Raw genomic sequence first — 230,686 nt, 5'->3', positions numbered from 1 at the left:
GGTTCAGCTTTCGGCCCGGAAGTGACGGTAAATCCCTATGACCTGCTGGGTTATTGTATAGCCGTAATGGTACTTTTATATGTGATATTTTACTATCATTACAACCGGATAATGTAAGATACTTACACCATAAGCTTGGGCAGCGGATTCTTTCGCGCTGCCCAAGCTATAATGGAAGTGACAAAACCTACTGTTAAATCATCCTATTTTCATCGATAAAGCCACTTTACCCCTTTCCCTGTCGACGGATAAAACCTGTACGGTTACCACATCCCCTACTGCCACTATTTCCATAGGATGGCGAATAAAGCGGTCCGCCATCTGGGATATATGCACCAGGCCGTCATTCTTTATCCCTATATCAACGAAAGCACCGAAATCCACCACGTTTCTGACTGTTCCGGTCAGGGACATGCCCGGGGCGATATCCTCGATGCTCAGGACATCGGTGCGAAATACTACCGGGGGCAGGTCTTCGCGCGGGTCGCGGTGCGGTTTCAGGAGGCATTCAATTACGTCCTTTACAGTCGGCTCCCCTGCTTCCAGACTCTGGGCCAGAGCAGCGGGCTTGAGAACGCCAAGCTTGGCTGCCAGGGCAGGGGTTCCGATTTCCTCCAGGCTGGCCCCGGCTGTTTCCAGGATGCGCAAGGCCAGCTCGTAGGATTCCGGATGAATGGCAGTGCTGTCCAGGAGGTTTTCCTCCTGATATATGCGCAGAAATCCGGCCGCTTGCTGAAAGGCCTTGGGGCCCAGCTTGGAGACCTTAAGCAGTTGTTTACGGTTTTTGAATCTGCCGTTCTGATCGCGGTACTCCACGACTTTGTTGGCCACTGCGGAAGAAAGGCCGGAAACATAGGTCAAAAGAGAAGCAGAAGCAGTGTTAAGCTCCACTCCCACCTGATTAACGGCGGACTCGACTACGGCGGTCAGGTTTTGATTAAGTTCCTTCTGCGGCAGGTCATGTTGATATTGCCCTACCCCAATCGCCCGGGGTTCGATCTTGACCAGTTCCGCCAGAGGGTCCTGCAAGCGGCGGGCAATGGATACGGCGCTGCGCTGGGCTACATCCAACTGTGGAAATTCCTGCGCTGCCAAAGGAGAAGCCGAATATACACTGGCCCCCGCTTCGCTGACAATGGTGTAAGGAATCTGCAGTTGCCTGTTCTTAATCATCTGGGCCACGAACTGCTCGGTTTCCCTTGAGGCAGTGCCGTTACCGATAGCGATAGCCGTTACCCCATATTTTTTTATCTGCCGGGTCAGAATCTCCTCGGCTTCGGTGATTTTTTTCTGGGGCGGCGTGGGGTACACTACTCCCACCTCCAGCATTTTCCCGGTGTCATCGACTATGGTCCATTTGCAGCCGGTACGGTAAGCCGGGTCCAGACCCAGAATTATCCGCCCCTTGACCGGCGGCTGCAGCAAAAGGCTGCGCAGATTTTTGGCAAACACGTTTATGGCCTGTTCCTCAGCTTTTTCACTCAATTCATGCCGCAAATCCCTTTCAATCGAAGGCTTGATCAGTCGGCTGTAGCTGTCCTGTACAGCTTGAACCAGGTATTCTGCGGTGACTCCCGGCTTGACGTAGCGCCGGCTCAGATAATCCACTATTTCGTCATTTTCCAGAAAAATTGCTACCTTCAGTATCTCTTCCCTCTCACCCCGGTTTATGGCCAGTATGCGGTGGGGAGGTATCTTGCTCACCGGTTCCTGATATTCGTAATACATGCGGTACGGTGATTCCACATTCTTGTCTTTGGCCGCCGCTACCAGCAGGCCATGTCTGCGGGTATACTCACGAATCCAACCCCGGGCAGGTGCATCTTCGGAAACCTGTTCAGCTACGATATCCATGGCCCCCTGCAGAGCAGCTTCGGCACTGCCTACTTCGTCCGAGAGGTAATGGCCGGCTTGCTCCTCCGGTATTCCCTGGGCGGGGCAAGCCAGCAAAAAATCGGCCAGAGGCTGTAGTCCCCGGGCACGAGCGGTAGAAGCCCGGGTTTTGCGTTTGGGGCGAAAGGGCAGGTAGATGTCTTCGATTTCCACCAGCTTGCCGGCCTGCCGTATCCGGCTCTCCAACTCGGCAGTGAGTTTGCCCTGTCCCTCAATCAAACGGATTACTTCTTCTTTTCTTTGCTCCAGGCTGCGATGAAAGTTCAGCCTCTCTTCGATTAAACGGATTTGGTTTTCGTCCAGGCCTCCGGTCATCTCTTTGCGGTAACGGGCGATAAAGGGCACCGTGTTCTTGTCATCCAGCAACCGGACCACCGCCCGGATCTGCCTGAGCGCTATATGGGTTTCTTCTGCTATGCGGTTAAATATCTGTTCCATAATATTTGCTCCTTATAAAGTCCTTGCCGTCATTTTGTAAAATATTTCTAATACCCAGCAGCTATCTTTTTTATTATATAATATTTTATTAAGGGAACTCACTTAATAGGAGCTGAATTATATGAGGTCAGCAGAACAGGTGCATGAACAAACAAAATCAATAGTAACGAAGAACATGGTATGTTATTATGCGAGACAATCCTGAACAACGTATTGATGCTAAAGCTGTGCCCTACTGGCGCTGGTGCGGAGCTATTGAATCAGTTTTGTTACTGCTCGTTCCCGCAGGCTATCATTTTGCCCAGCGATACTGGCACTGGCCTGGATGGATTACCTTTGTCCTGCTGGGCTTAACCTTTATATATGCTGTCTATTTGATTCTCATTCGACCTGTGATTACCTGGCAAACCTGGCGTTATGAGGTTTCCGAACCAGAGATCGACCTCCTGCATGGAGTTTTCGTTAAAACCAGAACCCTTATTCCGATGGTGAGAGTCCAGCATGTTGATACCGAGCAAGGTCCGCTGCTTCGCCGTTTCGGGCTTTCGTCCGTAACCATCTCCACTGCTGCCGGAAGCCACCAGATACCGGCACTGGCAGATGAAGCAGCAGCTTTGCTGAGAGATCAAATTTCGGTATTGGCTCGGGTGGTAGACGAGGATGTATAAACCGCAGCGGCTTCACCCCTTCGCCATATTCGAATTTATTGTGCGTAAAGGTTATTCGCTGGCACAGGCACTTCTCCCTCTGCTCATTATTGCCATCGCCCGGGAAGAATTTCGGCAATGGTTATTTCTGGTCATCCCTGTTTTTCTTGTCCTCTTCGTTGCCTATACTATTATGTACTGGCTGCGTTATGTATTCTATATAAGCGGGCAGGAATTGCGCGTGGAATATGGCGTACTGGTAAGAAAGAAAAGATATATTCCCTTCGAGCGGATTCAAACTGTACAGATGTCTGCCGGTGTTCTGCAGCGTCTATTAGGCCTGGTCAAAGTTCAGATAGAAACAGCGGGCGGAGGCAGTAAGGCAGAGTTTGTCCTGGACGCTCTAGCACGGGAAAAAGCTGAGGAACTGCAACGGACTCTGCAATCAGGCGGAAAGCAGATTGCGGAAACCGCAGACGAAAAGGAATATATCGAATACAAGCTACCGACCCGTTCTTTACTATTGTTGGCGACTACTTCCAATAGTATCGGGGTAGTGCTCAGCGGAATGTTTGTGGTGGCTTCGCAGCTTGACGATTTCTTTTCCGAACTGGATGTTTGGGGCAAAGTCGGAGCCTATGCCCAGCATTTGGCTTCCGGGAAAATAAGCCATATTATTTTTACGGTTTTCCTTTTGTTTCTGCTGGCCTGGCTCCTGTCTCTCCTGGGAACCATCATTCAATTTGGCGGTTTTAAGCTGCGGCGAGAGGCAGGCAATATCAATATCAGCCGCGGTGTATTCCAAAAACAACAAGTACGCATCCCGCTCAGCCGCATTCAAGCCGTCAAAGTGGTCGAAAGCCTGCTGCGGCAACCTTTGGGCATGGTCAGTATACAGATCGTGAGCATCAGCAATACCGGCACCAAGGGTGAGGGCAATGTACTTTTTCCATTATTGCCGAAATCAGATCTGGCAGCCTTTCTTGAGAAAATCGCGCCTGAATTTATTATGCCTGGGGAGGTGCAAGGATTACCTTCCAAATCAAGACGGCGCTATTTGCTGATCAATATCATCCCCGCCCTGATTATCGCCATATTGTGCGTCATCTACCTGCCTTGGGGGTATATTGCATTTATTCTGCCTTTACTGGGAGCCTTGCTGGGCAATAGGCAGTACTTGGATGCCGGCTATCAGGTGATGGAGGATAAAATATTACTTAGGTCAAGATGTCTGGGCAGGGTAACCATGATAATTCCCAGACGCCGGATTCAATCTTTGCACGTGTCGCAGAATCCCCTTCAGGCGCGCAACCACTTAAGCAACCTATTGGTCGCGGTCGCATCATGCAATACCGGCATCACCTTTAAATTGAAAGGTATGGATAAGCAAAAATGCGGTGATATTGTGAACTATTTTACAGGAGGGGAAGGGGCAGCCTCTCACTCCCCCTAAACGAGATAACAATAGGAGCATAATATAAGATTCATGTGAACAACTGTATTTTCAAGCACTTATGATAAATCCAATTCACCAGGCCTGAAGGAGGAAACCATGCTGAAAGAATTAAGCCGTTCGCTGGCAAGCCTATCCGTCTACCGCAACATTTTACAGGATCCCCTGGTCAGTGCTCTCCGCACTTGCCTTTCTGCTGTGGGCGGAGGCTGCGGTGAGCTGGAGATAACCGACACTTTTCATAGATTTATATTTGCCTATTTTGCAACCGCCAGGACTCTTCCCGCTCATTTAGTAAATCTGATACTGCAAGACGATAACCCATTTAGCCGGGCAGCGGAAACTATGGCCTTTCATGCAATAGACCCCCGGTTGATTCAAGCTGCCAACCGAGATTTACAAATGCTTAAAACTATAAAAGACCTGGATATAAAGGTCCTGGCGAGAGAGCTGGGGCTGGAACCTGTATGGGAGGAAGATAAGTCTCAAGCTGGACGTAAAGATGATGAATCCTGCTGGCCTGAATCGGCCAAGGAACTGGCTGGCTATTATACCGTTCATTCCCGGGGAATCGTCTCTTCTTGCCGGGCTTTGCGCTGGGACAGTGAAAAGGGGTTATTGGGAATTGAGTATCCGGATTCGTCTAGGCTGGAGGATTTGATCGGCTGTGACCGGCAAAAAGAGCTTTTGTGCCATAATACGGAAAACTTTCTTTCTACCGGTATAGCCAATAACGTTCTGCTCTACGGCAGCCGGGGTACGGGCAAATCGAGCATGGTCAAGGCCCTGCTCAACCATTATGAAAACCGTAATCTTAGCCTGGTGGAAATAACCCGGGAGCAATTAAAGGATCTGCCCCGGTTGGTAAATTATCTGCGTGATTATTCGGCCAGGAAGTTTATCGTATTTGTCGACGACCTGTCTTTTGAGGATTATGAAACGGAATACAAGGGGCTTAAGGCAGTTATGGAAGGAAGTCTGGAGGGACGGGCACCCAACGTATTGCTTTACGCTACCTCCAATCGCCGCCACCTGGTCAAAGAGTATTTCTCTGACCGTTCCAGCCAGGATGAAGAGATTCATACCCGTGACACCATGGAGGAAAAACTATCCCTGGCCGACCGCTTTGGCCTCCGGATAAGCTTCCCTCCTCCAACCCAGACCGTTTACCTGGATATTGTGGAGAGTATGGCCATAGAGCGGGGTTTGCGGTTTGATTCAGACCAACTGCGGCGCGAGGCCCTGGAATGGGAGCGCTCCCACCACGGCCCTTCCGGTCGTACTGCCCGGCAGTTTATTGACTCGCTGGGATAATCATGTTTATGTATTGACGACTGTAAAATTTTCTAACAGGGCTGAACCGCGTCCTCCTGGGCAGCAGAAACCTTGATAGTCTTTAATAATCTCCATAATAAACATCCGGAGATTATTCCGGACAAGGCTACGGCAATGGGCTGGCTCCAGTAGACACCGGTAACGCCCCAATAGGAAGCGAACAGTACAGCCAGCGGATAGCGAAAAACGAGCAGCCTCATACCTGAAGTGATGAGGGCATACCAGGGCCGCTTCAGGCCCTGGGCCGTACCATATAAACCCATTTCCAGCGGTGCCAGTATATGGGCCAGCGCCGCTATGCGTATGGCATGCATGGCCAGTTCAGCGACCCGGGCGTCAGCCCGGAAGGGTAAGACCAGCCAGGGGGCACCAAAAATCAGCACGGCCATAATGGGCAGGACAATCAGACCCGTTCCCAGGACAACGATGCGCGCCCCGCTGCGGATTCGCTCCCAGTTCTTTTGGCCGTAGTTAAAGGCAATAAAAGGGATCAAGGCTCCGGCCATGCCATAAAGAGGAAGCAGGCCCATCATTTCAAGTCTGGCCATTATGTTCCAGGCGCCAACCGCTTCCGCCCCAAAGGAAGCCAGGACACCATTTATCAGAGAAAGCCCCAGCGGACTGATCAACTGGGAAACGGTTACGAAAATGCCCAGAGCGGTTATTTTCCTCCAACAGCTATGGATTTCTTTACCCAGACGTATAAAGGGCACTGGCCTTCCCGCTTGTTTGAGCTTCCTGTAAATGATGACCGCTGATACCGTCTGTCCGATGAGGGTGGCTATGGATGCACCGGCAATACCCCATCCCATTACAAACATCAGGACCGGGTCCAGGGTCAGGTTTATAACGTTACCTATAAGCATGGCTTTCATGGGCGTGAGGGTATCACCATGGCTCATCGAGATTGCTTCGGCGATCATCACATAACCCATAACGGGAAAGCTTAAGACCAGCCAGAAGGTGTACGGGTAGACCTCCGGTAAGACCGAACCCCGCGCCCCCAGAAAATAATAAAAGGCATGGCATGTTCCAGGTATTAGCAGAAGGAAAATCGGCAAAATGCACATAAGGAGCAGGGGCAATGAAGCCCTGGCCAGTTGGTTTGCTTCTTCTTTTTCACCCTGACCCCGCGCCTGACTCATCAGGGTGGTAGTTCCTACCTGCACCCCTTTACCCAGCGAAAGGACCAGATAAAAAAGCGGCATGGACAACGACTGCGCCGCCAGGGCTGATGAGCCCAGCCAGGAAATAAACATGGTATCTACAAATTCATAAAGATTTTGTAAGAACATGGAGAGCATTGCGGGCAGAGCCAGGGTAATAAGAACCCGGAGAACAGGGTCGCTGCCCATATCCAACTGCCTTGACGGTGCACTTTTCATTGTCTGGAAGCACTCCTATGCGTTTATTTCCAACTCTGCTGACTATCAGCCGGTAATATCTTAAGGGGCAGGTTTCTTACCAGCAACCGGCGGTATTCTGCCGAGGCCCGGACATCACTTATGGGAGATACCAATTGGGCGGTGCTTTGGCCCAATCTGCCCAGTGTAAGCGCATTCAGCTTCTCACCGGTAAAATTCTTTTCCAGGTCGGGAAAACGCATGATGGTAGGGCCGATACTGCCCCAGGCCAAACGGCAATCCATAATATCATTGTCATCGCTTATGTGCAGAATGGATGCCATACTGGTTATAGCAATCGCCAGAGCCTTACGCTGGCCGACCTTGAAATAAAAGCCCCGGGCATGGGGAGCTATAACCGGAATTCTAATCTGATACAGGATTTCATTGCGGACAAGTGCAGTTTGACCAGGCCCCAGAATAAATTCCTGAATGGGCAGCACCCGGCTGGCCGTAGAGGTTCTCAGTTCCAGGCTGGCATTCAGCACATAGAGCGGCGGCAGGGTATCTCCAGCCGGAGAAGCGGTGCAGATATTCCCGCCGATGGTACCCATATGACGAATAGGAGGCGAGCCCAGCACCGCAACTGCTTGATGCAGGCATGGAAGCCGGGATTGAATCAAGGGGCTTTGCAGCAATTGCTGATGCGTGACCATACCGCCGATTCTAATCTCGCCATCCTGCATTTCTATTTGCTTTAATTCATCTATATTCTCCAGGCCCAGTATGACCGCAGGGGCATGTCCGTTATCCCTTATGTGCACCAGCAAATCCGTTCCTCCGGCCATTACGGCCGTGGCCGGATTTTCCTGCATTATATCCCAGAGTTCGCCTAGTTGGCGGGGTAAAAATACCTGGCTCATACCTCACCCCTCATCTCTGCCGCAGCGGTTTCCACCGCGTCTACTATCTTTTGATAGCCTGTACAGCGGCACAGGTTGCCGCTCAAAGCTTCACGGATTTCCCGGCGGCTGGGCGCTGGATTGCGGTGTAGAAGATCAGCCGTGGCTATAACCATTCCGGGGCTGCAGAATCCGCACTGGATAGCGCCCTTCTCTATAAAAGCCCGCTGGATAGGATGAAGCACCCCGCCCGCTGCCATACCCTCTATGGTAGTAATACGGCGGCCGTTCAACTGGGCAGCGAGCATCAAGCAGGATAATTTGCTGACCCCGTCCACCAGGATGCTACAGGCACCACATTCACCTGAACCGCATGCTTCCTTGGTTCCGGTATATCCGAAATCTTCGCGCAGAAGATCTACTACCCGGCGATCAGGGGCGCAATCAATCTGTTGCTTTTCACCGTTTAAGGTAAATGCTATTATCATTCTGCTCGCCTCTTTTCCAGGGTTAATAATACCCCTTCCGGGGTAAACGGATTTTTATAAATATGCTCGCCTGTTGCCCGGGCAATTGCATTGGCAATGGCCGGCAAGGGGAGATTAATCACTACTTCCCCGATTCCTTTCATTCCAAAAGGACCGGTTTCTTCAAATGTCTCTACCGGAAGACTCAGCATATCCGGTACATCCAACGTTGTAGGCAGAATGTAGGTTGCCAGATTACGGGTTATGACCTCACCTTCGGCAACCTTAAAGTCTTCCCAGAGGGCGTATCCCATGCCCTGTACCGCACCTCCGTGAACCTGCTGTTCATACAGCTGAGGATTGAGCACCCGTCCGCCGTCGGTTACCGCCAGGTAGTCGCAGACCTCCACTTCCCCGGTCAGTTCATCTATTTCAACTCTGGCCAAATGACAGGCGAAGGCAAAAACCCGATGCGGAAATCCGGCGCTGCGAATACCTATATCAATGCTTTCCGGATAGCGGTTTACGGGAGCAGTATAGGAGTAGGTGCAAATGAGCTCCTCAGGCTGCATACCGGCAGCAATCAAGCTCAGGGGTATCTCACGGCCACCAACAAGATGGCTTACCCTGCCGGAGCCAAGCAGCAGGTCTTCAATATATATCCCCAGCCCCATATTGCATGCCCGGGTAAGGATACGATTTTTTAAAATGGCTGCGGCCTCTTTCAAGGCGTTTCCATAAGAATAGGTAGTTCGACTGGCTGCGGAAGAGCCGGAAGGCAGGGTGCGGGCAGTATCCGGCTGTATCAGTTCAAAACAGTCAGGTGACTGGCCCAGGATTTCTGCTGCGATTTGTACATTGGTGGGATTATTGCCCTGGCCCATATCCGACACCCCGGAATAAATCCGAAAACGTCCGTCGGGGAGCAGTTCGATTTTGGCATTGGCAATATCAGCAACCATGGGGCCATACCCGGTTCCCTGCAATCCTGCTGCGATCCCTACACCTCTTCTTTTAAAGGAAGGGGCCTGGCTTACCCAGGTCTGACGTAAGGCCCATAGCGGATGGTTCTGCACTTTTTCCAGGCAGGGAATGATGCCGGTAGAATTGGTCATCCATACCCCACATCCGGTCTCATCCCCACGAGCGACTGCATTCTTAAGCCGAAAAGCAATCGGATCCATTCCTATTTTGTCAGCCAGCATATCCACCATTTGCTCCAGCCCGGCCAGAACCTGAGGTGCGCCAAAGCCTCGAAAAGCTCCGCCGATCGGGTTGTTGGTATATACACAATAACCCTCTGCCAGTGCATGGGGGATGCGATAGACCCCGGCTGCGTGTTCCATCGCCAGAGCCAGAACCGGGCCTCCCAGAGAAGCATAGGCACCCGTATCCAATACGACTCGGCAACTCATTCCATGCAAGGTTCCATCCTTCTTGCAACCCAGGCGATAATGTACCGATCCGGGATGCCGTTTGGTAGAAGCCAAAAAGCTCTCCTCCCGTGACAGCCACATTTTTACCGGCCGTCCTCCGGCATTGAGCGCAGCTACTCCCAGCAAGCCCTGAACCGTTATTCCATCTTTCCCGCCGAAAGCGCCTCCCAGATAAGGGGCAATCACTCGAATCTTATCAGTTGGCAGACCCAGGGCATGAGCCAGCTCATTGCGGTCCCGCCAGGGGGTCTGGGTTGAGGCCGTTATCTCCAGGACCCCGTCCTCAGCGACCTGGGCTATCCCTGCCTCTGTTTCCAGGTAAGCATGTTCCTGCCAGGGCAGGCTAAAGTCTCCTTCTACTACTGCATCACATTCACCCAACCCAGCCAGGCCGTTTCCATGCACAACTTTTCCGCTGAGCAGGATGTTTTTTTCTCTGCGCTCTTCATGCACCAGCGGTGCATCTGCTGCCAGTGCCGCTTCGGGGTCAAAGACTGCCGGCAATGGTTCATAATCTATCTTAATTTGGGATAGTGCATGCTGTAATGCTGCTTTGGTTTCTGCCAGGGCCAGTACAACCGGGTCTCCTTTGCAGCGAACCTTACGGTCAGCCAGTATGGGTTGGTCCATTTCAGGAATACCGATGCGGTTGGCGCCTTTTATGTCGTCACAGGTCAGTACGGCAAAGATACCGGGGAGATTTCTTGCCACGGACAGGTCTATACCTTTGATCAGAGCATGGGGATGATCCGACCGTTTAACTCCTGCCCAGAGCAGGTTGGCCGGATAGTAATCGGCCGCATACTTTTCCAAACCGCATATTTTAGCAGGCCCATCCGCTCGTTTCAAGGTAGTCCCAACAGGGCTGGCGTTAACTGTCATCTAATAAGACCACTCCTCGCATCTAATGTAAGATATATGCTTCCGGCGCTTTTATTTCATTACGGAATCTCTATCGGCAACAATCATCTGCAAAATCTTTTCTGCACGGTCGGAATAAAGCTTGATTCCATCCAGGTTCGGTTCATGCATAATTTTTTGCATTAACAAACCATCGGTACCGAACCAGCGGGGCAAAAACCCGCTCAAAAAGTACTGGTGGTTCCGCAGGATACTTACCGCGCAACCGACGGCGGGACGGGCCAGATTGAGATAAACCTGAAGCACAGAGCAGCCTTTGGCAAGAGCTTCATTCTCGTGTGCCAGCAAATAGGTTTCCAGGTCGGGTCCGGTTTCCAGCAGAGCAAAACGAGCTACACCCGCACCTTCATAGATTTCCTCATGTCCCCGGGTTGCCTGCCCGGGATCGGAGGAAGGGGCGGAGATGAATTGGTGTCCAAAATCATATACGGAATAAAGATAAGGCAGTGATTCCTGATAAGCTTCCGGCAGATAAACGGTCTGCGCCAAAGGTTTATAGGTTTTAAACATCAGGAGAGCCGCGACCCTCCCCTGACTGCTCTGTTCCTTTACATAAGAAGAAGCCGGCATCAGATCCAATTCAATACCGGTTTCAAAACAGTTGAGGGAAGCCCCGGCTTTTTGCATGAATACATGATTACAGACCGCTTCCCCCCATAGCTGTTGTACATTCAGACCAGGGTAAACCACCTGGTGCCCATAGCCCATGCAACGCTCGATAATTCCCTGGTTGCGAAAATCAGGCAATACAATTCCCTGACCTTCTTCATACAAATCGGGGTTCGACGGGGTGGAGCGATAAATGGCGGTCTGCCCTACCACTTTATCTCCGCTGCGGGCAATAATACGGTACATGTCGCCGTCTTCCTGCTGCCTTGCTATGCCCTCGGGGTCATATACGGTTTTAATCGGGTACTCATTGCCGTAAACCGCCTTATATAATTCCACAACGCCGGGCGCATCCTCCGGCTGCATAAGGCGAACTTCAATAGGCGGCTTTTTACTGCCGTTATCGTTTACATTACCCACAGTAGTATCCTCCTTTAAAAATATTCCTAATGTAAGCCCACCAGTCCTATTTCCGATTCGATTCGAAGCTGCCGGCAGGCTTAGATTGTATCTTGAGTCAGGGCTGATCGCCTACAAGCTGGAGTTCTATCAGCCAAGGCTGGAATCAAGTATGACATGCAAACCGTCGATGAGTGCCGCCATGGCTTCATGGGGAGCAATGGTTATTCTAATATAATTGGGATAGCGAAAACCGGTCATGGTACGAACCATAACACCCCGGTGCATCAGCTTGCGGTAAGCCAGAGTATCGCTGATGGGAAGCTTCACCATTATAAAATTGCCCTCATGCGCAACAAACGGCAGTCCCAATGAGGTTAATTCCCGGCATAGATAGGCCTTCTCCTCTCCGACCAGGGTGTTGGTCCTCTTTATATGCTCCGGGTCGTCCAGTGCCAGCAGTGCAGTCTCCTGGGCCAAGGTGTTAACCGAATACACTACACAGGCCCGGCGAATTATGTTGACCACATCCAGGCTGCCCATCAAATAGCCAATGCGCAGCCCAGCCAGTCCATACATTTTGGAAAAGGTACGGAAGACCACCAGGTTGGGATAACGTTTTATAAGTGCAACACTGTCCGGAAAATCTTCTTTTTCCACGAACTCGCAATAGGCTTCATCAACCACTACGATTTGTTTTCCATCGATGCGGTCCAGAAAATGACACAGTTTTTCTTCATTCCAGTAAGTTCCGGTAGGATTGTTGGGGTTGCAAACAAAGAGGATTTTGGTGCGGGCATCGATTAGCTCCAGCATGGCCCCACTGTCGAAACAAAAATCCTGCAATGGAACCAGCCGGGCCTCATATCCAGAAAAAATAGCTACCCATTCATAAACCGCAAAGGTTTTGTCAGCGGTGATAATATTATCCCCTGCTTCACAGAAGGCCTTGATGGCAAAGGTTATAACCTCATTGGCCCCGTTGCCTACCAGTATCTGGTCGGGATGCAAATCAAATCTTTCGGCTAATTTATCGCGCAGGTAATATGAATCACCGCTGGGGTAAATCGCTGCCCGATGCGTTTCAAAGCGCTCCAATGCCTCCCGGGCAGCCGGAGGCGGGCCCAGCGGATTTTCGTTGTTGTTTAAACGATAGAGGTGATCGCATCTGAACAGCTTCTTCAGCTCCGGGTCGGGTTTACTGGGGATGTAGGCTTCAAAGCCTTTGATATATGAAGGAACCAGTCGGTCGAGGTTAGGTATGTTCATAAAGCCGCACCAGCTTCATACTGGAATATTAGTATATCGCCATCTCCCGCATAAGGCAGCAACAGACACGGTTTGAAACCGCATGAGAGCAAATCGGGGGTCAGATTCACCTGCCAAGCATTCCCCAAATCCATTTCAAAAAAGATATTAAAGAGGTTTTCCTGACCAAGGCTCTGGACATGCTTCGCCAGATTAAGAGCAGCATCCTCACCAAACATAAGCGGTCTGATTGTCACCTGCTCCCGGCCCTGGTCAAATTCTGTAGTGAATACAGAATCCTGACTCTGCGTTTCTCCCTGACGCTGAACCATTCGGATTTCCCGGGGCAAATATAAGCGCTGGTATACCTCCCTGAGAAACTCTTCTATCTCGGGGTGCACCCAGACCCGGCTGCCGGTGTCTTCATTTATCTGGCGATAAAATGCCTCCTTTTGGCATACTTTTTCTCCAGCCTTATAGACACTGGTAAGCCCCAGCCTTTCAAAATAGGATGCCGGCATTTTCGTCTCTGCATACCGGCTGATGATACCAGGCACGCTGGAGCGGCCGATGCGCACCAGGCATCCATCTGCCAGTAAAAGTGCGGTCTGTTGATTATCATTAAAAACATAGGGGCCAAAACATTCCACTGTTCTGTCTTCGCTTCCAGTCCAGCATATTCCGCCGATTACGTTGTCTTTGTCATCAAAGGCCAGTAATATGCTGTATTCACCACCAGCAAGCATATCAATCAGCTTTCCCGGATAATTAAAAAAGGAGGGATATTGATATTGAGGGAGCTGTTGTACCAGGCGTTGGCAAAATTCCTTAATCTCTTCAGGCTCAGCCGACCTTGCTATTCCCTGGGCGGAAGGTGACAGGTCAACTAAAGGGTGCTTTATTATAGCTGGATAAGACTTCTCCTTGATAATGCTTAATCGCAGCTTATCCGGATATACCCGGGATAGAAAAAGTCGTTCCACCGAACGTGAGGCAATCAACAGGCCCATTTCGTCCAGTGAGGACTCGTTATCCATAGACAGCTCCGTAGTTAAATTAAACGCCCTCAGGTTTAACCCTCGAACCGGGAAATTAAAATCGACCTGTAGGCAATAAGCCAAACACCTGCATTGCAGAAGTATTTTCTCGTCAGTCAGAGTCGTATTGCTCAGGTAGCTAAAAATCTCTTCTACTGCCAGAACCAGCTTCAAGGTATCTTTATGATCCATGCCGCAAACCTGGGCATAGTTTTCAACTGTTGCCAGAACAACCGGAACCATTCCCCTGTCCATGTACAGTTCCAGAGATATATCCTGTGTTTTGGTCTCCATATACCATCCTCCCCCAATAGCTGTTTGCTGCCTGGTTGCTTGCTCCGGATAAAAGCAGAACAAAGCGCTCTTAATCGGTCGGTACAGGCATTACTGCGGCTGCTTAGAAAGATTGAACGGCTTCCTCCCCGGTGGCAAAGATAGTAAAAATACTGGTAAAGCCAGCGATATCGAAGACTTCCTTTACATTATCAGACAAGGCCGACAGCACCACCTTGCCCCCAGCCGGCTTGGTCTTCTTGGCTGCCATCAGTAAAACCCTCAATCCGGCACTGCTGATATAATCCATGTCCGAAAAATCAATCAGGAAGTTTTTCTCGCCCGTCTCCATCAAAGATAAAAGTTTTTTCTCCAGTATTCCTGAGCTGCTGGAATCCAGCCTTCCTTCAAGCATAACGACCATGATTTTGTCCTTTTTAACCTCTTTGATATTCACTTTAAACCCTCCTCTGTTTATGACAGTCTAGAATTTCTTCTTCATAACCAGGATATTCTGTTTGCCTTCCCGCCGGTATTCAATCTCATCCATCATCTGCCGCACCAGATGAATCCCCAATCCGCCGACAGGTCTTTCGTCGATGCCCTGGCTGGTATCGGGTTCCTCCGCCTCCAGAGGGTTGAAAACCTTGCCGTCATCGTGAATCTCGATGCGCAATTCCCGTTCCCCGGTCAGTATGTTTGATACCAGAATCTCGTGCTCCCCACCCTCAGGATAACCATAACTGATAGTATTGGTCAGCAGTTCATCCAGTGCCAGGTTGACCTGAAAAAGCGTCTTGGCCGGAATTCCGTTTTCTTCCCCATAGAGCTCTACTGCTTCAGCCAGTAATTGAATCTCTTCCAATTGATTTTTTAAACGGAATTCCATTTACTTTCCCCCTATATATTGCAGAACCACCATGGTGATATCATCTGACTGTTTGGCTGTCTTCACAAACTTGCGAATTGACCCCAGAATAAGCTCGATCTGCTCCCGAGCGGTTTGACCTGCAAGACCCGCCAGGCTATTTTCCAGTCTGGCTTCAGTAAACAGTTCCCCAGCTTCGTTCATGGCCTCGGTTACACCATCCGTGTACATCACCAGACTATCTCCCGGATTCAATTTCAGGTCGGCACAGACATAAGGCATCTCTTCCATAACCCCCAACGCCATTCCGGCCATCCGGGGCAGCATTTCAAAAGAGCCATCCGCACGAAGTATGTAGGGCAGATTATGTCCGCCATTGCTGTACACTATTTCACCGGTTGAGATAGTCAATATCCCCAGGAATTCGGTCACAAACATTCCCGAATCATTATCTTCACACAAGTCATTGTTTACCGCGCAGAGAATTTCATCCGGCCTCAGTCTAATATCCGCCTTGGCCTTGATAAGGGTCTTGGTAACCGCCATGAAGAGTGATGCCGGAACCCCTTTGCCTGAGACATCTCCTATGGTAAAGCAGAGATGATCATCATCCAACAAGAAAAAGTCATATAAATCGCCCCCGACTTCCTTGGCCGGTTCCAGAACAGCAAAAATATCGAACTCCGGTCGTCCGGGAAAAGGAGGAAAGATTTTAGGCACAATGCTCATCTGAATCTCGCGGGCCACTGTCAGTTCACCCTCAATAAGCTCTTTTTGCTTCTGGGTTTCCTTTTCCCTGACCAGATTGTGAATTATAAAAGCAAAGATGCCGATCCCCAATGCGTTGGTGCAGATCATCGGCAGACTTACATTCTTAATAATTACATAGATCTGATCAAACGGACGTACCATGACAAGATTCAAGCCCATGTGAAAAGCTTCGAAAAGAGCCATGAATATAACGGCTCCCTTAATACTGACAAACTGGCCCTTTTTATAGTACCAAATCAGCCCCCCGACCAGACCTGCCAGAACCGTAGACAGGGAGCAGGGAACCGCTGTAAGTCCACCCATGCTGTAGCGGTGAATCCCGCCGATCAATCCGGCCCCAATCCCGGCCAGAGGCCCCCCGACCAGACCGGCAATCGCCGGTCCCAGATCGCGAATATTGGCAATAGCACCGTTAATATTGATGCCGCTCAAGGTGCCGTAAATGGAGAATACCCCAAAAATTAAAGCCAGACAGGATTTTTGCTGCCAAGTCATAGCCTGCTTGTTCGTCATTGCTGCAAAAGCCTTGGTTCTGGTCAAAACATAAGCCAGCACTATAATCACTGACATGTTCTTAATTAAGTTGATTAACAGGTCTACGATGTTATCCGTTTGAATCACCTTCCAGAAACTGAATGCCATTCTCTTATGCAGCCAGCCAAATCTTAATATAGAAGAAAATTATTCTATATAAGGATTGGTGAATCCTGCTTCATATCCGACTTACTGTCGGAATCGATTAAAAATTTAATCCTCTGCTGCAAGGTTTCGGAACGTCAGCAGTATTATTATGGTAAGCAAATAAACCATGGGAGCATGTGATGTATGCGAAAATATGTGGATATACTGGCGTTGCTGGCACTGGCGGTTATGCTGGCTGTCGGTTGCCAATCATCAGCCGACAAGGGGGATAAGAAAGAAAATCCCCCGGCAGCGGTTAAAAAAGTTACTGTGGCAGGGATTGGCCTGGGCGATAGCGGCAAGGATGTAAAGCAAAAACTAGGCATGGATTATATGAGTGAGTCCATGGATGGAGATTGGTTTGGAGAACCAGCCTCTCGTTGGCTTTATGATGATGACGTCGAGGTAATCATGGGTGATGAAACCGGCAAAGTTTTGCAGGTAAATCTATATGACGATGATTATACTGCCCCGGATGGATGCCGGGTAGGAGATAAGGCGGAGAAGGTGCTGCCCGCCTATGCGGATAAATATCCCCTGGCTCAAGACCACTTTGAAGGGAATGAGCTTCCGGGCTGGTTTGTCGTGGAAGAAGGAGTATGGTTGATCTTTAATTTTAAGGACGATGATACCCTGGTTAATCAGCCAATCGCTCCCGAGGATAAAGTTGAATCCGTCCACCTGGTTTATGAAAGTTTTATGGATTAAAAGGGAGGTTTTACTTGCAGCACCCTCTTGAGTCCAGAAACAGCGTTTTCCTTAAGCAAGTATTACTTGGCTTGGTTTTTAACCCAATATTCCATAGGGGAATCGGGTGCCATTCGCAGTTTAACAACTTCCATTTAGATACGCCTGCCTGATCTGATCCAAATTATTTAACACAACCCGGTTCTCGGTTATGCCGTATTTTTAACCAGCATACCGCTGCATAACACTATACGCATCTATTGATGCCCATTTTCCACTGGCTCTTGTCGTTTTTAAATATCTGTGTAAAAATAGCATACAATAAGAACATAAAATCTTGATTAATACGGGAATGGTTTATGATCATTATTGCAGGAAAGGGGGGCAACCTATTATGCAAAAAATAAGCGGCCGTTATCTTGCCGGTATACTCATTATTATGGTTGGCGTGATTGCCCTGCTCAATAATTTCGGTCTGGCTGATATCAGCTTCAGCTATGTCATCAGTTTATTATGGCCACTGCTGTTGAGTATTGCAGGAATCAGCTTCATTGTAAACCGGCGCGATCTCCCCGGTATCATAACGGGCAGCTTACTGATTGCCTTGGGCGTTATTTTCTTAGGGCATAACGCAGGGTTTTTCGATATTGATATGCAGAACTTCTGGCAGGGATTCTGGCCCGTTATCATTATCTTAATCGGGGTGAGTCTGCTCAGTAAAAATAAGCATAATAGTTCCGGGCACCTGGCGATAATGGGCGCTGTGGAGAAGAGCAATGCGGGTTGGGAGCTAAAAAGTGCAGAGTATTCTGCGATAATGGGTGGTATTGAACTTGATATACGCAAAGCTGCCTTTAGCGAAAAAGAGATTAATCTTGGCTTATCCGTTATTATGGGTGGTATAACCGTTATTGTGCCTGAAGATGTGGCCGTGACCTGTAAGGGAACCGCAGTACTGGGCGGAATCGATTTAATGGGGCGAGGGTCAGGGGGAATAGTTGGCAATGCCAGCATGCAGAGCGGTGATCTGCAAAGCGCCGACAAAATAATTCACCTTAACTGCCTTTGCATACTGGGTGGCATCGAAGTTAAACGATAAAGGAAAAAACAATACCTGCGGTGAGTCAGGAGCGAGCAAGGGGGAGGCTCCCCTGATTCGCCCCCTTACTCACCCCAAACTCCACACCCCAAGGATTCTTATCAGAATCGTCTCACCAGGTTACCAGAATTGGTTTAAATTATTTCGGACTGTATACGAATTTTATCAGGGGAGCTTTTCCCCTGATCACTTCTTTTCGAAACTTGGTTTCCTTAACCGCATTACCAATATAGGGTATCTGGTCCTGATAGAAGCTGATTTCCAAGGGGGGTTCTCCGTCAAGAAGCCCGGCCGCATACACTGTATAGGCCGTCCTTTCCTGAACTCGCAAAGTTTCTTTTAGGAGTACTTCATCTTCACCGGCCCAACGCAATTTAAGGTTGTAGGTGCCGGGAGCTATAGTCTCAAAATCGGTCACCTGGGTATATGCTACGTCATCGAACTGGGGCCCGTTTTCAACTGCAAGGCTCATATCGGGTGCCCCGGGTGACAGGTGGGCGAACCGTATGCGGCCGTCATCGGTAGTTATTGGTTCACCGGGTAAAAAAATGGGCAGCAGACTAAGGTCAGTCGGAGCTCCTATCATGGCGATTGTGATTCTTTCACTGGGTGGAATGTTTACGTTCGTGTCAATCAATGGATTGGATTTCTCACCGGCAGGAAACACTTCAATATGAATATCTTCGGGTCCTACCACCAAGTATTCACTAATCTCATTGTAGGCTACGTTCTGAAAAACAAGGTTTTCGTCAGCGTAAACGTCTACAGCTGGAGCTCCCGGGGATACATGTAAAAAACGGATAAACGAATTAATGGTCGGCACAGAATCACGCCTTTATTATTTTTGTAACAGTATATTAATAATAGGCGCCAAAGGTGTATTTTTAATCTTATTTATAGCTTCTTCAACTGCTCTGCCAATCTAAAGCAATAGCTATTTAATATTTATCCCACCATTTCATGGTTTCAGTTAAAACGGATCGCTCTTCTCAAAGCAACCCACCATACTCCGCCAAATGGGCGTACAACTGTGGCCACAGTTGTCTGCTTGCCGGTTAGCATCTTGTATTTTTGTCGAGATTCATTATCAGAACAACCGCTATTGACAAATCCGCTATCCCGTATTACTATATAGCGGTAGTAAGTATTACTTCATATTGGTCATACAGAATAGCGAGGAGTGATTGTGCTGGAAAACCTAACAGAAATGCTCAAAGGTGTCCTTGAGGGCTGCGTCCTGGAAATAATAAGCCGTAAGGAAACCTATGGCTACGAAATTACGCGGCAGTTGAACGCTCTCGGCTTCGCAGATGTTGTGGAGGGAACGGTGTACACTATTTTGGTGCGGCTTGAGAAGAATAACCTCGTGGACATAGAAAAAAAGCCCTCCGACATGGGACCGCCACGAAAATTTTTCACGCTTAACGACCTGGGGCGTGAGGAATTGCGGAGGTTCTGGGAAAAATGGGAATTTGTCGCGTCGAAAATTAACCAATTGAAGGAGGAGGAATCCAATGTCTGAGTTTTTCGATAATTACTTCAATATCAAAAAAATGTTTGAGAGCAAGCGCGAGTATCGGCAACAAATGGCAAGGGTGGAGGCTCTGCCGAAAGACTATCAATACGTATTTAAAAAAATCCAGGGGCACATGTGGATGTTCGCGGCGGGCTCCGGCTATGACATGATGGAGATCCATTCTGGCCTAATAGAACTGTTCGAGGCCGGCGCAGCAGACGGCAAGCATGTTTTGGAGATTACCGGCGAAGACGTGGCCGCGTTCTGCGACGAGCTTCTGCGCAGCGCCAGGACATACACGGAAGACTGGCGCGAATCGCTCAACCGCGATATACTAAAAAAACTTGGAAAGGAAAACGATTCCAAATGAAAGACATCGCAGTTCAAGTGAAAGGACTTCAAAAGTCCTACAAGAAAATTCATGTTCTAAAGGGTGTGGATTTCGAGGTGGAAAAAGGCAGTATTTTCGCCCTGCTCGGCTCCAACGGCGCGGGCAAGACGACGATTGTCAAAATCCTCACCACGCTGCTCAAACAGGACGGAGGCGCAGCCATCGTAAACGGCTTTGACGTCGCTTCAAAGCCCGACCAGGTACGGCTGTCGATCAGCCTGACCGGGCAGTTTGCCGCCGTGGACGAGATCTTGACCGGGCGGGAAAATCTCATTATGATCGGCAGGCTGCGGCACCTTAAAAATCCGCGCCAGATCGCGGATAATCTACTGAACCGCTTCGGCCTGACCGATGCCGCCGACCGAAGGGTTTCCACCTATTCGGGCGGCATGCGCCGCAGGCTTGACATAGCCATGAGCCTTATAGGAAAACCGCAGCTCATTTTCCTTGATGAGCCGACCACCGGACTTGACCCCGAGGCACGCATCGAGGTTTGGAAGGTTGTCAGAGAGCTTGCCGGGGGCGGTACAACGGTTTTTCTGACCACGCAGTATCTGGAGGAAGCCGAACAGCTTGCAGATCGAATTGCCATTCTGCATGAAGGTATGATTATTGCGAGCGGCACACTCGCGGAACTGAAAAAGCTGTTCCCGCCCGCAAAGGTTGAGTACATTGAAAAACAGCCCAGCTTGGAGGAAATATTTCTCGCAATCATCGGCAAGAAGGAGGAAAAATGATGGAATCGTCAAATAAACACTTTTTCGGCGATATGTGCGTGATGATTGGTCGTTCCCTGCGCCATATTTCCCGTAGCATGGACACCATTATCACAGTCACCATCATGCCAATCGCATTTATGCTGTTGTTCGTCTATGTGTTCGGCGGCGCCATTCAAACCGGCACGGACAACTATGTAAATTACCTGCTGCCCGGCATCCTGCTGATTGCGATTGCAAGCGGCATCGCCTATACGGCTTTCCGTCTGTTTATGGATATGCAAAGCGGCATCTTCGAACGGTTCCATTCCATGCCGATTGCGCGTTCGGCTGCGCTGTGGGGGCATGTGCTGACCTCGCTGGTATCCAATGCGATTTCGGTTGTCGCAATCATTCTCGTAGCGCTAATTATGGGCTTCCGCTCGTCGGCAGGAGTATTGTCATGGCTTGCCGTGGCCGGTATACTCGTGTTGTTTACGCTGGCCTTAACCTGGATCGCGGCGATTGCCGGGCTGTCTGCAAAATCGGTGGACGGTGCATACGCCTTTTCCTATCCGATTATCTTCCTGCCATTTATCAGTTCGTCATTTGTACCGACCGCGTCGATGCCACCGGTAATTCGCGCCTTTGCCGAAAACCAGCCGGTAACCTCGATCGTAGACGCGATCCGTGCGTTATTGTCTGATCAAGCAGTGGGCAACGACATTTGGGTTGCGCTCGCGTGGTGCTTAGGTATAATGATCTCAGCATATCTGTTTGCGATGCGTTCATATAAACGGAAAACAGTTTAATGTTTAAGTTTTTATGGAGACATCCGGAACAAGATCGCTGCCATCCATATCGCCCGATCGGATTTGGTTTGGGATCGCTAGTGTGTGGATTATTGCCCCCTGATTTATCGGTGTTTTGGATATTCGCCGCGCTCTGTGCGGTGATGGGCGCAGCCCGGAATCTGTCTAATATACCCTACATGGCTTATCTGCAACAGGCCATCCGCTTGAAAGCTCAGGGCCGTGTGCTTTCGCTGGTGATTAGTCTGATGTCATTGGCTATGCCCGTAGGTCTGGTAATTGCCGCGCCAATAACCCAGGCTTACGGAGTGGCTAATTGGTTTTTAATTACAGGTATTGCTATGGTCATCATTATGCTGCTTAGTGCGATGGCAACTCTACCTGGGAAATTATCATATAGCCGGGACAGGTGATTTTTGCTCCTGATTGTCACTATTACAGCCCGCTTTTGCACCCGGATGTTCTATCTCTATCGGGAAGGCGACCTCGTAGTATCTTCCGACAACAATTTTGAAAACGGTTCTTTGGCATTTAAAGTTCTAGAGTATAGGGCACAATTAAAATTGAAATACTTTTTTCTTGTGCAGAATTATTAAAAGCGCTGTAGGAAATTTAACATAAGGAAAAATAGACTATGCTGGAAATATCACCACAATTAAAAAAACTGATTGCAAAATACCGTTGCGTAAAAGATACGGAAGGGATGTCCCCTGCCAAAGTATATAAATTAATAGGAGAGAATAAAAATCTGTATTTAAAAATGACGGACGATCGGTATAAAGGAACCACATATGATGTGAAACGCGAAAAAGACATAATGCTATGGTTAGAAGGAAAGCTGCCTGTTCCAGAGGTCTTGTACTTTGAACAGCATGAACACTGGAACAATCTGCTCATGAGCGAGGTTGATGGTGTCATATGTTCAGAAGAGTATCAAACAGAACAAAACCCTGAGAAGACTATCAAGCTGTATGCTGAGTGTATCAGGCTTTTTCAATCCATCGACATATCTGATTGTCCCTTTAATAATAATATAGACAGCCGCCTGGCCGAATTGGATTATTTGCTGAGTAACAATTTAGCTGATGTGGATTGCGAAAATTGGGAAGAAGACACTCCGTTCAAAGGGCCGCTTGAGTTATATGATTTTCTAAAGATGCAAAAGCCCAATGAGGAATTAGTCTTTTCACATGGCGACTTGGGAGACAGCAATATTATGGTTAAAAATGGAAGAATAAGCGGCTTTATTGATCTTGGGAGAAGCGGCAAGGCGGACAGGTGGTATGATATTGCTTTCTGTGTCAGGTCTATTAGGGAAGATATTGGGGAAGAAAAGTACGTCAAGCTGTTTTTTGACTTGCTAGGTATAGAACCTGATTGGGAGAAAATAAAGTACTATATTCTACTGGATGAATTGTTTTAGTACTTGGGATTTCAGTAGAGGATTGATAACTGCTGATGCTTTTCAAATTCGGATTGGGTTTCAGATTAAAGCTAAAGACTGTGCTTTAGACGCTATGTCCCCACCGGGAATGTTGAAAAATATTAATTATCGTAGACGCGCTCCTTGCGTTATTGTCTAATCAACCGGTGGGTAACGACATCTGGATTGCACTTGCGTGGTGCTTAGGTATAATGATTTCAGCATATCTGTTTGCGATACGGGCATATAAACGGACAGCGGCTTAAGGTTTGCGGGCGTTAAAATAGTAGTGACTAACAAAAACATCAAGTAAAGGGATGGTAGAGTGGGCGAATATTAATAAAAATTATTTACGGTATGCGGCAACAAAACACGGTTAAGATACGTTGTGATACGCTGCTTGGAAAACTTCCCGCTGTTTTGTCCCAAGTGTAAACAGGAACCGATAATCAATGTAAAACAACTGAATGGCAGAAAGGAGTACCGCAGGGCGGGGTCATATCAATTAGGGGGAAGAAAATGAATAAACATGAACTATATAAAATTGCATTTAGTTTAATTAATCATAAAAAACTACGAAAGTTCGGAACTTCTGGACATGTTGGATGTGCATTGGAAACAACTCAAGGAAGTGTTTTTACCGGAATATGTGTTGACTTGCCCTGTTCTATTGGCTTATGCGCGGAACAGTCAGCTATTGCTGAAATGGTAAAGAACGACGAAACAGCAATTAATAGAATTATCGCGGTGTATGAAGATGGGAGTATTCTTTCGCCATGTGGAAGGTGCAGAGAATTTATTGCACAGGTAGACGACCTTAATATAGAAACCCGGATTATGATACCTGAAATGAAAGAAGTGTTGCTGAAAGATTTATTGCCGGAAAGGTGGGATAGCAAATGGAACTGAAAAAGATAAGTAATAGAGTGTTTTATTATCCACATCAACCAGAAACTGATCGGCCTATGTTGTCATATTTAAAAGGAGATAAAATTGCACTGGCCATTGATGCAGGAAATTCAGCAGACCATGTTGATGAGTTTTATAAATCCCTGGAAATCGAGGGCCTAAAGAAGCCGGATTTTACAGCCATCACTCATTGGCACTGGGATCATACCTTTGGAATGCATCAAATTCACGGATTGTCCATTGCACACCATAAAACCAACGAGTTTTTAAATCAGGAAAGAGCCAAACTATCTGACAGTGCATATATAAAATTTTTGATAAAGGACGATGAGTGCCTCGGCAGAGAATATGCAGATAATAAAAGAATTATTGTCGTTCTATCGGATATTCAATTTGAAAAAGAGCTTACCCTTAATCTCGGTGGAGTAACTGCAAAGATTTTTCATACGGTATCTCCCCATTCGGAAGATACGGTGCTTATCTATATTCCTGAGGAAAAAATATTATTTCTGGGAGATTCAACCAGCGAGGATTTCTTCAATGAGGGGTATATGGATAATGAAAAATTAAGGACATTAACAAATTTGATAGAAATTATCGACTGTAAATATTGTATTTTAAGTCATGCGGAGCCTCTAACTAAATCAGATTTATTGAATTACTTAAAACCCATTCTAAAATAATTAAGGACACAGAGGTATAATGCTCCCATAGGGTGAGACAAAAACGGATAGGCCCCTCAAAATGAGACGCGCAATTTTTTGTGAACGACCCTCAGAGCCTGATTTCTACTGGCGGAAGCAAACCTTGGTTGTACAAGTTATTATACTGCTCCGGACTTAAATACCCCAGACTGCCATGTATTCGCACCTTGTTGTAATACTTTACATATCGCTCCAGCTTTGTCATTGCTTCTTCAAATGATTCAAATATCATCTGTTGCATGAAATCATCTTCTAAAACGCTGTGGTAAGCTTCGATATATGCGTTCATATTTGGCGTTTTAGGCGGTATTCGCTCATGAATAACCCCAAGATCATGACAATCGGACGCGAATTTTAAAGATGTAAATTGAGGTCCATTATCAGTTCTGACGACAAGCTCTTGGTCTCGGTTATACAATTGCCTTTTCATCAGCCCTTGCTTCAATGCTTGACCTGCATGCTGAGAAAGACAGTTTTTCCCGATCCTGTACCCGACTATTGTTCTGTCAAAAACATCGATGAATGAAAGAATATAGAAATTTCGTTCTTCCCCATGGATGTAACCATACTTGATGTCACCTTGCCACAATTGGTTAGGCCCGTTGACTATACGATTCCTGGCCAGCATCCTGGGTGCTCGATGCCTTGATTTTCTTGCTGGCTTGAGCAACTCGGATTCTTTACACAGACGATAGACTTTTTTCTTGTTGATATGAATGCGATGATGCATTCGCAGGCAAAATGTCAGCTTCCGATAACCATAGTTATAACCCTCACTTGCAACGATTTTTTTCAAAAGATCCTTAAGAGCATTATCATCGTATTGGGCTCCATCAAGATCATAGCTGTAACTATTATGTTTTCGGGAGATCAAAACCAGTGGAGGGTCCCCTTTATGGACTGTTGCTGATGTCAATCTGTAAAACGAAGCCCGGGGAAGCTCAACAATATAGCATAATTTTCGGATCTCATGCCCAAGCAAGTGCCATTTCAAAACAATCTGGGCTTTCTCAGCGGTCTTCAGCTGTTTTTTTTTAACATATCCCTTAAGACTGCAATTTCAAGGTTTTTATCTTCGATTCGTTTTTTAAGGTGCCGCATCTCGTCTTGAAGTTCTTTCGGAATAGTGCTGTTGGAAGCAGTTTTTCGGCTTTTTCCAAAACGCCCAGTTTCACTGTACTCTTTCCTCCAACGGCTAATAAGCACTTGATGAATCCCAGTATCTCGGCTTATATCCGCTAGCGTTTCACCCCGTAAGCACCGTGTAATAATATTAAGTTTTTCATCTTCACTATATCTTCTTCTAGCTCCCATGGATACCCTCCCCAAGATTATTATAATTTAATCCTTAAGTTATGGGTGTCTCAATTATCGAGGGGGCCAAGGGGAGGGGCGGTTCTTTTGTATCAAGTCAAAAGACATGGCAAAATGAGAGAAAAGAAGAAGTGATCAAATGCCCAGACAGCCTAGGCAGAAGAGCGAAACAGGAATCTACCATGTCATGGCGCGAGGAATTGGTTAACAAGATGTATTCTTACAACTACCGCTTCCAATGCTATCAAGCCATTACACCTAATAATTACACACGACCAGACTCCAACCTTTATAACGTGATACTCCATTAAGTGGTCTTCTCCCCTCGATTGTGTAAAGTCTTCATAATATGTTTTTCAGGTTCTGTTAAAATTCTTGACAAGGCGATATTTTCTCAATATAATGACTTTGTAGTCATTGACTCGGGAGTCAATTGAAATGAAAAACAATCAACGACAATTACAGAAGGAGCAGACCCGCCGCAAAATCCTGGATGCTGCGTTTTCAGAATTCGGGGCACGCGGGATCATGGCAACGCGTATGCAGGATATTGCTAAAGCGGCCGGTGTTTCGCACGGTACGGTATTTGCTCATTTTGCCAATTACGAAGCCATGATCACTACCGTGATTGAAGAATTCGGCGGAAAGATGACTTTGCGTACCCACGAACTGGCATGTGACTGCAGGGAAGTCAGGGAATTATTGGCCGCCCACTTGACCAGCATCATGGAATTTGAGGACTTCTATACCAGATTGGTGGTTGAGGCCCGGCTTCTGCCGACGGCAGCCAGGGATACTTTCATTATGATTCAGTCAGCGGTATCTTTTCATATCAATCAGGCTGCCCAGCGGGAGATGGATGCCGGCAATATCCGTGCCATGCCGCTGGCTCTCTTTTTTAATACCTGGATGGCACTCATACATTATTACTTGAGCAATGGTTATTTATTTGCCCCGGAAGGCTGTGTGATGAAACGTTATGGCGGGATGCTCCTGGAGCATTTCATGGGTTTGGCAAGGGGGGACTGCGGTGAAAAAGAAACCGCTGAAAATGCTTAAGGCTCGGGTATGCTACGGACACCTGGGAGGAACGCTGGGCGAACGACTGTTTAACCGATTGATGGAGCTTGAATGGCTGAAACCGGACCGGGATAAAGCCACGGTCTATGAACTTACCGAAGAAGGTACTAAACAGATGATAAATCTTGGCGTCAACATTTATGAGAGGAGATAAGTGTTATGAAAATTTGTATAGCCTGTGGAATGCCTATGAATAAAGCGGAGGACTTTGCGCTGGGGGATCAAGGCAAGGATTATTGCCGGTTTTGCTGCAATCCTGACGGCTCCATGCATTCTTACGAGCAGAAGCTCGAGGGAATGACTACTTTCATTGTCAAAACCCAGGGACTGGATGAGAAAGCTGCCCGGTCAGCTGCCCAAAATATGATGGCCAAATTGCCGGCCTGGAAAGACCGTGGGGCTGAATAATGATGGGTTAACCTCTGCTGTTTATACGCGCAGGATGAAATTCAGGGACTGAGCAGTAATCCAGAACACCACTTGACATGAAACAATTTTTGCTAGTTAGTTGTCCCTGAAAAACTTGCATTGGTTTTAAAAAGCAGGACCAGAAAGGAAATTGATATTATCATCATCAACCCTGCGGCTGTTAATCCGGCCCAATGCACTTGGATCAGGCTGAGGACAAAACCATAGATAAGCGCACCGAAGGGCATGCCGCCTTTGCTGATCATTCCTACAATTGAGAATATGCGGGAAATGTAATCTCCGGGGTCGCTTTTTGGATATAGGTCTGAATCGGAACATTCATAAACATGATAGCAACACTCATCTGGCCAAGAACGCCGGCCAGCATGGTAAACATCATCAAGCCGCAGCCGGTTGCCAGCGGTTTGATGACTGCTTTATCTTTGCTGAAAACCACCCCCACCAGAATGCTCCCACCATGGCCCCTAATGCTATTATCACTTGCAGATAGCCGTACTGGGTGTTCGTATAGGCCAGTTTGGTATTAAAAAACAAGGCAGCACTACCGCGAATAGCGGCTGGATAACGGCAAACACTGCCAGGAAAAAACTGCACAGTACGCGGATTGCCCTATTATCCCGAATGAACCTGATCCCTCCGTCAGATCCCTTAACAGGCCGGAGACACGCTGCGCTGACTCCCGCGCGATATGCCGGTATCTGATCAGCATCCAGCTGCCGGCTGATAAGAAAAGTCAAATCCCATTAATTAAAATAACCGCTTTTCGTTTTGCGATCATAGTATAATCCACCCAGTTGGTTTTCCCTGCCTCCCGAAGTTCATCAAAGAGCGCAACCCTGCCACTTCGGGCCAACTTGGCTCGAAGTAGCAGGGTTGGGGAGCCTCCCCAACAAACAGTTTTTTATGATTTGACCGCAGGGAAAATTATAAAAAATCCGTGACTGTGACCACAGTCACATTGCTTGCCGTTTAGCGGAATCTCGAAAGTGAGTGAAAAAATGGAGTTGATGCAGATGTTTTATTTATATTGTTCCTGTATATCTCGCGCCATACTGTAAATGCTTTTACGTATTTCTAAAGGCTCAATAACCTCCGCATCTACACCCAAGCTCATAAAAAAGCGACTGATATAATCGAAGTCCCTTTGGTCAATTGTTTGTTCAATAAATCCACCTTTACCATCAGCATTAACACAAACACTCGTTTCAAAATACGGATTATCCTTACAAGAAACCATCCCTTTGCCGGACAACTTCACATACAAGTGAACTGGTTCCGTTATTTTATATGAATACAATATATCTTCCAAGGTTGTGTCGGGGAGAGGATATTCCTTTTTTGAATCGGTGATTTCTAAAATTCTATCGACCCTAAATAAGCGTACTCCTTTATCTTGATAGTCGTAAGCGGGCATGTACCATATTCCGTTGTTTGCATATACGCCGATGGGAGCTACTGTTCTGATAGTGAGTTGTTGCTTTGATTGATATTTGATTTCAATTATTGATTTGTCGGCTGCTTTTTTAATGGCGTTTTTTAGTAAAGGTGTTTCTATATCTCGCTTATGGTTCCAAAATAACAATGTGGTTTCTAAATTGTCCACATGCTTTTTTACATCTTCGGGTAATCGCGCTAATAGCTTTCTGGATGCAGATTCAATATCCACTTCAAAAGGTAAGGACTTGAAGTATTTCAAAGATTGAAATGAAAAAAAGATTGCGAGTGCTTCGTCTTCGTTAAAAATGATGGGAGGTAACACCCGGCTGGATAAAATGCGATACCCGCCATTTCTCCCCAGCTCTGTGTATAGCGGCACACCCATTTCTCCTAATTCCAGCAAATATCTATGTGCTGTTCTAACGGAAATACCAAACTTTTGGGCAACGTCGTTTGCCGTAAAGCTTCGTTTTGTATTCACATAAAGCAGCAAATCAAACAGCTTTGTAGTTTTACTCATTTTTCTTACCCTCTTTGCAAAACCATGACAGGTATTGTCATAGTTTTATCATACAATGAAAATGAGACCATATCAAGATTGGAGGTAAGTATTATCATTACTAATGAAATAATTATAAGCGGAGCAAAAGAAAAAAATTTAAAAAATGTGAGCGTATCCATACTCAAGAGCAAGATAACTTCCGTTGTCGGTGTTTCCGGCTCTGGAAAATCCGCATTGGTGTTCGATACTATTGCAGCGGAATCACAACGGCAATTAAATGAAACCTACTCCAGTTTTATCAGGAATCGCCTGCCTCACTATGGAAAGCCCAATGTGGAGTCCATACAAAACCTGTCTGTTTCCATTATCATCAATCAAAAAAGACTTGGTGACAACAATCGTTCTACTGTTGGCACGGTTACAGATATTTATAGCTTGCTGAGGCTTTTGTTTTCAAGAATCGGCACTCCATTTGTTGGATACTCTGATGCATTTTCGTTCAATAATCCGCAGGGGATGTGCAAAGAATGTCAAGGGCTTGGAGTTGTGCAGGATTTTGATATTGACAAATTATTGGATAAAGAGAAATCCCTTAATGAGGGGGCTATCCGTTTTCCTACTTTTTATCCCGGCGGCGTCCGATGGAAACGCTATATACACACAGAACTTTTTGACAATGATAAAAAGCTGAAAGACTATACGCCTGATGAACTTGATACCTTGCTTTATAAATCCGGGTTCAAACCTAAAAATCCGACAAGCGAATGGCCTCCTACCTCAAAATACGAGGGTGTGATACCGCGTATTAAAAGAACGTACTTGTCAAAAAGCTGCCGTGACGCAAAGCTATATCAAGCAGATATTAACCGGGTTGTGATGGAAAAAGTTTGCCCGGCCTGTTCCGGTAGCCGGCTGAATCCTAAAGTATCCAGTTGCAAAATCAACGGGAAAAATATTACGGATTGCGCCAATATGCCAATTACGGAACTAATCTCTTTTATTGAGGCTATACAAGTCAATCAAGTTGATACTGTGACACAGGCTATTTTACAGCAGCTTGCCTTTGCAGAAAGTGTTGGTCTTGGATATTTAACGCTGAATCGTGCCACTTCAACTTTGTCGGGGGGCGAATCACAGCGTATCAAAATGATACGACAACTTGGAAGCAGCCTGAATGGACTTATTTATATTTTTGATGAACCGAGCGTGGGTCTGCATCCGGCTGATATTTATAAAATTAACCAACTATTTTTCAAGCTAAGGGATAAGGGCAACACTATTCTGATTGTAGAACACGACCCAGACGTTATTCAAATTGCGGACAACATAATTGAAATAGGGCCTTATTCGGGAAAAAACGGTGGGCGAGTTATGTTTCAAGGGGATATGAACGCTTTTTACGCGACCCCCACCCTGACCTCAAGATACATGCTGCAAAAGCATAGTATTAAGAGCAATTACAGAAAACCGAGCGGCTGGCTTGAAATCAGCAATGCTTCTATGTTCAACATTCACAATGTAAATGTACAGATACCAAAAGGTATATTAACAATGGTGACCGGTGTTGCTGGTTCTGGGAAAAGCACTTTGTTTGATAGAATACTTCCGCAGCACTATCCCGAATGTGTCGTTATCGATCAAAAACCGATTACAACTAACCGTCGTTCCAACATTGCCACTTTCACCAGCATCTTTGATAATATCAGAAATTTGTTTGCGCGTAAGAACGGTGTGAGCGATGCATGTTTCAGCTTCAATTCAAAAGGAGCCTGCCCGAATTGCAAGGGACTTGGTTTAGTCGAGCTCGACTTGGCCTTTATGGAAAGCGTAACAGATGTATGCGAGCTTTGCGGAGGGAAACGTTTTACTAAACAAGTGCTGAAATATTTGTGGCACGGAAAAAGCATTAGTGACGTGCTTAATATGGATGTTGATGAAGCGGTGAGATTTTTCATGGAACCGGAAATAACCGACAGCTTAAACCAACTGAAAAAAATTGGTTTAGGATACTTGAGTTTAGGGCAATCTCTTACCACATTATCTGGTGGAGAACTGCAACGGTTAAAATTAGCCGCTGAATTAGGACAGCCGGGAAAAATATATGTGTTCGACGAACCAACAACAGGGCTACATTTTTTTGATATAGAAACACTGTTGGCAGTGTTTGAAGAATTATTAAATCATGGCAGTACTCTAATTGTAATTGAACACAATTTAGAGATGATTTGTCATGCGGACTGGATAATTGATCTAGGTCCCGGAGCCGGAGAGCAGGGCGGCAAAATTATGTTTGAGGGAACACCGCAAGAGCTGCTTAATTGTAAAAAATCCGTTACAAGTGCTCATCTAAAACAGTATTTAGGCGGCCAGAGGTAAATATTTAGGCAGCAAACGAACAATTATGAACCGTTGTTGTGGCGATTGGTTGGTAGTTATGGACAATTTACCGGTTGCTGTCCGCTCCAGCGCAACAGCGGAAGGTTTACCAACTGCGTCATTTGCAGGACAGCAGAAGACCTACTTAGGCGTCCGCAAAGAGGAAGCGGTAATTCTCCATGTCAAGAAATGCTGGGCAAACCTTTAGACACCTCAGGCGATATCGATCATCCCAAGGTCGATCTGGCGGTTATCGATTGGCCGCAACGATAAAATAGCCCTGTTATGTGCTAACGGGGTGGGCAAAAGCAACGCTGTTAAGAAAAGAACGTGTTTTTCATGCAAAAGTCTCAATTTAACAATTTCCATCCGGAATATTTGGGTTCTTTTCCAAGTAATCCGCCCCGAAACCATGCATCATCTTTAGTATGGGTATTATTTTTTTGCCCAATTTTGTCAATCCATACTCTACCTTGGGAGGAACAACCGGATAGACGTTCCGATATATCAATCCATCTTTTTCCAGACTCCTCAATTGCTGTGTTAGCATTTTTTGGGTTACATCGGGAATTTTTTTTCTAATCTCATTAAATCTTAATGTGCCGTAGTTTAAGTACCACAGGATTAAGATTTTCCTCTTGCCCGCAAGAAGGTTTTGGACCAAAACCATTGGGCAGGTATCATACTGTAAGCACTTTTCTTTCATAAAACACGCTTCGTGTATTTCTTTATTGCTCGTCAAATTACCACCTCATTTTAAGTATCTTTTTGTATACTATAGCACAAAATAGTGCCTACTTGTTTAAGTGGTACCGTAATGTTATTAATAAAATAGATTTTAAAACAAACAGTTAAAGTACAAGGCTAATTATGATATCCATTTGACTTATGAAAAGGGATCAAGATTCAAGCGGTATGGCAAATTGGTGGAAAATCCGGTAAGAGAGATCAGCTTGGAGAAGTAATTCATAAATGAGATTAAGAAAGGAGCAGAAAAAATGAGCACAGTACTTTATATCAAAGCCAATCCCAAACCTGAAGGAGCATCAAGAACCTTCAAAATATCGGACAAGTTTATTGAAGCCTACAAGGAGCACAACCCTGACGATACAATCGTAACTCTGGATTTATATAAAGAAGGTATTGCTTTTTTATCTGCAGAAGGAGTCAGGATGCATTTTGTGGAGCCAGGTGAAGGAAGAAGCGATCCAATCCTCAAATATGCCTACCAGTTTTTGGACGCAGATAAATATGTATTTGCCGAGCCTTTATGGAATTTGAGTATCCCCGCCATATTAAAGGCTTATATTGACTATATAAGTGTTGCCAACATCACCTTTAAATACACGGCAGAAGGCCCTGTAGGACTGTGCAATAACAAAAAAGCGGTAAATATCACTTCAAGAGGCGGAAATTTTTCCGAAGGTGAACTGGTTGTTTGGGAAATGGGAGACAGATATCTGAGGATAATTTTAGGTTATTTGGGAATCACAGATTTTACTACGATAGCAGCAGATAACTTGGATGCTAGAGAGCAGGATGCCGAAGCCATAATTGCCGGCGCAATAACCAGGGCGCAGGCTTTTGCCAAAAGCTTCTGATTTTTAGAAAACTGCGTAAATACCCAAATTACATATAAGTCCGGGCATATAACCTTACCGGCTTGACTACCTGAAGCTCATGTCCCTGCCAGACAGAGTCAATAAATAGTGAAAGGGGGTTTTCAGCGCTAACTCTGAAACCTCCTTTTACTATGGCGTTGGGAAAGCTGCTCAGGATCAAATGGTCTTTGCAGCGGACAGGGTGAAATAGCAGGGGCAATATCTGTTGGGACCACGGAAGCACTTGTAGTTGGAATGGTTCCCGCAAGCGTAGGTCTGCCGCCCCATCCGGAAATTTCAAAAAGTTTATTGACCACTTTGGTCATTCCGGTGTAAAATAGGATTGACCGATGTGGTCATTGCCCTGTCTATATCTACATAGAGATGAGGTGGCTGTCATTTATCCGAAATTTATTAATTTGGAAGCGGAGAAGCGGGAACGTATTATTAATGCTGCTCTTAAGGAGTTTGCCCAAAAAGGTTATGACAAGGCTTCTACCAATGAGATTATAAAAGAAGCAGGAATATCGAAAGGGTCATTATTTAACTATTTCAACAGCAAAAAGGAACTGTATTTATTCTTGATAGACTATATGGTTGAGATTGTAGATAAAATCTACGACGAAGTAGATTGGAATGAAACTGATATTTTCAGGAGAATGAAAGCCATCGGATTAGTTAAATTTAAGGTTTATAAAAAATTCCCGCCGGTATTTATTTTTCTTAAGGCTTTAGCCCATGAGGAGGCTGCCGAAGTGAAACCTGAAATCAATAAACTGGGAAAAAGCCTCATTGCCGGCGGTTTAGAAAGAGGTTATAAGAATATAGATTTGACAAAATTCCGTGATGATATTGATGTTCAAAAAGCGATTAATATTATTAACTGGGCGATACTGGGTTTTGCCGAACAGCAAAGAGATGCAGTAGATTCCTTTGAGGATATCGGTATGGAAGTGCTTGACGAATGGGATGATTATTTTGACCTAATGAAACGCTGTTTTTATAAAGAGGAGGAGCAATAACATGTTTATTGACGTTTCCGATTTGAAAAAAAGCTATACGTCGGGCGTGGTTAAAAATCAGGTTTTAAAGGGAATCGGACTGAAGCTGGAAAAAGGAAAAATTGGCATCATTCTCGGGCCGTCCGGTTCAGGAAAATCCACCATGATGAATATCATCGGCGGCATTGATCGCGGCGACAGCGGCTCTGTCACTGTTGGCGGGGTCGAGATAAACCGTTTGAACGACGACCGACTGACAGATTACAGGCGTGAAAAAGTGGGTTTTGTTTTTCAGTTCTACAATCTGGTGCCCAACCTTACCGTCGGGGAAAACATCGAGGTGGTTGCCAGCATCAGTAAATCCCCCTTGAACATCGATGAAGTTCTGGCGGCAGTCGGAGTGCAGGATAAAAAGCATAGCTTCCCCCGGGAGCTGAGTGGAGGCGAGCAGCAAAGGGTCTCCATTGCCAGGGCCATTGTCAAGAATCCCAAGCTGCTGCTGTGTGACGAACCGACCGGGGCACTTGATTATCAGACGTCCCGCAGTATATTGAACCTGCTGCAGCAGGTGAACGAAGAATATGGAACAACCATTTTGATGATAACCCATAATACCGCCATTGCCTCTATGGCCAATAGAGTATTTAAGCTCAGGAACGGAGAAATCGTAGAAGATATAATTAATCAGACGATTTTTCCGGCGGAAAGGATTGAATGGTAATGGCGCTGAATAAGAGAGTTTTGCGGACACTGAGAGAAACCCCCCTGCGCTATCTTGGTGTTCTTGTGCTAATCATCCTAGGAAGTTATGCGTTTATTCTGGCGGCGGGGATTTCTCAGAATCTCGATACTCTGGTCACCACATTTACAGAGGGGCATATGCAGGAAGATCTGTCCTTTTCAACCGACCGGGGTATCCTTAAGCTCGAAGAAATGGAAAAGGAAACCGATGCCATCATAGACGGATACCGGAGCTATGACGCCTCCCTTTCCGACTCGCTTACCCTGCGGCTGCTTAGTGAAACGGAAAAGCTCAACATCCCGGCTGTCATTGAGGGGCAGGCGCTTTCCGGTACGGGAGAAATACTGCTTGACCCTGCCTTCGCCCAAGCAAACGGGTATCCGGTGGGAAGCCAAATTGAAGCGGCGGGCAAAACCTTCACTGTGGTGGGCTTGGTGTCTTTGCCCCACTATATCTATCCCTTAAAAAGCGTACACGATATCATGGTATCGCCATGCAACTTCGGTGTGGGCGTTATAAATCGAGGAGATTTTGCGGGTGTTGAAAACGTTTCCACCATTTATTCCGTAAGGTTTCATGACCGAACCCAGAGCCTTAATAAGCAGGCGGCTGAATTTCGGGAACGTTTGCATGATGAAGGCATAGTCGAGTCCGACTGGATTGACATTATGAACAATAAACGGGCAAGAATGGCTTGGGCGTCCATAACCGGCTTAAAGACGATGAGCGTACCGGTGCCTGCGGCCATGTTGATTTTGTCCTGCTTGATTATAGGCATCATGATATGGCGTGTAATTCGGCATGACTCGGTCATTATAGGTACACTTTACGCGCAAGGTTACCGGCGGTTTGAGTTAATGCGTCATTATATGGCTGTTCCTTTGCTGCTCGCCTTATCAGGCGGAGCTATAGGAAGCCTGCTGGCGCTGCCGTCCATAGGGCCTTCGGTTATGGCTATGGTTTCATATTATAATGTCCCCGTTACTGGCATTGAACTAAGTGCTTTTAATGTTATGATTGGAATATTGACCCCAGTATTGTTTTTAGGCGCCAGCGGCTATATTGTTATATTTAAGGAATTGAAACGCTCCCCGGCGGAGCTTATGAAAGGCGAAAAGCAAAAAAGCGGTGTCAATGCTATAGAACGCGCTCTTAAACTGGAAAGGTTTAAGTTCAGCACCAAATTTAAGCTGCGGGAGCAAGTGAGAAGCATTTCAAGACTGCTGTTCCTGCTTTTGGGCGTTACCAGCGCCTCCGTACTTATGCTCCTGGGTTTCACGATAATGAATTCTATGGATTATGTATTTAAAAACAGCACTGCCGACACCTACCGGTTTGAATACGAATATGCCTTTAAGGATATACAATACGGTAAGGCGCCGGAAGGTGCGGAGGTTTTCTCCGCCGGAAGGTTTTATCCTGAAAATAATGAAAAAATTGAGTTTTATATTACCGGCGTTGAGCCGGATTCGACCATTTTGACACTGAACAGCAATGCCGGTAGCCTGCTTCCCAATAACCAGACCAACATTACCAAGCCTTTGGCAGATCGGCTGGGTATTAAGGCAGGCGACAGCGCAAGCTTCATAAATAAGCAGGATGGAAAGCGTTACACTTTTCATATTGATGCTGTTGCCGGTTCCTATGCGGGGCAGTTTATTTTTATACCGGCGGCCGAGTTTAACACCCGGCTGGGACTTCCCGAAGACAGCTACACCGGGCTTTGGAGTACAAAAAAGCTTGACATTCCCGAAAAACGCCTGGCAGGAATAAAGTCGTTAAGCGAGACCGCTGATGCTGTGGATGAACTGCTGGGGCCGATGGTTTCTATGGTGCTTATGATGACCATTATCGCCTGTGTCGTGGGCTTGATTATCATCTATCTGGTAACCTCGCTGATTATAGAGGAAAATAAAAACACAATCTCCCTTTTCAAGATTTTTGGCTACAGGCGCCGGGAAATCAGTGCTCTGATACTGAACAGTCCTACTTTGGTGGTAGTGGCCGGATTTATTATCAGCATTCCTGTAATGGCAGCTTCGATGACTTCAATGTACAGCTATCTTGGCGCTATGATAAATTTAGTGCTGCCAACGATTATCAGTCCGCTTTATGTGATTATCTGCTTTGCGGCCATAATGCTGACCTATCAGCTTAGCAAACTGCTGTGTACAAAGAAGGTGATCGCGGTTTCCATGAGTGAGGCGCTAAAAGCGGGAACGGAATAGGCAAACTATAATCAGTAACTTGCTAAAACAAATTACTCGAAAGGTTGTGTGCCCCAGTGAATATCCGAAAAGCCACTATTAGCGATATCCCATCAATTGCCAAGGTTACTGTTGATACGTGGAAAACCGCTTATCGTGGAATTATCGATGACAACTATCTAAATAATTTATCCTATAGGGATCGGGAAGAAGGTTGGAGACAATTCCCCTTTCATAATTCTTTTATCTATGTCGCCGAAGACGAAACTCAAAATATAATCGGTTTTGCTGCTGCCGGTCCGGAAAGAGCACTAAGCCCAACATACGCGGGCGAACTATATGCCATTTATATATGCCCGGAACATCAAAACAATGGAGTTGGCAGTACTTTATTCCGATCAATAATTAAAGAACTCGAAAAATCAGGCATAACTTCGTTATTACTTTGGGTTCTTTCTGATAGCCCCTATCGAAAATTTTACGAACGCCATGGCGGACATCCAATTGAGACCAAGTTGCTTGAAACGGAAGGGTTCACAAATCTGATAACCGCTTATGGATGGTTAGACATTACAGCTGTGCTATGAAAATTCCAGTACGTATCTCAAACATTCCCGCCCCGGATAGTTGCCTGAGACAGGATTATGATGTTTGTCTCAATTTTTTCGCCGTCAATATAGATATCCCCATTTTATGTACCCGTTTATTGGAACGTTCTACAGAAAAGATACACCACTGCGACTGAAGGCATCGCAGATTGTTCGCCCCTCATAAAACACTTCCCAGATACTCCACATTATTCCGGCAGAATAGAATACCTTTTTCCTTTGCACAACTTTGCTATGTCAATGGTCAGGGAAAATGTCACCCCTTTACCTAGATAACTCAGCAGCAGAAATGTCATCCCTGCTGCGGCTCTTAGAATAGAAGATTTCACTATATGCGAACCAAGGTGATTTGTTCTTTGGCTTGATTTTGGGCTGAGCCGGCAGGCTATTCAAGGAATTGTCCTGCTGAGGTATTTGTACTATACTTTCCTTGGGCTGAGTTTTGAGCAATTCGGGTTTAATAACGAGGCCTTTGTAAAGGACCTGCATTCCGATATGCTTACTGGTTGCTACAGTAATCGTATCATGAGGGGATGCAGGGACTTTTATATTTTCCACCTTGGCAGGCAGACGGTATTTATGGTTCTCAAAGGAAAAGGAAAGCCCTGAATCGATTTTTCTTGTTACATGCTTGGCAAAAATCAACTGCAATGCAGACATATCTTGCTTAGGCAAATAGGCCTTTTCCGGGCTGGCAGCCTGGACGGCGAATTTACGGTTGTAGTAGGGAATATAATGCTTTAGGAAATCATTAGCCTGTTCGATAGAAGAAATTCCTTTACGCTGCATATCTTTCGCCAAACGGTCCTGTAAAGTCTCCCAGAGCCTTTCAATACCACCTTTAGCCTGAGCAGACCGGGCAATGATTAACAGGATGTTGAGTTCTTTAAGGGCTCTGGCAAAGTTAGTCTGCTTTTCCACTTTGCCGGCCAATTCTTCTTCAAGGGTTAATTCCTTTTTCTTTTTGCTGTTATAAACAAAAACGGTTCTGCCATCAGTGTAGATTTCTCTTGGCAGGTGCCCATTCTGATTCATCTGAAACATCAGTTCACAATAACCTTCAAAGGTTTCTTCCTTTTCGAAATGAAGAGCCAGGATACGACCAGTGGCATCGTCAACCGCACCGTGCAGGTGCAAGTAGGAACCATTGCCAAGCCAATCAAAGCTGGAAGCATCCATCTGAATCATTTCACCCTCGCGCTCCCGGGCATTTCTGGAACGATGTTTCTTGGGTCTGCGCTTGGCCTTTGGAGAGCGAATACCACTGGCCCTAAGATACCTTGAGACAGTGCTTACCGAAACAAAAATATCTTTATCTTCAGCAAGCACATCGGTAGCATGACAAAAATTATATCCGGACAACTCCGTTTGATAAATTCGGCAGATTTTTTCAGCAACTTCAGGATCCAATGCATTAGCCGGTTTCCGTCCTCTATTCTTATGCAAAATACTTATAACCCCATTTGCGGATGCCTCCGCTTTCATCCGCTGTACTTGTCTTACACTGAGGTCTAAAAGCTCTGCAGCCTGCTTATTTGTAAACCGGCCTGCCAACAGTTCTTCGATGATAGTTATTTTTCTTGCTTCTTGTTTGCTCATTTCTAATTTCATCCTCCCATTATATCTTTTCTGGGGGATGACATTTTCCCTGAAGAGTTATACCATGACATTATCACTGATTAACGACATTTGCACAACTTTGCTATTGACTTTAACGCTGCGTTAAGGTTTATAGTGATTCTGTGAGGAGATGAGGATATGGAATATACAGTGCAAAAACTGGCCCGGATGGCGGGCATTAGCGGCCGGACACTGCGGTATTACGATGAGATCGGGATTCTTACGCCGGCAAGAATCAATTCTTCGGGGTACCGGGTATATGGGACGGCTGAGGTCGACAGACTGCAGCAAATTCTCTTTTATCGGGAGCTGGGAGTGAGTTTGGATAATATCAGAGAAATAATAACTGCACCATCATTTGACGGACTGGCGGCACTGAAAGAACATCGCCTCAAACTGCTCGATAAGAAACAAAAGCTGGAATTGTTGATTGTCAATGTGGAGAAAACCATAGTTTTAACTGAAGGGAGAATCACTATGGCTGATAAAGAAAAGTTTGAAGGCTTTAAACAAAATATGATAGATAGCAATGAGAAAATGTACGGTAAAGAAATCAGGGCGAAATATGGCAATGAGAGGATCGATCAATCGAATGAAAGACTTAAAGGCATGGATCAGGAGCAATATAATCAGTTGCAGGAACTCGGTGCCCAGGTAATTGACACCCTGACAGAGGCGTTTGCCAATGGCGACCCGGCTGGTGAACTAGCCCAAAAAACCGCAGAATTGCATCGCCAGTGGCTGATTTTTACCTGGGGGGATTATAGTAAAGAAGCTCATGCTGGCCTGGCTCGGATGTATGTTGATGACGAAAGGTTTACATCATATTATGACCAGCAGCAACCTGGTGCAACCAAGTTTTTACGGGATGCAATTCTAATTTACACCGGGATGAAGAAATAAAGCTTTCAAGCAGAATTTAAACCAGGGCCGGATAAGCTCAATTGCGCAAGTCTGGCTTTTTCTTTTTAATTTGGGTAAACAGCCAAAGTTGTTTCACTTATATTTGTCCCCTACGGTTCCATTGCTTATACCATATCTTGTATTATTCCGGCAATAGATATACAATGTATAGTAGATTCCCGTTAAAGGAGAGATGATATGTGAAACAACTGCAGCTCGTTTATGATTATAAAATGGGGCCCCGGCAATTGATAAAACGTGACGGGCGGAGGGAATTGTTCGACCCTGCCCGTATATTCAACGGCATCGTCCAGGCTATGCTGCACAGTAAGGAACAGGAAATCACTATTAACCGATCACTGGTGCAGAAGTTGACAGAGGAAGTGGCGGCAAACGTTGAAGAACAGGTGCAGGGGGGAGAGATTCCCGCCCAGGAAGTTTATCGCATCACCGTCAACGTATTAGCCGAGCATGAACTTTATGATGTATTGGGTACGTTCATTTCTTTCCGGGAAAAAAGAGATTCCCAGCGCGATGCCAATTCCAGGCTTATGAACGAAATTGCCGCCATTGTTAAAGAAACTACCCGGGACAACGCCAATGTGTCCAATTCCCCTTCAGGCAAAATGCTGCAAATCGGCTCGGAAAGCTCGAAATGGTATAACCTGCACCATATGCCCGACTATATTGCCCAGGCCCATATCAATGGCGATATACATATTCACGACCTTGATTATTACGAAAAGACTATCAACTGCCTTCAGATTCCCCTGGCCCGGTTGCTGAATCAAGGCTTCAATGCCGGCAAAGGATATATTCGTCCTCCGCAGCGCATCGGCAGTGCAACCGCTCTGGCAGCCATCATCTTGCAGTCCAATCAGAATGATATGTACGGCGGCCAGTCCTTTCATCGCTTCGAAACTGCCCTGGCCCCTTATGTTCCGGCCGGATACGCACAAGCTTTTTCTGTTCTTCAATCCGACTGCAACCCCGCGGAAAGGGCAGCTACCGCAAAAGAGCTGGCAGAAATGGTCAATATAGTCTACCAGGCCATGGAGGGTTTGGTCTATAACCTGAACAGCATGCATTCCCGGGCCGGAGCCCAGGTTCCATTCTCTTCCCTAAACTTCGGCACAGGAACCAGTCCGGAGGAACGGCTCATAATCGAACAGCTTCTGCTGGCCTTCGAGAAAGGATTGGGCCGAGGCGAAACGCCGCTTTTTCCCAACCTGATTTTCCGTCTGAAAAAAGGCGTCAATACTGATCCCGGCGACCCCAATTACGATTTATTCCAGTTGGCCTGCAGGGTATCCGCCCGGCGCATGAACCCCACCTTCAGCAATATGGACATGAGCATCAACCAACCGTATGGGGATGATGTAAGTTATATGGGCTGCCGCACCAGGGTGGAGGCCAATGTGAACGGTCCGGCCCAGGCTGAAGCCCGGGGAAACATCGGTTTCGTTACTGTAAATCTCCCCCGTTTGGCCATCAAAGCGAAGGGAAGCCTCGATCAGTTCTGCCGGAGCCTTGATAAAGTGCTGCAGCTTTGTGAAGAGCAGCTGCTTCATCGCTACGAAACGGTTTGCCGCCTGCGGGTAAAGGATCTGCCTTTCCTGATGGGACAAAAGCTTTATATAGACAGCGGGCAACTTCAGGATGAAGATTATATTACGGAAGCGGTAAAAAACGGCACTCTTTCTATTGGCTTTATCGGCCTGGCGGAAGCCTTAATCCTGCTTACCGGCCATCATCACGGAGAATCCAGAGCGGCTTTTGACGAAGGCTATCGTATCGTTCTGCGTATTTCCCAGGCGGTGCGGGACATGACCAAGAGGCACCATCTGAACTTCACTGCCCTGGCAACACCGGCGGAGGGGCTATCCGGCCGCTTCATTAAACTGGATCGCAAAAAATTCAGGGTCATCCCGGGTATTACGGATAAAGGTTATTATACGAACAGTTTTCATATTCCGGTCGACTGCCCGATCAGCATCCAGGAAAAACTGAAAATCGAAGGCCCCTTTCACAAGCTCTGTGATGCAGGCCACATTTCTTACGTTGAACTGAAGGAATCTCCGCATCATAACCCGAAAGCAGTGGAAAGCATCATAAAATATGGTTTTAAGCAAGATATCGGCTATATGGGGGTTAATTTTCCCATCGACGAGTGTCCGCAGTGTGCCCATTCCGGTATTATCAGCGGCGATTGTCCCGTTTGCGGCAACCCTGATCAGAATATTCGGCGTATCCGAAGGATTACCGGTTACCTCAGTACGGTTGATCGTTTTGGCGACGGCAAACTGGCTGAGCTGCGGAGCCGCATTACCCATAATTAGGAAATGATGTCATGCAGATACGTTTGGCTGGCATAACGGAAGAGAGCTGTGCCGATGGTCCCGGACTGCGTTTTGTAGTTTTTGTGCAGGGCTGCCGCCGCAGCTGTCCCGGCTGCCATAATCCCGAGACCTGGAAGGAAAATGGCGGCTGCGCGGTCGAGGTTGCCGCCATTGCAGAACAAATAGTATCCAAAGCAGAACTCCTTGACGGCATCACTTTGTCCGGCGGCGAACCCTTTTTACAAATAGATGCCTGCAGGGAATTGGTGGCCCTGATCCGGAAAGAGTGTCCCCAGCTGTCGGTGCTGATCTATAGCGGCTACACTTTCGAAGAACTGTTGAACCATCCGCAGGCCTACGAGCTTATGGCTTTAAGCGATATTATGGTGGACGGGCCCTTTATGAAGGAGAAACGAAGCGAACTCCCCTTCCGGGGTTCATCCAACCAGCGCATCCTGGATCTGGGGAAATCTCTTGCGGTTAAAAAAGCCGTGCCATATTCAGGTGACTTTTAAGGCTCGGTTCAATAATCACGTCAATGCCCGCAACTCTTTTACAACTTTATAATAAGTCTGTGCTAAATTGAAGCAGAGGTGAGAAGATGGCACATATTCTTATCGTGGAGGATGAAATCCCCATCAACGAGCTGATCAAAAGGAATCTTAATCTGGTTGGTCATAGATGCGTTTCCGCCTTTGACGGGAAAGAAGCCCTGGTTTGCGTCCGGCAGCATTCATTTGACTTGATCCTGCTGGACGTGATGCTGCCGGAGCTTGACGGTTATGAGGTTTTCAAAAGAATAAAAGATATTCCCACGATCTTTCTTACCGCCAAAAATTCTTTGTCCGACCGGGTCAAAGGGTTAACGATGGGGGCTGATGATTATTTAAGCAAACCTTTTGAAATGCTTGAGCTTCTGGCACGTGCAGATGCGGTGCTGCGGCGAACCAAAAAAGAAACTGCCAGCTTTGAACTTGATAAAATCATCATTAATTTTGACAGCCGGCAGATATTTGCCGACGGAAAGGTTATTGATTGCACCCCAAAGGAATATGAACTGCTGGAAACTTTCGTAAAAAACAGGAACATTGCCCTATCACGGGAAAAGCTTTTAGAGCTTGCCTGGGGGTTCGACTATGAAGGCGATACCAGAACGGTCGATGTGCATGTTCAAAAACTGCGTAAAAAGCTGGGGTGGGAAGACCGTATCGTAACCGTGTATAAACTGGGCTATCGCTTAGAGGTATAGGCATGAAACTGAAAACTTATTTTCTGACCCTGCTGCTGTTCCTCCTTTTCTTTAACGGCAGCATTCTGCTGATTTCCTGCGTCAATTTAAACAGCAATCTGGGCAACATCAGGGAACGCTGCCTGGGCGAGCATTATTTTATCGCATCCGCCCTGGCCAAAGATTTAAACGCCGTAGAAAACCGGGGAGCCTCGATAGATTCTGCAATGGGACCGCTTTTTCAGCCGTATGTCCATTATTATGGCAAACAAAATGTGGTTTTAGCTCTATCCCGGGAAGGGCATCCGCTCTATTCCGGCATACCCGAAATGGAGATCGTTCCCGGTCAAAATCCAAAGCAAATGGCAAACAATCGGGTCTTATCCACTGTAAAACTGAAGAATAAAGAGTATATAAGTGTGGCAGGATTGCTCCCGGCTCCCTATACTGCCTATACATTGACCTATCTTTATGATTTATCGGCAACGGTCGAGTCATGGAACAAGATGACCCGTATTTTATTTTCATTTGGAATCGTTCTTTCCCTACTGCTGGCCATCTGTTTGCTTTTGCTGCTTAACTATATCTTTAAGCCGCTGAAGCAAATCTCCCTTGCTTCACAAAACATCGCCCGGGGGAATTATGAAAACCGGATTCCGGCGACCGGCCAGGATGAGCTGGCTGAAATGGCGGAAAGCTTCAATAATATGGCCGAGGAAATCCAAGGCCAGATACTGCAATTGGCCAAGCAGGCCCAACGGAAGCAGGCTTTCATTGACAATTTTGCTCATGAAATGCGCACCCCGCTGACGACAATTTACGGATATGCGGAATACATCCAGAAAGCCGCCGCTACGGAGGAAGAAAAGCTCTCGGCCGCCGGCTATGTCATGTCGGAATGCAGCCGGCTGCAGAATATAGCTCATCGCTTATTGGATTTGGCCCGGCTGCGCAACGATGAGATCACCTTTACCGATGTCAGGGTTCCGGAGCTCTTGCGCGGTACAGTGGAAGAACTGCAGCCAAAGGCAGAAGAAAGACAGGTGCGGCTGGAATATGACTGTCAGTATGACAGTCTGACGGGGGACTTTGAACTTTTAAAATGCTTGCTGATAAATTTGACGGATAATGGGATAAAAGCCTGCCATAGCGGCGGCAAGGTCAAAATCGAAGCCTGCTGTGAAGGTGATAAAAAGGTTATTACCGTCCGGGATAACGGCAAAGGCATGACTGAAGAACAGCTCAGCCATATTACCGAAGCGTTTTATCGGGCGGACAAACCGCGCAGCCGTGCCGAGGGCGGCGCTGGTTTGGGGTTATCCTTATGCGAAAAGATTGCTGCCCGCCACGGCGCTGAAATATCCTTTTCTTCTCATCCCCGCAAGGGAACCAATGCTAAAATATCTTTTACAAGTCTGTAATAAGTTGATTATAGCTTGGTAATTAAGCTGTTTTATACTTACTATGTGATCACAACCATTAAAATAAGTAAAGGAGAATTCAGTATGAACAGTAAAACGGCAAGCTTCAGCCAACTGAAAAAGGTAGCATTAGGAACGGCTGCCATAATCGGTATTTGCGCGCTGGTTTTCAGCGGCATCACCCAGGTAGCAAAAGCATCCCTGGTCAATCAAACGAATACTATCCCGACCGCATATTCAACTACGGGCAGTCATTCCGAGCAGCATGCTATACCCGAGGGTTATGCAAAAGCGTCCTATCAGGTAAAGCTTTCCGAATTCAGCGGCCGCCCCGGTGATAAGGACATGTCCATGGAAGAAGCCGCCGAGCTTGGCGCGCAAAATCTTTGGAGATTTTTCAAAGTGAATCTGGACGGCAAAACCATCGAAATGTCTTATACCGCAAATAGTTCCTTTAATCCCCGTGCGGAATGGATGGGCATCATTTTCAACGGTGAAGTACCTTCCTATAGTTTTTTGGTGGACGCCGTAACCGGTGAGTATCGAGCCGTAGGCCAGTCCAAATACTGGAGCGGCGATATCAATGTCGGTATGGACCAGACCCTTATTAAAAATCACCGGCAATATGCGGCTCTGGCAAGAGCAGCGGCTGAAAAATTCCAGCTCGTATCCGGCAAAATAGTAGCTGCAGATTATTATGGACAAGGCTATACCTACTTTAAACAAAGCGTTAATCCCGATATTACCATGACCGTAAAGTCCGATAGCGGCCAGGAGGCTCGCATAACATTTTCAAGGTATAATCAAGAATTACTGGGCGTGGAATATGACCCCTGGGTAAAAGATGCGAAGGTTTACGAAGCACAGATGGAAAAAGAGATGCGGGAAAAAGCCCCCGAGGTCCGGGATAGTACCGGCATCCCGTCCCTGATTGAGATCACAAAGTAAATGTACTCTGCCTGTGTATAGGAAGAATACGGGAGGGGTACGGGACCAAATTACCTGATAATGATAATCAGATAATGTTTGGGGACAGCTCTCGCACAGTCTTACCTCCCCGTATCCTCCCCCTATCCTAATTACACCCCCATTCCCGGCATGCTTCACCACTTAAGCACCTTGAGGCATCATAAAGCGGTGCAATTGGCATAAACCTGATTCTATTCGCTCTTTTGCTTCAGCACTGTTTGTCGTGGGAAAAAACCATAATGAGCATAGAAGGAAAAGGCTTGTTCATTGCCAGCAGCAACATGAACGGTTTTGACTTTTGCCCCTGATTGCTCCAGCCAATCCAGAGCCATTTGCATCAGGCGATCCCCTATTCCCATCCCCCGATAATTTTCTCGCACCAAAATAGAATCAATCTCCCCTTGCCCACTGGCGCCAAGTGTTGCTATACAATAAGCTACAGGCAATCTACGGGTCTCATCCTCTGCCACATGAATTGACATGGTTCCTCTCCGGACTTTTTCCCGAAGCATGTCCTTCCTTGTTTTGAAGGTAAATGTTTCGTATTCGTAACGAAAATAGGATGAGATTTTCTTATGGTGCTCATTTAGTTCCTCCCAAAGGGGCTGGATACTGTCCAGTAAGTCTTCAGCACCCTGGATATATCTGATCGGCGAAGTCAACAAAATTCCCCCCTTCCCCCACCATTCCAAACAAAACATCTGGCACGGTTTTCCCCTGTAATATTTCGACTTTTACCAATGGCATACCAACGTCTCCCTCACTGTAGTCAATTTGCCTGCATAGTCAGGATCTAGGTTTTAAGATTATAGCATTCAAGCCAAAACTTGGTAAACCCTAATATCTCCGTTTTACATTATCAGCTTGCCATCCGGCTAAAATAAGAAAAGCTCGGGTTGGGTTAAAACTATGCAGAGGTTTTTTATGAAGCGATTCTTAATTCTCGGTTTTATTATGGGTATGTGCTACTTTACCCTGGAGGGTTTTTGGCGGGGGTGGACCAATATAGTCATGTTATTTGTCGGAGGTTTGTGCGGCGCGCTTATCGGACTTTTAGATGAATACCCCCAATATTTTAATCTGAAAATATGGCAGCAGACCCTGATATCGTGGCTGGTCATATTAGTCATAGAATACTCTTCCGGCATGCTGCTGAATGTATGGCTGGGGATGGGAATATGGGACTATTCTGCTATGCCCCTTAATTTAAACGGACAAATATGCTTAATCTATGCGATTTTATGGGTCCCGCTGATCCCCTTCGGAATCTGGCTGGATAATTGGCTGCGCTGGAAGCTTTTCGATGAAGAAAAACCCTACCATTTGTTAAGTATCTATCATGACCTGCTTACTTTAAAATAACCAACCGGAATGGAGGTTACTATGGCGAAAGAACAGGGTGAAGTGCACCTCCAAACATTGAACTTTTTTGTCCAACATTTGGGGTGCACTTCATCCAAGCGACCAGCTCTTTTTTGTCCTATCTTTATTTTACGGACTCGGCAATTTTCATAATTTCATCCTTGCTCTGTCCCTTCGCAATAAGGGTATAGTTTACATCGCCTATTCCCCATGTCAGGCTCGAATCAACCCAGGCACCGTTGTTTCCATTGACCGTAACCGGCTCAACCTCTCCCCCTGCTGATTCGTATTTGGTTTGTTCGTTCAAAAGCCGCTGCATGAGGATAATGTCTTTCCCTGGCCCCTGGAAGTTCAAGGTAATATATTCTTGGGAGCCTTTAAAGCACTCGGCGTTTTTAAAAGCATAGCCTTGCGGTAAATAGGTCGGAGCCAGAAGCTTATACGATACACCTTCCTGAGCATCGGTCAGGTTGGAATAACTAACCGTGTCTACCGGTGGTTTAGTCCGGGTACCTATCGTAACGAGGTTTCCATTTTCATCTGTGTATTCAACATAGCCGTTTTTATCTAACTGCGCCTGCTGTTCAGCCGTTAAGGAAGTGGCGGGCGCCGGCTCAGGAGCCGCATCATCAGCAATCAAAGTAACATACGGCCCTAGTTTCAGTATATTTCCAATGCTGTTCGCCATTGCTGTCAAGGCCCCGGGGAAAATAAGATAAAAACCCAGCATGGCAACCATGGCAAATGAGCATGTCAGCATTGCGGGACGATGTTTCCTCAAGAAATTTTTCATAATAACCTCCTTATTATTCCCAGCTGTATTTTTCGCCAGACAGCGGTTGATTAACTGCCGCCGCAGTATTTTCTGTTTTTGGCTTTCAGGGGCAAGATCTACTGATGCTAGTACTTCCGCTAAATTCAATAGATCGTTATATTCGGATTGAAGCTCCGGGCGGCTGACTTGCGGATCACCGGCCAGAATATTATCTACCTCTTCATTGAAATGCTTCATAAGGTTAAATTGGTCCATCGACTCACTCCTCACTTTTAAGTATTTCCCGCAATCGATGCAGGGCTCGGTAAAGGATTACGCCGGTATTGCTTTCAGATAGTCCCATTATTTCTGCGATTTCTTTATTCTTCAGTCCACCGGCAAATTTCATGGCAATAATATTGCGTTCCCGCTCCTCTAAAGAACTCAGGGCTACCAGCAGCCTGCCTTGCTCCTCATTGCGAACTGCCTTTTCTTCAGGATTGGGCCGCTCGGAAGGCAAATCCCGGATGCTTTCCAACGGGAACCATATCCCGCGTTTGCGGCGCCGGTAATAAGCATTTACCGTGTTCTGGGCAATGGAAAACATCCAGACTTCAAAGGGCGCTCTATCCGGACGATAGGTCTCGATTTTCTGCATCACCTTTTCAAAAACCTGACTGCTCATATCTTCAGCTTCTTCTATACTATTGAGGCGATAGCGCATGTACTTGTAGATGCGATTGTAGTAGCGGTCAAAGATCTCAGCAAAAATATCCGCATAAGAACGTACTTCATCCTGAAGACATAATTCCTTGGACAGTGACATTGTTAAAACTCTTTCCATTACATTCCCCTCTCCAAAAAATCTGTCTGACGTATAATGTAAAAATGTCGTCATTTATAAACTATACTTCCTAAATTCAACAGTACTTTTTTAAAACATACCCCGGCCAGGTGCTTCTATAAGTAAGTATGCTTAAGCCAACAAAGCATTACAGAGAGGTGGAATAAAATATTGCCGCCACACTTATACTCATTAAGGGATAATTTATATCTTGTGGAGGTGATATATGAAAACATCAGTTGAGGAATATTCCCGGTGTTGGCTTAAATTCTGAACAATGGTGCCTGGAACCGCATACATATGATAACTCCGGTATTTTGATTTAGTCAGTTTAACCGCTAAATCCCACACTTTTTCGATATTATCGTCCGATACATTATTCTGTTCCAGGACATTCACTATCTTTTTGTAAGCGGTATATGCTCCGCCTCATCAATCAGATAGAAATTGATATAATTAAAGACTCCGCCGGTCATATCTCTTATGCGTCTTTCAATATCGATGCCATTAAATTCATAAATCTTACGTCGGCTTTGTGCTCCCATAAAGAAATATCAAATCGGCTAACATCATTGTACTTTCTAATTTGTACTGCGACATTATCTCTCTTTACAGAATAACCGCGTAAATGCTAGCATTGTAAAAAAATAACTATGGAAGAGTGGTTGCCTTATGGATATTGCTTACCGTAAAGCCTATAACAGCGAATGTCCGATGCTGGCTGAATATATTTATTATGCCTCTGACGGTGTACTTGATTATCTATTCAAAGACACTATTTCCGGTATGACAGTAACTCAACTGTTAATTTTTGGGTTAGAAGACGAGCAAAGGTACAACTCTTTTAAAGGAGTTATTGTTGCCGAGTATAACGACAAAATTGTCGGGATGATACAAGCTTACTCCAACATGCATCATAAAATAGACGATGAAATGAGGTCCTTTATTCCAGAAGAAAGACTCGAGCAATTCGAAGAGTTTTATAATTCCAGAGTCGATAACAGCTTCTTAATTAACGCAATGTATGTTGATGAAAAATATCGACGCAAGGGTATTGCCAGCAGGCTTATTTCAACGGTCAGAGAGGAAGCCAAATCCTGTGGTTTTGATAAACTCAGCCTGTTTGTTTTATCAGATAATATATCCGCCCAAAAGCTATACCAATACAACGGCTTTAAAAGCGTAAAAGAAATAACCTTTAACGATTCAGCAAAAATTAACCACGAAGGTGGATTTTATTTAATGCTTTGCGATATCTAAGTCGCGTAAAATTTATTCAGTATGATTCGAGAGCACAGGAGAAGTTAAACCTTACATGGTCCCTAACGCAGAAGAAAACGGGATAAAAGGAATTAGCCAGGCTGAGGTGAAGCTTTCCCTTTAGCATTCATAAATCTTCTGGCAGATTGGTTCTTAGTTCTTCTATAGTTTTGCTTGCCTTTAAAGCATGTACAACTCGTGGGTGGGGTTGAAGGTAGATTATGGGATAATCAATTTCTCCTAAATCTTTCCTAACCGGAAAGGCAAGTTTTTCTTCTTCAGTGCTGAATTCAGCATGAACCTCTTCATTATTTCCACGGGCATCGACTCTTATCCACCTGTTCAGGCTTTTAATATATATGGCATTCAATCCGTGAATCACCAATCTTGACATATCCGAGTCGTCAAGCACAAGCTTCTGGTAGCAGAAGCCAGCGGGAATACCTAGATAACGCAGGATGGCTGCTAAAAGATGCGATTTGGCGTAGCATATTCCTTCCTTATGCTGCAGAACTTCGGAAGCCGTGCAGGCAACAGTTGTTCCGTCGATATCAAAGGAATGATAAATATTATCCCTCACCCATTCGTAACATGAACGGGCCAGGTTAATCTCATCGTTGCTTCCCCGGCGTAAATCTTCAGCAACTATTTGGATATTCGGATTAAAAAAATCAATTACATCTGATGACTCAAGATAAGGATCAATATTGTCTGCTTCTGGAACCAGTTGCATTAACCTCCCCCCTCGACTCTGTCGGCCCTCAATCCTCACAGTTCATTTCTTCCACTTATCCCAGGTTTCCACCATTTGCTGAAGAAACTGCTGACTCCACTTATAATTCTCCTCCAGGTTGTCCAGGCATTGAGCGAAGAGTTCGACTTGCTGCAAAACCGCCGGTTCTGAGGACTGCCGCAAGTCGTTCAAAACTTCCCGGCTGCGTCCCGCCGCCTCCATAGCTATCTCCCGCTCATTGATGAAACTGCTTTGCAGGTGCTCAACCATTATTTTACCCGTATCCCGTTCCGCTTCATAATAATCCCGGCGGCTTCCCTTTACCCATACCTTGCGGACAGTCTTCATACCTTCAAGGAAACGGATATGGATGCTAACCGTAGCTTTGCTTACTTCCAACTCCGAGGCAATGTCCTCCAGCCCCAAGGGCTGATCAGAAAAGAACAGCAGACCATAGATGCGCCCTACCACTTCCGGGATACCGAACATGGCATATACGCGGCCAAAGGCGTCTATCATAATATCACGAGCCTGTAAAAGGCGTTCCTGTTCCAAACCAGCTTACCTCCCACCAACATGTTTTAAATCAGTTTACCATTTCAAGCAATTACTTTCACTTAACCATCCTAATCTTCACACCAAGCTATTCATTTTAATAGGGAGGTCAGGCGCAGGGCAAAAACGCGCCGCCCGGCATATAAAATCCCGGCCACTACAGCAGCCATAAGTATATTGAAATACCACAGCACGGTCATAAAATCCTCTGCGGGAAAGGAAGCATGAAGTATCCAGATTATGACCGCCAGCAGAGCGGGAACGACCTGCAGGGGAAGGTAGCGGCGCAGCATCAGCGGGTCAACATTACCCAGGACCTGCTCATAGACCATCCCTTCCCATAGGGTAAAGTTGTGATTCTCCATAGTTAAAAGGCAGGCAGCCATCACTATGGTAACCGCCAGCTGCACCGCTATCATTAGCAGCAGACCCGCCGCAAAGGTCAGTGCTTCCCATCCGCTCCAATGCCAGCGGCTTCCCACCACCACAACCGCGACCAGGAGCAGAGGCAGCATTTCCAACACCGCGGCCAAAAACTTGGCCAGGCCTACCCCTTGCCAGGAATGAAAGGCCGGAAGTAAAAAAACGATACGGTCACCTTCTTTGGCAAAGGTGGTTATAAACGACTCAAAAATGCTGGTGGCAAAGACCAGGAAACAGAAAATCAAGGCGCCTGCCAGCCCGGACTCGGCGATCAAGTCCACCCTCATCAAGGGCCAGTAGAGAAAAAACAGGGCCATAACGGCCAGGTATTTCCCGCAAAAGACTATATTCCGTGCATCAGTCGCCACCTCCCGGTATAGGAAGGCACGGAAGCGAGGTTTTAGAAAATGATTGTCGAGGATGGTTTTGGCCAACAATCGCTGCCAGGGGGTGGCGATATAAATGGCAAATCTGCCGCTGCTGGCTTCCCGACACTCGCGAATGGAGCTCTCAGCGTAACGGGGAGTATGCCAGAACACCATAATGATCAGAATAGCACTGACTCCCGCCGCTGTAGCCGGCCAGACCAGGCCCAGCCAAACCGCGCCGGCCAGCACCAGCAATCCGGCCAGTGCTCCCCCCAAAGCTCGAAGCAGCAACTTATTTCCCCGGAAAACAAAAAACATATAGAAGAATCCACATTCCACCGCCAGCCCGACGGATAAAGAAAGCGCACCCAGCAGCAGCAACGCCCCCGGCCAACCGCCCATAACTGCTCCCAAGGAAAGCGAAACAGGACCGAGAAGGTGCCCGAAATATTTCAAAAATCTAAGCACAATGTCCAGGTAATGAAAGCTATACAACTCTCCGACCGGGGCGGGGAGGGTCATAAGATAAAAAGCATCCGGGGAAGAGAACCAGGCTTTCATAAAATTGGCGGCGGTAAAAACGAACCCGGCCAGGAAAGTACCCCCCATTAGTCCGGCCACGGCAAACATTTGGACCTCCTCCATCCCGGCCAGGATTCTTTTCGTCGCTACATAAGCAGCCACCGCAACAGCTAGGTTCAGCCCACCGCTTAACCAGTCGCGTCGGCTCCAATGCCGGGCCAGCAACCTTTCCCTGAGTACCAGCAGTTTAAAAGCTCGCCGCATCATGTTGCCCTCCATAAACCAGCCGCAGGAAAATCTCCTCCAGAGATGCCTCCTGCATGGAGGTCTGCCGACGCAAATCTTCCAGGCTGCCGGTGAAAATGAGGCGACCGCCGGCTATGATGCCCACCCGGTCGCAGAGCCTTTCCGCCATTTCCAGAATATGAGTCGAGAATATCACCGTTTTCCCCCGAGAGGTTAATTCCCGCATGATATTCTTCACCTGGATAATGCCACCCGGGTCCAGGCCGTTGGTAGGTTCATCCAGCAGTATAATCGCACTGTCTTTTAATAGGGCTGCGATCAGGCAGATTTTGCGTTTCATGCCCTGCGAATAGGAGTCAATCACCCGGTCAGCTGCAGCAGCAAGGTCAAAGCGTTCCAGGTATTCTTCCACTTGCCGACGGGATGAAACCGGGTCCAGATCATAGAGAACGGAAAGAAACAGGAGAAACTCCCGTCCGCTCATACGCTCATAGGGAACTGTATATTCGGGCATGTAAGCAATGGTATTGCCAGCGGCATCAATTTGGCCGGCAGTAGGCTTAAGCAGCCCGCTTATCAATTTCAGGGTAGTCGTCTTTCCCGCCCCGTTACTGCCCAACAGCCCAAACAATTCGCCCGCATATAATTCCAGGGACATACTCTCTACCGCCGGTACCCCGTTGTACTGTTTGCTCACCTCAGTCAGGCTTAACACCGGTGCTGAGGCCGGGGAAAAGGCGGAATCAGTTGACCGGGAAGGAAATAAAGCGGCAGGTTGTTCCGGGCGTAATACTTCCCTTGGTTCCTGCCTCCAAAGGTTCAGTTCCTCCATTAAAAACTGGGGATTATCAAGGTTGAATACGACTTCCTGGATATAACCATAATTTTTAAACAATCCCTTCGCCATAACCGGTTCTTCCAGGGCCAGATGCAGGATGTTTTTATGGCCGCTGAGAACGCATAGCACTCCCGGGGCTCGTTCCCGGAACACCCCGAAAGAAGCTCTGGCTTTCCCCATATAAACCTGCAGAGAAGAAATGTTGCTGCGGGGTATGGTGAAGCGGAACCAATATCCGTGCCTGAGTGTCAGAACCTCCGGGCTCAGTTGATGGGAAGTCCGCGGGATCACCCGCCCAAAATAGTAAATAAGAAACAAACCCAGCAGAGCATAAGGTACCGCTACCCAGAGCACCTGCGGCCCGCTTAACCAGATACGGGCCACGATTACCACGATTGCCAGCTCGGGAAAAAAACCCACCGCCACAATCGCTGCCAGCATCCCGGTTTCACTGCTCTCGGTTTTTGATAATTCAACCATCTTCATCCCCCCCAGCGCCAGATTGAAATTATCATACAGTTAGTTTAGTATATTCTAAACGTACTATATATATTTGTAAAGAGCAAAACATCAGTCCATTTGACCGTGCACTATTTCCTGATACGAGACCTGATAAAGCTGTTATATAATTAGGAAATAGCAGCACTACAGAAAGGACTATAAGATGCTCGGGAAACCTTTTTTCTTTTACGCTGCTAATATCAATCCACTTGATTGGAAAGAAATATTTCTCTTTTTTACTGATAAGTCCAACAACTTTGTAATTCATTTTCCTGAAGGTGAAGAAGGCTTTTTAAACAAAGGGATATCAGTTTTCAAACAACTTCTCGATGTTAATATTAAGCCTTGGGAAGGGATGAAGGATAGCATCGAAATAAGCGGGAAGCTAACCAGGGAGACAAAGGATTTATTTGTTGGATATCAAACTCCGGCATTTAATGGTGAGCATCCGGAACTATGGGACTTCCAATACTATTTAGATGGTAATATCGCCTTATATATCGGAGATTTCTGTGATTGTGTTGTCTATGTTACCGAAGAAGATATGCTTTATCTTGAAGAAAGAGGCATAGATTGGTCCGATTGGCAAGAAACTGGGTTTTAAAATCCATACAGTCCGGCGCTCACAAACAAATAGACCGGGGACGCAGGCTTTCATCCCAGCAATTAACGTTTACTCTGTCTTGCTGCTATACCTGAGGATAGTTTCTTCATAAACCTGTCCCCTACCCTTTTAGCCCTTTGACACTCAAAATCACTGGACTTGCCGGTCCCCTGCATTTATGCTAATATAAAGCCATAAAATTTTTTGAAAATAGATGGGAGAAGTCAATGCGCAAGCGTATTCTGGCCTAAATAAATATATACAGGTCTAAAAGGAAGTTCTTCCCTTAGTCCTGTTATGTCCAGAACGCTTGTTTCTTATTTTTTAATAATAAGCCGGTCATGCCAACCGAAGGGGTTGGATGATTACAGATACTCGTATAGCTTGAAAAGGCTGTAAGTAACAGGGGTTACTTGCAGCCCTTGTTGTTTTCTGGAGGTGTTTTAAATGCTGCTTAGCTGCCGCGGAGTTAAAAAAAGTTTTGGCGAACAAGTGGTCTTAAACGGGATTGATCTGGATATAGTTCAGGGAGACCGTCTGGGTCTGATAGGCCGCAATGGAAGCGGCAAAACCACTTTGGCCAATATTCTGACCGGCCATATTGATTACGATGAAGGGCATATTATTACTGCCCGCAGGCGATTGAATATCGGCTACCTGCGCCAGACTGAATCCTCAGCCGAGTTTTTGCTCCAGGTCCGGGATAGCGAAACCGAAGTCAATGGTGAATTCCAGCGTCTCGCCGGTCACCTGGGAATGAGCCGGGTCATGGAGTGGCCCCAACAGAGGTGGCAAAATCTCAGCGGAGGGGAAAAAACCAAACTGGCCTTGGCCCGAGTCTGGTCTTCCCAACCTGATCTGCTTATTCTGGATGAGCCGACCAATCATATGGATTACCAGGGGGTAAATTATCTGATATCAGAGCTGTCTAACTATCCGGGGGCGGCGATTATTATTTCCCATGACCGTTATTTCCTGGATCAGACAGTATCTAAAATTGCGGCAATAGAAAAAGGGATTATCAAAGTTTACCCCGGCAACTATTCCTGCTACCGGGAAACCAGGCAAAAAGAACGGGAAAGCCAAATGCATGCCTACCAGTCACAGCAAAAAGAACAGCAGGAAATCGAAGCCAATATAGCCCGATTAAAGGGCTGGTCAGAAAAAGCCCATCGCGAATCTCGTAAAAAGGGAGAAGGAAAGATGGGAGGTAAGGAGTACTTTCGCAAGAAAGCCAAAAAGCGGGACCAGGCGGTAAAATCCCATATTAAGCGCCTGGAAAATATGCGCCGGCAGGGAGTATTGCGCCCGGCAGAAGAGCTGCGGGTCAATTTTGACTTTAACGGCTTGGAAAAAGGCGGGCGGCGTCTGCTGGAAGCAGATTCTGTCAGCAAAGCCTATGAAGGCTTGCGGTTATTTGCCAACAGCTCATTTTATATAAACCGAGGCGAAAAGATAGGTATTCTGGGCCCCAACGGGTGTGGAAAAACTACCCTGCTTAAAACTATCCTGGGACAGGAGGGCCTGGATGCGGGGAGCATATTTCTGAGCCCCAGCGCCCGGGTGGCCTATGTGACCCAGGAATTGCCCCCGGATGAAAAAGAAAGCTTAAAAGACCGGATACGAGATTGGCCGCTGGAAAAACAGAAATCCACTTTTGAACTGCTGGTCAGGCTGGGAATAGACTATGACCGCCTTCAGGCAGCCCTGGGGAGCCTCAGCCGGGGAGAAAGAATGAAAATCGCCATAGGATTGGCGATCATAGGGGCATATGATCTGCTCATGCTTGATGAACCCACCAATCATCTGGATCTGTACAGCCGGGAAGCCCTGGAAGAAAGCTTAAGCCGATTTCCGGGAACTATCATGCTTATTTCCCACGACCGCTACCTCCTGAACCAGGTTTGCGACCGTCTGCTGGTCTTTGAAGATAAAAAAATACGGCGGATAGAAGACAAGGTATCGGGATATCTGACCGAAAAAGCTGCTGCCTCACCATATTTAAAAAAGAACGGGGAGGAGGAGAAGCTGCTGCTGGAAACCAAGATTTCCCGGGTAATAAGTGAACTAAGCCGGAATAAACCTGGTGATCCAGGTTATTTAAACCTTGAGCAAGAATACCAAGAACTTATACAGCAGAAAAATAGTCTTAATAAGGGAGAAATGAACTGATGCCGACAGGACCGGGACTGCTGGCCCCGGTACTAATTGATTGGGCAAGGTTCAGATAGTACAATGATTGATATATAGAGAAGGGAGCTGATATTGTGTTTAAAACTTATAGAACGGAGATAGCAGTATTGGGGGAGGTGCGTACAGACTAAATTTCATCTGCCCTCCCCCTATCATGCCATTAAAATAACGGGAGGACACTAATATATGAGTAAGTTCAGTTTAAATGATATAGGGCTTTGCGAGCGTTTTGTCCAGGAAGCCGCCATGTATGAAAAATCCTTGCATCTGGCCCGGATTTCGGTCCAGCACCGGGATATATACCAGGTCATCACCCAGTATGGCGAATTTCCGGCGGAGGTCTCAGGGAAGTTTATCTACCGGGCATCTGCCGCCGAGAATTACCCTGCCGTGGGTGACTGGGTTCTTGTGGATCGGAGTGAAGGCGTATCAGGTAATGCGATTATTCACCATGTATTAACCAGAAAAAGCTCCTTTGAACGCAAGGCGGCGGGAACCGGATATGAGTGCCAGGTGGTGGCTGCCAATATTGATACCGTGTTTATCTGCATGTCTCTGAACAATGATTATAATCTGCGGCGGTTGGAGCGGTATCTTTCCATCGCCTGGGAAAGCCGGGCTACTCCTGTGATCGTGCTTACGAAGTCCGATCTGTGCAGCGACTTGGACCAGAAACTTCCGGAGATTGAAGCGGTTGCTCCGGGTGTCGATGTGCTGGTGACCTCAAGTCTGAGCAAAGACGGATATGATGATAATATCAAACAATATCTGCAGCCCGGAAAAACAGTTGCTTTTATCGGTTCATCGGGGGTAGGCAAATCCACGCTTATCAATAAGCTGTTAGGCGATGAGGTGCTTGCCACCCAGGAAATCAGAGCTGATGATAAGGGCAGACATACTACCACTCATCGCCAGCTTTTAGTCCTGCCTGGCGGCGGAGTTGTCATTGACACCCCCGGTATGAGAGAGCTCCAGATTGCGGGGGCCGATTTATCCTCATCCTTTGCCGATATTGAGGAGTTAGCTGCTCATTGTCGCTTTAATGATTGCAGACATGAGTCGGAACCGCAGTGTGCGGTCAGAAAGGCCATAGCAGAGGGAACCCTCTCTTCCCAACGGCTGGAAAGCTATAAGAAGCTGCAGAAAGAACTGACCTTTGCCGAACGCAAAAGCACTATGTCTCTGCAACAGGCCCAGAAGCAAAAAATAATCGATATGATGGGGTCGCTCAAAACATGCCGACAGATGCAGGCGTTTAACAGAAAGAACAAAGGAAACAAATAATCAATACCAGGCTGTACCGAAGCTCTATGCTGCGGTACAGCCTGGTTAAAGATAGGTGAAGAAATGATCAGAGAAGCAAAAAAAGCAGATACGGAGCTTTTAATGGACATATGGCTAAAGTCCGCTGTTAAAACACATGATTTTATACCGCAACCGTATTGGATGGAGAACTACACCCTGGTTAAAGAACAATATATTCCAATGGCAAAGACTTTTGTCTACCAGGATAATTACAGCATTAGAGGTTTTATCAGCATTATCGAAACTGACTTTATAGGGGCCTTGTTTGTAGATGTAGATTCCCAGGGAAAAGGAATAGGAACAGAATTGCTGGATTTTGTTCAGGATAATTATACTAAGCTGAGTTTAGCGGTATACAAAGAGAATATAAGGGCACTTGCATTCTATAAAAAAAGGGGGTTTCACATAGCGGAAGAACAGCTGAATGAGTCTAACAATGAGATAGAATATATTATGTATTGGAAAAAATAGAAAGACGCAAAGCTTCCCCAAATTATGCTAGCCATATTCTCTACCAAACGTAAGGAATCAATCGATATCTAGTCTCAGCAAGGTATTCATTGTATCCCGGAAGGTCTCGTAAAAGCAGGGTTTCTTCGCCTTTTATCCTGAGTACCAGATACGGAATAAATAAAACAACAGAAGGTAGCCAGTAAGGAAAGGCGTTGCCCGTTAACCGTTGGTGTAGGTTTGTTCTGAGAAATGAGAAAAATATTTCAGCAGTAAGACCTCTTCTGAAGACTGAAGACTTCGGGCAATAACCTTAAGCACCGGCACGTGGTCAATTTAGACTCCACAATTTGCAAGAACAATATAATACCGGATTTCACCTGGAAGTCTCAGCTTCCAATAACTCAGCCAGAATGTCAAGGGCATCCACCGTTCCACTGAATTGCCCGTTGTCGGTGACAATCAGTTTGGTATATTGGTGTTGAATCATCTTTTCGGTTACGGACTGCAATTGGTCACTGGTCTCAATCAAGACAGGTTCGCTGGGTTGGAGATCTCTGACCTTGGCTTCATGCAGGCTTTTAATATCGTTAGCACCGTTATCCTTCAGGGTTTTCTGAACATACAGCAATAAATCGGTAGGCGTTACAACCCCTTTTACCTCATTTTTTTCATCCACTACCGCCAGTATCGATATGCGCGAAGACACCATATTATTAAGCACGTCCGCGAAACTGTCTTCTAAGGTTATTTGTGAACCAGCGCGAATCTTGGTTTTTATACCGGCACCGGCCATAGTGCGAAGATGCAGTTCCTGCTTGAGACGCATGTTTAAAGGCAGTTCTTCCAGCATATACTTACCGCGGGCATAGCCCGCCGTAGCAGCCAGGAAAACCAGCAGGTACAATGCTATCATGGGAAGACTGAAAATTATGTTGTCCAGACTGGTCATACTAACCGCAAATTTGCATATGCCCATGCAGTTTAAAACCACCAACCCACCGGAGATTATGAAATAAATCGCCAGCAGTATCCAAAAGGCCCGAACTGCCTCCTGTGAATACTTCTGCTCCATACCCTTTGCCCCCTCTTACCAATTTATATTTGGAATGCGCTGATGGGACGGTTTGCTTTGGCCTCTTGGCAATAGTTCCGCAGCCCAGCGCAAGACTGGTTAAAACCAGCAAAGACCATGCCTAAACAGCCTTTTCACTTCCGCCCCCTCTTTTTCTATTTAATAGTCTCCAGCAAGAGAAACGGGGTAGAATAACTTTCTAATAAACTGCTATACGACCCCGAATCAAGAAGATATTTATTATTTATTTCCACTATAACTAATAAATTCCTGCAAATACTGAGGCATGCGGCATTTTTTTCTTATTATTTATGTCCGCCATGTCCTTCCCGGCCGCAGTTACTTCCGAGACAGAAGATGTAGAAAAATGACCGCCAAGGAACGTAAAAACTAAATTACAAATGCAGCGTGCCAATTTGGCCATCCTATCTTGCAACATCGGCAGCATCTTACATATCCTTAGCCATTCTATCCAGCGATTCTGCCATGGCCCTTATTTCCTCTACACTGGCAGAAATTTCTTCGGTGGCTGCCGCTTGTTCCTGACTGGCATCGAGATTAAGTTGGCTCTTGCGTACGGTTTCGTCCACATTATCTTTGATTTTACTTATGAGCTTGCCTATGCTTACCACCGTTTGTTTGGATTCATCTGATAGTTTTCTAATCTCTTCGGCCACCACCCCAAAGCCGCGCCCCGCATCGCCGGCTCTGGCTGCCTCAATAGCGGCGTTAAGCCCAAGCATTTTCGTTTCATCTGCTATCTGCTTGATAAAAGCCAGCACCTTGCTTATATCGTCAGCTAGTCCGTTAACCTGGTCAACCGAAATGTTAAGGTCTTTTTCGTTGATATTAATTTGTGCAGCTGATGCAGCCAATTCTTCTATTACCGATGATATTTCTTCCAAGCTCATTGTCAGCTGGTCAGATAATTTGCGTAAATTGACGGCGCTTTGTTTAGGAAGAGCCAGGTTGAAAGTGGCTACCACTTTGCTCCTATCATCTTCATCAAAACAAGGATTGCTCATGATTAAAACAGGTACGCCATGAACACTGGCACTTAATTCCTCAACCGCCAGCTGTGCACTTTTGATAGCCCGCTCAGTAACCCCCCCTGAAAGGATTTTATCCCCTAGCTGTAAATCAGGCATATCAAACTTTATCGAAGGATGGCGGTAGGCAATTTTCTCCAAGTCGGTCATATAGAGAAAAGCACCTTCAGGAAACATATCTGCTATTAAGGGAGCGAAATCATCAAAGGAACGGGCTATGGGATGCAGTCTAGGCAATACCAGAATAGCGCTCCCTATTGCTTCACCATTATCAACAATCGGCCAAGCATTCATTAAGAGACGCATGCCGTACACATTCCGAGGTACATTTTCCTGCTCCTCCCGATTGCTTCTAATACACTGGTAAGGAGCTCCACCTACTCTTAGCGGTGTGCCCACGCTAAAATCCTTGACATCAAAAACCTTTGAAGCTGCTTTCCAACTTATTTTTTCCCGGTCTGCTATTGCTACCATTGCCCCATTGGGCATTTTATCAACCAGTATTGAAGCAATTTCTTTAAAAATTTCTATTTTTTCTGCTGTAAGTATCATAACTTTTTACCCCTCTCCATTATTTTAGATCGGTTAACCGTATTAAAAAGGTTTGTCTTTACCTACTCCGTACCCCCTTTCCCTCGATTCAGGTTGTAGTAAGTTGGGTCAAAATAATAACAGGCAACCCTAGGATCACCTGTTATTCATAGTCATCGTACCGGGGTCATTAATTCAGAAAATATTCAACTCATAACCCCCGAGATTCTCTATTTATATTGGTTCCGCTACAAAAAACCACCGGTTTCTGTTCTTATGGAAGGCATTCATTACTCCATTAGCCCGGCAATGCGGCAAACACCCGCTACAAGTTATAAACCATGTTTCCGCAGGAGAACCATTATTCAATTTTCCTTAATTATATATCGTTCGATAATTTTTCACAATTCGGTTAACAACTAATTCCATTACCATTATCGCCAAAAAATTAATCTTGCACATGAACCAAATAATCATGCTTGAAAACTATTTTAACCCCAGTCGACGTTTTTATGAAAAACTGGGCGGACGCATCATCACCCAGGCTATTGACGAATACCGGGGGTTTAGGGCGCCCGTGATTGCATATGGTTGGGATATCGGAACAGGCACGGATTAATGTACCCGGCTACGGACATAATTTTCGGAAATAGAATTCATTGAGGAAAACCGTTTTGATTAACAGTTCTGATCTGGTGGGGGCTATGCGCTGGCCTTCGCTCCATGCCCATTAAAATTTTATCTCGGCCGAAAGCAGCGGAGCAATAAGGGCCGTAAATCAAGTTTTGCATTATGCGGATTCAGATCATGGGCCCGATGGTAAAACCCGATACTGAATCCACACCACAAATCAGCAACAGGATTTTACCTTAATAGATATCCCGCTCTGCTTTTTATTTAGACCATAAGGATTTTAATGCGATTGACAACCCTGTAAAATCCGGATGTTCCACCACATCCTCATCCATACCGGAAGCAACCAGGGCGTATACGCCATCATACCAGGCAAAGCACTCGAGGGTTTTATCCTGCGGATCAACCAGCCAATAATGCTGCACCCCAGCCCGCTGATAAATCTGCATTTTTTGCAGCCGGTCTTTACGGCGGCTGGAAGGTGACAATATCTCAACTACCAATACAGGAGCCCCGTCAATCCGGTTATCTTTTACAATAGGCTGCTGTTCGCCTGCTACATAGAATATATCGGGCTGGACTACATTGTAATCAAGCGGGGTAACATCCAAAGGGGCATCAAATATCTCTCCTTCAGAATCAGCTTCCTCAAAATAATCCTCCAGAATCCTTTGCAACCGGCGGGAAACTCGCTGGTGCATAACATTGGGTGATGGTTCTCTAATCAACATACCGTCAAGGATCTCAAAACGATAGCCTGGTTCTTCTGGTATATCCAGGTACTCCTGATAAGTAAGCTTCTTGCCAGGTTCGGTCTCGTATGGGGCGGTATTTTCCCGAATGATGTCACCACGCAGTGCTTTTATTACATCATCCAGCTTATACCGGTATTTTCTGCTGCCCAATTCAACGCAGGGTATTTTATTTTCCCGGGTATATCTCCAAATCGTTTCCACAGAAATATCCAGGGCCTCAGCCAGCGACCGGGCTGTAATCAACTCCTTATCTATGGCCAAAATATCACCTCCCGTCTCGATTATAATCAATCCGTTAACTGTAATCAACTAATATCAGCTGCAGTAGTCTATAATCAACTGTAGTCTGCCCGGATTAATTGGAGGCGGAATTAAAAACAACCCTTATTATAAAAACTGACATGCTGTTATTGAAATGTCTTAATTCCCAAATGGTTTTTCGCAAGCTCAATCAGTGGGCCTTTTACAGCAAAATCGAAAGCAATGCCGCTTCCTTTACGGGTAACCCCTCCTGAATCGAAAGAATCCTCTAGGTGCGGAAATGTCATGGAAAGTCTTTTAAAAACGGACTTCACTTTTATGTATGGGGGCTGGGGACATTCCTAAAATGAAACATAAACCCAACTTTCTTCTTTAGTTAAACGGGTGATAACTATGAAGAAACTTGCAGGGAAATCTTTACCATATTACTGTATTATTACCCAGACTCATAAATATCCCGTATAATATTACTTGACATTGTCGTCATAACCAATAAATTCCTGCATAAAACGGGATACGATTTTACCTTATGGCAGGAATGAACTGTATAACGCCAAGGTTTTATAGCCAGGAACAGGTGATAATGAAGTGAAGCTAGATCGATTAATATCCATCATTATAGTCCTGCTCAGAAAAAAGCGGGTCCGGGCCAAGGAGCTGGCTGAAATGTTTGACGTGTCCGTCCGCACGATCCTGCGTGACATTGACGCCATAAACCTGGCCGGAATCCCTATCATAACCTATCAGGGGGTGAATGGCGGTATCAGCATTGCTGAAGGCTATCGCCTGGATAAGAGCGTGCTCAGCGCCGATGATTTGGCGGCCATGATCTCTGCTTTAAAGGGAGTTGCCGCCAGTATGACCGACAGTAACCTGGATATATTAGTCGAAAAGCTGAAAATACCTTTATCCTCATCACAGCTTCAGTCGCTTGACCTGAAGACCCGGCAGATGATAATCGACTTATCTCCCTGGGGAGGTAACGAACCGTTTAAAGAAAAAATTTCACTGCTGCGCATGGGCATTAAGAATTACAGGCTGATTGAATTCTCTTATATTGATGCTGACGGCATAAGAACCATGCGCCAGGTCGAGCCTTACTCACTGCTGCTCAAGGGGCAATCCTGGTACCTTTATGCCTGGTGCCAGCTAAGGGAGGATTTTCGTCTTTTCAAGCTGGCACGGATAAAGGATATATTGCTTACGACCAGACCTTATCACCCCAGGGAAGTGCCTGCCGAACAAGCTCCCTGGGAGGACCAGTGGCAGGAAAAGGCCAGGCTGGTGGAGTTGGACCTGCTTTTTGATAAGTATATGGGAAACGTGGCGCTGGAATGCTTCGGTGAGAATTCAATCCACCAGGATGACGGTAAGATTATGGTTAAGATCAGCCTCCCGGAGAATAATTGGCTATATGGCTACCTTTTGAGTTTTGGCAGCGGAATGGAGGTTATAAACCCGCCTCATATTCGCAGCATTCTGGCCAACATCACTGCGGAAATATATAGGAAATATTCTTCTTAAACCTGTCATATAGCTGTCAGGTTTCAAATGCTATAATCAAGAAAAATGAATTGAGGGGGCTAAGATTATGCAATATCAATTTGTATTGGAAGAAAAGGAAGCTCAACCTACCATATCCATCCGGGCTCGGACACCGGTACAGAACCTGCCGCAGGTATTGGGGAAAGCCTATGCTTCTATAATTACCTATCTCAATGAAATAGGCATCCCGCCTTCAGGTGCACCATATGTAGGCTATTTTAATATGGATATGCAAGACCTGGATATAGAATGCGGTTTGCCCGTAGCCCAGCCGGCAGCAGGCAACAATGAACTTAAACCCAGTGAAATCCCGGCCGGCAAACAGGTGTCCTGCCTCTATAGCGGACCCTATAATAAGATCGAGCCTGCTTACAATGCTATTATGGACTGGATACCCGCCAACGGGCACATATCAACCGGGGTATGTTATGAGTTTTATCTCAATGATCCCGCCGAAACACCCGAAAATGAACTGGTAACCAAAATTGTCTTTCCGCTCAAGTGATTGGAAAGGAGCGATGAGCAATGGCTGAAGCCGAAAAGGATTTGATTTTGGATGCCCACCATAAGCTGGTCTACGAAGAAATATTGACCTATGTTAATGAGCCGGCCTTAACCTGGTGGAATACTCTTAATTCCTTTATCCGGGAAGAATATAAAACCAAGCCTAAAATAACCTTCAGCAATTGCTCAATGCAAAAGGGATGGAATATAAAATACCATAAATCCGGCAAGTCGTTATGTACACTTTATCCCGAAAAAAACTCTTTTACTGTCCTGATTGTGATCAAACTGGAATTAGCCCATATTATTACATCTATGGTCAATAAATTTGAACCGGCGGTAATGAACATCATCCATTCAGCTCGGCCGTTTAATGGTACCAAATGGCTGATGATTCCGGTAGAAAGCGAACCCATCCTGAAAAATGTACAGGAACTGCTGGTTTTAAAGTATGGTACCTCTCAGCCAAAAAATTAAAAGTGACGTAAGGGGATTGTTACCTTAAAGAGGTTATAGCATGGTAATCCAAAATCCAAGGTATTGTCCGATTGTTTGCTTTTAAAAGGATACTGCCCGTCCCTAGAAGATATAGCCACGGCTTGATTTTTTCCATGATTAGGAAATATCCGTTACAGTTTATTTTCAGCAAGGAGGTATCTAATAAATGGTTTATCGCTGCCCCTTAATCGTGGTTGAAAATATGGAAACATCCAGGAAGTTTTATGAAGAGATCTTAAATCAAAAAGTAATCCTGGACTTTGGTGCTAATATTACCTTTGCCGGGGATTATTCACTGCAGACCAAGGCTTCCTGGGCTGATTTTATTGATAAAAGGGAAAATGAGATTTTAACCCAGTCAAACAACTTCGAACTATATTTTGAAGAAGATAATTTTGATGATTTTATCGCCCGACTGCAATTGCATCCTATTCGATATGTTCATGATGTCAAGGAATATTCCTGGGGTCAGCGGGTGATTCGCTTCTATGATCCCGATCTGAACATTATTGAAGTCGGCGAAAGCATGTGCAGCGTGGTGAAAAAATTTATCGCCCAAGGACTATCCATAGAAGAAACCTCAGAAATAACCCAGCACCCGATCGGATTTGTAAAAAGCTGTCTGGGGAAAGAGTGAGAAAAAGAGAGCCTTATTTGATTCTTTAGAGCAAAGTATGGGGAAAATTGAATCACTAGAACATTTACCGCAAAGCTCTATTATGTCTACCGGTATACAAATAAATCCTGCAGCCTTAACCAGTGAAGCAAAGCGGAACATAAGCAGTCCCCATCCACCTGGCAACGACGCCTCGCCCAATGCCGCCGAAAAGAAGCCCGCGGGGCAGGACTGGCGGCGCCCGCAGCGGGAGGCTGGAAAAAGAAAGACTCTGCCGATGCAGAGTCTTTCCAGAAAAAATCAAATCCTGGCAACGTCCTACTCTCCCACAGGATTCTGCAGTACCATCGGCGCTGGAGAGCTTAACTTCCGTGTTCGGGATGGGAACGGGTGTGGCCTCTCCGCCATTGTCACCAGGAAATATGATTACGTATTAAGTTTTGCTTAGATTAACCTGTCTGCCGAGTTTTGACTTACGTATGGCGGAGACCGCCATTGCGAGCCGACGATATCTCGGCGAGTGTCGATGGATCGAAGCCGTTAGGCTGAGCATCGACGCACCAGGAAATATGATTACTTGTTTGGTTTTTGTTTCAGTTCCCTGGCCCATGACCTCTGGGTCAGGATGTGATAGCCCGGCATTTCGCTCTTCGCCTTGCTCAGGCGAAACGCTCGTGTTCTCTCAAAACTGCACAGGTATTAAGCAGATACTGTTCTCTTTAAGGTCAAGCCCTCGGTCTATTAGTACCGGTCAGCTTAATGCATCGCTGCACTTACACATCCGGCCTATCAACCACTTAGTCTTAGTGGGACCTTACTTCCTTGACGGAATGGGAGAACTCATCTTGAGGTCGGCTTCGCGCTTAGATGCTTTCAGCGCTTATCACGTCCAGACATAGCTACCCAGCTGTGCCTCTGGCGAGACAACTGGTACACCAGCGGTCTGTCCATCCCGGTCCTCTCGTACTAGGGACAGATCCTCTCAATTCTCCTGCGCCTGCGATGGATAGGGACCGAACTGTCTCACGACGTTCTGAACCCAGCTCACGTACCACTTTAATGGGCGAACAGCCCAACCCTTGGGACCTTCTCCAGCCCCAGGATGTGATGAGCCGACATCGAGGTGCCAAACCTCCCCGTCGATGTGAACTCTTGGGGGAGATAAGCCTGTTATCCCCGGGGTAGCTTTTATCCGATGAGCGACGGCCCTTCCACTCGGCACCGCCGGATCACTAAGCCCGACTTTCGTCCCTGCTCGAGATGTCTCTCTCGCAGTCAAGCTCCCTTATGCCTTTACACTCTTCGCGCGATTTCCATCCGCGCTGAGGGAACCTTTGGGCGCCTCCGTTACTCTTTGGGAGGCGACCGCCCCAGTCAAACTGCCCGCCAGACAATGTCCCTGACCCGGTTTACGGGCCCAGGTTAGAACTCCAGCAATCCAAGAGTGGTATCCCACCAGTGACTCCTCCAAGCCTTGCGACCTGGATTCTTAGTCTCCCACCTATCCTGTACATGCACTACCAAAATCCAATATCAAGCTGCAGTAAAGCTCCACGGGGTCTTTCTGTCCTATCGCAGGTAACCGGCATCTTCACCGGTATTACAATTTCACCGAGCCCCTCGTCGAGACAGCGCCCAGATCGTTACGCCTTTCGTGCGGGTCTGAACTTACCAGACAAGGAATTTCGCTACCTTAGGACCGTTATAGTTACGGCCGCCGTTCACTGGGGCTTCGGCTCAAGCCTTCGCGTTGCCGCTAAGCTCTCCCCTTAACCTTCCAGCACCGGGCAGGCGTCAGCCTCTATACTTCATCTTTCGATTTGGCAGAGACCTGTGTTTTTGCTAAACAGTCGCCTGGGCCTGGTCACTGCGGCTCTCTCACGCAAAGTACATGTTTTACGTACTCACGCTGTCAGAGCACCCCTTCTCCCGAAGTTACGGGGTTATTTTGCCGAGTTCCTTAACGAGGGTTCTCTCGCGCGCCTTAGGATTCTCTCCTCACCTACCTGTGTCGGTTTGCGGTACGGGCACCCGCTTCCTTGCTAGAGGCTTTTCTTGGCAGTTTGGACTCAATGACTTCGGTACTACGCTTCCCTCCCCATCACACCTCAGGCTTACACCAGGCGGATTTGCCTGCCTGGCACCCTACGTGCTTGGACGCACTCTTCCAATCGTGCGCTTCACCTATCCTCCTGCGTCACCCCTTCACTCAATCGGAAACTAGGTGGCACTGGATTTTCAACCAGTTGTCCATCCCCTACGCCTTTCGGCCTCGGGTTAGGTCCCGGCTTACCCTGGGCGGACGAGCCTTCCCCAGGAAACCTTAGGTTTACGGCGGACAGGATTCTCACCTGCCTTCTCGCTTACTTATGCCAGCATTCTCACTTCCTATTAGTCCACTGCTCCTTACGGTACAGCTTCTGCCCCATAGGAACGCTCCCCTACCGATTGAGAAGTGAGATGTGAGAAGTTGGACGCGGGATTTTTATTCCCACTTTTCTATCAGTCTAAAGAGCTGTTTTCCGAGTACATCATAGTCTTCTATGATTTTATCGTCTTGCATGTATCCTAAATCTTTGCTTAACTTTAGAAGAACTATCATTTCGTTGCTGGAACCTAAGGCATTTCTTAGGTAATGCTTGAATTCTTTGGCGGAGTTCTTCCGGCCATAGCCTTCGGCTATGTTGGCTGGTATGGATACTGCTGCTCTTCTTATCTGATATCCTAATTCCCTTTTCTCTGCTTCTGGAAATGTGTTAGTCAGTTTGTGAGCTTGTAGTACTAGTTGGTATGCTTTTTGGTACACTATGAGATCTTCAAAGCTTTTTATCTTTTCTTCTCCCATCTGGCACACCTCTCACTTTTTTCTCACTTCTAACTTCCCACATCTCACTTCTCAATCCCAAAGCTTCGGTACTATGCTTAGCCCCGTTATATTTTCGGCGCAGGGCCACTTGACCAGTGAGCTATTACGCACTCTTTGAATGGTGGCTGCTTCTAAGCCAACATCCTGGCTGTCTGTGCAGCCCTACATCCTTTCCCACTTAGCATAGATTTGGGGACCTTAGCTGTTGGTCTGGGCTGTTTCCCTCTCGTCTACGGACCTTGTTACCCGCAGACTGACTGCTATGTTTTTCCTTATGGTATTCGGAGTTTGGGAAGGTTCGGTAACCGAGTAAGGCCCCTAGCCTAACCAGTGCTCTACCCCCATAAGGCACTTCATAACGCTAGCCCTAAAGCTATTTCGGGGAGAACCAGCTATCTCCGGGTTCGATTGGCATTTCACCCCTATCCACAGCTCATCCACGCACTTTTTAACGTACTCTGGTTCGGGCCTCCATCTCGTGTTACCGAGACTTCACCCTGGCCATGGATAGATCACCCGGTTTCGGGTCTACCGTATCATACTTTTTCGCCCTTTTAAGACTCGCTTTCGCTTCGGCTCCATCCTTTTTTGATTTAACCTCGCATGATACCGTAACTCGCTGGCCCATTCTACAAAAGGTACGCCATCACACTTGGGAAGTGAGAGGTGAGAGGTTGGGTTGACAGGTGTGAGGTGCGATGTTGGAGGTGAGACATTTCTCACTTCTAACTTCCCGCTTCTCACTTCTCAATTAACTTCCCACTTCTCACTTCCCAATAGTGCTCTGACTGTTTGTAGGCATACGGTTTCAGGTTCTTTTTCACTCCCCTCCCGGGGTGCTTTTCACCTTTCCCTCACGGTACTGTTCGCTATCGGTCGCCAGTTAGTATTTAGCCTTGGAAGGTGGTCCTCCCTGCTTCCCACCGGGTTCCACGTGTCCGGCGGTACTCGGGGTCCTGACTAAGAGTCCGATGTTTTTCGGCTACGAGGCTTTCACTCTCTGCGGCCTGACTTTCCAGACAGGTTCGCCTAAATATCGGTTTTGTAACTCTTTGACAGCTCTGCAATTCTGCCCTGTCAGCCCCTCAACCCCTCATATGCAACGCTTGCAGGCTTACACATATAAGGTTTGGGCTCTTTCCCGTTCGCTCGCCGCTACTAGGAAAATCTCTCTTGATTTCTCTTCCTCCGGTTACTAAGATGTTTCAGTTCACCGGGTCTCGCTTCTCCTACCCTATGTGTTCAGGTAGGGATGATACCTGTTCTCAGGTACCGGGTTTCCCCATTCGGATATCCACGGATCTATGCTCGCTTGCAGCTCCCCGTGGCGTTTCGCCGCTGGCCGCGTCCTTCTTCGCCTTCTGGCGCCAAGGCATCCACCATACGCCCTTTTTATCTTGACCTTTGCGAGAGAACTTTCTTTCGTTTAGCGGGTCTTTTGAACCTCGATTCGCCATTCCCGCTTCCCTCGAATGAAATTGTTCTGCTTTTTTATCCTGTGCAGTTTTCAAAGAACTTCCCGCCCTCTCTGGCGGTATGTATATAAAACGAACAGCAAGGTCGAAGTGATCGACCTGTTTCGGGTGTTAACCCTACTCCTTAGAAAGGAGGTGATCCATCCGCACCTTCCGGTACGGATACCTTGTTACGACTTCACCCCAATCACCAACCCCACCTTCGACGGCTCTCTCTATTGCTAGTTGAGTCACCGGCTTCGGGTGTTGCCGACTTTCGTGGTGTGACGGGCGGTGTGTACAAGGCCCGGGAACGCATTCACCGCGACATGCTGATTCGCGATTACTAGCGATTCCGACTTCATGCAGTCGAGTTGCAGACTGCAATCCGAACTGAGAATGGCTTTTTGAGATTCGCTCCACTTCGCAGTCTCGCTGCTCTCTGTACCATCCATTGTAGCACGTGTGTAGCCCAGATCATAAAGGGCATGATGATTTGACGTCATCCCCACCTTCCTCCCGCTTGTCACGGGCAGTCCCATTAGAGTGCTCAGCTTTGCCTGTTAGCAACTAATAGCAAGGGTTGCGCTCGTTGCGGGACTTAACCCAACATCTCACGACACGAGCTGACGACAACCATGCACCACCTGTCTCAGAGCTCCCGAAGGCACCCCCTGCTTTCACAAAGGTCCTCTGGATGTCAAGACCTGGTAAGGTTCTTCGCGTTGCATCGAATTAAACCACATGCTCCACCGCTTGTGCGGGCCCCCGTCAATTCCTTTGAGTTTCAGCCTTGCGACCGTACTCCCCAGGCGGGATACTTATTGCGTTAGCTGCGGCACGGAAGGGGTCGATACCTCCCACACCTAGTATCCATCGTTTACGGCGTGGACTACCAGGGTATCTAATCCTGTTTGCTACCCACGCTTTCGCACCTCAGCGTCAGGGTCAGTCCAGGCAGCCGCCTTCGCCACTGGTGTTCCTCCTGATTTCTACGCATTTCACCGCTACACCAGGAATTCCACTGCCCTCTCCTGCCCTCAAGATATCCAGTTTCAGATGCAACCCCAGGGTTGGGCCCCGGTCTTTCACATCTGACTTAGTTATCCGCCTACGTGCTCTTTACGCCCAGTAATTCCGGACAACGCTCGCCCCCTACGTCTTACCGCGGCTGCTGGCACGTAGTTAGCCGGGGCTTGCTGGTAAGGTACCGTCATTCCGTATCACTATTCGCAATACGAACTTTCGTCCCTTACAACAGAGCTTTACGACCCTAAGGCCTTCTTCGCTCACGCGGCGTCGCTGCGTCAGGGTTTCCCCCATTGCGCAATATTCCCCACTGCTGCCTCCCGTAGGAGTCTGGGCCGTGTCTCAGTCCCAGTGTGGCCGTTCACCCTCTCAGGCCGGCTACTGATCGTCGCCTTGGTAGGCCGTTACCCCACCAACCAGCTAATCAGACGCGGGCCCATCCATAAGCGATAGCATATTCAGAGGCCATCTTTTCTATCAAGGTCATGCCACCTCAATAGTTTATGCGGTATTAGCAGTCGTTTCCAACTGTTATCCCCCTCTTATGGGTAGGTTGCCCACGCGTTACTCACCCGTCCGCCACTATTCAACACTCAACACTCAATGTTCTCTGTCTTCCCTTTTGTGTTAGGCTTTTTGGCCTGATGCTCTCTCCGTTCGCATCTACGCTGTCGCCTACTCTCTTTTTATCACTTCAAGAACATTCAGTGTCGAGTGTTGAACCGTTCGACTTGCATGTGTTAGGCACGCCGCCAGCGTTCGTCCTGAGCCAGGATCAAACTCTCCAATGAAAGTTTATTTCCTAGCCTCAATCTTTTTAAGGCTGGCTTTTTGTTGTCTCTTTCGGAGTCTTGGCTTGTATTTTCTTATACCGAAAATGCAGTCCCATTTCTCCCGCACTTCTTTCCTTGCTGTTCTGTTTTATCAAGATCCTGTCGCGTATTTCGCGCGGCAAGATTTATATTATCACCAGGCTCGACAAAAGTCAACATCCGTATAACACTTTCTTTAAATTCTTCTCAAGAAAGTTGCCTTTTTAAGATTATTTCGGTTTGCCATAGCAACAGGTTGAGGCGCTAACTGTTTTAAGGCAATAATTTTTTAGAAATCACTCAACTCGGTTCTGAAGCCCTTGCCGTAAACTTCTATGGTTTCGCTTACGGTGATAAAAGCCTGGGGATCGAGCTGGAATACCATCTCTTTTAAGCGTGGAAGCTGGGTGCGGGCTACCGTCACCATGATTATATTTATATCTTCTCCGGTATATGCGCCCCGGGCCGGTAAACAGGTACAGCCGCGATGGAGATTATTGATGATGGCGTAAGTAATATCTTCGCAATTATGCGAAATAATCATAGCCGTTCGGTTAAGCTCGGGGCCATATATAACGAAATCAATTACCTGGGAAGAGACAAAAATAGATATAGCCGAAAATAGTGCCAGTTTTATGTTGAATGTTATTAATGATAGGCTCAAAACCAGCAGGTTACTGGCAAAAGTAACTTGGCCAATGTTATAACCGCGAAATCTCCTTACCAGAACCGCTATGATATCCAAACCGCCAGTCGAGCCTTTACTGTGCAGTATTATTCCGGAACCTATCCCGGCTATTACCCCTCCCAATAAAGCAGAAAGCAGGTTATCGTTTAAAGTCCAGCCAATCGGTTTAAGCATCCCCAGGAAAAGGGTCAGGGCTGCGGTACCGACGAGACTGTAGATCACAAAACGATGGCTGACATATTTATACCCGGCTATAAATATAGGTATATTTAATAACAGGTACCAAACCCATATCTCAATCCCGGTCAAGAATCTCATTATTATGGCTATCCCGCCTACACCTCCGGTAAGCAGGTTGGCCGGTACCAGCACCCATTGGATGGCTGCAGCCAGGATAAATGATCCCAGCAGGATTCCGCCTATGTCTTTGACCGAAAATATTTCCCGGTACTTCTTTTCTATTTGAAAGCTTTTCACCGCCCAGATATGCTCCTTCTGTATTTATCATTATATTTCCCCAATGCTGCCAATAATAATGAAATCATCAGGCTAAACATGCTTGATTGTCGCCCGGCGCTTCCCGGCGCCAAGCCTCAAAGGTATTAATCCCGATTTTTAGGGACAAACTCTTAAGGGGAATATAAAAATAAACAACTATCATACAATATAACTGGCAACCAAAATGGAGGGTATATAATGATAGCGGTAATTTTGGCTGGCGGTAAAGGCCTGCGCCTTTGGCCGGAGAGCAGACAAAAACGCCCCAAACAATTATGCAAGTTTATTGGTACTAAATCTATGCTGGATGAAACAATCGACCGTTTACTGGACGCAGGCTCCCACCGTATTGTTATTATCACCAGCGAGGAACTGGCGCTGCCGATTAAGGAATTGTTAAAGCAGCGAACAGATAACGATCTTATTGAAATTCTGAGTGAACCCCAGGGTAAAAATACGGCGCCGGCGGTCGGGCTCGTGCTGGCTCGTTATCTGGGGGAAAACTCGGATGAGCTATTGGGGATTTTCCCGGCTGACCATCATGTGCTTGACCGAAAAGCCTTCGTCCAAAGTTTAGAAAAAGCCATGCAAGCTGCCCGCAGTAACCATCTGGCTACCATCGGCATTTCCCCCAGCCGCGCCGAGACCGGTTACGGCTATATTGAGAAGACTAAATGGGAGGTCGCTGATATCCCTGATGTTTATGAGGTCAATTCTTTCTGTGAAAAACCTGATTCAGCTACGGCCAATAGTTATCTGGACAGCGGCCGGCATATGTGGAATGCCGGAATCTATGTAGGTAAAGCCTCCGTCCTGATGGATGAGTTTCGCAAGCACCTGCCTCATATTTACGAAAAGATGATGCTTGGCTTTGACGGATATGTCAGCTCCTATGAAGAACTTCCTGATATCAGTCTGGATTACGGCATAGCCGAAAAGTCTGATCGTATGGCGGTTGTGCCGGCCGATTTCGGCTGGTCTGATCTGGGCAGCTGGAATGCTCTGGCCGAGCTGCACCAACCCGACGAGAATATGAACGTATGCTGCGGCCAGGATGTAATTGTTATGGATAGCAGTAATTGTCTGGTAAAGCAAACCGAAAAATCGCTGGTCCTTTTCGGGGTCGACAATCTTCTGGTGGTGGAAACGGATGACGTTATTTTTGTTTCCCAACGCGACCGTTCCCAGGACATTCGCCAGATCGTGGAGGCTTTGCAGGCGCAAAACCGCGACGACCTACTTTAATGCCGGAGAAAGCAGACATGGTTTTTAATACTTATGCAGCCTGCGGTTTCCGACCCTGCCTGTCGGGACTAATAAATGGAGAGTGAATTGATGAATAATATTTTTCGGCAATATGATATCAGAGGCATCGTAGGTGAAGAATTAAATGATCAAACGGCCTATGACATAGCCCGGGCATTCGCATCCTATACCATAAGGAAAGGGCAGGATACGGTTTTGGTAGGCCGGGATAATCGGGTATCATCTCCTGCCGTAAGTAAGATTATGATAGAAGCATTGTTAAGTTCGGGTTGTAACGTCATTGATCTGGGCATGGTCATAACTCCGGTTTTTTACTTTGCCTCCCGTTATCTGGATATAAGGGCAGGAATAATGATAACTGCCAGCCATAATCCTCCTGAGTATAACGGCTGTAAAATCCTGTTGGGTGATTCCACTATATACGGAGAGCAGATTCAGGACATCAAACGCATTATTGACCGCCGGGATTTTTTCAGCGGACCCCGGGGCTCGTTGAAAACATTGGATATAAGTGACGCCTATGCGCGAATGATAAACGAAAAGATTTCTTTGGGGACACGCAGACTGAAAGTAGTAATTGATTGCGGTAATGGAACCGCATCAGTTTTCGCCCCTCAAATTTTTAAAAACCTGGGATGCGAAGTAATCGAGTTATATTGTGAATCCGATCCCCATTTTCCCAATCATCATCCTGATCCGATCAATCCTGAAAATATGAAAGACTTAATAGAGCAGGTTAAAAAAAATAAAGCTGATCTGGGTATAGGTATCGATGGCGACGGTGACCGTTTAGGGGTTGTAGACCATCAGGGCAACCTTATCTGGGGCGATATGCTGATGATACTTTTTTGGCGTGACATCATGCCCCGTTATCCCGGCGCCAAGGCCATTGTGGAAGTAAAATGTTCTCAGGCTCTTATCGATGAAATTAAACGTCTGGGAGGAGAGCCGATTCTGTATAAGACTGGTCACTCCTTAATCAAGGCTAAGATGAAAGAGATCGGAGCTGTATTCACCGGCGAGATGTCCGGTCATATGTTTTTTGCCGATGAATATTATGGGTTTGATGATGCGGTCTATGCAGGCGCCAGGCTTTTAGCGCTGCTGTCCCGCAGTAATAAAACCCTGCAAGCGATGCTCGAGGATGTTCCCCGCTACTATTCCACTCCTGAAATCCGCATACCCAGCAGTGATACCGAGAAGTTTAAAACGGTGGCTAAAATACTGGAATATTTTGGCCGTCGATATCCGATAATAGACGTCGATGGCGCCCGGATTCTTTTTCCTGACGGCTGGGGATTGGTCCGGGCTTCCAATACCGGGCCGGAACTGATTGTAAGGTGCGAAGCCGATTCACCCGAAACGCTTATAAAAATCAAAGACGAATTATTTTCCTATTTAAAGCAAAACGGTTTGGCAATTGCTGTTAACTGATGATTTTAAATGGTACCCGGGCAACTTATCACCAATGACCCGGGGTATAAGTAGGAAAATTATCTGGGAAAATAATTTTTAAGTAATTTTAGAGCGTGCGATTAAGGAGTGAAGCGATTATGAGTATACTGAATCTCGGTACCTATCCGCCCAAACAGTGCGGTATAGCAACGTTTTCCGCCGATTTAAGGCGCAGTCTGATAAAAAATAATTGTGATGTCAAGGTTATGGCGGTTTCGGATGAAAGTTATAAATACGCTTATCCCGACGAGGTGCTTTTTAACCTGCAGCAGCATAATAAACAGGATTATGTCAAGGCTGCCAAGTTTATTAATTCTGCCGCGGCCGTCCCATTAGTGATTGTTCAGCATGAATATGGTATTTACGGAGGAGAGGATGGGGACTACCTTCTGGAACTGGTTCGACGCCTGCACAAGCCATATGTAGTCGTCACCCATACCGTCTTGCCTCAGCCTTCCAAACATCAGAAGCAAGTACTCAATCAGTTGTGCCACCATGCTGCTGCTGTTGTCGGCATGACTCGCAAATCAGCCGGATTGCTCGCCGACCTTTATGAAGCTCCGGCAGAGTTGATTCATGTTATCCCTCACGGAGTGCCCGATTTTAAAAAGCAAAACAGCAACTGTCTGAAAAAGAAGTACGGGTTTGAGGGTCGTGAGATAATAAGTACCTTCGGTTTAATTGGACCGGGCAAAGGGTTGGAATTAGGAATCGAGGCTATTTCCGGCCTGGTGCCGGAATGGCCTTCGCTATGCTACCTGGTTCTGGGGCAGACTCATCCCATGCTTAAACAGTATGAAGGGGAAAAGTATCGCCATATGCTGGAACAGTTGGTTCACGATCTGGGTCTTACGAACAATGTGCGATTTGTGAATAAATACCTGAGTGACGAAGAAATTGGGGAGTATTTGTATATGTCTGATATATATCTCAGCCCCTATCCCAACAAGGATCAGGCGGTTAGCGGAACAACAGCCTTCGCAGTAGGTTGCGGGCGGGCTATCGTATCTACGGCTTATGCCTATGCCAGTGAAGTACTGGCTGGTAAACGGGGTTTGCTGGCACAGCAGCCGGAAGCTCAGGAGCTTTCCGGCCTGATTCGAAGCATACTGATGGATCAGGCCTTGAAATCAAGGTTGCAGAACCGGGCTCAGGATTTGGGCAAGTCCTGGACCTGGTTTAATGTCGGTCAGCAATATAAAGGTTTGTTCAAGCAGGTGCTTAACAAAAATTATTTAGAGGAGCATAACTTAGGCTATGGCGGATTTTAAGCACTTAATTGCCATGACTGATGATAATGGTCTGTTGCAGTTTTCCCACTGTGATTTGCCTGACCCGAATAGCGGCTACACTCTTGACGATAACGCCCGGGCTTTGCTGGCCTCTATTTTCAGCGCCGACGGTAAGGAACTGGCAGGATGCTATGCCTCTAATCTTTATCGTTCCCAGCGCCCGGACGGATCCTGGTCAAATTTTCAGTTGGGCAACCAGTTTAGTTCCAGCTTTGATTCCGAAGACAGTGTGGGCAGGGCTTTATTGGCCTGTTGTGTGGGAGCCGTCAGTAACTGGCCGGAGATAAGGAAACTATGTATTGATATGTTGACCCGCAATCTGCCCCGGGCTTTTGATTTTACCTCACCCCGGGCTATCGCCTATACTTTGCTCGGCCTGTGCAAGGGAGAAATACCGGTTTTCCCTGAAAAGCTCTTACAGATTATCAGTTTATTGAGCAACCGATTGATCGGTCTTTATCAAACCAAACACCATCATGACTGGCTATGGTTTGAAGACTATTTTACCTATTGCAACGGGATTTTGCCTCAGGCCCTGTTTGCCGTTTACACGGTCAACGGAGATAAAAAAGCACTCAAGATAGGATATGACTCCCTTAATTTCCTTAACGGTATCTTATTCCGGAAAGGTTATCTCAATATTATAGGGAACCAGGGCTGGTATAGAAAAGGAGAATCAATAGCGTTGTTTGACCAGCAGCCAGTAGATGCCGCTTCGGCCTATTTTGCCTGCATGGAAGCTTACCAGGCTATTGGCTATCAGGAGTACCTGGAACTGGCCGGTATGGCTCATGCCTGGTTCCGGGGTAAAAACATTCATAAGTTATCGCTGCATAATTCAAAAACCGGCGGCTGTTTTGATGCCCTCACTGCGGGAGGCTTAAATCTAAACCAGGGAGCTGAATCCACTTTGTCCCTGCTTCTGTGCGATCTCCAAGCCGAAGGCAATATGGAGCTGCAAGCGGAAGGTGGTTCCAGTTCATAGCAAAAGCAATATAGCTTTAACACCAAGAACATTCTTTACTCCAGCTCGTATTTCGCTGGGCAATTAAATTTGACGGTAAAGGTAGTACCAAGCGGGCTGGTTTTAATATCGGTAGTTGCTTTATGTCTTTCAATTATTCCAAAACAAACAGCCAAGCCCAATCCGGTTCCGTTTTCTTTGCCGGAAATAAATGGGGTTCCCAGTTTTTCCATAACCTCGGCAGGAATGCCTCCACCCTCATCTTTTATAGCCAGGTTTACAACATCATTCTCCTGCCAGGTTTTAATCTCCACAATGCCTCCCCGCGGGGTGGCCTCAAGGGCGTTACGCACCAGATTGATAATAAGCTGCCTGATTTCTTTGACGTCCAGCAGCAAATCCGGTATATCAGTTAATTTGAGGATAATCGTCCGGTCGGCCAAGAAAGCATCTGCCTGTAATAAAGGAGCCATAGAACGTATCACTTGATTCAACTGGCAGCTTTTGAGATCAACCATCTTGTTCCGGGCCATGCTCAGGAATTCGCCAATAATGGCATTGGCGCGGTTCAATTCTTCAATCATTATTTCCAGATACTCCTGTTTGCCGGAAAAATCATCGTCCCTCAGTAAGAGCTGTAAAAAACCTTTAACGGTAGTCATTGGGTTTCTGATTTCATGAGCTATGCCTGCAGCTATTTCTCCCACAATATGCATTTGATCCAATCTGGCCATCTCGACCTGCATCTTGGTATGTTCGGTGATATCGTCAGATAGAACAACCATCCCGGTTATCTCACCATGGTTGTAAATGGGTGCACCTTTAATCCTAACCAGCAATTCACGTCCATCCCGGCAGATTAAACGGTGCTCATACCTTCCGGGATCTATACTTTGAAACCGTCCCCTGGCTATATTGCGGACCTTTTCCCGGTCTTCAGGGTGAACAAAATCAAAAATGGGTCGGCCCAGCATTTCTTCCTTGCTGTAACCGGTTCCGACAATAGTCTTCTGATTAACAAAAGTTAAGTTATAATTCCGATCATAGGTATAGCAGAACTCATTCATGTTGTTAATCAAGGTATTGAGATAATTATACTGGTCTTTAAGCTTATCTTCATTTTCCTGGATTCTCTGCTCCGCTTGTTTACGCGCATTAATATCCCGAAAAGCAAACACCATGCCTTTTACTCTTTTATTACGGTCCACCAGGGTGTTGCCTACTGCCTCTACCCAGATGTAATGTCCCCAAGCATGGCAGCAGCGAAATTCTAACCGTACGAATGATTGATTTCTTATCTCTTCTCTAACCGCTTGGACCAGCTGCCAACGATCCTCGGGGTGAACCAGTTCCAGCTTAGCCCGGTTCTTCAATTCCTGCGGCGTATAGCCAAGCAGATTCCGGCAAGAGGGGCTGGCATACTCTATAATACCCGCCTTATCGAACAGTACGATACCGTCCAGCATGTTATCGGTTATCTCCCGCAGAGTATTTTCGGCTATCTTGCGGTCATTAATGTCTCTGCTTACCAGTAGGATTTCCTGATGCCCATCAGGACTGCTTATTAAATGTCCCTGCACCTCAGCCCAGATATACGAACCGTCTTTTTTTCTTTCTCGCAATTCTGCTTTTCCGCTTCCCCGAGCAATGCCCTCCCGCAGTTCGCGGCTGATGTATTCCAAATCGTCAGGATGTACCAAATCCAGACACATCCTGCCCAGCAGTTCTTCCGGTTTGTAGCCCAGTATTCTCTGGTTGGCAGGACTGGCATAGATACACTTGAAAGTTTCCCGGTCAAAAACATCTACTATCTCAGTTGAATACTCAGCAACTAAGCGGTAATCTCCCTCCAGTATATCCCTTAACACCACTTCTTCCCCCAATTCCATCAGTACTGAGGCTTCCAGCAATTATGATGATTTTTCAGCAGGTTCGGTATCAGGCATTTTGAATCTCACCAGGAATCGGCTTCCGCTGTCACTGCTGATTATCTCTATCTGCGCCTGATGACGTGCCGCAACCCCATAGCATATCGCCAATCCTAATCCGGTACCTTCTTCCTTGGTGGTATAGAATGGGGTACCTAATTTTTCGAATATATCGGGAGCAATTCCTTCCCCTTGGTCAGCCACCTCTAAAATTATTTCTTTTTTATTCCGCCAAGTGGCAATCTTAACTTTGCCGCCAGCCGGGGTAGCTTCTAACCCGTTGCGTACCAGGTTGAGCACTAGCTGTCGAACTTCTTTTTCATCCAGAAATATGTCTGGAACCCTTTGCAGGGCCAGTATGACAATTTTATCAGCCATAATCGCATCAGCCTGCAAAAGGGGATAAAGGGTCTCAATTATTTGGTTCAGGTTATGGAGCCTGAGATCTATAAGTCGATTTTTAGCCAGCATTAAGAACTCGCTTATTATAGTATTGGCTCGATCAAGTTCTTCCAGCATGATCTCAAAGTAACGGTTATATTGGTCAAAATCACCGCTTTTTTGCAATAGTTGGAGAAAACCGCGTACTGCTGTCAGAGGATTTCTGATTTCATGTCCTATGCCTGCAGCCATTTCTCCTACCGTATATAGTTGAGCCATCCTGGTCATCTCTTTTTCCATTCTGCGCTGTTCGCTTATATCCTCAGCCAGAATTAATCCCGCGTTGATACCGGAATGGTTTGTAATAGGGGACAATTTAACCCGCAATAAGGTTTCCTGCCCGTTTTTACACTTAACCAGCACCTCATAGCTGCCCGCTACCCCTCCCTGCTGGCGCTCCCAGGCTTTTTGCCGGACAATCTCTTGCTGTTCGGGAACCACCAGGTCAAAGATGGTCATGTTCTGCAGCTCTTCAAGGCTGTAACCTATATTCTCAGCGGCAATTCTGTTTACATAAGTTAATCGATAATTACAGTCATAGGTACAGAACCATTCATTCATATCGTTTATGAGCGAATTCTGGTAATCCAATTGCTGCTGCAGTTCCTGTTCCGCTAATTTTCTGGCGCTAATATCCCTGGTGCCAAATACCACCTCCAACGTTTTTGCATTGCTGTCCCGGACTGCTTTGCCCGCTGATTCCAGCCACACATAGTGCCCTTCCTTATGGCGAGCACGGTATTCAATTTCACCGTTTCCTCCCTCCCGCAGCAGATGCACAATAAAGCTGATACATCTCTGATAATCCTCCGGATGCAGGAGCTCCGCATTGGTTTTCCCTACCATCTCTTCGGGCATATAGCCCATTATTTTTTTATGGGAGGGACTTACATAATCCATGATGCCCTTACGATTCATACATACAATACTATCCAACATATTATCGGTTATGCGCCGTAAGCGCTGCTCGCTGTCCCGCAGGGCTTCATCGGTACGCTTCCTTTCGGTCATATCCCGGGATACAAGCAATATCTCCGCTTTGCCATCTTCCGAACGATATATTCTGCCACTGGTCTCCAACCAAATATAGGACCCATCTTTTTTTAAACAACGATATTCCACGTTTCCCCCCACCTGGTACCTGACCCCGGTTAGTAAACGCATGCGTACATAATCCCGGTCTTCAGGATGAATACTGTCCAGACAACTCCGGGCCAGGAATTCGTCTTCACTGTAACCGATAGTTTTTATGTTGGCCGGGCTAACATATTTAAAGAGAAGGGTTTCCGGATCTACAACGGCAATCATATCCTGGGTGTTTTCAGCTATCAGGCGGTATTTTTCTTCTGAGAGCAAAGTATGTACCGCAATAAAGTGAATATTATTATTGCGTTGCATTGCGTTACCTCCAAAATTGTTGTTAATTATGGTAATTTTCTCCATGCATTCTTTTTCTTCCTCCCTTATTCAGCTTTATCGCATTAATTATTTTTCGACACAAGAATTTCTATAAAAGAGCGTTACCCAACTCTCGACAGATCACCCCAAACAGACCGCCTTTTAGCAATGGCGATTCTCTAAGGAAGATGCTATACTGGGCCTATATTTTTGACCTGGTACTCCAAAATTGTAATTGATATTGTATTCCTATCAGCAGGGCGCTTATTAAAAACAAACAAGCAGTACAGGGTGAGATAACGAGCATAAGCAAGTATTATGGAATATACTGTTGATGCACGGGGACAGCGGCGGCAAGGAGGCTAAAATGTCCAGACAGGCAATGATGAAAGCGGTTATTCATTTTTGGTTTTTTATTTTTGCAATGATGGTATGGACCCCTCCGGTTATGGCAAAGGCTGAAACACTACAAGATTCCAAAGCATTGGACGCATTTGCGGACGATTTTTTCCTGCAAAAAATGTCGCGGCATCATGTGCCCGGAGCTGCGCTGGTAATTGTAAAAGATGGTGAAATAATTTTTTCTAAGGGTTACGGATATGCGAATATTGAAAAGAAGATACCGGTTAACCCCCAAAATACAATATTTCGAGTGGCTTCTGTTTCTAAAATTTCCACCATTGCCGGCGTTATGCAGTTAGAAGAACAGGGTTTGATTGATATAAACCAGGACGTAAATAACTATTTAAGAAATTTTAAGGTGGAAAATAATTATGCGGAGCCAATCAGAATCAAATATTTATTAACCCATACGGACGGATTTGAGACCCGGGATTTAGGCACCTTTGCTCAGGAGCCGGCTGATTTGCTCCCTTTAGAGAATATACTGAAGAATGATTTAAACAGTCCGGTTCAAGCCCCGGGCAGCAAGATCACCTATGGAGGCTACGGCACTGCCTTGGCAGGTTATCTGATCAGCCAGGTAACGGATAGGCCCTTTGAAGAATATCTGAACGATTCTATATTCCGGCCTTTGAATATGGAAAATAGCACTTTTGACCAGGTCCTCCCGGAAAATTTAAAAGAAAACCTGGCTGTTGTTTATAATTATGAAGAATCTACGGGCCAGTTTACCCCGGCTCCATTCTTGTATGTAAACACTGCTCCAACTGGCGCGTTGAGCACCACCCCTGAGGACATGGGGAAATTTTTGCTTGCTCTGCTCAACGGGGACCGATACGGTGAGAACAGGATCCTGCAGAAAAGAACTGCGGAAAAGATGTTAACCCGGCAGTACACGCCTAATCCTTCTTTGCCTGGAGTTACTTACGGCTTTATGGAATCACTTTACAACGGGCAAAGAGGCCTGATACGTGATGGCAGCGGCGTTGGCATCAGAAGTCAAATATATTTATTGCCGGAGCATAATTTAGGCTATTTTTATGTGCAGAATATCAGAGGAGATGAAATGGCCGAGGAATTCAATGAGGCTTTTATGGATCAATTTTTCCCCGGTAAAGAAGAAAAATTGGATAAGCCGATTGATTTCGATTCCAAGGAGCTGGGGAAATACGAAGGAATATACCGGCCTGCGCAGACCGCGAAACATACCCTGGTAAAAATGGAAGCGCTGGCTATGGGAGATTTGCAAATAAAAGCTGATAAAAAGGGAGATTTAACGGTAACGGTTCTGGGAGAAAGCGAAATATACGGTGGGTTTCCTAAAGTCAGCAAATGGGAAGAAATCAAGCCCTTATTATTCCGCCGGGTCGACCAGGAAAGATATATGGCTTTTCAGGAAAATGAAGCGGGCGAAATAATCAGTCTTACTTCCGGCTCAGGCTATCACGGCTCGTTTGTCAAAATCCCCTGGTATGAATCAAGCAGAATCCAATTATATTTGCTGATTTTTTATATGGCTGTGTTTTTAACTGTAATCACCATCCATTTCCTCCAATTGGTTAAGCGGCGTAGAAACGTATTACAAATCAGCGGATTCCTGTCATTACTGTTCCTGACGGGAACCATCGGAACATTGTATACTCTGTTTTTTAAGCGTGTGGCCGGTTTCCCCGCATTTGCTTTCGGCGTCTCATTACCGGCTGAAATTATGTTAACCCTGTTGCTGCTGGCATCAATTTTGAGCATGATTTTTTTCATTCTGCTGATTAAAAGCTGGTCGGCAAATAAAATGACTCTAGGGCAAAAAATATCTTATTCCATGGTTATGATAACTTTTGCCGGCATGATATTATGGCTGAATTATTGGAATCTGCTGGGATATAAATATTAGCAATCCGGGCATTGATTTGGTTCCAAGGACATATGGGACCCATGGGCCAGGAAGAAATTATTTCACTCGGGGCTACTATAGACATGGATATAAAGGAGTTTATGAAACAGGAATGCCTAACAAAAGCACCAGGCTTTGGTTTATAACCGGAAGCCTGGTGCTTTTTGTTCTTAAAGCAGGGATTGTTTAAAAATATAAAACGCTTTGTATACGGTGCAATTTATGAAAAGCATAAGGCAATTTGAGATTCATTGTCACAAAATCGTTATATTGATTGTTATAAGGGCAGAGCCGGCTGATGAACATACAAAGGAGGAAGCACATGAGCGACATGGAGCTGGGGCGGCGGTTTGCCTCCGGCGGAGAGGATGAGCTGGAAGAGATGATCAATCTCTATGGGGCAAAACTGCTCCGCTATGCAACCGCCATATTATGCGACCATCAGGAGGCGGAGAATGTGGTGCAGGAGGTATTCATTACGGCTTATCAAAACCGGGCAACCTTTGACGGAATCAACCTGTCCGCCTGGCTGTACAAAATCACTTACAACCGCAGCCTGACCCAGCGGAAAAGACCCCGGATGCTCTATTTCAGCGAAGTCCGCCAGGAGGCGGCCCCGCCCCCTGAGGATACGGATATGAGCGAAAAGACGTTTCAGGCGCTGCGGCGGCTCAAGCCGGAAGATAGGGCTCTTCTTTATGGACGGATTATGGAAGAGCAGAGTTATGAGCAACTATCCCGCCTTCTGGGGCGTTCTCCCGCCGCCCTGCGCAAACGATACGAACGAGCGAAAAAGAAGCTGGCGAGCTATTTGGCCGACCAGTATGATGGAAAGGAGGAACAAAAAGATGAGTGCATTTGACCGGGACGAGCAGAAAATACACGATGCGCTTTCCCGAATAACCGTTGAAGCCAGCGGACTGGCCGGACAGGTCAGGAACCGGCTGAATGAGGAGATTCCCGGCTCGGCGCCGCGGCGGGTGCGCAGGCCATGGGTGGTGGCGGCGGCGATAGCGGCAGTGTTGGTTGTCAGTGCGGCGGCTGCGGCAGCAGGGAGCTTTGATTGGCTTATGGCTAAAATCAATCCTTCCTTTGGCGAGATTGTCGAGCCGGTGGAGGTCTCCTGTGAAGACCAGGGAATCCGCATGGAGGTCATCGGCGCGCAGAGATATGATAACCGGGCCATCGTTTACCTGTCCCTCCAGGATATAAGCGGGCAAAACCGGCTGACCGAGCTGACCGATTTTCGGGACGGATTCAGCGTAACCATGAACCCGCGGACCCGGGAGACAACCGGACCGGGAGAGGATGTTGCCGTCGCCGGTGTCTCATGGAAGCAAAAACTGCTCTATTTTAACCAGGATACCAATACCGCTTATTATGAATTTAATATTGCGGCCGATCCGGATTCGCCGTTGTCTGATCCGCTGGAACTGGGCAGCTTCCTAATTTATTTCAGCGCCAGAGACTATAAAAACGAACCGGTTTCCGTCTCCCTGTCCGATCTTGACGAGGCGGAGATCACGCCCATCGGGGAAGACCAGATTTGGGGCGGCATGAATGTGCCGGACGACCGCAGCGGACTCACCGAGGCGCTTGCGCCAGGTCATTATGCCTCCCTGCCGCCCGGGGAAGACGATCAATGGGTCTCCAACATAGGTATGGTGAACGGAAAGCTGCATGTGCAGATAGGCCAGGTTTTTAGCCAAGAGTTTGGCAGTAGCGACGCAACGCTCTCTCTGAAAGCTCCGGACGGTGAATTCATTTACTGCGATTATGAATTGGCCTTCCTCGGCGACGGGAAGCAGCGCCTGCTTGATAAAAGAATAAGCGACGCGGTATACAAATACGAGGAATCCGTCTTTTCCGTAAACCCTGCAGAACTGGATGGCTATACCCTCTGCTTCAGCGGTTCGTTCCGTTCCGGCGTGGAGGGTCGGTGGAAGGTAGCGGCTAATTTAAGCGACACCAGCCGGCAGATGCGTATCTGGACCAATGATATTGCCGTCGACGGGCACCTCTTTGGGTACTTGACCCTCAGCCCGCTGGGGCTTGAAGTCCGGGGCAGCTACAAAGGTGAGCGGTGTCGGGCGAGCGAAATGTCCCTGGCGCTGGAGACTGCCGACGGTGTTATTCCGCTGGAAGGAGGCGGAGGAGAACACGATTCTAAAAAACAGACCTTCGGTCTGCACTGGTACACGAAAACACCCCTTGATGTCGCTGAGGTTACTGCCGTCATCATCAACGGCACCCGCATTCCGGTCGAATAACGCAGCTGACGCCGGGCTGCCTGCGGTGTAAAAACCGTGATGCCAAAGTTTTTGTTGCTGTAACCAATCTCAAGCAAGCCGAAGGACAGTTGTCCTCCGGCTTGCTTGTTAAGTGCCGTCAGCGGCATTTTTTCTTGTATGCGGAATGTATCCCCGTCTGCTATCGTCGCGGTTCAATCTGCTCCTATTCCTGTAGTCATAACCATGACTCAGGTAATGGAGTAGGGAACAATTTTTTTACCTGGCCTCTTCTAGCTGGAGCGAAAAGTTTCCGGAATCAGATCGGCCAGGGTAGCTTTAGCCAGGCCTATGCTGGTATCGGCAGCGCCGTAATAAACCAGGATTTCATCGCTATCCTCAAGAGTCTCTTTGTCAACACCCGGCACTGCTCCGCAGGTGAATACTACGTTAGGCACCCAGGCTCCGCTAAGCCCTATTTCGTAATCTTCTTCCGGCTCCAGGATGGGATTGGGAGAACGGTAAATCACTTTCTGGGGATTGTTAAGATCCACCAGCAGGACCCCCAGGCGGTATACGTAGTTGTGGTCAACTCCGTGATATATGAGGAGCCAGCCGTATTTTGTTTTCAGGGGCTGGGCTCCCGCGCCTATTTTTAAAGAATCCCACATCCTTCCCGGCCTGGGTCCTACAATGATAGCGTGTTTATCCTTGAGCGGAAATTTAATTTCGCTGCAATAGGTTACCCATATGCTGGGTTCTATGCGGTGGTAAACCACATATTTGCCGTTAATCTTTTCCGGAAAAATAATGGCATCCTTATCCCAAATATTTTTAAAGGCCAGCCCTTCCCGGCACCAATTATTATATTTGCCCTGAATAAAATCATCAACCTTGATAGAGGCGGCGGCAATCTGGGCAACATTGCCATCATAAGCGGTATACAGCATGTATAGTCGGTCACTGATCCGGATTACGCGCGCATCTTCACAGCCCATCTTTTCTTCCGGTATTTCCGGGGAAAGAATAGGTTCGGGCAGGCGTTCCAATATCCGGTAGCCATCGCTTATAGCAAGGCCGATGTGGGATATGTTATCCTCTCCCACCGCCCGGTAAAAGAGATATACTTTATCCCCCAGGCGGATAGCTCCCGGATTGAGGACGTATTTGTTCTCCCAGGGGCTGTTGTCCAGCGGTTCCAGCAAAGGATTGCCCTCATAGCGCTGCAGATGTTTGCTGGGCTCGTTAGTGGTTTCCTGCACTACTACGGCAACATCTTTAGGCCGGGTGGGAAGCAGGGTGTCAAGCAGATTCTGGTTGCTCTTGCCGTTCTGGATATGGCGAAACACTATCTGCATGATTTCATCCGGGTCATATCCCAGTTCCTCATAGAGAAACTCCAGAAACTCATGGTTGAACCAACGGCTCTCCACACTGGTGGTAAGGGGCGTAGGTATATTCAATCCCCCCTTAAAACTGTAACTGGACCAGCTCCACGCCGTACAAGTAAGAAAGGTGTTATCCTCCAATACCTGGCTCAGTCCGTAGGACTCAGCCAGCAAGCCGAATATGCGGGCGGCGTCTTTATCTCCCCGGGACCCGCAATCCCGGGCCAATTGCCTTATCCGGCTTACTAATCCCCGATGGTGGTTATTTTCAAATATACTATGAGCCGAGAACTCATCCCCTCTTTGCAAACCCAGCAAAGAGTTCCCCATTTTATTGCTTATATTCTTTCTCTCCGCAGCATTAAGGGTAAACAGCTGAGAATAATCCTCCGCTACGGCCATCCGCCGCACCAGGCCGGTAAAGTATCTCATCTTGGGATACTTCCCGCCTTTGTCAGCCTCCATTCCTTTGACCACTATACGTGCTGTGACCCGATTGAGGTTGGAGATTTTACCCTGGGACAGTATCCCGGTCCGCAGTTCCTCCGTGATAACCAGAGGCTTTAAATCAACCCATTCGAAGCTTTCCGGTTTTAGATTGTCCAGCAGCCAGATCAAGTCACGGTCGGTGTAATTCCAGCTGTCCACCAAGTTGGCAAAGGTTATTATATCCCGCGCATCCATGCGGGCCAATAGATCCCGGGGCTTATAAAACCCCATCGGTATCATCAAATTGACCGGGGGAAAGCGCACCACCATCTCCCGCAAAAGGTCGGAATTGATGGTAAACATGCGTTGTTCAGGAAATAACTTGAACAGCGCATTGACAAAACTCTGCAATCCTTCTTCCCGGCGCAGGTCTCCGGGCAATAAACCATCCAGGGTGCTTTCCGCCTGAGCCATAAAATCCTGTACCGCTGCCACCAACACCTGGGGCGGAGAATCGCAGCTGATTCCCAGACTGGCAGTCATAAAATCCACAAAACGCTTTTCATAGCGTTTTCTCAATTCTTTGAAAATATTATCGGTAGACACCATGCGGCGGTCTTTACCGGCTATTTTTTTAGGGACCACCACCGGTTTTCCCGGCACATATTCCATATATCCCAAAGGTATAATAGGAGGCTTTACTTGTTCCTGCCGGCTCAGCCATCTCTGGTTAAATTCAGGTTTGGCCCGCCATAACTCGCTGCTCAGGTGATGGCGGATGGAATCCATCTTCTGAACCATGAGTTCATCTTTCTCGGCACAGGGAGGGAGTTGCTTTTTAAAATTATCCATATCCAGGATATGGCTGGCTATGCGCCCGTTATATATAGCAGTCAGCAAGCGCAGGATTTTCTCCGGCGGCTCATCCTCAAAGGCATAATGCAGTAAAAGATTAGTGACGGCTTTCACCCAAACCTGGTCGGATATGTGAAAATTATCGGCCAGGTTGGCAACTATCTCCTTTACCGCTTCTTCCGGCAAACACGCCCGCAACAGGGCAGAATCTGCAGTGCAGCCATTGATAAAATTAGTCAGCAGTTCAAGAATGGGATAATTAACCGGGTCGGGACTACGCACCTCGCTGCGAGCCAGAATGTCAGCAACCTTGATGACCAGCCGGTCTTGCAGCCATATGGCGCTATCCCTTTTGATAGCTTCGAATATAGTCAGCGCCACCTCGTAAAAGATTCGGTTTCTTTTAGCCAAATCATGCTCTGCAACTTCACCGCCCAAATTCAATTCACAGATGCTTTTGTTCCAGCTTAAGGCCCGGGTCAGTATCCAGAAATCTATGCCGTAACCGCCGATGCTTTCGCCCCAGAAACGGGCTTCATGGGCCAGCTCGGCAATAAAATCATGAGCGATGGCATAAATGCCGCCTAAAGGGTCGCTTACTCGACAGCCGTAAAATGATTCCAGAACCGGGGCAGCCAGCATATGGGCAATACTATCTATCCCGGAGTGCCTCCTGAGACTGGCCAGGACCATATCGTAAGGGCCTTGTATCGGAGTTAAAAGGCTGTCCAGCCAACACTTTTCAATTCTCTTTTGAGTACCGGCCATACTGGCGCTAAACAGCAACAAATCGGCATCGAGTTTTTGGCATATCTCCAGAATAGCCCTTACGCTCATTCCCCGGCCACTAAGCCCGGCCGGCATCAGAAATTCTATATGGGGGTGTTTGAGATCGAGGTTTTTAACGGTTCGCAGGGACTGGCCGGCGGAGATATCACCGGCGCATACTATTAATTGGCGGCGGCCAATCCAGGACTGCAAGACCTGGTCCACTGAATTCAGCAACGCTGCTAACCGCTCTTGCTCATCCAAAAAGGGTATGCCTATGACCAGGTCATAATCAGTAAACCGCGTAAGCCGGGGAGCAATTTCTTTCATGGTTTGGTCGAAAAGACTTTCCCTGTTTAACTGGGTCAATTATTGAACCCCCTTGATAATATTTTTATTCCCTAAATAATTATGCGCATTTTACGGCTTTTATATTTTATCGCCGGGCTTAAAAAGTGCCTCCTGGTATTGCTCTAAGTTTTGCGACATATTTCGAGTCATGTTACAATAAGCACAAATATTACCGCAATATTTTTGATTATTTATGCTAATGATATTATCAGGAAGTTTGTCATGTTCAACAAAAGAGGTGATAAAAATTGGAAGCGCTAGTTGACAAGATTTATGAAGAAGGGTTTAAGAACCAGCCCCTTTATCGCAACAAGTTCCACCTGGGAGACAAGGAGCGTACAGAATACTTGCACCAGGTCCCCTCCTGGGTTTATCAATGGCAGAAAGAATTGGACAGGATATATGCGGACTGAAGGCGTTATCCGGCATAATTCCGGGAAATTTTCAAGAGTCTGTCCTAAATCCAAAATTGGATTGAGGTGCAGCCTCTTTTCTCATGAGTTACTAGACTAGAAAACATAAGGAAAAATATAAAGACCAGAGGAATTAGACTCTGGCCACTGCGGCTTTAATCAGATCATATACCTAATTATATTAGTTAAAGTTCCGAGTAAAGGGCTGCAATCAGGGCTGATATCGTTACTGTTATACTCGACTGCGGTATTAGAGGTTTTGGAACTAATGATAACAAAATAAACAATGTAATCATGAACGAGATTAAATAATCGGAGATCTTAAAAAACATGCTGTACCTCCCTTACCAGACTCTGAATGCGGCATTTGAAAGCCCAAGCTGTTCAATCCATACTGCCTGGAGAATACCTCTGAACTTTTTTAATCGAGTAGGAGGGAGCGACTAACCCCGTCCTCTCACACCACCGTGCCTACCGTTCTGTATACGGCAGTTGGCGTGGATTGACGAAGCGTTTGATATGTTTCGTATAAACTGATTGGCCCTTGTTCTCTCCGGTAGGGGAGTCCGAAGAGCTTGAGTTAATTATGGAGCCCTCTATAGTCTCCAGTAAGCCTTTCTTAAGCCGCCTATCAAGGCTCATGTTTTATACGGCCTTACCATAAAAAAGAGGCCGTCCTTTTGGGACAGCCTCCTTTCATGTTTATAGCAGTCTTTCCATCTCATCCAGCAGATGGCCGAAATAATCCAGCGCCTTCTCGACCGGCTGGGGGGTAGTTAAATCTACCCCGGCTTTATGCAGAAGGTTTAACGGATAATCCGAGCTTCCCGATTTCAAGAAATCCAGGTAACGGGTCACGGCAGGTTCGCCTTCTTCCAATATTTTTTCCTTGATTGCGGTGGCAGCGGAAAAGCCGGTGGCGTATTTGTACACATAAAAGGCTGAATAGAAATGAGGTATTCGCGACCATTCGACTTCAACTTCCTTATCAATCACCACATCGGGACCAAAATAAAGGATATTCAGTTCCCGGTAAATACGGCATAATTCATCGGGGGTCAGTCCTCCACCCTGTTCCACCATTTCATGAATAATTTTTTCAAATTCAGCAAACATGGTCTGGCGATAAACTGTTCCCCGGAACTGCTCCAGGTAGTGATTGATGAGGTACATTTTTTCCTGCCGGTTGCTGGAATGCTTCAGGAGAAAATCAATCAGTAAAGACTCGTTGACCGTTGATGCGACCTCAGCCAGAAAAATAGTATACTGGCTGTATATAAAGGGCTGGTTATGATTGGAGTAATACGAATGCAGGGAATGTCCCAACTCGTGAGCCAGAGTGAATACGTCGTCCAGCTTGTTGTCATAGTTCATTAATACATAGGGATGGGTATCGAATGTTCCCCAGGAATAAGCTCCGCTGGTCTTGCCCTCGTTTTCGTAGACATCAATCCAGCCTGATTCCATTCCGTTTTTAAGCAGGGCAAGGTATTCTTCTCCCAGGGGTCTAAGACCAGCCAGAACCTTCTCGCAGGCCTCTTCATAGGGTATCTCTACCCGGTATTCGCTTATCAGCGGGGTATAGATATCGTACATGTGCAGCTGGTCCACACCCAGAACTTTTTTCCGCAATCTCATATAACGATACATATAATCCATCTTATCGTGAACCGTTTTAATCAGTTGGTTATAGACATCGGCCGCTATATTATCCTGATCCAGGGCAGCCTCCAAAGCAGAAGGATATTGGCGCACCCGGGCATAAAAAATATCCCTTTTAACAGCGGAGGCCAAGGTACTGGCCAAAGTGTTTTTAAACTTGCCATAGCTGTGGTAAAGGCCACTAAAGGCCTCCTGCCGTACCCGCCGGTCGCTGCTTTCCATGTAACGGCCATACCTGCCCTTGGTCAGTTCTACTTCTTTGCCGTTTTCATCTTTTATCTGGGGGAATTTTATATCCGCATTGTTAAACATGGTAAAGATGTTTTGAGCCGCAGTCGCCAGATCCGCACTCATGGCCAGTACGCGTTCTTCTTCCGGAGACAGGATGTGCGATTTCTGCCGCCATAATTCCTCCATAAAATGCCGATATTTTTTCAGCTTCTCTTCTTGCTGAAAAAATTGTTCCATTTTTTCCTGGTCTGTAGCTGTAATTTCCGGAATAACAAAAGCTGTGGCACTGCTTACCTGCACACTTAAGCGTTCAATCCGCTCATAAAGGGTTTGGAAGCTGGTATTGGCATTATCCTCATCCCGGCGCATTTTAGCATATACGTACAGCTTCTCCGAACGGCGCTGTAGTTCTTCCAATATTTTAAGAGCATTATACAGGCCGTTGGCCGATTCCGATAATCTGCCCCTAAATTCCCCTATTTCCGGCAACTTATCCTGTACCTGTCTGAAATCCCGCTCCCAGCTTTCCTGGTCGCTATAAGCGTCTTCCAGTTTCCATTTATGTTCCTCAGCTATTTCACTCCGCTTCTTGATTCCTTCAGTCATCTGCTTCCTCCCTTTCCAGGCACCAGAACATAGTAAAATTATCCAACCTGGCGCCAGCAATATTATAGCATGGTCTTAGGTGTTAGTATTAGCAGGAACACAGGCTATAATTAGAAAAATAATCACGGATTATACAGTTCGGCCTTAAATATCAGTAATCCCTTGCCCAGGGGGGACTCTGCAGGTGCACTTCAAAACGCTCGCCTTTAAACAGGGAATCAATAATACTTAGCGCTATCTCCCGATCCGCCTCCCAGTAACTGGCGCCGCTGTAGGGATCGACAAAATGATAGCCGGGCAAGGTCTGGCTTATGATATCATCTTCCTTCAGTCCGGGTATGATATTGGCCAGGTAGACTATATCGCTTAAGGATATATTGCTTTGGACATTTTCCCGTAATTGAGCTATCAACCGGGGCAAGCGCGAAACCGTCTCCTTGCGGCCGATTTGTTGGGCTAATGCCTTCAACAGCCTTTGCTGTCTGGCCGTTCTCCCGATATCTCCCTGCTGGGTTTCCCGGAAACGAACATACGTCAAGGCCTCTTTGCCATTGAGATGGCGCTGGCCTTTTTCCAGATAAACACCCTGGGAATAGCTTTTGAGGTTTATGTCTACGTACATATCCACACCTCCCAGGGTATCAATCATCTTTTCAAAACCCTGAAAATTGGTAAGTATGTAGTAATCCACCTTTTTGCCCAACAGGCGCGATACTTCCTGGCAGCTTTCACGGGGGCCCTTTAATTGGTTAACCATGTTTATTTTTCCGGTTCTATCCCAACCATCGACTCTGGTATCCCGGGGTATGGACAGCAGTACAATTTTGCCCTGTTCATAATTTATACTGGCTACAATCATGGTATCACTGCGGGTGTTTTGCTCTCCCGGCCGGGCATCAATGCCCATTAAAAGAATGTTTACCACTTCACCCTGACTAATCCTGCTTTTTATAGAGTGGGGCCAGGCATGATTTATTTCAGCTCCCAGCAGCGTAAAGCTTAGTATCAGCAGCAATATAAATCGGGGCTGTATCATTCTTTTCAATCGCTACCCTCTCTCTCGCCCGTTTATTGTTACTAATCTTATGTTTTCAATACAGGTAACAGAACATGGCGGCATTCTATGCAGTTCACCCCGGACTTTTTATCATATGAACAAACCCGGCCTTAGCTCAAGGCCGGGTTCTTACTGTTTTTAGGTTATCAGTATGAGTTAGTATCCATACACACCGGTATTGTCTTCGGGCGCCGGTTCAGGTACCGGGGTTGGCTGTTCCTCCGGTTTAGGCAAGGTTGTTTCTCCGCTGCTGTCAGGCGGCGTATTATTACCCGGATCTGTTCCTGGTTGCACGCCCGGCTGTATTCCAGGCTCTCGGCCCGGCTCGCCGGGAAGTTTATCGCCCGGTAATTCAGACGGTACTTCTACTTCACCAGGATTACCCTTGTCTTCGGGCTGTTCTTTCCCCTCGCCGGCCGCGTTTTCTTCATTTAGTGTATCTTCAGTTTCCTCTGCCACCGGCTGCACTTGTATCTGCGGCTGTTTCTTTATCCACTTCGGCGGATCTTGGGCAACATCGTACTTCTTGCCCGCAAACAGATCATCGATAATCCCCTTGGCTATTTCCGGGTCAGCCTGCCAGTAACTGGCACCGGTTTGCCGGTCGGTATAAGAATATCCCGGCAAGGTCTGGGTGTATATTTCCTGGGAGCTGAAATTTCTGGCCACTTTTACCATGGCCGGCATATCTTTTACCGGTATGTTGGTATGCACATTCTTGGATAGTTCAGGCAGCAGTTCCGGTAACTTTAATATGGTTTTACCCTGCAGCATCTCTTCCGCCAGAGCCTTGATAAACTTCTGCTGTCTCCCGGTACGGCCGATATCGGCAGTCGGAGTGCCCCGGAATCGTACGTAACCCAAAGCCTCCTGTCCGTTCAGCCTCCGTACCCCCGGGGACAGATTGATCCGCAGCTTGGGATCCGGATCATTATGCTTCATATCCGGCGGCACCTCCAGGGTAACGCCGCCCAGAATATCTACGATCCGGGCAAATCCGTCAAAATTAGTTACCACATAATGATCTACCCGGATGTCGAGCAGATCGCCCGCCACCTTGCAGGCAGCCTCAGGACCCTGCAAATAGTTTACACTGTTTATTTTATCATAACGGTTTCGTTTGACTTCGACCTTGGTATCGCGGGGAATCCACACCATGGCTATTTTATTGGCTTTGGTATCTACACTGGCCAGAATCATGGTATCGCTGCGGGAATTGGTCTCCGTTTTACGGGCGTCAATTCCCATAAACAATATATTAATCCGCTTTCCCCGTTCAGCTTTGGCGGTAATGGAACGGTCAAACGGCCCTACCTGCATATGGTTGCCGATAAATGCCCCTGCACCGAAAGTAATTAAAAAAACTGACAGACAAAGAATTATTAATCCGTAATTTGCTTTAACCCGACCCACGTTTTCTCCTCTTTCCCTTAACTATATACGAAATCCAATTTATTTTAGCAATTTCCAGTTCGCTTTCACATAACTTTCAGCGCTATGGTCTCCAACAAATCCCTTATACCAATACCATAGCGCGCTGATATGCAGGGGCTTTCAAACCCGGGAGAAGCAGACGCTTCCAGCAGGTCGATTTTATTAAACACCCGCAGGACCCGCTCCCCATCGGCACCGAGTTCCTGCAATACTTCATCAACAGTGTCTATTTTATCCAGGTAATCGGGATCGGAGATATCGGCCACGTGCAGGAGCAAATCAGCCTCCAGGACTTCTTCCAGGGTGGAGCGAAAGGCTGCCACCAGGTTAAGCGGCAGATCCTGAATAAAACCTACGGTATCAGAAATTAGTATCTCCTGCCCGGGACGAATGCTAATTTTACGTATGGTGGTATCCAGGGTCTGAAAAAGCCGGTCATCAGCCTCAACCTGCCCGCTTCCACTGCTGTGGCCAATTCTGCAGAGGGCATTAAAGAGCGAAGATTTCCCGGCATTGGTGTATCCCACCAAAGAGATAAGGGGCAATCCGCCCCGCCGGCGCTGTTTGCGATGGAGTTCACGGGTTTTTTGCACCTTCTGCAATTGCTGTTTTATATCCTTTATGCGTCTGCGGATGACACGCCGATCCATTTCCAGCTTCTGCTCGCCGGCCCCGCGGGTGCCTATTCCTCCGCCGGTTCGGCTCAGCTCTTTTCCCATGCCGGTAAGCCGCGGCAGCCTGTACTCCAAACTGGCAAGTTGTACCTGCAGTATGCCTTCACGCGACCGGGCCCGCCGGGCAAATATATCCAGAATAAGCATAGTGCGATCTATGACCCTTAGGTCAAGACCGTTTTCCAGGTTGCGCAATTGAACCGGGGAAAGCTCTGTATTAAAAATAATTAAATCAGGTTCCAACTCTTCTGCCAGCTTCTTTAATTCCTCCAGTTTGCCCCGCCCTATACAGGTTGCACTATCAGCCCGCTCCCGGGATTGGGTGAGTACCGCTACGACCCGGCCTCCGGCAGCCTCCGCCAGATCTTCCATTTCCTTGCGGGAGGATTCAATATCTATACTATCTTTCTTTCTGTTAATAATTACGAGTAAAACCTTTTCTTCTGACAGCAGTTATTCACTCCTAAATAATTTAATTTCGTTTAACAGGAAAATATCCGCAGATTATATCCCCTGCGAGGGCAGTACATGTTTCATTCGGTCATGCGGGTTATTACCGACTTTTAGCCCAACACCTGCTTATTGCCATGATGATTCTCGATTTCCTCCAACGACCTTTCCCAACGGGTATAAGCCGAGGCTAATTCCTCTTCCAAATGCTGATATTCTGAGCTGTAGACGCGAGCCCGTTCGTTCCCGGTATAAATGCCCGGATCGGCCAGAATCCTTTCCAGTTCTGCTTTTCTATCTTCCAAGCGACTGATTTCCTCTTCCACCGTCTGTAACGTGCTTTGCAGCCGGCGGGCTTCCCGCTGCCAATTTTTCTGCTCCGTACGGAAATGCTGCTGCTTGCTGTTCTCTTTGCGCTCATTCTTGGCCGGAGCTGACTGACTGGCCTGCAATTGCTTAAGTTTTTCATGATAATAGCTGTAGTTTCCGGGGTAGAAAGTCAGTTTTTTATCATCCAGGGCTGCAACCCGGGTGGCCAATCGGTCAATAAAATAGCGGTCGTGGGAAACCAGCAACACCGTTCCTAAATAACCAGACAGCAATTCTTCCGCCGCCTGTCGGCTTGCAATATCCAGATGATTGGTTGGCTCGTCCAGAACCAGAAAATTGGCGCCGCTGAGAATAACCTTCAATAGGCATAACCGGCCTTTTTCTCCCCCGCTTAAACTGGCTACCGGCTTAAAAACATCATCACCCCTGAACAGCATACGCCCCAGCAGGCTGCGGGCTGAGGCCAAATCCAGACCGGAGCTGTCCATGATTTCATCCAGAACCGTATTGCCGGGATCCAAATCCTCAAACTCCTGGGAGAAATAGGCTGCCTTTACCCTGCTTCCCAGCTTGACCTCACCCTGATCAGGCTCAATAATTCCAAGTATGATTTTTAACAGGGTGCTCTTTCCGCAGCCATTAGGGCCTATAACCGCTGTCTTTTCTCCCTTGCGCAGGGTGAATCCTATCCCTGCCAGTACGGTATGGGACCCGAAAGATTTGGTTATATCCCGCAGCAACAGTACCTCCTGCCCGCTTTCCAGCTCAGGTTTCAGGCTCCAGGAGCCGATGTTTTTGTCTTCACCGGTTTTTTCCAGTCTCTCCAGGCGCTGCAGTTGGGATTGCCTTCCCCGAGCCTGTCTGGATTTAATCCCGGCTTTGTATTTTCTTATATATTCCTCGTTTTCCCGGATAAATTCCTGCTGCTTCTCATAAGCCCTTAGCCGGGCTTCCTCGCTCCTGGCCTTAAGCTGGAGATAGCGCGAATAATTGCCGGGATAAGAGATAAGAGCGCCGTCCTTTAACTCCACCACCCGGGATACTACCCTGTCCAAAAACATCCGGTCATGGGAAACCAGCAGCACTGTTCCCGGATAGTTGTTAAGCCACTCTTCCAGCCATTCCACCGAGGGCATGTCGAGATGATTGGTAGGTTCGTCCAGCATTATTATGTCCGCCTGAACTGCCAGCAAACGTCCCAGGTTTAGGCGGGTCTTCTCCCCGCCGCTAAGTGCTTTGAAGGGCTTTTGCATCTCATTTCCATTAAATCCCAAACCCAGCATAATCCTGCGGGCAGACGCTTCACACGCATACCCCCCCGCCCTTTCATATTGTTCCATAACGCGGGCATAATCTCCCATGATCTTCTCCAGCCGGGACTCTTTCCTCCCCATCTGCTGCTCCAGCCCATGGAGATGCCGACGCATTTGCAGAATATCGGCAAAGCTGTCCATCATTGCCTCCCACACGGTGGCAGCAGCTTCCACCTGGGGCAATTGCTCCAGGTAAGCCAGCGTCAAGGAATTCGGTTTGGCAATCTCCCCGCTGTCAGCCTCTATTTCACCGGTCAGGCATTTCAAAAGAGTGGTTTTTCCCGAACCGTTGACCCCGACCAGCCCCACTCTGTCTTTTTCCTGCAGAACCAGGGCTGCTGACTTTAGTACCTGGTGCTCGCCAAAAGATTTATTTATATTATTGGCCTGAAAAATAACCATGAATTCACCAACCGTTCTTTTACTTCAAGGGCGCATAAAATAATTATAGTAAAGATGCACTCTTTCGCCAAGGCAGATTAGAGGGCGGGTTGGTTGACAGCCCCTGAATGACTAATTTTTTTGATTTTTGTAGACAATACAGGTATAAAATCAGCTGACAGGTGGGATAGACGGTGTTTGAACAGTGGCAGGATTTTAAGCCTGGAAGATGGACGAAGGAGATCGATGTACGGGATTTTGTCCAGCAAAATTATTCACCCTATGATCATAACGCGTCATTTCTTTGCGGCCCCTCGGAAAGGACCAGGAAACTGTGGGGTAAATGCCAGGAACTACTGCGCCAGGAGCGTTCCCGGGGCGGGGTACTTGAGGTGGATGCCGACAACCCGATCGCTATCAACAGCCACCCCCCGGGCTATATTGACCGGGAATTGGAAGTAATTGCAGGACTGCAAACTGACCGTCCCCTGAAACGGGCGATTAATATTTACGGCGGCTTACGCACCAGTGTCAGGGCCTGCCGGGCTTATGGCTCCGAGCCCCCCCGGGAGATGATGGATTTTTTCAAGAAACACCGGCGCACCCATAATGACGGCGTATTTACGGTTTATACCCCGGAAATGCGACTGGCCCGCAGGGTAGGTATAATAACCGGCCTGCCTGATTCCTATGGCCGCGGCCGTATTATTGCCGACTACCGCCGGGTCCCCCTTTATGGGGTTGAATTTCTAATCAGCTCCAAAGAGAGTGATATTAACAGCCTTAATAAAACTATGAGTGACTATTCCATCCAGTTGCGGGAGCGAATTTCAGACCAAATCGGGGCTCTGCAAGCCTTAAAGGAGATGGCTTTATCCTATGGCTTCGATATTTCCCGGCCGGCAGCCGATGCCCGGGAAGCGGTGCAATGGCTTTATTTTGCCTATCTGGGAGCAGTCAAGGAGCAAAACGGGGCTGCCATGAGCCTGGGGCGGGTGTCGAACTTCCTGGATGTCTATCTGGAACGGGATCTGGCCCGGGGGATTATTAATGAAGAACAGGCTCAGGAGTTAATCGATCAGTTGGTGATTAAACTGCGGCTGGTACGTCACCTGCGTACCCCGGAATACGGCCAGTTGTTTGCCGGCGATCCTAACTGGGTGACAGAATCCATAGGAGGCGCGGGTGTGGATGGGCGCCACCTGGTGACCAAGAGCAGCTACCGCGTACTGCAAACCTTGTATAATCTCGGGTCGGCGCCAGAACCGAATATGACTGTGCTCTGGTCTATGCATCTGCCGCCCCCGTTTATTGATTTCTGCTGCCGATTGTCCATCAACACCAGTTCCATCCAATATGAAAATGATGATTTGATGCGCCCTCTCTATGGCGACGACTATGCCATAGCCTGTTGTGTGTCGGCAATGCGGCTGGGGCAGGAATCGCAGCTATTCGGTGCCCGCTGCAACCTGGCCAAGCTGCTTCTCTATGCCATTAACGGAGGTATAGACGAAATAACCGGCGACCAGGTAGGACGGGCGATGGCCGTTTACGAGAAAGAGTATCTTGATTTCGACCAGATCCTGGAGCGGCTTAAAATGCAGATGGACTGGCTGGCCGAGCTGTATGTAAACACTATGAATGTGATTCATTACATGCACGACCGTTATGCCCCGGAAAACCTGCAGATGGCTTTGCATGACAGCGACGTGCATTATTATATGGCTTTTGGCATCGCCGGCCTTTCAGTGGCGGCAGACTCCCTGAGCGCCATCAAATATGCCCGGGTAAAACCACTGCGCGACCAGCGGGGAATCATCAATGATTTTATAATCGAAGGGGAATACCCCCGCTACGGTAATGACGATGACCGGGTCGATGAGTTGGCCGTCGAACTGGTGCGGATGTTTATCAAATACCTGAAAAAGTATCCTGCCTACCGGAATGCCCAGCACACCCTTTCCGTCCTGACTATAACCTCCAATGTCATGTACGGTAAACATACCGGGACAACACCCGATGGACGCAAGCATGGAGAAGCCCTGGCTCCGGGGGCCAATCCCCTGCACGGGCGCGAGGAGAACGGCGCCCTGGCAGCCTGCAATTCGGTAGCTAAAATCCCCTATAAATATGCCCGTGACGGAATATCTTTTACTTTTTCCATAGTACCAGAATCACTGGGGAAAACCGACGAGGAACAGGTAAATAACCTTAAGGGGCTCTTAGCAGGTTATTTTGTGCAGGGCGGCCATCACATGAACGTCAATGTCATTCGCCCGGAAGTACTCATGGAAGCCATGGAGCACCCGGAGAAATACCCTGATCTTACCATTAGAGTGTCAGGCTATGCCGTACACTTTATAAAGCTGAACCGGGAACAGCAGGAAGAGATAATCGCGCGCACCTTTTACCGGCATATGTAACCCGCCGATAATAGATAGACCTTTTTAAGGGTTTGGCGTAGAATTGATAGCAACATATTTTCTTATAAAAACAGAGGTTGGCATGAAAGGTAAAGTGCACTCTATCGACACTTTCAGCACCCTGGATGGTCCGGGGATAAGAACGGTTATTTTTATGCAGGGCTGCCCCCTGCGCTGCAAATACTGCCATAACCCGGATACCTGGGCTTTAAACAGCCCGAGTGCCCGGGAGTATCGGTCGGAAGAGCTGATGGAGCTTATTCTGAAAAACCGCCCTTATTACAGGGCTTCGGGTGGCGGTGTGACCTTTTCGGGCGGCGAGCCCCTGATGCAGCACGGGTTTATTAAAGAAGTATTTCATCGCTGTCGGCAAGAAAAGATTTCTACGGCTTATGATTCCTCGCTGTATACCAGTTCCCAAATAGTCCGGGACCTTGCTCCCCTTACCGATTTGGTACTGGCCGATATAAAACATATAAACAGCAAAAAAAGCCATGAACTGACCGGAGCCGGTAATCAGCTCAATCTTGATAATCTGCAGTTACTGAATGACAGCGGTGTACGCATCTGGATAAGATATGTGATTCTGCCCGGCTGGACCGATAAATATGAAGATCTGCGCAATATGGCGCTGTTCATCCGGGAATTGCCCATGGTGGAGCGGGTAGACCTCCTCCCCTATCACTCCATGGGCAGCCACAAATGGAAGCTGCTGGGTCTTAATTATGAACTGCAGTATATAAAGCCGCCCTCTCCCGCCCGGCTTCAGGAACTGGCCCGGGTAGTCTCTTCCGTTAGCCAGCGTCCGGTATATGTCATATAAAATCTTTTCACAGGCAGGAAAAACTTCATTTTTGGCTAATCTTTAAGTAAAGGAAACCCGCTGGAGGAAAGTTTTACTATACTAAAATCGTAGTTATTATAAGCAGAGTGAAAAGGAGGTTCAACACTCGTGAACAAAAAAATTGTGAGTATCCTGGTATTGATGTCCTTTTTGGCTTTTTCTTTTCCAGGACAGGGATTGGCTGCGGGTGATTTTTCTGATATCAATAAACACTGGGCCGGCGAATTTATTTCCACCCTGTCATCGGCCGGTTATATCAGCGGTTACCCAGACGGTACGTTCAAGCCCGATAAAACCGTAAGCCAGGCTGAATTTATCACTGTTCTCATATCCTGTATGGGGATCACCCCAACCGATACCCAAACCAGTCATTTTAGCGATATAAAGAACCACTGGGCTCGTGGTTCTATTAATGAAGCGGTAAAGCAGGGGATACTCGTTCCCTCTGAATATTCCAATGTGCTGCAGCCTGACAGCGGCCTCAAACGCAGCCAGGCGGCGGCTATGCTGGTTCGGGCTTTGGGACGGCAGCCGGATAACGGCGCCATCTCTTTTACCGATAAGGCCGACGTGGAAAAAAGCATGTACCGTGGATACATAAAAACCGCCTATAATCTGAATCTATTGACCGGATACCCCGGGGGTGAATTTAAACCTTTTGAATACGTAACCCGGGCTCAGATGTGCAAACTGATACTTAATTTTATGGAGGTAAACGGCGGGGCACCGACATCTGCGCCTTCTCCTACATCTAATCCGGTAAATCCGATAAGCGGCTCTTTCAGTGCTATCGCCGTCGGTGATGAACTTTATGATTTGGCTCTTACCCCGGTAAGCATCAGAGTCGGGTTCAACGATGTAAAAGTTAACACCCTTTCCTCCAAGCAGAACAGCCTCTATGTAAATGGCAGTTATAGCTTTGCTCTTAATGCCTCCCTTGACGACCTGGACTTGATTGTCCATAACAAGCGGTACGAAGTCGATAAAATCATGGTTAACGGCAATAAGCTGGTAATTTACCCCGCTGGTCAAAAAATTGCTAATCTTACGGTGGGTTCTTTAAAATATGATTCAGATTATATAAAAGTCTATATTAACTCAGCTAATAGCGAAAACTATTTATCCGACCTGCTCCTGCTAGATCAGTATAGGGTGCAGCTTAACGGCAAGATTTATAACCTGGGTCAGGATCGGGTTACCATATCGGCAGGAAGTAAATATTACGATATCCAAAGAGCCATTCTATCCCCGACCGATAATAATCTGCAATTGCTCGAAACCGAAGCGGTTGTAATCAATTCCATGACTTTAGGTAAAATATCATCTATTTTTGTTGACAACAACACCCTTAATATGGCTACAGTCAGAGATATAGAATTTATTATCGACGGAAGACGCTATCGTCTTTCTGAGGTAAGTATAGACGCAGCTGGAAGTTTCACGGTTAATAGCCAAAGCTACCAGTGCAGTAACGTAATAATGCTTGTTGATGGCAACCAGTATAAGATTAACCACCTGCAAATGTATAAAGAGAAATTTATCTTTTATTGTGTTACCAGTACACTCAGTAACTGGGTTATGATTAACGATGTCTATCGCGATGCGTCCGAGGTGAAAATATTAAAAGACAATATCGTTTACGACATAGAACAGGTAATGGTAGTCAGCCGCAACCTCATCCGTATCGGCGGCAAACAATATAACCTGGATTCTTCTTTTAAATGCCGTTATGGCAATAAGATCTATAGTATTGACCGAATCGATTTTAATGCCAACCTGCAGGCTGTAATCATAGATACTAGCGAAGCTACCGGAGCCTGGAGCAACCAGCCGATGAAATATGTATTCTATGTAAATAACGCTAAATATCAGGAAGGGGCCACCGCAGGCGTTTCTATTTACGCCAACCGTCAGTGGATAAGCTTCGATAGAATCGTAATTACTGATCCAGCCCACTTCAGCTATAGCGGTTCTAACTATAACCTCATCGGAGCCATCGTCCGCATAAATGGCAAAGACTTTGAAGTGACTGATACCTCGTGGCACGGTTCTACCCAACTTTTAGACCTTTATATGACTCAGATGTAACAGCCATTTTCGAAACAGCACCTGCCTCCCCAGTGCAGGTGCTGTTTTTTTGTATTCAAGACAAGCCTCCCCCTTAAACCCATTCCATTAAATCATATTATTAGAGACTTTTGACATTTCCCCATTTTATTATATAATATAATTATACTTTATAATTATTTGGGGTGCTACGGTTGGATAAATTGGATGACAAACTAGTAAACAATATCGTGGATGCACTTGAATGTGCCAAGCAAGCATTGACATTATTACCGCAGTTGCCAGATAATATGAAACCGGTCTATTTACGTATATTAAGCGCGATTCATAAAATTGGCGGGGATACTGGTAGTTCACGCGTTTCCGATATCAGCAATGTATCTGGGTTATTGCCTCCCAATACAACAAAGTTTATTAACGAAATGGTTGAATTGAATATCGTCAAAAAAATTACTTCCCCGTCTGATAAACGTGTTGTATTGGTGCAGGCAACCGAACTGGGAGAGCAGTATATTCAGAAGTATGTTCTTAGCTTCGCCGAAGGTTTGGAGAAGGAATTTTCAAAATTCAAAGAAGTGGACTGTATGATAATGATTGATACCATTAATAAAGTCTATCAAGCCATGAAAACAGTCTATCAGGAAAAAGAAACCGGAAAGGATATACATACCAGCAAGCACTAAATATTGTTTGGTAAGCGCAGGCGATCCACTTTGCTTTTTTAAGAGAAAGGAGAAAAACTTATGTTTCACGTAAATGATTATGTTGTGTATGGCTTAACAGGAGTATGCCAAATTACAGACATAAGAAAAGACGAATATATCAGCTCTAATGAAACCCAGTACTATGTTTTAAATCCCGTTTACAACAACAATATGACCATAAAGGTTCCTGTAAATAGTCAAAGTATTATGATGAGAGCCGTAATCAGTAAACATGATGCAATGTCGCTAATAGCGGCGATGCCGGAAATAAAAACCGTTTGGATTGATAATGAGAAACAAAGAACTGCTGATTTTAAAGCCGCTCTTAAATCAGGAAATCATGAAAACTGGGTAAAGATTATTAAAACGCTGTATTTAGAAAAAAAAGCAAGATCCGCCAGTGGCAGAAAACTCACCAAGACAGATGAAGACATTTTGAATGAAGCCGAAAAGCAGTTAAATCAAGAATTATCAATAGCCCTGGATATTTCATGCGATGCAGTTGGTTCTTACATTATTAAACATATTAAGAAAAAATAAAGGGAAGCCGCCTGGGTTGTCACCCTGCCGGTGTAGCACCAAATCATCATTGCAAGGTCTTGGCTGCATTATGCCCTGTTTATATGTCCTCATTCTCACTGCTCTATGACTTCGTTTTATTTGCTATAATTTATTTCCTTGTAACTTTATAAAACTCGATTTTACGCACTTTACTTTCATATTTGACCACCTTGTGTTATAATAAATAGGTTAAAAATAAAGTGGAACACACCAAGCAAACTATTAATTCGTGGGGGCGTGGCTCAGCTGGGAGAGCACCTCGTTCGCAACGAGGGGGTCAGGGGTTCGAATCCCCTCGTCTCCACCAGTGTTTGAAGTGGTTGCAGTAACTAAAATACTGCAACCGGGGTATAAAATTTATCCAGGACCGCCATCCCGAATAAAAAGAATAGGTTGTTTTTCTGCCTTTATCCTTCTCTTGTGGAAGGATTTTTCTGTCTTTAATATTATCATCAGTTTCCCTGCCGTTATCATCATTAATTCTTAAGGTAAAATAAATTTCGCAAAACGGGAAAGTGTCCCATAAAATAAAAAGACATGCTAAACGCCGGTACTATTACTCGCAAATAAATCCAAAACTTTGAAAGGAATATTGCTTAAATGACAGAATATACCTTACAATATAACTGGTCATACCACCAGGACACTTAGTAAGTAGGTAATGCGGCAAGTAAATTTTTGGTGACTTAAAGCACGGGAGGAAATCTGGTTTCATTGAAAACTTCAGATAACATGTAACTCTGGCAGCACCATGCAAGAATGGAGGAATAATATGTTGGAACTGCGAATCAACGGATTTGGCGGGCAGGGCTCCGTTACCCTGGCTCACATGTTAGCGCAGGCTGCGCTGGAAAATGGTGATCAGGGACAAGCCTTGCCTTTCTTCGGGGTGGAAAGGCGTGGAGCTCCGGTACGGGCGGCAGTACGCATGTCTCCCACCACTATCCACGCCCACAGTCAATGCGAGCTGCCGGATTATGTGGTAGTGATGAGCGAAAAACTGACCGAAGCGGCAGTCAATGAAGGCATTAATGAAAACGGTGCCGTGATCATCAATGCTCCCCACACCGCAGCTGTAGAGAAACACCCTACCTGGCGGGTGGATGCCGACGCCATCGCCCGCGAAGCCGGATTATTTTCCGCCGACGGGCCCTTTATCAATATTCCGCTGTTTGGCGCGGTGTGCCGGGTGTTAAACATCCCGCAAAATATTATGGAACAAACCATACGGAATAAATGGCCGGGCAATAACGGCGAACGTAATCTGGGCGCCGCCGGCAAGGCTTATAGCACCGTAACGCAGATTAGCTTATAGCGCGCTTTATATTTCGATTAGCGAAAGGAATGGACATAATGAAATCAATTACGAAAGCCTACCGGCCCATTTCCTGGCCGATGAAGGGAGCCGGCGGTGACACCGGTTCCTGGCGGGTACACCGTCCGGTAGTTGACATTAAGATATGCACCAAATGCCAATTTTGCTGGGTGTATTGTCCGGAGGCGGTTATCGACCGCCACGAAATTACGATTGATTACCGCTACTGCAAGGGCTGCGGCATATGCGCCGCAGAATGCCCTACCGGCGCCATACGCATGGAAAAGGAGGAGTAGCAGTATGAAAGCAGCGCAAGTTATAATGGATACCGGTGCCCATGCCGCCGCGCTGGCCGTAAAAAGCGCCCGGGTGGACGTAGTGCCCGGCTACCCCATCACCCCTCAGACCAGCATTATGGAAGCGGTGGCTGCCATGGTTGAAAACGGCGAACTTAATGCCCGCTTCATTCCGGTGGAAGGCGAACACAGCGCCATGGCCGCTGCCGTGGCCGCATCCGCTGCCGGCGCCCGCGTCTTCACAGCCACCTCGGCCAACGGCCTGCTGTATATGCACGAGGTGTTGCATATGGCTTCCGGCGGGCGTTTGCCGGTTGTAATGTGCAACGTCAACCGCGGTATATTTGCCCCCTGGACCCTATGGGCCGATCATCAGGACTCATTTGCCCAGCGCGATACCGGCTGGATCCAATATCACTGCTCCTCCAACCAGGAGGTGTTCAACACCATTTTACAGGCCTTCCGCCTGGCCGAACAGATCAATATCCCGGTAATGGTCAACTTTGACGGCTTTGCCATTTCCCATTGTCTGATGCCCCTTACCATACCGCCCCAGGAGGATATCGACCGTTTTCTGCCTCCGCATGAACCGGAATGGCGGCTCGACCCGGCTCATCCCTCTTCCTTCAGCAATGTGACCATGGCGGCTGAATACGCACCCTTCCGCCAGATGCTGTCCGACGATATCATGGCGGCCATCCCGCTGGCAAAGCAGGCGGCGCAGGAATACAAGGATATCACCGGCATGTGGGACGGCGACACCATCGATACCTACCGGCTGGAAGACGCCGAAGTGGTAGCCTTTGCGGTCAACAGCATGGCGGCGGAATTAAGGCTTTCCGTCGATATCCTGCGCGAGCAGGGCATAAAGGCCGGCCTGTTGCGGCCGCGCCTGTATCTGCCCTTCCCGGCCGAGGATATCGTCGAGGCCTTGCCGCAAAATGCGCAGGTAATGGTCTTGGATCGCAACTATAATTTCGGCCATCCCGGCGGCATTTTGGCCTCCGAACTGAAAAGCGTGCTCTTTGGCCGGCGCAGCGATATCACGGTTAAAAACCGGGTTATGGGCATTGGCGGCATCGATCTGACCCGCCGCTTCATGGCCGATGAGATCCGCGCCATGATGGATGAATAAATGCATGACCATGAAAGGAATGGATGAGATATGACTACCAGTATTAAAAACTTACCGGATATTGAGCAGGTTTTAAGCGGCAACGGCGCCTGCGGCGGCTGCCCGGCCACTATGGCCTTGCGTATCGTGGGCAAGGCTTTGGGTCCCAACGCTGTCATGCTGCTGACCCCCTCCTGCGCGGTGGCCAGCATGGGCATGACCCCCAAGCTGGGCTATAACTGGCCCGGTATTAATATCTGCTTTGCGACCGCCGGTTCGTCGGCCTCCGGTATTACCCACGCGCTTGAAATAATGCAGGAAAAGGGGCGTCTGCAGGGCGAGCTGCCTACCGTATTCAGCTGGGTGGGCGACGGCGGCACCTATGACATCGGCTTTCAGGCACTTTCCGCCGCCGCCGAGCGCAACGATAATATCATTCATTTTTGCTATAACAACGAAGCCTACAGCAACACCGGCGTGCAGCGCAGCGGCGCCACCCCGCGGGGCAGCTTCACCACCACCACCCCCACCGGCAAGCGCCAGCCCAAGAAAAACATGGCCCTGCTGATGCTGGAGCACAATATTCCCTACGTGGCTACCGCCACCGTGGCTTACCCCGGCGACCTGTACGACAAAGTGGTAAAAGCTAAAGGCATCCGTGGCATGAAATATATCGAAATCCTGGCCCCCTGCTACTTAGGCTGGCAGTTCGATATGCCCGAAACCGTGCAGATGAGCCGTATGGCTGTGCGCAGCGGCGCCTGGCTGTTATGGGAAGGGGAGAATGGCAAGATCAGTTTTAATAACCCCAGTTCGCATATCATCAGCGGCAAAAAGGCGGCTGAACCGGTGGACGAATATGTAATGAAGCAGGGTCGCTTCAGCCGCCTGCTTAAAGGCCCTGACGCGGCGCAGCGCATTGCCGAAATTCAGGGCGACATCGATCACGAGATCGCCTTTATGCGGGAACGGGCGAAGATTACGATATAGCTTTCGCTTGTTCAGTGCCTGTTTTCCATCTGTCAGCGGCGCGCCAGGCAATCGGCACAGTTTTTACGGGCCTTCATAGTCATGACCACCGCTGGTACCGGTATGCCGGGCCTATTATTAGAAACTAACGGTGTAATGGATATATTTACGATTATCTGGTCAAAACCTGCAAGAGAAAAAATGCTGGCTAAAGTTATAGGAACCGGCATGCATTACACTATAAAAATAAGGCAAGAGAGGAATCAAAGTATTGCTTAATGCAGAAGATAGGTGTTGCTCTTGAGCTTTCAGCCTATAAAAATCAAAAAAATCTATGAAGAAATCGTTGAACAATTAAAAGAAATGATTAGCAACGGAGAATTGAAGCCAGGCCAGAAATTGCCATCAGAGCGAGATATGGCCGAATCGTTGGGGGTTAGCCGGGCTTCTGTCCGCGAAGCCCTTACTGCTCTGGAAGCTATAGGCATCCTGGATATTCGGCCGGGAGAAGGTACCTTTGTACGTGAAACCAGTGTTTCAGCTACCTTTGCTCCACTGGCGATGGTACTGGAAATGGAGCAAAACCCCGGAGGACAGCTAATGGAAGTCCGGCGGGTCCTGGAGACGGAGATGGCGGCCCTGGCAGCTCAGCGCGCCACTGAAGAAGACCTTAAAAATATAAAAACAAATCTGAACCATATGAAAACAGCCCAAACCATATCCCAATCGGTTGAAGCTGACTTGCGATTTCACTTTACTATTGCCGAGGCAACCCATAATACCATTTTGTTGCGGATCATGAACACCGTCGCAGACCTGATGCATAACGCCTTTCGTGTTCAGCGCGAGGAGCTTTTTGCCGATAAAGGCACAGAAATCATATGCGAGCATGAAGCGATATATAATGCTATCCGGGACAGGAATTCAGAAGCTGCCAAGTCAAAAATGCTCCAACATATAGATAATATTCAGGCCGGTATAGAGTTTCAGTAGATAGGCGTGAACCATTCCCAAAGACTAACAGGTTTCCTGATGCCCCAAGCTTTGCCGACCACCTGCCTGAGTCTGGCGCAAACCAGCCTCATGACGGATTTCCCGATTAAGCCCTTCAATGACATTGTTGCCTCGCCTCCCGGCCCTGCAGGCATACAACAGCATTATTCGATTACACCCCTTAAGTTTCTGGCTAGTCTCTGTTTCCCGATCTAGAAGCGCCTTAAGAGTCTCCCGCCAGGGCGAGCCAACATATTACGCAGCTTCTTTCTTAGTTGTTTTATCGACTTCACCAAACGGCTGCGTTCTTTCCTTTATTTTCCGAAATGCATTTTCCAGTTATTTTAATTACCGGCTATTTACATATATTTTTTCCTACATATTTTTACATCTATAATTAAAATCCAGTTATTTAGAAAATCAACGAAAATATTGCGAATAAAAGGAGAACACTTCTGCCTATCATTATTTATAATCAAACATAACTTAACATATCATCACTGGATTTAATACCATCCTTGTTGGACCATATAAAAATAGCTGCCCACTAAAACCGGACAATAAGCATTTAATTAACGGAGCTACGAAAGCTCTGTTTTTTTACGCACTGCGTGCTTAAATTGACAGTCAAGCTTAAAAAAGTACAAAGGAGAGGATATCGTTGAGCAAAAAAAAAAATGGTACCGGGAGACAGAGGCGCTACTATACAACTATAAGAGTTTCCCTATCAGAGTGCATGCCCTGGAGGAAAAAATGAAAGCCTTGCAAAACAACACTACACCTTCCAGCCAGACCCTGGTCTCATCGTACCGGTTGCGGGAAGGCAAATACTATGGTGTTTATTCTTCAGTTGAAAACGATGCTATTAGAGATCTAGAGGCCGTACACAAAACCCAGCAGATGATACAACAACTGAAAACCCTAATGGAATTAGTCGAGCACTCCCTTGAAATAATGATGGATGCGGAAGAAAAGGCCATTATCAATCTGACCTATAACCAAAAAAAATCCTGGCAATATATCTGTTCTGATCTTGGGATTCAAGGTCTGGAAAAGGATGTTTATTACCGTAAAAGAAAACAGATTATACATAAGATGGCCTGGTGTTTAGGCCTTTTGCCAGACGAGGAGGCAGATGAAGTACTTGGTATATCTCCAATTGACGCTTATTTAGAAAAATGAGGAGAACATAATACGAAAAAGTCGCGAATCTATTTGGTCCCTGAGGAATTATACTGACAGTGCAGTAGATGTTTAATATTTGACCCCAATAATAGAGCCTGCGGGCTCTTTTATTAGTTGGGATACTAAATTTATGGAGGTGGGGAAGAATTTCATGGCTAGTACTTAATGGCAACGTACTTTAAGAATTTTCTTCATCGTACGGGAAAGGAGGCGGGTAAATGTACAAGAGCAGTTTTGCTGCTATAACACTTTTTCTCAACAGTAAGTTTTCCTCAATAACAAACATCTATTTAAACAAGCTCCCGGCTGGGTTCACCAGGCCCAGCTTTTTTGTTCAGTTAATCAAGGGGTCCAGTGAAGACCTCAACCGGAACCAGTATCAAAATAAAATCACCTGGCAGATCGCCTATTATTCACCCCAGGATCAGAACGGCAATATTGACCTGATGGACCAGTTGGGCGTCACCGAGCAATTGCACCAGGCACTGATGGAAATTATGAAGCTGACTGCTCCTGATGGAACCCAATATCAAATACTTAATTTAGATGCGGAATTCCGGGATTACGAGCTTTATTGCTTATTAGGTTTGGAAACTTTGAATACTCGAACAGAACCCAATTATGATCTCATGCAAGATATTTACAACCATTATAAGGAGGGATAAACTGTGGGATTGCCTTCAGTTAATATTATTTTTCAAAACAAAGCGATTAAAGCAATTGAACAAGGTACGGTCGGAACACTGGCCTTGGTTCTGAAAGACAGCAGCGTCACAAATTTAACCGAATATTATTTGCTTGATATCGCCGACATACCGGGTACATTATCGGCAGCCAATAAAATGTACCTGGAACACGCCTTTATGGGTACTCCCAAGGATATTAAAGCAGTGGTATTGCCGGATTCTGCGGCTGGTTATGCCAATGCTCTCAATTATCTGGAAACCATTAAATTTAATATCCTGGCTATTCCAGGCATTGCTTCTGCTGATACCAGTGCGGTAGCAACCTGGGCAAAAAGCATGCGGGACAATAAAGAACGCAGAATAATGGCGGTATTACCTAACGAAAGTGCTGACCATGAGGCAGTGATTAACTTTACCACCGAAAATATTGCGATGAAAGGAAATACCTATTCCGCCAGTGAGTTTACAGCCAGAATTGCCGGCCTGATTGCCGGTCTTCCTCTGACTGTGTCCCCTACCTTCCGGGTACTGCCTGAGATTGACGATGTTCCCAAATTAACTAAAGGTGAAGCGGATACTAAAATCAATGCCGGGCAACTGATTCTTTACCATGACGGAGAAAAGGTTAAAATTGCCCGTGCTGTTACCAGCCTGCTAACCACCACTGAAGCCAAGGGAGCAGACTGGCAGAAGATCAAGCTGGTCAGGATACTGGACATGGTTTATCACGATATAAAAGAAACCATTGAGGATGAGTACATAGGCTCAGTTCAAAACAGTTATCCTAACAAACTGCTGCTGATAGCGGCTGTCAACGCCTATTATGAAACCCTGGAACTGGAAAGGGTTTTGGATTCCGGCAAGAACCGTTGTCAGATCAATGTCCCGGCCCAAAAAGCCTATCTGAAAAGTATCGGAGAACCGGCCGATGCCTGGAAAGAGCAGCAAATCAAGGAAGCCAATACCAGGGACAAGGTATTTCTGGTGTCAACAGTGCGGCCGCTGGATGCCATCGAAGACGTCAACTTAGTCATCAATTTATAAGACAGGGGGTATTATAATTGGCCAATGCTGAAAATATTATGAACGGCAGCTTCGGCGAAATATGGCTGGATGGAGAAAAAGTAGCCGAAGCCTATGGACTGGAAGCCAAAATAGAACTGGAGAAAGAGGAAATAGCTATGTGCGGCCGTCCGGGAACAGATACAAAATTTATGGGCTACAAAGGGACCGGCTCGATTAAGATGCATAAGATGAACAGCCGTATGATGCTTAAACTCAGCCACCGTATCAAACAGGGCATAAACCCTCGGTTGCAGATTCTATCCGCTTTGGCCGACCCGGCTGCCAAAGGCGCCGAACGCATTCTCATCAAGGATGCCGCTTTTGACGATTTAACCCTGGCTGCTTGGGAAACCAAAGCCAAAGGGGAACTGGAATGCCCGTTTACCTTCAGTGATTGGGAACTTCTAGATATTGTTCAACCGTAGGGAGGACTGATGATGAGCCAAACCCTTGACATGCTTCTAAACATCAAACCGGAAGATATCAGCAGCAGACCCAGCAAGCAACTGTATATGCCCCGGCTTTCAGAGTTGACCGGGTCCAAAGTCTGGTTTACCATTCAGGCCCTGACCCTGGATGAAGCCAAAGAAATCCGGGAAAGCGCTGCCAAAATCCGGTTCAACAAAGCCCATGAACGGGAAGACTACTACGATGAAGAAGAAGCCGCGCTTTTTGCCATTTTGAAAGGGGTTACAGATCCGGATCTAAGAGACAGGCGGCTATTGGAAAACCTGGCCGCCCCCACCCCCAAGGAACTGGTTAAAAAGTTGCTTCTATCCGGCGAAATTGCCAGTATAAGCGAACAGATCATGAAGCTGAGCGGCTTTAACTCCCTGGGTGAAACGGATGGAGAAGAAGTAAAAAACTCATAAAAAATGACGGTCTGGCCTGCATGATTCACTACTATGCCCAAAAAGGCATAAGGCCGTCAGAGATTTACAACGCATCGGAAGGCGAAAAGGTCTTTCTTTACTGGTCCATGGCAACCGAATTGGAGCGGAAGGAAAACATAGCTGCCGCCGTGAATAAAAGCGCAGGTTGTCCGCTCTTATCATTCATTCTATAGACCAAGGAGATCTATCCTGCTGTTTTGAATTGGCAGCAGGGAGATCTCCTTGTTACAAACACCGTATATTTAAATAACGGATGGAGGTGCAGACTTGAATCTGTTATTAGCCAATACCTCTTTAAAAACCTCTTTGCAGACGACCACGAAATTAAATACCCAACTAGCCAGGATGGCAGGTGCAATAGCAAAAATAGCGGATATAACCAGGCAAGTAATCCCACCTGCGCTGAAATGGCTGAGTTTAATGAAAGCACTGGCTTCTTTGCAATTGAAACCAAGCATCAGCTTGAAGGACCAGGTCAGCAAATCTCTAGCCATCATAAAGCAAAAAATCCTTGGATTAAACCAAACGGCTCAATCTGCTTTCAAGGATAAGATAACGAGCAGAATGAAAAGTAGGAAAGACCAATATCTTAACCTGGGTACCTTGGCAAAGGGCGGTAAATGGTTATTCAATGCGACCCTTGGAAGTGCCATGCAGAAAAATCCTGATTCAGGCGCTTCCAAAAACTGGACAAGCATTGGGAATACTGTTAAAGACATTAAAGGGAACCTCGCCAACGCCTTCACACAAATGGGGACCAAAAATCTTAGCAAACTGGAGGAATTGTTAAAAAAAGTACAGACATACGCCCAAAAAATTGAAACCTTTACAGGCAGTCCGGGATTCCAAAAATTCGTGGATGCCGCTGCCACAGCATTGGGAAAACTCCTTGAGGCAGGTCTCGCAGTAATCAGCTTTATAGAAAAACTAGGCAAGTGGCTGCAAAAAAACAAGGAGGCAGTTATTCCGATCCTATCCGGTATAGCGGCAGCCGTAACGATTTTTGGAGTGATTTTACCGCTTATAGCAATTTTGCACGGTGCAATCATTGGCCTGATACCTGTGATTGCCGCTATTGGTTGGCCCATATTGGCCGTTGTGGCTGCGGTAGCGGCAGTAGTGGCTATTTGGCGGAACTGGGATACCATCGTACAGTCCTTTATTCAGATAAAGGACAACCTGGTCAAGGCAATAACCGAACTCATTCTATCGATCAAGACCAAATTCAGTGAACTGGTTGCCACGGCAGTAAACTTCGGCAGAGAAATGGTCAACGGTATTATTTCTGGGATCAAGGAAGCTCCGGGCAAATTACTCAATGCGTTCAAAGGTATTCTGCCAGCCTGGGTTGTATCTACGTTAGAGCGTTGGGGATTTTCTTTTGCCCCGGAGAAAAAGCCGAAATCACATGCCTCAGGTCTGGCTTACGTTCCTTTTAACAACTATCCGGCTCTGCTGCATCAGGGGGAGCGGGTACTTACAAGGGCTGAGGCTGATCAGTACCGGCAGAAATCCGGGAACGTCGCCATCGCCAAGCTGGCTGACACCATAGTCGTTCGGGAAGAAGCCGATATTAATCGGATTGCCAAAGCGGTGGCAGCCCAACTAAAAGCCGCCCAGATCAATTACGCGGGGAGGAGTGCTGATGGAATTCTGGCTGTCAGATAATAACAACGCCGCAAGGCTTCAGCTTCCAGTAAACCCGGCGGAGTTTACGATTTCCAAAGGAAACCAAAATCAAACCGTCAATATAAATGCGGTTGGGGAAATAAATATCATCGGCAAGCCGGGTCTGGCGTCTATCAGCCTGGCTTCTTTTTTTCCGGCGCACAATTACTATTTTTGCCAGTACCAGGGCTTCCCTTCCCCTTATGACTGTGTTCAATTAATCGACTCCTGGAAACAGTCCGGGAAGCCCATCCGGCTTATGATTACCGATGCCGATATAAACATGGCCATGGTCATCGAGACCTTCGAGTATGGGGAAAAGGCCGGCAGCGGAGATGTGAACTTTGCATTGGCCCTGAAAGAATTTCGCTTCATTGAAATTGCTGCGTTGACGCCGGCTGTCCCAGCAGGCCCCCCCGGTAGGGTCGCAGCCGCCCGGCCGGCAAACCAAGAAATGCCCAGGGAATATACGGTCAAGCCCGGTGACAGCCTGTGGATGATTGCGAAAAGACTTACCGGGAATGGTTCCAATTACACGGCGATTGCTCAAAAAAACGGGATCAAAAACCCTGATCTCATCTATCCCGGCCAGAAGCTGGTGATCGGATGAAAATAATTTTAGCTAACTCAGAAGGATACAAAGATATCACCCCATTGGTAACATCCATAACCTGGTCGGGTGAGGTGCAGCAAGCCGCCCGGAAACTGGAGATTAACCTGGCGGCATCTCCCCATGATCATTACCTGCCCAGGGTAGTGGTCGGCCTGGGCAATATACTGAAATTGCAAACCGACGACGGTATGGAATTAATGAAAGGCTTTATTTTTTCCAAGCAACTGGCTTATGCAGGCTCCGAGCTCCAGATAACCGCTTTCGACGGGTTGATTTACCTTACCAAAAGTCAGATGTCGTATAACTTTCAAAACATGACCGCCGAGGCCATAACCAGGAAAGTATGCAGCGATTTAGGCATTATTCCCGGCAATCTCATCGCCACCGGCATCAACCAGTCGCTCATCGCTCAAGCCAGGACCGGGTATGACATTATTATGACGGCTTATGCGGCAGCCAGCTCTCAGACCGGTAAAAAATACATCCCGGTAATGAACCAGGGCAGGCTTGATGTGATCGAAAAAGGGTTAACGATAGCCGACTATGAGCTGAGCAATCATCTGAATCTTACCAACTCAAGCTATTCCGAGAGTATAGACGGCATGATAAACCGGGTCGTCATTACCGATGAAAAAGGCAATCGGATTAGTCAGGTTCAGCATGACCAGTGGCTGAAAGACTATGGACTGCTGCAGTCGATTTATCAAAAAGAAGCGGGGAAAAATCCCGCCGCTGTTGCTCAGGGTATGCTGAAAAAAATGGAACAGAAAGCCAGTGTGGATGCCATGGGAAACATCGCCTGTACCACCGGAAAAGCTGTAAAAGTAAAGGAACCCTATTCCGGCCTGGAGCAGGTTTTTTTCATTGACGGGGACACCCATACCTGGAAAGACGGGCTGCATACCATGAACCTCGTACTGGAATGGGAAAATCAAATGGACCATAAGGAGGGATAAACAGATGCAGGAAAACCCTTATTCAACCATCATAGGCATCATGCGCCAGGAAGGCAGCGTCCATAATCCCCCTTCCCTTATGCTGGCCGAGGTCTTGTCCCCTCCCCCCGATCTGCGGATAAAAGTAGGGGATATCCAGGTGGGAAAGCCCAATATTCTCATAGCCGATTACCTGTTGACCGGCTATCAAAGGCAGTTTTTCCAGACCGGCAAGGGGACCATTATTTCCAAAACCCCGCCTAGTCCGGTAGAATACTCCGAATATACCATTTTAGAAAGCCTGGTTGATACCGGGCAGATCACCTGGACCGATACATTAAAAGCGGGAGACATGGCGGCGGTGATGCCTACCCATGACGGACAGACCTACATTATCCTGGCAAAGGTGGTGAGCGTATGAGCATATTTCCTTTTATCGATGCCGTTGCAGATCAACAGGTTATATCCGCTTCCCTGCCGGCGCCCAGAGAGTATGCCTGGGATTTCGCTAAAGGAGAGTTCCTGCGGCAAGACGGCAGAATCATCGTAGTTGAAGGCCTGGAAGCCATTAAAATCTGGATCTGCAAAGCGCTGCTTACAGCCCGGTACCGGTGGCCCATCTACTCCTGGAATTATGGCAGTGAGCTGGAAACCCTGATCGGAACCGGCTATTCCCGTGCTGCAACCCAAAGCGAGGCCAAACGGTATGTAGAAGAATGCCTGCTGGTGAATCCCTATCTTAAGAGCATCAAAGATCTGAAAACCAGCTTCCGGGGCGAAAAACTCACGATAAGCTTTACAGGCATTACTGACTATGGGGAGGTAATGATAAATGTATGAAAACCAAACCTTTGAAAAGATATTGCAAAGGCTGCTCGACCAGGTTCCTTCCGATGTGCAGAAATCGGAAGGATCTTTTATTTACGATGCCCTGGCCCCGGCGGCTCTGGAACTGGCCCAGGCTTATGTCCAGCTGGATAACATCCTGAAGCTGGGGTTTGCCCCCACCTCTTCCGGTCAATACCTTGACCACCGGGCCGTGGAGCATGGCCTCCAGCGCAAACCGGCCACCCAAGCCAGCGGTCGGGTAACCATAAGCGGAACGGCCGGATCAATCATACCGGCCGGATCGATATTCTCCACCGTTGGTGGACTTAGGTTCCTAAGCAGTGCCGAAGCAGTGATCGATGACTCGGGGCAAACAACGGCAGCGATATTGGCCGAGGAAGCCGGAAAAGCCGGAAATGTTCCGGCAGATACCATAATCCGGACACCGGTCGCCTTGACCGGCGTAACGTCAGTAACAAATCCCCTCCCCACTGCAGGCGGTACCGATGAAGAAGGCGACGCCGACCTGCTGAACAGGTTGTTGACCAAGGTCAGGGAGCCGGCCACCAGCGGCAACATCTCCCATTACAAGCAGTGGGCCCTGGAAGTGCCTGGAGTCGGCGATGCCAGAGTACTGCCCCTCTGGAACGGCCCCGGCACCGTCAAGGTAGTGGCAATAGACGCCAACAAGCAGCCGGTAACCACCCAGCTGATTCAAGCGGTAGCTGACCACATCGCCCAGGCGAGACCCATAGGTGCCGATGTCACCGTGGAAAGCGCAAGCGGTTTGAACATTGATGTAGCAGCTGCGGTAACACTTTTGCCCGGAGCGGTTATAAGTGATGTGGGAAACCGCTTTCATCAAGCCTTGGATAGCTATCTGCGCAGGATCGCGTTCCAACAGGCCTACGTGAGCTATGCCCAGGTAGGTACTTTGATCCTGGATATCCCCGGGGTAATGGATTATACCAGCCTGACTTTAAACGGCGGTACGGCCAATATCGCTGTCAGTGATACCCAGGTAGCGGTTAAAGGGACGGTGAACCTGCATGAATAGAAGCAGTACCATGCTGAGCTATATTCCCGAATGGCTGGGCGGCTCCAGGTTTTTCGCAACGCTGCTGACAGCCGAAGGGAAGGAATTTGACGAACTCGTTGCTAATGGGCAAAGTCTGCTGAAGCAATTCTATGTGGCAACGGCTGCCGAACCAGGATTGGATCTTTGGGAGGAGATGCTGGGACTTCCTAACCATACGGGCAAGCCCCTCGATCAGCGCCGCAGCCGGATAATAGCCATGCTCAGAGGGATGGGAACGGTAACCGTCCCTTTAATACAAAACATCGCTGAAAGCTATGTCTATGGAAAAGTCGCGGTAACGGAGCATCCGGCTCAATACGGTTTTACCGTTAAGTTCATAGATTCCCGGGGAGTGCCGCCCAATATCAACGATGTCAAGGAAGCCATTGAAAAGGCCAAACCGGCTCATCTGTCCGTGACTTACGCGTTTACCCTGACTACCTGGCAGGAAGTCAAGGCCTTGAACTGGACCCAAGTCAAAACCGGCAGCTGGGAGCAACTGCGCAGCAGAGAAATCGCTTAGAAAGGAGATATAAAATGCCGAACCAAACAACCAACTATGGGTTCATTAAACCCCTCGATAACGAAACCGCGGATATAGCGGTGATCAATCAGAACATGGACGCCATTGACAACCGGCTTAAAGTAGTTGAGGACAAGGCGGATGCAGCCCCAGGACCTGACACTATATCTGATGATGCCCTCGGAGCCAGAACGGCCGACCCCACTCAAGTACCGACCGGCAACGGCCCTGGTAAACTGGGCCAATGGCTGAGTTGGCTACCCAACCGAATAAGGGCCATTACAGGTAAACCTAACTGGTGGGATACACCGGTGAAATCATTGGAACAGATGAATAGTGAGCTTATTGCTCATAAGGCCGATACTATGCCACACCGTTTTACGGATGCAGGTAAAACCTATAAATGGGGACTCAAGACTGCTAGCGGTGTGGCGGTACTGATTTATGAGGAGGTGGTTTAGTTGGCTAACGAAATTTTTATAGCTGATAAGCCTACACTGGATGCAGTTAAGGCGAAAACAGATTTAGTTGGAGTTGCTAATCCTATATCTGGAACCACCACTATAATGGGTTATTTATGCAAAATTTATGACGATATGCTTACATCGATTGGTGCAGTGAAATCAATACAACGTGGAGTTGCAGCCTCTGCCGGAACGATCACAATTAGTGAGGTTAATATCAATAAAACGGTTGTTTTCAGTAAATCAAAGGGCAGTGCTGGTACAGTAGCCACAAACAGCACAATACCGCAGCACAAAGTATTAGGCGTTACAACATCAGAAAACGGGCTTCCTTGGACTAATGTGTACTTTGATAGTAGTTGTAATTCTAATTATGTTACGCCATTATCTGCATCTGTTACTTTAACTGGTGGCAGCACTAATTTGATCGTAAAAGAGTATAGCGCAAAGTTGGTTAGTTCTACTCAGATCAGTTGCGACGGACCTGTTGAATGGCAGGTAGTCGAATTTAGATAGGAGGGATTATATGTTTTACGCCCAGTTAAACAAGGACAATATTTGTATTGGAATATCAGAGTTAGCCGGGGAGCCTAATGATAGCAGCTTAATTCCATTGGAAGCTTTTGACGAAAGCTATATTTGGAAGAAATATGAGGACGGGCAGTGGTCAATAGAACAGCATATACCGGGTACAGTTGTACTTCATCAAGATGAAATAGCGTTGTTACTTAGTTCTGTAAGCCAGCAGGAGGCAATAATTAGAACAGTAACACAGACGAGATTAGAGCAGTTAGAGCAGCAAAACCTAATCCTCATGGACGCACTGGCAGCGACATTTGAGGAAATTTTATCTTTCCGGGCATTGATGGAAGGGGGGACAGCCTAATGATACAGCTATACTACACATTGGTTAGGCAGGGGCTACGTACTATCGACCAGGTACCTGACAGCTTCCGGGCAGAAGTGCAGACACTGCTGAATACCGCGCAGTAGACCAATTATGTGCAAAAAGCAATAGAATAAAAAAATATCATCTTAGCAACTGCCGCTCCCAAGGGGGGGGGGGCGGCAATCTTATTAACGAGAGGGTAGATGTCATGTGCCCTGGGAACAAGTAAAAGATTGGACCATTGGTATGCTGGCGGTGGCTTCATTAGCCGCCGCCTTTATTGTTCTAATTCGCCAGAGTCGGCCCGGGAACCACCGGCAGAAGGCTGACGTGGTACGATCGGATGAAAGCAGATGCCTGGCTGAAGTGGTGGAAAACAATACCCGGGCTATCGAACAGCTATCGACCCTGTTCCAGATTAATTTTGCAAGACAGGAAGCCAAACTGGATGAAGTGGTCGATTTCGTAAGACGGGGCAAAAATTAGCGGACCGGCGATATATAATCCTATACCGCTTTGTTAAATCTGGCGGCATGATACATAATTTTTACAATCAGGAGGAGGTAGATAGTGATGGATGAAAAGCGGAACAAGATCTTCAGCCGCTTAAATAAGCCGGCTTTTTACCTGGCCCTTTTAGGTGCCGGCAAATTGGTGTCAGATGCTTTCGGTTACCAGATTATTACCGATGAACAGGTAAACCTCATCGCCAACGGCCTGGCCTCTCTGGTGACCGTGGTCGGTGTAGCCATGGGATATGAAGAGTAAATTTCCCCCGGAGGGCCGATTTCTGCTGAAACTAGATATAAGATTATCAAACCCGACCGGTTATTAACCTGCCGGATGGGAATTTTTTTAAGAGTGAAGCTCCTGCTTTCTTCAAATACTAAAGTAAAAGAAAGGAGCCATTTTCATGGTAAAACCGCGAACTATCCGACTTTTATGGTTTTGGGGAGGAGTTTTACTTGCCGTATTAAAAACCATTAAAAAACATAAGGCCATAAGTCCGAACAGGGGATAAGCAGAAGATATGAGCCGGGGGGCTCGGCTCTTTCTTTATAAGCCATACTAATAGCTTATAAGCAGCCCACCATATCAGGCGGAAATAAAAAATGCACGGTATTACCCGTATGCTTCTTGACTGCAAAACCTTCTGCAAGAGTCTGCGCGCCCGGTTTTGGCGCATATCTCTACTGTTATAGACGCGAATATAAAGAAGTGTGCGGTCTATTTCTGCATATACAAATACGTCCGTTATGCAATCCGTCCCTTTCCGGACTATGGGAGACTGGCTACCGTGGCACCTCAACCCTGCTTCCCCCGCTTATTATTTTTAAAAGTGGTGAAAACTATCCTGAAGGTTCAGTAAAACCAAAGGAGGCAATAATGAATTTACCTTTGCATACCATCGAAGCGGAAGAGGTGCTTAAACAGTTGGGCACAGATGCAGAATGGGGCTTAGATGAACCCGAAGCGGAACAGCGGCTGGCCCAATATGGTGAAAACCGCCTGAAGGAAAAGAAGGGGATTTCTGCCTGGACTATTCTGGTCAGCCAATTCAAGAATATAATTGTCCTGCTTTTGGTCGTCGCCGTTGCTATCTCCCTGTTTTTGCAGGATTATGTTGAGGCATTGGCCATCGCTGTAGTTATATTGCTAAACGCCCTGTTGGGCTTCTTTACCGAATACCGGGCGGAAAAAGCCATGGATGCCCTCAATAAGATGGTTGTATCGACAGCCAAAGTGCTGCGGGAAGGAAGTCTCGCAGAAATCGATGCCCGGGGTCTGGTGCCGGGCGATATCATTATAGTGGAGGAAGGTGACCAGGTAACCGCCGATGCCCGCCTGATTGTGGCCGACAACCTGGCGGCAGTAGAGGCATCTTTAACCGGTGAAGCTCATTCCGTAGATAAAAAGGCAGTCCGGCTGGAAGAAAGAGACATTCCCATCGGTGACCGGATCAACATGCTTTATATGGGAACTGCCATTGTGCGTGGTAATGGGCGGGCAGTAGTTACCGCTACCGGCAGCGGCACGGAAATCGGTGAGGTATCCTCCCTGCTGCAGGAGAGCGCCCCGGAGAGCACGCCTCTGGAAAAACGGCTGGCGGCTATGGGGCGTTCTTTGGCCTTTATCAGTATCGGTGTCGCAGCTCTGGTAGCCGTAGTCGGTATCGCTCTGGGGCATCCGGTAGCGGAAATTCTCAGAACCTCTATCGCTCTGGCCATTGCCGCTGTTCCCGAAGGACTTCCCGCCGTAGCCACCATCACCCTGGCCATCGGCATGACCCGGATGGCCCGTCATAATGCCATTATCCGGCGCCTGCCGGCGGTTGAGACCTTGGGCTCCACTACCGTCATTTGTACGGACAAAACCGGCACCCTGACCGAAAACCAGATGACACTGGAGGAAATTTGGCTCGGAGCCTCCCCTATCCGGGTAACCGGAAGCGGCTATCAGCCGGAAGGCGGATTTTTGCCGGAGAGCGGCGATGACCAGACCGCTGATCTCGAATGGTTTTTAAAGACTGCCGCCCTGGCCAGCAATGCCGCGGTGAATCGCAACCGGGGAGGCCGTTGGGACGTAGTGGGCGATCCCACCGAAGGGGCTCTGGTGGTGGCGGCTATGAAAAAGGGTTTTGACCCCCAGAAGGAACGGCTGAAGAATTACCGGGAGCTCAAGGAAATCCCCTTTAGTTCCGAGGAAAAACGGATGGCCGTTTATTACCAGATGCCTGAAGGACAATTTGTTATAGCCAAAGGCTCCCCCAGCATTATTCTCAACTCCTGCACCCGCCGGCAGGTAAACGGGGAACTTAAGCCGGTCAGCGGGCAGGAAAAAGAGCTTATCGCTGAAATCAACGATGATATGGCCGCTCGCGGCTTACGGGTACTGGCGGTAGCCTACCGTCCAGTAGCATCGGCTGACGAAGATGCTTTCCATGACCTTATTTTCTTAGGGCTGGCCGGTATAATGGACCCTCCCCGCGGGGAAGCCGCCAACGCTATTCAAGAAGCAGCCCGGGCCGGAATCAGAACCATCATGATTACGGGTGATCAACCGCAGACAGCTCGTTCTATCGGGGAAAGGCTGGGACTGGCCTACGGAGCAGTAATCCACCAGCAACAGCTTAAGACTATGACCAGTGCGGAACTGGCTGAGGAAATTGGTCAGGTTAGCATATTCGCCCGGGTAAGTCCCCGGGATAAGCTTAATATTGTGGATACCCTGCAGGAAAAAGGTGAAATCGTGGCTATGACCGGGGACGGGGTCAACGATGCTCCTGCGCTCAAAGAAGCTGATATCGGCATTGCCATGGGCATCGAAGGAACGGTGGTGGCCCGGGAGGCAGCCGACATGGTACTGGCCGACGACAACTTCGCCACTATTATCCGGGCCGTAAAAGAGGGTCGGGTAATTTTTGATAACATCCATAAGTTTATTCAGTACCTTTTTTCCTGTAACCTGAGTGAGATTCTGGTAATCCTCATCGCCCTAATAATCGGGGTTCCCCTTCCTTTGGCAGCGCTGCAGATCCTGTGGCTTAACCTGGTTACCGATGTTTTTCCTGCATTGTCGCTGGGCTGGGAACCAGCCGAAGAAAATGTAATGCAGCGTCCCCCCCGCAACCCCGGGGAAGAGATACTCACCCTCCGTTTTCAACTGCTTATACTGTTCCAGGGATTGCTTTTGGCCGCAGCGACCCTGGGCGCTTACCTGTATACCCTGGAGTCAACAGACAGCCTGGATGCGGCCCGAACCGTTGCCTTCCTTACCCTGGCACTGGTGCAGCTGCTGCATATCTTTAATGTCCGCACCGGGGGACTGCTTCGGCTGAACCGGACCCTTTTTTTCAACCCTTATATCTGGGGGGCTATCGTATTGGTCATGGCGCTGCAAACCGCTGCCGTTTATACCCCTTTGATGAACCGGGTTCTGCAAACCACCCCGCCAGGCAGCCTGGAACTGCTTATCGTTCTGCTGGCAGCAGCCATATCTTTAATAATCATTCAGCTTTTTAATCGCATATGGTCCTCGTTGAAAACCTAAAATTTGAGAAATACCACAGTTTCTATTATTGTTTGTTTTTTAATAAAGCAATGAGGGTATCCCGTTGATTAAGGCCCGGATTGTCCACCACCTTATCCAGCAGATAGCTCATCCCCTCCCCTATCTCTTTTCCGGGAGGATAACCCAGGGTCAGCAGATCATAGCCGCTTATATCCAGGTCATGAACCGTTAAGGGTTCATGACGGGACAATACTTCCCAGCATTTGTTTCTTATTTTCATTATCCGTTCCGGGTCTCGCCCCGATAGCTTGGCACCCTTAATATCGGCCAGCTGGAGTGCAAACAGACGGTCGATGTTGTCCGGCCCCACCCGTCTTATCAGTCTTTTAATGCTGAGATCGGTTATATTGTCATAATCATTCATATGTTCCTTGATAAGGGCTGAAACTGCTTTTATGGTTTTGCGGTCAAAATCAAGCCTCTCCAATATGGTCCGCGCCATCTCGCCGCCCCCGCTGGCATGACCATAGCAGTGCCCCTCCCCCTGCTCGTCCACCGTCAGGCAGTTGGGCTTATCGATATCATGCAAAAGGGCAGCCAGCCGCAGCGTAAGATTAGGTTCGGTACTATCCATAACTATCAGACTGTGTTCAAACACATCCTTATCGTGATACGAACTGCGTGTGTCAAAGCCTATCGTCGGTATCAGCTCGGGCATAAGCACCTCCAGCAAACCCAGTTCCATGAGCCTGCGTATCCCGCGGGAGGGCACATCGCTCAAGATAATCTGGATGAGCTCATTGCACACCCTTTCCGATCCGCTGACGGGAACACTGTTTTTCAAATCCTTGATTGCCTGCAATAATTCCGCATCAATCTTAAACCCCAGTTCGGTTTCAAATCTTACGGCACGCAGGATTCTTACGCTGTCTTCCCGCATTTGGTCATATGGGTTTCTGGCACAGCGCAGCAACCGGTTTTTAATATCTTCCACGCCATCATACGGATCCAGCAGGCCCTCTTCTTCATTATAGGCAATGGAGTCCATGGTAAAATCCTTATGCAGCAGATCCTGGTTAATATCATCGGTAAACCGTCTTGCTTCCCCGGTGCGGAAGGTATTAATCCGGTAGCTCTCTTCTTTAAAAACAACGGTAACGACGCCATAATCCTCAATCGAGGGAATGGTAGCGAAGCCTTCTTTCTCATCGAAAATAACCACTATGTCATTGGGCAGCGCACTGGTAGTAATATCCCAGGTTATAGGCTCCTTCCCCAAGAGGCAGTCCCTTATGCAGGCGCCATAGATGTAAGCTTTATAACCATTGTCATGTAGTTTGATTAGAATTTCCCGTACATTTTCAGGCATATTGATAAAATTCATGCCGCCACCCCCAAATTGCATTGAATTGTTTTATTTAAATCATTTCTACAAAAAGCAGTTCATATCCTGCTCACAGCCTTTAGGTTCTGGATATTCGCCGGGCTGTAATCTTGCCCCGACAGTTCTTGCCAATAGGGGCAGAGCATCGCAGTGTAAAAGCTGCCCCAGCCTTATATTTATGAAATTCTTTTTTTTGGAAGTTAAAGAGGTAATTAACCAGAAAAGTAGAATAATAATTAAGATACTATTGCTTGCAACACACGCACATACCATGTTTACTAAAGCCATTTACGTTACTGCCCTTCTCTTTTTTGCTGCTTTTCTGCCCTTTTAAAAAATTTTCCTATCGGGAGGTTCTGTAGTGGGAAATAGTGAATACCTGCAAGAGCAGTTAAAAATAAGTCTACAAAAAATTCGCCAGCAAATTGCCGAATTGGAACTGCTTGATTCCCGCAATAAACGTTCGCAGGAATTATTCACGGCTCTATTTATAAGCTCGCCGATAGGTATTTTTATAGTTCAAAATGGTAAATTTGTTGATGTTAATCCCCAATTCGAAAAATTGATCGGGTTTAGCAAAGCTGAACTGCGGGGGGGCAATTCTCTGGATCTGGTAGTTCCGGAAAACCGGGCTCAGGTCAAGGAAAACGCTATCAGAATGCTAAAAGGGCACCCTACTCCCCCTTATGAATACCGGGTAATACAAAAAGGGGGCAATATAAAATGGATCATGGAAACGGTCACCTCTATACAATACCTGGGTAAACTTGCTACCCTGGGCAATTTCATGGATATTACCCAGCGCAAGCTAACCGAGGAAGCCCTGCGGGAAAGCCAGGAACACTTCTTGGATCTCTTCGAGAATGCCAATGATCTGATCTACATACATGACTTAAAGGGTAAGTTTACATCAATAAATAAAAATGCCGAACAGATTACCGGATACAGCCGTGAGGAAGCATTGCAGATAGGTTTCCTGGATGTGGTCGCCCCGGAACATGCGGATATTGCCGGCAAACAAATTGTAAAGGATATTTTTCAAGGGCGCATCCCCACCTATGAGCTGGACATTATCACCAAGTCCGGCCAACGGGTGCCTCTGGAGATTCGCCCCCGGCTCCTGTATAAAGATGGCAAGCCGTATGCGGTACAGGGTATCGCCCGGGATATAGCCGAACGGAAGTTAATGGAGAATCAGCTTCGGGCTACCAACCAGCGGCTGCTTGATATAATCGAATTCCTTCCCGATGCTACCTTTGTCATTGACCAGAACCGCAGGGTAATTGCCTGGAACCGCGCTACTGAGGAAATGACCGGTCTTAATAAAAAAGACATAATCGGGCAGGGTGATTATGGCTACGCCATACCTTTTTACGGATACCCCCGCCCTATGCTGCTGGACTTGATTACGGCTTCAGACGAGGATATAGGCAAGCATTACAAGGAAGTCCGCCGCGAGGGGCAAAGCCTGTATACGGAAATCTTCTCTCCGGGCGTATATGATGGAGAAGGCGCCTACATTTGGGTTAAAGCCTCTCCCCTCTTTGACACTGACGGCAACCGGGTAGGGGCTATAGAGTCTATCCGGGATATAAGCGAGCGTAAACATATCGAAGAGCAGCTTCGTTATCTCAGCCTGCATGACCGGCTTACCGGACTATATAACCGCACTTACTTTGAAGAAGAGATTAGGCGGATAGAAAACGGCCGCTTCTACCCCACCGGTCTTTTAGTCTGTGATGTGGATGGTCTGAAGCTGGTAAATGATACCCTGGGGCATGATGCCGGTGATAAGGTATTGATTGCCGTATCCCGGGTGATTGAAAAATGCTTCCGGGGCGATGATGTGGTAGCCCGGGTAGGAGGCGATGAATTTGCCGTTCTCATGCTGCGCAGTCCGGAACTGATTGTAGAGACCGCCTGTCAGAGAGTTCGGGACGCAGTAGAAAGCTATAACAATAACAACCCGGATATACCCCTAAGTCTTTCTATCGGCTTTGCTGTCCGGAATGAGCCTTCCATAAGCATGAATGAAGTTTTTCAAGCGGCTGACAATAACATGTATCGGGAAAAACTTCACCGACGTCAGAGTGCCCGGAGCGCTATTGTCAAAACGCTTATGAAAGCACTTCAGGCCAGGGATTTTCTAACCGAGGGGCATGCAGAACGCATTCAGGGGCTGGTAGCGTCTTTGGGAGAATATATCGGGCTGCCCGGCCATCATATCGCCGACCTGCGCTTATTAGCTGAATTTCATGATATCGGCAAGGTAGGAATCTCCGATAATATTCTTTTTAAACCCGGCCCTTTGAGCGAGGAAGAAGTGTTCGAAATGCAGCGCCATTCCGAAATCGGGCACCGCATCGCCCTGTCCGCCCCGGATCTGGTGCCTATCGCCGATTGGATATTAAAACACCATGAATGGTGGAATGGAAACGGTTATCCCCTGGGGCTGAAAGCAGAGGAAATTCCTCTGGAAAGCAGGATGCTGGCTATTGCCGACGCCTATGACGCCATGACCAGCGACCGCCCTTATCGCAAAGCCATGAAAAAAAATGATGCTATTTCGGAACTTCGGCGCTTTGCCGGTATACAATTCGACCCTTATCTGCTCGACTACTTTATAGAAATAATTGAAAAAGCCCATATCTAAGTTGGATTTTTTTATTGCCTTTTCCCTGACCATGTGATAAGCTGAACAAAATAAATAGGTTCTCCGAGCTCCCCTACCTAAGGTGTTTTGCTATGGTTCTGGAGCCTGGGTGCAGAGGGAAACTCCTGTGCCTTCCCCTATTGTGAAAAGGAGTTCAGTTTAGGCCTATATTGTTAGGTCTGGTTGGTCGTACCTTTTTTACGAGGATACGACCATTGTTTTTACATATGGCAAAAAGCTGTAAAAGGCTTTTTCATACAATCCCAATCTTTTTCCTCCCGCTTGCTTTTGTAAGCGGGCCTTTTTTTATCCGCTAATGACAAAGTAATCTTTAATTGGTACAATATTCATTAATAATAGTCGTTCACACGAAGTGAAAACGAAGCTGCTGGAAACCAGACAGCAGGAGCAGAATTCCTAAACTTTCTTTTTCCCGGATATAAACCGGGAGTGAACCTATCCATGAAGGATAGAAGTCAATCAGACGGATGGTTCATGCAAAGGAGGTGAAGGATTTTTTGTTTTCTGTGAACTTCTATACAAGGAGGGAGAATATTGAGTACTGCAGTGCTAAATAATGGTGTTATTCATGTCAGTGATAAATGCAAGGCCTGTGATCATTGTACGTCCATCTGTCCTACCGGCGCCATCCAGGGCAGATTGGGGGAAAAGCATCATATTGAAGTTGGGAAATGCATAAACTGCGGACAATGCCTTATCAATTGTCCCTTTGGCGCTATTGACGATTTCAGCATGGTCAATGAGCGGATAATAAAAGCTCTGGATAATCCCAACCAATTCGTAGTAGTTCAGGAAGCCCCGGCAGTAAGGGTAGCTCTGGGTGAAGAATTCGGCCTGGCGCCAGGAACCAATGTCAAACATAAAATGTATGCCGCTTTAAGAAAACTCGGTTTTGATAAGGTGTACGACACCGAATTTGCGGCTGACCTGACCATAACCGAAGAAGGAACTGAACTCATCCACCGGGTCTTCAACGCCCTGGGGGTTCCCGGTTTTGAACATGCCGGACCTCTCCCCCAGTTTACTTCCTGCTGCCCCGCCTGGGTAAAGTATGCCGAAGATAAATACCCGCAAATCCTGCCCCATGTTTCAACTGCCAAATCTCCCCAGCAAATGTTCGGAGCCGTGTCCAAGACTTATTTGGCAGAGAAACTAAACCTTGACCCCGGCAGTATATATTCCGTTTCGGTCATGCCCTGTACCGCCAAAAAGTATGAATGCGACCGTCCTGAATTCATTGCCAGCGGCTACAAGGATGTTGATGCCGTAATGACCACCCGGGAACTGGCGCAAATGATAAAGACTGCAGGTATAGATTTTGTCAATCTTCATGATGAACGCGCCGATCAATTTATAGGAAGCTCCACCGGGGCAGCAACCATATTCGGAGTTACCGGAGGAGTTATGGAGGCGGCTCTGCGTACCGCCTACGAAGTACTTAGCGGGGAAACCCTGGGTAAAGTTGATTTCCAGGCAGTAAGAGGGCTTAAACCGGTAAGAGAAGCAGTGGTAGAGGTCCCGATCCAAGCCCTGGGAGGAAAGGCCCTGCCGGTCAGCGTATGTATAGTAACTGGCACCAAGCACGTTGACCGTATAATTGAAGATGTATTGGCTGGTCGCAGCAAGTATCACTTTATTGAAGTGATGAACTGTCCCGGCGGATGTATTAATGGCGGCGGTCAGCCCATAAGGCGTGATACCTATTAAAGGAAGGGGGATCCTGTTATGAATATCTTTATTGAAAAAACGGGCATGACCAGACGTCAGTTCCTAAAAGGAAGCGGCATGCTGGCTGTTGCCGTCATAGTATCCGGGGTTTTCGCCAAGATAGGTATTGATGCTTTTGCTGCCGGTGACGATTATATTGCCCAGCGGGCAGCGGGACTTTATACCCTGGACGAAAAAATGGCCTTACGCAAATCCCATCAAAATCCGGAGATAGTCGAGATTTACCGGGAATTCCTGTCACCCGGGGAGGAGAAATACCTGAGCGAAAAAGCTCATCACCTGCTCCACACTAAATATGGCAAAGATATCCCAACCTTTATCGAAGAACTTAAAGGGCGTCACCAGGGCGAAGACAACCATGAAGCAGCGTAAAAGGGAGGTATAGTGATGAGCGAAGAAATTAAAGGAAATGTACTGAAGCATGATACCCAAACCCGTACCATGCACTGGATTCACCTGCTGGCCTTTATTGTTCTTGGACTTACGGGAATAGGTTTTTACTGGGATATCGCCGGTATAGCCAGTATATTTGGAGGACCGGCCAACGCCTCTTTGGTTCACCGCTGGGCCGGGGTTATTTTTACCGTGGGGCCAACCCTTTATATTCTATTAAACTTTGACCGCTTTTCCCGTTTTGTAGATACCATATCCACTTTCACCAAGGACGATTTTGCCTGGCTAAAGACCATGGGAGGATATGTACCGTTCATTAAAGTCGAGCAGGCGCCTCCCCAGGAAAAGTATAATGCCGGTCAAAAAATCCTGGGGGGCCTGATTATCGTAGGCTGCCTTTTAATAATTATCACCGGTTTTCCCATGTGGCTATGGCGGGATGCGGTATCCTCAGCATTCCTTGCCATCTGCTACAACATTCACTTCTGGACTGCCATGGTAATGATCTTACTGGTGGCGGGACACTTTTTCCTGGCTGCCGTTCACCCCAAATCCCGGGTAGAATTCGCTTCCATGATGCTGGACGGCTATGTCGATGCACAGGTTACAGCCCACCATAATGCCAAATGGTTTGCCCAGTTGCAGAAAATAGAATAGACTTGTTTATTCGGGGCCCGGTACCGACCGGGCCTTTTCTGCCTGCTCCGCAATATGTATCAAAATCCCCTGTTACCAGGCAGGATAAACAGAAAGAATAGCGAATTCAATCCCAGAGCAATTATAATTGGGAAGCAGGGATACAGATGAGCAACCGTCCAAGTGGCGATGGAGAAAAGGAATATGCTATGATTGATATTGATCTGGGTACTCCTCCCCGCTGTTACACCAGCATGCAAACCCGCCTGCTGGATTTAGCTCCCGGCCGTGTCACGGTAGCTATCCCGGTTCTGGAGTCCTATTGCAACCCGGCAGGGTCAATGCAGGGCGGTTTCATATCTGCTGCCTTTGATAACGCCTTTGGGCCGCTCTGTTCGACGGCAACCCCTGCTGCCAAAGCTACTACCCTTTACATAAACACTGCCTATCATCGACCAATCTTCCCCGATGATGAGCTTATCATAATTGCTACCGTGAAATCGAAGGGACGTACTATGGTATATATGACGGCTGAAGGCTACAACCGGGAAAATCAACTCGTAGCCTCCGCCAGCACCCAGTATATGATTCTGGATCGTAGTTAGCAGCAGAGGGAATACCCTTTAAAAGCTTAAGCATACCATCCTCTACCATCTGCAGTAATATATTCGACCGGGAACCAAAATTATTTACAGATAAGGCGGCAATACTATTTTTATATGGTTAAAGGAGGTAATTCTGACTGTGGTAAACAGTTACCTTTGGTCTTTCGGTGGGGCTCTGCTGGGCTCCATTTTAACTGCCGTTTTTGCTCCGCTGATTATTAACCTGACCGTAGACAAACTGGCTAAAAAGCTTATCAGCGGCTCGTCGCTTAAGGATTCGCTACTTTCCTATACTTATAGCTACTATAATATCCCCTGGCTGCGCCTGGTTGAGGTTATACGCCGGGCTGAAACCGGACACCCCCTGCTCAAGCCCTGTGAGCACCTGGAAACAGGCAACGTCCTCTCCCAAGTCTATCTTAATCCAGCCCAGATCTCCTGCCCGCCGGTTCGCGACCAGTACTCCGTAGACACCGGAGTAAGTATTGGTACTAAAAGTGGGAAGCCCTTAAAACTGGCCTCCCCTTTTATTATTGCCGCCCCCTCCACCGGGCTGCAGATAAGTGATACCGCCCGCCAGGCGCTAATAGAGGCAGCCAATATGAGCGGAACTGCTCTGTTAACTGGTGAACAGCTGTTTAGCCGGAACGAGCTTCAAAAAATAGAAAACCCGATTTTGACCCTGGATCAACCTGATTCGCCAATGCTAACGCCTGCTGGCATTAAACTGGCCCGTATGCTGGAAATAAAACTGGGTCAAGGTTCTGTCTTCCCCCTAAACTGGGAGCAGACCGGCTTCAGTCCTTCATCTCAGCAGGCCTATATCCCCCATTTTTATCATCTTGCCGGAGGCAAAAAAGAGCTTTTCCGCCTGGTCCATGAATTAAAACACTTGGGCGGAGGCATTCCCATAGCTGTCCGCCTGGCTGGCAGTGCCCGCATAGAAAAGGACCTGGACATACTGGCTCAGGCAGAAGTAGATGCGGTTATCCTTGAGGGTCATGAGTCCAGTTCTTTGCTGGCTCCGGCGGTAACGGCAGCTAATTTTGGTCTTCCCCTTTCCTATGCCCTGGCCCGGGCCAGTCGTTTTCTGCATCGGCAGAGCCTGGATAAACGGATTGATTTGATAGCCAGCGGCGGCATATGGGATGCTGGCGCCAGCCTTAAACTTTTGGCCCTGGGCGCACAAGCCGTTATGCTGGATAATGTCGTTCTCTTTGCCATGCTCCATCGCCAGATAACCAAGGCTATACCCTGGCAACCGGTAGAGTCGCTGGTTCTGGCCGACGGTAAAAAAGCCGCTAAATTGAAGGCAAAAGCAGCCAGCCAATCTCTCGGTAATTTTATGGAAGCATTGCGCCAGGAAACTGCTCTGGCTGTAGCTGCACTGGGAAAGCAGCGGATTTGCGAACTGAACTGGGAAGATTTAATGACCAGTGATAACGGGCTTCTGCAAATAACAGGAATAACGCCCCTATGGCAGGGGGTGTAGGCGATGCATATCTTACTGCGGGGGATACGAAGAGGGCTGACGATTACATGGGAACTGGGAGTCAAAGTTGTCCTGCCCGCCTATATTCTGGTCAGCCTTTTAAATTATACCCCGGTGATTAAATGGATTTCCAATCTGCTGGAGCCTCTCATGCATATTATCGGTCTGCCGGGAGAAGCAGCATTACCGTTGGTTTTGGGGGCCCTGGTCAGTTTTTATGCCGGAGTAGGGGCACTGGTTCCACTGGGCTTTGACGCTAAAGAACTGACCATAATAGCAGCATTTATTCTGTGCGCCCATGATCTTCCCCTGGAGTCAGTTATAAGCAAGAAGAGCGGCTCCCGGGTAAGCTCCCTGATTATGGTTCGCCTTCTTGCCGCCGCAGGTCTGGCCATGTTTATCAATCAGATTATTTAGGAGGTCATTATATTGTCCTTTATAACCATTAGCAGCACAATTCTTAAAGGCGGCTTTTTGTTGGTCGGCCAACTGGCTCTTATCGTCACCGCAGTGATGATAATGGTAGAGTTTTTTCAGGAATATAAAATACTGGATAAACTGACTGCCTTGATGTCACCATTTACCCGGCTGCTAGGTATGTCATCCGAAGCCAATCTGCCCCTGATGGCCGGACTTTTGCTGGGTATCGGCTATGGGGGAGCCATTATCCTGGACAGCACGCGTCAAGGTAAACTCAGCAGCCAGGATATTTACTTAATAAATCTGTTTCTAGTGCTCTGCCATTCAGTTATTGAAGATACTCTCATTTGGGCAGCCCTGGGAGCCATGGCCATCCCACTGCAAATCGGGCGCTTCATCCTGGCCCTGGCGGTCTGCTATCTGGTTTCACGGTTTTTTGCTGCGAAAACCGCTAAATAGTCACTTTAAGCTGTTTTTATAGTTTTATCCAATACTTTATATATTATTCCTTATTTGCGGTGCTTCCCGGCTGTTGCAGCAGCACTATGACCGAGTCCATCTCAATCTTCCAGCCGGAATTCCTTTTAATTAGTTTAAGCGGTATAGACTTGCGCAATTGCTTCCTGCCGCTGTCATAACCCAGAAGTACGCCTACTTCAAAGGTTTCTTCACTCAGCCGGTTAATTTCGTAAGTTCTGACATAATCATAATCCTGAAACAGCTCCAGAATAGCTGTCGTCCCTGCCTTTCCGTTCAATAACCGGCCGGCCAGCTTCGGCTCATCCTGGTCAATAGCGGTAAAGAACAGCCTTATACTATCTTCCGGCCCCATGGCCTTGATTTGACTTTTTACAACATTGGCAGCTTTCCACACCATCATCTGGTGAGCCAGATCCACTTGGCGACTGCCGTGGGTCTTGCTGTCCCGGAAGTGGATACAGAAATGCCCCTGGAATCTGTTTCCGGCTATGGCACCTTGACCATGAGGCATACCATTCATAGATCCGGCAATTCTCATCCCGTTTTCCAGCACCAGAATAACCGCCCGCCGTTTCCAACTCCATTTCCCGTTATAAATTGCCTTCATCGTAGCGGTATCCTCAGCCGTCAGAGGCTGCACATCGGCATGGCTGCTGCCTCCCCGCCTTTGCACGTTAAACTGCAGCCCGGTATTGAGGTCAATAACAGTCGCACTGCTGTATTTATTGAAATGCTGCCGGGCTTCTTCCCAGGCAAGAAACTGTCCATAAAACTCCTTGGGTTGGGGCAGTGACGGCTCCGTTTCCATTTCGGGCAGGGTATGCTTTTGCATAAATATAAAGATAAGCAGCAGTGGTACCACAATAAGAAGCAATCTCAGCTGGCGCAGATTTACTACCACAGCTTTCATCCCTTTCATTCACCGGCTTTTTTAAAATATATTCCCGGCCAGGCGGAAAATACCATAGCCTGACCGGGCAGGGGGGGTGATCTCGCAGGTTATAAAAGGGAGAAATGGGGGCAGGCGGCAAACCGACTACTCTGTTTGTCACTGCCGGGGCGCACTGCTATTTAGACCCGTTTCGGCCTGTAGCCCGGGCATATAGCTCCGCCGCAATCTCCTGCGGTATGCCGGGACGGTTTTCCAGCGCAAGTGAGCTTTTAAAGCTGCCGTTTTTCCTCCCGGCTTCATCCAGGTCGGCAGAATGGCTCTTATCTTGCTGCAGCTTGTTTAATAGGGAAGTCAACAAATCCAGATGTTGTTTCTCACTAACCAGGATTCTTCTCGACACCTCGCGCATCCGCTGCTCAGGAGCACTGTCGGCAAGATATTCATAATAGCTGCAGCTTTCTTGTTTCTTTAATAAAGCCTGGTTTAGGGCCGTCAATAACTTATCCTTTGTTTCCATATATATCCCTCCTACACAAGAATCATTAATATCCTATGTAAGTCATGTTGTTTTTGCTAATTCACCTTTTTATTGTATTGTTCACCATATTTTACCTTAAATCATATTGTATAGTGTTACCCGGCATTGCTATTTCAAATTCTTTTAAAGGAGGTGTTTATGTGCCTGAGACTTTTAAAGATATGGTATGGGATGCTATAGCTGATGAAATCGGTGCCGTTGCTATGTATGCCAATATGGCCAACATGGTTGACAACTTTACCCTCAAAACCTTGATTCTCAGTATTGCCGGCGATGAATACGGCCATGCCAAGACATGGATTGCAATTTACGTGCTGGACGACTAATAATCGGTGCTCTAAAAGAAGCCAAAGGCGGGGCTGTTAGTATTTAACAGCCCCGCTTTTTCTAGCATTCACAGGCTCCGCCACGGGCAACCGGCATATCATCACCTTGGTCATCGTCTAGCCGCTCTTCGTCCTATAATTTTATTTACAGCCATGGGATTTTATCGAGGTCATCGCCTCTTAAGATCGGCGTTATTTTACTTCTTAACGGTTCCGGGACTTCTCTTAGCTTCATATCATCAATGCGAGCTATGGCCGCCGTATTCAAATTAAGGCGCTGGGCCAGATCACGGGCAGTCATTCCTTGATTTTTGCGCAATTCTTTGACCGTCTTCTGCTTTAAGCCGAGGTTAAAAAGCAAATTTTCCCACTCCCTTCCATAAATAGTATACATTATTTCTCCTCCAGAAAAAAAGCATAGATTAGGCATTAAATGCCTGTTTTAATATGTGGTAGCTGTGATATACTGGTAGCATTATTAATAATTTTGTCAAATGGGAGGTTATTTTGTTGAAATTTCAACAGGAATATCTTTCTAAACTGCAAAATCCGGAAGAAGCAGTTAAAGTGGTAAAATCCGGAGACATGGTACAGTATAATTCCTTCAACGGAGTTCCCCCAGCTTTGGATATGGCCTTATCCCAGCGCCGGGACGAACTGCAGGGGGTTATTATTAATACCAGCGTTGCCTTATACCCCCTCCACACTATATCATCCGACCCGACCGGGGAGCATTTTATTTATCATAGCTGGCACTCTTCCGATTATGACCGCCAGTTCAGCAGTAGCGGCAATTTTTTTTACGTCCCTTATTTATACTATGAGATGCCTATAGACCTAAGCCGCAGACAGATACTCGACGTGGCTATGCTGCATGTTGCCCCCATGGACGAAGACGGTTACTTCAATTTCGGCCCCAGTGTGGCTCAGGCCAAGCCGATTATCGATTCCTCCAGCAAAGTAATTGTCGAAGTCAATAAAAACATGCCGGTGGTTTACGGTGAATTTGACCACCGTGTTCATATTAGCGAAGTCGACATCATCGTTGAAGGTGATAATCCTGCTATGTTAACTATTCCAGCGGCTGAACCCGAACCCCTGGATGAGAAGATAGCTGCCCTGGTAATGGAGGAAATCGAAGATGGGGCCTGCATTCAACTGGGGATAGGCAAGATGCCTAATGCGGTAGGAAAGCTTATAGCCCAGTCGGATTTAAAGGATCTGGGGGTACACACGGAAATGCTGGCCGACGCCCACATGGTTATGTACGAGACAGGGCGGGTCACCGGTAAAAACAAGACGATTAATAACGGAGCAATGGTATTTGGCTTTGCCATGGGGTCAAAGGAGCTCTACGATTTTATTGACCGCAATCCGATATGTCAGTCTTATCCCGTATCATATATAAATCTCCCCCACAATATAGCTAAAAACCCTAAGGTAATAGCTATCAATAACGCTATTGAAGTAGACCTCTTCTCCCAGATCAACTCCGAGTCAGTGGGTACCAGGCACATCTCCGGTACTGGCGGTCAGGTAGATTTTATGCTGGGTTCTTTTATGTCCCAGGGCGGAAAGGGAATTATCTGCATGTCCTCCACTTTTACGGACAAAAAGGGTAATATACATTCCCGAATCAGACCGACTCTCCCACCAGGCACTATAGTTACCGTCCCCAGAACCATCGCTCATTATATTATAACCGAGTACGGTACAATCAATATTAAGGGCAAATCAACCTGGCAACGGGCTGAAGCCTTGATAAGCATCGCCCACCCGGATTTTCGGGATGAGCTCGTAAGTGAAGCCCAGCACATGGGGATCTGGCGCAGAAGTAATCGTATATCCCAGTAATTCAGATAAGCAAAGGGACGTTCTTGGCATAGTATCCCTTTGCTTATTCCCGTGTTCGGAAGACAGATACCAAATTTTACTTGCCGGCAGGTGTAGCTTTTGGGTACAACCTGCTTGGCATATCTTTTGCTTCCTGGTAGAGTCGGGTATGATATTTACAGACATCTGTAAGGTATGATACGGCCCTTTTCCACTCGAGACAGGTCTGTTTACAAGGAGATGGGGATATGGAAGCAAAGGTTAAACAGATAATGCATCAGCACTTCGGCTTCCTGAGCTTTAAAACCGGTCAGGAACAGATAATACATAGTATCTTACAATACCGCGACACCCTGGGGGTGATGCCTACCGGCGGCGGCAAATCGTTGTGCTACCAGCTCCCTGCCCTGGTTCTGCCCGGACTTACCCTGGTTGTCTCGCCATTGATTGCCTTGATGAAGGACCAGGTGGATGCTCTTAACGACCAGGGTATAGCCGCCTCCTATATTAATAGTTCCCTCAACCGGAGCGAGCTTCACCGGCGTCTTCATATGGCTCGCCAGGGGCATTACAAGCTTCTCTACGTGGCTCCCGAACGCCTGGAGTCGGAGGGTTTTACCGAACTTCTCAGTGAGCTTCCCCTCTCCCTGGTGGCTGTTGACGAAGCCCATTGCATTTCCCAGTGGGGACATGATTTCCGCCCCAGTTATCTGGGTATCGGGCCCTGGATTGCAGCTCTGCCTGAGCGTCCGGTGATAGCTGCCTTTACCGCTACCGCTACCCAGCGAGTGCGGGAGGATATGATAAAACTTTTAGGACTTGACCGTCCCCTGGTTTCTATAAACAGCTTTAAACGGCCCAATCTCTATTTTTCCGTAGTCAAAGGTACGGATCGTACTCGCTTTATCAGCCGCTACCTGGAAGAACACCCGAATTACTCCGGAATTGTCTATGCCGCTACCCGCAAAGAAGTGGAGGGGCTGTTCAATGAGCTTGCCTCCGGGGGTTATGCAGCAGGCAAATACCATGCCGGTTTGAGCAATGCCGAAAGAAACAGCTATCAGGAAGCCTTTATCTATGATCAGATTCAGGTAATGGTTGCTACCAATGCCTTTGGCTTGGGTATCGATAAATCCAACGTCCGCTTTGTCATCCACCATAATATGCCCCGGCACCTGGAAGCCTATTATCAGGAAGCCGGGCGAGCAGGACGGGATGGGCAGGATGCTGATTGTGTCCTGCTCTACCAGGCTGCCGATATCCAGATCCAAAAGTATTTAATTGAGCAGGGCCATTTATCCTGGCCGCACCAGGAGGCGGAATACGCCAAACTCCAGAGTATGATCGACTATTGCCACACGACCCATTGCCTGCATCAGTTTATCCTCAAGTATTTTGGAGAAGAAGACATCCCTGAACATTGCGATAAATGCGCCAATTGTTTGGAGCGTGAACTGCAGGATATCACGATTGAGGCCCAGAAGATTTTTTCCTGCATTGTGAGGATGAAACAGGCCTACGGCAGTAAATTGATTGCTGCGGTCTTAAAAGGATCGCAGCAAAAGCGAATTAGAGAGCTGGGTTTTGACCAGCTCTCCACCTATGGTATCATGAATGACCTGAGCACCGTTCAGATCACGGACTTGATCAATCTGCTCGCGGCAGAGGATTACCTGGTTATCAGCAGCGGGAAGTACCCGGTAGTTCAGCTTAGCCCCCAGGCCCGCCCGGTTTTGCGGGGCCAGCAAAAAGTAATAGCAAGCCTGCCGAAAATACCGGAAGCAGCAAGCCCTGAAAATTCTATGTTCGAGGCTTTACGCAGTTTACGCCGGCAAATTGCTCAAAGACAGGGTCTGCCTCCCTACGTGATTTTCCCGGACACTACCCTGCGGGATATGGCTGCTTGCCTGCCCCAGGATCGGGAGGCAATGCTTGCCATAAATGGGGTGGGTCAGGTTAAATACGAAAGATATGGGGAACAGTTCCTGGATATTATAAAGCTCCATACCATATCGTCCGCATCCTCCGAGGCTCCGATACTAAGCCAGGGTACAGCCGGACATGACAGCCCGCCTCCACCCAGCGGGAAAAAACCGGGGGCATCCCGGGAGAAGGGCCAAGAGCCGAAAACTCCGACTCACCTCATCTCCTGGCAGGAACACCAGGCCGGTAAGGCCCTGCCGACAATAGCTGCTGAACGTAATTTAAGCTTATCCACCATTGAAGCTCACCTGCTACGAGCTGCCGGGGAGGGCTATACGGTAAACTGGGATCAATTTTTAAGCCCCCGGGAAGAAGCCCGTATATTAGCTGCAGCCCGGGCCATAGGAACTGAAAAGCTGCGCCCCATCAAGGATGATCTGCCTGAAACCATCAGCTATTTTGCCATAAGAATCGCCTTGTTTAAAAACCGGCTGGGCGAGTGGGAAAACAAGGCTTAACACTATTGCCTGCCACCTATTAAAAACCAGGTGTCGGCGCTTTTTGCTTCAGGTTTGAAAATCAGGTATTATTTTCACTAGAAACAGAGTTGGAGGTAGGAATTTATGACGAGCGGTGAAGTACTGGCGGTAAATATTTCGGATAAGCGGGGATTAAAAAAGCATAACATCGGCGAAGCCTATTTGCAAGCGGGATTCGGAATTGACACAGATGCCCACGGCGGCGGCTGGCACCGCCAGGTGAGCCTGCTTTCCTTATCCAGTTTTGAAAAAATGCGGGCTCTGGGAGCGGATGTCAATTATGGCGATTTCGCTGAAAATATATCCATCGGCGGGATGGATGTCGTTACCCTGCCGGTGGGCACCCGGCTGCGGCTGGGTGAGAGTCTGCTGGAGGTAACCCAAATCGGAAAGGAATGCCATAATCATGCCTGCGCCATCAAAAAACAGGTTGGCTCCTGTGTCATGCCGGCGGAAGGAATTTTCGCCCGGGTATTGGAATCAGGCCGGGTTAAGGTCGGCGATCAGGTGGTACTGGAAGGCTAGTTCTCAGCTTTTATGGTATTGAATCATTCGTAACCGATTACGCTATAACCAAAGCCAAGGGGCGGTTTTTCTGCTTTACCAGTCTCGGGGAAGGCTCCGAAGCAAAAGCCCGTCCCTGGGCCCGTTTTTGCTTCAGAGCCTACCCCGCCTTGCTTGCCGCAGCATATTCTGCCATATCGGCCGGGAAATCACTCCGACCCGTCTCCGGCAGTGATTGGCTGCCAATATTATTATTAACTCTAACATCAGAATTTTCTGATAGTTTTACCTCACCCCACTCTTTTATTGGCTTCGATATGTAGCAGCTTTTTCCCAATTACTATTGACATGGGGCAACATTATATTATAATTTAATTGTAATCGTTACACATTTGTTTTAATTACAATCTCTTTAAAGGCGGCGGCACTATATGGATACCGGCACAGCCAGTAATTTTTTAAAGATGCATAATATCAAACCCTCGCACCATCGGATCAGGGTCTTCCAGTATTTGACGGAGCGGCGCAACCATCCGACTGTTGACCTGATGTTTCATGACTTGGTAGCAGAGATACCTACCCTGTCCAAGACCACCCTGTATAACACCCTCAATCTTTTTGTGGAGAGGGGGATAGTAAGCTTGATTACCATTGATGAAAACGAGAGCCGATATGACGCCGATACCAGCCTGCATGGGCATCTGCAGTGCAATAAATGCGGCGAAGTTTATGATATCGGCCTGCAACTTTCCTCTATCGATTTTGCCGACTTGGATAAATTCGAGGTCGAAGAGAGTCACATATATTTCAAAGGTGTCTGTCCCCAATGCTTAAAGATGCGGGGTGGCCATAATAAAGAGAAATCTGAATTTTAGGAGGAATCATTTATGAAGAAATGGGTATGCAGTATATGCGGTTACGTGCACGAAGGGGATACCCCCCCGGAAGTGTGCCCCCAGTGTAAATCTCCAGCGGAAAAGTTTAATCTCGCTTCGAATAATATGGAACTGAACTGGGCCGATGAGCACCGCATAGGGATTGCCAGAGATGTGGATACCGAGGTACTGACAGGCTTGAGAGCCAATTTCGTGGGTGAATGCACCGAGGTGGGAATGTATCTGGCTATGAGTCGCCAGGCTGACCGCGAAGGCTATCCCGAAATAGCCGAAGCCTATCGCAGAATCGCCTTGGAGGAAGCTGATCACGCCGCCAAATTCGCTGAACTGCTGGGAGAAGTGGTGCAGGCCGATACCAAGGCCAACCTTAAAGCCAGGGTAGAGGCCGAATATGGCGCCTGCCAGGGTAAAAAAGACCTGGCTGCCCGGGCCAAGCAGTTGAATTATGATGCCATTCACGACACCGTCCACGAGATGTGCAAGGACGAAGCCCGGCACGGAGCAGCATTCGCAGGATTGTTAAAGAGGTATTTTGCTTAAGCAGCAGTAAACCTGCTTAACCCTAAACTTTTTACCGTAACAGGGGGTCGGGCCATTTTTAGTTTCGGTCCCCTGTTTCCCTATATGTAACTTTCTATGAGCTGCATAATCTTAATATCCGTCAATTATTATTATATACCTCCGGGCTTAATTGCTCAGTTCATCGCGGAAATCGTGATGGGCTGCAGCAATCAGACCTTTCCTCTTTGGCTTACGTTGGCAATACAGATGAACCGCCCCAAGCTCGGTGGTTATATGCCGGGAAGTATATTCTCCACGTTTGCGAAGGCAAACCGTTCACCACCAGTACTTTACCACGAATATTTAAAACGCTCCCGGATTAACCTCATCATTTTATCGGTCATAGGAGTAGCCACACCCGCTTCCCTGCCCATACGGCTAATCGTGGCTCCGAAGACATCCCCCTCTGCTTTGCCTCTGCCCTGTTCCAGATCTCGCTGGAATGAGCTCCGGGCATTATAGGGGAAACGGCCAGCTGCAGCGAGAGTCTTGGCGACGAAGCCCATGTCCAGTTCAATCCCTTGTTTTTGCCCGATACGAATAATTTCCTGCATGATTGCCGCTGTGCAGCCATTGTCCTCTGCATCCTCCAGCACTTCCCCGAAACTCTTGCCTCTGGCTGCGGTAACCAGAGCAAAGGGAGCCACCATCAGATACTTTTCCCAGATGGCAGGGCAGGGATCGTCCACCCGGCTGACATCCAGATTTATTTCCCGGCAAAATGCCAGTAAGACTTCAGGATCAAACTCGGGGAAGCGGGGATCATTGCCGAACAGAATCCTGCCAGGCGGCCCATTGTGCACCACTCGGCCAGGCTGTTCAATGTGACTGGCTATGTATATGCAGGCAGGCAAAACGATGCCATAATCCAGCGTACGGCAAACCCGGTCATATATATCCAGACCGTTAAGCAGGGGCAGGACTACCGCATTATCGTGTATGTAGGGGTTTATCTGTTGAACTGATCTTTGCAGATCATAGCTCTTCACTGCTAACAGGCATAAATCCGGTACCGGGAAATCTCCCGGATCTTCTGCCGCACCAGCCGGATGGCAAATCAGATTTTCGTTATTGGACCGTAAAATCAGGCCGTGCTCCCGGATTTCTCTCAGATGCTGTCCCCGGGCAATAAAGTAGACCCGCCTGCTGTCATCATGTTGATGCAGATAATAGGCTATCTGCCCGCCAAAGAATCCGCCTACACCACCCAGGCCCATTACCCAGACAGTTCGAATCTCCTGCATTAATTACCTACCTCCAGCCATGCCTCTCACCTTATGATAGCATGGTCAACTCTATTTAAACAGTTCATAATGCATGGCATCGGCATAGGAATTGCCCCAGCTAAAACCAGCCGGTTTGAAGGCTTTCTCCCAGAGGATGTAATTAGGATCATATGGTTCCCGGGCCGGGTCAACATATCTGAAATGATTAGCGGCATTAATGTCTATAGCGGTTCCCCAGGAGTGATTGCTCAGCCCCCGGGCCGGATTCCAGTTTACATGCCGGGGTACAAAGGTTCCGTCCATAGTCTTGATCAAGCTTAGTAGCGGCACCTTTTTTCCGTTTATAGTGGCAGTGCCGCTTTCTATGTATTTAAAAGCCTGGATAAAATTATCTTTGGCATCTTTATGTACCTGTACGTATCGGTTTAGGCCCGGTAGTTTTATGGTTACTATATTTTCCGCCATCCACTGAGGGTCAATCTCGATTCTGCCGCCGCTGGCATCCCGGTAGTGGAACTGTCCGAAAGCCCCATTGACCTTGCTCACCCTGGGATACCTGCTTTTATCGACAGAATTAGATCCCCGGGATGGTGTCGATACCGTTGTGCCTGGAACAGAAGCTTTCTTGCTGGTAGCGGGAGCGCTAACCGCAACCTGGCTGACCATTTTCAAATCATCTTCAACTGTTAAGGTAACGGTCTTTTCATCCGATTTCTCCCCGTCTTCGGCGGTTACCTTCAGGACGTACTTTCCTGGAACTGCGGTACCGGTATCCCAGTTATAAACCAGCGAGTCTTTCCCGGCTTTGGCTTTAGTCTTTGATGTATCATTGATGTACAATTCCATCGCTTCTATGTTTCTATCATCTGCAGCCGACGCGGCTATCTTTACTACCTCACCCCGGATAATGGTCAGGTTATGGCCCGGACTGGTTATGGAAACTACAGGCGGGGCATTATACTTAACCGGCAGCGTAAAGCTTTTAATATCACCATAGGCAATACCTTTGGCATTGGTCGCATAAGCCCGGTAATAGTAGGTAACCCCTTCCTTCAACCCCTCGATGGTGGTGGAAAAGGGTTGATTGGCATTAATGTCCCCGGGCAGGGTTTCTTCCTTATCCAGGCCCTGGTCTGTCCCCCATCTGAAGCCATAATGGATTATACTTTTCCCTCCGGTGTTATGTATAATACCCTTCAACGCAGCCTTGCCCCCCTGCATATGTGCCTCTGCCGTATCTACCGCGGGCCTGGCGGTCAAGTAAACCGACTTTATCGTAAAAGCCGCTATCAACAATATCAGTACGCCAATTACAATACTCAAGCTATATCTAATTCGCATAAATTATCCCCCACAGATATAATCATTACCGCATCGCTTCTTTATATATGCCGCTTGATTCCACTCCTTCCTTTAAAATGCTTGTCCATACATGAAATTCTATCGTTAACAATGAAACCCGGTCAAAGGTATTATCAGGCAGGACAGCCGGCCTCTGCCAGTGACACAGAACCAGCTGATATTTCTTGAATTCTGTCGTTTTAAATGAGTCAATTGGCGGGGAGGCTTTGCGGAAAGATACTGAAGCAGATTATAAACTCACGATTAAAAAATCCGGAAGCAGGATAACAGAAGTCTGAATACAGGCGTACGGTCAAATAGCTGACCCAGAGGCGCTGTTTTATTTCTTCCTGTGTTTTTCTATCTCTTCGGCCAGTTCAGTCAAATAGGTCCAGCGTTCCAGCAAGTAATCCTGGCGCCGCTCCGCTTCCTGGCGCCTGGACGCCAGCTTCTCCAATAGCTGATAATCACTGCCGGCTTGGTTGATTTGGTCATTGAGATTCTTTAACTCCTCTTCCACAGCGGTAATCCTATCTTCAATTTCTTCGAATTCTTTTTGTTCTTTGAAGGAAAACTTGACAGTACGGATCTTTTCCTGACCATCAGTTTTCTTCCTGCCTTGACCCGGTTCGCGGTTTGGGGTCGGTTTGCTCTCCTGTTTGGCTGCAGCCTGGAGTAGATAATCGGAATAGTTGCCCGGGTATTCCGTAAGCCGGCCCTGCCCTTCGAAAGCCAGGATCCGGTCACATATCCGGTCCAAAAAATAGCGGTCGTGGGACACGGCCACAACAGCGCCAGGGAAATCATCCAGGTAGTCTTCCAGGATAGTCAGGGTCTCAATATCCAGATCATTACCCGGTTCATCAAGCAATAGAACATTGGGGGCAGTCATTAGAATGCGCAAAAGGTGCAGTCTTCTCTTCTCCCCGCCGGACAGTTTCCCCAGAACCGTCCAGTGGGACGAGGGCGGAAACAAAAAAGTCTCCAGCATCTGGGCCGCACTGATCATCTTTTTGCCGCTTTGCAGGTATTCGCCAGCCTCCCGGATATAATCGATGACCCTCATTTCATCCGGCAGGTCGGTGCTTTCCTGGGGGAAGCAGCCAATCTTCACGGTAGTGCCTATCTCGACCTTACCATCTGCCGGGGTCAGCTCACCGCCCATAATTCGCAGCAGGGTTGATTTTCCAATCCCGTTAGGCCCCACTATTCCCAAACGCTCGTCCCGAGCCAGAATAGTGGAATAGCCGGCGATAATTTTTTCCGCTCCAAAACTGTGCGCGATACCCTGCAGGATAACGGTCTTCTTGCCCAGGCGGCTGGCGGCGGAGGCAATCTGCAAACTTTCCCCCTTTACCGGAGCTTGTTCCGCTTTCAGCTTTTCGAAACGCTGTATCCGGGCCTTTTGCTTGGTACTGCGGGCGCGAGCCCCCCGGCGAACCCAGGCCAGTTCCTGGCGCAACAAAGCCTTCTTTTTGCTGGCGGCGGCAGTTGCCTGCTCCTCCCGGGCCAGTTTGGTCTCCAGGTAGATACTGTAATTTCCGGGATAGCTGTAGAGGTGCGCTCCATTGATCTCAACCATGCGATTGGTTACCCGTTCCAGAAAATAACGGTCATGGGTAACCATCAACAGTGCCCCGTTGAATCTCTGCAGGTATTTCTCCAGCCAGTCGATAGCCCGGTTGTCCAGATGGTTGCTGGGTTCATCGAGGATAAGCAGGTCGGCCGGGTTCAGCAGGGCAGCAGCCAGGGCCACCCTTTTGCGTTGTCCTCCGGAAAGCCGGCTCATGGGCGCATCAAACTGACTGATACCCAATCGGGTAAGCATGGCCTGAGCTTCACTCTCCAGGGTCCAGGCATCGAGAGCCTCCATCTGCTGACTCAGCAACGCCAGTTCCTGCTGCCCGGCTTCATCATTCCCCAGTTTGTTACCCATACCTGCCACTGCCGTCCGATAGCGACGCCAGATATTCATGGCCGGGGAGTCACCGTTTAATACCGTTTCCAAAACCGTAGACCCGGGGTCCGGTACCGGATTTTGGGCAAGATACTGCAGGCGCAAATCTCTGTTCCTGACAATATCCCCTTCATCCGGTTCTTCCAGTCCGGCTGCAAGTTTTAAAAGGGTGGACTTGCCGGAACCATTAAGACCTACTATACCAACCTTTTCGCCTTCAGCAACCCCGAAGCCTACACTATTCAAAAGCCGTTTTTCCCCGAAGCTTTTGCTTACATTATCCATAGCCAGAAGATTCATCTGCATCGAGTTCCTTTGCCCGCTAGTAATATCCTATATTATAGCCTTTTTTACCGAACCCGTACCCTGTTCCCCTGAACCTTTATCGGCAATTCCTTTAAAAACAACTTAACCCGCAGTGGGTTATGCTATAGCCGCATTCGTCACATACATTACCAAATAAAAATGAGCTCACCCTCAATTCTCTAGCCATGCGGCGGGCCTGTTCGCAGCTTATTGACGGTTCGGATAGTTTTTCTTCCAACACCGCTCTGATTCTTTCCCTTTTCTCCAGATAAACAGCAAATAAAGCCTCCAGGCTGTCTTTTAGTTCATTAGAAAAGTCCTCCCGCATCTTTTCTTTAAAAACGGGGATATCCGGATGATGCAGTTTCAATCCGGCTATAAAATCCCTGCTTTGATCCTCCGGTGAATCGTTTATGACCAGAATATCCGCCCTGCTTATTAATTCCGGGTTTAGCTCAGCTTCCGGTACCGGCGGCTGAATCACCACAATTTGCAGCGCCCAGGGGAAATCCTTTATACTATCGCCGCCCTCCAGGAGAACTTTTTCATATTTCCTTTCCTCGTCGAAAAAAAACATCTGCCGTACCGCTCTTAAGAGTTTAACCTTAAGCCCGCTGATTTCCAGGAAGGTTTCCGATGGATCCCACTTCTTTTGGATATGTTTCACCAGTTCTTTATACTCCTCAGGTTGACACAATTGTAACCGACCCTTTTCAGCTTCATCGCAAGGAGTTAGCTTGACCACCTTGAAATCATTAAATTGCCGTACAAATATAGAACCAAAATCGCTTTCCTCATCTCTGCCTTTATAACTCAACGCTGCTGCTAACATGTTTATCCCCTCTTCTGTCAGTTTAACGCTTTAACGATAACGGTTACGGCCTCAGCCCGGGTTGCATCGGCTCGCGGCCCGAAAGTATTGTCGGGATAACCCCGGATAATGTTTTTGCCGCTGGCGGCAGCCACTGCCTCCCGAGCCCAATCAGCAATCTGGCTGCTATCGGCATAGGTTTTACCTTCGCCGCCGCTGAGCCGTGCCGCTTTGCTGATTACCACTGCCATTTGCTCGCGGGTAACGGGGTCATCGGGGCCGAAAACAGTTTCATCATAACCGCTTACTATTCCATGGGCAGCAGCCGTGCTTATGCTATCCTTGGCCCAGTGCCGGGAAATGTCGGTAAATACTTTGCCGCTTCTAGGCTTTAATTCGAAGGCTTTAACCGCCATGGTAATAAATTCTGCCCTGGTAACGGTATTATCCGGTTTAAAGGTCCCATCCGGATATCCGCTTACCGCACCTGTTGCCAGCAGTTGCCTTATGAACTTTTCGGCCCAGTGGCCGGTAATATCTATGCATTCCACTTTAACCGGCTGGAATGCCTCCTGGCTTGGCGGCCTTTGGTCACTTGCAGTTTCACTTTTTTCGCTGAGAAGAAGGGCAAATTTGCTGAAGTGGTTTACTGTGCCGCTTACTTTTCCAGTTTCCATGTTTGCTTGCACTTGCTCCAACAGTAACCACTGGTTATTGCTCCAGCAGTAGATGCCTGCATCATGTTTGCCGTTATCTACTTTGTTCGGGTCGAAATATAGAGTAACGGTAACCGGCTTCGCAAATGCAATTTCCTTATCATCGGCGGTAATTTCATAAGCTTGGCCCAGCAGCTGCAATCCCGAAGGAATGGCGGGAATACTATCTTTCCCCAGCTTCTTGATACTTACCTTGATATCTTCACTGACTGCATTTGACGGGAAAATGAGCATAGCCCCCGCTGTTTTTATAATGCCACCCCGGCTACTGATAGTTTGACTTCTTATAATCTCGTCAAGCATTAAAATTTCCTCAATAATCTCGGGAATAGCGATAACCGGCGGCTTAAAGCTCACAGGTGTGTAAGCTAAAAACGCCGTAAAGTGCTTGGTCCATATTATGAGGTCTGAGCCAGAAGTAACAGCGCCCTCCTGCAACCCCTCTCTTTCAAAAACCATAGCAACTGCATCGGCATCACCATCACCGGCGAGACCGGTCAGAGAAGCAGGTCTTCCTATTCGCCTGAATTTGCCGTCATTATCAATAAACCCGGCTGACTTATTTCCCTGCCCTTTCAGCAGCAGGCGAACCGGTTTATCAAAGGTAATGGTATTCGTACCGGAACCTACCTGGATAACCAAATCAACTTTCTGAGCCTCCGCTACCTTTACACTGGAACTGGGCTTTACTTCGGGCAGTTGTAGGGTATCGGAACCAGATATTACGGTACCGTGAGCAATAGTCATCTCTACCTGATCGGATTTCGCCTTTATCGGCGGGAGAGGTGAATTTTGCGGCACCTGAATTCCGGTGTTTTCACTATTTTCAGGGACAGTTATGGTCAACGGAGTATTCGTAATAATTATATTTTTATCGCTGACAGCTGTCACCGGCTCTGAAATAGCTACTGCATAATTAGCTGTTTTATCGCCAAGACTAACGGTCAAGGTCTGCCGGGCCACCGGCTTGGAACTATCAAATCCGGATATATTGGCAACGGCAATATCCTCTATCTTGGAACTGCCATCGCTGTAAGACCCGGTTACTACCAAACCGCTGATATCCAGTGTCTCACCCACAGTATAAATTATCTTGGCCGCTGGTTTGGTAATAGCTATACTGTTGAGGGCCCCGCTCCCTTCGCCTGATACTTGCAGCGCTTTGGTTTCAACATTTTTACCACACCCGGCTGTCACCGTCAGGGTTCCGGGAGAGACCCGGGGGACTTTAAAGCTGTAGCTGTAACGCCCGTCGCTGGCTGATACAGCTATATCGAAAACCACTATGCTCCCGAAGCTGTCCACCGCCTTTATGCATACCGGTTCATCGGGACCGGCATTGCCAGAGGCAGCTACGCTGTCTCCTACCGCAGCAGCATTTCTACTTAAATCCAAACTGACCTCCGCAGCCAGGGCCATCCCCGGGAGGGTTGAAAATATAAGCAAAGCTGCAACGACCGCAGCAATTCGTTTCCTTGCCATCAATCTCACCTCTTGAAATTAATTTAATAATTAGTTACATATAATCCAATCATCAATAGGGTAAAGCCGGGACAAGCCAACATCAAGCAATAATCCAACCGGGTCAGATATAACTGTCGAAGATAAGTCCGCCGGGGATAAGCCCTAAAGCCGCGCGCCTCCATTGCAACCGACAGTTGCTGGGCCTTTAGTACGGTTCCATAAACCACCGGGAAAAAGAGGTGACGAAACAGGTATATTTTTTTACCCCAAGGTACCTGTTTCAGTTCAACCCCGCGCAATTGCACCGCTGTCACTACATCAACGAATTCATCCCTGAATACAGGGAGAAAGCGGATAGCTACGGACACCATAAAGGCTATCTCATAAGGAACTTTCCACTGTACTAAACCGGTAATAAAATCCCGGGAATTACTGGTAGTCAATAGTACGGCAGCAGCAATAACCACCAGTAAACGTAAAATCACGCTTGCTCCCAGCACCAATCCCCTGCTTTCCAACAGGCGTACCGAACCTACTGTCAGCAGTACCTCCCCCCCGGGAGTGAAAATGCACTGGGCCAAAAAAAGAACTAACAGGAGTAAAAAATACGGTTTCAGGTACACTATAACCTGCTTAAGATTAATACCAAAAAGGATTAATAAGCCGGTAGTGGCTGCCAACAATAAAAAAAGTGTCCCGGGGCTATTGTATACAATAGCCAGGGTGGTAATACATAGCACTATGATCAGTTTAGTCCGGGGATCCAGATTCACGGCCCCCCTCCCCCCCTTGAACCGCTATCCCGCTTTACCCGGCCGTTTTCCAGGGTAATAATCCGTTCGGCCACTTGTTTTACGAACCCGCTGTCATGGCTGACTATAACCATTCCTCTTCCTAATCCTGCAACCTTGTACAGTTGGTTCACCAATAGCTTTTTCCGGTAAGCATCCAAACCTACCGTAGGTTCATCCAGGATAAGAAATCCAGGTTCACTGGCCAATACCGCCGCAATGGCCAGGCGCCGTTTTTCCCCGTAACTCAGGTGCAGGGGGAATTGATAACGGTACGGTAACAGTTCGAAATAGTCCAGATAAAAATCCACCCGTTCCCTGACTATTTCCGCCTCCTCCCCCAGATGGGTCAAACCAAACCCAACTTCCTCCGCCACATTGGAGCAAAAGAGCTGGTGGTTAGGATTCTGGAAAACATACCCGATACGGCGGCCGATTTCAGCCAGGGTATATTCCTGCAGGGAGCGCCCTTCCAGGGTTATTGTCCCGCTGGTCGGGTTTAGAATTCCAACCATCAGTTTGGTCAGGGTAGTCTTACCACAACCATTGGGACCAACAATTGCGGTTATCCCTTCCCCGGTAAAAGTCAGGTTAATCCCACTTAAAACGGGCGACCTTTTACCCGGATAGGAAAAACCGATTTGACACAATTTTAAAAAAGCGGCTCCGCTTTCTTCTATACAACTGCCGCCAGGTATGCAACTTGTTCCTTTCCTTATGTCAGTTTTCTTTTCCGCCATTCCTCACCCTCCGTTAAACCGAAGGATTCGGAAACGATCCGGTTTGATACTTCAGCAGCTGCTGCCGGATCTGGAAAGCAAGAATCCCGCCCAGACCTCCGGACAAAGCCGCTGCACTCAAAGCTAAAACCAAAGGTATCAGGGGAAGGCGGAAATATACGAAATTTACCATAATGGTCCCCCCCATATTGGCCAGCATCCCCGCCAGAAACGAGCAGGGGTTGCAGCAGACCCGGTGGCCGATAAGCAACAGCCCTAGATCGGCCATAATTCCAGGTACGGTATAGGTAATAAGGCTCATGGCGCCATGAGAACCGACCATACCCGTGCCGGTTACCACCAAAGCCTGCACCAGGGCAATTAAAACGGCTGTACCCCGCTTACCGGTGAGCCCAAATCCCAAAACCATCCACATCATATAAAACCCGCCGGCCACGGCCCCGCTGGGAATAAAAAGGGGACCGGTAATAATATGAGCCAGAGGAACCACCACCGGTTTGACGGCAATCCCCAGAGCCGCCATCATAGCAATGATAATCAGGTCAAACAGGCTAAATCTATCCAGCATCTTCCGGGTCCAGCCCAATTTCTTATCACCTTCCCCGCAACACGAATTAATAAGCAATTAAGTTTTCCTCCCCAGCATTCTTGTTCCATTTAATGAAAGGGAACCGGATTGCGGTCAGCATCATTGCTTAACTGGTCGACAACATAGGCCTTGATAATGTCACCCGGCTGTACGTTGAAGCCGGCCTGCGCTTCCCGGACAACGTCAAAATCCGCCCGGATTGCATTTAGGGTGAGCTGAACATCGTCCCTCCAGTGGGAAAACACCACGGTTTCCAGGCCTTCGTGAGGCAGAACCGGGTCGACGTTTACAGTAAAGTATTTAATTCCCGATAAACCGGCATTTACCGTCATGGTTTTAATCCCATCGGGAGTCTCCCCCGGGACATAAACTTCATCGTCCAGCGGGGTCAGCTTATATTGAGCCTGAGGTTCAGCAACCTGCTGCTTAAGTATGGTCTGCTTAACAGTGGAGTCCATAAAACCCGAAGCCTCCACAGTCACCGTGTATTCGCCGGCTCCGGCAAATACACCGGGGTTGATGGTGATTTTCCCAGCAGCTACTGCGTATTGCTCCCCGGTCAGCACACTGTCGTTTACCTTGACGCTGCTGATGGCCGCCCGCCAGGCGGAGTTATCCGTAAAGGTGATCTCGATCGGCTGGCCCACTTCATTGCCGGTTGTATCAGCCTTTAGTTTGGGACCGTTCACCGGACCGACATCTACGCGGTATATCCAGCGGCCAAATTTATTGGTGCTGGAGAAATTTTCATCTCTGGCTTCCGCTTCGGTAATGCCCATGCAGAATCGGAAAGACTCCCTGCCTTCCATTGCCACGGGACTGGCTTCATTCTTAAGGATGGCATCCGTCGCCCCTCTTTCCTGATAGGACGATGAAGCCAGCATGGGCTCTACCGGCACGGCTCCGGTAAGATCAATAGCTTCCCTGCCGTATTCCGGGTCATAGGTCTCAACCAGATTCGGAAAATAATAACGCTCTTGCCCGTATAAAAAATCATAAGTATAGTAATTAGTTCCCTGATAAGGATAACCCGGAGCATCCGTGACATAAAACACTAATTTCCGGCCTGATTCCCATTTGATATCGGGATTATACTTTTGGGCGTCTGTTATAAGGCCGCCGATTTTGACCCCCTTGGCCTTGGTGCCCACGCCTGTGGGCATGGCATCAATAGTGGCGTAGTATTCAGTCTCTTCCAAAACCTCCAATTCTTCGTACGAATAATCATGCACCAGGGTAGTGGTGCCGTCGGGATTGAGAATGTTGACAATCAAAGATTGGGCCGGCTGGCTCTCATCCGTCTTGGCCCAGGCCGAACCGGGGCTGCCCAGCCCCATGCCGCTGAAAAGCATGATCAAGGCCACCAGACAGGCCATAAGTTTACTGCTGTGAGGCTTTAATCCCCCATTCATCAACTGCATTTTCCAAAACCTCCTCGTTTTCCATGGATAAGGCCTACGCCCAAGTTATAGCTTTAATTTTTAGAGGCCTAGCGTAAGGCTTCTGAAAGAAAGGATTATCATTATTGAGTCAGTTTTTAAAGGGGCCAGGCCGGATCAGGACCTGACCCCGTGTTTTTTACATCAGTTCCAAGATTTTAATAATAACCGCGGCTGCTTCCGCCCGGGTCGCATTGGCCTGGGGCCTGAAGCTGCCGTCGGGATAGCCGCTGATTATGTTCTTACCACTGGCGGCCGCTGTTGCTGTCCGCGCCCATTCGGCAATCTGGTTGGCATCGGTAAAGGTCTTGCCTTCTCCTGCGCTCAGGTTGGCCGCTCTGACGATCATTACCGCCACCTGTTCCCGGGTTATCAGGTTGTCGGGGCCAAATGCGCCGGCATCGTAGCCGCTCACTATGCCGTGGGCAGCTGCGGTGTTGATGCTGTCTTTAGCCCAGTGCCCGGCAGTATCGTTAAATGTTTTGCCGCCCTTAGGCTGTAATTTAAAGGCTTTGACCAGTACTGCAGCAAATTCCGCCCGGGTTATGCTGCTGTCCGGCTTAAAGGTTCCGTCCGGGTATCCGCTGATAGCTCCTGCATTTATCAGCTTGGTTATACCGGCTTCCGCCCAGTGGCCGGCGATGTCTGTCAATGCTGGTTTGGCCGGTGCGATTACGTTTTGACTCGGCTCTTTTTTCTTGTCTGCAGGGGTATTTTTTTCGTTCATAAGGACGGCGAATTTACTGAAGTGCTCAGTTTCGCCGCTGATTTTTTTAGCCTTCAGGTCGGTTTTCATCTGGCTTAAGGGTTCCCACCGGTTATTGTTCCAGCAATAGATGCCTGCATCATATTTGTCTTTATCTATTTTATCCTGGTTAAAGGGCAGGGTAACGGTAACTGGTTTTTGGAATTTGGTGTCGGTATTGCTGCTGATTTCATATACCTCGCCCAGCAGGCTTAAGCCTGTAGGAACGGAGGGTACGCCTGTGCCCAGTTTTTTGACGGTTATCTTGATGTCACTGCTTACGGCATCAGCCGGGAAGCTTATTTCAGCTCCGGCTTCTTTTATGGTGCCGCCTTTGCTGCCCATGGTCTGACCCGCAGGAGTAACGTAGCCTCCGCCGGAACCGCTACCGGTCTGGGGTGTGTAGGCTATAAATTGGGTAAAGTGTTTGGTCCAGACTATGAGGTCGTTGCCGGAAGCAACTGCTCCTTCTTCTGCTCCGGCACCGGTTAGCGCCGCAGCGGCAGCATCCGTATCGGCATCATGGATAAGACCGCTCAGGGAGGCCAGTTTCCTGATTTCCTTGAAGTTGTTCCGGCTATCGATAAATCCGGCAGATTTGGCGGCCTGTCCTTTAAGTACCAGTTTTACCGGTTTGGTAAATGCAATAGTTCCTAAGTCCGAACCAACTTTAATGACCAGGTCTACCTGCTGAGCAGCAGCTACATTCACACTGGAGCCGGGCTTTACTTCGGGCAGTTTTATGGTGTCGGAACCACTTACCTGGGCTCCTTGGGGAATAGTCATGTCAACCTGCGCCGACTCAATTTTTATGGCCGGCAGGGCTGTATTGGGGGTAACCGAGATTCCTGTGTCGGTAACACCGGGAGGTACGGTTATGGTTACCGGATTATTGGTTATGGCTATGTTCCCGTTTTGGGTGGCCACCTGGGTGCTGGGTATGTCTTGATAGGTTACTGCTACGGTTGTGTCGGCAGTTATGGTAAAGGTATATTTACCTTCTGCCAGTTCGGCTTTTTTGTCTGTTCCATTTACGGTAAGGGTTGCCGTCTGTTTCCCTTCTGCCGGGGTAACGGTTATGGTTACCTCAGTGTTCTCGGCAACGGCACCGGCTGCAGGGTCTGAGGTCAGGCCTTCTCCGCTCAAGGTAAGGGTATAGTAAGTGGTTGCTGTCGGTACGGCTTCGAATTCAACGGTTACGGTTTTAGCTGAAGCCAGGTTTTCTGCGGTTAATGTGTTGGTTTTGTTATCGGCTGCGGCCTGGCCGTCCACTGTCCATTGTTTTACTTGATAGCCTGCGGCTGGTGTGGCTGTAAATTCTATAGTCTTGCCTGCTTCCACTGCGTCACCGGAGTTGATGCTTGCGCTCTCAACTGCCGCTGTTAATGTTCCGTTATCTCCGGTTACGCTGAAGTTTACCGGGTAGGTGGCGGGAGCGGCTTCGGGCACTGCAAATACGAGCTTGTTGACCCACTTTGCAGTATTGTTGGCCGTACATCGCGCGTCTCTTTCGTCTTTTGTCGGCAGAACACCGTTGCCGTATTCGGGTTCTGACTGGCCGTAGAAGAAGCGATAGGCGTTAAGGGTGTCATAGAACTGGTTATCAACCTGCGCCCGCCTACCGGCCCAGCCAGTAATAGCAAGGACGGGAATAGCCCCCCGGTCTATTCCGGTTCGATTTTCCTCTGCCAGGTACTGGTCACCGAGCGCCGCGTAGTATTTGCGATCCGTACCCATCAAATAGTCCCAGGTGAGGTCCAGAGTCCAGCCATCCAGACTCAGCCCCCTCATGACGCAGTCCGAGTTGTTGTAGCGCAAGGCAGAGTTGTATTTTTGGGCATCTTCCACCAGCTGAGCTATAGTAACATACTGAATGGCCTTGCCAACGCAGGGGGCAGGATAATTGTCCCAGAATGAATAATAAACGTCTTCTGTATTTTCTTCTGCCAATCCCAACATTTCCGCTCTGGTATAAGAGTGTACCAGGTTTTCCTCTCCAGCGCCCACCTGGATATAAATATCCAAGGGGGTATAGTCGGCGGTAAAACTTATGGTTACAGGTTCAGACGGCATGACAAAGCTATATACACCGGCTCCGTTCTTGCCGCTGGCGTTGCCGGTAGCAGCGGTTACGGTGGTAAAGTCATAGGCCGCACCGGAATCGCCTGTCACGATAAGGCCGGTGGCCCAGGAAGTGACTGTTGTGTCGGATACCGTGACGGTCACGGTTTCACCCGCTGCCGCCAATGTCTTGTCGGGACTTACCGTCCAAATGCCGTCGGGAACCTCTGCTTTGGTGATACTATAAGTCGCGGCGGGAATATTCTCAAACTTTGCAGTCACGATAACGTTTGCCGCCGGGAGAGCAAAGCCGTATACGCCCTCGGTGGCGGTAATCTCAGTATAGCTCACTCCGCCGTCGGTCGTGTATTTAAGGCTGCCCGTTACCATCCGCTTGCCAGCATCCGGCGTTACGGCTACGATGACGGTCGTACCCTCATTCCCCTGGGCTGGCTCTACCGCAACACTACCATCACTGATGCTGTTATCCACCGTGACGCTGTAGGTTGCTGCCGGTACAGCTTCGAATTCCACGGTTACGGTTGTATTTGCGGCAAGGTTCTCTACGTTTAATGTGTTAGTCTTGTTATCGGCTACAGCTTGGCCGGCCGCCGTCCATTGCTTTACTTGATAGCCTTCGGCCGGTGTTGCTGTAAATACCACATCTTTGCCCGCTACTATGGCATCGCCAGAGCAAATGGCTACACCATTAACTGTTGCTGCTATGGTCCCGTTACCTCCGGTTACACTGAAATTTACGGCATAAGTAGCGGGGGCGGCACCCGGGTTCTGCCAAGCCAGGACGGGGTAGCCACTGTTGATATTAGGCGTGGTATCCGCCACAAAGGCACAGCCCGGGCCGTTAAGGCCGGCCAGGAACTCGGCTGACTTCATCTGTTCAGCAGTTACTTCGGTAACGCTTATATTACTGCCTCCCTGATAATATCCGCCACCGGGAGCGGATCCAGTCAGCCAATAACAATTGCTTACCGTTTGGTCACCGCCATTATTGCTGCCGATTCCCATGGCAAAGCTATCGCTTTTCGCTGCAACGGTACCCACATTGAAGCAGTTGTAGATATTAATCTCGTTACTGCCGCTGATACCGCCGCTCGGGCAATTGTAGGTCGAGCTTATACTGCCGGCATTATAACAGTTCTTGATATAGCCGCCATTCCATCCTGCACCGACAATACCTCCGATACCCTTGGAATCAGTATTTCGGACTGTAGCAAAGTTGGCACAGTTTTCAATGATGCCGCCTTTATTGGTTTTGCCGATTTTGCCTACAATCCCGCCAATGCTGCGTCTGCCATAGATATAGCCGGTGACGGCAACATTGCGGACGGTAGGGTTATCGGCCCACATTGATGGAGCATCGCTGTCGTGGCAACCGAGGCGGCCGATTAGGCCGATGGACTGGCTGGCCTTGTAGTCTGCACTGCAGTAGCGATTGCAATAGATGTTTTTGACGATATGGCCCTGACCATCAAGAGTACCGTTGAAGGAGGTGCTTAAGGCGGTGCCGGGATCATTGACATCCGTGGGCCACTGGCCGCCGACAGGAGTATAGTTGGGACCGCTCCAGGTACCGCTCGCGCTGTCGTAGACACCGCCCATGTCCAGATCGGCTGTCAGGCAAACGGTTTTGCCGCCGAAGTCATCTATTCCGGTCCAATAGTTGGCTGATGGAGTGAATGTGCCGATAATCTTATCCGGAGTTACGCTAGCGTCTACATGGCCGTTGACAATCGCTGCCAGGCCGGCCAGCTTAGCCGGGGTGTCGATGTAAAATACGGTGTCGGTAGGGTTGTACCAGGAGACATCAACCGATCCGTCCCAGACGCTGGCTCCGCTGCCGATATTCTCAAACCGGGCAGTCACGGTTACATTTGCCGCCGGGAGAGTAAAGCTGTATACCTCCTCGGTGGCGGTAATGGGTGAATAGGTGCTGCCGTTGTCGGCGGTGTATTTAAGGCTGTCCGCTACCAGCCGCTTGCCGCTGTCGGGCGTCACGGTTACGGTAATGGCCGTACCCGTGCTTCCTTGGACCGGATTTACTGCAACGCTACCGCCGCTGATGGTGTTGTCCACCGTTACAGTGTAGGTGGCTGCCGGTACAGCTTCGAATTCCACGGTTACGGTTGTGTCTGCGGCAAGGTTTTCTATGTTTAATGTGTTAGTCTTGTTACCGGCTACAGCTTGACCAGCCACCGTCCATTGTTTTACCTGGTAGCCTTCGGCCGGTGTTGCTGTAAATACTACCGTTTTACCGGCTTCCACTGCATCGCCGGAGTTGATGGCTACATTATCAACTGCTGCCGTCAATGAGCCGTTCTCTCCTGCGCTAAAAGCTACGGTGCAGGTGCTTGTGCTTTGGGTTATGGCCTGCTTAACAGTGGAGTTCATAAAACCCGAAGCCTCCACAGTCACCGTGTATTCGCCGGCTCCGGCAAATACACCGGGGTTGATGGTGATTTTCCCAGCAGCTACTGCGTATTGCTCCCCGGTCAGCGCACTGTCGTTTACCTTGACGCTGTTGATGGCCGCCCGCCAGGCGGAGTTATCCGTAAAGGTGATCTCGATCGGCTGGCCCACTTCATTGCCGGTTGTATCAGCCTTTAGTTTGGGACCGTTCACCGGACCGACATCCATCCGGTATATCCAGCGGCCAAATTTATTGGTGCTGGAGAAATTTTCATCTCTGGCTTCCGCTTCGGTAATGCCCATGCAGAATCGGAAAGACTCCCTGCCTTCCATTGCCACGGGACTGGCTTCATTCTTAAGGATGGCATCCGTCGCCCCTCTTTCCTGATAGGACGATGAAGCCAGCATGGGCTCTACCGGCACGGATCCGGTAAGATCAATAGCTTCCCTGCCGTATTCCGGGTCATAGGTCTCAACCAGATTCGGGAAATAATAACGCTCTTGCCCGTATAAAAAATTATAAGTATAGTAGTTGTTTCCCTGATAAGGATAACCCGGAGCATCCGTGACATAAAACACTAATTTCCGGCCTGATTCCCATTTGATATCGGGATTATACTTTTGGGCGTCTGTTATAAGGCCGCCGATTTTGACCCCCTTGGCCTTGGTGCCCACGCCTGTGGGCATGGCATCAATAGTGGCGTAGTATTCAGTCTCTTCCAAAGGCTCCAATTCCGAGTACACATATTCATGCACCGGAGTGGTGGTGCCGTCGGGATTGAGAATGTTGACAATCAAAGATTGGGCCGGCTGGCTCTCATCCGTCTTGGCCCAGGCCGAACCGGGGCTGCCCAGCCCCATGCCGCTGAAAAGCATGATCAAGGCCACCAGACAGGCCATAAGTTTCCTGCCGGAAGTCTTTAATCCCCCATTCATCAACCGCATTTAAAACCCTCCTTATTTATCGCTTAAATAGGTCTAAGGTCAGTGTCTGCTGGGATTTATTTGAGCTCTGCAGACACTGCCCGGTAATAAGGCAATGTAATGATTATCTCCTCCCCTCAAGCCCTTTCCGAAAGAAATAAGCTTCAACAGTGCCTCATTCATCGGTAAGCATAAACAACTTTCCGGTATCGGGGTCTTTGTATACTGTCCCCATTTTTTGGTAGAGCTGGCCCTCTCCCTCGGTTTCTACCAGGTCGTTGCGGATATCGGCATCATCTGTCACTTCCTTTCCCTGGGTGACGTTGATGCTTTCCCCGAACTGGGCCAGGTCAACATTCCAGCGAATGACCAGGGCCAGCATCAGCCCGCAGGCAAATACCAGCATGGCATCCACAATATTAACAGCACCTTCGAGGGGGCTGACCTCCTCATCCAGTGTTCTTAACCTTCTGCTGTTCCGTAATCTCCGGTTCAACCCAACACCTCCAACAAGCTCTCCAGTAAAGCCTCCAGGGAACTCAGATAGTCCTCATACCACCTTTTGCGCAGACGGGAAACGGCATAGGCGATCGCCGCCGCCGCCAAACCGGTTACCGTAGCGTCAAAGGCGGTAAGCAGGCAATCGGCCAGGGTTTTGGTATCACCCTGACCGAGGGCGATCAGACCAGGTCCCAGGGGAATCAAGGTAGCCATCAAACCCAGCATGGGCCCCAGGCGAGCTACTATATCAGTGCGGTTGGTTATCTTGAAATAGTGGAGTTCTTCATTGGTCAGTAAACGTCGGGCCAGCGCCTGCAGAGAGGCGGCGGGCAAATCGCTGTGCTGCAGCAGCTCCTGCAAAGCCAGCTTTTGGCGCCGAAACAAGTTGCTGTTATCAATTACGGTCTTAATTTCCTCAGCCTCTTTCTCCTGAAAAGATTCCATCAATTCAGACAGGTTGGTTTTCGCCTTACGCCGTTCGGTAAATATTTCTACCAATAAACCTCCCAATTCAAACACCATAAAAGCGGCCAACAGCAACAGAGCAATAATGGTTGGCGCCAATAAACTGTAGGAAACGGTATGCATGGTTTCCCGCAGCGGTTCTAATACGGCAAATATCACTGGGCTACCTCCTCCGTATAATCAGTGTATTTTCTGCCTGCCCCCAGGAGAAAAAGGATGAATGCTGCCGCCGCTGCCGGCCTGTTTACATCGCCGTGCTCGTTATGCGGCTGCAGGGGCACGATGTCGGCTGACATCTCGTATATTCTGCCGGGCAGCCGGGAGACAACGGCGGCGCCTTTTTTAGCCAGCCGCTGCTGCCCGGCGGCCGCCTTTTCATTGTCCGCCCCGCTTTCCCCGGCTCCATTTTTCTGACTGCCGGCCGCCGGGCCCGGGTCATTTATAACGCAACTGACGGTATACCCGCCTACTGCCGTGGTTACGGTAATGGCAGCCGTACCCGGAGCAATAACCGATACCCGTCCCTTGTCATCTACGACGGCTACCGCCGGGTTGCTGGAACTCCAGGTAACCCTTTTGTCGGCCGCATCAGAGGGGCCTACCGTGGCTTCCAGCTGCAGGCTGCTGCCCACCGGAGCCTGGGCCGTATATCGGTCAAGGGTCACCCGGTCAGGGGACTTGCCCATCAGCATTACGGATATTTCTCGTATCCATTTGGCCGAGCGCACAGCGGTAACGGTGCTGGTATCACTCTGTCCGAATACCAGCCTGAAACCGTTGCTCTCAACCATCTGGCTGAAATCGGGAGCAGTGGCGAAGCGTTTCCAATAATCCCGAACGGCTATGATGGGATCTACCGCTATCGCTCCTCCTTCAGCTCCGGGCCGAGCTTTTTCCTCATCGTAATCCCAATGGGTAGGCAAGTTGGGATAGTAATAACGTCTGGTATCCAATAAGAAAGATTTGGATAAGCTTTGATACCAGCCTTTATTAACGTCAGTGGTATAGAAATAGAGCTTGTCTATGGAGTTGATATCAATCCCGGAAGCCTCCAGGATATCGGTCAGTTTTACCCCTTGAGCCGAATCCAGAACTACTGCCGGCATACTGTCAATAAAGGTATAGGCCTGGTAGACATCGGCCATGGCCTCCAAATCGCTGAAGGTAAAAACTTTTTGGGTATTGTAGGGGGTACCGAAATATCCCGCCTTAACCGTCAAGGTCAGTGACGGTACCCCGTCTCTGGTGGGGGAAGATCTCTCCTGGGCCACGTTCCCCATGCCGGGAAGCAGCTTGACGGTCTTTATCTCCCCGTCCCATTCCAGCTTTGCCCCCATGGCTTCGGCCACCGCTGCGAAGGGAACGTAGATGCGGTCGTCAATGTTGCGGACCGGGGCGTCCAGGACCAATTCCTGCCCGTTCATCCTGGCCTGGTTGCTGTCTACCCGCATGCGGATCGTATCCCGGTTCTTGGTCAGGGTAACGGTTTGCTGCTCGGCGTCCCAGACCACCTTGCCCTGCAAGGTATCAGCCAGAGCGGATATCGGCACCAGGATACCGCCTTCTACGGCGATCGGCGGCGGATCAGCCATGATTAACCGGTTATTGGCGTCAATTATATACAGGGGGGGTTCCTCCGCCTGTACCATCAGGGGTGTAATCAGGCCGCCGGCAATAACCAGCAGCGCTGTCAATGTAAATATGTATAGGGCGGCCATCGTTATATACTTTCCCGGGCTGCGTCTGCATCCCGGCCCATTTTCTTTGATCGGCAACTTGATAGAGGGCTTTATCTGACTCACCTCCCGTTCTTTATCAAGGCTGTCAGGGAAAAATATATTCCTACTTGAGACATAAATAAGGTACGAACATGGAATCACAGGTGAAATCCTGAGCGGTATTTTCCGGAGTGCCGGTAATAATGACCTTACCCGACCATTGGTTTACTATTTCCTGCAGATACTTATCGGTCTTGCCGGCGGTAATATCGTCAAAGCCGAGCATTATGAAATCATATCCCTGCTCCAGCTTCTCCAGAGTCATGCCATAGATTTCATCGTCGGCCGTTTTATCACCATTTTTATCCTTTACCACTTGCGGTTCTGTTTCCGGGTTCAGCAATTTCGGCCCGGAGTGTAATAATAAAGCCGGTTTTTGCAATTGCTCGGTCAGAGCAAACAATGAGGGTGCTTTCAGGTCCTGATCCCGGGAGCTGATAACCCCATTCTCCTGCGGTGCTTTTCCGGTTATCATCGCTGCCAGCCATATGTTTTTTCCCCGCGGATATACCCCGGCTGCCTTCACTGCCGGGGCTGCGTTTTTCAGAAAGGACAGCCGCCCTTTTTCGAGAGCCTGGATATAACGGCTATAGGTCAAACCATTTCCCACTACCACCAGCACTTTCTGGCCATTTTCCAGATAGTGCCGGGCATCATAGTAGGTATCCATGATACTGGCCGGAGGGGGATTTACTATGACCCCGGCTATTTTTTCCGTCCGGCTGCGTTCGTCCAGATCCAGGTAATTGATATAGTTTTCTTTCAGCTCGAAATAACCTCGGTTTTCCAGATAACGATATTCTCCGTCGGCCCCCATCAGCAGCAGTATTGCTCCATCCTGAACCGGAGTTAAGTCCGCCAGCCGGAAAACCCGGCGCTGGGTATAGACCGAAGCGGTGTAGTTTTTCCCCTGGTTTTTAATCGCAGCCTGGCCTTCAGGATAAGGGTATTGCAGCAGGGTACGGGTATAGAGCTGTCCCGGAGTGATGCGGGCCAGCTCCTTTTCCGAATCGATGACCGTTATCCCGAAATGGGGTGAGCTTTCACCCGAGACGATAACAATTTCTTTAAGCATTTTGGCATTGCTGTTAACCGGATGGTTGAGGTTGATCGCTTCCCAACCGTTTTGAGCCGTAAAGGCAATATAGGATTTTTCCAGTCCCTGGGCCGGAAGTGAGGAAGTAAAGCCGTCGCTGCCGACCAGGTATATCTGCTCCGGTATCGCTATGGGTTGGGCGGCGGTGATGATATCGGTCAGTTTAATAGCCCGGTACTTGTGCCCGTCAAAGCTTATTGTCTGCAGTTTGCCCAGCTGCTGCGGGTCTTCCAGCTTTATCACCCGGGCAACATCCCCCACTATTTTCAGAGGAGGAATATAGCCGGGAGTCTGCCGGAAAACTCCAAAGGCCAGGCTCCCGATAATAAAACCCAGCAAGCCCAAGCTCATGGCCAGAAGCCGATTTCTTCCGTTCACTGCTCTAACTCCTTCTGTCTCGCTGTTATTCCAGGCATTCAATCGCGAGCAGGTTATCCATGCTCTTATCTGCCGTACCGGGACAATAAAAGGCCGGATTTCCCTGGGCATTTTCATGGATTAAACCATTCCCCAGCTCATCAACTGCCACTTCCAGACTTTGACCGTCAAGGCTGCTGAACCTGTATCGGGCCGCGCGGCTCAGGCCGGTTTGTTTGATGACATCTGATAGGGCGATTCCGCTTTGTCCCTCCAGCGTCTGCGGGGGCAATGCTTTTTTCCCCTGGGAATAAGCCAGAAAGCTGGTTGCGCCATAATTGATGCAGAGCACATCCCGTATATGCATGCCCTGGGGCAAGTGGGGCGCCAGGAATTTCGGCGCTTCTTTACCTGTTATTTTGATATAGGCGCTCAGAAAATTGGATTCCGTTTCGTTCTTGTGCAAGCCGTCGCCGGCTGTGATAAAGGCGTTTTGACTCTTATCGCCCCCGGCATAGGCGTTGATCAAATCTTTAGTCTTAACCGCCTTGTCGGTGCTGTCAAAATCCTTTAGCTCTTCTTGCGGCAATGTCTTTACGGCTGTCTCCAGGAATACCACCTTTTTGACCGGCGTCTGTTCAGCTCCGGTCTCCAGGTCGATCCTTTCCAGCATCCGTACCCAGTACATGGCTCTTTCGCCCGGAATCACCACCCGCACCGGCCGATTTTCCTCATCCGGAGATTTACCGTCAATCCGGTAGGCCAGGATAATGGAGCGATTTTTCAGAATATCGGGCGGAACTGCGATGGAATAGCCGTCCCGGGCCGAAAAGCGAATGGTGTTGTAGTCTTTTACCGTTTTTCCCTGTTGCTGCAGCAGGTCTTCCAGCAAACATCCGGTTGCTTTAACCTTGACGACTTCACCGTTGGATCGGGTGGCCCGGGCTTTTTTAGTAACCGCCGGGAGCTTTTTCAATTCCCCTACGGTAATGGGATAATCACTGTCCGTCAATCCCGTAATGACAATTTTCTGCCCATCTTCAGCAGCCGGATCGCCGGCGGTTTCCGTTTTTTCCCCGCAGCCGGCCAAGGTCAGTATTACAGTAAAGATCAGTAAAACCGGGATCAGTTTGTTTACCATTGTACGCATCTAATAAAACCCGCCTTTTTCCTATTCCATTTCCAGGCTTACCAGAAAATTGGTAAACCGCTGACCGAATTCATCAGACCTGATAATGACTCGCATACTGCCTTCCTGTCCGGTCTTGGTTTTCAAAGGTTCGCCACCGTCGGCATAAGCGATATAGACATTATCCGGCCGCAATACTTCTCTCATCTCCAGGCCCGAGGTATAATTGTCGATTCCGCGGGTCATGATCCGGGCATAGCGCGAGGTAAGCTCAGGGTCAATACGGTCGAGAATTCCCCTGAGTTCGGTACAGGTAAAGAGGTGTTCGCTTTGGCCGCGAGACGAGTTGATCACCATTTTCTTTTCTACCGCCGGCAGCTGCCGCAGGTCGGCAATAGTCAGCAGAGCCAGCCGGTCATCGCCGGCTTTGATCAACAACTGCCCTTCCTGCAAATTATCCTGGCCGCGGTTTAAGAAAGAACATACGGCCACCAGCACTACCAGCAGCAAGATACCCCATTGCAATAGTTTTTGCGCTTTATTACTCCCGGTCGTTTCCCGCATGGCCTGGCACCTGCTATTTCAGGAGGCTCAAGGCGTTTACAATAACTGCGGCCGCCTCCGCCCTGGTGGCTTTACCACCCGGTTTAAAGGTGTTATCGGGGTAACCTTTTATGATCTGGTTGTTCACCGCGGTAGCAACGGCCTCCCGAGCCCAGTCGGCAATGCTGTCATTATCGCTGAATTGATTTGAGGCTGCGGAGGGAGCAAGTCGGGCTGCCTTTACCGCCATGGACGCCATCTGCTGCCGGGTTATGGGCTCATCGGGAGCAAAGGAATCGTCATTGTAACCGCCCACAATTCCTGCGGCAGTGGCAACGGCAACATAATCCCGGGCCCAGTGTCCGCTGGTATCGGCAAAGTGCTTGCCATTGGCCGCAGCCAGATTAAATGCTTTTACCACGGCAGTGGTATATTCCGCCCGGGTAATGGTGGCATCAGGCCGGAAGTTGCCGTCGGGATATCCCTTGATAGCTCCCCGGGCGATCAGATCTTTAATCCTATCCGCCGCCCAGTGATTGCTTATATCTTTTAAGGGATTGGCTGGGTTAGCTGTCCCAGGTTGGTTAACAGATACTGGTGTGATTTCGGGAACACTTTTTACCGGAACATCTGAAGCGCTGTTTGCTATTGTTTTCGTGGCCTTGAAGACGCGGGAATAATTCTGCTTCATTCCGGGTCCATTGATTTGAATGGTATAGTCGCCAAGTGGGGCATCGGCTGCCAAGGTAAATTCCTTGGTAAAATCACCGCTTTTATCAATAGTGCCGGTATAAACGGTTTTTCCGCCGGGGCCGACGATCTCCAGTTTTGTACTGGTCAGGCCAGTGACGGATCCGCTAATCTTGACTTTATTCCCTGCTTGTACGGCATAACCCGCCTCGGGAGTGGTCAGAACGATATTAGCCACCGGGGCTGATGCCGCAGTCACCTTGAAGGTCTGTTTGCAGCCCAGGCTCGATCCCGCTTTCGGTCCTACCTCGATAGTGTAGTTTCCAGTTACGGTATCCGGCCCCAGGGGAAATTCCTCGGCAAACTTGCCGTCCTTGACTTCAATATCGAAGGCAGTATATACAACATGGTTATCGGGATCGGTAACGGTTAACGTAACCGATGACATTCTTTCAACCGTTCCGGTGATTTCTACCGTGTCACCCACTTGATAGGTTTGGCTTGCCGTCGGCTTGCCCAGTGTCACCCGGGGGGCAACCGCGGAACCTCCCGTTCCCGGCTGCAGTTTGCCGAATACTTCAATTTTATATACCCACCGGACGAAGTTCATGGTGATGCACTCTTCGGGAGCAGCCTGCCCCAAGCATAATCTCAGACAAGTTGAGCCGTCCAGATTGCTCCAATCGGGCCTCTCCAGCCAGCGGCCCTGAGAAGAGGTTATGGCCAGCATCGGTTTGACTGGAACGGCTCCCGCGCTTACCTTTGGGACATCAATATAGGAATTGGTATTCCCATCCCAGTCAGTATCCCAACATTCTACTATTTTAGGGAAATAGTAGCCGGTTCGGTCAAGCAGTACATTTCGGTCCAGTCTCTTTACCACATTATCGGTAGCATAAAATCTGCAATGGGTTATGGAATTCAGATCTATACCCTGACTGCTCAGGAAAGCTCCCAGATCCAAACCCTTGCCGGCAGTGAAGACCGGGGCCGGCATCCTGTCTATGGAAGAGTATTCCCGCTGCACCTGGGACATGCCCGCAAGCTCCGGAATAGTATAAGTTGCTAATTCAAAAACTTCTCCGTTATCATTGAGTACAACTGTAAGCGAAGCGGCCGGGTCGCTATACTCCGTCTTGGCCACGGCTGTACCTGATTGCACCATCCCTGCAAGGCTGAATATGAATATAAAAATCGCCATTATAAATAACCCGGCTTTTCTATTGGACTTAAATCCGAATTTTATCAACTGCACTTTTCTTCTCCCTCCTGTAATAGCCTTAAATACCGTACGTTACGATTTAATTTTTACACCTCCCCTATTTCTGTGCCGGTTCGAACCCAGATCAGTAAGGTTGCTTTATATATGTCAGCAGATAAGTACTATGAAAGAATTATCTGGTCGGATAGCATGCTTTGGCTAATTCCACTCTTCTTAACCGTGTACCAGGCAAAACGGCTTATAATCAGCACACATACGGAAAATATACCCATTTACCAACATAACCTAACTAAACCATAAATATCTTAACATAAATCTAATTGTTATATGCTATAATGTCAACCATGGTTTGACAATATTGTCGTTTGTTCTTTATCATCAAATCCCATAAATACGGGATTTTACGAAATATAAGCGACAAATTATTTATCATTTTCCTATAAACATGCGCTTTTTGAGATCCCCAAGCCAAATTAAACTAAACCAATCATAAACTAACATAAAAATGACGCTTCGCGTCTATTTATGACAAATATTTTGTGAAGGAGATAATCTTAATGAAAGCTGTAGTAGTTGAAAACTTGAGTTATAGATATCAGGCAGAAGGGTTAGCAATATTAAAAAAGCTTTCTTTTGATATAGCACGGGGTGAAATAGTAGTTTTGACGGGCTTAAGCGGCTGCGGAAAAAGCACCCTTTGCTATTGTTTGAGCGGAATTATACCCAATTGCCGGGGCGGGATAATGGAAGGAAAAGTGCTGATTAACGGCAAAAATACCAGGGACTCCGGAGTTGCTTGTCTGGCCGAGGAGGTAGGCATGGTCTTTCAGGATCCTGATACCCAGCTTTTTTCTCCCACGGTGGAAGACGAGATCGCTTTTGCTCCAGAAAACATGTGCCTCTCCCCGATTCATATCCGGGAAAGGGTAGATTATGCGGTTGACTTGCTGGGAATCGGATCCTTGATAGAGGTTAATCCTCATCAGCTTTCGGGCGGGGAGAAACATTTGGTGGCCTTGGCTTCGGTCTTGACTCTTGACCCACCGGTACTAGTTCTGGACGAGGTTCTGTCCCAGCTTGATCATGCCGGTCGAAAAAAAGTAGCCCGGGCCTTGGAAAAACTGCGTTCTCAGGGCAAAACCATAATTGCCGTAGAGCACGATATCAAGACGGCCGTCATCGCCGATCGGATAATAGTGATGCAAAATGGAGAATTAATCCGTTATGAACCCAGGGAAACCCTCCTGGCTGATAGAGATTTTCTGCTGGCCAGCCGGTTAATATAGAATCCCGCTCTTGCAAGCTCACTACCTCATACATACCATCAGTTGCCTCAAGTTACTTTACTTACTGGCAATGTCCTTTCCCGAGCCCATCCCCTGACTCTATCCAGCCGGTAATTCCACCACAAAAGCTGTATCTGCCCCGGGATTGCTGGTAGCGTAAATTCTTCCCCGGTGTTGTTCTACGATGGCTTTGGCAATAGCCAAGCCCAAGCCATAGCCGCCGTTTTCCCGGGATCGCGCGGTATCCGCCCGATAAAAACGCTCGAATATTTTTTCCAGGTCTGCGGCCGCAATACCCGGGCCGGTATTGGTAATCCGCAGCTTGATTTTATTGTCAGCACCCGTCAGTGATACGGCAACCTTCCCGTTTACCGGGGTGTTCTTTACGGCATTATCGATTAAGATGTCGATGACCTTTTTGATGCCCTCCTTGTCCCCATTAAGGGAAACCTCCGGTTGGATACGGGGCTCCAGGGTTATATGGCTTTCAAACAGAATAGCTTCGAAGGACAGGAGCGTGCTGTTTAGCATCTGGCTTAAATCAAAACCGGAAAACATCGGCCCGGTTTCCATATAATCAACCCGGGCCAGAGCCAGCATGTCGTCAACCAGGCCGGACATTCTGTCCGTCTGGGAAGATATATATCCTATCCAGCGGGCCTGGCTTTTCACGGTTGCTTCACTGTTGGCCGCAATCAGCGCCAGATTCGTCTTTATCACCGTAAGCGGAGTCCTGAGCTCATGGGAAGCATCAGCAATAAACTGCTTTTGTTTTTCAAACACCTCCTGGATAGGCTCAATGGATTTGTTGGCAAAATAGACACTGATTATAAAAAGCAGTATCAGGCTGATCCCCCCCACCGCCAAAAATATCAGCAGCATATTCATGAGGGTGCGATGCTGCGGGGTCCGGTCTACAAATACGATTTTGGCGCCGTAGGGAGTCTTTTGTTTCAAGAAGGCATATCGGGTCTCATCAATCCGTATTTTGCCGGATACGGCTTCGGTTTTGCCCGCCTGACGCACAGCCCGGGCAATAATGTCTTGGTTTATATTCATAAATGAGAACGTTTTTACGATATTATTTTCTTTATCCAGCTCAGCCACCATGCTGTTTGCCGCCACCGGATTATCCGGAAAAGGGCGGGGCGGGGCGAACATTATGGTGTTTAAGGCAAACTCGGCCTGGCGGTCTCCCGCTATTGCGGTCAACATGTAAATAACCGAGAATATAGCCACAAAAACAATGGTCAGCAGCGCCATATTGATCATTACAAATTTTCGTTTCAGCTTATCAAACACGATTTACTCCTCCAACTTGTACCCGATTCCCCTCAAGGTTGTTATAGCTGCCCGGGAACCGATATGGGCCAGTTTCTTGCGCAAAAAGGAGATGTATACTTCGATATTGTTGTAATCAGCCTCGGAATCAAAGCCCCAGACCTTTTCAATCAGCTCATCCTTGCTTACCGCACGATGGGGGCGGTACAGGAAATATCTCAATATCTCGAATTCCTTTAAGGTAAGCCTTACGCTGTCGCTTGGCCCTTCCAGCTCATATGAGGACAGATTAAGCCGGAAATCGGCAAAATTCAAGGTATCATCAACAATCATTTCCCCCTTGCGCCGGGCAAGCGCCCTGATGCGGGCCAGTAATTCCGGCGCCGCAAAGGGCTTCACCAGATAATCATCCGCCCCGTCGTCAAGACCGGTAACTTTATCTTCCAGCTCCCCTTTGGCCGTCAGCAATATGGTTGGGGTAGAAATCCCGCTCGACCGCAGCTGCCGCAGCAGTTTTAATCCGTTCAGCCGCGGCAGCATAATATCCAACAGAATTACATCATATATTCCCGTCAGGGCATAATCGAGTCCGGTCTCTCCGTCATAAACAGCATCCACCGTGTATTTGTTCTTAATAAGAAGCTCGGTCAGGGCTTCAGCAAGCTGCCTTTCATCTTCAACCAGCAACAATCTCATATTAATCCCTGCCTTTTACGGTCATCTACTACATCTTTATATTATCATGCCAACCTTAAAAACATCTTTAAGTTTAAGATTCATTTAAGGCAGGTATTTTATGATGGATATATACCGTTTTCACAATAAGGAGGTGATTCCCATGGATAAGCCCAAATTCAGGCACGAAATCAAACACTTTATCAATATTTCGGATTATTATACCCTGCAGGGCAGGCTGAAGCATATTGCCCGCCTGGACGGCTTTGCCGGAAGTGACGGGACCTACCAGGTACGCAGCTTGTATTTTGACACCCCTGAAAACAAGGCCTTGCTGGATAAAGTCAACGGCATCAGCCGCCGGGAAAAATTCCGCCTGCGTTTTTATAACCATGATCCGTCCTTGATACGCCTGGAGAAGAAAAGCAAAGTAAACGGATTATGCTGCAAGGAAAAAGCCCTGCTAAGCCGGGAACAAGCCGAAAAACTGCTGCGGGGTGATATTGACTGGTTTTTCTCTTCCGGCAACGCTTTGCTCCGGGAGCTCTATGCCAAAATGAAGCATCAGCTTTTACGCCCCAAAACCGTGGTCGATTATTCTCGCGAAGCCTATATCTATGAACCCGGCAATGTGCGAATAACCTTTGACCGCCATCTGCAAAGCGGCCTTTTCTCCCGTAATTTTCTCGACCCGGATCTGCCCACCATGACTATGACCGGCAACGGTCAGATTATATTGGAAGTCAAATTTGACGAGTTTCTGCCCGAACTGATACGGGACATTATCCAGACCAATCAGCGTCGCAGCAGCTCGATTTCCAAGTACGCCGCCTGCCGGACGTACGGCTAAAAATTCAGAACGGAGGTAATAAAGGTGAATCCAAGCAATCAGTTTACATTCAACGACATTTTCAAATCCAACTTCCTGGATAAGGTGACGTCCTTTTCCATGCTGGACATGGCTATCGCCCTGGGGCTGGCCTTCGTATTAGGGCTTTTTATCTTTATGGTCTATAAAAAGACCTTCAAGGGAGTCATGTATTCCGCCAGTTTCGGCGTTTCCCTGCTGGCCCTGACCCTAATCACAACCTTGATCATAATGGCCATCAGCTCCAATGTCATCCTCTCCCTGGGCATGGTCGGCGCCTTATCCATCGTGAGATTCCGCTCCGCCATCAAAGAGCCGATTGATATTGCCTTCTTGTTTTGGGCCATCAGTATCGGTATAGTACTGGGCGCCGGGCTGATCCCGCTGGCGGTGTTCGGCTCCTTGTTCATCGGTATAGTCATGGTTTTGTTTGTCAACCAAAAGAGCACCGACAACCCTTATATACTGGTAATAAAATGCGATGGTGATGACAGTGAAAAAGATGTTCTGGATTATATCAAGCAAAGCGTTAAAAAGCATGTGGTGAAATCAAAGACGGTTGCCGCCGCCAGCGGGGTGGAACTGACGGTTGAAATCAGGCTAAAGGATATGTCCACCAGATTCGTCAACGAAATCAGCCGTATTGCCGGAGTAAATCATGCGGTACTGGTAAGCTACAACGGCGAATACATGTCTTAAGCGGCGGTGAAATCACATGATAACGAATAAACACCTTAATATCTTTATCGTCTTATTGATGATAGCTGCGGTTCTGGGGACGGCATTCCTGGCGCTATCCCCTCCGGAATCAGGCAGTACCGCCGAACCGGAGTATGTCAGCAAGCTTTTTGATAAAGACAAAATCATCGAGATTAATATTGACATGGAGCAGGATGATTTTGATTGGATTATTGAGAATGCAACCAGAGAAGAATACCGGAGCTGTGATATAACGGTAAACGGCGCCACTTTTAATAATGTGGGGATCAGGCCCAAAGGCAATTCCAGCCTGAGAACGGTGGCCCAGGATGATACCAGTGACCGCTTCAGCTTCAAGGTCGATTTTGACGCCTATATCGAGGGGCAAACCTGTTTTGGCCTGAATAAACTGGCCTTAAACAACATCATTATGGACAAAACCTATATGAAGGAATACCTGGCCTATGACATGTTTGCCTTTATGGGGGTAGTTACACCTGAATACGCTTATGCCGATATTTCGGTGAACGGAAAACCCTGGGGGTTGTACCTGGCAGTGGAAGCCATGGAGGAGAGCTTTGTCAAGCGCAATTACGGCAGTCTGGCTGGACACCTGTATCGCCCGGAGGGCGCCGGCTCTGATTTGAAATGGACCGGGGAAAGTGCCGCCAACTATTCCGGTATAAGAAAGATGGCCGCTTACGATGTTGCCGACAGTGATTTCAAGAAGATCATCACCATGATCGAGCATCTGAATAATGGCGCCGATCTGGAGAACTACTTGGATGTAGACTCCATCTTGCGCTATTTTGCCGTCAATACCTTTCTGGTCAACTTTGACAGCTATACCGGTACCCTGAAACATAATTATTATCTATATGAAGAAAACGGGGTATGCACCATTTTACCCTGGGACTTCAACCTGGCCTTTGCCGGACATGAGATAAATGATGCTGATAAGGCGGTTAACCATCCCATAGATACGCCGACAACAGCCAATCTGAGCGAGCGGCCTTTAATCGGCAAATTGCTCGAAGTACCGAAGTATAAGGAGCTGTACCATAAATACCTGAACCAGCTGGTAGAAGACTATGTGAACAGCGGCGCCTTCGAAGATACGGTACAAAAGGTTGACCGCTTGATTAACAGCTCGGTAAAAAATGATGCCACCGCTTTCACCGCCTACGCCGAATATGAGAAATCGCTGCCGGTCCTGGTGGAATTCGCCAAGCTGCGGGGCCAGAGTATAAGTGCCCAATTATCAGGAAAGCAGCCGGCCACTGCCGCCGAGCAAAGCAATAACACAGCTCAGAATATCGATGCCGGCAGTATTGATTTAAGCGCACTGGGCGGCATGGGAGGCAGAGGCGGCAAACGCCCCGCCGGGAGTCCCCCGCAGCAAGGCGGAGTCGCCCTGCCTGGCGGAAACAGTCCTGACAAGGGGCAGGAGCCGGGAGCCTTTGGCGGCGGAAGCCCGCATAACAATAATAATCGTGATGGAGAACCGGGAGCTTTACCCGGTGCCGGAGAACCTGGCAGTAATATCGCCGGTGAAAGGCCTGGGGGGTTCCCGGGCGGCAATAGGCCCGGCCCGGAAATCATGATGAAGGCCAGGGAAATAATGCAGGATGCCAATGGCAGCGAATTGTCGGCTGAGCAGACAGCCCGGCTCAGGGAACTGGGCCTGGACGACAGCATGATTGAGAGAATGAAAAACATGCCTCCCGGCATGCCGGGGCAAGACGGCGGTCGGGACCGGGCCGGCAACCCTCCCCCCGGGAACAGAGACAATGACCCCTTCGGGAGCAGGAATTCCCTCAACCGGCTTGCACCCGCCCAAAAAGCTTGTATTGCTATCAGTACCGGGTGCGTTCTCCCGGGGCTGCTATTTGTTTGGAGATTTAAGAGGCGAAGGTATTCCAGCTAGATCGCAAGAGAAGCGCAACCGTCTTTTGACAAAAAGGCGTAAGCCCCAAGGACGAGGGCAGAAGAAACACCGGGGATAGGCCAACGGGCTATTCCCGGCTTATTTTTACTCGATCAACCCCAGGGGCTCAAGCCCCGGCAATAGTTTTGACCGCTGTTATTGCCTGCTCAATATCCCCGGTGGTGTTGAAAGGCCCGATACTGAACCTGACGGTGCCTGTGTTTTGGGTTCCCATGGTTTCATGGGCCAGGAAGGCGCAGTGCAGGCCTCCCCGGACAGCGATGCCATATTTATCATCCAATTCATTGCCTACCTCGTTGCAGTCCCTGCCGTCGATGGTGATGGATATGACGCCAAGTTCAGGATTATTGCTCCCGTATGCCTTTACTCCAGGGATTTGACCGAGTCCCTTCAGCATCTGCTCTTCCAGCTGTTTTTCATGCTGTCGGATGTTATCGATACCGGTGTCAAGGATATATTTTACCCCTTCATTTAAACCGGCAATCCCAGGGGTGTTTAGTGTGCCGCTCTCATAGCGATCGGGCAAAAAGTCCGGCTGTTCCAGACTTTCGGAAACACTGCCCGTGCCGCCTTCCTTCAAGGTATCCAGCGTCAACCCTTCCCGCACATACAATCCTCCGGTACCCTGGGGTCCCAACAAGCCTTTATGTCCCGGAAAAGCCAGCAGGTCGATATTCATGAGTTCAACATCCACCGGATATTTTCCGGCTGTCTGCGCCGCGTCCACCATAAAGATGATTTTATGCGCTCGCGCCAGGGAGCCGATTGACTGCACGTCATTGACCGTTCCGGTTACATTCGATGCGTGGGTAACAATCAATAGTCTGGTATTCGGTTTGATGCTTTTTTCAATATCCTTAAGGTCGACCCGCCCACCTGGGTCGGCTTTTACAATCGAAAGCTCCACTCCCCGGCTCTCCAGTTTTTTCAGGGGACGAACCACCGCGTTATGCTCCATGCTGCTGATAAGCACATGGTCGCCCGCTGCCAGCAGCCCTTTAACAGCCAGATTGATGGCTTCGGTAGCATTGGCCGTGAAAGCTATCCGCAAAGGGTCGCCAATCCCGAACAGCCGGGCGAGATTCTCCCGGCATTCATATATTTTCTCGCCGGCCTGCATCGCCAGGCGGTGGCCGCTTCGCCCCGGGTTGGCCCCGTAATTTTTAATGCAGGCAACCATAGCCTCACCCACTGCATCAGGCTTGGGCCACGAGGTAGCGGCATTATCCAGATATATCATTTTAAAAACGCCTCGCTGCTTACTCGATCGGAATATATACTTTGTTGCCGTTTGCCCGGTCTTCTTCTACGTACATGCCAATGATGGCAATCCCTAATTCCTGGGCTGTGTGCTGCACCAGCGGCAGCTTGCTGTCCTCAAAGCGGAGGGCAAAGCTGCACCCCCCAACCGCTATACACTGAGGAGCGCGAATCATGGCAAAATAATCGTTACCCTGATTTAACCGGCTTTTCATACGGTTTACCAAATTAAGCGATGAAAATACTGCTAACGCATGGGCCATGGGATTTCCTCACAATCAATATATTCTAGCCTTTTACCACCGAGGCAAATAATGTGTCTTCCTTCAGTTCCAGAACTTCACCCGCCCCCGAGTAGAGATTATCGTTAAGCTTGATTTCCACCTCTTTATCCTGACTTACCAGTCTTAACTTCCATTCCCCGGTTGAACTCTTGAGCTCTTTAAAGCTCATATTGCCCCGCAGAGTGCTGCATCCGGTAACCGCTTCTATCCCCTGGGCAAAGAAATGTCCTCCCACAACTTCCGCTTGCACCGCTTCCCCCCGACCGATGCCCAAAACCTGCAACGCCCTGGCTCCAGTCCTTAGTCCCAGGGTAAGCCCAACATTGATGGTATCCCAGTGGAAAGCACGGGAAGTTGTTATCAGTTCATTTCCCCGGCACCAATTCAAAGGGGTTTCGGCCAAGGGGAAGGCATCAAAGTGAGGTATGTATATCTTTATGTCCAGAATCGGAGTTCCGTCAATGGCGTCCAGCCCTTTCACAAAAAGGCGGTTCTGGTCCCGTCTTATGAGTTCAACCACACAGGACCCTATGCCGGAAGGGCGGGCCGGGTTGCGGGTGGAGTATATTCCCTGACAGGTCGGTTCACTGGCAAACGGCATGGTCAGAGGAGCCTCATCTTCCCGTCCCATTCCTATCAATTCAAACCAGTCTTTCCGCCGGTGCTGGTAGTAGATAATATGGATATGGGAAAAATACTCAATCCCGATCAGGGCGTCGCTAAGATCTTCCCGCATATAAATCATGCTTTCATTACTATAATCATACTCCCGGCTTACTTTTTTAAAATCGGAAACAACTACCCCGACCGGTCGGATAGAAACCGCTTCCTGCGGAACACTAACCATATTCGTCAGCCTCCTGTAAATTTATTTGGAAACAAGATTGGGATATAGGGCTACCAAGAATTTACTAAGCTCAAGCAAAATCAAACAAAACTATACATTACCTGACATAACTCTAAATATAATAAGATATAATGTCAACCGTGTTTTCTGCATTTATTATTCATTTAACCTGATAAACAAACGCCTTTCGATTTGCCTGCCGGAATCGAAAATAATCAGAGCTCTCCGACATATGTGAGCTAATTTAAGCAAAACTAAAAGCATGCATTTGAGCAGAAAATTTATTACAAAACAATGCGGACGGTTATAATATAGTCAGATTGGTTCGGTTTAACCATAAAATCCGATTGCCGGGCGCCATGAAAGGAGAGAATGAAATGACGGCAAAAAAGCATTTTACCGCTGAGGAGGCCAGGACCATCGGTGAACAACTGGGGATAGATTGGAGCAAGTTCGATGTCGAGCAGTTCCGTATGGGCATGGACGTCGAGCTGGAGCACGGCCTGCAGGACGCGCACACCAATGTAACCGACGATGATGCCTTAACTACGGGTAAAATAGCCCTGGCCCACCTGAATGAGTTTCCGGACTACTATACCCGCCTGGAGAAGATGGAGAAGGAAGCCGAAGCCTACTGGGAGCAAAAATAGAGCACAGATAGAGGTATTATTATGACTGATGCAGCTAAAGGAAAATATGAGCTGGCTACCTTTGCCGGTGGCTGCTTCTGGTGCATGGTAGCACCTTTTGTGCAGCTCGACGGTGTGCTGGATGTGGCCTCGGGGTATACCGGAGGGATGACAGAAAACCCTACGTATGCAGAAGTATGCGAAGGGAAAACCGGCCATTATGAGGCGGTTGAGGTCAGATTTGACCCTGAACGGGTAAACTATACCGAGCTTCTGGATGTTTTCTGGCGCTCGATTGACCCTACCGATGCCGGAGGACAATTTCATGACCGGGGGCATTCGTATACCACAGCTATTTTTTATCATAACGAAAGCCAGCGCCAGCAGGCTGAAGCCTCTAAAAAGACTCTGGATGCCAGCCGGCGCTTCCCGCGCCCTATTATGACGACTATTCTGCCCGCTGCCCCTTTTTACCCGGCGGAAGATTATCACCAGGACTACTACCGCAAGAACCCGCAGCGCTATGAACTATACCGGCTGGGTTCGGGACGGGATGCATTTATTAAGGAACACTGGACGAAAAAGGATATGACAGCCAATTTAAAGGACCGTGAAGCCCTGCAGCACCGACTCACCAAGTTGCAGTTTGACGTCACTCAGAATAATGCTACCGAACCACCGTTTCGTAACGAATATTGGGATCATAAAGAGGAAGGTATTTATGTGGATATTGCCTCCGGTGAACCCCTGTTCAGTTCGCGGGACAAATACGACTCCGGCTGCGGCTGGCCTAGCTTCACCCGCCCAATTAACGAGGGGAAAATAGTCAAAAAACCAGATGCCGGCCACGGCATGACCCGCATCGAAGTTCGGAGCCGGAAAGGCGATTCCCACCTTGGTCATGTCTTTGACGACGGACCTCTGCCCACCGGCCAGCGCTACTGCATTAATTCCGCCAGCCTGCGCTTCATCCCTCTTGAGCGCTTGGAGGAAGAGGGGTACGGGGAATACCTTGAATTGTTCGGTGCACCTTAAAACCGACACGGCGAATCCGGGGACTGCAGAAACAATAACTTTGCAACAGCATCAGATATAACCATGGATGCAAGCTTAACCCATGTTTTAAATCTGCATGATCTGTGATTATAGCGCTCCTTAATCTTCGAAAAACACCGAAAACGTCCCTGCACCTACATGGGAACCGATGACCGGCCCTATCTCACCTATGATTACCTCCGGAACATCAAGCTTTTCTATTATGGTGCTTTTCAGGTATTCGGCGTCATCCGGACAGGCGCTGTGACAAATTCCTGCAGTTTGGCTGCCAAGATCAGAGCCCAGAGTTTCCATGAGCTCGATAAGCTTATTTCTCGCCCCCCGATGGCCGCGGGCCTTGCTAAAGGGTACGATTTTCCCCTCCGCGTCCATATGCAGTACTGGTTTTATATCCAGAGCACCTGCCAATAACCCCTTGGCCCGGGATAGGCGTCCCCCTTTAATCAATATATCAAGATTACCGACAACAAAGATGCAACGCATCCTTTTCTGCATTTCACTTAGCCGAAGCAAGATTGATGCTGCTGATTCTCCCGAACGGGCCATGCGGGCGGCTTCCAATACCATTAATCCCTGGCCCACCGAAGCTTTCCTGGAATCAACCACATGTATAGGTTTGCCGGGCAGCATATCGGCCGCTATATTGGCCGACTGAACCGTTCCCGATATTCCTGAGGATAAATGGATGCTAATGATTTCCTGGTTTTCTGCAGTGCCTTTCCGGTATTGTTCCAAAAAATCTCCTGGCATAGGCTGGCTGGTGCTGGGCAATCGAGATGATGTCTTCAAACGGGAATAGAAGGCAGCATTATCAAAATTCTCCGGCGGGATTTCCTCATCCCCGAATCTTACTCTTAAGGGTACCACTGCGATATCATAACGCTCCAGCACCTCCCGGGGTAAGTCACAACAGTTGTCGGTTATTATTCGCATTCCTACTGCTATCACTCCTTGATAAACGAAATCAAAGCAATTGTAACATAATGGTAATAATCATGTCATTAATCTTTCTGTACCTTGACATAAAAAGACCGTTGGCGCGGCCCGTCGAATTCGCAGAAATAGATTCCCTGCCAGGTCCCCAGCAGCAAACGGCCATCGGCTACCGGAACGAGCTGCGATATACCTATAGTACTGGCTTTCAAGTGAGCGGCGGAATTGCCTTCCCCGTGATTATAACCCGGATGCTTCCAGGGGTAAAGCTCGTTTAATCTCATCAAAATGTCATGCACGACATCCGGGTCCGCGTTTTCGTTCACAGTAATGCCTGCCGTGGTATGCGGGCAGTAGACCAGAACCATACCTTCGGTTACTCCTTCCTGCCGAACCGCATCCTGAACCTGAGCCGTAATGTCAATCATCTGCGCATGCTGCCCCGTCGTCAGCTTAACCCGATGTAGCATAATCAGGCCTCCTTTAACTTCCTGAGTCCGTTACCGGCGCCCATTTTGTTTTTCCCGTTACATCTGACCATATTTTAAACCTCTATACTGCCCTCATCAATAAAATGGATATATGGTATTGACTTCAATTCCGCTAACAGATTAAAAAGAGCCTGATCTTTGTTTTTCGCCTCGATCATGACATCGAAGTCCCGGTTGAGTGGCCTGGCCTTGGCGAGGAATTCCAGGAAAAACGAAGCCTCAACATTATCAGCATGGCTTCTGAATCTTTTCGCATCTTTGGGGCTGGACAGATGTATCTTCGGAGGCCTTGCCTCGCCTTCCCAGGTAGCGAATATATCCGCTAGATAGTCCCCGACATCATCATTATGGTTATTGCACCAGTGATGATGAATATCCAGTACCATAGGAATCTTCAATTCCTGGCACAAACCCAGGACTTCTCTGGCGGTGTAAATCTTGTCATCGTTTTCCAGCACTATTCTCTGCTTGAACTCACTGGAAAGGAGTTTGTAGTTCTGTATAAACCGCTTTAACGATGCTTCTTTATTGCCATAACTTCCGCCTACATGGATTACCAGCTTGGCCGATGAATCCAATCCCATGCCATCCATTATGCGCAGGTGATACTCCAAATCTCTAATCGATGCCTCGGCAACTTCCTCCCGGGGGGAATTTAATAACGTAAAATGGTCGGGATGGGCGCTAATGCGAAATGCGTTCTCCCGGGCATAGTCACCCAGGGATTTAAGTTCATCCTTCACCTCAACAAACCAATCCCAGTTTTCCGCTATCGGATGGGTAGCCAGAGGAATCAGTTTTGAAGTGATGCGAAATAACTTAATGTCGTGGGCTTGGTTATGGAAAAAAAGCCGCCGGGTATTGCGCAGATTCTCCCTGGCAATGGAACTTAATCTGGAGAATCTGGCTTTTTCGCCGTCGATTTTGGACAAATTCTGAAAGGTAATAGTCTTTGAAGGAGTACATTCCGGGACTATTACGGACATAGCCACATAACCAAAATAAATCCGCAAAATATTTCACCAGTCTTTTACCATATTTTTTCCTGCTCTGCAATAACTAAGCGGAGTCATAAAATTATCTATTGACTCCGCTTGGTTATTACCTTTAAAAGGCTAGTCCACTCCTACCATTATACTGGAGGCTTTTATTACTGCATATGCTTCCTTGCCGTTTTCCAAACCCAGATTGTCAGCCGCTTCCGTAGTAATAACTGCAACTATGGTTTCTCCGCCTGGAAGCTGCAAATTAACCTCCGTGTTTACCGGCCCATGATCAAGCTTAACTACCTTTCCTTTCAATCGGTTACGTGCACTTAACTGGATAACCCATACCTCCTTCTATTGGTCATACTACTAGTTTTTCCTTTTTGGATTATCTTAAACAGCCATGATTCTTTAATGCTTTACACAGTCCTATAGAGCTGTTATCTGTAGTATCGATTTATTCCTTTTATTTAAAGCTGACTCTTTCTCCAGCCAGAGCCTTATTTATAGTTTGCACTGCGCATATTTTACCGCACATGGTACAGGTCTGACCATCATGAGCAGAGGATGTACGGTAGGCGCGAGCCTTTTCCGGATCAATAGCTTCCTTAAATTGTGTTTCCCAATCCAGTTTTTGCCGTGCATCCGACATGCGCCGGTCCCATTCCCGGGCGCCAGGTACACCCTTGACAACGTCAGCAGCATGAGCGGCAATACGGGAAGCTATTATCCCTTCCTTTACATCCTCCAGGGCTGGTAAGCGTAAGTGCTCGGCGGGAGTAACATAACACAGAAAATCCGCCCCGGCAGATGCTGCAATTGCTCCTCCGATAGCACTGGTTATATGATCATAACCTGGTGCGATATCTGTAACCAGAGGTCCGAGAACATAAAAGGGGGCTCCGTGGCACAGTTTTTTTTGCAGCTTCATGTTGGCGGCAATCTCATCCAAAGCCATGTGCCCAGGCCCCTCCACTATAACCTGTACGTTTTTGTCCCACGCCGCCCGGGTTAATTCCCCAAGAGTAATTAATTCCTCTATCTGAACCGCATCAGTAGCATCATTGATACACCCGGGGCGGCAGGCATCACCAAGGCTGATAGTTACATCATATTTATGGAGTAAATCCAAAAGCCGGTCATAATGCTCATAAAAAGGATTTTCATTACCGGTCAGTTCCATCCACGCAAATAATAAAGAACCGCCGCGGGATACAATATTCATTAGTCTGGGATTTTTCTTGAAGCGTTCAGCCGTCTTGCGGTTCATACCTGCATGAATGGTCATAAAGTCGACACCATCTTCCGCGTGGGCTTCCACTACTTTAAAAAACTCATCAACTGTTATATTTTCCAGGTCTTTTTCCAAAAAGCCTATGGCGTCATACATGGGAACAGTCCCCAACATAGCTGGTGATATTTCCGCCACCTTGCGGCGAAACTCACGGGTATTGCCGTAACTGCTCAGATCCATGATAGCTTCTGCACCAAGTTTTAAAGCCAGGTCGACCTTTTCCAGTTCATTATCATAATTTAGGCAGTCACGTGATATGCCCAGATTAACATTTATCTTGGTTCTAAGCCCTTCTCCCACTCCCTCGGGGTCAAGCGACTTGTGGTTTATATTGGCTGGAATAGCTACCGCCCCACGCGCAACCTTGTCTATTAAAACCTTTAGAGGAATACCCTCTTTACGGGCAACTGCTTCCATCTGTGGAGTTGCTTGCCCCCTTCGGGCATAATCCATTTGTGTCATAATTCAGCCTCCTATTTTCTGATTCAGTAAATGTATCTGATTAACTCGTCGGCAGGGAAGTAAAATTCAAAAAGCCTGTTCCGCATAGAACAGGCTCGTAAAACTTACTAGCAAAGCTTCCCTACGGCGGCATTACCCGCATCAGGTTCAAAGGGACAAGGGCTACGCCCTATCTCAGCCTTCCGGCACCCCCAGCTGACGCATATTTAATTATAAGGATGATTATAGTATTTAATATTAACTTTGTAAATACAATCCGCTGCCAACACCAATGACTGTATGTGCAAATCGTCTGTGCGGCTTCTCCCGTTAATCGTCCCGCAAGCCGGTCAGGGGGCTAAAAAGCGCGGACGTCTGTTTGCCCCCGCGAGGTATCCCAGCATTTCGAAGCATCCTTGTTCTTTCAATTTATTGGCCAGCAAAGCATAGTAATCCGAATTTACTTGCGAAGTTTGCGGGAAAAGAAGTCTTCCGTTTTTTTAGCACCTCTACTGCAAGAATTTTACATTCCAATACTTTTTCCGAAATTATCGTTAACCGTTAATGAAAATAATGGTTAACAATTAGCTTAAGATACCTTATACTAATGAATAATAAAAAACTAAACTCACATGTTGCTCTTCTTTTTACAATGAGGTGCGTAAACGATGGTAACCGTTATCGGTATCGCTGTATATCATTGTGACGTGCGCCTGTCTCAATTAAATAGATTTTCAAATTCGATGGAGATAAGGAAATGAAGCAAGAATTAAAAAGGGTTTTATCTTTCAAGGATCTGCTGATTTATGGCATGTTGTTTATGGTGGTAATTGCTCCGATGAGTGTTTTCGGCTACGTTTCCAAGGAAAGCCACGGAATGGCTCCGCTGGTTTATTTGATTGGCATGATCGCAATGTTTTTCACTGCTCTTAGTTATGTGCAGATGAGTAAACATATTCCCCAAGCCGGTTCGGTGTATACCTATGTAAAAGAAGGGCTCAACCCGCATGTCGGCTTTTTGGCAGGCTGGCTTATCATTCTTGATTATCTTTTGCTGCCTAGCGTGTTGTACCTAATGACCAGCAACTTTTGTGTGGCACTAATACCGTCCATCCCCGGCTGGCTTTGGATTATTGCTTTCGCTACTCTTAATACTGTCACAAATATACTGGGAATTGAATATACGGTTCGGTCAGGAAAATTAATGTTAGCATTTGAATTGACTGTACTATTGTTGATCCTAATATGTGGGATTATGTATATCAGTGCCGGAGGTGGAAGCGGCAGTTTTAATCTGCATCCTTTTTATCAACCGGGTCAGATTAATCTGCAATTTACAGCTTCAGCTTGCAGCATTGCGGCTCTTGGATTTTTAGGCTTTGATGCTATAAGTACCCTGGCCGAAGAAACTATTGAACCTGAGAAAACCGTTGGCAGAGCTACCTTGTCCGCTCTATTACTGGTAGGGGGCCTGTTTGTGCTGCAGACTTATATCGTTACATTAATTACCCCGGACTATACGCTTATTAATGCGGAAACTGCCTATTTTGATGCTGGAGCAATAGTCGGCGGGCATTGGCTGAAGGTGTTAATGCTGGCGGTCAGCATTATGGCCACGGGTATCGCTAATACCATGACATCACAAGCCGCTACCGCGAGAATCCTTTTTAGCATATCCCGCGATGGTTTGCTGCCGGAATTTATTGGTCGGGTTCATCCTCGTTTTAAAACTCCGCATTGGGCGACTTTGATGGTGGCCTTGCTGTCTCTGATCTGTTCTTTGGCTACGGATCTGGAAATCATCATAAAACTGGTTAATTTTGGGGCAGTGAGTGCATTTATTCTTCTGAATTTTACGGTATTCTATTTCTTTTTCATCAGGAAGGGATATCGTAAATTTAGAAGCATCTGCATTTATCTCCTGGCTCCCTGGATGGGAATTATTATACTTGCCTATATTTGGACAGGTTTTGATGTTACCTGCAAAATAGTCGGTTTGTCCTGGCTAGTCATAGGCATTATCTACGGTGCCGTACAAAGCAAGTTCTACCGGGAAGTACTGCAAACAATGGAAAAGCTGGAGATTTAACCGGCCTTGCTCTCTATGAGGAGCTGAACGTTATACGGCATTTTAAAAGCCGTATAGACTAAATGATATAAATAGGATAAAAGAAAGGAGCATGGCAGTGACCCAATTGGAAAACATAAAAAATTGTGTGCTGCAAGGCCAGATGATTAACAAACAGGAAGCATTAATCATCAGCAAGGCACCACTAGAGGAGCTTGGTGCAGTTGCCAACGATATCAGAGCTCATTTCTGCGGCAATGCCTTTGACATCTGCACCATCATCAACGGCAAAAGCAGCAGATGCTCTGAAGACTGCAAATATTGTGCGCAGTCATCATTTTATCAAACCCAACTGAAAGAATATCCCTTGCTGGACACAGAAACCATCGTGGAGCAAGCCCGGTACAATGAGGAGCGCGGTGTGCTGCGTTATTCAATTGTGACCTCGGGGAAAAGACTAAGTGCAATAGAACTGGATCAGATTTGTGCAAGTATCCGGACCATCCGTCAGCAAACCAATATTGCAGTGTGTGTATCGTTGGGTCTTTTAAATGAAGAACAATTCCGCCAGCTGAAAGAAGCGGGGGTAAGCCGCATTCATAACAATTTGGAGACATCTTTAAGCTTCTTTCCCAATATTTGCACAACCCATAGCCATGCAGACAAAATAGCGGTAATTCGGGCTGCCCAGAAGGCCGGTCTTAATGTTTGCAGCGGCGGTATTATGGGACTGGGCGAAACCGTGGAGGATCGCATCGACATGGTAATGACCATCCGCGCAATGGGGATTCGATCAATTCCGGTGAATATGCTTAACCCCATACCCGGCACTCCTCTGGCTACATATCCTCAACTGACAAATGAGGATATGTGCCGGATTATCGCGGTGTTTCGATTCCTGGTGCCCAATGCATCAATTCGCTTGGCCGGCGGCAGAGGCTTGCTGCCAGATAAAGGCAGGCAGTGCTTTCTATCAGGTGCGAATGCAGCCATATCAGGCGATATGCTGACAACCTCGGGCATATCCATTGAAGAGGATATGAAAATGCTGGCCGAGCTGGGCTACAAGGCAGTGTTATGGAATGAGTAAAAGCATATTTATAACTGCTACCGGTACAGATGTGGGAAAAACCTATGTAACGGCACTGATAATAAAAAAAATGCGCGCTGCGGGATATCAGGCCGGGTATTACAAGGCAGCCCTCAGCGGGGCAGAAGCAACCGGAAATGCTTTATTGCCCGGAGATGCTGATTATGTGAACCGGACGGCAGCAATCGGAGAACGATTGGAGAATATGGTTTCATACGTTTATAAAACTGCCGTATCACCCCATCTGGCGGCGCAACTGGAAGGTAACCCAGTTGAACTGTCCCAGGTACTATCTGACTTTGCCTGTGTTTCATCTCAATATGAGTATGTTACTGTTGAGGGCAGTGGTGGCATTGTCTGTCCACTCCGCTATGATGATACCCAACACATTTTTCTGGTTGATATCATCAAGAGTCTGCAGTTGGCTGTACTTATTGTTGCAGATGCCGGACTGGGTACCATTAACGCCGTCGTATTGACCATTGAATATTTAAAGCAGAGGAATATTCCTGTCAAAGGAATCATCCTCAACCATTATCATCAGGGGAATATGATGGAGGAAGACAACCGGAAAATGATTACGGAAATTACCGGTGTTCCGGTGATAGCTTTGGTAGAAAATGAGGCTGAAAATCTTGATATTGATGTGCAGGAACTGCTGGCGATATATGAATAATAAGACGTGCTATGAAAAGTCAATAGGTTTAAAAAAGTTCTTTGACAATCACATAGAGATTCCGGTTACCCATTGGGGTTTGTGGGCGACCAGGTATAATTCGGGTCAAAGGGACGATTTTCTTTCCAAAGAGAATAGATCAAATGCACCAAACGCCGCGCTACAGCTCCGGTAGCCACACTCGAATGCTTGCCCTGGCTGCACTTCAATTCGTAAAAAGCTTTCCGTTCCGGATTGAATCTGCGGGCCGAAACGGCAGCCAGCCATAGGCTGTTGCGTAAAACAGGGGAGCCCCGTTTAGACATCCGATTACGGGTGCCCTCAAACTGACCCGAAGAGCGAACCGTAGCATCAATACCGGCATAAGCCACCAAAGCCTTGGCATTAGGGAATCGACTAATATCGCCCACCTCGCCAATGATGGCAGCAGCCAGTACAGGACCGATGCCAGGAATGGTCTCCAGAACATGGCGGTAAGGCGTATCAGGGCTGGGGCGCATTTCCTCCATGACCTGGTTGATGGCTTCCTCAATGACAGCGATCTGATCTTCAATGAATTCAACCTGTTCAACCATAAGGCGGAGTTCTAGAGTAAAAGCGTCCAAGGCCAGGTTAATCCCAAACGTACCCTTGGCCAAAGCCTGAATCTGTTCAGCCCGTTCTGCACCGAGGCGGCCGCGGGAGTGCTGCTTAAGAAAGCCAGTCAATTCTGAGATATCCAACTCGGCGATTTCCTCGGGTTCACAATAGCGCTTAAGCAATTCCTTGGAAGTGCGAATAAAGACATTAGAAAAGCACTTGGGGTATTCAGGAAAGATCCGGTCGAGGATACCAAGCACCCTGTTCTTTAAAGCGCCGATCTGGTGCACAAATTCAATTCGAATACGAGAGAGGGTTTGCAGCTTCATTACCGTTTCCGAAGCCAGATTGGCTTCAGGGGCAAGACCAAGACGCAGCATCTCAGCCAGGAGCAAAGCATCCTTCTCATCAGTTTTGATTTTGCGAATGTAGAGATTGCGCAGGGCATCAGACTGAATAGGATTAATAACGCTAACCTTATAGTCCAGCTCCTTAAGATGGCAATAGAGAGCTAACCAGTAATGCCCGGTAGCTTCCATGCAGAACCGAACTCCATCAGGAGCAACTTCTAAACCATTGATCGCTTGCAAAAGCTTTTCAAACCCCTTGTGAGTATTCTCGATAAAAATCTGCAAAACCGGTTTACCTGTCTCATCAACCAGGCAAAGCTCGTGACGGTGCTTGGCGATGTCAATACCTGCATAGAACATACTAACCCCTACTTTCACAAAATACGGCAGGTTCCCTTTAGCCCCTACGAGCCTCAACCTTGCGCGTAACTCGCAGCATGCGGCAAGCCGCATCAACAACGTGCTCATTCGAGTCCTCTCGTACGGGTGGGGCTTCACTCTTAATTTCGGGACAGAGCAATACTTCCCAAGGAGGACCTTCGAAGCCCCCTGCCTTTACGAGAATATTTATCCGAGTTACCCCGGAATTCCTATGTGATTGTCAAAAGAACTAAGCTTTTTGATTTAGGTACGTCTAACTACAATGTACAAGGAGGAAGAAATGTGAATTTAATTGACAAGGATTTAAAATATATCTGGCATCCATGTTCACAAATGAAGGACTATGAAGAACTGAAGCCGATTATCATCGATCATGGGCAGGGGGTTTATCTATATGATAAAAACGAAAAGGAATATATTGATATTGTCAGCTCATGGTGGTGTAATCTGCTGGGACATTGTCATCCCAAAATAAATGAGGCTATCAAGCTCCAACTGGATACCCTGGAACATGTGATATTCGCGAACTTTTCCCACGAACCGGCCATTGCACTTTGTGAACAGCTAATGGATATCATCCCCCGTGGATTGGCCAAGTTTAACTTCTCGGATAATGGCTCGTCTGCGGTTGAATGTGCCCTGAAAATGAGTTTTCAGTATTATTATCAGACAGGTGATACACAAAAGACCAGATTTATGTGCTTTACGGAGGGATATCACGGCGAAACCATCGGGGCATTATCGGTTGGCAGTATGGATCTGTACGCTAAAATCTACAAACCGATGCTGATGGATACTATTCATATTGAAGCTCCCGATTGCTATCGTTGTCCATATGGTAAAAACAGAGATAGCTGCGAGGTGGAATGCTTTGTCAATGCAGAGGCAGCTTTTGCCGAATACGCTAATCAAACCTGTGCAATTATTATTGAGCCGCTATTACAGGGCAGTGCAGGAATGCGCATCTATCCGCCGTTATATCTAAAAAAACTGCGGAGTCTTTGCGATAAGTACAATGTATTGCTTATAGCCGACGAGATTGCAACCGGCTTTGGGCGAACCGGAAAAATGTTTGCCTTTGATCATGCTGGTGTTAGCCCGGATATCATGTGCATTTCCAAAGGATTAACCGGTGGGTATATGCCTATGGCAATTACCATCACCACCAATGAAATTTATGATGCATTCTATGCAGATTATAACGAGGGTAAAGCATTTATGCACAGCCATACCTACAGTGGAAATCCTCTGGGTTGTTCTGCTGCCTTGGCCGTGCAAAAAATTCTTAAAGAAGACCACATTCTTGAAAAAGCTACAATTAGAGCGGAATACTTGCATAACAAGTTAGCAGCCACCCTGCTTCAACACCCCAACATTGGCGAAATACGTCATATCGGATTAATCAATGCAATAGAGCTGGTTACGGACAAAAGTAGTAAAATCGGCTTTGATTCCAAACTACGAATAGGATATAAGATTTATAAGCGCGCTTTAGAAAAGGGACTGCTGCTTAGACCGCTGGGTAATGTTCTATACTTCAATCCACCTTTAATTATCAATGAGGACGAGATAGACAAGGCTGTGATAAGATGCAGAGATGCCATTTATGAAGCTTTGATGTAATATAGCAATAAGGATCACGAAGCATAGTAGTTCTTCTTCCCAATTTTTATTTAGGAGACCAACGCATTCTTGTGTTATTTCCCAATAAATGGAACGCATGCGTTTTTACCGCATACGCATAATCAAAAAGAGCCTTGCATAGTTTGTTCTTAAACAAGTCACACAAAGCCCGGAATTTAGCTTATATGGTGTCGGAGGCGGGACTTGAACCCGCACCCGGTTAAGGATACGCCCCTCAAACGTACGTGTCTGCCCGTTCCACCACTCCGACACAGTTATTAAGTTTGTCGGTATCCCGACGAGAACAATTATATAATGCTTTGGGGGCGGTGTCAATTATTCTGCCGCCCGGGCGATAACCTTTCGCTATAGCTACCGTTGGGAAAAAGCCCCCTGCTGTGATTGTGTAGCCGGGATTGCGTGTTCGGGCTATATCTTCTTGTTCGTCTCTCCGGCTTTCCCCTTTCCGTTATCCAAATCAGGTTTAAGCAGCTCCACCTGGTACCAGTCTATCATCTCCATGCTGTCGACGCTTAGCGAGGCCACGTTCTTGCCAATGAGCTTGTGGGCGCATTTCTGGAAGAGCCAGAGACAGGGGGCGTCGTCTACGATTATTTCTTCGGCCTGGTGGAGGCAGTGCATGCGCTTCTCAGGGTCTGTCTGCTTGCGGGATGAATCGAGCAGCTTATCCACCTGGGGGTTGTGATAGGCGGAGAAGTTGCTGACTCCGATTTTGGAACTGTGAAACATGCTATACAGGAAGTTATCCGGATCAGGGTAATCGGCATACCAGCTTACCCGTCCACAGGGAATCTGCATTTTCCCCAGCTGTTTCTTATAGTAATCCCATTCCATGGGGCTGAATTCCACGGAAATTCCGATCTGGTTAAGCTGCTGAGCAACCATATCCAGTACCGCCCGGTGCCCCTCGTCGCTGTCATAGCTTATGGACAAGGGGATTAACTGATCGCCTACTATGTAGCCTGCATCCTCCAGCAGCTGCCGGGCTTTTTCCGGGTCATAACTGTAGCCGCTCATTTCGCTTTTGTAACCCGCCAGTCCGGAAGGTACTGCACCCCGGGCCGGGGTATAGGCTCCCCCCAGAACCGTATCGTTTATGGCCTTGCGGTCAATGGCATAGTTCAGCGCCCGCCGCAGCAGATAACCGTCGACAAAGGGCTGTTTGTTGACATGAAAGACCAGGAAATAGGTATTGAGCAGGGGCCTGCCGACATATAGTCCTTTATAGTCCGGGTTTTTTATAATCTCCTTTATCTGGTCAAAGGGAACCGAATCCAGGTAATCAAGCTTGCCTGCCTTGTAATCCTCCAGAGCTTTAAGCTCATCGTCGTAAACGATGAAATTGATGGCGCTCAGCCGCGGCGGCCCCTGATGGTATTTTTCATTTCTAACCAGCAGGATGTTCTGGTTTTCCCGATATTCTTTAAGCAAGTAAGGCCCGGTCCCGGGATAAGGACCGTCTTCCTGACTGCTGTCATAGACCCAGAAGGCGGGACTGGTAAGCATATAGACAAATGTCGTATTAGGCTGGTCGAAGACTATTTTCAGGGTGCTGTTATTTACTGCCTGGATCCCGGAAATATCCTGTTTATAGCCATCCAGCATAGTATTGCTGCCCACTATGGGAAGGAACATACTGATATTAGACCACTCTTTGCTGTTGGTAAAGCTCTTTTCCCAGGCGGCTTTGACCGCAGCGGCACTAACTTTTTTGCCGTTATGAAATTTAACCTTGTCATTTAAATGCAGAGTAAGGGTTTTGGCATCGGAGGAGTACTTCCATTTCCTGGCCAGACGGGGCTTGAGCTCACCGGATCTGCCGTCGTAGCAGAGCAGGCCTTCATAGATGGCCGATGCAATCAGGCGTTCCTGATGCTCCGTAAGCGTGGCCGGGTCGAGCAAGCTGACCGGCCGGCACAGGCCCGCGTTCAGCGGCCGGGTATCCAGATTAGCGGTATAAACCGCCAGGTTATGCTTATATATAAGAATTGCCAGCAGAGCGATGAGAAGCAGCAATAACCCGCCCAAGGCAAGCGGCAGCTTCTTTTGCAACTTTAACATGCACTTGTCCCCCTTTTAAACGATATTTATGGGGACATTATATTAGACAAGCATCAGTTTTATTCCATTTTTTGCTGTTTCAAACCTATACGCATCAAGAAACCCGCTCCTTGGCGGGTTGTCATAATCAAATATATCGGCATTCGGAGGTTGCCGCCCCGGTTATAGGAACTAAAGAAAATCTTATTTATAAATAGCCTGGTAGGCTTCATAGTTTTTGAGTACGCTTTTCACATAAAGCCGGGTCTCCCGGAAAGGGATCTTCTCAATTGAGTCGGAGCTGCCGTCCCATTCTCCCTCGGTCATCCATTCCTTAAGCTTTCCCCGCCCGGCATTATAGGCGGCTACCACCACGGGAGTGTGCCCATCAAATTCGCGGTTAAGATCAGCCAGATACCAGCAGCCGAAACGTATATTGGTCTCCGGGTCATGCAGGCTATCCGGATCAAAGTCGCTTATTCCCTGCTGTTCCGCTATCCAGCGGGCAGTTTCGGGCATAATCTGCATAAGCCCCCGCGCCCCTGCCGGAGACTCGGCCCCATTCTGGTACTTGCTTTCCGCCCTGATAATCGCAAAGACCAGATAAGGATCAACATCATATTCATAAGCAGCGGAGAATACCAGGTTTCGGTGAGGCTCAGGATAAAAAATGCTTATCCACCTGGGGAAGGTTAAAACCACGGCCAGAAATATGAGAATAGCGAGCCACATCACGGCAGAAAATTTTGTCCTGATACTGCGTTTCAATATAAAAACCTCCGGTATTATACTGCTGTTACATTCTATATTAAACTGCCTGTAAATTTTCTTTGTAATATATGGCGGCCTTTTCTTTTGTTTCCACCATGCTGCCCCGGTTGTCAATGACAAAGTCAGCGCGCCTGGCTTTCTCATCCAGCGGCATCTGAGAGTCAACCCGCTTTATGGCGTCCGCATGGCTCAGATTTTCCCTCTCCATCAAACGTTTGATCTGGGTTTCCCGATCTACCCAGACAACAACCACCTGCTGGCAGAGCTTGTCCATATTAGTCTCGTACAGCAGGGGAACCTCCAGTATTACGATAGCTTCCGGTTTTTCCAGGCTTGTCTGGCGCAGGGCATCTTTGTAGTATTGCATGATGCGGGGATGAGTGATGCGGTTCAGTTCTTGCAGGCAGTCGGGGTTGCTGAAGACAATCTTCCCTATTTTTTCGCGGTTCAAGCTCTGGTCCGGCTTCAAAATCCGAGGTCCAAAGAACTCCACTATATCCACCCAGGCAGGTTGGCGGGGCAGAACCACTTCACGGGCAATCTGGTCGGCATCAAGTATTATGGCCCCCATTTCCCTGAAGACCGAAGCTACCGTACTCTTGCCGCTGGCAATGCCGCCTGTGAGACCAATTATTCTCATCCGCAACCACCTTATAATAATTCGATAATCCCGATAGTCATAAAGACCAGCCCGGGAACCAGTGAGGCAACGGCTTTTATCCTGGTGGTATTTATTTTACTCCCCAGAAAAATGCCGCTATTTACTAGTATAAATTTTAACACACCAACGCTTATCGCTGTATATAAAATATTGCTTCCGGTCATGGCCATTCCTATTCCTGCTCCCAGGGCATCCATGGCCAGAGCCAAACCCAGGAAAAAAGCCTCACCGGTGCTTATCTCGCCGGAACAATCGAAGTCCGCCCGCGAAGGCTGTTTTAATATCTGCACGATGATGCCCAGTGGTTTTATACTAAATGCGAGCAAAGGCTCCTCGTCACCGTTTTCCAGGGAATCAATCTTATCCCGGCAGGCATTGAGAAGGAACCAGGCTCCTATGCCCAGGATTATGAGGGCACCCAGGTATGAGGATAATTGGGGGGACAGCAATTCGGTAAGACCTGCGCCACAAAGCATAGATACGCTGACCGCCAGAGCCGAAGCCAGGGATATTACCAGCAGAGATAAAAAAGGAATCCTGATCTTGCCTATGCCGTAAGCTATTCCGGCGGCAAAGCCGTCTGCACTTACGGCCAAGGCAAAAAGTAATATAGTCAGGAACTCCACGGGCAACACTCCTATCCATTATTAGCAGTTTCAATCTACTATATGGACAAAAGGGTTAAAGTGTTACCCGCTTCAGTGCTGGCAATTACTGCAGAAGTGCGTGCTGCGTCCTCCTATACGGATGCGTTCAAGGGTATGGCCGCACTTAAGGCAGGGCTGGTTATGGCGGCCATAAACCTTGAGGTGGTTCTGAAAGCCGCCGCTTTCGTTATAGGCATCGCGGTAGTCGCGAAAGGTAGTCCCCCGAAATTTAATACCCTGGTGCAGAACTTTTTTTATGGCCCGGTGCAGTTTTTCAATCTCGCGCCGGGACAGGGAAGATGCGGGACGGTCAGGCAGAATACCAGCCTCAAACAGGGCTTCATCCGCGTAGATATTACCGATGCCGCTGATAAGGTTCTGATTTAACAGGAGATTTTTGACCGGGGCTTTTCGGTGACCCAATATTTCCTGAAGATAAGTAGCGGTAAAGCCAGGGGATAAAGGCTCTTTTCCCATACGGTTGAAAAAGAGCTTCCGGTCCCGTATAAGCCAAACCCCGCCAAAACGGCGGGGGTCCTGGTAAACCATCCTGATGCCGTTATCAAGCCGTACGATGACGTGAATATGTTTTTCATCCGGCTCACCAGGCTGAGACAGCATATAAAAGCGTCCGCTCATGCCCAGGTGAAATATCAGATTAAGGTCGTCCTCCAGTTCAAAAATAAGGAATTTCCCCCGACGTCTGATTTCCTTAATCGTCTTGCCATACAGTTGATTCACCGGAAATTCCTCCTGGCGCAGGATATCTTGCCGCCTTATATCGATAATTTCAATCCCGGCTCCAACATTCTCCTGCAGTGCTCTGACTATGGTCTCCACTTCCGGAAGTTCAGGCATCATACGCCTCCTAAATTCATCAATCTATTATAATTAACCTACACCCTGAAATCCGCCATGTCGTACCAGTTCCGCCCGATTTTTAGCGATATCTCCAGGGGAACCTTCAGTTCGCAGGCATTTTCCATGCAGTCTTTCAACAGTTCGGCTACGTCCTGGATCTCGGTAAGCGGCACCTCCAGAACCAGCTCATCATGCACCTGCAGCAGCAGCTTAGCCTGCAGTTCCCGCTCTCTTAATTGGGCAAACACCTTAATCATGGCCAGTTTTATTATATCAGCCGAGGTCCCCTGAATCGGTGTATTTAACGCCATCCTCCGGGCGAAAGACTGCTGCATCTTGTTTTTGGCGTTAAGGTCAGGCAGGTAGCGGCGGCGTTTTAAATAGGTTTCGACATAGCCGTGCTGCTGGCCGAATTTTACGATATCTTCCATGTATCGCTTGACCCCGGGATAGGAATCCAGGTAATTGTCTATATACAGGCGGGCCTCCTTACGGCTTACCCCGGTATCCCGGGAAAGGCCAAAATCGCTTATCCCATATACAATGCCGAAATTAACCGCCTTGGCCCGTCGGCGTAATTCACTGTCCACCTGATCCAGCGGTACTTTAAATATCTCTGCTGCCGTGCGGGTATGGATATCTATACCCTGATGGAAGGTCTCTATCAGGGTCTCATCCCCGCTTATATGGGCCAGAGCCCGTAAATCAATTTGGGAGTAATCGGCTGACATCAGTATATAATGGTCATTGGCTGCGGTAAAGGCCTTGCGGATGCGGCGTCCTTCCTCCATCTTGATCGGAATGTTCTGCAGGTTGGGTTCCACGCTGGATAAGCGCCCGGTGGCAGTCTGGGCCTGCTTGAATATGGTGTGTACCCGGCCGGTATCCTGGTGAATCAGCTCCTGCAAAGCATCCACATAGGTGGATTTTAATTTGGTAAGCTGCCGGTAATTCAAGATGTGGGCAATAATCTCATGATCGTCATAGAGCTCTTCCAATATTTCCGCACCGGTAGCATAGCCGGTTTTAGTCTTTTTAATTACTCGCAATCCCATGTCTTCAAACAGAACTTTCCCCAGTTGTTTGGGGGAATTGATATTAAACTCCTGACCGGCCAGCGCAAAAATGCGTCTCTCACTGCCCTCTATGCCTGCGGCCATCTCCTTCGATAACTCCTGCAGGGTTTCCCTGTCCACTTTGATTCCGGCAAATTCCATGTGAGCCAGTACCTCTGATATAGGCATTTCCACATTCTTAAGCAAGGGCTTCTGCTCGGCCGGAATATCCTCTTCCAGCCGTTTAAGCAGGCTGTGCAGGCGTGATACACTGATGGCCGGATTTTTGTCCGGCACGTTAATATCCAGATATTTGAACAGAGCTGTGCTCAGTTCATCCCCTTCGAAGCTGGGGTCGTCAATATAAGCTGCCAGCAGAGTATCCCCGGCTATCCCCTGCAGTTTAATACCGTACCTCATCAATATTACCTGAACGTATTTGGCATTATGCATGATTTTCCCAACGAAATCCGACTCCAGCAGGGGCCTGACCCATTCCAGACGATAGCTGGCGCGCTCTCCCACCGGCAAATGATAGACCAGGTCTCCCTGTTCGAAATATATGCCTTTAATCCTGGCCCACATCGGATGGTGATAGTCGGTTTCAATATACAGGGCCAGGGGTTGAAGGGAGTCCAGGCTCTCTCTGAAATTCCCAGCTTCTTCTTCGGTTTCCAGCTCGGTAACGGTTACATCCTCGGCCGTTACTTCCCGCCCGGTACTCTTGCTTTCCTGCAGGGCAGTGAGGAAATTGTTAAACTCCAGGCGTTTATAGAGCTCGATTAAACTATTCCGGTCAGGCTCCGCGACCAGGAATTTGTCCAGGTCCCAGTCAAGGTCAATATCTCTGACGATGGTTGCCAGTTCCCGGCTCATAAAGGCCTGCTCCCGGTTCTCGACAAGCCTTTCCGTCAGTTTGCGCCCGCTTATCTCCCCCAGATGCTGATAGAGGTTTTCCAGGTTGCCGTATTCCTTTATCAGCTTGACTGCCGTCTTGGCCCCTACCCCCGGTACTCCGGGTATATTATCGGAAGTATCACCCATCAGGGCTTTTATCTCAATCATCTGCTCCGGTAATACTTCCCATTTGGCAGTAACCTGCCCGGGGTCATAGATTTCCATTTCACTGATGCCTCTTTTGGTCATCAAAACCTTAACCTTTTCTGATACCAGCTGCAGGGCGTCACCATCACCGGTAACAATAAGGCAGTCCATATTCTCATCCTGGGCCCGCTGGCTCAAGGTACCTATAATATCATCGGCTTCGTAGCCGGGTATTTCGATATAGTGAACATTTAATGCGGTAAGCACATCGCGTAAAAGCTGGAACTGCCCTTTCAGTTCATCCGGCGGAGCAGAACGGTTGGCCTTGTATTCGCTGTACCTGTCACAGCGGAAGGTCTTGCGATCCATATCAAAAGCCACTACTATATGGCTGGGCTGTTCACCGGCTGTCACCCGGTTGAACATGGTCAGAAAGCCATACACCCCGTTAGTGTATACCCCTTCCCGGCTGTGCAGCAGGGGCAGCGCATAAAAGGCACGGAACAGGAGACTGTTCCCATCGATTAACATTAATTTCTTTTCCGGCATGGTAAACCCACCTTTATAATAACCATTGGCAACCCGGCGCTGCCTTGAGAATCTTTTGCTAATTATAGCATTACCGGGGGGAAAGGAAAAACTTTGGGCAGTGGAGGAGAATCCGGAGGTCGGCGTTAATAACATAATCCCTTAACAGTAAGCAATAAATAAGGCAGGAATCTCTTCCTGCCGCGGTATTCTTATGAAGTTTACATGATTTAGGGATTTACGTCTTCTACAAAGTATATATTTACCGTAACTATCTGCAATTCTTTATCCAATGCCGCTTTTTGCTTCAGACTATCCTGAATCTGTTGTTCAATTTCACTTATCTTTGCTTGATCAGGACATTCGGCCTGCTGCAGGTTCTGCTTTTTTTCCTGCAGCGAATTAATTTGGGTTTCTAATTCGCTATACTGTTCGGTTAATTCTACCCGGCTGTGCATGGGGCTACTAGCCTTGCCGACTCCACCCAACGCACCTATAACCTTATCCACATCATTTTCATTGACTTTTATAGCCAAGCCATTGGCGTTAGGACCGGATAGCGCCTGAGGTACGGTGCCATTATCTGTATACTCATAATTCCAGCCATTGCTTTGGGCCAGTTGCACTACTTGCTTTAAAGAATCACCAGCATTCTGCACCTTAAGGCGGGTGGAAAACACATCGGCCAGTTTTGGAGTTACAACTTTAGCCGTACTTACATCCGGTCCTTTGGTCTCACCATCCTGCTCATCGGTAGTTTTTGCCGGTACTTTTTTAGAGCCGTCATTATCTGTTACCCGAGTTTTTTCTGGATTCACCTCCGGTGCTTGAGCTACATCCGTTGATTTTTCTTCTTTCCCATTATATATACGGCTTATTATTTCATTAATAGCCACTGAAGGCTTATTATCGTTTACTTTATTATGCTTATCTTGCCAGGAAGCAATCATGGGAGCAAGGGGCAAAGCACTGCTGGCATAAATCCCTACTACCAGTGCCACACCCGCTACGCCAGCTGCTATCCAACCCTGTTTTTTAGGTTTCTTGATTTTTCTGGGGCCAAATAGAATAGTCTTCTCATCCGCCAGACGTTTTCTTAAATCCTCAGCAAAACTCTCTGGCAATTCCGGGGCGGAAAGGTTTTTCAGAGCAATACGAATCGACCTTAAGTGCTCCAGTTCCTGCCGACACTGGGAACAATTCTCAAGGTGTGCGCTTATAGCCGTATTATCTTTCTCGCTGGTCATGCCATCGATATAGGACGACAGCATATCCCTTACCTGTTCGCACTTCATAGCCCTTTCCTCCTCGCTTTTTTAGACGAGAATCTAAGGTAAAAGTTCCCTCTCGGATATTTTTTTTCTTAAGACTTCCCGGGCCCGGCTAATCCTGGACTTGACGGTTCCCATCGAACAATTCAAAACTTCGGCAATCTCTTCATAACTCAGTTCCATCACATCACGCAGCACAATAGCTGTTTTATGTTCAGGCTTCATTTCGTTCAGCAGTCCTTGTATGTATCGAGCAAATTCCTTTTGTTCATATAATATGTCTGCACCTGGCGAACTGTCCGCTATTTCCTTTTCCACCTCATCCCCTTCCCGGGTAGCCAGAGGCTCATCCAAGGATAGCGGCATGATTCTTCGCTTCCTTCGTCGCAGTTCATCCAGACAAACGTTAGTAGTGATACGGTACAGCCAGGTACTGAAGCTGGAATTGCCTTTAAAAGAGCGCAGGGAACGGAAAGCCTTGATAAAAGCCTCCTGAGCCATGTCATAAGCGTCTTCTTCATTACCCATATAGCGATAGGCTAGGGCATATATTTTATTGTGATATTGTACGACAAGTTCTTCGAAAGCACGGGTATCACCCTGTATGCTTTGCTTAACTAAATATTCCTCTGACTGCATTAATTTCTCCCTTAATCTTATAGTTGCGGGATATAACCAATCTATATAATTAACGAAGCGTGCTTATATCTTAATAAACTATACTATAAAAATTCAACACATTTACATAAATTCCTTTTCGTCTCCACTTCCTTGTTATAACAGGTACACTATTATGAGGCTTTTCTGGGATATACCAACTATGGGTTTTATTTTATTCCATATTATTAAAACAAATACAGCTATTATAAAAAAGGGATTTAAGTTCCATAACAATTCTGTTATAATTTACCTAGTTATATAAATAGTAACAACAAAAGGGGGAATTCTAATGAATATCAATGGTCTGGTTGCCTTGGTAACGGGTGGAGCTTCCGGACTGGGCGCAGCAGCAGTAGAAATGCTGATTGCCAAGGGCGCCAAGTGTATTGTTGCCGACTTAAATGAAGAGAAAGGCAAGGAATTTGCCGCTAAATTCGGTGACAAAGCTGTATTTGTAAAGTGCAATGTTACTTCTACTCCCGACAATGAGGCTGCCGTAAAGGCTGCCATAGACAACTTCGGCAAGTTAGATGTGCTGATAAATGCTGCCGGCATAGGCAGTGCTTCCAAGATTATCGGCAAAGACGGCCCCACCAATCTGGATTGGTTCAAGATGGTCATTGACATCAACCTCATCGGTACTTTTGATGTCATGAGACTGGCTGCTTGGGAAATGTCCAAGAACGAACCCAATGATAAAGGTGAAAAAGGATGCATCATCAACGTAGCCTCCGTAGCCGCATTCGATGGTCAGATGGGACAGGCTTCCTATTCCGCTTCCAAAGGCGGCGTAGTGGCTATGACCCTTCCCATTGCCCGTGATCTTTCCCGCGATGGCATCCGGGTAAATACTATTGCTCCCGGTATCTTCGATACGCCAATGATGCAGTTGCTGCCGCAGGCTGCCCGGGATTCACTGGGTGCTCAGGTACCCTTCCCCAAACGCATGGGAGATCCGCCTGAATTTGCCCATCTGTGCTGCGCTATTGTAGAGAATCCATATATCAACGCTCAGGCTATCCGCCTTGACGGCGCGATTCGCATGGGAATCAAATAATAAATATCTTGTCCTGGAACCCCGGCCGTACTGGTCGGGGTTTTTTAATGCCTCACCTCTGTTAAAATATCCTCTGCCCGGAGTTAATCCCTTTCCTTTTCCGCATAAGATATTGTATTATATATTTGAACTATAATTATATATTGTATTATATATAGTTATACACATATAGGCTCGTCGCAAATCTTTCGGATCAAAAATGAGAGGAGTTTTTTAAATGGGTGACTATCGTCAGATGTGGATCGATTTGGGAATGGATTTGGAGAAACATGATATTCTCTGCCAAGTTCTTCCCGAGGCCTTCGGTTCCGTCTACCTTTCTCAGGAAAACCGCCCTGAAGGAATGGACTATTTTAATTTTGTGGTAGCTGAAATCCATGGAGTACGCCCCTCGGAACTGATCGCCCATCAGCAAAAAGGCGGCAAGGTTTTCGGTACTTTCTGTGTATATGTCCCTGACGAGGTGATATTCGCTGCCGGCGGTATTGCAACCGGTCTCTGCGGCGGTTCCCAGTTCTGGATTCCCGGCGGAGAAAAGGTGCTCCCCGCCAATACCTGTCCCCTGATCAAAGCCTCGGTCGGCGCGCGCCTGGACGGTACCTGTCCCTTTTTTAAGATAGCCGACATGTATATCGGGGAGACCACCTGCGACGGCAAGAAAAAAGCCTGGGAGATTCTCAACGAGCATGTTCCGGTTCATGTTATGGACCTCCCCCAGATGAAGAGGGCAAAAGACATCAAGGCCTGGGAAGATGAAATTAAAATATTGATGCAAAGAGTGGAAGAGCAGTGTGGGACCAAAATCACGGCCGCATCCCTGGCGGAAAATATTAAGCTGATCAACGGCAAACGCCAGGCCCTGGCTCGTCTGTATAATACCAGGAAGAATTCCCCGGTACCGATAAGCGGCAAAGACGTTCTTCTGATTACCCAGATCGCCTTCTATGATGACCCGGCCCGCTTTACCGAACAGGTGAACGCGCTGTGTGATGAGCTTGACGCCAGGATAGCAAAAGGCGAGGGGGTGATCCCGGCTGACGCCCCCCGCATTTTGATTACCGGCACCCCCATGGCTATCCCCAATTGGAAGCTGCACCACGTATTGGAATCCAGCGGAGCAGCCGTAGTGGTGGAAGAACTCTGCACCGGAACGCGCTATTTTCAAAATCCGGTGGATGAAAGCGGTACCACCATCGACGAGCAGCTGAACGCCCTGGCCGAACGCTATATGAAGATCAACTGTGCCTGTTTTACCCCTAATACGGGAAGAATAGACGACATCCTGCGCTTGGTAAAAGAGTATAAGGTTGACGGAGTAGTCGACTGCAATCTGCAATTCTGCGGAATATACTCCACCGAGAGCTATCTGGTGGATCGGGCCCTTAAAGAAGCTGGTATACCGGTGCTGCACATTGAAACCGATTACAGCGACCAGGATTTTGAACAGCTCAGGACCAGGGTCCAAGCTTTCCTGGAGATGCTGGAAAAATAGGATACTAAAATGACAGAAAAAATCTATAATTACTATATCCTGTTCCCCAACCATAATGAAGGTCTTCGGGCCCACAAGGCTCTGAAGGCAGCCGGGATAAAATGCATCATTGCCCCGACACCCCGCGAGGCCAGTACTTCATGCGGCATTTCCCTGCTGCTTGCGGGCGACTGCGTGGACCAAGCGCAGAAAATTATTCTGGCCCGGGGAATAACCACCCTGGGCATAGCAAAAATTGAAAAGAAAACCAATCCGGGATTCAAATCCTGCTGAGGTTTTTAAGATTTCGCCTTGATTCTGTCCTGTCCTTAAACCGCTTGAGGCTCCTCGGACTAGCTCCATGAGGGGCCTTAAGCTTGACAAGCAATAATTCGCCAGCTATAATTTACTATGCATGAAATAAGCCAGAGTGTCGGAATTGGCAGACGAGCGCGACTCAAAATCTACTGCGTGAAAAGCCCTTTTCGACCGGTCGGTGACTCCTGAACCCGCGTGGTTGCTGGGTTCTTGATAATTGAATAGTCTTTATGGTTTTTCATATCCCTCCACCATATCCCTCCAAATTCCAGAGATGGATTATGGAGAGGGAAATTGAAATAAACTTGCCGATGTGGCGGAATTGGCAGACGCACCGCACTCAAAATGCGGCGGATAACCTCCATGCCGGTTCGACTCCGGCCATCGGCACCAGAATCAATCGCTCTTAAAGCCGCGGTACAAGCGGATTTGAGAGCTTTTTTCTTTTCTGGCGGCACCTATCGTTTCCGCCTGGTATACCTTCACACGAACCATTTTAGCGCAAATTTGCAATGCTCTCAGCTCCCTTCTGGCCTGACATTCCTCCCGCTTTGGAGGGATGTCAGGAGGGATATACGCCGATGATGGCGTTGGCCGAAGCGACCTTGGAGCTGAAATCCAAGTGAGTGTAAATGTTCGAGGTGGTGGAGATATCGCTGTGCCCCAACCACTCCTGGATCTCCTTCAGGCTGACGCCGTTGGCGTACAATAAACTGGCGCAGCTATGGCGCAAATCGTGAAAACGGATTTTTTTCAAGCCATGGTTTTTCAGGGTGAGCGCGAAATTCTGGGTGATATAACCCGGCTTGACCCGTTCTCCCAACTCGTTCACGTAAATGTAGCCAAGATGCTCCCGGCAATAGGCTTTTCCGCATACTTTTTGATCGCGCTCCTGCTCTTCCTTTAGCTGCCGGAGAAGCTTTTCAAAGGGCTCTACCAGCGGCAAGGTGCGGTGGCTCGACTTGGTTTTGGCACGGTCCTTTTCCACGATGATGGCTTTTCCGTCCACCCTTACCTCGGTTACGGTGTGCTTGATGGTCAGCGTCTTTTTTTTGAAGTCAATGGCGTCCCATTTCAGTCCGACGATCTCGCTGCGGCGCAGTCCGTAAAACGCGCCCAGGATGACAGCCAGCTCGATCTTCTTTCCCTTGACGATTGCGAATAGGGCTTCCAACTCCTTGTCATTATAGGTGGCTGCGGTGTATTTAACATTTCGGGGACGCTCCACCCGGTCGGCCGGGTTAAAGGCGATCAGCTCGGTTCTGAAAGCGTATTGCAGTGCCTTTCTGATATTGGCATGGCGATGAATGACGGTATTGGCGCTTACTTTTTCGACGTTCAGACCGTATTGATAATAGTCCTGGATGTGTTTCGGGGTCACGTCCTTCAACGTAAGCTTGAATTCCTTAAAATAAGGAATAACGCGGCTCTTGATGCACATAGCATAAGAGGCGTAGGTGGTCATTTCCACATTGTGCTTGATCATCTCCAGCCATTCCAGCAGGAAGTCGGTAAACAGTATTTGCACCTCGCCGGAGATCGGGTTTACTTTATCAGCCGGATTGTCCCGGATCAGTTCAAGCTCCACGGCGTATGCCAAGGCTTCCTTGATGACCTCGTGATATTGGAGCAGGGCATTGTTTAAGGTGCGATTTTCTGTTCTCTCATACTGATAGTAGCCTTCTATATCCTCCGTCTTTATTTTCGCTACCGTAATGGGGGTATTCTTAAAGTAAGGGATGATGAAGTTTTTTGTATCGTACAAGTAGAGAGCGTAGGTGTCAGCGTCCACTTTGCCGATAACATCCTGCAGCCATTTTGTTAGGAAGCTTGCAAACAAAGCGTTTTTGTCGCTCATTGCCGTGTCGGGTTTAAACTCTTGCCTGATAATGTCGAGAGAGAGCAAGCAGCACGGCGGCAACCTCCTAATGCCACCGTCCTTTAAAGAAGGGAACCTTAAAATCCTCCGCAATCCTATTTTAAAAATGAAAACGGCGGCTTTGATTTCTTATTCCAAAACCGCCGTTTGGCATTTGTTAGTTATTCCCCGTTAATTATTCTACCGCCGAAACAACGGTTTTTGGTTTTTAAGAAGCTAACCAGAGAAGACACCCCTAACAATTTAAAAATCTGGGTTAATAAGCCCGAACTTTTGATGCTTATTTACGGATTTAAGTTAAAATGTCTTTCATTATACAGAGACAATTAATGGAAAATTTTGCAACATATACATAAGTCCTTTTTTAAATTTTTGGACCAAATGAATCAGATTTATCGCTGAAATATTTTTCAGGTTATACTTGGGCTTCCAAAATGTTTTTATTTTTGTCGTAAGATTCTCTTTTAATTGCCTGTATAATCAATATAAGGGGGTAATTTAAGTGATCATGATGATAATCACCGCACTGGAAGGCGATGACGATAAGACCTACATGATAAATTTATATAATGAGTATTATGGTCTGGTGCGAAAGACGGTTTACAATATTACCCACGATGCGGACAATGTAGAAGATTTGGTCAACGATACGTTTATAAAATTAATTGAAAAAATATCTATAATTCGAACGCTGGAAAGTTGCAGATTGGCCGCTTATGTTGTCTATACTTCTAGGAGCGTGGCTATTAATCATATAAAACATAAAATTGTCCAGAGAAAGCATGCATATTATGGAGGAGACACGGATCTAACAGAAAAGATGCCTGACCTTGAGAGTACCATAGAAGAGCGGATTATCCGTCAGGAAGAAATGAAAGGGATGGAGAATGCCATATTGAGGCTTCCGGAGAAGCAAAAAGACCTGTTGTATTTCAAATACATATTGGAAATGCATGATAGGGAAATAGCGGAGATTTTAAAAATCGATCCGGACAGTGTTCGGCAGTATCTGACCAGAGCTCGGAGAGAAGCCAAAAAGCTCATGGATAAGGAGGTGAATCAGCATGCCGAATAACAGTTCGGAACGACTTCGCCAAAAACTTTATGAGGAATATGAAGACAGTCTCTTCAAATTGGTCATGCACGACGTTGCGGAGAAAGAAGGCCAGCTTTTCCTGGAGGAAAAAGAAAAGCTGAAAAACGATCCGGAATTTCTGCCTTCTCAGGAGGCTACCCAAAAATTCAGTCAGCAACTGGATGCGCAGCTAAAAAAGTCGCAGGTTTATGGCAAACGGCGGCGCATTCGGCAGACTTTAAACAGAGTGGCAGTCGCCATGCTGATCATGCTGGTTATATTAGGCACCACGGTAATGACCGTGGAGGCAGTTAGAGTCAGGGTGTTGAATTTTCTAATGGATATTCAGCAGGAATACACCTCTTTTCAGTTGAAGGACAGCAGCAGCGATTCGGAGGGGGGCAGTGCAACCTTAGACTGGCGCCAAGCTTATGTCCCGACCTATATACCGGAAGGATTTGAAGTCAGAGATATTTCTGACGGTAAACTTATAAAAACAATTGAATTTCAAAATCCGCAAGGCTCCATCATCACTTACACAGAATTAAGCGAAGGCACAAAGCCCACAGTGGATACGGAAAACGCATCCGCCTTTGAAGCAGTCAGCATCAACGGGCATGAAGGAGCGCTGGTGGTGAAAAACTCTCTGGTGACCATCATTTGGGCAATGGAAGATCGTATGTTCATGATTCGGGGAGAGATAGAGAAAGACATGGTGATAAAGATGGCCGAAGGAGTGAAATATCTAGATTAAGCTTAAAAATATTCCAAAAAAAATAGAAAAATAGTGTTGCAAAAGCCTCCTTTGATTGTCTTTTCTAGTTGAAAGATATTTTAAAGGAGGTTTGATTTATGAAAAAATTCATCAGCATTAGTATTCTTGCCTTTATGACCGTTTTCTTAGCTGTTCCGGCTTACGCGGCTGACGGGACCCAAAACGCGGGGATACAAGGCGTAATAACGCCTCAATACACCTACGTTTCAACATTAACTCCGGGACTAGAGATCAATTCGTTAGGGACAGCCACCTGCGTAGGAATAGCCTCTGCTTACGACAGCTCGCACACCACTAAGCTGACCGTCGAATTGCAAAAATCCGGAGGCTGGAGCACAATTAAGTCTTGGTCCGCGTCATCGACCGGAGCCTCCCTCGCCAGAATAGAAGAGGATTATTATGTTGTCCGTGGCACCTATCGGGTATGCGCTACCGCTAAAGTTTATAACGTTTCCGGCACTCTGTTGGAAAGTCAATCAGTATATTCTGACACGGTGACATATTGACTGGCTGTTATAATACAACAGGGCTATTAAGGATCTTCTAAATCTAAGTATGAAGGAGGAACAGAGATGAAAGTGTCAAAAACTGTTGGCATGTTAATCATGATGGCGGTGCTGGTTGTTGCTTTAAGCAGCACGGGTTGCACCGGAGGGACCGACACAGGGGATTTTGTGGTTGAAAATGGCGTTTTAACACGCTACGCAGGTGCCGAACCGGTTGAAGCCGGTGACTCGGTACCAGATAACATAAAGGCTGACATAGTAGTAAATATCCCTGATAATTTAGGTATTACCGCTATCGGGGGTATGGCTTTCAGCCATCGCCCCGGCATTTCAGCAGTGAACATCCCTAAAGGGGTCGTATCCATTGGCGAAGGTGCGTTCGAGAATTGCACCGGCTTGACATCGGTCACGGTTCCCGATACATTGGAATCTATTGGCGCTGCTGCCTTTGGTGGTTGCAGCAGCTTAATCTCCATTACCATCCCGGAGGGCGTGACTTCCATTGGCGACGGTGCCTTTAGCAATTGCAGCAGTTTAACCTCGGTCATCATCCCGGACAGCGTAACCTCCATCGGCAGTTTAGCGTTCAGTAACTGCGGCAGCTTAGCCTCGGCAACGATGGGGAGCGGTGTGACCTCCATCGGCAACCGGGCTTTTGAGGGAACCAAGCTTTCCTCTCCCGTCATCATTAATGATGGAAAAACGTTGTGCTATGTGCCGCTCGGAATGACCAGCTATACTATACCCAATACCGTGACAACTATAAACGGCTACGCGTTCTCCAATTGCAGCAGCCTCACTTCCGCGACCCTTCCGGACAGTGTAACCACCATTGGCGATTACGCCTTTGAGGGGTGTGGGCAGCTTAAAACCATCACCATTCCGGCCAGCGTGACGCAAATTGGTAGAGCCGCTTTTAATCGTACCGGTATATCCGAGCCGGTTATCATCCACCAGGGTAAACTGCTTTGCTATGTTCCGGCCAGCTACACCGCCTATACCATACCGGATACCGTTACCGAAATAAACGCTGGCGCTTTTGGAAATTGCAGCCAGCTTAAAACCATCACCCTGCCGGAGAGCGTAACCAAAATAGGGGATGGGGCCTTCTTTAATTGCACCGGCTTGACTTCCATCAAACTTTCCGCCGCCATCACAACCATAGGAAAGGATGCCTTTGGAAATTGCAGAAAATTGACCGCAGTGGAACTCCCCCGCGGGATAACGTCAATTAACGAGGTATTGTTTGGGAACTGCGAGAGCTTGCGCTCCATCACCATCCCGGATAGCATTGCTTCGATTGATGCGAGTGCCTTCTTTAACTGCACCGGCTTGACCTCCATCACCATTCCGTCCAGCGTGACTTTTATTGGCAAAACGGCGTTCGATGGTTGCGAGAACCTTACAATCATTTGTCCGAAGGACTCATATGCGCAGCAGTATGCGATTGAAAACGCGATTAAGTATACAAACTGATTTCAGCGTAGCTTGATGCCCACGTCAACATGGTTCTTTGAGAATCGATACAACCATTGGATTCAATTGATATTCTGAGGTGTGATTTTATCCTGCAATTGGCTGAGTAAGATACTATTAAATAGCGATCCCGTACCACTTAGATAGTGATACGGGATCTTTTTTTGAGTAGCTTTTTGGGACTCACTGTTTCGTCAATCAGGGCCATAAAATACCGGTCGTATGCGCCGCACAAAAGTTCCTCCAGCACTTCCCTTTGGTCGTGGTTAAAGCCGTAGATTTCCGCCTCCCCATGAAGTTGGCGACAAAAATAAGGGCATCTTGAAAATTAGCTAATGTCTGGAACCGAAGATATTTCAAAAGTATATGTTGCAAAAATCTTTATAGATTGTCTTTATATGGTAAAAAGAACTTAGGGGGTAATTTAAAAATTTTGAGTGAAAAGCTATCCTGAAGTGCTTAGCGTTACTACAGCTTAGTTACATGTTGCCAGTATCAAGACCTGCCCTTCAATAATATGAGGTAGGCCTTTTTACTTTTTAAAAGGGGGATAAAAAATGAAGCATGAGCCGAAATTACGGGAGTTGATTGCTAAGGCCAAAAGCGGTGATGCCGAAGCCACAGTACAAGTTGTTGACCGTTTTGCTCCGCTTGTGAGGAAGCATAGCCACTGGTTAGGTTACGACGAAGCCACGTCAGATTTAACAATTTGGATTATAGAAGCAATTCATCGTTACCCAGCCGAACGCCATGCGAGAAAAAGATAAAAAAGTTTTTCAGTTCAACCGGATAAAAATCAGAAAAATAAATAAAAAATCTGTGATAGAGGGTTATTAAAATGACCCCCTATTTTCTCTTTATATAGCAGAGGGCGAAATAGACAGGCCGAAAGGAGGTGGACAGGGATGATTCCCTATACTTAGCACTTATGACAATAACCTTGAGGAAGCCCGCATACTGGCTTGGTTTATAACCGGCTTGAACCACGAAGCCATTAGACTGGCTAAGAAGTACAAGCGGTTACGGGAACATGAACCACTAATCCTCAACAGCCCAATGAGTCAGGATTATGAAGATGAGGTGACGGATATGCTCGATACCATAGCCGACGCCAATGACATCTTTTTAGAAGTGGAGAATTCGATATTTCTTCAGGAAGCGCTCTCGCTGCTGACGCCCCAGCAACAAAAAGTCATTACGGCAACAGTCCTGGAAGGACGACCGGAGAACGAGGCCGCTACAAGATTGGGAATTTCGCAACCGGCGGTGCATCAGATGAAAGCACGAGCGTTAAACAAGTTGAAAAAACATTTTGTCCTGGACAAGCCCACCGGCAAGTAGAGCCTTATCCAGGACCAGCAATCACCATTACCCAAAAGCAGGAAATTGCAGTTGATATTATATTTTCTCCTGCCGCTGGAGTAAAGAAAATTCACAAAACTTAATGCTAGGAGGAATTGAAATGAGTTATCCATATGGTGAACCGTTAGAAAACATAGGAACAGATATATGGGATTTTACAGAGTTCGTAGGAAGAGACAGCGTGGATTTGCTGGCAAGAATGATCTATAGTGAAGCCGCTGATCAGGCATATGTAGGCAAGCAAGGGGTCGGGCATGTAGCACTAAACCGAAGAAATAATGGCGGTTTTGGTGGAAGTACTTTTGAAGCAGTATTGTTAGCACGTGGCCAGTTTCGCGGCATGACAACAGAGATGGCAAGAAAACCGACTTTAAATTCGACCGCGTGGGCTGAAAGCCTCTACATTGCTTCAAACATTACAACACAATACAACCCTATCGGAAATAGGTTGTATTTTTCCAAAGGGCTACCTTCCTGGGCAGTAGATGAAATAAAAATAGGGGACCACTGGTTCTATAACGAGGGCTAGCCCGCAACTCCGCATCAAGAGGCTGTCTTAAACAGAGCAGCCCCTTGATGTTATTAGTAAAAATAGAACTCGTCGAGAAGCCTCGGTTTGAAGCCGTTTCCTCTTTACTTCAGGAATTGCTTGGGTATTCCGCAAATGATATTTTATCAGCTTTAAATTCCCCCTCTTGGAAAGAATAGTCAATCGTAATAAATCCAACATACTTTGTGGGACCCACTTCAGCTCCTATCATAGCTCTTAATATATAATCAGTATTGGTAATTTGATATTCTGTAAAATTTTCATAGTAAATATTTGATATGGTTTTGGGGTATCTTTCCGCCATTGCTTTAGGAAAGTCGTTCAGGTTTACATCGGTAACATCACCGTTTATTATTACCTTCACTTCTCTGTCGGATATGATCTGGTCTTCAACGTTATCTTTAATGATATCCAGCGGATTTTCCACTTTATATTCCGTAAAGTTTTCCGGGTTGATGACATGAACGGTTTGATGAATTATGCCAGTTCCTCTCCCCCGGCTTAAGATGACCGCGATTTCTTTTTTATTATCCCCGTTTAAATCCACATAGCTTAATTGAGGCAAATCTTCGATCATGGCGATAGTCTCCCAGTCAAAAACCTGCTTTTTCCCGTTAACGCTCAGGATTAGTCCTTTGTACATTTCAGCCCGTAATAACTGGTCCTCTTCCTTGTTTAAAGCGTACAAGTATATTTTTTCCTCCGGTATCGAAGCAATGAGCTTGATATCGCTGTCAATACGCACCGCTTGTTTTTCTTCATCCCAATTGGCCTCAGCGCCTAGCTTTTCCGCAATACTTCTGACCGGCACATACACGCGATCATCGATGATAACCGGAGAGGCGTCGGTAAATTCTTCACCGTTTATATACAATAGGATTTTTTGCATCGCGCTGCTCTTAAACGCAAATAAGCTGAGGCAAATTAAGAATGAAAGGGATACGGCAATTATAAACTTTTTTTTATCCAAGATTTTATACCTCCTTTATCTGTATCCGTTTTATTTTTAAAATACCCCCGATAGCCTGAGTGTTCACCTCCTATTTCTACTGCCTTTACAAGGGTTCAAAAGAGTATTTGTCTTCACATAAAATATTACATTTATTAGAATTCACATCTTTCAAAGATTTTTTGAAATTCGGTCAGAACGAGAAAGTATGGTGCCAATATTTAAACACTGCCACTGCTGAGTTCGAATAGGATATGCCTTGCCAGAATATTACACCTCCTTGTACATTGTAGTTAGACGTACTTAAATCAAAAAGCTTAGTTCTTTTGACAATCACATAGGAATTCCGGGGTAACTCGGATAAATATTCTCGTAAAGGCAGGGGGCTTCGAAGGTCCTCCTTGGGAAGTATTGCTCTGTCCCGAAATTAAGAGTGAAGCCCCACCCGTACGAGAGGACTCGAATGAGCACGTTGTTGATGCGGCTTGCCGCATGCTGCGAGTTACGCGCAAGGTTGAGGCTCGTAGGGGCTAAAGGGAACCTGCCGTATTTTGTGAAAGTAGGGGTTAGTATGTTCTATGCAGGTATTGACATCGCCAAGCACCGTCACGAGCTTTGCCTGGTTGATGAGACAGGTAAACCGGTTTTGCAGATTTTTATCGAGAATACTCACAAGGGGTTTGAAAAGCTTTTGCAAGCGATCAATGGTTTAGAAGTTGCTCCTGATGGAGTTCGGTTCTGCATGGAAGCTACCGGGCATTACTGGTTAGCTCTCTATTGCCATCTTAAGGAGCTGGACTATAAGGTTAGCGTTATTAATCCTATTCAGTCTGATGCCCTGCGCAATCTCTACATTCGCAAAATCAAAACTGATGAGAAGGATGCTTTGCTCCTGGCTGAGATGCTGCGTCTTGGTCTTGCCCCTGAAGCCAATCTGGCTTCGGAAACGGTAATGAAGCTGCAAACCCTCTCTCGTATTCGAATTGAATTTGTGCACCAGATCGGCGCTTTAAAGAACAGGGTGCTTGGTATCCTCGACCGGATCTTTCCTGAATACCCCAAGTGCTTTTCTAATGTCTTTATTCGCACTTCCAAGGAATTGCTTAAGCGCTATTGTGAACCCGAGGAAATCGCCGAGTTGGATATCTCAGAATTGACTGGCTTTCTTAAGCAGCACTCCCGCGGCCGCCTCGGTGCAGAACGGGCTGAACAGATTCAGGCTTTGGCCAAGGGTACGTTTGGGATTAACCTGGCCTTGGACGCTTTTACTCTAGAACTCCGCCTTATGGTTGAACAGGTTGAATTCATTGAAGATCAGATCGCTGTCATTGAGGAAGCCATCAACCAGGTCATGGAGGAAATGCGCCCCAGCCCTGATACGCCTTACCGCCATGTTCTGGAGACCATTCCTGGCATCGGTCCTGTACTGGCTGCTGCCATCATTGGCGAGGTGGGCGATATTAGTCGATTCCCTAATGCCAAGGCTTTGGTGGCTTATGCCGGTATTGATGCTACGGTTCGCTCTTCGGGTCAGTTTGAGGGCACCCGTAATCGGATGTCTAAACGGGGCTCCCCTGTTTTACGCAACAGCCTATGGCTGGCTGCCGTTTCGGCCCGCAGATTCAATCCGGAACGGAAAGCTTTTTACGAATTGAAGTGCAGCCAGGGCAAGCATTCGAGTGTGGCTACCGGAGCTGTAGCGCGGCGTTTGGTGCATTTGATCTATTCTCTTTGGAAAGAAAATCGTCCCTTTGACCCGAATTATACCTGGTCGCCCACAAACCCCAATGGGTAACCGGAATCTCTATGTGATTGTCAAAGAACTTTTTTAACCTATTGACTTTTTATAGCACGTCTTGATAAACTTTCGATTATCTTAAATGATTGTCTAATCTTCTGACTTAGTACCATTTTTACAAGGTTTTAAAATAGACTATTCCTTTCATATGTATAAGACAATTCAGGAGGTATTTTGCAACACTTTCATTGACATTTTTTTGCGTTTTCTAAAAAACAAAGGCGCTAAAATCCACTCCATTCTCAAAAGGCTTTATTATTCATAAAGATAAAAAATTGCTTAACTTGTAAACACGAATTATTAATAAGCCAAAAATTTTTGCAGAATCTGTTGAACAAACCTATTCTCTCCTTGTGAAGGAGAGAATAGGTAACCTAATTGAAATTATTTACAAATAAAACAAGAAGCCGATAATCCGAATTTAAGTTATTCATAAGAATCGCGACATACAAAAATAGATAAAACAGAGAGAGTTCTTACGTCTATAGGAAACTTAAGTGGAGTTTGTTTATGTTAATGCACTGGCCAGCAACAGGAACTCCTGTCTGCACTTTTACCTGGCCTCGCAGGAGAAAACGCCGAAAGCTCATGTCCTGTTTCAGAACGCCGAAGGCACCCTCGACCTGAATGGAACGGTTTACCCTTAAAAGAATGCCTTCGTCGGTATTGATCCGGGCTTCCATCTCCATACGTTGTCTCTGAAAGTTCTTAGAGACATAAAGGTTCTTACTGCGCTCCTCCAGCGGTGTCTTGCTTCTTTGATGCACTTGGTCTTATGCGGACATCCATCGCAGTGGGTACAGGAATATACGGTGATCACGAGGGGGTATCCGGTCTTTGATTTGGTTTTTTTCTCATACGCAGCCTGGATCGGATAACCTGCGTGACAGATGTAGGCGTCATTTTCGGCATCGTAAGGCATGTTCTCCCGTTTGCCGATGTCGCTTTTGTATTTCCTGGTCTTGGCCTGGTCATGGTTGGCGGGCTTGATGAAGGCCATCTGTCCGTTCTCCTCGCAACAGGTATAGTTTCCTTCACTCTCGAATCCTGCATTTTACGGCAAAAGACGGCTTCTGGCATCTGCCAGTCGCCGCCTTTTGCTGTTTTTTGGGGCTGTTAGTGCAACAGACCCTTCTGCAGTGGGCTATACCATCATCGGCATGCCTGGCTCTCCGGCCCCGGGAAACTCACCAAGTGGTAGATTATTATACGGGAGCTACTGTTGCGACACCAAGTCCTGATTCCGGGTTTGGGAACTGCTTGTGTTGACAAGCTTGGATTACGGGTGTAATATCACATTAGACTTACAGATGTAATCAAGGGGGGCGATATATTGTGATTCCGAAAATATCGGAAGCAGAACTTGCGGTCATGAAGATTCTTTGGGAAAGAGAGACCGCTACTAGTACGCAAATTATTGATGCATTGTTGAAAACAACGGACTGGAAGCCCAAAACCATACAGACTCTGATAACAAGACTCGTATCCAAGGCTGCGGTTACGGCAGACAAGACAAACCCCAAGATGTTCTTATACCGTGCGGCGGTAAGTCGTGAACAGTACATGGCAGCAGAGAACCAATCGTTTTTGCAGCGGGTTTATGACAACTCCATGAAAATGATGCTTGCCACTTTTGTTCGAGAGCAAAAACTAACAGAGGAAGATTTTGCAGACTTACAAGCCCTGCTTAAAAGCGAGAAAAAAATATGAGCGCGCTGTGGAATGCCGTTCTAACAGCATCACTTTATGGCGGAATTGTCGGGCTTATACTACTTGCAATCAAACAGGCGCTATTTGGTAAAATCAGCGCAAAATGGCAGCTTGGCTTGTGGATGATTCTTATCCTAAAATTGCTTATCCCTATTGGCCCACCAAGCGAATTAAGCCTGTTTAATTGGATATCACAACACCCGGTTACGCCGATTGTGTCCTATACGCCGCCTGTATCCATCCCCGACGACATTATCACACATGAAAACGTGACGCAAACAACCCCAGAATTGGCGGCTGAATATCCATCACCAAAATCAGACACTCCAACAATATCGGTGTTGCCATATGTGTGGTTGGGCGGCGCAATGCTTACATTATGCTGGTTCTTTCTCGGTTCACTATTCTTGCGCCGAAAACTTAGGACATCAAGCCATGCTGCCGATAGCCGGATTATAAGAATATTCCATCAATGCGCAGATGAATTGAACCTCCGGCGCATGCCTGATATCATAACACAAGATATTGTAAAAACACCGTCGTTGTTCGGTCTGTTACAACCGGTGATTCTGCTTGGTGAAAACATCAATGACATGAACGATGAGCATATCCGGTATATATTGTTACATGAACTATTGCACTATAAACGCCGCGATAATATTCTTAATATCTTACTCGTCGTTTTACAATCGATACACTGGTTCAATCCTGTTCTCTGGTTCTGCTTTTATAAAATACGAGAGGATATGGAGCAAGCGAACGACCATGCCACTTTACACTATATCAACTCTACGGAACATACATACTACGCCGATGCGCTTTTAGCGGTACTTAGATATGTGTCTTGGTTATCGCCACCTCTTGTGAACGCAGTAGGCAGTAAGAAAGTTTTGACAAGGAGGATTCAGATGATTAAGCTAAATGGATTACTAAATCGGAGAAAAAGAGTTATTTCAACATTATGTATTGTTCTTGGTGCATCTTTATGTGTGGTCTTGTTAACCGGAGCGATGGAGAAATCGACGGATGATAGCCTACAATCGGCTGTTGATTTATCGGGTGAAGAATCTTCCTCGCCGGAAATGAGTGCGCCAAACGATAGCAATATCGACGGGAAATATCTGTGGCCTGTAACGGGGTATAATCGTATTTCCGCTGCATATGGTTCATCCTGGCATCCCATAACGAAGGAAATGGTGTTTCATAACGGGATTGATATTCCGGCACCTGAAGGCACACCTGTACTTACCGCCGATAAGGGAACAGTCGTCGAGATAGGAGATAATGAAACAGATGGTAATTATGTCATTTTGAATCACGGCGGCGATATTCAGACTTTTTACTCGCAATTGTTTGGATTTGCAGAAGGACTTGCAGAGGGAGATACCGTGCAACAAGGCGACGTTATCGGTTATGTTGGCTCGACCGGCGAATCAACAGGCAATCATCTACACTTTGAGTTGAGAGTCGATGGTGAGAGTGTTAACCCGACGAGCGTTTTTGCATCGGAGGATTAATTTTTCCGCAGTGTCACGGATGGTGTGTTTACCTAATAACCATTCTTGGAGACATTCTGGCGACGTGGTAGTTGTTAAATATGTGTGGGTTCCGTGAAAATGCAGAGCCCACATTTTTTTATGGACTACCCACAACTATATTTTACGGCAAAAGACGGCTTCTGGCATCTGCCAATCGCCGCCTTTTTGCCGCCTTACCCTGGCTATGGTCTGCAAAAGCTGCGTCATACCTTTTGAGCAAAGCCTTTGGGAGTATAGCCTTTGTTAAAATCAAGCGCATCCTTTGTGCCTTCATCCCGCGCCATCAAAATCCAGCCGTTATTTTGCAGCAATCCGATCATCTCATCGGCATCGTACCCGTCCTTAATCTCAAGCAGAATATCTACGGTAGGCTTGGCGGCAAGCCCTGCAACCGAGGTGCTTCCGATGTGGTTTATGCGGTAAATATCATTCTATATTCCGGGTTATGCTCTCTCAAAATGATGGGGAATAGCTTCCACAACTCTTCCAAGCTCATATTTTTCAGGTCTTTCATCTGCTCCACCTATAAATTGGAATTTACATCATCACAGCCAGACAGCCCAATCGCCAAAATCAAAGGCGCCGCTGCCATGATGCAGGTTGCCGTCGACTTTCAGTTGCCGGAAAGCATCTCGCATACGGAGCAGAATCTCCGGCTGAATGTCCAAGCTGTGATGAGCCGGAAATACTTTTTTCACGTGCAGCAGCACAATCTTTTCAAGCGAAGCGAGATATGCCTGCGGGTCGGTGGAGGGGTAGTACGCAAACAGTGTGTCCTTGTAGACAAGATCGCCGGTAAATAAGTATCCACGTTGCGGCTCCCAAAAACACAGATGCCCCGGAGAGTGCCCCGGCGTATGCAGTACAGTAATCACGCGCCCACCCAGATCAATGGTATCACCATCACGTAGTATCCGCGTTGGTATCCCCTGAAAGAACTTGTAAGTGTTGACGTCATAACCCTCCGGCAAATCACAGCGGTCTATGACCATATCCCGGATAGTATCCATTGTCAGAGGAAATTCACCGTTCAGCCAGTTTAGTTCTGCCTCATGCGCGTAGAAATCCGGATAGTATTCGTGCCCGCCGATATGATCCCAATGGATGTGTGTTGCCACAGCAATTACCGGCTTGTCCGTCAGCTTTTTCACTGTTTCGGAGATGTTGCAGATGCCGAGCCCGGTGTCGATGAGCAAGCACCGATCTTCACCTTCAAGCAGGTAGCAGTGCGTTTCCTCCCAATGGCGGTATTCGCTGATAATATGAGTATCTGTATCAATTTGATCGAGTGTAAACCAGTTTTTCATTTTGATTATTCCTACCCTTCTCCCCGCAGCTTCATTGATTTCCAAGCATGTTTATATTTGAGCGCTATTGAAACTAAAAACATAACGCATATCTTCGAAAGGCTCCTTCATTATTTCAAAGGAGTATTTATCATTATTGAACGTGAAGCCGTTTCGCTCATAGAATTTTTTGGCGGTTTCGTTATTCTCTAAAACCCATAAATAAACGTTGTTATACCCAGCAATTTTCAGATCATCCAGGGCGGCTTGCAAAAGTTTATGCCCATATCCTTTTCCAAAGTACTCCGGCAAAAGATAAATCGAAACAATTTCTCCCCATCCAGGCAATTTCTTATCTCTTGATTTTCCGTAGGCAATACAGCCAACGGCTGATTCTTGGTCATAAATAAGCAGCACGGTTACGGTGTCAGCCTCAATCCAGCCTTTAAAAGCATTTACCCAAAAATCATCTGGCAATTCATCCAGATACTGTTGGGGAAGCATGCCCTTATAAGCGCTTTTACAACTGTAAGCATGAATACGGCTTATCGTTTTCGGATCTTGAATCGTTGCCCGCTTTATAACCATAAAATTACCTCAATGGTTTTCCATATAATAATTGGAAACTTTAAGGCTTGGATTTATCGTTCCCTTTTCAAATAAATCATATCGACAAGCCGCTTTCCATTTTCATAGATGGGCTGCTCATAATGATCAATGAAAAAATTTTTCACACGATGGGATTTCGTAAAGCCGCACTTCCCATAAAAATCCAGAGCGTTAGGGCTGTCGCCTGTTCCTACCAGCATAACGCGGCAATCGACGTAGTGGGAGAACAGAAACTCAATCAGGGCATTTCCATAGCCTTTTCGCTAGCAATCCGGTTGGACCGCAATGTTTTTTATTTCATAAGTTCCATCCGCTTCTTTTGTGACCACGCATTCGGCTTTAACTCCATCGTCATGCAAAACAAACATTTCGCCGCGCTCCAGATACTTGTCTACCATGTCCTCCTGCTCATCCGCCAGCAACAATAGGTCAATATATACTTTTTTATTTTCGGTAACTTGTACAATATTCATCGAAAACACCTCTGAGATCCTGATTCCGTCTCATTTTCACTCAGTCTTGTACGCAATGATCAGCCCCGCCGCCCAATTGAGCAGAAGACCGGAGAGCCGTTCAAATTCAGTCCGCGCCATATTCGGCTGCTGCTTGAGGGTGATGCCGGTCTGCAAAATCTCCCGTTCCCGGGGCTGCAGCAAGGGGATCAGCTCCGCCTTTTGCTTTATGTAGGCGCCGGTTTGGTCATAATAGACCGCCTGCACGGTAAAAGCGGCTGATTTATAAAGGTTTTTCAATATCTCCGCGTCTTTCTCATGCACAAGGTTATGGCCGCACAGGTGGTAGATGTTGCAGGCCCCGATGCTGATGGCGCGGTGAATATCCTCCTGATTGATCTGCGGCAGCAGAAAATCAATGCTTCCGAAAACCGGCGTGGTGTCATGATAGAACTGGAACAGATCGGAGCGTTCCCAATTCAGCAGTTCCTGCCGGCCGGAGATAAAACCGCAGACTTTCTCCCGCTGCGGAAGGGTGTCCAGCATAGCGCCGTAGGCTTTTAGATCTCCCGGGGTGACCTGATCCAGTATGACAACCACGTCAATATCGCTGCCGGCTGTTGCCTCGTCCCGTCCATAGCTTCCCTGAAGCCCGGCAAACAGCAGGCGAGGACCGAACAGAACTTTCAGCCCGCCTAAAAATCCTTTCATCCAAGTGTTTATATCAAAATCCATTCTTTGCTCCTTTGGGTCGGTTTTATAATCCCTCTGCAAACCGGAACTTGTACGCTTCTCATTATGCTCCTTATAGAAAGTTACTTGCCCGCTAAATTAGAATTTGTCGGTCCTGTACTGTTACATGATTACTTCACCTAGGATTTTATCATGCGGAACAATCAAGCACTTTTCTATCGCTTTCCAATGAGTTTCATACAACTGTTTTTGAGCTTTACCATAATTTTTATCTGTATCGAATTACCAGTAGAGTGCATAGCGAACACACTTTACAATACGAGTAAGTTTGTCGGGTTGAAGCCCATCCTTAATAGTTTTCATATCCTTTATATAGTGTGTGCGCTGTATAAGTCGAAGAAATTGACAACCGTCTATTACTTTCATCATTTGAACAGCGTCTTTCATAATAGCTTCAAACTCATTCGTTTTATCTGGCTTTACCTGATAAATACTGATTTCCGAAAATGACATCCTCCTGCCTCCTCTAAATTTCTGTTTATCTGCGTATTGTATGTAAATAATGAGAAATGCGCATTTAACGGACATACCTGCTCACATAATTTCTGTGCACGAATTCATTATAAATTTATCCTCGCTCCGGCGTTATTCCGTTGAGCTCTGGACGTTCATTATATATTTCTTCTAACGTTTTGTCCGAATCTTCGATAATGCTAACAGTTCTTACCTTTAGTGCTGAGTAAATTATACCGCTTTTATTATACATTGCTTCCCTCCCCCTTTATGAAAGATAACCGTACAATTAACAGACGCTAATTGTAATTATATGGTTGCAATGTTATTATTTATATAAATAGTTATATTAACTAAATTATTACATTATCATGAAAAAGAAGGGAGTGGGATTTTTTGGACTTACCTAAATACAAAATCGGCAAAGGAATTTCCAGTTGGCGTTATAAAGCTCCTTATAATATAACATTTGTAGTAACCGAAGACTGTAATCTAAGATGTAAATATTGTTATCAAGTCCACAAGAATAACAAAAAGGCTATGAGTTTAGACATGGCTAAACAAGCGGTAGATTTCTTTTTAGATAACCCGGATCTTTTTAATGCCGATGCGGTTATATGGGAATTTATTGGTGGTGAACCATTATTAGAAATGGACTTGATCAATCAGATAACCGATTATATTAAAATCCAGACCTACAAAAAGAACCATCCGTGGTTCAATGCCTATCGATTCAGCATCTCATCCAACGGCACCCTCTACCATAAAGACAATGTACGAAGATTTATCAAAAAGAACCCTAAAAAGTTCAATGTAGGAATTAGCATTGACGGCACCAAGGCCAAGCATGATCTGCAAAGGGTCTATGTGAATGGACGGGGCTCCTATGATGATGTGGCAAAAAACATCCCTTTATGGCTGGAGGAGATGCCTGATGCAATAACTAAAGTAACCATCGGCCATGAGGATATTCCCTATTTAAAAGAAAGCATCGTCCATTTATGGAATTTGGGTATAAAGAACGTTCCTGCCAATGTCGTTTTTGAGGATGTGTGGCAGGAAGGTGACGATGTACTATTTGAAAATCAATTACGGGAACTGGCCGACTATATTTTAGAGCACAGGCTTTGGAATGAAGTGGACTGTTCCCTTTTTGACGAAAAGCTTGGTTATCCGAATAACGATGAGAGCTTGGATCGCAATCATTGTGGCTCAGGGAGAATGATTGCCGTTGATGCTGACGGTAATTTCTATCCATGTCTGAGATATATGGATTATTCATTAACCAATGAGAAGCCGTACCTTATTGGAAATATAAGGGATGGAATAGACTTTGATAAAATCAGGCCGTTCCTGGCCTTAAACGCCAGGACTCAAAGTGATGAGGAATGCCTGGATTGTGAAGTTGCCGGTGGTTGTGCCTGGTGCCAGGCCAATAACTACGATTTGTCAGGAAGCGGTACCAACTACCGCAGAGCCAAATATATTTGCCAAATGCATAAGGCCCGTTGCCGAGCCAACAACTATTATTGGGGAAGGCTGGAAAAGGACTGCGGTATAAAGAAAGAGATCATTGGGACGCCTCGTAAGAGATACCTCTATTTTATTATGGCCGATGACGCGGTAGAGCACTGCAATTATCAAAGCAGGCCAATAGGCGGAAGTCCTATGAACGAAGATATCCTGAGCCAAGCCTTTAAGTTTGCGGAAGAATACTTTTTCACTCCCGTCATTTTACATTCTAAAAATAATGTCCTAGAAGATTTAAATAGTTTTTCAAAGAATGAAAGAATTGAAATCGTCAGTTATGACAAAAAAGAGTTATTAAAGGCTCCGGGCAGAACCATATCGGTTTTTGAACACGGAGTCTTAAAGAATACCGGATCAGAAAACGATAACTGCATCCTAACCCTAGATGAAAGCCATATTTTTGATTTGGCCAAAGATGTAAAACAATTACTGCCAGATAATTCGAGAATAAATATTAATCTGTATATATCGAGTAATGAATTCAATCTGGAAGCATATGAAGAACAACTGCGCCAGATCATAGATTTACTTGTGCCTTACTATAAAACCGGCCAAATAAAAGAAGTTAACGTACTTACCGACAGAATCTTTTTGAATAAAATGGATAACTGTGAAGCTGGCAACTATAATTATGCCGTTGCCCCAAATGGGAAAATATACATATGCCCTGCCTTCTATTTCGCTGACCCCAATTCTGCCGTGGGTTCGTTGGGTGAAGGAATATCAGTTAATAGAGCACTGTTTGAGTTAAAGAATGCACCATACTGCTCCCAATGCGATGCCTTTCACTGCAGCAGATGTGTTTTCTTAAACAAAACAAGAACCAACGAATTCAACATTCCATCATCATTGCAATGCAAGAAAAGTCACCTGGAAAGAAAAATGAGTTTGTTATTAGCCGATAAAATGAGGGACGAAGAGGTGCATTTGCCCGAAAGCTTGAATTTATCAGAGCTTAGCTATGCTGATCCAGTGGACTTAATAATAAGTAAACTAGAGTTCAATCCCTATAATTTAAAAAACTGCTAAGGAGTGATGGTTAAATGAATATGACAAAGATTCTGCCTATACTCGAAACTGAAAAGGACGAAATTGAATCATTGTTTGAAAGGATGAATTCATTGCATGGTTTGAGCCTAACATTGGCCGCCAGCAATGATCTGTTCCAAGAAAACAGTAATATGTTTGAAAGGATAGTTTCTGATTTGGCCCAAACTCAAAAAAAATATAAACAATGGTGGGAGTGTATTGCTGATAAATACAATCTCGATAAAAGTCGTCTTGAGGAATATCGAGTTAATTTCCAAGATAGCTGTCTTTACTTTCAAACTGGAGACGTCGATCTGGAAAATAGTCAATAGAATCAAGTTTTTTTGATGCAACTGCCTTATTAAGCATTATCGGGTACTTATTATCGAGAATAGCACGGCAAGAAGCGTCCATGATGTTTACCTACAAGCTGCTTAGGGTTTGCTTGGAGGCGGTTATGAATCTTCGAACAATAGGTTCATTGCTTGGAATCTAAATAAATTTTTCGAGTAGCTCAATGCTTTTTACCAAGGGAAAAATAATGAAGCAATATCGTGTTCATACACTCTGACTCAAATAAACTTCCCTTACGAATCCAGTTGCACTAACGATTTTAACGAAGGGAGGTGAGAAAATGAAACTGGATAGTAAAGTAGGCGGAGGCGGTATTATTGTACCGATGGGGTGCACTTGTACAGGATGCTTCGGTTCCTGTCAGGGTCCTTGTGGCTTCTGTGGGCCTCCTTGTGGATTTGGCTGCACAGGCGGCGGCTGGAGTGGTTAGGATTACTCAGCCTAAGTAATTCACTCGGCTTAGTGATTCCCATTGGCCGGGGGATATAAGATGAGACCACTTGTTGCTTATTTTTATCCCTCGGCAACCTAAAATTAAAATATGTTTTTCGTTTCAGATCTTGATCGGAGAATCAACTAATGCAGATATTAACCGATAATGAAAAAATACTTTTCAAAAGAACCCTGACATATTTTAACCCTTTCAAGTTCCATATAATTGGCTTGTACTTCATAACCATAGTAACAACTATATTGGAACTTTTACCAACTTATTATATAGGTAAAATAATTGATTATATAGTAAGCAGGAGTTATCAAGGGGTAATTGATACACTGCTTATACTACTAATAATCTTTTTAGTTAATTCGGCGCTCAGTTTTGCCGAAACCTATCTTAATAATCTGCTTAAAAACAGAATTGCATTAATTATCAAAAATGACTTTTTTGCCAAAATAGTAAAACTGCCTACCAATATTTTTGATGAAATAAGGGTGGGTGAGTTTATATCTCGAATCGAAGAAGATACCGCTATAATTGCTCGATTTTATATAGAAGATATATTAAATATATTATTATCATTGGTAACAGTAATCGTCACCGGTTATTTTATCTTTAAGCTCTCGACTTCCCTGTCGTTAATTGCAATGGCTACATTTCCGTTTACTTTTTTAATCTATTATTTATTCGGAAGAAAAATAAAGAAATATAATTGGGAAGGAAGAAAAATAAAAGACAATTATTTCAGTTTTATACAGGAAACCCTGTCATCCATAAGAGAAGTAAAGTGCTTAACTATAGAAGCCAATGTTTCCAATAGGTTTGTTCAATATTCCAAACAGTTTTTTGCCAACAGCATGAACGTATCTATTGCTTCAACATTTTCCGGATTATTTAATCTCACTATTTCGACCGTATCGGACTGGATTATTATTGCCTATGGAGCCTGGTTAATTATTGGGGATAAACTATCGATCGGTTCATTTGTAGCATTCAACGGCTATATTTCTAAATTTCTTAATGGTATCCAAAAAATCATCTCTACTAATTTGACCATTCAAGCTACGTCAGTATCCCTCGAAAGGATATACTATCTTTTGGATACAGAAGGCGAAAATGATACAGCAGGTTTGGATATTCCCATAATCAATGGTGATATTACGATTAAAGGACTAAAATTCAATTACCAGAATTCTGTCGAGGAGCCCATCCAAAATTTGTCGTTGAAAATAGAGCCTAATACCCTTGATGCTATTGTTGGCCTAAATGGCTGCGGGAAAAGCACATTATTAAATTTGCTGGTTCGATTATATGAAAAAAAAGATGGGGAGATCTATATAGACGGGATACCTATAGAAAATTTTAATTTAAAAACACTACGACAGAATGTAGCCTATATCAGGCAAGAACCATATCTTTTCAATGCCTCCATTTATGAAAATCTATTGCTGGCCAATCCACTGGCTGCGTTTAATGAAATACAGGATGCTTGCAAAAAGGCATATATCCATGATTACATCTTAAACTTGCCGGAAAAATATCAGACAATACTTGGAGAAGGCGGCGCCATATTGTCTGGCGGGCAAAAACAAAGACTCTCCTTGGCCCGAGCTATTTTGAAAAAATCTAAGATACTACTGCTTGATGAAGTTACATCTGATTTGGATGGTGAATCGGAATTTTATATTATGAAAAGCATACACGAACTTTCTAAAGATCATACTGTTTTAATGGTAACCCATCGCTTATCTAGCTTAGTTGATTCATCTAAAATCTTGGTTATGAATGGAGGGGTTATTGAAGATAATGGAACCCATGAAGAATTGGCTGATAGGAGTGATATTTACAAAAGACTATTTAGGGAGAGGATGGAGAAAAAGCATGCTCAATAAGAGGTTTAGGGTAAGCGCTCAACAACATCTCAAAACACATCATGGGATAATGCTCCCAACAGGTCTTTAGACTTATTAGAGTCTTTCGACTAGGGATATTTGCCCGACCGTCTGCCACGATGAGGAATCCAATCACCGATGCACGGATATTGAAGTCGGGGTGGAGGTCGCGGGCGTCAGCGGCGAGGAAATGCGGGCGCTCCGGGACTTTGATTACTGCTTTGCCACCCATATCGGCCCCTATGACGATTTTGAAAGAGAGGGCGTTTCCGGGCCGTCCTTTTAATTGTATATCAAAGGCTGTGCTGATAATGTTCCACCGGGGAATATGTAACCGAAATTTATTTTTCCATCAAAAATCAACTGCCCGGGACAGGAAAGGCAGGGGGCAACCACGGAAACTCCCTGCCTTTCCCCAATTCGTATTTCCGGTAAGACTTTCACAGCAACAATAAACAATTAAACGGTATGAACTCATCGGCCTGAATCCGTCAATTGCCTAAGCAAGCCCACAGATGAAGCCTATATCTATATTAAAATTCAGCTGAAACTGCAATGGATACACTCTTTTATAACTGAATCCGGCAAGGGGTAGAAGAGCCCCGACGGATCCATTTTTACCGCCCAGAACATTAATTCGGCAGTCTGAGCATCCAGCTCCTGGGCAAATACCGGAGTCACGCCGCATCTCTTTTGCAGTTCGCGTACCGATCGGGCGCAAACGTTCACCAAATCTTCCGGGGATTTACCTTCCGGGTCGATACCGAACGCATCAGCCAGTACCGGTGCATTGGGGAGATAATGTTTGGGGTATCGTTCCATCAGTATTGGTATCAGTACTGCATTAGCCTCACCATGGGGGATGCGAAGCTGTCCCCCCACCGCATGAGCTATATTATGAATAGGATAGAATAAGCCGGACATGCCGAATGCCATAATAGCCATGTTACTGGCGACCAGCATCCTGGTGCGGGCTTCCAGATTTTTGCCGTCTTCAACTGCTAACGGGAGATATTTGCGGATCAACTTGATTGCCTGTATCGATAAGGCGTCAATCATACAATTGTCACCCGGGGAACTAATGGCTTCAACCGCATGGGATAAGGCATCAAATCCGGTATCGGCTGTCATTTTGGGTGGCAATCCGACGGTAAAATCAGGATCCAGGAAAGCATAATCGGCCGGTAGATAAGGGTGCAATAGGTCTCCCTTGACCTTTTGTTCTTCGTTATAGATGACTGCTATAGGCGAAGACTCCGAACCTGTTCCAGCCGTAGTCGGTACAGCTATATGAGGTATGTTCAGCGGTTTACCCATTGGGGCCAGATAAGGGCCGATATTGCCCGGCATTATTTCCTTAATATCCGTAACCTTCATACCCAGCATAGCTTTGACTCCCTTGACCGAGTCCAATACGCTGCCGCCACCAACCGCCAGCAGACCATCAACCGCATTCTCCCGGCACCAGCGAGCACAGTCGTTAATCACTCTCATTACCGCATCAGGTTCAATCCGGTCATATATCCCGACAATCCCGGGTTGACCCTGTACATCAAAAATCTCCTTAACCTGGTTCACTATACCGGCCCTGACCAGGCCTTCATCCGTTATCAAGCCTATACGCCGGCAGCCCATTTCTCCAAAACGCTGGGGTATAAAGGTACGGCAGCCTGCACCTACTTCTACTTTACTCCGATAATCCCAGCTAAAATATTTCGGTATAGTCATCTTCAAAACCCTCCTATCCCTTAATTGTTTCCCCTATTTATTGGAACCAATCAAAACGTTAAGCAGTTTTTCCGAACCATCAGGGGTCAAATCCTGGCATACGTGCTTTACTTCACTATAGGCCAGGAGCGAATGGTAACAGCACTCCCTTCCATAGCCGCTTTGTTTATAGCCTCCAAAGGGAGCATCCGGCCGCAACACGTGCCAGGTATTAATCCATACGGTTCCGGTACGCAGTCTGGAGGCGATTTTCTGTGCCCGGTTGGCATTGGTGCTGCATACCCCTCCACCCAGACCGTATATGCTGTCATTAGCCATGGCAATGGCTTCTTCCTCATCATCGTAAGGTATTACGCATTGAACCGGCCCAAATATCTCTTCCCTTACCTGGGTCATTTGATTATTGCAATTGATAAAAATAGTTGGTTCGAAGAAAAAGCCTTTTTCATATATTCCTGCAGTTAAACGATTGCCGCCATAAGCCAGTTGGGCGCCTTCATTCTCGCCAATCTGCACATAATCCATGATGGTACGGAGCTGATCCTCGCTGGCTATAGGGCCCAAATCAGTTTCCATATTCATCTGGTCACCGATGGTCATTTTTTTTATCTTGGCTATCATACGCTCTACCAGTTCATCCTGCATTTTTCGCGGAACAAATAATCTGGTGCCGGATTCACAAACCTGCCCTGAGTGAAAGAGAAAAGCCAGTAAGCACATGTTTGCTGCTACTTCCATATCCGCGTCATCCAATACAACAATCGGAGATTTGCCACCCAGTTCCAGAGTTACCCGCTTAATACCGTCTGCTGCCAGATGTGCTATCTGACGACCCACTTCGGTTGAACCGGTAAAAGCTATCTTATCAACCTCTGGATGCTGAGCCATATAGTTACCTGCTGACGAGCCAGGTCCGGTTATTACATTAAACACTCCCGGAGGAAGACCGGCATCGCTGAGCAGCTTAGCCAATTCCAGAGTGGTTATCGGGGTAATGCTGGCTGGTTTAATGACCAGGCTATTGCCCATGACCAGGGCAGGGGCAATTTTAAATATTGCAAGAATCAAAGGGAAATTCCACGGGGTTATGCCAGCGCAAACTCCAATGGGTTCACGTTTCCAATAACTGTGCATGGGAGCCACCCAGGGAGGCGAAAAAACGGCATGCTCCACCCGGGGAAGCTCTTTGGCGGTCATAGCCGCCAGTAAAAGCGTGGCACTGACTTCAGCTGCATCAACTGTGGTCGTACGCCGAATAGTCGCACCAGAGGTCAAAGACTCCAGGTATGCCAAGCGGTCTTTATTGGCTACCGCCAGCATTGCCGCATTCATAAGCACCTGAGCTCTTTCATCTATAGATTTGTTGGCCCAAATGCCTGATTCATAGGCAGCGCGTGCACTGGCCATAGCTTTATCCACATCGTCCTTGTTCCCCCGGGGTACCCGTGCCACCACCTCCCGGTTTGCCGGATTGATAACTTCCATGATTTCACCTGAGGAACCAGGAGTCCAGTTCCCGTCAATAAACATCTGATATTCCATTATATCCGCCATTATTTATTCCTCCCTTTATTGAGTTAAAGTCTGGCTTGAATGGCCGGTTATTATCTGCCCCTCCCTCTATTTCGTCCGGTCAGTCGGCCGATACTACATAAAAAAAGAAACTCCGATTTAACGAGCCAGGTATTTAACAATGTCATCCATAGGAATGGCATCCCCCCCTACAATACGTTGAATGATAAGACCGTCAATAACTGCCACAATAATAAACGATAAGGCTTCGGCCTCGATTTGATTAAACCGCAAAAGCTCAAATTGTCTATCTAGTTCGTCCTTTATAAGTGCGCGCCATTCCTTATAGCTTTCTTGGAAGCGCAGACGCAGATGTTCATTATTAAGTACTGCTTCTTGAAGAAGATATAAATGCAGCTTGGTACGGGTCTCGGCTTCCAGGAAGGAGCATAAAACAACTTTAAGTATCTCGGCAAAGCTGGTTTGCCCTCTAATATTTTCAATCCATTTCATCACGTTACCGGTAACCAAAGCAAAATGTTCCATAGTAATGTCATATATCAAATCACTTTTAGAAGGATAGTGATAATGTATGGTCCCCTTGCTAATGCCGGCTTCACGTGCGATATCGGCCAGGCTGGTATCTTTTACGCCTTTGTCCATCATCAGGCGGCTGGCAGTTTGCAATATCAGTTGGCGGCTGTTCCCTATAGCAGTTCCATCTGGATTTCTATTCATTGCTTCTCTCCTAACAATAATTTATCTGTATATTGCTAATAAGCAGTTTATCGTCCGGTCGGCCGACCTTAATCAAATTTTACCACATCCGGCATTTAGAGTAAATTAAAATAGCATATGTCCTGGATATATTAATAATCATTTCTCTGAAATTGCCTTACGGCAGGAAACTCTCCCCTTGCTTAAAAGCTGCGAATATTTTAAAATTAAGGCAAATTAGTGGGGGGAGGGAGAATTTTGAAAAAGGAATATCTCTTCTTCCTGGTTATGGTGTTGGCGGCTGCAGTTATCACCGGCGCAACTATAGGGTTTATAAGCAACTTCCATTATATAGTCAATCAATCCCCTGCCAGTACCAGTCAAGCAGAACCCGTACAGCAGGATACGGCAGCCTCAAACCCGGATAGGCAAAATGATGTGCTTAAGAGTCAGCCCGTTGAACCGGGAGACATAGGGGATAAAAACACGGACAGCCAGGGGAGGAAAGTTGCTGTAGTTAAGTCGCCGACTCCTACAAGTGAGCAGGGATACCTGATTTTAAGCAGAGAGGAAAAACAACAGGTAATCAATATGCTGGTAAGCCTGGGAGCTAATAAAGGCGGTGATTACAGTGAGTTTATACGCAATTTTCAGAAAGAGAAGTCACTGCCCCCTACCGGGAGTCTGGACTCTCTCACTTTAAATGCCATTATTCTGGAGGTAACCCGGCAAAGGGCTACTCAAATGGTTAACGGATAATAATTGGTGTGAGTTTTTAAAGAAAG

The 230,686-nt window shown here is 47.4% G+C and carries 209 protein-coding genes, 3 tRNA genes, 3 rRNA genes, 4 pseudogenes and 2 riboswitches (1 of these 221 cut by a window edge); of the genes and pseudogenes, 124 read left to right on the top strand and 95 right to left on the bottom strand.

The window, feature by feature from the left end; translation table 11 throughout:
• A protein-coding gene (locus ACU70B_RS03985) for a DUF2178 domain-containing protein (RefSeq protein ID WP_447185054.1) crosses the window boundary here: on the top strand, positions 1–117 show its 3' end. It extends 282 nt beyond the left edge of the window; only the last 117 of its 399 coding nucleotides appear in the window; its start codon lies off the left edge, out of view; the stop codon is at positions 115–117.
• A gap of 81 nt (positions 118–198) precedes the next feature.
• Here the strand turns inward: ACU70B_RS03985 and ACU70B_RS03980 are convergent, their stop codons facing one another.
• Entirely contained in the window at positions 199–2,331 is a 2,133-nt protein-coding gene (locus ACU70B_RS03980; protein WP_447185053.1) for a Tex family protein, read from the bottom strand.
• Between the two features lie 188 nt (positions 2,332–2,519).
• On the opposite strand from ACU70B_RS03980, the gene ACU70B_RS03975 reads away from it, so the two are divergent.
• From ACU70B_RS03975 to ACU70B_RS03965, 3 genes are all read left to right on the top strand, one after another.
• Positions 2,520–2,999 carry a PH domain-containing protein gene (locus ACU70B_RS03975; protein ID WP_447185052.1) on the top strand — a complete coding sequence of 160 codons (480 nt, stop codon included), beginning with the start codon at positions 2,520–2,522 and terminating at the stop codon, positions 2,997–2,999.
• Positions 2,992–4,431, top strand: coding sequence for a PH domain-containing protein (locus tag ACU70B_RS03970; RefSeq protein ID WP_447185051.1), 1,440 nt, complete (start codon positions 2,992–2,994; stop codon positions 4,429–4,431). The genes ACU70B_RS03975 and ACU70B_RS03970 overlap by 8 nt, the downstream gene beginning before the upstream one ends.
• Before the next feature lie 99 nt (positions 4,432–4,530).
• Entirely contained in the window at positions 4,531–5,745 is a 1,215-nt protein-coding gene (locus ACU70B_RS03965) for an ATP-binding protein (RefSeq protein ID WP_447185050.1), read from the top strand.
• Between the two features lie 32 nt (positions 5,746–5,777).
• Here ACU70B_RS03965 and ACU70B_RS03960 read toward each other — a convergent pair whose 3' ends face one another.
• The 10 genes from ACU70B_RS03960 to ACU70B_RS03915 all read right to left on the bottom strand — a co-directional run bounded on the left by ACU70B_RS03960 (position 5,778) and on the right by ACU70B_RS03915 (position 16,682).
• Entirely contained in the window at positions 5,778–7,151 is a 1,374-nt protein-coding gene (locus ACU70B_RS03960; protein ID WP_447185049.1) for an MATE family efflux transporter, read from the bottom strand.
• 23 nt (positions 7,152–7,174) lie between these two features.
• Positions 7,175–8,032 carry an FAD binding domain-containing protein gene (locus ACU70B_RS03955; RefSeq protein ID WP_447185048.1) on the bottom strand — a complete coding sequence of 286 codons (858 nt, stop codon included), beginning with the start codon at positions 8,030–8,032 and terminating at the stop codon, positions 7,175–7,177.
• The gene (locus tag ACU70B_RS03950) at positions 8,029–8,499 is read right to left on the bottom strand and encodes a (2Fe-2S)-binding protein (RefSeq protein ID WP_447185047.1); all 471 of its coding nucleotides are present in this window, start codon (positions 8,497–8,499) and stop codon (positions 8,029–8,031) included. The genes ACU70B_RS03955 and ACU70B_RS03950 overlap by 4 nt, the downstream gene beginning before the upstream one ends.
• Positions 8,496–10,796, bottom strand: a complete 2,301-nt coding sequence (locus ACU70B_RS03945) for a xanthine dehydrogenase family protein molybdopterin-binding subunit (RefSeq protein ID WP_447185046.1) — start codon at positions 10,794–10,796, stop codon at positions 8,496–8,498. The genes ACU70B_RS03950 and ACU70B_RS03945 overlap by 4 nt, the downstream gene beginning before the upstream one ends.
• Before the next feature lie 51 nt (positions 10,797–10,847).
• Positions 10,848–11,864, bottom strand: a complete 1,017-nt coding sequence (locus ACU70B_RS03940; RefSeq protein WP_447185045.1) for a GNAT family N-acetyltransferase — start codon at positions 11,862–11,864, stop codon at positions 10,848–10,850.
• Positions 11,865–11,993: 129 nt separating this feature from the next.
• Entirely contained in the window at positions 11,994–13,112 is a 1,119-nt protein-coding gene (gene hisC / locus ACU70B_RS03935; protein ID WP_447185044.1) for a histidinol-phosphate transaminase, read from the bottom strand.
• Positions 13,109–14,422, bottom strand: a complete 1,314-nt coding sequence (locus tag ACU70B_RS03930; protein WP_447185043.1) for a hypothetical protein — start codon at positions 14,420–14,422, stop codon at positions 13,109–13,111. Before ACU70B_RS03930 ends, hisC begins: the two co-directional genes overlap by 4 nt.
• Positions 14,423–14,525: 103 nt before the next feature.
• Positions 14,526–14,858, bottom strand: a complete 333-nt coding sequence (locus ACU70B_RS03925; protein ID WP_447185042.1) for an STAS domain-containing protein — start codon at positions 14,856–14,858, stop codon at positions 14,526–14,528.
• 27 nt (positions 14,859–14,885) lie between these two features.
• Positions 14,886–15,290, bottom strand: coding sequence for an ATP-binding protein (locus ACU70B_RS03920; protein WP_447185041.1), 405 nt, complete (start codon positions 15,288–15,290; stop codon positions 14,886–14,888).
• Positions 15,291–16,682 carry a PP2C family protein-serine/threonine phosphatase gene (locus ACU70B_RS03915; protein ID WP_447185040.1) on the bottom strand — a complete coding sequence of 464 codons (1,392 nt, stop codon included), beginning with the start codon at positions 16,680–16,682 and terminating at the stop codon, positions 15,291–15,293.
• A 183-nt stretch (positions 16,683–16,865) separates the two neighbouring features.
• Here ACU70B_RS03915 and ACU70B_RS03910 point away from each other — a divergent pair, with 183 nt between their 5' ends.
• Complete coding sequence (locus ACU70B_RS03910; protein WP_447185039.1) at positions 16,866–17,429, top strand: hypothetical protein; 564 nt, start codon at positions 16,866–16,868, stop codon at positions 17,427–17,429.
• A gap of 373 nt (positions 17,430–17,802) precedes the next feature.
• Positions 17,803–18,507 (top strand): LiaF transmembrane domain-containing protein, encoded by a 705-nt coding sequence (locus tag ACU70B_RS03905; protein WP_447185038.1) that lies wholly within the window; start codon positions 17,803–17,805, stop codon positions 18,505–18,507.
• A 139-nt stretch (positions 18,508–18,646) separates the two neighbouring features.
• Here ACU70B_RS03905 and ACU70B_RS03900 read toward each other — a convergent pair whose 3' ends face one another.
• Complete coding sequence (locus tag ACU70B_RS03900; RefSeq protein ID WP_447185037.1) at positions 18,647–19,330, bottom strand: DUF4397 domain-containing protein; 684 nt, start codon at positions 19,328–19,330, stop codon at positions 18,647–18,649.
• Positions 19,331–19,714: 384 nt separating this feature from the next.
• Here ACU70B_RS03900 and ACU70B_RS03895 point away from each other — a divergent pair, with 384 nt between their 5' ends.
• The 9 genes and pseudogenes from ACU70B_RS03895 (at position 19,715) to ACU70B_RS03855 (ending at position 24,936) form a co-directional block, all read left to right on the top strand.
• Complete coding sequence (locus tag ACU70B_RS03895; protein ID WP_447185702.1) at positions 19,715–20,029, top strand: PadR family transcriptional regulator; 315 nt, start codon at positions 19,715–19,717, stop codon at positions 20,027–20,029.
• Complete coding sequence (locus ACU70B_RS03890; protein WP_447185036.1) at positions 20,022–20,393, top strand: DUF1048 domain-containing protein; 372 nt, start codon at positions 20,022–20,024, stop codon at positions 20,391–20,393. The genes ACU70B_RS03895 and ACU70B_RS03890 overlap by 8 nt, the downstream gene beginning before the upstream one ends.
• Complete coding sequence (locus ACU70B_RS03885; RefSeq protein WP_447185035.1) at positions 20,390–21,151, top strand: ABC transporter ATP-binding protein; 762 nt, start codon at positions 20,390–20,392, stop codon at positions 21,149–21,151. The genes ACU70B_RS03890 and ACU70B_RS03885 overlap by 4 nt, the downstream gene beginning before the upstream one ends.
• A complete protein-coding gene (locus ACU70B_RS03880; protein WP_447185701.1) occupies positions 21,151–21,921 on the top strand; it encodes an ABC transporter permease in 771 nt (256 codons plus the stop codon). Before ACU70B_RS03885 ends, ACU70B_RS03880 begins: the two co-directional genes overlap by 1 nt.
• Positions 21,921–22,334: an MFS transporter gene (locus ACU70B_RS03875; protein ID WP_447185034.1), complete on the top strand. Its 414-nt coding sequence runs from the start codon at positions 21,921–21,923 to the stop codon at positions 22,332–22,334. Before ACU70B_RS03880 ends, ACU70B_RS03875 begins: the two co-directional genes overlap by 1 nt.
• A 221-nt stretch (positions 22,335–22,555) precedes the next feature.
• A complete protein-coding gene (locus ACU70B_RS03870) occupies positions 22,556–23,344 on the top strand; it encodes an APH(3') family aminoglycoside O-phosphotransferase (protein WP_447185033.1) in 789 nt (262 codons plus the stop codon).
• A gap of 346 nt (positions 23,345–23,690) precedes the next feature.
• A pseudogene (locus tag ACU70B_RS03865) lies at positions 23,691–23,867 on the top strand (cysteine-rich KTR domain-containing protein); the annotation flags it as partial.
• Complete coding sequence (locus ACU70B_RS03860; RefSeq protein ID WP_447185032.1) at positions 23,864–24,253, top strand: cytidine deaminase family protein; 390 nt, start codon at positions 23,864–23,866, stop codon at positions 24,251–24,253. The pseudogene ACU70B_RS03865 and the gene ACU70B_RS03860, both read left to right, overlap by 4 nt.
• Positions 24,244–24,936: an MBL fold metallo-hydrolase gene (locus ACU70B_RS03855; RefSeq protein ID WP_447185031.1), complete on the top strand. Its 693-nt coding sequence runs from the start codon at positions 24,244–24,246 to the stop codon at positions 24,934–24,936. Before ACU70B_RS03860 ends, ACU70B_RS03855 begins: the two co-directional genes overlap by 10 nt.
• 91 nt (positions 24,937–25,027) lie before the next feature.
• On the opposite strand, the gene ACU70B_RS03850 is transcribed toward ACU70B_RS03855, so the two are convergent.
• Together ACU70B_RS03850 and ACU70B_RS03845 are read right to left on the bottom strand one after the other, a co-directional pair.
• Positions 25,028–25,939, bottom strand: coding sequence for an IS3 family transposase (locus ACU70B_RS03850; protein WP_447185700.1), 912 nt, complete (start codon positions 25,937–25,939; stop codon positions 25,028–25,030).
• A gap of 38 nt (positions 25,940–25,977) precedes the next feature.
• Positions 25,978–26,271, bottom strand: coding sequence for a transposase (locus ACU70B_RS03845; protein ID WP_447185030.1), 294 nt, complete (start codon positions 26,269–26,271; stop codon positions 25,978–25,980).
• A gap of 438 nt (positions 26,272–26,709) precedes the next feature.
• Here ACU70B_RS03845 and ACU70B_RS03840 point away from each other — a divergent pair, with 438 nt between their 5' ends.
• The 3 genes from ACU70B_RS03840 to ACU70B_RS03830 are packed head-to-tail and all read left to right on the top strand — an operon-like array spanning position 26,710 to position 27,759.
• Entirely contained in the window at positions 26,710–27,330 is a 621-nt protein-coding gene (locus ACU70B_RS03840; RefSeq protein WP_447185029.1) for a TetR/AcrR family transcriptional regulator, read from the top strand.
• A complete protein-coding gene (locus ACU70B_RS03835; RefSeq protein WP_447185028.1) occupies positions 27,302–27,505 on the top strand; it encodes a hypothetical protein in 204 nt (67 codons plus the stop codon). Before ACU70B_RS03840 ends, ACU70B_RS03835 begins: the two co-directional genes overlap by 29 nt.
• Before the next feature lie 5 nt (positions 27,506–27,510).
• The gene (locus ACU70B_RS03830) at positions 27,511–27,759 is read left to right on the top strand and encodes a zinc ribbon domain-containing protein (protein ID WP_447185027.1); all 249 of its coding nucleotides are present in this window, start codon (positions 27,511–27,513) and stop codon (positions 27,757–27,759) included.
• A gap of 268 nt (positions 27,760–28,027) precedes the next feature.
• On the opposite strand, the gene ACU70B_RS03825 is transcribed toward ACU70B_RS03830, so the two are convergent.
• The 3 genes from ACU70B_RS03825 to ACU70B_RS03815 form a co-directional block, all read right to left on the bottom strand.
• Positions 28,028–28,222: a hypothetical protein gene (locus ACU70B_RS03825; protein WP_447185798.1), complete on the bottom strand. Its 195-nt coding sequence runs from the start codon at positions 28,220–28,222 to the stop codon at positions 28,028–28,030.
• Positions 28,159–28,374 (bottom strand): MFS transporter, encoded by a 216-nt coding sequence (locus ACU70B_RS03820; RefSeq protein WP_447185026.1) that lies wholly within the window; start codon positions 28,372–28,374, stop codon positions 28,159–28,161. Before ACU70B_RS03820 ends, ACU70B_RS03825 begins: the two co-directional genes overlap by 64 nt.
• Before the next feature lie 424 nt (positions 28,375–28,798).
• Positions 28,799–29,737: a helix-turn-helix transcriptional regulator gene (locus tag ACU70B_RS03815; RefSeq protein ID WP_447185025.1), complete on the bottom strand. Its 939-nt coding sequence runs from the start codon at positions 29,735–29,737 to the stop codon at positions 28,799–28,801.
• 93 nt (positions 29,738–29,830) lie between these two features.
• On the opposite strand from ACU70B_RS03815, the gene ACU70B_RS03810 reads away from it, so the two are divergent.
• Positions 29,831–32,095 carry an ATP-binding cassette domain-containing protein gene (locus ACU70B_RS03810; protein ID WP_447185699.1) on the top strand — a complete coding sequence of 755 codons (2,265 nt, stop codon included), beginning with the start codon at positions 29,831–29,833 and terminating at the stop codon, positions 32,093–32,095.
• Positions 32,096–32,168: 73 nt separating this feature from the next.
• Positions 32,169–32,300: pseudogene (locus ACU70B_RS03805) on the top strand (PEP/pyruvate-binding domain-containing protein); the annotation flags it as partial.
• Between the two features lie 150 nt (positions 32,301–32,450).
• On the opposite strand, the gene ACU70B_RS03800 reads toward ACU70B_RS03805, so the two are convergent.
• A complete protein-coding gene (locus ACU70B_RS03800; protein WP_447185698.1) occupies positions 32,451–32,801 on the bottom strand; it encodes a winged helix-turn-helix transcriptional regulator in 351 nt (116 codons plus the stop codon).
• A 292-nt stretch (positions 32,802–33,093) separates the two neighbouring features.
• Here ACU70B_RS03800 and ACU70B_RS03795 point away from each other — a divergent pair, with 292 nt between their 5' ends.
• The 5 genes from ACU70B_RS03795 to ACU70B_RS03775 all read left to right on the top strand — a co-directional run bounded on the left by ACU70B_RS03795 (position 33,094) and on the right by ACU70B_RS03775 (position 38,233).
• Complete coding sequence (locus tag ACU70B_RS03795) at positions 33,094–33,696, top strand: FMN-dependent NADH-azoreductase (RefSeq protein WP_447185024.1); 603 nt, start codon at positions 33,094–33,096, stop codon at positions 33,694–33,696.
• 389 nt (positions 33,697–34,085) lie between these two features.
• On the top strand, positions 34,086–34,718 hold the full coding sequence (locus ACU70B_RS03790) for a TetR/AcrR family transcriptional regulator (RefSeq protein WP_447185023.1): 633 nt from the start codon (positions 34,086–34,088) through the stop codon (positions 34,716–34,718).
• Position 34,719: 1 nt separating this feature from the next.
• Positions 34,720–35,418, top strand: coding sequence for an ABC transporter ATP-binding protein (locus ACU70B_RS03785; protein WP_447185022.1), 699 nt, complete (start codon positions 34,720–34,722; stop codon positions 35,416–35,418).
• Positions 35,418–37,667 carry an ABC transporter permease gene (locus ACU70B_RS03780; protein ID WP_447185021.1) on the top strand — a complete coding sequence of 750 codons (2,250 nt, stop codon included), beginning with the start codon at positions 35,418–35,420 and terminating at the stop codon, positions 37,665–37,667. The genes ACU70B_RS03785 and ACU70B_RS03780 overlap by 1 nt, the downstream gene beginning before the upstream one ends.
• Before the next feature lie 56 nt (positions 37,668–37,723).
• Positions 37,724–38,233 carry a GNAT family N-acetyltransferase gene (locus tag ACU70B_RS03775; protein WP_447185020.1) on the top strand — a complete coding sequence of 170 codons (510 nt, stop codon included), beginning with the start codon at positions 37,724–37,726 and terminating at the stop codon, positions 38,231–38,233.
• A 285-nt stretch (positions 38,234–38,518) separates the two neighbouring features.
• Here the strand turns inward: ACU70B_RS03775 and ACU70B_RS03770 are convergent, their stop codons facing one another.
• Positions 38,519–39,853 carry an ISNCY family transposase gene (locus ACU70B_RS03770; RefSeq protein ID WP_447183053.1) on the bottom strand — a complete coding sequence of 445 codons (1,335 nt, stop codon included), beginning with the start codon at positions 39,851–39,853 and terminating at the stop codon, positions 38,519–38,521.
• A gap of 159 nt (positions 39,854–40,012) precedes the next feature.
• On the opposite strand from ACU70B_RS03770, the gene ACU70B_RS03765 reads away from it, so the two are divergent.
• From ACU70B_RS03765 to ACU70B_RS03740, 6 genes are all read left to right on the top strand, one after another.
• Positions 40,013–40,777: a MerR family transcriptional regulator gene (locus ACU70B_RS03765; RefSeq protein ID WP_447185019.1), complete on the top strand. Its 765-nt coding sequence runs from the start codon at positions 40,013–40,015 to the stop codon at positions 40,775–40,777.
• Positions 40,778–40,977: 200 nt separating this feature from the next.
• Positions 40,978–43,116 (top strand): anaerobic ribonucleoside-triphosphate reductase, encoded by a 2,139-nt coding sequence (nrdD, locus tag ACU70B_RS03760; RefSeq protein WP_447185018.1) that lies wholly within the window; start codon positions 40,978–40,980, stop codon positions 43,114–43,116.
• A gap of 11 nt (positions 43,117–43,127) precedes the next feature.
• Positions 43,128–43,631, top strand: a complete 504-nt coding sequence (nrdG, locus tag ACU70B_RS03755; RefSeq protein ID WP_447185017.1) for an anaerobic ribonucleoside-triphosphate reductase activating protein — start codon at positions 43,128–43,130, stop codon at positions 43,629–43,631.
• Positions 43,632–43,717: 86 nt separating this feature from the next.
• Positions 43,718–44,365, top strand: coding sequence for a response regulator transcription factor (locus ACU70B_RS03750; RefSeq protein ID WP_447185016.1), 648 nt, complete (start codon positions 43,718–43,720; stop codon positions 44,363–44,365).
• 2 nt (positions 44,366–44,367) lie between these two features.
• The gene (locus ACU70B_RS03745) at positions 44,368–45,765 is read left to right on the top strand and encodes a HAMP domain-containing sensor histidine kinase (RefSeq protein ID WP_447185015.1); all 1,398 of its coding nucleotides are present in this window, start codon (positions 44,368–44,370) and stop codon (positions 45,763–45,765) included.
• Positions 45,766–45,849: 84 nt separating this feature from the next.
• Positions 45,850–46,713, top strand: coding sequence for a hypothetical protein (locus ACU70B_RS03740; protein WP_447185014.1), 864 nt, complete (start codon positions 45,850–45,852; stop codon positions 46,711–46,713).
• 212 nt (positions 46,714–46,925) lie between these two features.
• On the opposite strand, the gene ACU70B_RS03735 is transcribed toward ACU70B_RS03740, so the two are convergent.
• Complete coding sequence (locus ACU70B_RS03735; protein ID WP_447185013.1) at positions 46,926–47,396, bottom strand: GNAT family N-acetyltransferase; 471 nt, start codon at positions 47,394–47,396, stop codon at positions 46,926–46,928.
• Positions 47,397–47,658: 262 nt separating this feature from the next.
• Between ACU70B_RS03735 and ACU70B_RS03730 the strand changes: the two genes are divergently transcribed.
• The gene (locus ACU70B_RS03730) at positions 47,659–48,096 is read left to right on the top strand and encodes a putative ABC transporter permease (protein WP_447185012.1); all 438 of its coding nucleotides are present in this window, start codon (positions 47,659–47,661) and stop codon (positions 48,094–48,096) included.
• Between the two features lie 124 nt (positions 48,097–48,220).
• Here the strand turns inward: ACU70B_RS03730 and ACU70B_RS03725 are convergent, their stop codons facing one another.
• Both ACU70B_RS03725 and ACU70B_RS03720 read right to left on the bottom strand, forming a co-directional pair.
• A complete protein-coding gene (locus tag ACU70B_RS03725; RefSeq protein WP_447185011.1) occupies positions 48,221–49,126 on the bottom strand; it encodes a DUF4367 domain-containing protein in 906 nt (301 codons plus the stop codon).
• A 4-nt stretch (positions 49,127–49,130) separates the two neighbouring features.
• Complete coding sequence (locus tag ACU70B_RS03720) at positions 49,131–49,694, bottom strand: sigma-70 family RNA polymerase sigma factor (RefSeq protein ID WP_447185010.1); 564 nt, start codon at positions 49,692–49,694, stop codon at positions 49,131–49,133.
• Positions 49,695–50,366: 672 nt separating this feature from the next.
• Here ACU70B_RS03720 and ACU70B_RS03715 point away from each other — a divergent pair.
• Complete coding sequence (locus tag ACU70B_RS03715) at positions 50,367–50,954, top strand: GNAT family N-acetyltransferase (RefSeq protein ID WP_447185009.1); 588 nt, start codon at positions 50,367–50,369, stop codon at positions 50,952–50,954.
• Positions 50,955–51,081: 127 nt separating this feature from the next.
• Here the strand turns inward: ACU70B_RS03715 and ACU70B_RS03710 are convergent, their stop codons facing one another.
• The 4 genes from ACU70B_RS03710 to ACU70B_RS03695 all read right to left on the bottom strand — a co-directional run bounded on the left by ACU70B_RS03710 (position 51,082) and on the right by ACU70B_RS03695 (position 55,119).
• The gene (locus tag ACU70B_RS03710; protein ID WP_447185008.1) at positions 51,082–51,687 is read right to left on the bottom strand and encodes a transglutaminase-like domain-containing protein; all 606 of its coding nucleotides are present in this window, start codon (positions 51,685–51,687) and stop codon (positions 51,082–51,084) included.
• A gap of 42 nt (positions 51,688–51,729) precedes the next feature.
• Entirely contained in the window at positions 51,730–52,242 is a 513-nt protein-coding gene (locus tag ACU70B_RS03705; RefSeq protein WP_447185007.1) for a GbsR/MarR family transcriptional regulator, read from the bottom strand.
• A gap of 92 nt (positions 52,243–52,334) precedes the next feature.
• On the bottom strand, positions 52,335–53,822 hold the full coding sequence (locus ACU70B_RS03700) for a hypothetical protein (RefSeq protein WP_447185006.1): 1,488 nt from the start codon (positions 53,820–53,822) through the stop codon (positions 52,335–52,337).
• Positions 53,803–55,119, bottom strand: a complete 1,317-nt coding sequence (locus ACU70B_RS03695) for an ABC transporter ATP-binding protein (protein WP_447185005.1) — start codon at positions 55,117–55,119, stop codon at positions 53,803–53,805. The genes ACU70B_RS03700 and ACU70B_RS03695 overlap by 20 nt, the downstream gene beginning before the upstream one ends.
• Positions 55,120–55,303: 184 nt before the next feature.
• Between ACU70B_RS03695 and ACU70B_RS03690 the strand changes: the two genes are divergently transcribed.
• The 4 genes from ACU70B_RS03690 (at position 55,304) to ACU70B_RS03675 (ending at position 59,713) form a co-directional block, all read left to right on the top strand.
• On the top strand, positions 55,304–55,744 hold the full coding sequence (locus tag ACU70B_RS03690) for a hypothetical protein (RefSeq protein ID WP_447185004.1): 441 nt from the start codon (positions 55,304–55,306) through the stop codon (positions 55,742–55,744).
• A 447-nt stretch (positions 55,745–56,191) separates the two neighbouring features.
• Positions 56,192–57,916, top strand: coding sequence for a ribosomal protection-like ABC-F family protein (gene abc-f, locus ACU70B_RS03685; RefSeq protein ID WP_447185003.1), 1,725 nt, complete (start codon positions 56,192–56,194; stop codon positions 57,914–57,916).
• 207 nt (positions 57,917–58,123) lie between these two features.
• The gene (rsgA, locus tag ACU70B_RS03680) at positions 58,124–59,221 is read left to right on the top strand and encodes a ribosome small subunit-dependent GTPase A (RefSeq protein ID WP_447185002.1); all 1,098 of its coding nucleotides are present in this window, start codon (positions 58,124–58,126) and stop codon (positions 59,219–59,221) included.
• 63 nt (positions 59,222–59,284) lie between these two features.
• Entirely contained in the window at positions 59,285–59,713 is a 429-nt protein-coding gene (locus tag ACU70B_RS03675; protein WP_447185001.1) for an N-acetyltransferase, read from the top strand.
• A gap of 355 nt (positions 59,714–60,068) precedes the next feature.
• Here ACU70B_RS03675 and ACU70B_RS03670 read toward each other — a convergent pair whose 3' ends face one another.
• Both ACU70B_RS03670 and ACU70B_RS03665 read right to left on the bottom strand, forming a co-directional pair.
• Positions 60,069–60,767, bottom strand: coding sequence for a CBS domain-containing protein (locus ACU70B_RS03670; RefSeq protein ID WP_447185000.1), 699 nt, complete (start codon positions 60,765–60,767; stop codon positions 60,069–60,071).
• A gap of 449 nt (positions 60,768–61,216) precedes the next feature.
• On the bottom strand, positions 61,217–62,368 hold the full coding sequence (locus ACU70B_RS03665; protein WP_447184999.1) for a methyl-accepting chemotaxis protein: 1,152 nt from the start codon (positions 62,366–62,368) through the stop codon (positions 61,217–61,219).
• A 454-nt stretch (positions 62,369–62,822) separates the two neighbouring features.
• Here ACU70B_RS03665 and ACU70B_RS03660 point away from each other — a divergent pair, with 454 nt between their 5' ends.
• The gene (locus ACU70B_RS03660) at positions 62,823–62,966 is read left to right on the top strand and encodes a hypothetical protein (protein ID WP_447184998.1); all 144 of its coding nucleotides are present in this window, start codon (positions 62,823–62,825) and stop codon (positions 62,964–62,966) included.
• Between the two features lie 274 nt (positions 62,967–63,240).
• On the opposite strand, the gene ACU70B_RS03655 is transcribed toward ACU70B_RS03660, so the two are convergent.
• The gene (locus tag ACU70B_RS03655) at positions 63,241–63,996 is read right to left on the bottom strand and encodes a Uma2 family endonuclease (RefSeq protein ID WP_447184997.1); all 756 of its coding nucleotides are present in this window, start codon (positions 63,994–63,996) and stop codon (positions 63,241–63,243) included.
• 588 nt (positions 63,997–64,584) lie between these two features.
• Here ACU70B_RS03655 and ACU70B_RS03650 point away from each other — a divergent pair.
• The 4 genes from ACU70B_RS03650 (at position 64,585) to ACU70B_RS03635 (ending at position 67,180) form a co-directional block, all read left to right on the top strand.
• Entirely contained in the window at positions 64,585–65,520 is a 936-nt protein-coding gene (locus ACU70B_RS03650; protein ID WP_447184996.1) for a helix-turn-helix transcriptional regulator, read from the top strand.
• Between the two features lie 67 nt (positions 65,521–65,587).
• A complete protein-coding gene (locus ACU70B_RS03645) occupies positions 65,588–66,046 on the top strand; it encodes a GyrI-like domain-containing protein (protein ID WP_447184995.1) in 459 nt (152 codons plus the stop codon).
• A gap of 20 nt (positions 66,047–66,066) precedes the next feature.
• Entirely contained in the window at positions 66,067–66,522 is a 456-nt protein-coding gene (locus ACU70B_RS03640; protein ID WP_447184994.1) for a DUF3788 domain-containing protein, read from the top strand.
• A 187-nt stretch (positions 66,523–66,709) separates the two neighbouring features.
• Complete coding sequence (locus ACU70B_RS03635; RefSeq protein ID WP_447184993.1) at positions 66,710–67,180, top strand: VOC family protein; 471 nt, start codon at positions 66,710–66,712, stop codon at positions 67,178–67,180.
• Between the two features lie 284 nt (positions 67,181–67,464).
• On the opposite strand, the gene rrf is transcribed toward ACU70B_RS03635, so the two are convergent.
• The 4 genes from rrf to ACU70B_RS03615 all read right to left on the bottom strand — a co-directional run bounded on the left by rrf (position 67,465) and on the right by ACU70B_RS03615 (position 74,485).
• Positions 67,465–67,577: ribosomal RNA gene (rrf, locus tag ACU70B_RS03630) — 5S ribosomal RNA — on the bottom strand.
• Between the two features lie 303 nt (positions 67,578–67,880).
• A 23S ribosomal RNA gene (locus ACU70B_RS03625) occupies positions 67,881–71,428 on the bottom strand.
• 200 nt (positions 71,429–71,628) lie between these two features.
• Positions 71,629–73,299 (bottom strand): 16S ribosomal RNA (locus ACU70B_RS03620).
• Together the 16S, 23S and 5S rRNA genes form the textbook arrangement of a ribosomal RNA operon.
• A gap of 310 nt (positions 73,300–73,609) precedes the next feature.
• Positions 73,610–74,485: a YitT family protein gene (locus ACU70B_RS03615; protein WP_447184992.1), complete on the bottom strand. Its 876-nt coding sequence runs from the start codon at positions 74,483–74,485 to the stop codon at positions 73,610–73,612.
• Positions 74,486–74,704: 219 nt separating this feature from the next.
• On the opposite strand from ACU70B_RS03615, the gene ACU70B_RS03610 reads away from it, so the two are divergent.
• The 4 genes from ACU70B_RS03610 to ACU70B_RS03595 all read left to right on the top strand — a co-directional run bounded on the left by ACU70B_RS03610 (position 74,705) and on the right by ACU70B_RS03595 (position 79,504).
• Positions 74,705–75,751 (top strand): mannose-1-phosphate guanylyltransferase, encoded by a 1,047-nt coding sequence (locus ACU70B_RS03610; protein WP_447184991.1) that lies wholly within the window; start codon positions 74,705–74,707, stop codon positions 75,749–75,751.
• Positions 75,752–75,841: 90 nt separating this feature from the next.
• Positions 75,842–77,206 carry a phosphomannomutase/phosphoglucomutase gene (locus tag ACU70B_RS03605; RefSeq protein WP_447184990.1) on the top strand — a complete coding sequence of 455 codons (1,365 nt, stop codon included), beginning with the start codon at positions 75,842–75,844 and terminating at the stop codon, positions 77,204–77,206.
• A gap of 119 nt (positions 77,207–77,325) precedes the next feature.
• Positions 77,326–78,498, top strand: a complete 1,173-nt coding sequence (locus ACU70B_RS03600) for a glycosyltransferase family 4 protein (RefSeq protein ID WP_447184989.1) — start codon at positions 77,326–77,328, stop codon at positions 78,496–78,498.
• Positions 78,485–79,504, top strand: coding sequence for a hypothetical protein (locus tag ACU70B_RS03595; protein WP_447184988.1), 1,020 nt, complete (start codon positions 78,485–78,487; stop codon positions 79,502–79,504). The genes ACU70B_RS03600 and ACU70B_RS03595 overlap by 14 nt, the downstream gene beginning before the upstream one ends.
• A 35-nt stretch (positions 79,505–79,539) precedes the next feature.
• Here the strand turns inward: ACU70B_RS03595 and ACU70B_RS03590 are convergent, their stop codons facing one another.
• Together ACU70B_RS03590 and ACU70B_RS03585 are read right to left on the bottom strand one after the other, a co-directional pair.
• The gene (locus tag ACU70B_RS03590) at positions 79,540–81,372 is read right to left on the bottom strand and encodes a PAS domain S-box protein (RefSeq protein ID WP_447184987.1); all 1,833 of its coding nucleotides are present in this window, start codon (positions 81,370–81,372) and stop codon (positions 79,540–79,542) included.
• Positions 81,373–81,393: 21 nt separating this feature from the next.
• Positions 81,394–83,250 carry a PAS domain S-box protein gene (locus ACU70B_RS03585; protein WP_447184986.1) on the bottom strand — a complete coding sequence of 619 codons (1,857 nt, stop codon included), beginning with the start codon at positions 83,248–83,250 and terminating at the stop codon, positions 81,394–81,396.
• Positions 83,251–83,617: 367 nt separating this feature from the next.
• Between ACU70B_RS03585 and ACU70B_RS03580 the strand changes: the two genes are divergently transcribed.
• The 3 genes from ACU70B_RS03580 to ACU70B_RS03570 all read left to right on the top strand — a co-directional run bounded on the left by ACU70B_RS03580 (position 83,618) and on the right by ACU70B_RS03570 (position 87,813).
• On the top strand, positions 83,618–85,543 hold the full coding sequence (locus tag ACU70B_RS03580) for a serine hydrolase domain-containing protein (RefSeq protein WP_447184985.1): 1,926 nt from the start codon (positions 83,618–83,620) through the stop codon (positions 85,541–85,543).
• Positions 85,544–85,865: 322 nt separating this feature from the next.
• Positions 85,866–86,405: an RNA polymerase sigma factor gene (locus ACU70B_RS03575; protein WP_447184984.1), complete on the top strand. Its 540-nt coding sequence runs from the start codon at positions 85,866–85,868 to the stop codon at positions 86,403–86,405.
• Positions 86,392–87,813, top strand: a complete 1,422-nt coding sequence (locus ACU70B_RS03570; RefSeq protein ID WP_447184983.1) for a hypothetical protein — start codon at positions 86,392–86,394, stop codon at positions 87,811–87,813. Before ACU70B_RS03575 ends, ACU70B_RS03570 begins: the two co-directional genes overlap by 14 nt.
• Before the next feature lie 251 nt (positions 87,814–88,064).
• On the opposite strand, the gene ACU70B_RS03565 is transcribed toward ACU70B_RS03570, so the two are convergent.
• A complete protein-coding gene (locus tag ACU70B_RS03565; protein WP_447184982.1) occupies positions 88,065–91,580 on the bottom strand; it encodes a glycoside hydrolase family 130 protein in 3,516 nt (1,171 codons plus the stop codon).
• Between the two features lie 230 nt (positions 91,581–91,810).
• Between ACU70B_RS03565 and ACU70B_RS03560 the strand changes: the two genes are divergently transcribed.
• Complete coding sequence (locus ACU70B_RS03560; RefSeq protein WP_447184981.1) at positions 91,811–91,975, top strand: hypothetical protein; 165 nt, start codon at positions 91,811–91,813, stop codon at positions 91,973–91,975.
• Positions 91,976–92,677: 702 nt separating this feature from the next.
• Here the strand turns inward: ACU70B_RS03560 and pepF are convergent.
• From pepF to ACU70B_RS03535, 5 genes are all read right to left on the bottom strand, one after another.
• A complete protein-coding gene (pepF, locus tag ACU70B_RS03555; protein WP_447184980.1) occupies positions 92,678–94,474 on the bottom strand; it encodes an oligoendopeptidase F in 1,797 nt (598 codons plus the stop codon).
• 151 nt (positions 94,475–94,625) lie between these two features.
• Positions 94,626–95,510, bottom strand: coding sequence for an LCP family protein (locus ACU70B_RS03550; RefSeq protein WP_447185697.1), 885 nt, complete (start codon positions 95,508–95,510; stop codon positions 94,626–94,628).
• Positions 95,511–95,687: 177 nt separating this feature from the next.
• Positions 95,688–96,944 carry an LCP family protein gene (locus ACU70B_RS03545; RefSeq protein WP_447184979.1) on the bottom strand — a complete coding sequence of 419 codons (1,257 nt, stop codon included), beginning with the start codon at positions 96,942–96,944 and terminating at the stop codon, positions 95,688–95,690.
• Between the two features lie 65 nt (positions 96,945–97,009).
• Complete coding sequence (gene hflX / locus ACU70B_RS03540) at positions 97,010–98,062, bottom strand: GTPase HflX (protein WP_447185696.1); 1,053 nt, start codon at positions 98,060–98,062, stop codon at positions 97,010–97,012.
• Between the two features lie 140 nt (positions 98,063–98,202).
• Positions 98,203–100,134, bottom strand: coding sequence for an ABC-F family ATP-binding cassette domain-containing protein (locus tag ACU70B_RS03535; RefSeq protein ID WP_447184978.1), 1,932 nt, complete (start codon positions 100,132–100,134; stop codon positions 98,203–98,205).
• Between the two features lie 173 nt (positions 100,135–100,307).
• Between ACU70B_RS03535 and pflB the strand changes: the two genes are divergently transcribed.
• The 11 genes from pflB to ACU70B_RS03480 all read left to right on the top strand — a co-directional run bounded on the left by pflB (position 100,308) and on the right by ACU70B_RS03480 (position 111,399).
• The gene (gene pflB / locus ACU70B_RS03530) at positions 100,308–102,536 is read left to right on the top strand and encodes a formate C-acetyltransferase (protein ID WP_447184977.1); all 2,229 of its coding nucleotides are present in this window, start codon (positions 100,308–100,310) and stop codon (positions 102,534–102,536) included.
• Positions 102,537–102,618: 82 nt separating this feature from the next.
• Positions 102,619–103,359: a pyruvate formate-lyase-activating protein gene (gene pflA / locus ACU70B_RS03525; protein ID WP_447184976.1), complete on the top strand. Its 741-nt coding sequence runs from the start codon at positions 102,619–102,621 to the stop codon at positions 103,357–103,359.
• A 129-nt stretch (positions 103,360–103,488) separates the two neighbouring features.
• Positions 103,489–105,468 (top strand): S-layer homology domain-containing protein, encoded by a 1,980-nt coding sequence (locus ACU70B_RS03520; protein WP_447184975.1) that lies wholly within the window; start codon positions 103,489–103,491, stop codon positions 105,466–105,468.
• A 173-nt stretch (positions 105,469–105,641) separates the two neighbouring features.
• Positions 105,642–106,130, top strand: coding sequence for a MarR family winged helix-turn-helix transcriptional regulator (locus ACU70B_RS03515; RefSeq protein ID WP_447184974.1), 489 nt, complete (start codon positions 105,642–105,644; stop codon positions 106,128–106,130).
• Between the two features lie 60 nt (positions 106,131–106,190).
• Positions 106,191–106,691, top strand: coding sequence for a CarD family transcriptional regulator (locus ACU70B_RS03510; protein WP_447184973.1), 501 nt, complete (start codon positions 106,191–106,193; stop codon positions 106,689–106,691).
• Positions 106,692–106,943: 252 nt separating this feature from the next.
• A tRNA-Ala gene (locus ACU70B_RS03505) sits at positions 106,944–107,019 on the top strand.
• A 465-nt stretch (positions 107,020–107,484) separates the two neighbouring features.
• Positions 107,485–108,027, top strand: a complete 543-nt coding sequence (locus ACU70B_RS03500) for a 2-oxoacid:acceptor oxidoreductase family protein (RefSeq protein ID WP_447184972.1) — start codon at positions 107,485–107,487, stop codon at positions 108,025–108,027.
• Positions 108,028–108,065: 38 nt separating this feature from the next.
• Complete coding sequence (locus ACU70B_RS03495) at positions 108,066–108,323, top strand: 4Fe-4S dicluster domain-containing protein (RefSeq protein WP_447184971.1); 258 nt, start codon at positions 108,066–108,068, stop codon at positions 108,321–108,323.
• 4 nt (positions 108,324–108,327) lie between these two features.
• Positions 108,328–109,458, top strand: coding sequence for a hypothetical protein (locus ACU70B_RS03490; RefSeq protein ID WP_447184970.1), 1,131 nt, complete (start codon positions 108,328–108,330; stop codon positions 109,456–109,458).
• Between the two features lie 30 nt (positions 109,459–109,488).
• Entirely contained in the window at positions 109,489–110,427 is a 939-nt protein-coding gene (locus tag ACU70B_RS03485; protein ID WP_447184969.1) for a thiamine pyrophosphate-dependent enzyme, read from the top strand.
• 270 nt (positions 110,428–110,697) lie between these two features.
• Positions 110,698–111,399 carry a FadR/GntR family transcriptional regulator gene (locus ACU70B_RS03480; protein ID WP_447184968.1) on the top strand — a complete coding sequence of 234 codons (702 nt, stop codon included), beginning with the start codon at positions 110,698–110,700 and terminating at the stop codon, positions 111,397–111,399.
• Between the two features lie 24 nt (positions 111,400–111,423).
• Here ACU70B_RS03480 and ACU70B_RS03475 read toward each other — a convergent pair whose 3' ends face one another.
• Positions 111,424–111,564, bottom strand: a complete 141-nt coding sequence (locus tag ACU70B_RS03475; RefSeq protein WP_447184967.1) for a hypothetical protein — start codon at positions 111,562–111,564, stop codon at positions 111,424–111,426.
• Between the two features lie 588 nt (positions 111,565–112,152).
• On the opposite strand from ACU70B_RS03475, the gene ACU70B_RS03470 reads away from it, so the two are divergent.
• The 20 genes from ACU70B_RS03470 (at position 112,153) to ACU70B_RS03375 (ending at position 126,276) form a co-directional block, all read left to right on the top strand.
• Positions 112,153–112,581 (top strand): hypothetical protein, encoded by a 429-nt coding sequence (locus ACU70B_RS03470; RefSeq protein ID WP_447184966.1) that lies wholly within the window; start codon positions 112,153–112,155, stop codon positions 112,579–112,581.
• Between the two features lie 221 nt (positions 112,582–112,802).
• On the top strand, positions 112,803–113,249 hold the full coding sequence (locus tag ACU70B_RS03465) for a phage tail terminator family protein (RefSeq protein ID WP_447184965.1): 447 nt from the start codon (positions 112,803–112,805) through the stop codon (positions 113,247–113,249).
• Between the two features lie 3 nt (positions 113,250–113,252).
• Positions 113,253–114,314: a phage tail sheath subtilisin-like domain-containing protein gene (locus tag ACU70B_RS03460; protein WP_447184964.1), complete on the top strand. Its 1,062-nt coding sequence runs from the start codon at positions 113,253–113,255 to the stop codon at positions 114,312–114,314.
• Positions 114,315–114,331: 17 nt separating this feature from the next.
• Complete coding sequence (locus tag ACU70B_RS03455) at positions 114,332–114,760, top strand: phage tail tube protein (protein ID WP_447184963.1); 429 nt, start codon at positions 114,332–114,334, stop codon at positions 114,758–114,760.
• A gap of 9 nt (positions 114,761–114,769) precedes the next feature.
• Positions 114,770–115,207 carry a phage tail assembly chaperone gene (locus tag ACU70B_RS03450; RefSeq protein ID WP_447184962.1) on the top strand — a complete coding sequence of 146 codons (438 nt, stop codon included), beginning with the start codon at positions 114,770–114,772 and terminating at the stop codon, positions 115,205–115,207.
• Between the two features lie 218 nt (positions 115,208–115,425).
• Positions 115,426–115,779, top strand: coding sequence for a hypothetical protein (locus ACU70B_RS03445; protein ID WP_447184961.1), 354 nt, complete (start codon positions 115,426–115,428; stop codon positions 115,777–115,779).
• Positions 115,780–115,792: 13 nt separating this feature from the next.
• Positions 115,793–116,896, top strand: coding sequence for a phage tail tape measure protein (locus tag ACU70B_RS03440; protein WP_447184960.1), 1,104 nt, complete (start codon positions 115,793–115,795; stop codon positions 116,894–116,896).
• Complete coding sequence (locus tag ACU70B_RS03435; RefSeq protein WP_447184959.1) at positions 116,874–117,506, top strand: LysM peptidoglycan-binding domain-containing protein; 633 nt, start codon at positions 116,874–116,876, stop codon at positions 117,504–117,506. The genes ACU70B_RS03440 and ACU70B_RS03435 overlap by 23 nt, the downstream gene beginning before the upstream one ends.
• The gene (locus tag ACU70B_RS03430; RefSeq protein WP_447184958.1) at positions 117,503–118,465 is read left to right on the top strand and encodes an XkdQ/YqbQ family protein; all 963 of its coding nucleotides are present in this window, start codon (positions 117,503–117,505) and stop codon (positions 118,463–118,465) included. The genes ACU70B_RS03435 and ACU70B_RS03430 overlap by 4 nt, the downstream gene beginning before the upstream one ends.
• Positions 118,466–118,469: 4 nt before the next feature.
• Positions 118,470–118,865, top strand: a complete 396-nt coding sequence (locus ACU70B_RS03425; protein ID WP_447184957.1) for a DUF2577 domain-containing protein — start codon at positions 118,470–118,472, stop codon at positions 118,863–118,865.
• Complete coding sequence (locus ACU70B_RS03420) at positions 118,862–119,284, top strand: DUF2634 domain-containing protein (RefSeq protein ID WP_447184956.1); 423 nt, start codon at positions 118,862–118,864, stop codon at positions 119,282–119,284. The genes ACU70B_RS03425 and ACU70B_RS03420 overlap by 4 nt, the downstream gene beginning before the upstream one ends.
• Positions 119,277–120,329 carry a baseplate J/gp47 family protein gene (locus ACU70B_RS03415; RefSeq protein WP_447184955.1) on the top strand — a complete coding sequence of 351 codons (1,053 nt, stop codon included), beginning with the start codon at positions 119,277–119,279 and terminating at the stop codon, positions 120,327–120,329. The genes ACU70B_RS03420 and ACU70B_RS03415 overlap by 8 nt, the downstream gene beginning before the upstream one ends.
• Positions 120,322–120,873: a putative phage tail protein gene (locus ACU70B_RS03410; RefSeq protein ID WP_447184954.1), complete on the top strand. Its 552-nt coding sequence runs from the start codon at positions 120,322–120,324 to the stop codon at positions 120,871–120,873. The genes ACU70B_RS03415 and ACU70B_RS03410 overlap by 8 nt, the downstream gene beginning before the upstream one ends.
• Before the next feature lie 14 nt (positions 120,874–120,887).
• On the top strand, positions 120,888–121,334 hold the full coding sequence (locus ACU70B_RS03405; RefSeq protein ID WP_447184953.1) for a hypothetical protein: 447 nt from the start codon (positions 120,888–120,890) through the stop codon (positions 121,332–121,334).
• Complete coding sequence (locus ACU70B_RS03400; protein WP_447184952.1) at positions 121,335–121,853, top strand: hypothetical protein; 519 nt, start codon at positions 121,335–121,337, stop codon at positions 121,851–121,853.
• Positions 121,854–121,863: 10 nt separating this feature from the next.
• Entirely contained in the window at positions 121,864–122,223 is a 360-nt protein-coding gene (locus tag ACU70B_RS03395) for a hypothetical protein (RefSeq protein ID WP_447184951.1), read from the top strand.
• Positions 122,223–122,330: a CD1375 family protein gene (locus ACU70B_RS03390; protein ID WP_447184950.1), complete on the top strand. Its 108-nt coding sequence runs from the start codon at positions 122,223–122,225 to the stop codon at positions 122,328–122,330. The genes ACU70B_RS03395 and ACU70B_RS03390 overlap by 1 nt, the downstream gene beginning before the upstream one ends.
• Before the next feature lie 106 nt (positions 122,331–122,436).
• The gene (locus ACU70B_RS03385) at positions 122,437–122,712 is read left to right on the top strand and encodes a hypothetical protein (RefSeq protein ID WP_447184949.1); all 276 of its coding nucleotides are present in this window, start codon (positions 122,437–122,439) and stop codon (positions 122,710–122,712) included.
• 84 nt (positions 122,713–122,796) lie between these two features.
• The gene (locus tag ACU70B_RS03380) at positions 122,797–122,994 is read left to right on the top strand and encodes a hypothetical protein (RefSeq protein ID WP_447184948.1); all 198 of its coding nucleotides are present in this window, start codon (positions 122,797–122,799) and stop codon (positions 122,992–122,994) included.
• A 618-nt stretch (positions 122,995–123,612) separates the two neighbouring features.
• On the top strand, positions 123,613–126,276 hold the full coding sequence (locus ACU70B_RS03375; protein WP_447184947.1) for a cation-translocating P-type ATPase: 2,664 nt from the start codon (positions 123,613–123,615) through the stop codon (positions 126,274–126,276).
• A gap of 25 nt (positions 126,277–126,301) precedes the next feature.
• Here ACU70B_RS03375 and ACU70B_RS03370 read toward each other — a convergent pair whose 3' ends face one another.
• On the bottom strand, positions 126,302–127,621 hold the full coding sequence (locus ACU70B_RS03370; RefSeq protein WP_447184946.1) for a CCA tRNA nucleotidyltransferase: 1,320 nt from the start codon (positions 127,619–127,621) through the stop codon (positions 126,302–126,304).
• Positions 127,622–127,982: 361 nt separating this feature from the next.
• On the opposite strand from ACU70B_RS03370, the gene ACU70B_RS03365 reads away from it, so the two are divergent.
• The 8 genes from ACU70B_RS03365 (at position 127,983) to ACU70B_RS03330 (ending at position 136,028) form a co-directional block, all read left to right on the top strand.
• Positions 127,983–130,274 carry a PAS domain S-box protein gene (locus ACU70B_RS03365; RefSeq protein ID WP_447184945.1) on the top strand — a complete coding sequence of 764 codons (2,292 nt, stop codon included), beginning with the start codon at positions 127,983–127,985 and terminating at the stop codon, positions 130,272–130,274.
• Between the two features lie 49 nt (positions 130,275–130,323).
• Positions 130,324–130,443, top strand: a riboswitch (molybdenum cofactor riboswitch).
• A gap of 386 nt (positions 130,444–130,829) precedes the next feature.
• Positions 130,830–132,002, top strand: coding sequence for a [FeFe] hydrogenase, group A (locus tag ACU70B_RS03360; RefSeq protein ID WP_447184944.1), 1,173 nt, complete (start codon positions 130,830–130,832; stop codon positions 132,000–132,002).
• A gap of 18 nt (positions 132,003–132,020) precedes the next feature.
• Positions 132,021–132,395: an iron hydrogenase small subunit gene (locus ACU70B_RS03355; RefSeq protein ID WP_447184943.1), complete on the top strand. Its 375-nt coding sequence runs from the start codon at positions 132,021–132,023 to the stop codon at positions 132,393–132,395.
• Positions 132,396–132,410: 15 nt separating this feature from the next.
• Complete coding sequence (locus ACU70B_RS03350) at positions 132,411–133,073, top strand: formate dehydrogenase subunit gamma (protein ID WP_447184942.1); 663 nt, start codon at positions 132,411–132,413, stop codon at positions 133,071–133,073.
• A gap of 146 nt (positions 133,074–133,219) precedes the next feature.
• Entirely contained in the window at positions 133,220–133,657 is a 438-nt protein-coding gene (locus ACU70B_RS03345) for a PaaI family thioesterase (protein ID WP_447184941.1), read from the top strand.
• Between the two features lie 139 nt (positions 133,658–133,796).
• On the top strand, positions 133,797–135,149 hold the full coding sequence (locus ACU70B_RS03340) for a glutamate synthase-related protein (protein ID WP_447184940.1): 1,353 nt from the start codon (positions 133,797–133,799) through the stop codon (positions 135,147–135,149).
• Between the two features lie 3 nt (positions 135,150–135,152).
• Positions 135,153–135,566, top strand: a complete 414-nt coding sequence (locus ACU70B_RS03335) for a nucleoside recognition domain-containing protein (protein ID WP_447184939.1) — start codon at positions 135,153–135,155, stop codon at positions 135,564–135,566.
• A 12-nt stretch (positions 135,567–135,578) separates the two neighbouring features.
• The gene (locus tag ACU70B_RS03330) at positions 135,579–136,028 is read left to right on the top strand and encodes a nucleoside recognition domain-containing protein (RefSeq protein WP_447184938.1); all 450 of its coding nucleotides are present in this window, start codon (positions 135,579–135,581) and stop codon (positions 136,026–136,028) included.
• A gap of 43 nt (positions 136,029–136,071) precedes the next feature.
• On the opposite strand, the gene ACU70B_RS03325 is transcribed toward ACU70B_RS03330, so the two are convergent.
• Entirely contained in the window at positions 136,072–136,968 is an 897-nt protein-coding gene (locus tag ACU70B_RS03325; protein ID WP_447184937.1) for a hypothetical protein, read from the bottom strand.
• A gap of 148 nt (positions 136,969–137,116) precedes the next feature.
• Positions 137,117–137,458: a hypothetical protein gene (locus tag ACU70B_RS03320; RefSeq protein WP_447184936.1), complete on the bottom strand. Its 342-nt coding sequence runs from the start codon at positions 137,456–137,458 to the stop codon at positions 137,117–137,119.
• A 161-nt stretch (positions 137,459–137,619) separates the two neighbouring features.
• Here ACU70B_RS03320 and ACU70B_RS03315 point away from each other — a divergent pair, with 161 nt between their 5' ends.
• Positions 137,620–137,805 (top strand): hypothetical protein, encoded by a 186-nt coding sequence (locus ACU70B_RS03315; protein ID WP_447184935.1) that lies wholly within the window; start codon positions 137,620–137,622, stop codon positions 137,803–137,805.
• A 145-nt stretch (positions 137,806–137,950) separates the two neighbouring features.
• On the opposite strand, the gene ACU70B_RS03310 is transcribed toward ACU70B_RS03315, so the two are convergent.
• Positions 137,951–138,199 (bottom strand): winged helix-turn-helix transcriptional regulator, encoded by a 249-nt coding sequence (locus ACU70B_RS03310; RefSeq protein WP_447184934.1) that lies wholly within the window; start codon positions 138,197–138,199, stop codon positions 137,951–137,953.
• 116 nt (positions 138,200–138,315) lie between these two features.
• Between ACU70B_RS03310 and ACU70B_RS03305 the strand changes: the two genes are divergently transcribed.
• The 5 genes from ACU70B_RS03305 to ACU70B_RS03285 all read left to right on the top strand — a co-directional run bounded on the left by ACU70B_RS03305 (position 138,316) and on the right by ACU70B_RS03285 (position 144,040).
• Entirely contained in the window at positions 138,316–139,659 is a 1,344-nt protein-coding gene (locus tag ACU70B_RS03305) for an acetyl-CoA hydrolase/transferase family protein (protein WP_447184933.1), read from the top strand.
• A 227-nt stretch (positions 139,660–139,886) separates the two neighbouring features.
• Entirely contained in the window at positions 139,887–142,079 is a 2,193-nt protein-coding gene (gene recQ / locus ACU70B_RS03300; RefSeq protein WP_447184932.1) for a DNA helicase RecQ, read from the top strand.
• Positions 142,080–142,184: 105 nt separating this feature from the next.
• A complete protein-coding gene (locus tag ACU70B_RS03295) occupies positions 142,185–142,625 on the top strand; it encodes an MOSC domain-containing protein (protein WP_447184931.1) in 441 nt (146 codons plus the stop codon).
• A gap of 410 nt (positions 142,626–143,035) precedes the next feature.
• Positions 143,036–143,479 (top strand): Fur family transcriptional regulator, encoded by a 444-nt coding sequence (locus ACU70B_RS03290; RefSeq protein WP_447184930.1) that lies wholly within the window; start codon positions 143,036–143,038, stop codon positions 143,477–143,479.
• Between the two features lie 12 nt (positions 143,480–143,491).
• Positions 143,492–144,040 (top strand): NADH peroxidase, encoded by a 549-nt coding sequence (locus ACU70B_RS03285; RefSeq protein WP_447184929.1) that lies wholly within the window; start codon positions 143,492–143,494, stop codon positions 144,038–144,040.
• Between the two features lie 311 nt (positions 144,041–144,351).
• Here ACU70B_RS03285 and ACU70B_RS03280 read toward each other — a convergent pair whose 3' ends face one another.
• The 17 genes from ACU70B_RS03280 to ACU70B_RS03200 form a co-directional block, all read right to left on the bottom strand.
• Positions 144,352–145,305 carry a ketopantoate reductase family protein gene (locus tag ACU70B_RS03280; protein ID WP_447184928.1) on the bottom strand — a complete coding sequence of 318 codons (954 nt, stop codon included), beginning with the start codon at positions 145,303–145,305 and terminating at the stop codon, positions 144,352–144,354.
• A gap of 51 nt (positions 145,306–145,356) precedes the next feature.
• The gene (locus ACU70B_RS03275; RefSeq protein WP_447184927.1) at positions 145,357–146,628 is read right to left on the bottom strand and encodes an Ig-like domain-containing protein; all 1,272 of its coding nucleotides are present in this window, start codon (positions 146,626–146,628) and stop codon (positions 145,357–145,359) included.
• A gap of 340 nt (positions 146,629–146,968) precedes the next feature.
• Entirely contained in the window at positions 146,969–148,891 is a 1,923-nt protein-coding gene (locus tag ACU70B_RS03270) for an ABC-F family ATP-binding cassette domain-containing protein (RefSeq protein WP_447184926.1), read from the bottom strand.
• 91 nt (positions 148,892–148,982) lie between these two features.
• A complete protein-coding gene (locus ACU70B_RS03265; RefSeq protein WP_447184925.1) occupies positions 148,983–149,723 on the bottom strand; it encodes a hypothetical protein in 741 nt (246 codons plus the stop codon).
• 17 nt (positions 149,724–149,740) lie between these two features.
• Positions 149,741–151,900, bottom strand: coding sequence for an S-layer homology domain-containing protein (locus ACU70B_RS03260; RefSeq protein ID WP_447184924.1), 2,160 nt, complete (start codon positions 151,898–151,900; stop codon positions 149,741–149,743).
• A 23-nt stretch (positions 151,901–151,923) separates the two neighbouring features.
• Positions 151,924–152,655: an energy-coupling factor transporter transmembrane component T family protein gene (locus ACU70B_RS03255; RefSeq protein ID WP_447184923.1), complete on the bottom strand. Its 732-nt coding sequence runs from the start codon at positions 152,653–152,655 to the stop codon at positions 151,924–151,926.
• Positions 152,652–153,413: an energy-coupling factor ABC transporter ATP-binding protein gene (locus ACU70B_RS03250; protein WP_447184922.1), complete on the bottom strand. Its 762-nt coding sequence runs from the start codon at positions 153,411–153,413 to the stop codon at positions 152,652–152,654. Before ACU70B_RS03250 ends, ACU70B_RS03255 begins: the two co-directional genes overlap by 4 nt.
• Before the next feature lie 13 nt (positions 153,414–153,426).
• On the bottom strand, positions 153,427–154,038 hold the full coding sequence (locus ACU70B_RS03245) for an ECF transporter S component (protein WP_447184921.1): 612 nt from the start codon (positions 154,036–154,038) through the stop codon (positions 153,427–153,429).
• A gap of 32 nt (positions 154,039–154,070) precedes the next feature.
• Positions 154,071–155,423, bottom strand: coding sequence for a DUF1533 domain-containing protein (locus ACU70B_RS03240; RefSeq protein ID WP_447184920.1), 1,353 nt, complete (start codon positions 155,421–155,423; stop codon positions 154,071–154,073).
• A gap of 157 nt (positions 155,424–155,580) precedes the next feature.
• Positions 155,581–161,619: an InlB B-repeat-containing protein gene (locus tag ACU70B_RS03235; RefSeq protein ID WP_447184919.1), complete on the bottom strand. Its 6,039-nt coding sequence runs from the start codon at positions 161,617–161,619 to the stop codon at positions 155,581–155,583.
• Between the two features lie 154 nt (positions 161,620–161,773).
• Complete coding sequence (locus ACU70B_RS03230; protein WP_447184918.1) at positions 161,774–162,094, bottom strand: DUF2149 domain-containing protein; 321 nt, start codon at positions 162,092–162,094, stop codon at positions 161,774–161,776.
• The gene (locus tag ACU70B_RS03225) at positions 162,091–162,723 is read right to left on the bottom strand and encodes a MotA/TolQ/ExbB proton channel family protein (protein ID WP_447184917.1); all 633 of its coding nucleotides are present in this window, start codon (positions 162,721–162,723) and stop codon (positions 162,091–162,093) included. The genes ACU70B_RS03230 and ACU70B_RS03225 overlap by 4 nt, the downstream gene beginning before the upstream one ends.
• The gene (locus ACU70B_RS03220; RefSeq protein ID WP_447184916.1) at positions 162,720–164,366 is read right to left on the bottom strand and encodes a stalk domain-containing protein; all 1,647 of its coding nucleotides are present in this window, start codon (positions 164,364–164,366) and stop codon (positions 162,720–162,722) included. The genes ACU70B_RS03225 and ACU70B_RS03220 overlap by 4 nt, the downstream gene beginning before the upstream one ends.
• A 40-nt stretch (positions 164,367–164,406) precedes the next feature.
• On the bottom strand, positions 164,407–165,816 hold the full coding sequence (locus ACU70B_RS03215; RefSeq protein ID WP_447184915.1) for a hypothetical protein: 1,410 nt from the start codon (positions 165,814–165,816) through the stop codon (positions 164,407–164,409).
• A 25-nt stretch (positions 165,817–165,841) separates the two neighbouring features.
• Positions 165,842–166,945, bottom strand: a complete 1,104-nt coding sequence (locus ACU70B_RS03210) for a molybdopterin-dependent oxidoreductase (protein WP_447184914.1) — start codon at positions 166,943–166,945, stop codon at positions 165,842–165,844.
• A gap of 21 nt (positions 166,946–166,966) precedes the next feature.
• Complete coding sequence (locus tag ACU70B_RS03205) at positions 166,967–167,488, bottom strand: hypothetical protein (RefSeq protein ID WP_447184913.1); 522 nt, start codon at positions 167,486–167,488, stop codon at positions 166,967–166,969.
• 13 nt (positions 167,489–167,501) lie between these two features.
• Positions 167,502–169,412, bottom strand: a complete 1,911-nt coding sequence (locus ACU70B_RS03200; protein WP_447184912.1) for an S-layer homology domain-containing protein — start codon at positions 169,410–169,412, stop codon at positions 167,502–167,504.
• A 524-nt stretch (positions 169,413–169,936) separates the two neighbouring features.
• Between ACU70B_RS03200 and ACU70B_RS03195 the strand changes: the two genes are divergently transcribed.
• Complete coding sequence (locus ACU70B_RS03195; RefSeq protein ID WP_447184911.1) at positions 169,937–170,665, top strand: energy-coupling factor ABC transporter ATP-binding protein; 729 nt, start codon at positions 169,937–169,939, stop codon at positions 170,663–170,665.
• A 99-nt stretch (positions 170,666–170,764) separates the two neighbouring features.
• Here the strand turns inward: ACU70B_RS03195 and ACU70B_RS03190 are convergent, their stop codons facing one another.
• Positions 170,765–171,967, bottom strand: coding sequence for a sensor histidine kinase (locus ACU70B_RS03190; RefSeq protein ID WP_447184910.1), 1,203 nt, complete (start codon positions 171,965–171,967; stop codon positions 170,765–170,767).
• 3 nt (positions 171,968–171,970) lie between these two features.
• Positions 171,971–172,642, bottom strand: a complete 672-nt coding sequence (locus ACU70B_RS03185; protein ID WP_447184909.1) for a response regulator transcription factor — start codon at positions 172,640–172,642, stop codon at positions 171,971–171,973.
• Between the two features lie 142 nt (positions 172,643–172,784).
• Between ACU70B_RS03185 and ACU70B_RS03180 the strand changes: the two genes are divergently transcribed.
• The 3 genes from ACU70B_RS03180 (at position 172,785) to ACU70B_RS03170 (ending at position 176,115) form a co-directional block, all read left to right on the top strand.
• Positions 172,785–173,471: a polyphosphate polymerase domain-containing protein gene (locus tag ACU70B_RS03180; RefSeq protein ID WP_447184908.1), complete on the top strand. Its 687-nt coding sequence runs from the start codon at positions 172,785–172,787 to the stop codon at positions 173,469–173,471.
• 99 nt (positions 173,472–173,570) lie between these two features.
• Positions 173,571–174,188 (top strand): DUF4956 domain-containing protein, encoded by a 618-nt coding sequence (locus ACU70B_RS03175; RefSeq protein WP_447185695.1) that lies wholly within the window; start codon positions 173,571–173,573, stop codon positions 174,186–174,188.
• A gap of 16 nt (positions 174,189–174,204) precedes the next feature.
• A complete protein-coding gene (locus ACU70B_RS03170; RefSeq protein WP_447184907.1) occupies positions 174,205–176,115 on the top strand; it encodes a CotH kinase family protein in 1,911 nt (636 codons plus the stop codon).
• 127 nt (positions 176,116–176,242) lie between these two features.
• Here the strand turns inward: ACU70B_RS03170 and ACU70B_RS03165 are convergent, their stop codons facing one another.
• Genes ACU70B_RS03165 through ACU70B_RS03155 form a run of 3 tightly spaced genes read right to left on the bottom strand, consistent with a single transcriptional unit; the run spans position 176,243 to position 178,527 of the window.
• A complete protein-coding gene (locus ACU70B_RS03165; RefSeq protein WP_447184906.1) occupies positions 176,243–177,376 on the bottom strand; it encodes an aminotransferase class V-fold PLP-dependent enzyme in 1,134 nt (377 codons plus the stop codon).
• A 19-nt stretch (positions 177,377–177,395) separates the two neighbouring features.
• Positions 177,396–177,659 carry a putative Se/S carrier-like protein gene (locus ACU70B_RS03160; RefSeq protein WP_447184905.1) on the bottom strand — a complete coding sequence of 88 codons (264 nt, stop codon included), beginning with the start codon at positions 177,657–177,659 and terminating at the stop codon, positions 177,396–177,398.
• Positions 177,660–177,684: 25 nt separating this feature from the next.
• Positions 177,685–178,527: a TrmO family methyltransferase domain-containing protein gene (locus tag ACU70B_RS03155; protein WP_447184904.1), complete on the bottom strand. Its 843-nt coding sequence runs from the start codon at positions 178,525–178,527 to the stop codon at positions 177,685–177,687.
• A 377-nt stretch (positions 178,528–178,904) separates the two neighbouring features.
• On the opposite strand from ACU70B_RS03155, the gene ACU70B_RS03150 reads away from it, so the two are divergent.
• Both ACU70B_RS03150 and msrB read left to right on the top strand, forming a co-directional pair.
• Positions 178,905–179,177 (top strand): DUF5661 family protein, encoded by a 273-nt coding sequence (locus ACU70B_RS03150; protein ID WP_447184903.1) that lies wholly within the window; start codon positions 178,905–178,907, stop codon positions 179,175–179,177.
• Between the two features lie 21 nt (positions 179,178–179,198).
• Entirely contained in the window at positions 179,199–180,191 is a 993-nt protein-coding gene (gene msrB / locus ACU70B_RS03145) for a peptide-methionine (R)-S-oxide reductase MsrB (protein ID WP_447184902.1), read from the top strand.
• A gap of 120 nt (positions 180,192–180,311) precedes the next feature.
• On the opposite strand, the gene fakB is transcribed toward msrB, so the two are convergent.
• The 5 genes from fakB to thiC all read right to left on the bottom strand — a co-directional run bounded on the left by fakB (position 180,312) and on the right by thiC (position 184,378).
• The gene (gene fakB, locus ACU70B_RS03140; protein WP_447184901.1) at positions 180,312–181,145 is read right to left on the bottom strand and encodes a fatty acid kinase binding subunit FakB; all 834 of its coding nucleotides are present in this window, start codon (positions 181,143–181,145) and stop codon (positions 180,312–180,314) included.
• A 68-nt stretch (positions 181,146–181,213) separates the two neighbouring features.
• Entirely contained in the window at positions 181,214–181,615 is a 402-nt protein-coding gene (locus tag ACU70B_RS03135) for a secondary thiamine-phosphate synthase enzyme YjbQ (RefSeq protein WP_447184900.1), read from the bottom strand.
• Positions 181,616–181,689: 74 nt separating this feature from the next.
• Positions 181,690–182,649: a UV DNA damage repair endonuclease UvsE gene (gene uvsE, locus ACU70B_RS03130; RefSeq protein WP_447184899.1), complete on the bottom strand. Its 960-nt coding sequence runs from the start codon at positions 182,647–182,649 to the stop codon at positions 181,690–181,692.
• Between the two features lie 102 nt (positions 182,650–182,751).
• Entirely contained in the window at positions 182,752–182,961 is a 210-nt protein-coding gene (locus ACU70B_RS03125; protein ID WP_447185694.1) for a TOBE domain-containing protein, read from the bottom strand.
• A gap of 127 nt (positions 182,962–183,088) precedes the next feature.
• Positions 183,089–184,378 carry a phosphomethylpyrimidine synthase ThiC gene (gene thiC / locus ACU70B_RS03120; RefSeq protein ID WP_447184898.1) on the bottom strand — a complete coding sequence of 430 codons (1,290 nt, stop codon included), beginning with the start codon at positions 184,376–184,378 and terminating at the stop codon, positions 183,089–183,091.
• A gap of 101 nt (positions 184,379–184,479) precedes the next feature.
• Positions 184,480–184,581, bottom strand: a riboswitch (TPP riboswitch).
• A 533-nt stretch (positions 184,582–185,114) separates the two neighbouring features.
• Here thiC and ACU70B_RS03115 point away from each other — a divergent pair.
• The 3 genes from ACU70B_RS03115 (at position 185,115) to bioD (ending at position 188,191) form a co-directional block, all read left to right on the top strand.
• Entirely contained in the window at positions 185,115–186,446 is a 1,332-nt protein-coding gene (locus tag ACU70B_RS03115) for an APC family permease (protein ID WP_447184897.1), read from the top strand.
• Between the two features lie 91 nt (positions 186,447–186,537).
• The gene (gene bioB, locus ACU70B_RS03110) at positions 186,538–187,515 is read left to right on the top strand and encodes a biotin synthase BioB (protein WP_447184896.1); all 978 of its coding nucleotides are present in this window, start codon (positions 186,538–186,540) and stop codon (positions 187,513–187,515) included.
• The gene (gene bioD / locus ACU70B_RS03105; protein WP_447184895.1) at positions 187,508–188,191 is read left to right on the top strand and encodes a dethiobiotin synthase; all 684 of its coding nucleotides are present in this window, start codon (positions 187,508–187,510) and stop codon (positions 188,189–188,191) included. Before bioB ends, bioD begins: the two co-directional genes overlap by 8 nt.
• A 65-nt stretch (positions 188,192–188,256) precedes the next feature.
• On the opposite strand, the gene ACU70B_RS03100 is transcribed toward bioD, so the two are convergent.
• Entirely contained in the window at positions 188,257–189,480 is a 1,224-nt protein-coding gene (locus tag ACU70B_RS03100; RefSeq protein ID WP_447184875.1) for an IS110 family RNA-guided transposase, read from the bottom strand.
• Positions 189,481–189,783: 303 nt separating this feature from the next.
• Here ACU70B_RS03100 and bioA point away from each other — a divergent pair, with 303 nt between their 5' ends.
• On the top strand, positions 189,784–191,124 hold the full coding sequence (gene bioA, locus ACU70B_RS03095; protein ID WP_447184894.1) for an adenosylmethionine--8-amino-7-oxononanoate transaminase: 1,341 nt from the start codon (positions 189,784–189,786) through the stop codon (positions 191,122–191,124).
• Positions 191,125–191,310: 186 nt separating this feature from the next.
• On the opposite strand, the gene ACU70B_RS03090 is transcribed toward bioA, so the two are convergent.
• From ACU70B_RS03090 to ACU70B_RS03050, 9 genes are all read right to left on the bottom strand, one after another.
• Positions 191,311–191,395, bottom strand: a tRNA-Leu gene (locus ACU70B_RS03090).
• A 158-nt stretch (positions 191,396–191,553) separates the two neighbouring features.
• Positions 191,554–193,206 carry an ABC transporter substrate-binding protein gene (locus ACU70B_RS03085; protein WP_447184893.1) on the bottom strand — a complete coding sequence of 551 codons (1,653 nt, stop codon included), beginning with the start codon at positions 193,204–193,206 and terminating at the stop codon, positions 191,554–191,556.
• Between the two features lie 183 nt (positions 193,207–193,389).
• Positions 193,390–193,953 (bottom strand): lytic transglycosylase domain-containing protein, encoded by a 564-nt coding sequence (locus tag ACU70B_RS03080; RefSeq protein WP_447184892.1) that lies wholly within the window; start codon positions 193,951–193,953, stop codon positions 193,390–193,392.
• 40 nt (positions 193,954–193,993) lie between these two features.
• The gene (coaE, locus tag ACU70B_RS03075) at positions 193,994–194,596 is read right to left on the bottom strand and encodes a dephospho-CoA kinase (protein WP_447184891.1); all 603 of its coding nucleotides are present in this window, start codon (positions 194,594–194,596) and stop codon (positions 193,994–193,996) included.
• A gap of 11 nt (positions 194,597–194,607) precedes the next feature.
• Positions 194,608–195,243, bottom strand: coding sequence for a sporulation membrane protein YtaF (ytaF, locus tag ACU70B_RS03070; RefSeq protein ID WP_447184890.1), 636 nt, complete (start codon positions 195,241–195,243; stop codon positions 194,608–194,610).
• Positions 195,244–195,315: 72 nt separating this feature from the next.
• The gene (gene mutM, locus ACU70B_RS03065) at positions 195,316–196,125 is read right to left on the bottom strand and encodes a bifunctional DNA-formamidopyrimidine glycosylase/DNA-(apurinic or apyrimidinic site) lyase (protein WP_447184889.1); all 810 of its coding nucleotides are present in this window, start codon (positions 196,123–196,125) and stop codon (positions 195,316–195,318) included.
• A 35-nt stretch (positions 196,126–196,160) separates the two neighbouring features.
• Entirely contained in the window at positions 196,161–198,773 is a 2,613-nt protein-coding gene (gene polA, locus ACU70B_RS03060) for a DNA polymerase I (protein ID WP_447184888.1), read from the bottom strand.
• Between the two features lie 209 nt (positions 198,774–198,982).
• Positions 198,983–200,047 (bottom strand): zf-HC2 domain-containing protein, encoded by a 1,065-nt coding sequence (locus tag ACU70B_RS03055; protein ID WP_447184887.1) that lies wholly within the window; start codon positions 200,045–200,047, stop codon positions 198,983–198,985.
• A 33-nt stretch (positions 200,048–200,080) separates the two neighbouring features.
• Positions 200,081–200,662 (bottom strand): RNA polymerase sigma factor, encoded by a 582-nt coding sequence (locus tag ACU70B_RS03050; RefSeq protein WP_447184886.1) that lies wholly within the window; start codon positions 200,660–200,662, stop codon positions 200,081–200,083.
• 310 nt (positions 200,663–200,972) lie between these two features.
• On the opposite strand from ACU70B_RS03050, the gene ACU70B_RS03045 reads away from it, so the two are divergent.
• The 4 genes from ACU70B_RS03045 (at position 200,973) to ACU70B_RS03030 (ending at position 203,922) form a co-directional block, all read left to right on the top strand.
• The gene (locus tag ACU70B_RS03045; protein WP_447184885.1) at positions 200,973–201,740 is read left to right on the top strand and encodes an SDR family NAD(P)-dependent oxidoreductase; all 768 of its coding nucleotides are present in this window, start codon (positions 200,973–200,975) and stop codon (positions 201,738–201,740) included.
• Positions 201,741–201,957: 217 nt separating this feature from the next.
• Complete coding sequence (locus ACU70B_RS03040; protein WP_447184884.1) at positions 201,958–203,232, top strand: double-cubane-cluster-containing anaerobic reductase; 1,275 nt, start codon at positions 201,958–201,960, stop codon at positions 203,230–203,232.
• Positions 203,233–203,241: 9 nt separating this feature from the next.
• Complete coding sequence (locus tag ACU70B_RS03035; RefSeq protein WP_447184883.1) at positions 203,242–203,505, top strand: putative Se/S carrier protein; 264 nt, start codon at positions 203,242–203,244, stop codon at positions 203,503–203,505.
• A 331-nt stretch (positions 203,506–203,836) separates the two neighbouring features.
• Positions 203,837–203,922: transfer RNA gene (locus tag ACU70B_RS03030), tRNA-Leu, on the top strand.
• 169 nt (positions 203,923–204,091) lie between these two features.
• On the opposite strand, the gene ACU70B_RS03025 is transcribed toward ACU70B_RS03030, so the two are convergent.
• On the bottom strand, positions 204,092–205,450 hold the full coding sequence (locus ACU70B_RS03025) for a site-specific integrase (RefSeq protein ID WP_447184882.1): 1,359 nt from the start codon (positions 205,448–205,450) through the stop codon (positions 204,092–204,094).
• Between the two features lie 466 nt (positions 205,451–205,916).
• Between ACU70B_RS03025 and ACU70B_RS03020 the strand changes: the two genes are divergently transcribed.
• The 7 genes from ACU70B_RS03020 to ACU70B_RS02990 all read left to right on the top strand — a co-directional run bounded on the left by ACU70B_RS03020 (position 205,917) and on the right by ACU70B_RS02990 (position 211,131).
• Positions 205,917–206,483 (top strand): RNA polymerase sigma factor, encoded by a 567-nt coding sequence (locus ACU70B_RS03020; RefSeq protein ID WP_447185693.1) that lies wholly within the window; start codon positions 205,917–205,919, stop codon positions 206,481–206,483.
• The gene (locus ACU70B_RS03015; RefSeq protein WP_447184881.1) at positions 206,473–207,237 is read left to right on the top strand and encodes a DUF4367 domain-containing protein; all 765 of its coding nucleotides are present in this window, start codon (positions 206,473–206,475) and stop codon (positions 207,235–207,237) included. Before ACU70B_RS03020 ends, ACU70B_RS03015 begins: the two co-directional genes overlap by 11 nt.
• A gap of 98 nt (positions 207,238–207,335) precedes the next feature.
• On the top strand, positions 207,336–207,764 hold the full coding sequence (locus tag ACU70B_RS03010; RefSeq protein WP_447184880.1) for a hypothetical protein: 429 nt from the start codon (positions 207,336–207,338) through the stop codon (positions 207,762–207,764).
• A gap of 66 nt (positions 207,765–207,830) precedes the next feature.
• Complete coding sequence (locus tag ACU70B_RS03005) at positions 207,831–209,240, top strand: leucine-rich repeat domain-containing protein (protein WP_447184879.1); 1,410 nt, start codon at positions 207,831–207,833, stop codon at positions 209,238–209,240.
• Positions 209,241–209,797: 557 nt separating this feature from the next.
• A complete protein-coding gene (locus ACU70B_RS03000) occupies positions 209,798–210,007 on the top strand; it encodes a helix-turn-helix domain-containing protein (RefSeq protein ID WP_447184878.1) in 210 nt (69 codons plus the stop codon).
• 148 nt (positions 210,008–210,155) lie between these two features.
• Positions 210,156–210,581, top strand: a complete 426-nt coding sequence (locus ACU70B_RS02995) for a sigma-70 family RNA polymerase sigma factor (RefSeq protein WP_447185692.1) — start codon at positions 210,156–210,158, stop codon at positions 210,579–210,581.
• A 121-nt stretch (positions 210,582–210,702) separates the two neighbouring features.
• Positions 210,703–211,131, top strand: a complete 429-nt coding sequence (locus ACU70B_RS02990; protein WP_447184877.1) for a cell wall hydrolase — start codon at positions 210,703–210,705, stop codon at positions 211,129–211,131.
• Positions 211,132–211,240: 109 nt separating this feature from the next.
• Here the strand turns inward: ACU70B_RS02990 and ACU70B_RS02985 are convergent, their stop codons facing one another.
• Positions 211,241–212,122 carry a copper amine oxidase N-terminal domain-containing protein gene (locus tag ACU70B_RS02985; RefSeq protein ID WP_447184876.1) on the bottom strand — a complete coding sequence of 294 codons (882 nt, stop codon included), beginning with the start codon at positions 212,120–212,122 and terminating at the stop codon, positions 211,241–211,243.
• A 550-nt stretch (positions 212,123–212,672) separates the two neighbouring features.
• On the opposite strand from ACU70B_RS02985, the gene ACU70B_RS02980 reads away from it, so the two are divergent.
• A complete protein-coding gene (locus tag ACU70B_RS02980) occupies positions 212,673–213,896 on the top strand; it encodes an IS110 family RNA-guided transposase (protein ID WP_447184875.1) in 1,224 nt (407 codons plus the stop codon).
• Between the two features lie 485 nt (positions 213,897–214,381).
• On the opposite strand, the pseudogene ACU70B_RS02975 reads toward ACU70B_RS02980, so the two are convergent.
• Positions 214,382–214,953: pseudogene (locus ACU70B_RS02975) on the bottom strand (transposase); the annotation flags it as partial.
• 281 nt (positions 214,954–215,234) lie between these two features.
• Here ACU70B_RS02975 and ACU70B_RS02970 point away from each other — a divergent pair.
• Both ACU70B_RS02970 and ACU70B_RS02965 read left to right on the top strand, forming a co-directional pair.
• The gene (locus ACU70B_RS02970; RefSeq protein WP_447184874.1) at positions 215,235–215,609 is read left to right on the top strand and encodes a BlaI/MecI/CopY family transcriptional regulator; all 375 of its coding nucleotides are present in this window, start codon (positions 215,235–215,237) and stop codon (positions 215,607–215,609) included.
• The gene (locus ACU70B_RS02965) at positions 215,606–217,126 is read left to right on the top strand and encodes a M56 family metallopeptidase (RefSeq protein WP_447184873.1); all 1,521 of its coding nucleotides are present in this window, start codon (positions 215,606–215,608) and stop codon (positions 217,124–217,126) included. The genes ACU70B_RS02970 and ACU70B_RS02965 overlap by 4 nt, the downstream gene beginning before the upstream one ends.
• A gap of 224 nt (positions 217,127–217,350) precedes the next feature.
• On the opposite strand, the gene ACU70B_RS02960 is transcribed toward ACU70B_RS02965, so the two are convergent.
• From ACU70B_RS02960 to ACU70B_RS02935, 6 genes and pseudogenes are all read right to left on the bottom strand, one after another.
• Complete coding sequence (locus tag ACU70B_RS02960; RefSeq protein WP_447185691.1) at positions 217,351–217,554, bottom strand: GrpB family protein; 204 nt, start codon at positions 217,552–217,554, stop codon at positions 217,351–217,353.
• A 138-nt stretch (positions 217,555–217,692) separates the two neighbouring features.
• Entirely contained in the window at positions 217,693–218,454 is a 762-nt protein-coding gene (locus ACU70B_RS02955; protein WP_447184872.1) for an MBL fold metallo-hydrolase, read from the bottom strand.
• Positions 218,455–218,505: 51 nt separating this feature from the next.
• A complete protein-coding gene (locus ACU70B_RS02950) occupies positions 218,506–219,021 on the bottom strand; it encodes a GNAT family N-acetyltransferase (RefSeq protein ID WP_447184871.1) in 516 nt (171 codons plus the stop codon).
• A 53-nt stretch (positions 219,022–219,074) separates the two neighbouring features.
• Positions 219,075–219,515, bottom strand: a pseudogene (locus tag ACU70B_RS02945) (GNAT family N-acetyltransferase).
• 36 nt (positions 219,516–219,551) lie between these two features.
• Complete coding sequence (locus ACU70B_RS02940) at positions 219,552–220,229, bottom strand: nucleotidyltransferase domain-containing protein (protein WP_447184870.1); 678 nt, start codon at positions 220,227–220,229, stop codon at positions 219,552–219,554.
• A 240-nt stretch (positions 220,230–220,469) separates the two neighbouring features.
• Positions 220,470–220,700: a hypothetical protein gene (locus ACU70B_RS02935; protein ID WP_447184869.1), complete on the bottom strand. Its 231-nt coding sequence runs from the start codon at positions 220,698–220,700 to the stop codon at positions 220,470–220,472.
• 396 nt (positions 220,701–221,096) lie between these two features.
• Between ACU70B_RS02935 and ACU70B_RS02930 the strand changes: the two genes are divergently transcribed.
• The 4 genes from ACU70B_RS02930 (at position 221,097) to ACU70B_RS02915 (ending at position 226,230) form a co-directional block, all read left to right on the top strand.
• Positions 221,097–223,259, top strand: coding sequence for a radical SAM peptide maturase, CXXX-repeat target family (locus tag ACU70B_RS02930; protein ID WP_447184868.1), 2,163 nt, complete (start codon positions 221,097–221,099; stop codon positions 223,257–223,259).
• Between the two features lie 14 nt (positions 223,260–223,273).
• Complete coding sequence (locus ACU70B_RS02925) at positions 223,274–223,591, top strand: CXXX repeat peptide modification system protein (RefSeq protein ID WP_447184867.1); 318 nt, start codon at positions 223,274–223,276, stop codon at positions 223,589–223,591.
• 601 nt (positions 223,592–224,192) lie between these two features.
• Positions 224,193–225,944, top strand: coding sequence for an ABC transporter ATP-binding protein (locus ACU70B_RS02920; RefSeq protein ID WP_447184866.1), 1,752 nt, complete (start codon positions 224,193–224,195; stop codon positions 225,942–225,944).
• Between the two features lie 160 nt (positions 225,945–226,104).
• Positions 226,105–226,230 carry a hypothetical protein gene (locus ACU70B_RS02915; protein WP_447184865.1) on the top strand — a complete coding sequence of 42 codons (126 nt, stop codon included), beginning with the start codon at positions 226,105–226,107 and terminating at the stop codon, positions 226,228–226,230.
• A 254-nt stretch (positions 226,231–226,484) separates the two neighbouring features.
• On the opposite strand, the gene ACU70B_RS02910 is transcribed toward ACU70B_RS02915, so the two are convergent.
• The 3 genes from ACU70B_RS02910 to ACU70B_RS02900 all read right to left on the bottom strand — a co-directional run bounded on the left by ACU70B_RS02910 (position 226,485) and on the right by ACU70B_RS02900 (position 229,922).
• On the bottom strand, positions 226,485–227,672 hold the full coding sequence (locus ACU70B_RS02910) for an iron-containing alcohol dehydrogenase (protein WP_447184864.1): 1,188 nt from the start codon (positions 227,670–227,672) through the stop codon (positions 226,485–226,487).
• 33 nt (positions 227,673–227,705) lie between these two features.
• A complete protein-coding gene (locus tag ACU70B_RS02905) occupies positions 227,706–229,226 on the bottom strand; it encodes an aldehyde dehydrogenase family protein (protein ID WP_447184863.1) in 1,521 nt (506 codons plus the stop codon).
• Between the two features lie 117 nt (positions 229,227–229,343).
• Positions 229,344–229,922: a TetR/AcrR family transcriptional regulator gene (locus ACU70B_RS02900; protein WP_447184862.1), complete on the bottom strand. Its 579-nt coding sequence runs from the start codon at positions 229,920–229,922 to the stop codon at positions 229,344–229,346.
• A 237-nt stretch (positions 229,923–230,159) separates the two neighbouring features.
• On the opposite strand from ACU70B_RS02900, the gene ACU70B_RS02895 reads away from it, so the two are divergent.
• Complete coding sequence (locus ACU70B_RS02895) at positions 230,160–230,660, top strand: peptidoglycan-binding domain-containing protein (protein ID WP_447184861.1); 501 nt, start codon at positions 230,160–230,162, stop codon at positions 230,658–230,660.
• Positions 230,661–230,686: the final 26 nt, after the last annotated feature.

The sequence above is a fragment of the Syntrophomonas curvata genome, assembly GCF_052976825.1.
The sequence above is the reverse complement of the archived record's forward strand: the minus strand, read 5'-3'. Positions and strand labels throughout refer to the sequence as shown.

Bases quoted from the DNA above. Each gene is read 5' to 3' on its own strand.
- ACU70B_RS03980 (WP_447185053.1), bottom strand. From the start codon at position 2,331: ATGGAACAGATATTTAACCGCATAGCAGAAGAAACCCATATAGCGCTC.
- ACU70B_RS03975 (WP_447185052.1), top strand. From the start codon at position 2,520: ATGCGAGACAATCCTGAACAACGTATTGATGCTAAAGCTGTGCCCTAC.
- ACU70B_RS03970 (WP_447185051.1), top strand. From the start codon at position 2,992: ATGTATAAACCGCAGCGGCTTCACCCCTTCGCCATATTCGAATTTATT.
- ACU70B_RS03965 (WP_447185050.1), top strand. From the start codon at position 4,531: ATGCTGAAAGAATTAAGCCGTTCGCTGGCAAGCCTATCCGTCTACCGC.
- ACU70B_RS03960 (WP_447185049.1), bottom strand. From the start codon at position 7,151: ATGAAAAGTGCACCGTCAAGGCAGTTGGATATGGGCAGCGACCCTGTT.
- ACU70B_RS03955 (WP_447185048.1), bottom strand. From the start codon at position 8,032: ATGAGCCAGGTATTTTTACCCCGCCAACTAGGCGAACTCTGGGATATA.
- ACU70B_RS03950 (WP_447185047.1), bottom strand. From the start codon at position 8,499: ATGATAATAGCATTTACCTTAAACGGTGAAAAGCAACAGATTGATTGC.
- ACU70B_RS03945 (WP_447185046.1), bottom strand. From the start codon at position 10,796: ATGACAGTTAACGCCAGCCCTGTTGGGACTACCTTGAAACGAGCGGAT.
- hisC (WP_447185044.1), bottom strand. From the start codon at position 13,112: ATGAACATACCTAACCTCGACCGACTGGTTCCTTCATATATCAAAGGC.
- ACU70B_RS03930 (WP_447185043.1), bottom strand. From the start codon at position 14,422: ATGGAGACCAAAACACAGGATATATCTCTGGAACTGTACATGGACAGG.
- ACU70B_RS03920 (WP_447185041.1), bottom strand. From the start codon at position 15,290: ATGGAATTCCGTTTAAAAAATCAATTGGAAGAGATTCAATTACTGGCT.
- ACU70B_RS03915 (WP_447185040.1), bottom strand. From the start codon at position 16,682: ATGGCATTCAGTTTCTGGAAGGTGATTCAAACGGATAACATCGTAGAC.
- ACU70B_RS03910 (WP_447185039.1), top strand. From the start codon at position 16,866: ATGCGAAAATATGTGGATATACTGGCGTTGCTGGCACTGGCGGTTATG.
- ACU70B_RS03905 (WP_447185038.1), top strand. From the start codon at position 17,803: ATGCAAAAAATAAGCGGCCGTTATCTTGCCGGTATACTCATTATTATG.
- ACU70B_RS03895 (WP_447185702.1), top strand. From the start codon at position 19,715: ATGCTCAAAGGTGTCCTTGAGGGCTGCGTCCTGGAAATAATAAGCCGT.
- ACU70B_RS03890 (WP_447185036.1), top strand. From the start codon at position 20,022: ATGTCTGAGTTTTTCGATAATTACTTCAATATCAAAAAAATGTTTGAG.
- ACU70B_RS03885 (WP_447185035.1), top strand. From the start codon at position 20,390: ATGAAAGACATCGCAGTTCAAGTGAAAGGACTTCAAAAGTCCTACAAG.
- ACU70B_RS03880 (WP_447185701.1), top strand. From the start codon at position 21,151: ATGGAATCGTCAAATAAACACTTTTTCGGCGATATGTGCGTGATGATT.
- ACU70B_RS03875 (WP_447185034.1), top strand. From the start codon at position 21,921: ATGTTTAAGTTTTTATGGAGACATCCGGAACAAGATCGCTGCCATCCA.
- ACU70B_RS03870 (WP_447185033.1), top strand. From the start codon at position 22,556: ATGCTGGAAATATCACCACAATTAAAAAAACTGATTGCAAAATACCGT.
- ACU70B_RS03860 (WP_447185032.1), top strand. From the start codon at position 23,864: ATGAATAAACATGAACTATATAAAATTGCATTTAGTTTAATTAATCAT.
- ACU70B_RS03855 (WP_447185031.1), top strand. From the start codon at position 24,244: ATGGAACTGAAAAAGATAAGTAATAGAGTGTTTTATTATCCACATCAA.
- ACU70B_RS03845 (WP_447185030.1), bottom strand. From the start codon at position 26,271: ATGGGAGCTAGAAGAAGATATAGTGAAGATGAAAAACTTAATATTATT.
- ACU70B_RS03840 (WP_447185029.1), top strand. From the start codon at position 26,710: ATGAAAAACAATCAACGACAATTACAGAAGGAGCAGACCCGCCGCAAA.
- ACU70B_RS03830 (WP_447185027.1), top strand. From the start codon at position 27,511: ATGAAAATTTGTATAGCCTGTGGAATGCCTATGAATAAAGCGGAGGAC.
- ACU70B_RS03815 (WP_447185025.1), bottom strand. From the start codon at position 29,737: ATGAGTAAAACTACAAAGCTGTTTGATTTGCTGCTTTATGTGAATACA.
- ACU70B_RS03800 (WP_447185698.1), bottom strand. From the start codon at position 32,801: ATGAAAGAAAAGTGCTTACAGTATGATACCTGCCCAATGGTTTTGGTC.
- ACU70B_RS03795 (WP_447185024.1), top strand. From the start codon at position 33,094: ATGAGCACAGTACTTTATATCAAAGCCAATCCCAAACCTGAAGGAGCA.
- ACU70B_RS03785 (WP_447185022.1), top strand. From the start codon at position 34,720: ATGTTTATTGACGTTTCCGATTTGAAAAAAAGCTATACGTCGGGCGTG.
- ACU70B_RS03780 (WP_447185021.1), top strand. From the start codon at position 35,418: ATGGCGCTGAATAAGAGAGTTTTGCGGACACTGAGAGAAACCCCCCTG.
- ACU70B_RS03770 (WP_447183053.1), bottom strand. From the start codon at position 39,853: ATGAGCAAACAAGAAGCAAGAAAAATAACTATCATCGAAGAACTGTTG.
- ACU70B_RS03765 (WP_447185019.1), top strand. From the start codon at position 40,013: ATGGAATATACAGTGCAAAAACTGGCCCGGATGGCGGGCATTAGCGGC.
- nrdG (WP_447185017.1), top strand. From the start codon at position 43,128: ATGCAGATACGTTTGGCTGGCATAACGGAAGAGAGCTGTGCCGATGGT.
- ACU70B_RS03750 (WP_447185016.1), top strand. From the start codon at position 43,718: ATGGCACATATTCTTATCGTGGAGGATGAAATCCCCATCAACGAGCTG.
- ACU70B_RS03745 (WP_447185015.1), top strand. From the start codon at position 44,368: ATGAAACTGAAAACTTATTTTCTGACCCTGCTGCTGTTCCTCCTTTTC.
- ACU70B_RS03740 (WP_447185014.1), top strand. From the start codon at position 45,850: ATGAACAGTAAAACGGCAAGCTTCAGCCAACTGAAAAAGGTAGCATTA.
- ACU70B_RS03730 (WP_447185012.1), top strand. From the start codon at position 47,659: ATGAAGCGATTCTTAATTCTCGGTTTTATTATGGGTATGTGCTACTTT.
- ACU70B_RS03725 (WP_447185011.1), bottom strand. From the start codon at position 49,126: ATGGACCAATTTAACCTTATGAAGCATTTCAATGAAGAGGTAGATAAT.
- ACU70B_RS03720 (WP_447185010.1), bottom strand. From the start codon at position 49,694: ATGGAAAGAGTTTTAACAATGTCACTGTCCAAGGAATTATGTCTTCAG.
- ACU70B_RS03715 (WP_447185009.1), top strand. From the start codon at position 50,367: ATGGATATTGCTTACCGTAAAGCCTATAACAGCGAATGTCCGATGCTG.
- ACU70B_RS03710 (WP_447185008.1), bottom strand. From the start codon at position 51,687: ATGCAACTGGTTCCAGAAGCAGACAATATTGATCCTTATCTTGAGTCA.
- ACU70B_RS03700 (WP_447185006.1), bottom strand. From the start codon at position 53,822: ATGATGCGGCGAGCTTTTAAACTGCTGGTACTCAGGGAAAGGTTGCTG.
- ACU70B_RS03695 (WP_447185005.1), bottom strand. From the start codon at position 55,119: ATGGTTGAATTATCAAAAACCGAGAGCAGTGAAACCGGGATGCTGGCA.
- ACU70B_RS03690 (WP_447185004.1), top strand. From the start codon at position 55,304: ATGCTCGGGAAACCTTTTTTCTTTTACGCTGCTAATATCAATCCACTT.
- abc-f (WP_447185003.1), top strand. From the start codon at position 56,192: ATGCTGCTTAGCTGCCGCGGAGTTAAAAAAAGTTTTGGCGAACAAGTG.
- rsgA (WP_447185002.1), top strand. From the start codon at position 58,124: ATGAGTAAGTTCAGTTTAAATGATATAGGGCTTTGCGAGCGTTTTGTC.
- ACU70B_RS03675 (WP_447185001.1), top strand. From the start codon at position 59,285: ATGATCAGAGAAGCAAAAAAAGCAGATACGGAGCTTTTAATGGACATA.
- ACU70B_RS03670 (WP_447185000.1), bottom strand. From the start codon at position 60,767: ATGGAGCAGAAGTATTCACAGGAGGCAGTTCGGGCCTTTTGGATACTG.
- ACU70B_RS03665 (WP_447184999.1), bottom strand. From the start codon at position 62,368: ATGATACTTACAGCAGAAAAAATAGAAATTTTTAAAGAAATTGCTTCA.
- ACU70B_RS03660 (WP_447184998.1), top strand. From the start codon at position 62,823: ATGCTTGAAAACTATTTTAACCCCAGTCGACGTTTTTATGAAAAACTG.
- ACU70B_RS03645 (WP_447184995.1), top strand. From the start codon at position 65,588: ATGCAATATCAATTTGTATTGGAAGAAAAGGAAGCTCAACCTACCATA.
- ACU70B_RS03640 (WP_447184994.1), top strand. From the start codon at position 66,067: ATGGCTGAAGCCGAAAAGGATTTGATTTTGGATGCCCACCATAAGCTG.
- ACU70B_RS03635 (WP_447184993.1), top strand. From the start codon at position 66,710: ATGGTTTATCGCTGCCCCTTAATCGTGGTTGAAAATATGGAAACATCC.
- ACU70B_RS03610 (WP_447184991.1), top strand. From the start codon at position 74,705: ATGATAGCGGTAATTTTGGCTGGCGGTAAAGGCCTGCGCCTTTGGCCG.
- ACU70B_RS03605 (WP_447184990.1), top strand. From the start codon at position 75,842: ATGAATAATATTTTTCGGCAATATGATATCAGAGGCATCGTAGGTGAA.
- ACU70B_RS03600 (WP_447184989.1), top strand. From the start codon at position 77,326: ATGAGTATACTGAATCTCGGTACCTATCCGCCCAAACAGTGCGGTATA.
- ACU70B_RS03595 (WP_447184988.1), top strand. From the start codon at position 78,485: ATGGCGGATTTTAAGCACTTAATTGCCATGACTGATGATAATGGTCTG.
- ACU70B_RS03590 (WP_447184987.1), bottom strand. From the start codon at position 81,372: ATGGAATTGGGGGAAGAAGTGGTGTTAAGGGATATACTGGAGGGAGAT.
- ACU70B_RS03585 (WP_447184986.1), bottom strand. From the start codon at position 83,250: ATGCAACGCAATAATAATATTCACTTTATTGCGGTACATACTTTGCTC.
- ACU70B_RS03580 (WP_447184985.1), top strand. From the start codon at position 83,618: ATGTCCAGACAGGCAATGATGAAAGCGGTTATTCATTTTTGGTTTTTT.
- ACU70B_RS03575 (WP_447184984.1), top strand. From the start codon at position 85,866: ATGAGCGACATGGAGCTGGGGCGGCGGTTTGCCTCCGGCGGAGAGGAT.
- ACU70B_RS03570 (WP_447184983.1), top strand. From the start codon at position 86,392: ATGAGTGCATTTGACCGGGACGAGCAGAAAATACACGATGCGCTTTCC.
- pepF (WP_447184980.1), bottom strand. From the start codon at position 94,474: ATGACTGAAGGAATCAAGAAGCGGAGTGAAATAGCTGAGGAACATAAA.
- ACU70B_RS03550 (WP_447185697.1), bottom strand. From the start codon at position 95,510: ATGATACAGCCCCGATTTATATTGCTGCTGATACTAAGCTTTACGCTG.
- ACU70B_RS03535 (WP_447184978.1), bottom strand. From the start codon at position 100,134: ATGGTTATTTTTCAGGCCAATAATATAAATAAATCTTTTGGCGAGCAC.
- pflA (WP_447184976.1), top strand. From the start codon at position 102,619: ATGAAAGGTAAAGTGCACTCTATCGACACTTTCAGCACCCTGGATGGT.
- ACU70B_RS03510 (WP_447184973.1), top strand. From the start codon at position 106,191: ATGTTTCACGTAAATGATTATGTTGTGTATGGCTTAACAGGAGTATGC.
- ACU70B_RS03500 (WP_447184972.1), top strand. From the start codon at position 107,485: ATGTTGGAACTGCGAATCAACGGATTTGGCGGGCAGGGCTCCGTTACC.
- ACU70B_RS03495 (WP_447184971.1), top strand. From the start codon at position 108,066: ATGAAATCAATTACGAAAGCCTACCGGCCCATTTCCTGGCCGATGAAG.
- ACU70B_RS03490 (WP_447184970.1), top strand. From the start codon at position 108,328: ATGAAAGCAGCGCAAGTTATAATGGATACCGGTGCCCATGCCGCCGCG.
- ACU70B_RS03485 (WP_447184969.1), top strand. From the start codon at position 109,489: ATGACTACCAGTATTAAAAACTTACCGGATATTGAGCAGGTTTTAAGC.
- ACU70B_RS03475 (WP_447184967.1), bottom strand. From the start codon at position 111,564: ATGCTGTTGTATGCCTGCAGGGCCGGGAGGCGAGGCAACAATGTCATT.
- ACU70B_RS03470 (WP_447184966.1), top strand. From the start codon at position 112,153: ATGAAAGCCTTGCAAAACAACACTACACCTTCCAGCCAGACCCTGGTC.
- ACU70B_RS03465 (WP_447184965.1), top strand. From the start codon at position 112,803: ATGTACAAGAGCAGTTTTGCTGCTATAACACTTTTTCTCAACAGTAAG.
- ACU70B_RS03450 (WP_447184962.1), top strand. From the start codon at position 114,770: ATGATGAGCCAAACCCTTGACATGCTTCTAAACATCAAACCGGAAGAT.
- ACU70B_RS03440 (WP_447184960.1), top strand. From the start codon at position 115,793: ATGAAAAGTAGGAAAGACCAATATCTTAACCTGGGTACCTTGGCAAAG.
- ACU70B_RS03435 (WP_447184959.1), top strand. From the start codon at position 116,874: ATGGAATTCTGGCTGTCAGATAATAACAACGCCGCAAGGCTTCAGCTT.
- ACU70B_RS03430 (WP_447184958.1), top strand. From the start codon at position 117,503: ATGAAAATAATTTTAGCTAACTCAGAAGGATACAAAGATATCACCCCA.
- ACU70B_RS03425 (WP_447184957.1), top strand. From the start codon at position 118,470: ATGCAGGAAAACCCTTATTCAACCATCATAGGCATCATGCGCCAGGAA.
- ACU70B_RS03420 (WP_447184956.1), top strand. From the start codon at position 118,862: ATGAGCATATTTCCTTTTATCGATGCCGTTGCAGATCAACAGGTTATA.
- ACU70B_RS03415 (WP_447184955.1), top strand. From the start codon at position 119,277: ATGTATGAAAACCAAACCTTTGAAAAGATATTGCAAAGGCTGCTCGAC.
- ACU70B_RS03410 (WP_447184954.1), top strand. From the start codon at position 120,322: ATGAATAGAAGCAGTACCATGCTGAGCTATATTCCCGAATGGCTGGGC.
- ACU70B_RS03405 (WP_447184953.1), top strand. From the start codon at position 120,888: ATGCCGAACCAAACAACCAACTATGGGTTCATTAAACCCCTCGATAAC.
- ACU70B_RS03395 (WP_447184951.1), top strand. From the start codon at position 121,864: ATGTTTTACGCCCAGTTAAACAAGGACAATATTTGTATTGGAATATCA.
- ACU70B_RS03390 (WP_447184950.1), top strand. From the start codon at position 122,223: ATGATACAGCTATACTACACATTGGTTAGGCAGGGGCTACGTACTATC.
- ACU70B_RS03375 (WP_447184947.1), top strand. From the start codon at position 123,613: ATGAATTTACCTTTGCATACCATCGAAGCGGAAGAGGTGCTTAAACAG.
- ACU70B_RS03370 (WP_447184946.1), bottom strand. From the start codon at position 127,621: ATGAATTTTATCAATATGCCTGAAAATGTACGGGAAATTCTAATCAAA.
- ACU70B_RS03355 (WP_447184943.1), top strand. From the start codon at position 132,021: ATGAATATCTTTATTGAAAAAACGGGCATGACCAGACGTCAGTTCCTA.
- ACU70B_RS03350 (WP_447184942.1), top strand. From the start codon at position 132,411: ATGAGCGAAGAAATTAAAGGAAATGTACTGAAGCATGATACCCAAACC.
- ACU70B_RS03345 (WP_447184941.1), top strand. From the start codon at position 133,220: ATGAGCAACCGTCCAAGTGGCGATGGAGAAAAGGAATATGCTATGATT.
- ACU70B_RS03335 (WP_447184939.1), top strand. From the start codon at position 135,153: ATGCATATCTTACTGCGGGGGATACGAAGAGGGCTGACGATTACATGG.
- ACU70B_RS03325 (WP_447184937.1), bottom strand. From the start codon at position 136,968: ATGAAAGGGATGAAAGCTGTGGTAGTAAATCTGCGCCAGCTGAGATTG.
- ACU70B_RS03320 (WP_447184936.1), bottom strand. From the start codon at position 137,458: ATGGAAACAAAGGATAAGTTATTGACGGCCCTAAACCAGGCTTTATTA.
- ACU70B_RS03310 (WP_447184934.1), bottom strand. From the start codon at position 138,199: ATGTATACTATTTATGGAAGGGAGTGGGAAAATTTGCTTTTTAACCTC.
- recQ (WP_447184932.1), top strand. From the start codon at position 139,887: ATGGAAGCAAAGGTTAAACAGATAATGCATCAGCACTTCGGCTTCCTG.
- ACU70B_RS03295 (WP_447184931.1), top strand. From the start codon at position 142,185: ATGACGAGCGGTGAAGTACTGGCGGTAAATATTTCGGATAAGCGGGGA.
- ACU70B_RS03290 (WP_447184930.1), top strand. From the start codon at position 143,036: ATGGATACCGGCACAGCCAGTAATTTTTTAAAGATGCATAATATCAAA.
- ACU70B_RS03285 (WP_447184929.1), top strand. From the start codon at position 143,492: ATGAAGAAATGGGTATGCAGTATATGCGGTTACGTGCACGAAGGGGAT.
- ACU70B_RS03280 (WP_447184928.1), bottom strand. From the start codon at position 145,305: ATGCAGGAGATTCGAACTGTCTGGGTAATGGGCCTGGGTGGTGTAGGC.
- ACU70B_RS03275 (WP_447184927.1), bottom strand. From the start codon at position 146,628: ATGCGAATTAGATATAGCTTGAGTATTGTAATTGGCGTACTGATATTG.
- ACU70B_RS03270 (WP_447184926.1), bottom strand. From the start codon at position 148,891: ATGCAGATGAATCTTCTGGCTATGGATAATGTAAGCAAAAGCTTCGGG.
- ACU70B_RS03265 (WP_447184925.1), bottom strand. From the start codon at position 149,723: ATGTTAGCAGCAGCGTTGAGTTATAAAGGCAGAGATGAGGAAAGCGAT.
- ACU70B_RS03260 (WP_447184924.1), bottom strand. From the start codon at position 151,900: ATGGCAAGGAAACGAATTGCTGCGGTCGTTGCAGCTTTGCTTATATTT.
- ACU70B_RS03250 (WP_447184922.1), bottom strand. From the start codon at position 153,413: ATGGCGGAAAAGAAAACTGACATAAGGAAAGGAACAAGTTGCATACCT.
- ACU70B_RS03240 (WP_447184920.1), bottom strand. From the start codon at position 155,423: ATGCAGTTGATGAATGGGGGATTAAAGCCTCACAGCAGTAAACTTATG.
- ACU70B_RS03235 (WP_447184919.1), bottom strand. From the start codon at position 161,619: ATGCGGTTGATGAATGGGGGATTAAAGACTTCCGGCAGGAAACTTATG.
- ACU70B_RS03210 (WP_447184914.1), bottom strand. From the start codon at position 166,945: ATGCGTACAATGGTAAACAAACTGATCCCGGTTTTACTGATCTTTACT.
- ACU70B_RS03205 (WP_447184913.1), bottom strand. From the start codon at position 167,488: ATGCGGGAAACGACCGGGAGTAATAAAGCGCAAAAACTATTGCAATGG.
- ACU70B_RS03195 (WP_447184911.1), top strand. From the start codon at position 169,937: ATGAAAGCTGTAGTAGTTGAAAACTTGAGTTATAGATATCAGGCAGAA.
- ACU70B_RS03185 (WP_447184909.1), bottom strand. From the start codon at position 172,642: ATGAGATTGTTGCTGGTTGAAGATGAAAGGCAGCTTGCTGAAGCCCTG.
- ACU70B_RS03180 (WP_447184908.1), top strand. From the start codon at position 172,785: ATGGATAAGCCCAAATTCAGGCACGAAATCAAACACTTTATCAATATT.
- ACU70B_RS03175 (WP_447185695.1), top strand. From the start codon at position 173,571: ATGCTGGACATGGCTATCGCCCTGGGGCTGGCCTTCGTATTAGGGCTT.
- ACU70B_RS03170 (WP_447184907.1), top strand. From the start codon at position 174,205: ATGATAACGAATAAACACCTTAATATCTTTATCGTCTTATTGATGATA.
- ACU70B_RS03165 (WP_447184906.1), bottom strand. From the start codon at position 177,376: ATGATATATCTGGATAATGCCGCTACCTCGTGGCCCAAGCCTGATGCA.
- ACU70B_RS03160 (WP_447184905.1), bottom strand. From the start codon at position 177,659: ATGGCCCATGCGTTAGCAGTATTTTCATCGCTTAATTTGGTAAACCGT.
- ACU70B_RS03155 (WP_447184904.1), bottom strand. From the start codon at position 178,527: ATGGTTAGTGTTCCGCAGGAAGCGGTTTCTATCCGACCGGTCGGGGTA.
- ACU70B_RS03150 (WP_447184903.1), top strand. From the start codon at position 178,905: ATGACGGCAAAAAAGCATTTTACCGCTGAGGAGGCCAGGACCATCGGT.
- msrB (WP_447184902.1), top strand. From the start codon at position 179,199: ATGACTGATGCAGCTAAAGGAAAATATGAGCTGGCTACCTTTGCCGGT.
- fakB (WP_447184901.1), bottom strand. From the start codon at position 181,145: ATGCGAATAATAACCGACAACTGTTGTGACTTACCCCGGGAGGTGCTG.
- ACU70B_RS03135 (WP_447184900.1), bottom strand. From the start codon at position 181,615: ATGCTACATCGGGTTAAGCTGACGACGGGGCAGCATGCGCAGATGATT.
- thiC (WP_447184898.1), bottom strand. From the start codon at position 184,378: ATGACACAAATGGATTATGCCCGAAGGGGGCAAGCAACTCCACAGATG.
- ACU70B_RS03115 (WP_447184897.1), top strand. From the start codon at position 185,115: ATGAAGCAAGAATTAAAAAGGGTTTTATCTTTCAAGGATCTGCTGATT.
- bioB (WP_447184896.1), top strand. From the start codon at position 186,538: ATGGCAGTGACCCAATTGGAAAACATAAAAAATTGTGTGCTGCAAGGC.
- bioD (WP_447184895.1), top strand. From the start codon at position 187,508: ATGAGTAAAAGCATATTTATAACTGCTACCGGTACAGATGTGGGAAAA.
- ACU70B_RS03100 (WP_447184875.1), bottom strand. From the start codon at position 189,480: ATGTTCTATGCAGGTATTGACATCGCCAAGCACCGTCACGAGCTTTGC.
- ACU70B_RS03085 (WP_447184893.1), bottom strand. From the start codon at position 193,206: ATGTTAAAGTTGCAAAAGAAGCTGCCGCTTGCCTTGGGCGGGTTATTG.
- coaE (WP_447184891.1), bottom strand. From the start codon at position 194,596: ATGAGAATAATTGGTCTCACAGGCGGCATTGCCAGCGGCAAGAGTACG.
- mutM (WP_447184889.1), bottom strand. From the start codon at position 196,125: ATGATGCCTGAACTTCCGGAAGTGGAGACCATAGTCAGAGCACTGCAG.
- polA (WP_447184888.1), bottom strand. From the start codon at position 198,773: ATGCCGGAAAAGAAATTAATGTTAATCGATGGGAACAGTCTCCTGTTC.
- ACU70B_RS03055 (WP_447184887.1), bottom strand. From the start codon at position 200,047: ATGAAGTGCGAACAGGTAAGGGATATGCTGTCGTCCTATATCGATGGC.
- ACU70B_RS03050 (WP_447184886.1), bottom strand. From the start codon at position 200,662: ATGCAGTCAGAGGAATATTTAGTTAAGCAAAGCATACAGGGTGATACC.
- ACU70B_RS03045 (WP_447184885.1), top strand. From the start codon at position 200,973: ATGAATATCAATGGTCTGGTTGCCTTGGTAACGGGTGGAGCTTCCGGA.
- ACU70B_RS03040 (WP_447184884.1), top strand. From the start codon at position 201,958: ATGGGTGACTATCGTCAGATGTGGATCGATTTGGGAATGGATTTGGAG.
- ACU70B_RS03035 (WP_447184883.1), top strand. From the start codon at position 203,242: ATGACAGAAAAAATCTATAATTACTATATCCTGTTCCCCAACCATAAT.
- ACU70B_RS03020 (WP_447185693.1), top strand. From the start codon at position 205,917: ATGATGATAATCACCGCACTGGAAGGCGATGACGATAAGACCTACATG.
- ACU70B_RS03015 (WP_447184881.1), top strand. From the start codon at position 206,473: ATGCCGAATAACAGTTCGGAACGACTTCGCCAAAAACTTTATGAGGAA.
- ACU70B_RS03010 (WP_447184880.1), top strand. From the start codon at position 207,336: ATGAAAAAATTCATCAGCATTAGTATTCTTGCCTTTATGACCGTTTTC.
- ACU70B_RS03005 (WP_447184879.1), top strand. From the start codon at position 207,831: ATGAAAGTGTCAAAAACTGTTGGCATGTTAATCATGATGGCGGTGCTG.
- ACU70B_RS03000 (WP_447184878.1), top strand. From the start codon at position 209,798: ATGAAGCATGAGCCGAAATTACGGGAGTTGATTGCTAAGGCCAAAAGC.
- ACU70B_RS02990 (WP_447184877.1), top strand. From the start codon at position 210,703: ATGAGTTATCCATATGGTGAACCGTTAGAAAACATAGGAACAGATATA.
- ACU70B_RS02980 (WP_447184875.1), top strand. From the start codon at position 212,673: ATGTTCTATGCAGGTATTGACATCGCCAAGCACCGTCACGAGCTTTGC.
- ACU70B_RS02965 (WP_447184873.1), top strand. From the start codon at position 215,606: ATGAGCGCGCTGTGGAATGCCGTTCTAACAGCATCACTTTATGGCGGA.
- ACU70B_RS02955 (WP_447184872.1), bottom strand. From the start codon at position 218,454: ATGAAAAACTGGTTTACACTCGATCAAATTGATACAGATACTCATATT.
- ACU70B_RS02950 (WP_447184871.1), bottom strand. From the start codon at position 219,021: ATGGTTATAAAGCGGGCAACGATTCAAGATCCGAAAACGATAAGCCGT.
- ACU70B_RS02940 (WP_447184870.1), bottom strand. From the start codon at position 220,229: ATGGATTTTGATATAAACACTTGGATGAAAGGATTTTTAGGCGGGCTG.
- ACU70B_RS02935 (WP_447184869.1), bottom strand. From the start codon at position 220,700: ATGTCATTTTCGGAAATCAGTATTTATCAGGTAAAGCCAGATAAAACG.
- ACU70B_RS02925 (WP_447184867.1), top strand. From the start codon at position 223,274: ATGAATATGACAAAGATTCTGCCTATACTCGAAACTGAAAAGGACGAA.
- ACU70B_RS02920 (WP_447184866.1), top strand. From the start codon at position 224,193: ATGCAGATATTAACCGATAATGAAAAAATACTTTTCAAAAGAACCCTG.
- ACU70B_RS02910 (WP_447184864.1), bottom strand. From the start codon at position 227,672: ATGACTATACCGAAATATTTTAGCTGGGATTATCGGAGTAAAGTAGAA.
- ACU70B_RS02905 (WP_447184863.1), bottom strand. From the start codon at position 229,226: ATGGCGGATATAATGGAATATCAGATGTTTATTGACGGGAACTGGACT.
- ACU70B_RS02900 (WP_447184862.1), bottom strand. From the start codon at position 229,922: ATGAATAGAAATCCAGATGGAACTGCTATAGGGAACAGCCGCCAACTG.